This window comes from Methylobrevis albus (assembly GCF_015904235.1).
GTDB lineage: Bacteria > Pseudomonadota > Alphaproteobacteria > Rhizobiales > Pleomorphomonadaceae > Methylobrevis_A > Methylobrevis_A albus.
This window is the reverse complement of sequence record NZ_JADZLT010000042.1, coordinates 1-197,500: the sequence shown is the minus strand read 5'-3', so window position 1 is coordinate 197,500 and position 197,500 is coordinate 1. Positions and strand designations below refer to the sequence as shown.

At 70.8% G+C, this 197,500-nt stretch carries 187 protein-coding genes, 2 tRNA genes, 1 riboswitch and 1 other annotated feature; of the genes, 88 read left to right on the top strand and 101 right to left on the bottom strand.

Going from position 1 to position 197,500, the window contains the following annotated elements:
• Positions 1-691 precede the first annotated feature (691 nt).
• Entirely contained in the window at positions 692-2,680 is a 1,989-nt protein-coding gene (locus tag I5731_RS05970) for a M23 family metallopeptidase (RefSeq protein ID WP_197310455.1), read from the top strand.
• 24 nt (positions 2,681-2,704) lie between these two features.
• Here the strand turns inward: I5731_RS05970 and I5731_RS05965 are convergent, their stop codons facing one another.
• Complete coding sequence (locus I5731_RS05965; protein ID WP_197310454.1) at positions 2,705-3,637, bottom strand: DMT family transporter; 933 nt, start codon at positions 3,635-3,637, stop codon at positions 2,705-2,707.
• Positions 3,638-3,838: 201 nt separating this feature from the next.
• Here I5731_RS05965 and I5731_RS05960 point away from each other — a divergent pair, with 201 nt between their 5' ends.
• On the top strand, positions 3,839-4,303 hold the full coding sequence (locus I5731_RS05960) for an Lrp/AsnC family transcriptional regulator (RefSeq protein ID WP_197310453.1): 465 nt from the start codon (positions 3,839-3,841) through the stop codon (positions 4,301-4,303).
• A 267-nt stretch (positions 4,304-4,570) separates the two neighbouring features.
• On the opposite strand, the gene clpB is transcribed toward I5731_RS05960, so the two are convergent.
• From clpB to I5731_RS05930, 6 genes are all read right to left on the bottom strand, one after another.
• Positions 4,571-7,192 (bottom strand): ATP-dependent chaperone ClpB, encoded by a 2,622-nt coding sequence (clpB, locus tag I5731_RS05955; RefSeq protein WP_197310452.1) that lies wholly within the window; start codon positions 7,190-7,192, stop codon positions 4,571-4,573.
• 265 nt (positions 7,193-7,457) lie between these two features.
• Entirely contained in the window at positions 7,458-8,672 is a 1,215-nt protein-coding gene (locus tag I5731_RS05950; RefSeq protein ID WP_197310451.1) for a DUF4167 domain-containing protein, read from the bottom strand.
• Between the two features lie 412 nt (positions 8,673-9,084).
• Positions 9,085-9,978: a peptide chain release factor N(5)-glutamine methyltransferase gene (prmC, locus tag I5731_RS05945; RefSeq protein WP_328838249.1), complete on the bottom strand. Its 894-nt coding sequence runs from the start codon at positions 9,976-9,978 to the stop codon at positions 9,085-9,087.
• On the bottom strand, positions 9,975-11,051 hold the full coding sequence (gene prfA / locus I5731_RS05940) for a peptide chain release factor 1 (protein ID WP_197310450.1): 1,077 nt from the start codon (positions 11,049-11,051) through the stop codon (positions 9,975-9,977). The genes prmC and prfA overlap by 4 nt, the downstream gene beginning before the upstream one ends.
• Positions 11,052-11,173: 122 nt before the next feature.
• Positions 11,174-13,462: a phosphoenolpyruvate--protein phosphotransferase gene (gene ptsP / locus I5731_RS05935; protein ID WP_197310449.1), complete on the bottom strand. Its 2,289-nt coding sequence runs from the start codon at positions 13,460-13,462 to the stop codon at positions 11,174-11,176.
• Between the two features lie 300 nt (positions 13,463-13,762).
• The gene (locus I5731_RS05930) at positions 13,763-15,016 is read right to left on the bottom strand and encodes an aspartate kinase (protein ID WP_197310448.1); all 1,254 of its coding nucleotides are present in this window, start codon (positions 15,014-15,016) and stop codon (positions 13,763-13,765) included.
• 276 nt (positions 15,017-15,292) lie between these two features.
• On the opposite strand from I5731_RS05930, the gene ubiG reads away from it, so the two are divergent.
• Entirely contained in the window at positions 15,293-16,042 is a 750-nt protein-coding gene (gene ubiG, locus I5731_RS05925; RefSeq protein ID WP_197310447.1) for a bifunctional 2-polyprenyl-6-hydroxyphenol methylase/3-demethylubiquinol 3-O-methyltransferase UbiG, read from the top strand.
• A 217-nt stretch (positions 16,043-16,259) separates the two neighbouring features.
• On the opposite strand, the gene I5731_RS05920 is transcribed toward ubiG, so the two are convergent.
• The 4 genes from I5731_RS05920 to I5731_RS05905 all read right to left on the bottom strand — a co-directional run bounded on the left by I5731_RS05920 (position 16,260) and on the right by I5731_RS05905 (position 18,779).
• Complete coding sequence (locus I5731_RS05920; RefSeq protein ID WP_197310446.1) at positions 16,260-16,733, bottom strand: DUF1178 family protein; 474 nt, start codon at positions 16,731-16,733, stop codon at positions 16,260-16,262.
• On the bottom strand, positions 16,730-17,584 hold the full coding sequence (locus tag I5731_RS05915; protein ID WP_197310445.1) for a carbon-nitrogen hydrolase family protein: 855 nt from the start codon (positions 17,582-17,584) through the stop codon (positions 16,730-16,732). The genes I5731_RS05920 and I5731_RS05915 overlap by 4 nt, the downstream gene beginning before the upstream one ends.
• A 107-nt stretch (positions 17,585-17,691) precedes the next feature.
• Positions 17,692-17,946 carry a glutaredoxin 3 gene (gene grxC, locus I5731_RS05910; RefSeq protein WP_197310444.1) on the bottom strand — a complete coding sequence of 85 codons (255 nt, stop codon included), beginning with the start codon at positions 17,944-17,946 and terminating at the stop codon, positions 17,692-17,694.
• A gap of 71 nt (positions 17,947-18,017) precedes the next feature.
• Complete coding sequence (locus tag I5731_RS05905) at positions 18,018-18,779, bottom strand: ComF family protein (RefSeq protein WP_197310465.1); 762 nt, start codon at positions 18,777-18,779, stop codon at positions 18,018-18,020.
• Between the two features lie 228 nt (positions 18,780-19,007).
• On the opposite strand from I5731_RS05905, the gene I5731_RS05900 reads away from it, so the two are divergent.
• Positions 19,008-19,910, top strand: a complete 903-nt coding sequence (locus tag I5731_RS05900) for a methyltransferase domain-containing protein (protein WP_197310443.1) — start codon at positions 19,008-19,010, stop codon at positions 19,908-19,910.
• Between the two features lie 56 nt (positions 19,911-19,966).
• Here the strand turns inward: I5731_RS05900 and I5731_RS05895 are convergent, their stop codons facing one another.
• The 4 genes from I5731_RS05895 to I5731_RS05880 all read right to left on the bottom strand — a co-directional run bounded on the left by I5731_RS05895 (position 19,967) and on the right by I5731_RS05880 (position 22,349).
• Complete coding sequence (locus tag I5731_RS05895) at positions 19,967-20,203, bottom strand: Flp family type IVb pilin (protein ID WP_197310442.1); 237 nt, start codon at positions 20,201-20,203, stop codon at positions 19,967-19,969.
• Positions 20,204-20,223: 20 nt separating this feature from the next.
• Positions 20,224-20,622: a (deoxy)nucleoside triphosphate pyrophosphohydrolase gene (locus I5731_RS05890; RefSeq protein ID WP_197310441.1), complete on the bottom strand. Its 399-nt coding sequence runs from the start codon at positions 20,620-20,622 to the stop codon at positions 20,224-20,226.
• 92 nt (positions 20,623-20,714) lie between these two features.
• Positions 20,715-21,956 (bottom strand): bifunctional glutamate N-acetyltransferase/amino-acid acetyltransferase ArgJ, encoded by a 1,242-nt coding sequence (argJ, locus tag I5731_RS05885; protein WP_197310440.1) that lies wholly within the window; start codon positions 21,954-21,956, stop codon positions 20,715-20,717.
• A 117-nt stretch (positions 21,957-22,073) separates the two neighbouring features.
• Positions 22,074-22,349 (bottom strand): hypothetical protein, encoded by a 276-nt coding sequence (locus I5731_RS05880; protein WP_197310439.1) that lies wholly within the window; start codon positions 22,347-22,349, stop codon positions 22,074-22,076.
• 121 nt (positions 22,350-22,470) lie between these two features.
• Here I5731_RS05880 and I5731_RS05875 point away from each other — a divergent pair, with 121 nt between their 5' ends.
• Positions 22,471-23,100, top strand: a complete 630-nt coding sequence (locus I5731_RS05875) for a TetR/AcrR family transcriptional regulator (RefSeq protein WP_197310438.1) — start codon at positions 22,471-22,473, stop codon at positions 23,098-23,100.
• Here I5731_RS05875 and aqpZ read toward each other — a convergent pair.
• Together aqpZ and I5731_RS05865 are read right to left on the bottom strand one after the other, a co-directional pair.
• Positions 23,087-23,812, bottom strand: coding sequence for an aquaporin Z (gene aqpZ / locus I5731_RS05870; protein WP_197310437.1), 726 nt, complete (start codon positions 23,810-23,812; stop codon positions 23,087-23,089). The two genes, I5731_RS05875 and aqpZ, sit on opposite strands and share 14 nt — an antisense overlap.
• A 114-nt stretch (positions 23,813-23,926) precedes the next feature.
• Positions 23,927-24,829: a peptidylprolyl isomerase gene (locus tag I5731_RS05865; protein ID WP_197310436.1), complete on the bottom strand. Its 903-nt coding sequence runs from the start codon at positions 24,827-24,829 to the stop codon at positions 23,927-23,929.
• Between the two features lie 320 nt (positions 24,830-25,149).
• Here I5731_RS05865 and secA point away from each other — a divergent pair, with 320 nt between their 5' ends.
• Positions 25,150-27,930, top strand: a complete 2,781-nt coding sequence (gene secA, locus I5731_RS05860; RefSeq protein ID WP_197310435.1) for a preprotein translocase subunit SecA — start codon at positions 25,150-25,152, stop codon at positions 27,928-27,930.
• Between the two features lie 284 nt (positions 27,931-28,214).
• Here secA and I5731_RS05855 read toward each other — a convergent pair.
• Positions 28,215-28,291 (bottom strand) — tRNA-Arg (locus I5731_RS05855).
• Between the two features lie 365 nt (positions 28,292-28,656).
• Here I5731_RS05855 and I5731_RS05850 point away from each other — a divergent pair.
• The 4 genes from I5731_RS05850 to I5731_RS05835 all read left to right on the top strand — a co-directional run bounded on the left by I5731_RS05850 (position 28,657) and on the right by I5731_RS05835 (position 34,553).
• Positions 28,657-29,415: a thermonuclease family protein gene (locus tag I5731_RS05850; RefSeq protein ID WP_197310434.1), complete on the top strand. Its 759-nt coding sequence runs from the start codon at positions 28,657-28,659 to the stop codon at positions 29,413-29,415.
• A gap of 143 nt (positions 29,416-29,558) precedes the next feature.
• Positions 29,559-30,992: a M48 family metalloprotease gene (locus I5731_RS05845; RefSeq protein WP_197310433.1), complete on the top strand. Its 1,434-nt coding sequence runs from the start codon at positions 29,559-29,561 to the stop codon at positions 30,990-30,992.
• Positions 30,993-31,406: 414 nt separating this feature from the next.
• Complete coding sequence (locus tag I5731_RS05840; RefSeq protein ID WP_235981563.1) at positions 31,407-33,116, top strand: MFS transporter; 1,710 nt, start codon at positions 31,407-31,409, stop codon at positions 33,114-33,116.
• Positions 33,117-33,347: 231 nt separating this feature from the next.
• On the top strand, positions 33,348-34,553 hold the full coding sequence (locus I5731_RS05835; RefSeq protein WP_197310432.1) for an argininosuccinate synthase: 1,206 nt from the start codon (positions 33,348-33,350) through the stop codon (positions 34,551-34,553).
• A 106-nt stretch (positions 34,554-34,659) separates the two neighbouring features.
• Here the strand turns inward: I5731_RS05835 and I5731_RS05830 are convergent, their stop codons facing one another.
• Positions 34,660-35,193 carry a hypothetical protein gene (locus I5731_RS05830; RefSeq protein ID WP_197310431.1) on the bottom strand — a complete coding sequence of 178 codons (534 nt, stop codon included), beginning with the start codon at positions 35,191-35,193 and terminating at the stop codon, positions 34,660-34,662.
• Between the two features lie 273 nt (positions 35,194-35,466).
• On the opposite strand from I5731_RS05830, the gene I5731_RS05825 reads away from it, so the two are divergent.
• From I5731_RS05825 to I5731_RS05805, 5 genes are all read left to right on the top strand, one after another.
• A complete protein-coding gene (locus I5731_RS05825) occupies positions 35,467-36,108 on the top strand; it encodes a LysE family translocator (RefSeq protein WP_197310430.1) in 642 nt (213 codons plus the stop codon).
• A gap of 133 nt (positions 36,109-36,241) precedes the next feature.
• Positions 36,242-37,951 (top strand): ArnT family glycosyltransferase, encoded by a 1,710-nt coding sequence (locus I5731_RS05820; protein WP_197310429.1) that lies wholly within the window; start codon positions 36,242-36,244, stop codon positions 37,949-37,951.
• Between the two features lie 3 nt (positions 37,952-37,954).
• Positions 37,955-38,782, top strand: coding sequence for a glycosyltransferase family 2 protein (locus I5731_RS05815; RefSeq protein WP_197310428.1), 828 nt, complete (start codon positions 37,955-37,957; stop codon positions 38,780-38,782).
• On the top strand, positions 38,779-39,069 hold the full coding sequence (locus I5731_RS05810; RefSeq protein WP_197310427.1) for a lipid-A-disaccharide synthase N-terminal domain-containing protein: 291 nt from the start codon (positions 38,779-38,781) through the stop codon (positions 39,067-39,069). The genes I5731_RS05815 and I5731_RS05810 overlap by 4 nt, the downstream gene beginning before the upstream one ends.
• Positions 39,070-39,128: 59 nt before the next feature.
• The gene (locus I5731_RS05805; protein WP_197310426.1) at positions 39,129-40,040 is read left to right on the top strand and encodes a phosphatase PAP2 family protein; all 912 of its coding nucleotides are present in this window, start codon (positions 39,129-39,131) and stop codon (positions 40,038-40,040) included.
• 27 nt (positions 40,041-40,067) lie between these two features.
• Here the strand turns inward: I5731_RS05805 and I5731_RS05800 are convergent, their stop codons facing one another.
• The 6 genes from I5731_RS05800 to I5731_RS05775 form a co-directional block, all read right to left on the bottom strand.
• Complete coding sequence (locus tag I5731_RS05800) at positions 40,068-41,147, bottom strand: NAD(P)/FAD-dependent oxidoreductase (RefSeq protein WP_197310425.1); 1,080 nt, start codon at positions 41,145-41,147, stop codon at positions 40,068-40,070.
• Positions 41,148-41,520: 373 nt separating this feature from the next.
• On the bottom strand, positions 41,521-42,681 hold the full coding sequence (locus I5731_RS05795) for an NAD(P)/FAD-dependent oxidoreductase (RefSeq protein ID WP_197310424.1): 1,161 nt from the start codon (positions 42,679-42,681) through the stop codon (positions 41,521-41,523).
• Positions 42,682-42,689: 8 nt separating this feature from the next.
• Positions 42,690-44,291 carry an FAD-dependent oxidoreductase gene (locus I5731_RS05790; protein WP_197310423.1) on the bottom strand — a complete coding sequence of 534 codons (1,602 nt, stop codon included), beginning with the start codon at positions 44,289-44,291 and terminating at the stop codon, positions 42,690-42,692.
• Positions 44,291-45,541: a cystathionine gamma-synthase family protein gene (locus I5731_RS05785; RefSeq protein WP_197310422.1), complete on the bottom strand. Its 1,251-nt coding sequence runs from the start codon at positions 45,539-45,541 to the stop codon at positions 44,291-44,293. The genes I5731_RS05790 and I5731_RS05785 overlap by 1 nt, the downstream gene beginning before the upstream one ends.
• A complete protein-coding gene (locus I5731_RS05780) occupies positions 45,541-46,629 on the bottom strand; it encodes a flavin reductase family protein (RefSeq protein WP_197310421.1) in 1,089 nt (362 codons plus the stop codon). The genes I5731_RS05785 and I5731_RS05780 overlap by 1 nt, the downstream gene beginning before the upstream one ends.
• Entirely contained in the window at positions 46,629-47,858 is a 1,230-nt protein-coding gene (locus I5731_RS05775) for an aromatic ring-hydroxylating oxygenase subunit alpha (protein ID WP_197310420.1), read from the bottom strand. Before I5731_RS05775 ends, I5731_RS05780 begins: the two co-directional genes overlap by 1 nt.
• Positions 47,859-48,090: 232 nt before the next feature.
• Between I5731_RS05775 and I5731_RS05770 the strand changes: the two genes are divergently transcribed.
• From I5731_RS05770 to I5731_RS05750, 5 genes are all read left to right on the top strand, one after another.
• Positions 48,091-49,074, top strand: a complete 984-nt coding sequence (locus I5731_RS05770; protein ID WP_197310419.1) for a LysR substrate-binding domain-containing protein — start codon at positions 48,091-48,093, stop codon at positions 49,072-49,074.
• Between the two features lie 178 nt (positions 49,075-49,252).
• Positions 49,253-50,269: an ABC transporter substrate-binding protein gene (locus tag I5731_RS05765; RefSeq protein WP_197310418.1), complete on the top strand. Its 1,017-nt coding sequence runs from the start codon at positions 49,253-49,255 to the stop codon at positions 50,267-50,269.
• 113 nt (positions 50,270-50,382) lie between these two features.
• Positions 50,383-51,270 (top strand): ABC transporter permease, encoded by an 888-nt coding sequence (locus I5731_RS05760; protein ID WP_197310417.1) that lies wholly within the window; start codon positions 50,383-50,385, stop codon positions 51,268-51,270.
• Positions 51,263-52,372, top strand: a complete 1,110-nt coding sequence (locus tag I5731_RS05755) for a quaternary amine ABC transporter ATP-binding protein (protein ID WP_197310416.1) — start codon at positions 51,263-51,265, stop codon at positions 52,370-52,372. The genes I5731_RS05760 and I5731_RS05755 overlap by 8 nt, the downstream gene beginning before the upstream one ends.
• Before the next feature lie 127 nt (positions 52,373-52,499).
• On the top strand, positions 52,500-54,899 hold the full coding sequence (locus I5731_RS05750) for a transketolase family protein (protein WP_197310415.1): 2,400 nt from the start codon (positions 52,500-52,502) through the stop codon (positions 54,897-54,899).
• A gap of 193 nt (positions 54,900-55,092) precedes the next feature.
• Here I5731_RS05750 and I5731_RS05745 read toward each other — a convergent pair whose 3' ends face one another.
• On the bottom strand, positions 55,093-55,734 hold the full coding sequence (locus I5731_RS05745; RefSeq protein ID WP_197310414.1) for a LysE family translocator: 642 nt from the start codon (positions 55,732-55,734) through the stop codon (positions 55,093-55,095).
• 196 nt (positions 55,735-55,930) lie between these two features.
• On the opposite strand from I5731_RS05745, the gene I5731_RS05740 reads away from it, so the two are divergent.
• On the top strand, positions 55,931-56,743 hold the full coding sequence (locus I5731_RS05740; RefSeq protein ID WP_197310413.1) for a phosphatase PAP2 family protein: 813 nt from the start codon (positions 55,931-55,933) through the stop codon (positions 56,741-56,743).
• Between the two features lie 285 nt (positions 56,744-57,028).
• Here the strand turns inward: I5731_RS05740 and typA are convergent, their stop codons facing one another.
• Complete coding sequence (typA, locus tag I5731_RS05735) at positions 57,029-58,861, bottom strand: translational GTPase TypA (RefSeq protein ID WP_197310412.1); 1,833 nt, start codon at positions 58,859-58,861, stop codon at positions 57,029-57,031.
• Between the two features lie 241 nt (positions 58,862-59,102).
• Between typA and I5731_RS05730 the strand changes: the two genes are divergently transcribed.
• Together I5731_RS05730 and I5731_RS05725 are read left to right on the top strand one after the other, a co-directional pair.
• A complete protein-coding gene (locus I5731_RS05730) occupies positions 59,103-59,582 on the top strand; it encodes a MarR family winged helix-turn-helix transcriptional regulator (protein WP_197310411.1) in 480 nt (159 codons plus the stop codon).
• A 41-nt stretch (positions 59,583-59,623) separates the two neighbouring features.
• On the top strand, positions 59,624-60,871 hold the full coding sequence (locus tag I5731_RS05725; protein WP_197310410.1) for a multidrug effflux MFS transporter: 1,248 nt from the start codon (positions 59,624-59,626) through the stop codon (positions 60,869-60,871).
• 6 nt (positions 60,872-60,877) lie between these two features.
• Here the strand turns inward: I5731_RS05725 and I5731_RS05720 are convergent, their stop codons facing one another.
• The 6 genes from I5731_RS05720 to I5731_RS05695 all read right to left on the bottom strand — a co-directional run bounded on the left by I5731_RS05720 (position 60,878) and on the right by I5731_RS05695 (position 66,428).
• Entirely contained in the window at positions 60,878-61,627 is a 750-nt protein-coding gene (locus tag I5731_RS05720; RefSeq protein WP_197310409.1) for an MBL fold metallo-hydrolase, read from the bottom strand.
• On the bottom strand, positions 61,624-62,703 hold the full coding sequence (locus tag I5731_RS05715; protein WP_197310408.1) for an ABC transporter ATP-binding protein: 1,080 nt from the start codon (positions 62,701-62,703) through the stop codon (positions 61,624-61,626). The genes I5731_RS05720 and I5731_RS05715 overlap by 4 nt, the downstream gene beginning before the upstream one ends.
• The gene (locus tag I5731_RS05710) at positions 62,700-63,494 is read right to left on the bottom strand and encodes an ABC transporter permease (protein ID WP_197310463.1); all 795 of its coding nucleotides are present in this window, start codon (positions 63,492-63,494) and stop codon (positions 62,700-62,702) included. Before I5731_RS05710 ends, I5731_RS05715 begins: the two co-directional genes overlap by 4 nt.
• A complete protein-coding gene (locus I5731_RS05705; protein ID WP_197310407.1) occupies positions 63,494-64,363 on the bottom strand; it encodes an ABC transporter permease in 870 nt (289 codons plus the stop codon). The genes I5731_RS05710 and I5731_RS05705 overlap by 1 nt, the downstream gene beginning before the upstream one ends.
• Positions 64,364-64,443: 80 nt before the next feature.
• Positions 64,444-65,493 carry an extracellular solute-binding protein gene (locus I5731_RS05700; RefSeq protein WP_197310406.1) on the bottom strand — a complete coding sequence of 350 codons (1,050 nt, stop codon included), beginning with the start codon at positions 65,491-65,493 and terminating at the stop codon, positions 64,444-64,446.
• Positions 65,494-65,543: 50 nt separating this feature from the next.
• Complete coding sequence (locus I5731_RS05695) at positions 65,544-66,428, bottom strand: dimethylarginine dimethylaminohydrolase family protein (RefSeq protein WP_197310405.1); 885 nt, start codon at positions 66,426-66,428, stop codon at positions 65,544-65,546.
• Between the two features lie 121 nt (positions 66,429-66,549).
• Between I5731_RS05695 and I5731_RS05690 the strand changes: the two genes are divergently transcribed.
• Positions 66,550-67,497 (top strand): LysR family transcriptional regulator, encoded by a 948-nt coding sequence (locus I5731_RS05690; RefSeq protein WP_197310404.1) that lies wholly within the window; start codon positions 66,550-66,552, stop codon positions 67,495-67,497.
• A gap of 134 nt (positions 67,498-67,631) precedes the next feature.
• Positions 67,632-69,536, top strand: a complete 1,905-nt coding sequence (gene htpG, locus I5731_RS05685; RefSeq protein ID WP_197310403.1) for a molecular chaperone HtpG — start codon at positions 67,632-67,634, stop codon at positions 69,534-69,536.
• 207 nt (positions 69,537-69,743) lie between these two features.
• Here htpG and I5731_RS05680 read toward each other — a convergent pair whose 3' ends face one another.
• The 3 genes from I5731_RS05680 to I5731_RS05670 all read right to left on the bottom strand — a co-directional run bounded on the left by I5731_RS05680 (position 69,744) and on the right by I5731_RS05670 (position 72,150).
• On the bottom strand, positions 69,744-70,166 hold the full coding sequence (locus I5731_RS05680) for a hypothetical protein (protein ID WP_197310402.1): 423 nt from the start codon (positions 70,164-70,166) through the stop codon (positions 69,744-69,746).
• A gap of 13 nt (positions 70,167-70,179) precedes the next feature.
• Positions 70,180-71,445 carry a 23S rRNA (adenine(2503)-C(2))-methyltransferase RlmN gene (gene rlmN / locus I5731_RS05675; RefSeq protein WP_197310401.1) on the bottom strand — a complete coding sequence of 422 codons (1,266 nt, stop codon included), beginning with the start codon at positions 71,443-71,445 and terminating at the stop codon, positions 70,180-70,182.
• Positions 71,446-71,637: 192 nt separating this feature from the next.
• Entirely contained in the window at positions 71,638-72,150 is a 513-nt protein-coding gene (locus tag I5731_RS05670) for an invasion associated locus B family protein (protein WP_197310400.1), read from the bottom strand.
• Positions 72,151-72,531: 381 nt separating this feature from the next.
• Between I5731_RS05670 and I5731_RS05665 the strand changes: the two genes are divergently transcribed.
• Together I5731_RS05665 and I5731_RS05660 are read left to right on the top strand one after the other, a co-directional pair.
• Positions 72,532-73,098, top strand: coding sequence for a sigma-70 family RNA polymerase sigma factor (locus tag I5731_RS05665; protein WP_328838236.1), 567 nt, complete (start codon positions 72,532-72,534; stop codon positions 73,096-73,098).
• 57 nt (positions 73,099-73,155) lie between these two features.
• On the top strand, positions 73,156-74,130 hold the full coding sequence (locus I5731_RS05660; RefSeq protein ID WP_197310398.1) for an NADPH:quinone oxidoreductase family protein: 975 nt from the start codon (positions 73,156-73,158) through the stop codon (positions 74,128-74,130).
• Positions 74,131-74,150: 20 nt separating this feature from the next.
• Here the strand turns inward: I5731_RS05660 and I5731_RS05655 are convergent, their stop codons facing one another.
• The gene (locus I5731_RS05655) at positions 74,151-74,513 is read right to left on the bottom strand and encodes a YkvA family protein (RefSeq protein WP_197310397.1); all 363 of its coding nucleotides are present in this window, start codon (positions 74,511-74,513) and stop codon (positions 74,151-74,153) included.
• Between the two features lie 154 nt (positions 74,514-74,667).
• Between I5731_RS05655 and I5731_RS05650 the strand changes: the two genes are divergently transcribed.
• Positions 74,668-75,147: a low molecular weight protein-tyrosine-phosphatase gene (locus I5731_RS05650; RefSeq protein WP_197310396.1), complete on the top strand. Its 480-nt coding sequence runs from the start codon at positions 74,668-74,670 to the stop codon at positions 75,145-75,147.
• Here I5731_RS05650 and thpR read toward each other — a convergent pair.
• On the bottom strand, positions 75,129-75,665 hold the full coding sequence (thpR, locus tag I5731_RS05645) for an RNA 2',3'-cyclic phosphodiesterase (protein WP_197310395.1): 537 nt from the start codon (positions 75,663-75,665) through the stop codon (positions 75,129-75,131). The genes I5731_RS05650 and thpR overlap by 19 nt on opposite strands.
• A 192-nt stretch (positions 75,666-75,857) precedes the next feature.
• On the opposite strand from thpR, the gene I5731_RS05640 reads away from it, so the two are divergent.
• The 6 genes from I5731_RS05640 (at position 75,858) to I5731_RS05615 (ending at position 80,076) form a co-directional block, all read left to right on the top strand.
• Positions 75,858-76,292, top strand: coding sequence for a metallopeptidase family protein (locus I5731_RS05640; protein WP_197310394.1), 435 nt, complete (start codon positions 75,858-75,860; stop codon positions 76,290-76,292).
• A 91-nt stretch (positions 76,293-76,383) separates the two neighbouring features.
• Positions 76,384-77,343, top strand: a complete 960-nt coding sequence (argC, locus tag I5731_RS05635; RefSeq protein WP_197310393.1) for an N-acetyl-gamma-glutamyl-phosphate reductase — start codon at positions 76,384-76,386, stop codon at positions 77,341-77,343.
• Positions 77,344-77,385: 42 nt separating this feature from the next.
• Entirely contained in the window at positions 77,386-77,991 is a 606-nt protein-coding gene (gene leuD / locus I5731_RS05630) for a 3-isopropylmalate dehydratase small subunit (protein ID WP_197310392.1), read from the top strand.
• Positions 77,992-78,087: 96 nt separating this feature from the next.
• Positions 78,088-78,720: a LysE family translocator gene (locus I5731_RS05625; protein WP_197310391.1), complete on the top strand. Its 633-nt coding sequence runs from the start codon at positions 78,088-78,090 to the stop codon at positions 78,718-78,720.
• A gap of 24 nt (positions 78,721-78,744) precedes the next feature.
• Entirely contained in the window at positions 78,745-79,161 is a 417-nt protein-coding gene (locus I5731_RS05620) for a RidA family protein (protein WP_197310390.1), read from the top strand.
• A gap of 216 nt (positions 79,162-79,377) precedes the next feature.
• Positions 79,378-80,076, top strand: coding sequence for a DUF1223 domain-containing protein (locus I5731_RS05615; RefSeq protein ID WP_235981579.1), 699 nt, complete (start codon positions 79,378-79,380; stop codon positions 80,074-80,076).
• A gap of 779 nt (positions 80,077-80,855) precedes the next feature.
• Here the strand turns inward: I5731_RS05615 and I5731_RS05610 are convergent.
• From I5731_RS05610 to I5731_RS05585, 6 genes are all read right to left on the bottom strand, one after another.
• A complete protein-coding gene (locus I5731_RS05610; RefSeq protein ID WP_197310388.1) occupies positions 80,856-81,722 on the bottom strand; it encodes an RNA polymerase factor sigma-32 in 867 nt (288 codons plus the stop codon).
• A 180-nt stretch (positions 81,723-81,902) separates the two neighbouring features.
• On the bottom strand, positions 81,903-82,484 hold the full coding sequence (locus tag I5731_RS05605; protein WP_197310387.1) for a CarD family transcriptional regulator: 582 nt from the start codon (positions 82,482-82,484) through the stop codon (positions 81,903-81,905).
• 517 nt (positions 82,485-83,001) lie between these two features.
• The gene (gene fdxA, locus I5731_RS05600) at positions 83,002-83,340 is read right to left on the bottom strand and encodes a ferredoxin FdxA (RefSeq protein WP_197310386.1); all 339 of its coding nucleotides are present in this window, start codon (positions 83,338-83,340) and stop codon (positions 83,002-83,004) included.
• Positions 83,341-83,456: 116 nt separating this feature from the next.
• Positions 83,457-83,861, bottom strand: a complete 405-nt coding sequence (locus tag I5731_RS05595) for an RNA-binding S4 domain-containing protein (protein ID WP_197310385.1) — start codon at positions 83,859-83,861, stop codon at positions 83,457-83,459.
• Between the two features lie 70 nt (positions 83,862-83,931).
• Entirely contained in the window at positions 83,932-87,303 is a 3,372-nt protein-coding gene (locus I5731_RS05590) for a helicase-related protein (protein WP_197310384.1), read from the bottom strand.
• 732 nt (positions 87,304-88,035) lie between these two features.
• Positions 88,036-88,821: a DUF3108 domain-containing protein gene (locus I5731_RS05585; RefSeq protein WP_197310383.1), complete on the bottom strand. Its 786-nt coding sequence runs from the start codon at positions 88,819-88,821 to the stop codon at positions 88,036-88,038.
• 557 nt (positions 88,822-89,378) lie between these two features.
• Between I5731_RS05585 and rpmB the strand changes: the two genes are divergently transcribed.
• The 3 genes from rpmB to I5731_RS05570 all read left to right on the top strand — a co-directional run bounded on the left by rpmB (position 89,379) and on the right by I5731_RS05570 (position 91,336).
• Positions 89,379-89,681, top strand: a complete 303-nt coding sequence (rpmB, locus tag I5731_RS05580; protein ID WP_197310382.1) for a 50S ribosomal protein L28 — start codon at positions 89,379-89,381, stop codon at positions 89,679-89,681.
• Positions 89,682-89,683: 2 nt separating this feature from the next.
• The gene (locus I5731_RS05575) at positions 89,684-90,253 is read left to right on the top strand and encodes a queuosine precursor transporter (RefSeq protein WP_197310381.1); all 570 of its coding nucleotides are present in this window, start codon (positions 89,684-89,686) and stop codon (positions 90,251-90,253) included.
• 168 nt (positions 90,254-90,421) lie between these two features.
• Positions 90,422-91,336 (top strand): c-type cytochrome, encoded by a 915-nt coding sequence (locus tag I5731_RS05570; protein WP_407941820.1) that lies wholly within the window; start codon positions 90,422-90,424, stop codon positions 91,334-91,336.
• A gap of 200 nt (positions 91,337-91,536) precedes the next feature.
• On the opposite strand, the gene I5731_RS05565 is transcribed toward I5731_RS05570, so the two are convergent.
• From I5731_RS05565 to I5731_RS05545, 5 genes are all read right to left on the bottom strand, one after another.
• Positions 91,537-92,601 carry an esterase-like activity of phytase family protein gene (locus I5731_RS05565; protein ID WP_197310380.1) on the bottom strand — a complete coding sequence of 355 codons (1,065 nt, stop codon included), beginning with the start codon at positions 92,599-92,601 and terminating at the stop codon, positions 91,537-91,539.
• Positions 92,598-94,517 carry a cobaltochelatase subunit CobT gene (cobT, locus tag I5731_RS05560; protein ID WP_197310379.1) on the bottom strand — a complete coding sequence of 640 codons (1,920 nt, stop codon included), beginning with the start codon at positions 94,515-94,517 and terminating at the stop codon, positions 92,598-92,600. The genes I5731_RS05565 and cobT overlap by 4 nt, the downstream gene beginning before the upstream one ends.
• Positions 94,507-94,896 carry a hypothetical protein gene (locus tag I5731_RS05555; protein ID WP_197310378.1) on the bottom strand — a complete coding sequence of 130 codons (390 nt, stop codon included), beginning with the start codon at positions 94,894-94,896 and terminating at the stop codon, positions 94,507-94,509. The genes cobT and I5731_RS05555 overlap by 11 nt, the downstream gene beginning before the upstream one ends.
• Before the next feature lie 10 nt (positions 94,897-94,906).
• Entirely contained in the window at positions 94,907-95,893 is a 987-nt protein-coding gene (cobS, locus tag I5731_RS05550) for a cobaltochelatase subunit CobS (RefSeq protein WP_197310377.1), read from the bottom strand.
• A 205-nt stretch (positions 95,894-96,098) separates the two neighbouring features.
• Positions 96,099-96,716 carry a J domain-containing protein gene (locus tag I5731_RS05545; protein ID WP_235981560.1) on the bottom strand — a complete coding sequence of 206 codons (618 nt, stop codon included), beginning with the start codon at positions 96,714-96,716 and terminating at the stop codon, positions 96,099-96,101.
• 123 nt (positions 96,717-96,839) lie between these two features.
• On the opposite strand from I5731_RS05545, the gene I5731_RS05540 reads away from it, so the two are divergent.
• Positions 96,840-97,112, top strand: coding sequence for a BolA family protein (locus I5731_RS05540; protein WP_197310376.1), 273 nt, complete (start codon positions 96,840-96,842; stop codon positions 97,110-97,112).
• Positions 97,113-97,207: 95 nt separating this feature from the next.
• Here I5731_RS05540 and I5731_RS05535 read toward each other — a convergent pair whose 3' ends face one another.
• From I5731_RS05535 to I5731_RS05525, 3 genes are all read right to left on the bottom strand, one after another.
• A complete protein-coding gene (locus I5731_RS05535; RefSeq protein WP_197310375.1) occupies positions 97,208-98,683 on the bottom strand; it encodes a SulP family inorganic anion transporter in 1,476 nt (491 codons plus the stop codon).
• An 81-nt stretch (positions 98,684-98,764) separates the two neighbouring features.
• Positions 98,765-98,820, bottom strand: a sequence feature (sul1 is cis-regulatory element that is thought to sense ions involved in sulfur or methionine metabolism; They are found in Alphaproteobacteria).
• Between the two features lie 106 nt (positions 98,821-98,926).
• Positions 98,927-100,084: a 3-dehydroquinate synthase gene (gene aroB, locus I5731_RS05530; protein WP_197310374.1), complete on the bottom strand. Its 1,158-nt coding sequence runs from the start codon at positions 100,082-100,084 to the stop codon at positions 98,927-98,929.
• Complete coding sequence (locus I5731_RS05525) at positions 100,081-100,737, bottom strand: shikimate kinase (RefSeq protein ID WP_197310373.1); 657 nt, start codon at positions 100,735-100,737, stop codon at positions 100,081-100,083. Before I5731_RS05525 ends, aroB begins: the two co-directional genes overlap by 4 nt.
• A gap of 152 nt (positions 100,738-100,889) precedes the next feature.
• Here I5731_RS05525 and I5731_RS05520 point away from each other — a divergent pair, with 152 nt between their 5' ends.
• The 7 genes from I5731_RS05520 (at position 100,890) to I5731_RS05495 (ending at position 107,055) form a co-directional block, all read left to right on the top strand.
• Positions 100,890-101,132, top strand: coding sequence for a hypothetical protein (locus I5731_RS05520; RefSeq protein ID WP_197310372.1), 243 nt, complete (start codon positions 100,890-100,892; stop codon positions 101,130-101,132).
• A 207-nt stretch (positions 101,133-101,339) separates the two neighbouring features.
• The gene (locus I5731_RS19705) at positions 101,340-101,558 is read left to right on the top strand and encodes a hypothetical protein (RefSeq protein WP_235981559.1); all 219 of its coding nucleotides are present in this window, start codon (positions 101,340-101,342) and stop codon (positions 101,556-101,558) included.
• A 50-nt stretch (positions 101,559-101,608) separates the two neighbouring features.
• On the top strand, positions 101,609-102,616 hold the full coding sequence (locus I5731_RS05515; protein WP_268926558.1) for a tyrosine recombinase: 1,008 nt from the start codon (positions 101,609-101,611) through the stop codon (positions 102,614-102,616).
• 290 nt (positions 102,617-102,906) lie between these two features.
• Complete coding sequence (locus I5731_RS05510; RefSeq protein WP_197310370.1) at positions 102,907-103,860, top strand: acetyl-CoA carboxylase carboxyltransferase subunit alpha; 954 nt, start codon at positions 102,907-102,909, stop codon at positions 103,858-103,860.
• A 199-nt stretch (positions 103,861-104,059) separates the two neighbouring features.
• Positions 104,060-105,523, top strand: a complete 1,464-nt coding sequence (locus I5731_RS05505; RefSeq protein WP_197310369.1) for a L,D-transpeptidase family protein — start codon at positions 104,060-104,062, stop codon at positions 105,521-105,523.
• A 124-nt stretch (positions 105,524-105,647) separates the two neighbouring features.
• Positions 105,648-106,457 (top strand): class D beta-lactamase, encoded by an 810-nt coding sequence (blaOXA, locus tag I5731_RS05500; protein WP_197310368.1) that lies wholly within the window; start codon positions 105,648-105,650, stop codon positions 106,455-106,457.
• A 139-nt stretch (positions 106,458-106,596) separates the two neighbouring features.
• Entirely contained in the window at positions 106,597-107,055 is a 459-nt protein-coding gene (locus I5731_RS05495) for a GNAT family N-acetyltransferase (RefSeq protein ID WP_328838224.1), read from the top strand.
• Positions 107,056-107,144: 89 nt separating this feature from the next.
• Here I5731_RS05495 and I5731_RS05490 read toward each other — a convergent pair whose 3' ends face one another.
• Together I5731_RS05490 and I5731_RS05485 are read right to left on the bottom strand one after the other, a co-directional pair.
• Positions 107,145-108,386 carry an AI-2E family transporter gene (locus I5731_RS05490; RefSeq protein ID WP_197310366.1) on the bottom strand — a complete coding sequence of 414 codons (1,242 nt, stop codon included), beginning with the start codon at positions 108,384-108,386 and terminating at the stop codon, positions 107,145-107,147.
• Positions 108,387-108,431: 45 nt separating this feature from the next.
• Positions 108,432-109,532, bottom strand: a complete 1,101-nt coding sequence (locus I5731_RS05485) for a zinc-binding metallopeptidase family protein (protein WP_197310365.1) — start codon at positions 109,530-109,532, stop codon at positions 108,432-108,434.
• Between the two features lie 332 nt (positions 109,533-109,864).
• Between I5731_RS05485 and I5731_RS05480 the strand changes: the two genes are divergently transcribed.
• Positions 109,865-110,593, top strand: coding sequence for a Crp/Fnr family transcriptional regulator (locus tag I5731_RS05480; RefSeq protein WP_197310364.1), 729 nt, complete (start codon positions 109,865-109,867; stop codon positions 110,591-110,593).
• A gap of 67 nt (positions 110,594-110,660) precedes the next feature.
• Here I5731_RS05480 and I5731_RS05475 read toward each other — a convergent pair whose 3' ends face one another.
• From I5731_RS05475 to I5731_RS05460, 4 genes are all read right to left on the bottom strand, one after another.
• Positions 110,661-111,173: a Dps family protein gene (locus I5731_RS05475; RefSeq protein WP_197310363.1), complete on the bottom strand. Its 513-nt coding sequence runs from the start codon at positions 111,171-111,173 to the stop codon at positions 110,661-110,663.
• A gap of 122 nt (positions 111,174-111,295) precedes the next feature.
• Positions 111,296-112,951 (bottom strand): sensor histidine kinase, encoded by a 1,656-nt coding sequence (locus I5731_RS19980; protein WP_197310362.1) that lies wholly within the window; start codon positions 112,949-112,951, stop codon positions 111,296-111,298.
• Between the two features lie 47 nt (positions 112,952-112,998).
• Positions 112,999-113,577: a sigma-70 family RNA polymerase sigma factor gene (locus I5731_RS05465; protein ID WP_197310361.1), complete on the bottom strand. Its 579-nt coding sequence runs from the start codon at positions 113,575-113,577 to the stop codon at positions 112,999-113,001.
• Complete coding sequence (locus I5731_RS05460; RefSeq protein ID WP_268926557.1) at positions 113,574-113,798, bottom strand: NepR family anti-sigma factor; 225 nt, start codon at positions 113,796-113,798, stop codon at positions 113,574-113,576. The genes I5731_RS05465 and I5731_RS05460 overlap by 4 nt, the downstream gene beginning before the upstream one ends.
• 263 nt (positions 113,799-114,061) lie before the next feature.
• On the opposite strand from I5731_RS05460, the gene I5731_RS05455 reads away from it, so the two are divergent.
• Positions 114,062-114,844 carry a response regulator gene (locus I5731_RS05455; protein WP_197310359.1) on the top strand — a complete coding sequence of 261 codons (783 nt, stop codon included), beginning with the start codon at positions 114,062-114,064 and terminating at the stop codon, positions 114,842-114,844.
• Positions 114,845-114,998: 154 nt separating this feature from the next.
• On the opposite strand, the gene I5731_RS05450 is transcribed toward I5731_RS05455, so the two are convergent.
• Together I5731_RS05450 and I5731_RS19975 are read right to left on the bottom strand one after the other, a co-directional pair.
• A complete protein-coding gene (locus tag I5731_RS05450) occupies positions 114,999-115,397 on the bottom strand; it encodes a hypothetical protein (protein WP_197310358.1) in 399 nt (132 codons plus the stop codon).
• Between the two features lie 5 nt (positions 115,398-115,402).
• The gene (locus I5731_RS19975; RefSeq protein ID WP_197310357.1) at positions 115,403-115,783 is read right to left on the bottom strand and encodes a DUF883 family protein; all 381 of its coding nucleotides are present in this window, start codon (positions 115,781-115,783) and stop codon (positions 115,403-115,405) included.
• 450 nt (positions 115,784-116,233) lie between these two features.
• Between I5731_RS19975 and I5731_RS05440 the strand changes: the two genes are divergently transcribed.
• The 3 genes from I5731_RS05440 (at position 116,234) to I5731_RS05430 (ending at position 123,705) form a co-directional block, all read left to right on the top strand.
• Positions 116,234-117,988 (top strand): CHASE3 domain-containing protein, encoded by a 1,755-nt coding sequence (locus I5731_RS05440; protein ID WP_197310356.1) that lies wholly within the window; start codon positions 116,234-116,236, stop codon positions 117,986-117,988.
• 168 nt (positions 117,989-118,156) lie between these two features.
• Positions 118,157-118,696: an inorganic diphosphatase gene (gene ppa, locus I5731_RS05435; RefSeq protein ID WP_197310355.1), complete on the top strand. Its 540-nt coding sequence runs from the start codon at positions 118,157-118,159 to the stop codon at positions 118,694-118,696.
• 218 nt (positions 118,697-118,914) lie between these two features.
• On the top strand, positions 118,915-123,705 hold the full coding sequence (locus I5731_RS05430) for an NAD-glutamate dehydrogenase (RefSeq protein ID WP_197310354.1): 4,791 nt from the start codon (positions 118,915-118,917) through the stop codon (positions 123,703-123,705).
• Between the two features lie 100 nt (positions 123,706-123,805).
• Here I5731_RS05430 and I5731_RS05425 read toward each other — a convergent pair whose 3' ends face one another.
• Positions 123,806-124,228: an organic hydroperoxide resistance protein gene (locus I5731_RS05425; protein WP_197310353.1), complete on the bottom strand. Its 423-nt coding sequence runs from the start codon at positions 124,226-124,228 to the stop codon at positions 123,806-123,808.
• 299 nt (positions 124,229-124,527) lie between these two features.
• Here I5731_RS05425 and I5731_RS05420 point away from each other — a divergent pair, with 299 nt between their 5' ends.
• The gene (locus tag I5731_RS05420; protein ID WP_197310352.1) at positions 124,528-125,001 is read left to right on the top strand and encodes a MarR family winged helix-turn-helix transcriptional regulator; all 474 of its coding nucleotides are present in this window, start codon (positions 124,528-124,530) and stop codon (positions 124,999-125,001) included.
• 76 nt (positions 125,002-125,077) lie between these two features.
• Positions 125,078-126,481: an MFS transporter gene (locus I5731_RS05415; RefSeq protein ID WP_407941823.1), complete on the top strand. Its 1,404-nt coding sequence runs from the start codon at positions 125,078-125,080 to the stop codon at positions 126,479-126,481.
• A gap of 24 nt (positions 126,482-126,505) precedes the next feature.
• Here the strand turns inward: I5731_RS05415 and I5731_RS05410 are convergent, their stop codons facing one another.
• The 5 genes from I5731_RS05410 to htpX all read right to left on the bottom strand — a co-directional run bounded on the left by I5731_RS05410 (position 126,506) and on the right by htpX (position 134,261).
• Positions 126,506-127,366, bottom strand: a complete 861-nt coding sequence (locus I5731_RS05410; RefSeq protein WP_197310350.1) for an SGNH/GDSL hydrolase family protein — start codon at positions 127,364-127,366, stop codon at positions 126,506-126,508.
• Positions 127,367-127,655: 289 nt separating this feature from the next.
• Positions 127,656-129,260, bottom strand: a complete 1,605-nt coding sequence (purH, locus tag I5731_RS05405; protein WP_197310349.1) for a bifunctional phosphoribosylaminoimidazolecarboxamide formyltransferase/IMP cyclohydrolase — start codon at positions 129,258-129,260, stop codon at positions 127,656-127,658.
• A gap of 310 nt (positions 129,261-129,570) precedes the next feature.
• Entirely contained in the window at positions 129,571-131,304 is a 1,734-nt protein-coding gene (locus I5731_RS05400; protein ID WP_197310348.1) for a heparinase II/III family protein, read from the bottom strand.
• Positions 131,305-131,612: 308 nt separating this feature from the next.
• Positions 131,613-133,109, bottom strand: a complete 1,497-nt coding sequence (locus I5731_RS05395; protein WP_197310347.1) for an RsmB/NOP family class I SAM-dependent RNA methyltransferase — start codon at positions 133,107-133,109, stop codon at positions 131,613-131,615.
• A gap of 174 nt (positions 133,110-133,283) precedes the next feature.
• Positions 133,284-134,261 carry a zinc metalloprotease HtpX gene (htpX, locus tag I5731_RS05390; RefSeq protein ID WP_197310346.1) on the bottom strand — a complete coding sequence of 326 codons (978 nt, stop codon included), beginning with the start codon at positions 134,259-134,261 and terminating at the stop codon, positions 133,284-133,286.
• Positions 134,262-134,508: 247 nt separating this feature from the next.
• On the opposite strand from htpX, the gene I5731_RS05385 reads away from it, so the two are divergent.
• The 8 genes from I5731_RS05385 to I5731_RS05350 all read left to right on the top strand — a co-directional run bounded on the left by I5731_RS05385 (position 134,509) and on the right by I5731_RS05350 (position 140,210).
• Positions 134,509-134,763 carry a DUF1674 domain-containing protein gene (locus I5731_RS05385; protein ID WP_407941819.1) on the top strand — a complete coding sequence of 85 codons (255 nt, stop codon included), beginning with the start codon at positions 134,509-134,511 and terminating at the stop codon, positions 134,761-134,763.
• 308 nt (positions 134,764-135,071) lie between these two features.
• Positions 135,072-136,418, top strand: a complete 1,347-nt coding sequence (locus tag I5731_RS05380) for a pilus assembly protein TadG-related protein (protein WP_197310345.1) — start codon at positions 135,072-135,074, stop codon at positions 136,416-136,418.
• A 166-nt stretch (positions 136,419-136,584) separates the two neighbouring features.
• On the top strand, positions 136,585-137,019 hold the full coding sequence (locus I5731_RS05375) for a thermonuclease family protein (protein WP_197310344.1): 435 nt from the start codon (positions 136,585-136,587) through the stop codon (positions 137,017-137,019).
• 444 nt (positions 137,020-137,463) lie between these two features.
• Positions 137,464-137,991: a disulfide bond formation protein B gene (locus tag I5731_RS05370; protein ID WP_197310343.1), complete on the top strand. Its 528-nt coding sequence runs from the start codon at positions 137,464-137,466 to the stop codon at positions 137,989-137,991.
• A gap of 157 nt (positions 137,992-138,148) precedes the next feature.
• The gene (locus tag I5731_RS05365; RefSeq protein WP_197310342.1) at positions 138,149-138,718 is read left to right on the top strand and encodes a copper chaperone PCu(A)C; all 570 of its coding nucleotides are present in this window, start codon (positions 138,149-138,151) and stop codon (positions 138,716-138,718) included.
• On the top strand, positions 138,715-139,320 hold the full coding sequence (locus I5731_RS05360) for an SCO family protein (protein ID WP_235981558.1): 606 nt from the start codon (positions 138,715-138,717) through the stop codon (positions 139,318-139,320). The genes I5731_RS05365 and I5731_RS05360 overlap by 4 nt, the downstream gene beginning before the upstream one ends.
• A 37-nt stretch (positions 139,321-139,357) precedes the next feature.
• On the top strand, positions 139,358-139,537 hold the full coding sequence (locus I5731_RS05355; protein WP_197310341.1) for a hypothetical protein: 180 nt from the start codon (positions 139,358-139,360) through the stop codon (positions 139,535-139,537).
• 418 nt (positions 139,538-139,955) lie between these two features.
• Complete coding sequence (locus I5731_RS05350) at positions 139,956-140,210, top strand: sulfurtransferase TusA family protein (protein ID WP_197310458.1); 255 nt, start codon at positions 139,956-139,958, stop codon at positions 140,208-140,210.
• 38 nt (positions 140,211-140,248) lie between these two features.
• Here the strand turns inward: I5731_RS05350 and I5731_RS05345 are convergent, their stop codons facing one another.
• From I5731_RS05345 to I5731_RS05315, 7 genes are all read right to left on the bottom strand, one after another.
• Entirely contained in the window at positions 140,249-141,130 is an 882-nt protein-coding gene (locus I5731_RS05345; protein ID WP_197310340.1) for a 3-hydroxybutyryl-CoA dehydrogenase, read from the bottom strand.
• Positions 141,131-141,263: 133 nt separating this feature from the next.
• Positions 141,264-142,196 carry an electron transfer flavoprotein subunit alpha/FixB family protein gene (locus I5731_RS05340; RefSeq protein WP_197310339.1) on the bottom strand — a complete coding sequence of 311 codons (933 nt, stop codon included), beginning with the start codon at positions 142,194-142,196 and terminating at the stop codon, positions 141,264-141,266.
• A gap of 23 nt (positions 142,197-142,219) precedes the next feature.
• Positions 142,220-142,969 carry an electron transfer flavoprotein subunit beta/FixA family protein gene (locus I5731_RS05335; protein ID WP_197310338.1) on the bottom strand — a complete coding sequence of 250 codons (750 nt, stop codon included), beginning with the start codon at positions 142,967-142,969 and terminating at the stop codon, positions 142,220-142,222.
• Between the two features lie 214 nt (positions 142,970-143,183).
• Complete coding sequence (locus tag I5731_RS05330; protein WP_197310337.1) at positions 143,184-143,762, bottom strand: cob(I)yrinic acid a,c-diamide adenosyltransferase; 579 nt, start codon at positions 143,760-143,762, stop codon at positions 143,184-143,186.
• A gap of 110 nt (positions 143,763-143,872) precedes the next feature.
• Entirely contained in the window at positions 143,873-144,067 is a 195-nt protein-coding gene (locus I5731_RS05325; protein WP_197310336.1) for a twin transmembrane helix small protein, read from the bottom strand.
• 111 nt (positions 144,068-144,178) lie between these two features.
• A complete protein-coding gene (locus I5731_RS05320) occupies positions 144,179-144,826 on the bottom strand; it encodes an alpha/beta hydrolase (protein WP_197310335.1) in 648 nt (215 codons plus the stop codon).
• A gap of 65 nt (positions 144,827-144,891) precedes the next feature.
• The gene (locus tag I5731_RS05315; protein WP_197310334.1) at positions 144,892-145,533 is read right to left on the bottom strand and encodes a DNA-3-methyladenine glycosylase family protein; all 642 of its coding nucleotides are present in this window, start codon (positions 145,531-145,533) and stop codon (positions 144,892-144,894) included.
• A 190-nt stretch (positions 145,534-145,723) separates the two neighbouring features.
• Here I5731_RS05315 and gluQRS point away from each other — a divergent pair, with 190 nt between their 5' ends.
• On the top strand, positions 145,724-146,569 hold the full coding sequence (gene gluQRS / locus I5731_RS05310) for a tRNA glutamyl-Q(34) synthetase GluQRS (protein WP_328838209.1): 846 nt from the start codon (positions 145,724-145,726) through the stop codon (positions 146,567-146,569).
• A 4-nt stretch (positions 146,570-146,573) separates the two neighbouring features.
• Here gluQRS and I5731_RS05305 read toward each other — a convergent pair whose 3' ends face one another.
• Both I5731_RS05305 and I5731_RS05300 read right to left on the bottom strand, forming a co-directional pair.
• Entirely contained in the window at positions 146,574-147,518 is a 945-nt protein-coding gene (locus tag I5731_RS05305; protein ID WP_197310333.1) for an AEC family transporter, read from the bottom strand.
• Positions 147,519-147,673: 155 nt separating this feature from the next.
• On the bottom strand, positions 147,674-148,132 hold the full coding sequence (locus I5731_RS05300) for a tautomerase family protein (RefSeq protein WP_197310332.1): 459 nt from the start codon (positions 148,130-148,132) through the stop codon (positions 147,674-147,676).
• 115 nt (positions 148,133-148,247) lie between these two features.
• On the opposite strand from I5731_RS05300, the gene I5731_RS05295 reads away from it, so the two are divergent.
• Complete coding sequence (locus I5731_RS05295) at positions 148,248-149,144, top strand: LysR family transcriptional regulator (RefSeq protein WP_197310331.1); 897 nt, start codon at positions 148,248-148,250, stop codon at positions 149,142-149,144.
• Between the two features lie 18 nt (positions 149,145-149,162).
• Here the strand turns inward: I5731_RS05295 and ureG are convergent, their stop codons facing one another.
• Complete coding sequence (gene ureG, locus I5731_RS05290) at positions 149,163-149,783, bottom strand: urease accessory protein UreG (protein ID WP_197310330.1); 621 nt, start codon at positions 149,781-149,783, stop codon at positions 149,163-149,165.
• A complete protein-coding gene (locus I5731_RS05285; protein ID WP_235981555.1) occupies positions 149,780-150,448 on the bottom strand; it encodes an urease accessory protein UreF in 669 nt (222 codons plus the stop codon). Before I5731_RS05285 ends, ureG begins: the two co-directional genes overlap by 4 nt.
• 72 nt (positions 150,449-150,520) lie before the next feature.
• Between I5731_RS05285 and I5731_RS05280 the strand changes: the two genes are divergently transcribed.
• Positions 150,521-150,727 (top strand): hypothetical protein, encoded by a 207-nt coding sequence (locus I5731_RS05280; RefSeq protein ID WP_197310328.1) that lies wholly within the window; start codon positions 150,521-150,523, stop codon positions 150,725-150,727.
• A complete protein-coding gene (locus tag I5731_RS05275; protein ID WP_197310327.1) occupies positions 150,724-151,458 on the top strand; it encodes a hypothetical protein in 735 nt (244 codons plus the stop codon). Before I5731_RS05280 ends, I5731_RS05275 begins: the two co-directional genes overlap by 4 nt.
• 108 nt (positions 151,459-151,566) lie before the next feature.
• Here the strand turns inward: I5731_RS05275 and I5731_RS05270 are convergent, their stop codons facing one another.
• The 11 genes from I5731_RS05270 to I5731_RS05220 all read right to left on the bottom strand — a co-directional run bounded on the left by I5731_RS05270 (position 151,567) and on the right by I5731_RS05220 (position 158,393).
• Positions 151,567-152,217, bottom strand: a complete 651-nt coding sequence (locus I5731_RS05270; protein ID WP_197310326.1) for an urease accessory protein UreE — start codon at positions 152,215-152,217, stop codon at positions 151,567-151,569.
• Between the two features lie 193 nt (positions 152,218-152,410).
• On the bottom strand, positions 152,411-153,049 hold the full coding sequence (locus I5731_RS05265; protein ID WP_197310325.1) for a glutathione S-transferase family protein: 639 nt from the start codon (positions 153,047-153,049) through the stop codon (positions 152,411-152,413).
• A 44-nt stretch (positions 153,050-153,093) separates the two neighbouring features.
• A complete protein-coding gene (gene ureC / locus I5731_RS05260) occupies positions 153,094-154,809 on the bottom strand; it encodes an urease subunit alpha (protein WP_197310324.1) in 1,716 nt (571 codons plus the stop codon).
• A 5-nt stretch (positions 154,810-154,814) separates the two neighbouring features.
• Positions 154,815-155,213, bottom strand: coding sequence for a DUF6980 family protein (locus I5731_RS05255; protein ID WP_197310323.1), 399 nt, complete (start codon positions 155,211-155,213; stop codon positions 154,815-154,817).
• 126 nt (positions 155,214-155,339) lie between these two features.
• Entirely contained in the window at positions 155,340-155,738 is a 399-nt protein-coding gene (locus tag I5731_RS05250) for a PIN domain-containing protein (RefSeq protein ID WP_197310322.1), read from the bottom strand.
• Positions 155,735-156,004 carry an AbrB/MazE/SpoVT family DNA-binding domain-containing protein gene (locus tag I5731_RS05245; RefSeq protein WP_197310321.1) on the bottom strand — a complete coding sequence of 90 codons (270 nt, stop codon included), beginning with the start codon at positions 156,002-156,004 and terminating at the stop codon, positions 155,735-155,737. Before I5731_RS05245 ends, I5731_RS05250 begins: the two co-directional genes overlap by 4 nt.
• 108 nt (positions 156,005-156,112) lie before the next feature.
• Positions 156,113-156,508 carry a hypothetical protein gene (locus tag I5731_RS05240; protein WP_197310320.1) on the bottom strand — a complete coding sequence of 132 codons (396 nt, stop codon included), beginning with the start codon at positions 156,506-156,508 and terminating at the stop codon, positions 156,113-156,115.
• Positions 156,505-156,816: an urease subunit beta gene (locus I5731_RS05235; RefSeq protein ID WP_197310319.1), complete on the bottom strand. Its 312-nt coding sequence runs from the start codon at positions 156,814-156,816 to the stop codon at positions 156,505-156,507. Before I5731_RS05235 ends, I5731_RS05240 begins: the two co-directional genes overlap by 4 nt.
• A complete protein-coding gene (locus I5731_RS05230; protein WP_197310318.1) occupies positions 156,813-157,094 on the bottom strand; it encodes a DUF1272 domain-containing protein in 282 nt (93 codons plus the stop codon). Before I5731_RS05230 ends, I5731_RS05235 begins: the two co-directional genes overlap by 4 nt.
• A 27-nt stretch (positions 157,095-157,121) precedes the next feature.
• Entirely contained in the window at positions 157,122-157,424 is a 303-nt protein-coding gene (locus I5731_RS05225; RefSeq protein WP_197310317.1) for an urease subunit gamma, read from the bottom strand.
• 129 nt (positions 157,425-157,553) lie between these two features.
• Positions 157,554-158,393, bottom strand: coding sequence for an urease accessory protein UreD (locus tag I5731_RS05220; RefSeq protein WP_197310316.1), 840 nt, complete (start codon positions 158,391-158,393; stop codon positions 157,554-157,556).
• Positions 158,394-158,726: 333 nt separating this feature from the next.
• Between I5731_RS05220 and I5731_RS05215 the strand changes: the two genes are divergently transcribed.
• The 4 genes from I5731_RS05215 (at position 158,727) to I5731_RS05200 (ending at position 162,098) form a co-directional block, all read left to right on the top strand.
• A complete protein-coding gene (locus I5731_RS05215; RefSeq protein ID WP_197310315.1) occupies positions 158,727-159,980 on the top strand; it encodes a D-alanyl-D-alanine carboxypeptidase family protein in 1,254 nt (417 codons plus the stop codon).
• A 162-nt stretch (positions 159,981-160,142) separates the two neighbouring features.
• Positions 160,143-160,652: an SRPBCC family protein gene (locus I5731_RS05210; protein ID WP_197310314.1), complete on the top strand. Its 510-nt coding sequence runs from the start codon at positions 160,143-160,145 to the stop codon at positions 160,650-160,652.
• On the top strand, positions 160,649-161,821 hold the full coding sequence (locus I5731_RS05205; protein ID WP_197310313.1) for a CobW family GTP-binding protein: 1,173 nt from the start codon (positions 160,649-160,651) through the stop codon (positions 161,819-161,821). Before I5731_RS05210 ends, I5731_RS05205 begins: the two co-directional genes overlap by 4 nt.
• 82 nt (positions 161,822-161,903) lie before the next feature.
• Entirely contained in the window at positions 161,904-162,098 is a 195-nt protein-coding gene (locus I5731_RS05200) for a hypothetical protein (protein ID WP_197310312.1), read from the top strand.
• A 499-nt stretch (positions 162,099-162,597) separates the two neighbouring features.
• Here the strand turns inward: I5731_RS05200 and I5731_RS05195 are convergent, their stop codons facing one another.
• The 3 genes from I5731_RS05195 to I5731_RS05185 form a co-directional block, all read right to left on the bottom strand.
• Positions 162,598-162,984 carry a response regulator gene (locus I5731_RS05195; protein WP_197310311.1) on the bottom strand — a complete coding sequence of 129 codons (387 nt, stop codon included), beginning with the start codon at positions 162,982-162,984 and terminating at the stop codon, positions 162,598-162,600.
• A gap of 157 nt (positions 162,985-163,141) precedes the next feature.
• On the bottom strand, positions 163,142-163,726 hold the full coding sequence (gene hpt / locus I5731_RS05190) for a hypoxanthine phosphoribosyltransferase (RefSeq protein ID WP_197310310.1): 585 nt from the start codon (positions 163,724-163,726) through the stop codon (positions 163,142-163,144).
• Positions 163,723-164,625 (bottom strand): zinc-ribbon domain-containing protein, encoded by a 903-nt coding sequence (locus I5731_RS05185; protein ID WP_197310309.1) that lies wholly within the window; start codon positions 164,623-164,625, stop codon positions 163,723-163,725. Before I5731_RS05185 ends, hpt begins: the two co-directional genes overlap by 4 nt.
• 277 nt (positions 164,626-164,902) lie before the next feature.
• On the opposite strand from I5731_RS05185, the gene ftsE reads away from it, so the two are divergent.
• The 4 genes from ftsE (at position 164,903) to I5731_RS05165 (ending at position 168,212) form a co-directional block, all read left to right on the top strand.
• Positions 164,903-165,562 (top strand): cell division ATP-binding protein FtsE, encoded by a 660-nt coding sequence (gene ftsE / locus I5731_RS05180; RefSeq protein ID WP_197310308.1) that lies wholly within the window; start codon positions 164,903-164,905, stop codon positions 165,560-165,562.
• Entirely contained in the window at positions 165,559-166,515 is a 957-nt protein-coding gene (locus tag I5731_RS05175) for a cell division protein FtsX (RefSeq protein ID WP_197310307.1), read from the top strand. Before ftsE ends, I5731_RS05175 begins: the two co-directional genes overlap by 4 nt.
• Positions 166,516-166,774: 259 nt before the next feature.
• The gene (locus I5731_RS05170) at positions 166,775-167,380 is read left to right on the top strand and encodes a YdcF family protein (protein ID WP_328838198.1); all 606 of its coding nucleotides are present in this window, start codon (positions 166,775-166,777) and stop codon (positions 167,378-167,380) included.
• Positions 167,381-167,423: 43 nt separating this feature from the next.
• Entirely contained in the window at positions 167,424-168,212 is a 789-nt protein-coding gene (locus I5731_RS05165) for a lysophospholipid acyltransferase family protein (RefSeq protein WP_197310306.1), read from the top strand.
• A gap of 7 nt (positions 168,213-168,219) precedes the next feature.
• Here the strand turns inward: I5731_RS05165 and I5731_RS05160 are convergent, their stop codons facing one another.
• The gene (locus I5731_RS05160; RefSeq protein ID WP_197310305.1) at positions 168,220-168,780 is read right to left on the bottom strand and encodes a gamma-glutamylcyclotransferase; all 561 of its coding nucleotides are present in this window, start codon (positions 168,778-168,780) and stop codon (positions 168,220-168,222) included.
• A 110-nt stretch (positions 168,781-168,890) separates the two neighbouring features.
• On the opposite strand from I5731_RS05160, the gene I5731_RS05155 reads away from it, so the two are divergent.
• On the top strand, positions 168,891-169,880 hold the full coding sequence (locus tag I5731_RS05155) for a DUF2125 domain-containing protein (RefSeq protein WP_197310304.1): 990 nt from the start codon (positions 168,891-168,893) through the stop codon (positions 169,878-169,880).
• Between the two features lie 21 nt (positions 169,881-169,901).
• Here the strand turns inward: I5731_RS05155 and I5731_RS05150 are convergent, their stop codons facing one another.
• Positions 169,902-171,866 (bottom strand): ATP-binding protein, encoded by a 1,965-nt coding sequence (locus I5731_RS05150; protein WP_197310303.1) that lies wholly within the window; start codon positions 171,864-171,866, stop codon positions 169,902-169,904.
• Positions 171,867-172,067: 201 nt separating this feature from the next.
• Positions 172,068-172,174, top strand: a riboswitch (guanidine-I (ykkC/yxkD leader).
• 256 nt (positions 172,175-172,430) lie between these two features.
• On the opposite strand from I5731_RS05150, the gene I5731_RS05145 reads away from it, so the two are divergent.
• Genes I5731_RS05145 through atzF form a run of 4 tightly spaced genes read left to right on the top strand, consistent with a single transcriptional unit; the run spans position 172,431 to position 179,331 of the window.
• Positions 172,431-173,255, top strand: coding sequence for an urea amidolyase associated protein UAAP1 (locus I5731_RS05145; RefSeq protein ID WP_197310302.1), 825 nt, complete (start codon positions 172,431-172,433; stop codon positions 173,253-173,255).
• Positions 173,256-173,266: 11 nt separating this feature from the next.
• On the top strand, positions 173,267-173,965 hold the full coding sequence (locus tag I5731_RS05140) for an urea amidolyase associated protein UAAP2 (RefSeq protein ID WP_197310301.1): 699 nt from the start codon (positions 173,267-173,269) through the stop codon (positions 173,963-173,965).
• A gap of 18 nt (positions 173,966-173,983) precedes the next feature.
• The gene (uca, locus tag I5731_RS05135) at positions 173,984-177,526 is read left to right on the top strand and encodes an urea carboxylase (protein ID WP_197310300.1); all 3,543 of its coding nucleotides are present in this window, start codon (positions 173,984-173,986) and stop codon (positions 177,524-177,526) included.
• On the top strand, positions 177,523-179,331 hold the full coding sequence (atzF, locus tag I5731_RS05130; RefSeq protein WP_197310299.1) for an allophanate hydrolase: 1,809 nt from the start codon (positions 177,523-177,525) through the stop codon (positions 179,329-179,331). Before uca ends, atzF begins: the two co-directional genes overlap by 4 nt.
• 30 nt (positions 179,332-179,361) lie before the next feature.
• Here atzF and I5731_RS05125 read toward each other — a convergent pair whose 3' ends face one another.
• Positions 179,362-180,051 carry an RNA polymerase sigma factor gene (locus I5731_RS05125; RefSeq protein WP_197310298.1) on the bottom strand — a complete coding sequence of 230 codons (690 nt, stop codon included), beginning with the start codon at positions 180,049-180,051 and terminating at the stop codon, positions 179,362-179,364.
• A gap of 234 nt (positions 180,052-180,285) precedes the next feature.
• Between I5731_RS05125 and I5731_RS05120 the strand changes: the two genes are divergently transcribed.
• The 6 genes from I5731_RS05120 (at position 180,286) to I5731_RS05095 (ending at position 186,289) form a co-directional block, all read left to right on the top strand.
• Positions 180,286-180,600: an anti-sigma factor gene (locus I5731_RS05120; RefSeq protein WP_197310297.1), complete on the top strand. Its 315-nt coding sequence runs from the start codon at positions 180,286-180,288 to the stop codon at positions 180,598-180,600.
• Positions 180,597-181,934 (top strand): tetratricopeptide repeat protein, encoded by a 1,338-nt coding sequence (locus I5731_RS05115; RefSeq protein WP_197310296.1) that lies wholly within the window; start codon positions 180,597-180,599, stop codon positions 181,932-181,934. Before I5731_RS05120 ends, I5731_RS05115 begins: the two co-directional genes overlap by 4 nt.
• Before the next feature lie 109 nt (positions 181,935-182,043).
• Positions 182,044-182,532 (top strand): hypothetical protein, encoded by a 489-nt coding sequence (locus I5731_RS05110; protein ID WP_197310295.1) that lies wholly within the window; start codon positions 182,044-182,046, stop codon positions 182,530-182,532.
• A 61-nt stretch (positions 182,533-182,593) separates the two neighbouring features.
• A complete protein-coding gene (locus tag I5731_RS05105; RefSeq protein ID WP_197310294.1) occupies positions 182,594-184,249 on the top strand; it encodes a thiamine pyrophosphate-binding protein in 1,656 nt (551 codons plus the stop codon).
• Positions 184,221-185,384 carry an OpgC family protein gene (locus I5731_RS05100; RefSeq protein ID WP_197310293.1) on the top strand — a complete coding sequence of 388 codons (1,164 nt, stop codon included), beginning with the start codon at positions 184,221-184,223 and terminating at the stop codon, positions 185,382-185,384. Before I5731_RS05105 ends, I5731_RS05100 begins: the two co-directional genes overlap by 29 nt.
• Positions 185,381-186,289: an alpha/beta hydrolase family esterase gene (locus I5731_RS05095; RefSeq protein WP_197310292.1), complete on the top strand. Its 909-nt coding sequence runs from the start codon at positions 185,381-185,383 to the stop codon at positions 186,287-186,289. The genes I5731_RS05100 and I5731_RS05095 overlap by 4 nt, the downstream gene beginning before the upstream one ends.
• Before the next feature lie 83 nt (positions 186,290-186,372).
• On the opposite strand, the gene I5731_RS05090 is transcribed toward I5731_RS05095, so the two are convergent.
• Positions 186,373-186,447 (bottom strand) — tRNA-Gly (locus I5731_RS05090).
• Between the two features lie 198 nt (positions 186,448-186,645).
• Positions 186,646-187,284 (bottom strand): FMN-binding negative transcriptional regulator, encoded by a 639-nt coding sequence (locus I5731_RS05085; protein WP_197310291.1) that lies wholly within the window; start codon positions 187,282-187,284, stop codon positions 186,646-186,648.
• 454 nt (positions 187,285-187,738) lie between these two features.
• Between I5731_RS05085 and I5731_RS05080 the strand changes: the two genes are divergently transcribed.
• Complete coding sequence (locus I5731_RS05080) at positions 187,739-188,536, top strand: inositol monophosphatase family protein (RefSeq protein WP_197310290.1); 798 nt, start codon at positions 187,739-187,741, stop codon at positions 188,534-188,536.
• Here I5731_RS05080 and I5731_RS05075 read toward each other — a convergent pair.
• Positions 188,526-188,993: a heme-degrading domain-containing protein gene (locus I5731_RS05075; RefSeq protein WP_197310289.1), complete on the bottom strand. Its 468-nt coding sequence runs from the start codon at positions 188,991-188,993 to the stop codon at positions 188,526-188,528. The genes I5731_RS05080 and I5731_RS05075 overlap by 11 nt on opposite strands.
• Before the next feature lie 178 nt (positions 188,994-189,171).
• On the opposite strand from I5731_RS05075, the gene I5731_RS05070 reads away from it, so the two are divergent.
• The 3 genes from I5731_RS05070 (at position 189,172) to I5731_RS19970 (ending at position 192,036) form a co-directional block, all read left to right on the top strand.
• A complete protein-coding gene (locus I5731_RS05070; protein ID WP_197310288.1) occupies positions 189,172-189,630 on the top strand; it encodes a tellurite resistance TerB family protein in 459 nt (152 codons plus the stop codon).
• Positions 189,631-189,644: 14 nt separating this feature from the next.
• Positions 189,645-190,511 (top strand): BadF/BadG/BcrA/BcrD ATPase family protein, encoded by an 867-nt coding sequence (locus I5731_RS05065; RefSeq protein ID WP_197310287.1) that lies wholly within the window; start codon positions 189,645-189,647, stop codon positions 190,509-190,511.
• Positions 190,512-191,001: 490 nt separating this feature from the next.
• Positions 191,002-192,036, top strand: coding sequence for an HD-GYP domain-containing protein (locus tag I5731_RS19970; RefSeq protein WP_197310286.1), 1,035 nt, complete (start codon positions 191,002-191,004; stop codon positions 192,034-192,036).
• A gap of 33 nt (positions 192,037-192,069) precedes the next feature.
• Here I5731_RS19970 and I5731_RS05055 read toward each other — a convergent pair whose 3' ends face one another.
• Positions 192,070-192,837 carry a glutamine amidotransferase gene (locus I5731_RS05055; RefSeq protein ID WP_197310285.1) on the bottom strand — a complete coding sequence of 256 codons (768 nt, stop codon included), beginning with the start codon at positions 192,835-192,837 and terminating at the stop codon, positions 192,070-192,072.
• 293 nt (positions 192,838-193,130) lie between these two features.
• Here I5731_RS05055 and I5731_RS05050 point away from each other — a divergent pair, with 293 nt between their 5' ends.
• Entirely contained in the window at positions 193,131-193,451 is a 321-nt protein-coding gene (locus tag I5731_RS05050; RefSeq protein WP_197310284.1) for an ArsR/SmtB family transcription factor, read from the top strand.
• A 25-nt stretch (positions 193,452-193,476) separates the two neighbouring features.
• On the opposite strand, the gene glpK is transcribed toward I5731_RS05050, so the two are convergent.
• The 3 genes from glpK to I5731_RS05035 form a co-directional block, all read right to left on the bottom strand.
• Entirely contained in the window at positions 193,477-194,973 is a 1,497-nt protein-coding gene (gene glpK / locus I5731_RS05045; protein WP_197310283.1) for a glycerol kinase GlpK, read from the bottom strand.
• Positions 194,974-195,458: 485 nt separating this feature from the next.
• Entirely contained in the window at positions 195,459-197,177 is a 1,719-nt protein-coding gene (locus I5731_RS05040) for an ABC transporter substrate-binding protein (RefSeq protein WP_407941818.1), read from the bottom strand.
• A 104-nt stretch (positions 197,178-197,281) separates the two neighbouring features.
• The coding region (locus tag I5731_RS05035; protein ID WP_197309599.1) for a DUF2160 domain-containing protein at positions 197,282-197,500 on the bottom strand (219 nt) is incomplete at its 5' end.

Sequence of the window (197,500 nt, the reverse complement as noted above, 5' to 3'; positions counted from 1 at the left end):
ATACGATCCCATCGACGCTCTACGGGCCGATTCCGCGGCAGGCTCAGAAAGCGCGGGCACCTGCTCAGTCCTGGCGACGCGCGCCCAGACCAGCCGTGCCGTGGCCTATCGTCGGTTGGTCAGCCTCCTACCCACCTCCGGACACTGGCCGCCCGCTCGCCCCAAGCGCTCCACCCTCCGGCTCTCGCGCGGCTGCCGTCAGGAGCGGCCCGGCAGTGCCCACCCGTCGCCCCCGTCTCGACGGACTCCCGACGGCGCGAAGGGAGGTGCGGTCGTGGGGCCAGTGGGAGTGCGGTCGCGGGTCCAGTAAAGAAACACGCGCGTAGACTTGTCCGTCAGCTCCCCGCGGCCCGGCTCCCCCGCCGGGGGCTGTCGGCTTATCCACAGGCCGGTCGCCGGCCGCCCGCTGCGCCGGCGCGGCCCTGTGTCCGCCGTATTGTCGCCGCGGTTCGTCGGCACAGCATCGGGACAGAAGGTGCCGGACGGGCGCCTGCGACCGGGCCTGCCCGGCGCGGCCGCGAAACGCGCAATGCTTTCCACGGCTTCGTCCGCGGATCCCGGCGCCGGCACCGGCCGGTTCGTTGACAGCCCCTGCCGGAGGGGTCATGGTTCCGGCGCTCGAGGCGGAGCCGCCGATGCAGCGCCACGTGATCACCGGCCAACCGCCAGGAACGAGGGAGCCACGTCGCCGATGAACGCGGTCTGGACCGACCACGCTCAACACCGGATCGATCTCGGTGACGAACCGCCGCTCACCACGACCGACAACCGGCGCGGTCCGCCGGATCGGCGCGGCGTTTCCATTCGCTGGCTCGCCAGCACGGTACTCGCGGCGCTCGCCTCCACCAGCCTGATGTCCGGCGCACTCTATGCGGCGCTCGACGGCCGCCCGCCGGTGCTGGTCGTCGGCGGCCCTGCCCTTGCCGCCGTGATGCCCGACGGCGCCGATCGCGGCGACCTGCTCGCCAAGGCCGACCTGCCCGATCTCGCCGCCGAGGCCGCCCTCAGCCGCCAGGTGCTGCGCGTCTCGACCATTTCGCGCGACGGCGAGCGCGACATCATCCGCGTCCGCCCGTTCGCGCGTGTCACCACGCCGCTCGCCGCCTCCGCCGAGACCTTCACCGCCGAGATCCCGGCCTTCAATCCGCTGCGCATCTTCGCCGAGGCCAACGATCCCCCCGCCGACCGGCCGATGACCGACACGCTCTACGGCGCCGATGTCGATGGCGAGATGGTGGTGCAGGTCACCGACTTTCCCGTCGCCAGCCCCGCGCTCATCGCCTTCTCGCCGCTCGACGCCGAGGAGACAGAAGCGGCGGTGCGCGAGCAGGCGCAATTCATGGTCGGCAGCAATGTCGAGATCGCCTCGCTGCCCCTCGTCGATCCAGGCCGCTTCGACTTCGGCTTCGCCGAGCGCGGCGCCTTCGAGCAGTTCGGCGTCCGCATCATTCCCGAGAACGTCTCCTTCGTCGCCAAATCCGGCGAGCAGGTGCCGGGCGAAGCGGCGCTCGACGAGAAGATCGCCACCGCCGAGCGCGGCGACAGCTTCGAATCGCTGCTGATCGCCAACGAGGCGACCGACGAGGAAGCGGTCGAGATCGAGGCCGCCTTCCGCAGCGCCTACGACATCGGCCGGCTCGATCCGGGCGACCGCCTGCGCATCATCCTCGCCCCGTCGACCGACGCGGCGGAAGCCGAGGCCGGGCGCTACCAGCCGGTGCGCATCTCGCTCTACCGCGACGGCGTGCACGCCGGCACCGTCGCCCGCAGCGACCATGCCGGCTATGTCGCGGCCGAGGAACCGGGCGGCGGCGTCGATCTCTTCGCCGATGCCGACCGCAGCAGCAGCGACGGACCGCGGCCGCGGCTGTACGAGAGCCTCTACCAGACCGCGCTCGCCAACCAGATGTCGCCGCGGCTGATCGACGAGCTGATCCGGATCGTCTCCTACGACGTCGACTTCAACGCCCGCATCGCCTCGGGCGATTCGGTCGACGTGCTCTACTCGCTGGCCGAGGACGAATCGGAGACCGCCGACGCCTCCGAGATCATCTACGCTGCGCTGACGCTCGGCGGCCGCACCCATCGCTACTACCGCTACCGCACGCCCGACGACGGCTCGGTCGACTACTACGACGAGAGCGGCAAGAGCTCGAAGAAGTTCCTGATGCGCAAGCCGATGTCGGCCGGCACCTTCCGCGGCGGCTTCGGCATGCGCCGCCACCCGCTGCTCGGCTATTCGCGCATGCACACCGGCGTCGACTGGTCGGCGCCGCGCGGCACGCCGATCATGTCCGCCGGCGACGGCCGCCTTGCCGAGGTCGGCTGGAAGTCGGGCTACGGCAACTACATCCGCGTCGAGCACGCCAACGGCTATTCCTCGGCCTATGCCCACATGACCGGCTTCGCCAAGGGCATGGCGAAGGGCACCAAGGTCCGCCAGGGCCAGGTGATCGGCTTCGTCGGCTCCACCGGCCTCTCGACCGGGCCGCACCTGCACTACGAGATCCTCGTCAACGACCGCCAGGTCGACCCGATGCGCATCCGCCTGCCGGACGGGCGCACGCTGGACGGCGAGATGCAGACGGTGTTCGAGAGCGAGCGCAGCCGCATCGACGCGCTGATCGGCGGCAACCCGCCGACGAAGCTCGCCTCGGCGGTCGAAGGCACCGGCGGCTGAGCGCCGCCGCTCCGGAAGTGCCCGTCAGGCGGTAGCGGCCGGCCGCCGGTGCTTGGTGAACAGCCGGATCGCCGCCGCGACGCCGGCGAACTGCAGCGCCGCGCCGAACCACTCCGCCGGGATCGGCCAGCGCCCCTCGTAGGCAAAGCCAAAGGCGAGGCCGAACAGCGTCTCGCTGACGATCAGTTGCCCGATCAGCGCGACGGGCAGCCGCTTCGAGGCCTCCATCCAGCACCAGCCGGCGAACCACGAGCCGACCAGCCCCATCAGCAGCGCCCAGCCGAGGAAATTCAGCGTCTCGGGCGCGGTCAGCGGATAGTGCGCAAAGCCGCTCGACGCCGCGCCGAAGGGAATCAGCGCGAGGCCGCCGACCATGGCGCCCAGCCCCTGGATCGCCGACCACGCCGCCGTCGGCGGCGCGTCGGGCGCCGACATCACCGCGCCGTTGATCAGCGCGAACACCACCCAGATCACGAGACACAGGAACGACAGGCCGAGGCCGATCGCGATCTCCGCCGGCGTGCCGGCGACCGGCTGGGTGAAGACGCCGACGTTGACGGCGACGAGGCCGGCGAAGATCAGCACCAGCGCCGGGATCAGCGGCCGCCACGGCACGCTGCGGTCGCGCGCATTGGCGATCAGCGCCACGGCGACCGGCATCAGCCCGATCACCAGCGGCGGGATCGACGCGCCCGCATAGGAAACAGAGAGGCTGAGGGCGAGAAAATAGCTCGAATAGCCGAAGGCGCCGAGCAGCAGGCCGATGCGGCGCTGGCGCGGCGTCATCGCGGCGCTGCGCCGCGTCACGAACAGCACGGCGATGCTGGCGATGCCGAAGACGATGTAGCGCCCGATCGCGATGTCGATCGCGGTGAACGGGGCGACGGCGGCCGCCGCGATGAAGGTGATGCCCCAGAGCGCGCCGGTGCTGATGCCGGCGAGGATCCCGATCCACATGATCTTCTTGCGTCCGAGCCGGCCCGGCGCGGGGCGATCCTGCGCGCCGATCCGCCGCCGTCACCGGGGAACGGCGACGGCGGCGCGAGCGCCCGGAAGGAGGGGCCGGAACGAGACGGATTGTGCGGCGGCGCCGGCTCGGATGGAATGCGCCGGCAGAAGGCCGCCGGGCCGATTCGCCTTGAAATCGAAGGCCGTCAGATGACGAAGCCGAAACATGCCGTCCGCGCCGTCGACGCGATCGACACGCGCATCCTGACGATTCTCGACGCCGAGGCGCGCATCTCGCTGAGCGAGCTCGCCGGCCGCATCGGTCTTTCGGCGCCGAGCACCTCCGACCGGCTGCGCCGCCTCGTCGACGCCGGCGTCATCCACGCCTTCACCATCGAGATCGACCCTGAGGCGCTCGGCTACCCGATCCGCGCCCTCGTCCGCGTCCGCCCCCTGCCCGGCCGTCTGCGCATCGTGCAGAAGATGATCGAGGACCTGCCCTACGTCGTCGAATGCGACAAGGTCACCGGCGACGAGGCCTTCCTCGCCCGCCTCTACGCCCGCTCGATTCCCCACCTCGACGAGATGCTCGAAGCCCTCGCCGACGACGCCGTGACACACACCACGATCATCAAGGGCTCCCCGGTGCGGCGGAGGCTGCCGCCGCTCGGGTAGGTGGGCGGGTTTGGCGGGCGCTGGCCCCCTCATCCGGCCTGCGGCCACCTTCTCCCGCGAGGGGAGAAGGAAAAGGGGCGGCGAGGCCGGGGAAACACGGCCCAGATTGACGGAAGTGGCCGGTCATTCCGGCACGGCGCCGCGAAACCCCTTCTCCCCTCGCGGGAGAAGGTGGCCGAAGGCCGGATGAGGGGGCAACAGCCTCTCCTCGCATAAAAAAGGGCCCGGCCGTCCCCGGCCGAGCCCTGCTGCATCTCACCCCAAGCCTTACGCCGCTTCGCTCGTCTCCGGCGCCTGCTCGGCGACGTTGAACAGCAGCCGGTCGGTCCCGGCGGTCACCCGCACCGTCGTGTCGGTGCCGAGCTCCCCGGCGAGGATCTTCTCGGCGAGCGGGTCCTGCACCTGGCGCTGGATCACCCGCTTCAGCGGCCGCGCCCCGTAGACCGGGTCGTAGCCGCGTTCGGCGAGCCACACCCGGGCGCTCTCGTCGAGCTCGAGCGTGATCTTGCGGTCGTCAAGCAGCGTCTTCAGCCGGCCGAGCTGGATCTCGACGATCGCCCCCATCTGCACCCGCTTCAGCCGGTGGAACAGGATGATGTCGTCGAGCCGGTTCAGGAACTCCGGCCGGAAGTGCGCTCGGACGATGCCCATCACCGCGTCGCGGACCTGGTCGACGGTGTCGGTCTCGCCGAGATTGGCGAGGTATTCCGAGCCGAGGTTCGAGGTCAGCACGATGATGGTGTTGCGGAAGTCCACCGTGCGGCCCTGGCCGTCGGTGAGCCGCCCGTCGTCGAGCACCTGCAGCAGCACGTTGAAGACGTCGGGATGCGCTTTCTCGACCTCGTCGAACAGCACGACCTGATAGGGCCGCCGCCGCACCGCCTCGGTCAGCGCCCCGCCCTCGTCGTAGCCGACATAGCCGGGAGGCGCGCCGATCAGCCGGCTGACGGAGTGCTTCTCCATGTATTCCGACATGTCGATGCGCACCATCGCGTGCTCGTCGTCGAACAGGAACGTCGCCAGCGCCTTGGTGAGCTCGGTCTTGCCGACGCCGGTCGGGCCGAGGAACATGAACGAGCCGATCGGCCGGTTCGGGTCCTGCAGCCCGGCGCGCGCCCGCCGCACCGCGGTGGAGACCGCGTGCACGGCTTCCGCCTGGCCGACGACGCGCTTCGCGAGTTCGTCCTCCATGCGCAGCAGCTTGTCGCGCTCGCCCTCGAGCATCCGGTCGACCGGGATGCCGGTCCAGCGCGAGACGACCTGCGCGACGTGGTCGGGCGTCACCGCCTCCTCCATCATCGCGGCGCCGTCGATGCCCGGCCCGGCCATCGCCTCGACCGCCTTCACCTCGGCCTCGAGGCCGGGGATGACGCCGTAGGCGAGTTCGCCGGCGCGCTGGTATTCGCCGCGCCGCTGGGCGATGGCGAGTTCGTTGCGCGCCTCGTCGAGCTGCTTCTTCAGCTCCGCGGCCCGGCCGAGCTTGTCCTTCTCCGCCTTCCAGCGGCTGGTGATCGCGGCCGACTGCTCCTCGAGATCGGCGAGTTCTCTTTCGAGCCGCACCAGCCGGTCGCGCGAGGCGGTGTCGGTCTCCTTCTTCAGCGCCTCCTGCTCGATGCGCAGTTGCATGATGCGCCGGTCGACCTCGTCGAGTTCCTCGGGCTTGGAATCGACCTGCATCCGAAGCCGCGACGCGGCCTCGTCCATCAGGTCGATCGCCTTGTCGGGCAGGAAGCGGTCGGCGATGTAGCGGTTCGACAGCGTCGCCGCCGCGACCAGCGACGAATCGGTGATCCGCACCTTGTGGTGCTGCTCGTACTTCTCCTTGATGCCGCGCAGGATCGAGATGGTGTCCTCGACCGTCGGCTCGTCGACCAGTAGCGGCTGGAAGCGCCGGGCGAGCGCCGCGTCCTTCTCGACATACTTGCGGTATTCGTCGAGCGTGGTCGCGCCGACGCAGTGCAGTTCGCCGCGGGCGAGCGCGGGCTTCAGCAGGTTGGACGCGTCCATCGCCCCGTCCGCCTTGCCGGCGCCGACGAGGGTATGCATCTCGTCGATGAACAGGATCACGCCGCCGGCCGCCGCCGTCACTTCCGAGAGGACGGCCTTCAGCCGCTCCTCGAACTCGCCGCGATACTTCGCGCCCGCGATCAGCGCGCCCATGTCGAGCGCGAGCAGGCTCTTGTCTTTCAGCGATTCCGGCACGTCGCCGTTGACGATGCGCAGCGCGAGGCCCTCGGCGATCGCCGTCTTGCCGACGCCGGGCTCGCCGATCAGCACCGGGTTGTTCTTGGTCCGGCGCGACAGGATCTGGATCGTGCGGCGGATTTCCTCGTCGCGGCCGATCACCGGGTCGAGCTTGCCCTCCCGCGCCGCCTGGGTCAGGTCGCGCGCATACTTCTTCAGGGCGTCGTAGCCGCTTTCGGCCGAGGCGCTGTCGGCGGTGCGGCCCTTGCGCAGCGCCTCGATCGCCTTGTTGAGGCCGGCCGGCGTCGCACCGGCATTGGCGAGGATCTTCGCGGTGCCCGCGTCCTTCTCCATGGCGAGCGCCAGCAGCAGCCGCTCCACGGTGACATAGGAGTCGCCCGCCTTCTCCGCGATCTTCTCGGCGGTGGCGAACACCTTGGCGGTCGGACCGGAGAGATAGAGCTGCCCGGCGCCGGAGCCGGCGACCTTCGGCAGCGCGTCGAGCGCCGCGTCGGTCGCGAGCAGCGCGTCGCGCGCCCGGCCGCCCGCGGCTTCGATCAGGCCGGATGCCAGGCCTTCGGGATCGTCGAGCAGCACTTTCAGAAGATGTTCGGGCACGAACTGCTGGTGGCCGCGCCCGAGGGCGTGCGTCTGCGCCGACTGCAGGAAGCCGCGCGTGCGTTCGGTGTACTTGTCGAGATTCATGGGGTGGTCCCTCCTTGAAGGCCCGCCGGCATCTCCCGAAGCAAGACGACGGCGTCCTGGCGGCACTCTATCCGGGCACCGCGATCACACGATGGCGATATGGGATTTGCCGGCCGCGACGGTAAGACCATCCGCGCCTGTAGAGAAAAAAATCCTCCCCGAAGGCGGCTGCAACCCACGTTCTGGGGGATTTCGGGAGGCGGAAACGCACGGCGGCCCCACGAGGGGGCCGCCGGTCGAACAGGTATGAAAGCGGGACCAGCCGTCACTCGCCGGCAGCAACCTCGGGAACCGTGTCCCCGCCCTCGGCCGGGGTGGTGCGGCGGGTCGTGGTGCGGCGGCGCGGCCGCGGCGCGGGCTTCTCCGGCGCAGCGTCCGTGGCGGATGCCTCGGCGGCGGCCGGGGCCTCGGCGACGACGACGGGTTGCGGCTGCGGTGCGGTGATCACCGGCTGCGGCTCGGACACGGCGACCGGGGCGGCGACCGCCACCGGCACGGTGGCCGGCACCGGCACGTCGACGAAGGGCTGCGGCGCATCGAGCGGCATCGGCGCGTTCAGCGCCTTCACCGGCAGCGGCGCCTCGGCGTCGGGCTGCTGGCCGTCGCCGACATAACGCTCGCGGCGGTTGGAGCGCTCCTGCCGCGGCTGGTAGGGGCCGCGCTCCTGGCGCTCGCCCCGGCCCTGCTGCGGACGGTTGGCGTTGCGGTCGAAGCCGCCGCGCTCGTCATTGCGCTCGGGGCCGCGCTCGGCCGGCGCGTCCTGTCCGCGCGGCTCGGCGCCGCGGGTGTCGTAGTTGCGATTCGGGTTGCGGTCCTGGTTGCGGTCGGGACCACGGCCGGCCTGGCGCTCATAGCCGCCACGATCCTGACCACGGTCCTGCGGACCCCGATCCTGATTGCCGCGGTCCTGATTGCCACGTTCCTGATTGCCGCGGTCCTGATTGCCGCGGTCCTGCGGACCCCGATCCTGACCGCCGGCGCGCTCCTGGCCGCGATCCTGACCACCCCGGTCCTGGTTGCGGTCTTGATTGCGGTCCTGATTGCGATCCTGCCCGCCCCGCTCCTGGCCGTTGCGGTCCTGGCCGCGCTCCTGGCCGTTGCGGTCCTGGCCGTTGCGGTCGTAGCCGAAGCCGCGCTGCTCGAACGGCGCCGGCGCCTCGCCATCATTGGCAAAGTCGTCCTCGTCGCGGTCGAAGTCGCGCTGGTAGGAAGCGGTCTGGGCGTGGCCCTGCGCATCGGCGACGATGCGGTAGTAATGCTCGGCGTGCTGGAGATAGTTCTCCGCGATCACCCGGTCCCCGGATGACGACGCATCACGCGCGAGCTGCGTGTACTTCTCGGCAATATGCAGCGCGGTGCCCCGGATCTTCACGTCCGGGCCGTTCGAATCGTAGGTCTTGTTGAGCGAGTTGACGCCCTTGCGACCGGTGTTGCGCGGCCGCGACCGCTGCTGCTGCTGCTTGAACTGTCCTTGCCTCATAATATCCGCTGTCTCTTGCCGGCCCGGGGATCAGGGCGCGCGATTACAAGTTCCGCGGGCGGCGGAACCGTCGAACGTCAATCTCGTCACAGGCAGTGTTGTCAAAAAACGCATTCCTGGAGTCGGCTGACCGAAACTGCGCGCTGCCTCCCCCTGGGGGAGCGCAGCAGATTCGATTTGCTGCCAGTTCGTTGCGACGATCGGATCAAAAAGTCGAACGGCGGGCACGAGCCCTATGCCGTTCTCGTTGAGCTTGGTGGCCGGTAAACGCGCACAGCCCCCCGCAAGGCGTACCGCATCGGACCGAAGCTCTTGACTCGATGCGTTGAAGCTAGCCCTTCCCCGCGCGTTTTCCAAGTGCATTCTTTTCAGGCCTGCCGATCACCCGCGGCGAGGGCCGAAACCCGCGCCTTCAGCGCCGGCGACCGATCACGACCCGGTCGTGGCCGGCGAGGTCGCGCCGCACGGTGATCGCCGCGAAGCCCGCGTCGGCGAGGATCTCCGTCACCGTCACGGCCTGTCGCCAGCCGATTTCCAGCGCGAGCACCCCGCCCGGCACCAGCCGCGCCGCAGCCCCCGCCGCGATCACCCGGTAGGCGTCCAGCCCGTCGGCACCGCCGTCGAGGGCGAGCCGCGGGTCGTGCCGCGCCACCTCGGGCGCGAGCCCGTCGATGTCGGCGCTCTCGATGTAGGGCGGGTTGGAGACGACGAGCGAAAACGGCCCCGTCACCGCGTCCAGCCACGATCCGCGGCAGAACAGGCTGCGCCCGGCGACACCGTTGCGGGCCGCGTTGAGGCGCGCGGTGCTCAGCGCCTCCTCCGAGAGATCGACGCCGAGCCCCTCCGCCGCGCCGAGCTCGCTGAGCAACGCGACGAGGATCGCACCGCTGCCGGTGCCGAGATCGACGACGGTGAGCCCGGCGCCGTCCGGCCCGGCGCCGGGCACCGCACCGCCGCGCACCAGATCCAGCACCGCCTCGACCAGCGTCTCGGTATCGGGCCGCGGCACCAGCGTCGCCGGCGAGAGCACGAAGGGGAGACCCCAGAACTCCCAGTCGCCGAGAATCCGCGCCACCGGTTCGCCGGCGAGCCGCCGGTCGACCATGGCCGTGATGTCAGCCGCCGCCGCCGCGCCGAGGGGTCCGTCGTGCGCGAGCAGGCCGGCCGCATCGACGCCGAGCACGCGGCCGGCGAGCAGCCGGATGTCGAGGCTTGCCGTGTCGATGCCCGCCTCCGCGAGCCGGCGGCGCTGGGCCGCGAGCAGGGCCGGCAGCAGCACCGCGCCGCCGCCGGCGTCGCCCGTCACGCGGCGGCCTCGGCCAGCAGCACGGCCTGGCGCTCCTGCAGCAGCGCATCGACCACCTCGTCGAGCGCTTCGCCGGAGAGGATCTGGGGCAGCTTGTAGAGCGTCAGGTTGATCCGGTGGTCGGTGACGCGCCCTTGCGGGAAATTATAGGTGCGGATGCGCTCGGAGCGGTCGCCGGAGCCGACGAGACCGCGCCGCGCTTCGGAGCGCTCGGCATCGAGGCGCTGGCGGCTCTCGTCGAAGATGCGTGCCTTCAGCATCTGCATCGCCTTGGCGCGGTTCTTGTGCTGCGAGCGTTCGTCCTGCACCGCCACCGCGATGCCGGTCGGCAGATGCGTGATGCGGATCGCCGAATCGGTGGTGTTGACGTGCTGGCCGCCGGAGCCCGACGCCCGGTAGGTGTCGACGCGGAGATCGCCGTCGTTGATGACGATATCGACGTCTTCCGGCTCGGGCAGCACGGCAACGGTCGCCGCCGAAGTGTGGATGCGCCCGCCCGACTCGGTCTCGGGCACCCGCTGCACCCGGTGCACGCCGGATTCGAACTTCAGCCGCGCGAACACGCCCTTGCCGGCGACCGAGGCGATGATTTCCTTGTAGCCACCGACCTCGCCCTCGCTGGTCGAGATCACCTCGAGCTTCCAGCCGCGACCCTCGGCATAGCGCTGGTACATGCGGAAGAGATCGCCGGCGAACAGCGCCGCCTCGTCGCCGCCGGTGCCGGCGCGGACCTCGAGGATGACGCCGAGATCGTCGGCCCGGTCGCGCGGCAGCAGCGCGAGCCGCACCTCCTGCTCCAGCCGCTCGATCGTCAGATCGACGACGTCGCGCTCGGTCAGCGCCAGCGCCAGCATCTCCGGCTCGTCGGCGTAGTCGGCGATGAGCCGTTCGATGTCGGCCCGCTCGGCTTCGGCCGCGCGCAGCGCGCGCGCCTTCTTCACCACCGGCCCGAGCTCGGCATAGTCGCGCGACAGCCGCACATAGGTTTCGGCGTCCATGCCGGCCGCAAGTTGCGCCTCGATGATCGCGAAGCGGTCGATCAGGCCGTCGAGCTTGGATTTCAGGGCGTCCATGATGTCGTCTGCGAGCTTTGAAGGAGCGAGGGAGATCGGGCCTGAACTGGCAACGTCAAGCACCGCCGGCACCGAACGGGCGCCGCGACACGCGGCGATCAACGGGACGAGGGGCGCACGCGTCAGCGCGCGAGGGGGATATCCCGCGTCTCGGCGAACTCCGTCAAGAGCGATCGCAGGCTGCGCCCGCGCCGATCGCTGTCCGGTGCGTCGAGAAGCCCGGCGAGGAACGGCCCGAGTTCGCCGAGATCGAGCGCGTGCAGCATCGCCTTCACCGGCCCGACCGAGGCCGGTGCCATCGAGATCGAGCGGAAGCCGATGCCGGCGAGCGCCAGCGCGCCGATCGGCTGCCCGGCGAGCTCGCCGCACAGCGTCACCGGCTTGCCCGCCGCCCGGCCACGGTCGACGATCTGCCTGAGCGCGCGCAGGAACGGCACCGACAGCGGATCGAAGCGGGCCGACACCACGGCGTTGCCGCGGTCGGCGGCGAACATGAACTGGAACAGGTCGTTCGAGCCGACCGAGACGAAGTCGACGATGCCGAACAGCTCGTCGAGCTGGTAGAGCAGCGCCGGCACCTCGACCATCGCGCCGAGCGCGATCTTGTCGGGAATCTTGTGGCCGTGGCGTTCGAGGTGGCCGATCTCGCGCTCGACGATCGACCGGGCGTGACGGAATTCGCCGACCTCGCTCACCATCGGGAACATCAGGCGCAATTCGCGCCCGCCGGCCGCCTTCAGCAGCGCCCGGACCTGCGCCTTCAGGAGCGCCGGCCGGTCGAGGCCGAGCCGGATCGCGCGCCAGCCGAGCGCCGGGTTCTCCTCCTGCGCCACCCTGAGATACGGCAGCACCTTGTCGCCGCCGACGTCGAGCGAGCGGAACGTCACCGGCAGGTCGCCGGCGGCGTCGAGCACCTTCGAATAGAGCGCCTGCTGCGCACCCGTGCGCGGGAAGGTCGAGGCGACCATGAACTGCAGTTCGGTGCGGAACAGGCCGATGCCGGCCGCGCCCGATTCCTCGAGATGCGGCATGTCGAAGACGAGGCCGGCGTTCATCAGCAGCGTTAATTCGGTGCCGTCGCGGCTGCGCGAGGGCTGGTCGCGCAGTTCGCGGTAGCGCTCCTGCCGCCGCGCCCGGAAGCGCACCTTCTCGGCATAGGCATGCTCGACGTCCGGCGGCGGCCGAAGGTGCACCTTGCCGAGTTCGCCGTCGACGACGATGGCGTCGCCGACTTCCGCGAGCGACACCACCCCCGGCACCTCGGCGACCGAGGCGATGTTGAGCGCCCGCGCCACGATGGCGACGTGGCTCGACGGCGAGCCTTCCTCCAGCACCAGGCCGCGGATCTTGTCGCGGTCGTAGTCGAGCAGTTCGGCCGCGCCCATGGTGCGCGCCACGATGATGCTGTCGCGCGGCAGGTTCTCGCTGCTCTTCGAGCTCTTGCCGGCGAGTTCGCGCAGCAGCCGGTAGGTGAGGTCGTCGAAGTCGTGCAGGCGTTCCTTGAGATAAGGATCGTTCTGCCGCGTCATCCGCGCGCGCGTGTCCGACTGCACCCGCTCCACCGCGGCTTCCGCCGTGAGGCCGGCGCGCACCACCGCCTCCTCCATCCGCCGCACCCAGCCGCGATCGTGCGCGAACATCCGGTAGGCCTCGAGCACGTCGCGGTGCTCGCCGTGGTGCGAGACGTCGCGCCGCGCCAGCATGTCGTCGACCGACAGGCGCAGGCTGGCGATCGCGGTCTCGAGCCGCAGCAGTTCCTTCTCGGTGTCCTCGGCGATCAGGTTGGTGACGACGACGCGCGGCTCGTGCAGCACCACGTAGCCGAGGCCGACGCCGTCGGTGAGGCCGACACCGTCGAAATGGCTCGGCCGGCCGCGGTCGAGGCCGTTCGGCGCGGTCGACAGCTTGTCGAGCTCGCCCGACGCGATCATCTCGGCGATCACCATCGCCGTCGTCTGCAGCGCTTCCTCTTCCTCTTCGGAATAGCCCTTGCGCACGCGGTTCTGCACCACGAGCACGCCGAGGGTGCGGCCGCCGCGCAGGATCGGCACGCCGAGGAAGGAGTGATAGATCTCCTCGCCGGTTTCCGGCAGGTAGGCGAAGGCGGGATGCATCTGCGCGTCGGGCAGGTTGAGCGGAACCCCGTCGCGCGCGATCAGGCCGACGAGGCCGGTGCCGACCTTGAGGCTCGCCTTGTGCACGGCCTCGCGGTTGAGACCCTCGGTGGCGTAGAGTTCGAGCACCTCGTCGGCGCGCAGGACATAGACCGAGCACACCTCGGCCACCATGTTGGCCGCGATCACCGTCACGATCTTGTCGAGCCGGTCCTGCGCGCCGATGGGCTCCGCCATCACCTCGCGAAGGCGGCGCAGCATGACGCGCGGACCGACGGCCACGGGCGGTACCCGCATCGTCCCGCTTCCCCGAAAAACGCCCGCCCCCGCGCCCTTGCGGCCGCTTCGCGAACGTACCCAGCCTGAAGGTCCCAGCCCTTCGCCGATGCGCCGCGTTCCGGCGGCTCACCGGACGCCCGGGTCCGCACCATCACGCCGCACCTTCAACGCACGCACCATCCATGCCCGCGTTCATTCACGCATCGTGCCGCGGTGCGATGCCCGTGTCCGCATCGAAGCACTCGCAGGCGATTCTGTCGACGCTGACGACCGCGACCCTTCGATCGCAGCCGGGGCCGGGCCGTCGCCGCGCCGGCTTCAGCTCTTGTCGAGCTCGTAGACCGAATGCAGCGTGCGGACCGCGAGTTCGGTGTAGGCCGCGTCGATCAGCACGCTGATCTTGATCTCGGACGTGGTGATGGCGCGGATGTTGATGCCCTTTTCGGCCAGCGCCTTGAAGGCCTGGGCGGCGACGCCGGCGTGGCTGCGCATGCCCATGCCGATCACCGAGACCTTGCAGACGTCGGTCGCGCTTTCCAGCGCCTCGAAGTCATAGCCCGGCCGGCCGGCTTCCACCACCTTCACCGCCTTCTCGTAGTCCGCCATCGGCACGGTGAAGGTGATGTCGGTGAAGGCGCCGTCCGAGGAAATGTTCTGGACGATCATGTCGACGTTGATGTTGGCCTCGGCCAGCGGGCCGAACACCGCGGCGGCGACGCCCGGCTTGTCCGACACCCGCCGCAGCGAGATCTGCGCCTCGTCCTTGGAGTAGGCGATCCCGGTGACGACCTGCTGCTCCACGATCTCATCCTCGTTGCAAATCAACGTTCCGTAGGGGTCCCCGTTCGGCATGATACGCGGGGCCGCCGGGTCTTCGAAGCTCGACCGAACGAACGTCCGAACACCGTGCACCATCGCAAGTTCCACCGAGCGCACCTGCAGCACCTTGGAGCCGAGCGACGCCATCTCCAGCATCTCCTCGAAGGAGACCTTGTCGAGGCGGCGGGCCTTCGGAACGATGCGCGGGTCGGTGGTGTAGACGCCGTCGACGTCGGTGTAGATGTCGCAGCGGTCGGCCTTCACGGCGGCGGCGAGCGCCACGGCGCTGGTGTCGGAGCCGCCGCGGCCGAGGGTGGAGATGCGGTTGTCGGGGGCGATGCCCTGGAAGCCGGCGACCACCGCGACCTGGCCGATCTCCAGCCGCTCGATCAGCTTCGAGCCGTCGATCTCGGCGATGCGCGCCGCGCCGTGGGCGCCGTCGGTGCGGATGGCGATCTGCCAGCCCTGCCACGAGCGCGCATCGATGCCGATGCTCTGCAGCACGATCGCGAGCAGCCCCGACGTCACCTGTTCGCCGGAGGCGACGATGGCGTCGTACTCGCGCGCGTCGTGCAGCACGTCGGCGCCGCGGCAGAGCGCGACGAGTTCGTTGGTCTTGCCGGCCATGGCCGAGACGACGACGGCCACCTGGTGCCCGGCGTCGACCTCGCGTTTCACATGGGCGGCGACATTGCGGATACGATCGAGGTCGGCGACCGAGGTGCCGCCGAATTTCATCACGAGCCGGGCCATTGACCTTCGCGTCACTGGTAGGCGGCTGGCTTCCTGTCACGAAGGCCGCGCTGGGGGAAAACACTGCGGCGGCTCGGGTTCGGGTGGGGTCGCCGCGCGGCCCTCCGATACAGGAACTCCGCCCGCGCCGCAACGCCGCGTCACCGCGGATGCCGCAGGGCCGGACTTCGGCGCTTGACTTCGGGGTGACTGGGGCCGACCTAGCGGAGACACGTCCACGATCGGCCGCATGGCCCGACGCGCCGCCGCCGGCGGCCGGGCGACGAGGAGACAGCGATGCAGGAGACCGCCGCGCGCAGCACCGTCGACGACGCCGAGGTCGCGCGCTTCTCGCGCATGGCGTCGGAATGGTGGAACCCGGCCGGCAAGTTCAAGCCGCTGCACAAGTTCAATCCCGTCCGCCTCGCCTATCTGAAGCGCGAGCTCTCGGGCTGGTTCGGCCGCGACGCCGCCGGGCTGCGCAGCCTCGAGGGCCTCTCGGTGATCGACATCGGCTGCGGCGGCGGCCTGCTTGCCGAGCCGCTCGCCCGGCTCGGCGCCACGGTCACGGGCATCGATCCGTCCGAGGTCAACATCGAGGTGGCGCGGCTGCACGCCGCCCAGTCGGAGCTTTCCATCGACTACCGCGCCGTCACCGCCGAGGCGCTCGCCGCCGAGGGCGCCGCCTTCGACGTCGTGCTCGCGATGGAAGTGGTCGAGCACGTCGCCGACGTGCCGGCCTTCCTCGAGGTCTCGGCCTCGATGGTGAAGCCCGGCGGCCTGATGGTCGTCGCCACCATCAACCGCACGGCGAAGGCCTTCGCGCTCGCCATCGTCGGCGCCGAATACGTGCTCGGCTGGCTGCCGAAGGGCACCCATTCCTACGACCGCCTCGTCCGCCCCGAGGAAATCGAGGGACCGCTGCAGTCCGCCGGCCTCACCCCGCTCGGCCGCCGCGGCGTCACCTTCGACCCGTTCCGCGACCGCTGGCGCGAGGCGGAGGACACCGACGTCAACTACATGGTGCTGGCGGCGAAGCCGCGGTGAGGGCTGGGGTGGGGGGGTGCCGTGTGGCCTCCCCCCTCCCTGTCCCTCCCCCGCTTCGCAGGAGAGGGGACGATGGGCGAGGGGACTTTCGCTAAACGGCGACTGCGCCGAGCCGAAGCGCCAATAGCGCGGACGACTTAGCCTCCTGCGTCCCCTCTCCTGCGAAGCGGGGGAGGGACAGGGAGGGGGAGGCCACACGCCACACCGCCAGCGAGGTTCAATTCCGCTCGTCCGGCAGTACCGGCAGCGGCAGGATGCCGATGCCCTCCTCGATCAGCGCCTTCGCCTCGTCGGCACTCGCCGCGCCGTAGATGCCGCGCTCGGGCGCCTCGCCGTAATGGATCTTGCGGGCTTCTTCCGGAAAATTGCCGCCGACGTTTTCCGCTTCCGCAATCAGCTTCTGCTTCAGCTCGCGCATCGCCGCGATCAGCTCCGCCTGGCGTGGATCGGGCATCGCCACGGGCGCCGGCACCGCCGGCCCCGCCACGGGCATCGGCACCGGCATCGTTGCCGGGCGGTCGTCGTCGTAGACGCGCACCGACGGCGCCATCAGCGCCTTCTCCACCTTCGGCGAGCCGCAGTGGGCGCAGCTCAGGAGGCCGCGCGCGCGCTGGCGGTCGAAATCGTCCGAGGAGCGGAACCAGCCGTCGAAGCCGTGCCCCTCGGCGCAGGCGAGCGCATAGCGGATCATGTCGCCCCCGCCGCCTCGGGCACGGCCGCCGCCATGGTGAACGGCCGCTCGTTGGCGAGCGAGGGCACCCGCCCGCGCACCGCCTTCACCATCTCCGGGTCGAGGTCGGCGACGATGACGCCGGGCTGGTCGTGGTCGGCCTCGGCGATCACCGTGCCCCAGGGGTCGACGATCAGGCTGTGGCCGTAGGTCTCGCGCCCGTCCTCGTGCTTGCCGCCCTGGGCGGCCGAGGCGAGGTAGGCGCCGTTCTCGATCGCCCGCGCCCGCTGCAGGATGTGCCAGTGCGCGCGGCCGGTCTGGGCGGTGAACGCCGCCGGCGCGGTGATCAGGCCGGCGCCGGCCTTCGCCTGCGCCCGGAACAGATAGGGGAAGCGGATGTCGTAGCAGATGGCGAGGCCGGCGGTGAACGGGCCGATCTCGACGGTCACGGCTTCCCCGCCCGGCTGGTAGGTCGCCGATTCGCGCCAGCTCTCGCCGCCGGCGAGATCGACGTCGAACATGTGGATCTTGTCGTAGCGCGAGCGGACCGTCCCGTCGGGACCGATCACGAAGCCGCGGTTCGCCACCTTGCCCGGTCCGACCCGCACGGCGATCGAGCCGAGGTGGATGGTGATGCCGAGTTCGGCCGCCACCGCCTGCATGCGCTGCAGCGTCGGATCCTCGGCCTCGGTGGCGATCTTCTCGAACAGCGCCTGGCGGCTGCGCTCGAGGATGTTGGTCATCTCCGGCGTCTGCACATAGGCGGCGCCCGCCGCGGCCGCCTCGCGGACGAGCGCTTCGGTGACGACGAGATTGTCGAGCGGCGAACGGCCGGTGCAGAGCTGGACGCAGGCGATGCGGAAGGTCGTCATCTGGGTCTCTTTCAAGCAAGGCGCAGGCGCAAGGTCGAGCGGCGCAGGGCCGGGGCCGGACGGATCGCCGGCTCACCGGCGTCCGGGCATCACGGGTGCCGAGTGTCTCAGGCCGCGAGCAGCGCGTCGAGCTTGCCGGCGCGCTCCAGCGCGTGGAGATCGTCGCAGCCGCCCACATGCGTGTCGCCGATGAAGATCTGCGGGAAGGTGGTGCCGCCCGAGCGCTGCATCATCTCGGCGCGCGCCGCCGGCGTCACCGAGGCGTTGTGCTCGGTGAAGGCGACGCCCTTGCGCGTCAGCAGCGCCTTCGCCGCCGCGCAATAGCTGCAGAGATCCCGTGTGTAGATCACGACGTCCGCCATGCGTTCGGTGTCCTCGGAAAGGGCGACGGCGGCCCGGCGCCGCCTGCAATCTCGTCCTGCTGATATAAGCGTCAGCCTCCGTCCGCGACAACCCGCGCGAAGACGAGAACGTCGACCTCGCGCGCCCCGCCGCGCTTCAGCGCCCGGGTTGCCGCCGCGATCGTCGCCCCCGTGGTCAAGACGTCGTCGACCAGCACCACCCGCCGGCCGGCGATCCGCTCGGGCGCCACGACCTTGAAGGCGCCGGCGACGTTGTCGGCCCGGGCGAGCCGGGTGAGGCCGACCTGCTGGCGCGTCGCGCGGACACGGCAAAGCGCGGAGAGGTCGAGCCCGATGCCGGCGCCGCGCGCCACCGCCGCGGCGAGCAGCGCCGACTGGTTGAACCGCCGCCACCACAGCCGCCGGCGGTGCAGCGGCACCGGCACGATGACATCGGCCTCGGCGAGCAACTCCCGCCCGGCGCGCGCCATCATCCGGCCCATGACGCGCGAGAGTTCGATGCGGTCGCGGTATTTCAGGGCATGCACCAGGTCGCGCGCCGCGCCGTCGAACACCGCGACCGCGCGGGCTCTGGCGAAAACCGGCGGCTCGGCGATCGCCGCCGCCGACAGTGTCCCCGGACCGAGATCGAACGGAAACGGCGTGCCGAGCCGCTCGCAATACGGCCGCTCGATCAGCCGGAGGTCGCCCCAGCAGGCGGCGCACAGCCCGGCGTCATCGGCGAGCAGCGTCCGGCACAGCGGACAGGCGGGCGGCAGCGCCAGCCTGGTGAACCGGCCGAGGCCGGCGCCGGCGCGCGCTGCAATCCACGCGAGCGCGGTGGCCCCCCGCATCCGCGGGCCGGCGTCGGCGTCGCCGGGCTCTTCGAGCTCGGCGAGGTCCGGCGTCCCGCCCTCGATGTGCCAGCGCTCCGCCCCCGACATCCCCGGCCCCCGTTCCGAGACGCCCCGAGGATAGCAGCGCCTGACGCGCCGCCGCCAGCGGCTCGGCCGGCACCGGGCGTTTGACGCCGCCCGCCCCCCGGCCGATATAACGCCCCATCAACGGGACATGCGAAGCAGATGACCGACGCCGTACCGCGCCTCTTCGACCGCGCCGCCCTCGCCGCCCGGCGCCGGGCGGTGATCGCCCGGGCCGATCCCGGCGCGGCGTTCCTGGTCGATCTCGTCGCCGACGATCTCGCCGACCGCCTCGCCGCCGTGTCGCGCAGCTTTGCCGATGCCGCGGTGATCGGCGGGCCGACCGACGCCCTCGCCGCCGCCGTCGGCCGCTCCGGCCGCGCCGATGTCGTCTGGCGCGCCGATCTCTTCGCCGCCGGTCCCGCGGGCCGTCATCCCGCCGACCTGGTGCTCGACGACGCCGCCCTGCCCTTTGCGCCCGGCAGCCTCGACCTGATCGTTTCCGGGCTGACGCTGCACTGGGTCGACGACTTGCCCGGCACGCTCATGCAGCTGCGCCGCGCGCTGCGGCCGGACGGGTTGCTGCTCGCGACCCTCGTCGGCGGCGACAGCCTGACGGAACTGCGCGAGGCGATCACCCTGGCCGAGGTGGAGCTCTACGGCGGGGTGAGCCCGCGCGTTGCGCCGATGGCGGAGGTGCGCGATCTCGGCGGCCTGATGCAGCGGGCGGGCTTCGCCCTCCCCGTCGCCGACCAGGACCGGCTGACGCTGCGCTACGCGACGCCGTTCCATCTGATGCGCGACCTGAAGGCGATGGGCGCCGGCAACATCCTCGCCGAGCGCAAGCGCGGCCTGACCGGCGCCAGGCTGATCGCCCGCGCCGCCGAGATCTACGCCGAGCGCTATGCGGACGACGACGGGCGCGTGCCGGCGACGATCACGCTGGTGTCGCTGTCGGGCTGGGCGCCGCACGAGAGCCAGCAGCAGCCGCTCAGGCCCGGCTCGGCGAAGACGCGCCTCGCCGATGCGCTGGGCACGACGGAAGTCAGGCTCAAGGGGGATTGAGGAGAAAGCTGCCCCGCTCGGGGAGGCTGCGACGATCGGCAATACTCGGGCGGCCGTCAGCCGCCCTTGCCCTCGTTGGCGTTCTGCATGGTCGCGGCGAGATCGTCGAACATCATTTCGGAGACGAAGTCGCCGAGCGAGGCCACCGCCAGGATGAAGATGGCGACCATGACCATCAGCATGCCGTACTCGATCGCGACCGTGCCGGAGCGATTGCAGGCGAAGCGACGCACGCGGCCGGCCGCAGCCCTGCCGTGCCCGTCGACGCTGTCTTCGACCCGTCCATTCTTCATGGCCACCGCTTCCTGCAGTGTCACAGCAGATCGAGGAGGTGAGCCACTAAAGGCTCGTCGGCCGGCGGCATCGGGTAATCCCGGAGCTGCTTCGGCCGCACCCACCTCGTCGCCTGGCCTTCCCGGCCGGTGACGAATCCGTCCCATCGACGGCAGACGTAGAGTGGCATCAAAAGATGAAACGTTTCGTAAGCGAAGCTCGCGAAAGTCAGGGGTGCGAGACAGGCGGGCTTCACCGTGATGCCGAGCTCCTCGTGGAGTTCGCGCACCAGCGCGTCCTCCGGCCGCTCGTCCGGATCGACCTTGCCGCCGGGAAATTCCCATAGGCCGGCCAATTGCTTGCCTTCCGGGCGCTGGCTGATCAGCACGCGGTTGTCGACGTCGACGAGGGCGCAGGCGACGACGAGGACGAGCTTCATCAGCGTGGATTCCCGGGGGTCTTGGAAAGGCTGCGGTAACGCTCCGGCGCAACGGCGCCGCAGCGTCCGACGGTGTCGCCGGCCGCCAAGGCTCAGCTGCGGTAGTCGCCGTTGATCGCGACATATTCCTTGGTGAGGTCGCAGGTCCACACCGTCGCCCGGCCCGAGCCGAGGCCGAGGTCGACGCGGATCGGGATGTGCTCGGCCTGCATCGCGGCGGAGGCGGCGGCCTCGGAATAGTCCGGGTCGCGCGCGCCGGCGGCGGCGACGCGGATGTCGCCGAAGGAGATCGTCAGCCGGTCGCGGTCGGCCGGCTCGCCAGCCTTGCCGACCGCCATCACGACGCGGCCCCAGTTGGCATCCTCGCCGGCGACGGCGGTCTTCACCAGCGGCGAGTTCGCGATCGACAGCGCGATCCGCCGCGCCGAGGCGTCCGACGTCGCCCCCATCACCTGCACCTCGATGAACTTGCGCGCGCCCTCGCCGTCCTTGACCACCTGGTGCGCGAGGTCGAGCAGCACCCGGTGGAGGGCGACCGAGAATTCGGTGAGGCGCGGATCGCCGGCCGCATGGATGCGCGGCGCGCCGCGCGCGGCGGCGGTGCCGGTGGCGAACATCAGCAGCGTGTCGCTGGTCGAGGTGTCGCTGTCGACGGTGATCGCGTTGAAGGTGGTGCCGACGGTCGCCGACAGCAGCCCCTGCAGCACCGCCGCGTCGATCGGCGCGTCGGTGAACACGAAGGACAGCATCGTCGCCATGTCGGGCGCGATCATGCCGGCGCCCTTGGCGATGCCGGAGATCACCACCGGCACGCCGCCGACCTCCACCGTGGCGGTGGCGACCTTCGGATAGGTGTCGGTGGTCATGATCGCCCGGGCGGCGTCGATCCACGGCCCGTCGGCGAGCCGCGCCGCGGCCGCGTCGAGCACGCCCTCGAACTTCGTCGGCGCCAGCGGCTCGCCGATGACGCCGGTCGAGGCGAGGAACACCTGGTCTTCGCCGCAGCCCACCGCCCGGGCGGCGATGGCCGCCGTCACCGCGACCGTGTCGCGGCCGGTCTTGCCGGTGAAGGCGTTGGCGTTGCCCGAATTGACGACGAGCGCGCGCGCCGTGCCCGCGCCGAGCTTTTCGCGGCACCACTCGACCGGCGCCGACGGGCACTTCGACTTCGTGAAGACGCCCGCGACCTCGGTGCCCTCGGCGAACGCCATCAGCAGGACGTCGGTGCGGCCCTTGTACTTGATGCCCGCCTCGGCGGTCGCAAAGCGCACGCCCTCCACGACCGGCATGTCGGGAATGGTTTTCGGCGCGAGCGGCGAGACGGCGTGGGACATCGGGGCGTTCCTGTCGGCGACGGCTGGGCCCCCGGTTTGCCCGATGACCGCGACGCGCGCAAGACGGCGCCGCCATTCACGAAACCGGACCGGCTCCGAGGCGCGCTGCGGCTCGGCTCAGCGCTTCGGCGCGGCCGGGTTGATCCAGCCGGCGAAGCGCTGCTGGATCGTCGGGATCAGGCCCCACACCATGATGCCGACCATGATCGGCGCGATCAGCAGCGTGCGCTGCCAGGTCGCCCAGCCGTCGGTCAGCGGCAGGATGACATAGAGGATCAGCGTGATGATCGGATAGACGCCGACGAGGACGAGAGCGGCGAAGCGCGGCCGCGAGAAGCGCGGGCGGGCGGCCTCGGCGGCGGGGCGATCGAGGGATGCAGAAGCGGACGACATCGGAGGCTCCTAACGAAACGGTACGTTCCGTTAAATAGAACGGACCGTTTCGTTTCGTCAATCCCCGTGGTAGGATTTATCTGATCAAGCGCCCGTGATCGCACGGGACCGGAGCTCATGGATGGTGAAAGCAACCCGCGCCGGGCCGGCGCCGGCAAGGCCCGGCCAGGGCGGCGAACGCCAGTCGGTCGGCGCCCGCCGCAGCGTCGCCAGCGAGCAGGCGATCCTCGACGCCGCCGAGGCGCTGCTGCTCGAGAAAGGCTACGCCGGCTTCTCGATCGAGGCGGTGGCGCGGCTGGCGCGGGCCGGCAAGCCGACGATCTATCGCTGGTGGCCGGGCAAGGCCGCCCTGCTGCTCGACGTCTATCACCGCCAGAAGCGCGAGCCGCCTCCCGACGAGACCGCCCCGATCGAGGAAGCACTGGTGCGCTTCCTGCGGCATCTGTTCGATTTCTGGCGCACCGGGCCGGCCGGCGACATCTTCCGCGCCATCGTCGCCGAGGCGCAGTCGGACCCCGACGCCCGCCGCGCCCTCGTCGCCTATCTCGCCGAGCGCCGCGCGGTGTTCACCGCGATGATCGAGCGCCGCCGGGCCCGCGGCGAGACCGAGCTGCCGCCCGACGCCGCCCTGCTGTGGGACAGCCTGATCGGCTTTGCCTGGTGCCGCCTGCTCGCCTTCGATCTCGCCGCCGACGACGGCGAGATCAGGCGCTACGTGCACCAGGTCGCGACCGGCTTCAGGCCGGGGTGAGCCCGCTCGCCGTCGGCGCGACCTGCGCGTCCTTGTCGAGCAGCAGCTTCCAGACGAGGCCGCCGAGCGCGGCGCCAATCAGCGGTGCCACCCAGAACAGCCAGAGCTGGCCGACCGCGCCGGTCTGCGCGAAGAAGGCGACCGCCGTCGAGCGCGCCGGATTGACCGAGGTGTTGGTCACCGGGATCGAGACGAGGTGGATCAGCGTCAGCCCGAGGCCGATGGCGATCGGCGCAAAGCCGGCCGGCACGCCTTTCGACGTCGCGCCGAGAATGATGATCAGGAAAAACGCCGTCAGCACCACCTCGGCGACGAGGCAGGCCAGCAGGCCGAACTTGCCGGGCGACAGCTCGCCGTAGCCGTTGGAGGCAAAGCCGCCCGCGACGAACTCCGGCGCTCCGGAGGCGATGATGTAGAGGACGACCGCCGCGGCGATGCCGCCGAGCACCTGCGCCGCCCAGTAGGGCAGCAGGCTCGCGTAGCTGAACCGCCCCGCGACCGCGAGCCCGAGCGAGACCGCCGGGTTGAAATGCCCGCCCGAAATGCCGCCGACGGCATAGGCCATCGTCAGCACGGTGAGCCCGAAGGCGAGCGCGACGCCCGCAAATCCGATCCCGAGCTCCGGGAAGCCGGCGGCCAGCACGGCGCTGCCGCAGCCGCCGAATACCAGCCAGTAGGTGCCGAAGAACTCGGCTGCGAGTTTCCTGTTCATGGTCCCCATCCCTCTCGGCGCAACGACGCGTTGCGGGATGGTATTAGAACTTCAACCAAGTCACCACATCAATTCCGGCCGGGCGGGCCCATCGCCCGCCCGGCCGGAACCGGATCAGGGCTGCGCGGGCGCGGCAGGATCCGCGGGAGCGGCCGGCGGCACCACGTCGGTCTGCGGCACGTCGGCCTCGCCGAGGCGCTCGATCTCCGCCTCGGCCTTCAGCTGCTCCATCACGCTGCCGAAGGTCTCGCGCGACACCACCTGGCGGACCTGCTCCTTCACTTCCTCGAAGCTCGGCACCGGCTGGGTGCGCTTTTCCTCGACCTTGATGATGTGGAAGCCGAACTGGGTCTTCACCGGCACCTTGTTGTAGCTGCCCGCTTCGAGGTCGAACGCGGCCGCCTCGAACTCCGGCACCATCTGGCCCTTGGTGAAAAAGCCGAGGTCGCCACCATTGGCCTTGGAGCCGTCGAGCGACTTCTCCGCCGCGATCGCCGCGAAATCGCCGCCGGCGTCGAGATCGGCGATGATCGCCTTGGCTTCCTCGTCGGTCTTGACGAGGATGTGGCGTGCGTGGACCTCCTCGGGCGCCTGGTAGCCGGCGACGTCCTTCTGGTAGCGCGCCTGCAGTTCCTCGTCGGTGATGGCGGCCTGCACCTTCTCCTCGACGAAGGCGTTGCGCAGGGCCTGGTTGCGCAGGAACGCCATGCGGCGCTCGAACAGGTCGGTGCCGGCGAGGCCGGCCTTCTCGGCGGCGTCGGCGAGCACGTGCATGTCGATCAGCACATCGACGAGGATGTTCTGCTGCGCGGTCTCGGGAACCTGGCCGAGCTGCTCGGCGAAGGCTTCCTTGGCGAGGTTGACTTCACCGACGGTGATGTCGCGGCCGTTGACGCGGGCCAGCACTTCGGCGTCGTCGGCCAGCGCCAGCGGCGCGGTGCAGGCCAACAGCAGGGCGGCACCGGCGAGCGGCCGAACGAAGCGACCGGCGTGGCCGGCACGGATAAACTGGATCATGAGCCTGCGAATTCCTCTCGAACGGGTCTGAGTTCCACCGGCGACATTCGAGGCCGCCGGCGCGCGCCCCTCACGGCCAACGCGTATAACCCGGCGGCCGCAGCCGAGAAAGCGGCACATTGACTTTAATCGGCACCCAACATATCTCCGGATCGTCTGGCGAGCGCTCAGTCGACTGTCTTCATGCAGCGATCGCTCCAGCCCGCGCTCGACGCCCCGCGCGATCCTCGCAAGATGGACGTCGCATCAACGAATGTTTGCCCGGCGAGGCGCCTCGACATGGACGGCACGCCAGCCGGGTCATGAGGGAAAGGTCCGCCATGGTCGGCCTCGGCGCATTGGCGCGCAAGCTGTTCGGTTCCTCGAACGACCGCCGCGTGAAGTCCTACCGCCCGCGCATCGCCGAAATCGGCGCGCTCGAGCCCGAGATGAAGGCGCTGAGCGATGAACAGCTCAGGGCCCGCACCGACGAGTTCCGTGCGAAGCTCGCCGCCGGCACCAAGATCGACGACCTGCTCGTCCCGGCCTTCGCCACGGTGCGCGAGGCGGGCCGCCGCGTGCTCGGCCAGCGTCACTTCGACGTGCAGCTGATCGGCGGCATGGTCCTCAACGACGGCGGCATCGCCGAGATGAAGACCGGCGAGGGCAAGACCCTCGTCGCGACGCTCGCGACCTACCTCAACGCGCTGCCCGGCAAGGGCGTGCACGTCGTCACCGTCAACGACTACCTCGCCAAGCGCGACTCCGAGTGGATGAGCCGCGTCTACGGCTTCCTCGGCCTCAGCACCGGCGTGATCGTGCACGGCCTCTCCGACGACCAGCGCCGCGCGGCCTATCTCTGCGACATCACCTACGCCACCAACAACGAGCTCGGCTTCGACTATCTGCGCGACAACATGAAGTACGAGCGCGAGCAGATGGTGCAGCGCGGCCACCACTACGCCATCGTCGACGAAGTGGACTCGATCCTCGTCGACGAGGCGCGCACGCCGCTGATCATCTCCGGCCCGCTGGAAGACCGCTCCGACCTCTACGTCACCATCGACAAGTTCATCCCGGCCATCGTCGAGGGCGACTTCGATCTCGACGAGAAGCAGCGCACGGTGATCTTCACCGAGACCGGCACCGAGAAGCTCGAGGGTCTGCTCGGCGCGGCCGGCCTGCTCAAGGGCGCCTCGCTCTACGACATCGAGAACGTCTCGATCGTCCACCACGTCAATCAGGCGCTGCGCGCCCACAAGCTGTTCCAGCGCGACCGCGACTACATCGTCAAGGACGGCGAGGTCGTCATCATCGACGAGTTCACCGGCCGCATGATGCCGGGCCGGCGCTATTCGGACGGCCTGCACCAGGCGCTGGAGGCGAAGGAAGGCGCCCGCATCCAGCCGGAAAACCAGACCTTCGCCTCGATCACGTTCCAGAACTATTTCCGCATGTACGGCAAGCTCTCCGGCATGACGGGCACCGCGGCGACCGAAGCCGACGAGTTCATGGACATCTACGGCCTCGAGGTCATCGAGATCCCGACCAACCTGCCGGTCTCGCGCATCGACGACGACGACGAGGTCTACCGGTCGGTGCCGGAGAAGTTCACCGCCATCGTCGAGACGATCCGCGACTGCAAGTCGCGCGGCCAGCCGGTGCTGGTCGGCACCACGTCGATCGAGAAGTCCGAGACGCTCGCCACCATGCTGAAGAGCCACGGCTTCAAGCAGCAGGACTTCGGCGTCCTCTTCGACGGTGACGACGGCTCGACCAGCGAGATGGTGTTCCAGGTGCTGAACGCCCGCTACCACGAGCAGGAAGCCTACATCATCAGCCAGGCCGGCGTGCCGGGCGCCGTCACCATCGCCACCAACATGGCCGGCCGCGGCACCGACATCCAGCTCGGCGGCAACGCCGACATGCGCATCGAGCGCGAGCTCGGCGACATGCCGGCCGGGCCCGAGCGCGACGCCGCCGAAACCAAGATCCGCGCCGACATCGCTCGCCTGAAGCAGAAGGCCCTCGACGCCGGCGGCCTGTTCGTCATCGGCACCGAGCGCCACGAGAGCCGCCGCATCGACAACCAGCTGCGCGGCCGCTCCGGCCGCCAGGGCGACCCCGGCCACAGCCGCTTCTACCTGTCGCTGCAGGACGACCTGATGCGCATCTTCGGCTCCGACCGCATGGACGGCATGCTGCAGAAGCTCGGCCTGAAGGAGGGCGAGGCGATCGTCCATCCGTGGATCAACAAGGCCCTGGAAAAAGCGCAGCAGAAGGTCGAGGCGCGCAACTTCGACATCCGCAAGAACCTGCTGAAATACGACGACGTGATGAACGACCAGCGCAAGGTGATCTTCGAGCAGAGGATCGAGCTGATGTCGGAGGAGACGGTCGAGGAGACCGTCCGCGACATGCGCCACGACGTCATCGCCGACCTCGTCGCCCGCCACATCCCCCAGAACGCCTACGCCGAGCAGTGGAACACCGAGGGCCTCACGGCCGAGGTGCAGCAGTATCTCAACCTCGACCTGCCGATCACCGACTGGGCGAAGGAAGAGGGCATCGCTGACGAGGAGATCCGCGAGCGCCTGATGACGGCCGCCGACGAGGCCTTCGCCGCGCGTGAGGCACGCACCTCGCCCGAGCTGATGCGCCACATCGAGAAGGCGATCCTGCTGCAGACGCTGGACCACCTCTGGCGCGAACACCTCGCGGCGCTCGACCACCTGCGTTCGGTGATCGGCTTCCGCGGCTACGCCCAGCGCGACCCGCTGAGCGAATACCGCACCGAGGCCTTCACCCTGTTCGAGACGCTGCTGGCCACCTTGCGCCAGATCGTCACCGGCCAGCTGATGCGGGTGGAGCTCGCCGAGCGCCAGCCCGAGCCGCAGGTGCCCGAGCGCATCCAGGCGAGCCACATCGACCCCGCCACCGGCGAGGACGAAATGGCGCTGGCCGATCAGGCGGTGCTCACGGCGCAGTTCTCCGGCTCGAACCCCGTCGCCACCGCCCGCGACCCAGAGAACCCCGCCACCTGGGGCGCCGTCGGCCGCAACGAAGCCTGCCCCTGCGGGTCGGGCAAGAAGTTCAAGCACTGCCACGGCCAGTACGCGTAAGCGGACCGGCGGTTGGGTCGGGCGAAGTTCATCGAGGCTGCGTCGGTGCTTCGTCGGTGCTTGGTCGTGGGGCTCACCCCTCTCCTGCCCCTCCCCCACAAGGGGGGAGGGGACGAGCGGGCCGATGCCTGCGGCTCAAGTCAGGCTTCGCGAATCGGGGATCGGCCCGGGTCAGCTCCCAGCTTCCCCCTGAGGGTCCCCTCCCCCCTTGTGGGGGAGGGACAGGGAGAGGGGTAAGGCCACACGCGCCGGCTTACCAGCCGCGCCCGCGCGCTGCCCGAAACTGGCCTCCCGGAAGGGATTCGAACCCCTGACCTACGGTTTAGGAAACCGTTGCTCTATCCTGCTGAGCTACCGGGAGCCGCCATGCTCCGTCGCCGTCCGGCCGGTGGCACGGGCGGCGCGACTTCGGGTCGTGGGCCGCGCCGGGTCAATCCCGCCAGCGATCGTCACGACCGTGCCGCTCCTCAGGAACGGTTCTTTCCCTTAGCATACCGCATCGGCATTGACAGCCCCGCCGGACGCCTTCGCCCCAGAGGGCGCGATGTCGCCGCGCGCCGTCGTTGCTGCAATGCAACACTCGGCCGTGATACGCTACGTCGAAAGCGGGGCACCGGGGTGACGTTCTGCCCGGACCGGCGGAATCCCGCCGGTCCGGGCGGGATCCTGAGGGAGGGCGCGATGGCCTGTCGCGGGCAGCGGCGCGGGGTGAGGTCGGTGGCGGGGGTGCTGGCGCTCGGCGCCGCGCTCGCCAGCGCCGGGTCCGCCAGCGCCGCCATGCCGGACTGCGGACGGGCCGAAACCGTCACCGGCCGTGTCAGCCGGGTGGAACCGGGGCCGGTGCTCGGCGTTGACCTCGGTGCGGACATGCTGCGCGTGCGGCCCGCGGGTCTCGTGATCCCGCAGGACCTGCCCGCGGCGGACGCGATCCTCGCTGACATGGTGGGACGGGACGTGGTGGTCGGCGTCATGGCCGGCCGGCGCGATCGGCGCGGCCGGGTGATGGGCCATGTCGCGACCGCGGACGGCGTCTGGCTCCAGACGCGCCTGCTGGACGCGGGCACGGCGCTGCGCGGCACCGGCGTTGACGATGCCGACTGCGCCGCAGCGCTCGCCGCGGCGGAAACCGCGGCACGGCAGGCACGGCGGGGGCTTTGGGCGGAGGCGAGCGCGGTGCGCGCGGCGAATGCCGCAGATCTCCTCGATTTCGCTCCGAATTTCGCCATTGTCAGCGGCGAAGTGATGTCGGTCGGGTCTGCCGGCGGCCGGTTCTACCTGAACTTCGGGCGGGACTGGTCACGCGACATGACCGCGACGCTGACGCGCGAGGCGGCCGCGGCCTTCGTCCGTGGGACCGGCGCGCTTCGGCCGGCGCTGGAGGCCCGCCTCGTCGGGCGCGAGATCGAGGTGCGGGGCTGGCTGACGCGGCGCGACGGTCCCTATATGGAAGTGACCGACGCCGACGCGATCGTGTTGCCGCCGTGAGGCGGCGCCCGTGCTAACGGGTGACGGTGGGATCGGGACGGGTTCGGCGCCGGTGGTGGCGCAGGCGGGTGGAGAGACGGACAGAAATGGCGAGGACGGCGCTTCGGGCGGCCAACGGATCGGGAGCGCTGCTGCGACTTGGCATGGCCATGGCGGCGATGCTGCTCGTCGGCGGCTGCGTCTCCTCGCTGACCGGCACCGAGCCGGAGATGCCGCTGATGCCCGAGCCCGTGCGCGCCGAGCAGAAGGCCGACCCGCGCGAGGTGGCGATCGCCGAGCAGGAACACCCGAAGATCCTCGCCGCCTATGGTGGCACCTATAACGACCCGGCGGCCGAACTCGCGATCGCCCGCGCCGTGGGGCGCATCGTCGCGGCGAGCGACGAGCCCGGCCGCAGCTACCGCGTCACCATCCTGAATTCGCCGACCGTCAACGCCTTCGCGCTGCCCGGCGGCTATGTCTACGTCACCCGCGGCCTGCTGGCGCTCGCCGTCGACACCTCCGAGGTCGCGGCGGTGATCGCGCACGAGATGGCCCACGTCACCGCCCGCCACGCCTTCGCCCGCCAGGAGCGCGCTGCCGCCGCCGCGGTCGCGAGCCGCGTGGTGCAGGACGTGGTGCAGGATCCGGCGGTGCAGCGCCTCGCGCTCGCCTCCAGCCAGCTCTCGCTCGCCCGCTTCTCGCAGATCCAGGAACTGCAGGCCGACGAGATCGGCATCCGCACGCTCGCGAAAGCCGGTTACGACCCGCTCGCCGCCGCGCGCTTCCTGCGCACCATGTCGGCCTTCGCCGTCTACAAGACCGCCGTGCCGAACGAGCCAAACGACGTCGACTTCCTCTCCTCGCACCCCTCGACGCCCGAGCGCCTGCAGCAGGCGATCGCGACCGCGCAGGCGACCGGCGCCCGCGACGGCGAGCGCGACCGCGAAGCCTATCTCGAGCGTCTCGACGGGCTGATGTACGGCGACGACCCCGAGGAGGGCTTCGTGCGCGGCCGGCAGTTCCTGCACGCCAAGCTCGGGCTCGGCTTCGAGGTTCCGGCCGGCTACATGCTGGAGAACACGGCGAAGGCCGTGCTCGCCACCTCGCCGAGCGGCACCGCGCTGCGCTTCGACGGCGCCGACGTGCCGCGCGGCTCCGACCTCGTGCAGTATCTGCAGTCGGGCTGGATCAACGGCCTGCAGGACGGCAGCATCCGCACCCTGTCGCTGAACGGCCTGCCGGCCGCCGTCGCCTCGGCGGTGACGCGCGGCTACAGCTACCGCATCGGCGTGGTGCGCTTCGGCGACGCCACCTTCCGCTTCCTGTTCGCGACCCGCTCGCCGGGCCCCGCCTTCGAGGCCGAGTTCGAATCGACGCTGCGCAGCTTCCGGCCGCTCACGGCCGACGAGCAGCTGGGGCTGAAGCCTTTGCGGCTACAGATCGTCACGGCCCGCCGCGGCGACACCGCCGCGATGTTCGCGCGGCGCATGGGCTTCATGGACCGGCCCGAACAGCTCTTCCGTGTCCTCAACGGCCTCGCCCCCGGCGAGGAGCCGGTCGCCGGCCAGCGCGTCAAGCTCGTCTCCGAGAGCTGAGCGCGGCCGGCCGGCCCGGCGCCGGCAGCCCGGCCCCGCATCCCCCTCCACCCCTACCCTGTTAGACGAAGTGACGACTGGCCTTCGGCCGGCACTTCGCCATAAGCCTTTGTTCAGGATTTCGGCGATCGCGACCAGAGCGTGCGACGGAGCATCTGTCGCCGGGGGAGGAGCCCGGTAGTCGCGCTGCGGTCGATGGGTCGATGTCCACGGGAGCTAAGGCAGTAGACGGGGATCATGACGACGGTGGCCGCCACGGCGGTTTCAGCCGACGCCATTCATTTGTCCGCGCACTCAATCGATTGAAGCCGCCCTGCGCGGCGAGGTCGGTGGAGGCGGGACGAGCAGGGATCCCCGCCGAAACCTCCGCGTACCGTGCGCCGAAAGCCGCGCAACAAAGTGGAGGAGACGAAAATGACCATGGCCTCGACGGCCGCCGGCGCCCCGCCGCGGCCGATGTCGAAAGAGGAGCGCAAGGTCATCCTTGCCTCGTCACTCGGAACGGTTTTCGAGTGGTATGACTTCTATCTCTACGGCTCGCTGGCCGTGATGATCGGCGCGCAGTTCTTCTCGGCCTTCCCGGAAGCGACGCGCAACATCTTCGCCCTGCTCGCCTTCGCGGCAGGCTTCCTCGTGCGTCCGTTCGGCGCGCTGGTGTTCGGCCGGCTCGGCGATCTCGTCGGCCGCAAGTACACCTTCCTCGTCACCATCGTCATCATGGGCGTCTCGACGTTCCTCGTCGGCCTGCTCCCGAACTACGACACCATCGGTGCCGCCGCCCCGATCATCCTGATCGCGCTGCGCATGCTGCAGGGCCTCGCCCTCGGTGGCGAGTACGGCGGCGCGGCGACCTACGTCGCCGAGCACGCGCCGAACGGCCGTCGCGGCTTCTACACCGCCTTCATTCAGACCACGGCGACGCTCGGCCTGTTCCTGTCGCTGGTCGTCATCCTGACGGTTCGCCTGACGCTCGGCGAAGAAGCCTTCATGGCCTGGGGCTGGCGTATTCCGTTCCTGCTCTCGGTCGTCCTGCTCGGCATCTCGGTGTGGATCCGCATGCAGATGCAGGAGAGCCCGGCCTTCAAGAAGATGAAGGAAGAGGGCACGCAGTCGAAGGCGCCGCTTTCCGAGGCCTTCGGCCAGTGGAAGAACGCCAAGATCGCCCTGCTCGCGCTGTTCGGCCTCGTCGCCGGCCAGGCCGTCGTCTGGTACACGGGCCAGTTCTACGCCCTGTTCTTCCTGCAATCGATCCTGAAGATCGACCTCTTCACGGCGAACGTCCTGATCGCCCTGTCGCTGATCCTCGGCACCGGTGGCTTCCTGTTCTTCGGCAGCCTGTCGGACAAGATCGGCCGCAAGCCGGTCATCCTCGCCGGCTGCGTCATCGCGGCGCTGACCTACTTCCCGCTGTTCGGCGCCCTCGTCGACTACGGCAATCCGAAGCTCGCCCGGGCTCTCGACAATGTCGTCGTGCAGGTGGTCGCCGATCCGGCCGACTGCGGCTCGCTGTTCAACCCGACCGCGACCCGCAAGTTCACCTCGTCCTGCGACATCGCCCGTGACGTGCTCGCCAAGGCGGCGGTGCGCTACGAGACGGTGGCCGGCCCGGCCGGCCAGCCGGCGCAGATCACGGTGAACGGCACGCCGATCACCTCCTACGACCTGACCACGATCCCGGCCGAAGCCGTCAAGGACACCCAGACCGCCTTCACCAAGGCCGTCTCGGGCGCCCTCGTCACCGCCGGCTATCCGGCGGCGGGCGATCCGGAAATCGCGCGGATCGACGAGTTCGGTGATCTCTTCACCGGCAACATCGTGATGATCGTCCTCGTGCTGACCGTCCTCGTGCTCTACGTCACGATGGTGTACGGCCCGATCGCGGCGGCGCTGGTCGAACTCTTCCCGACCCGTATCCGCTACACCTCGATGTCGCTGCCCTACCACATCGGCAACGGCTGGTTCGGTGGCCTGCTGCCCGCCATCTCGTTCGCGATGGTGGCCCAGACCGGCGACATCTTCTACGGCCTCTGGTACCCGATCGTGATCGCCCTCGCGACCGCCGTCATCGGCTTCCTGTTCGTGCCGGAGACGAAGCACCGCGACATCAACACCTACGATCACTGATCGAGGTTTTTCGCCGGGCCCGTCGACGGGCCCGGCGCCCCGACACTTCCGAAGCGCCCGCCGGACCTCCGGCGGGCGTTTTCGTTCCGGGCGGCCCCGGCGTGCGGCCCGGCGGCGGATTTCCGCGGCCGGACGCTGCCAGCCCGTTGCATCGCCGGCGTGAATTGCCTATCCCCAAGCCCAAGCGATAAGGCCCATCCGCGCCGCGCGCGGTCGATCTCCGGAGTTCCCATGTCCGACGTCAAGAAGGTGGTGCTCGCCTATTCGGGCGGCCTCGACACCTCGATCATCCTGAAGTGGCTGCAGACCGAGATGGGCGCGGAGGTGGTGACCTTCACCGCCGACCTCGGCCAGGGCGAGGAACTGGAGCCGGCCCGCAAGAAGGCCGAGATGCTCGGCGTCAAGGAGATCTACATCGAGGACGTGCGCGAGGAATTCGTCGCCGACTTCGTGTTCCCGATGTTCCGCGCCAACGCCGTCTACGAGGGCGTCTACCTGCTCGGCACCTCGATCGCCCGGCCGCTGATCTCCAAGCACCTCGTCGAGATCGCGAAGAAGACCGGCGCCGACGCCATCGCCCACGGCGCCACCGGCAAGGGCAACGACCAGGTCCGCTTCGAGCTCTCCGCCTATGCGCTGAACCCTGACATCAAGATCGTCGCGCCGTGGCGCACCTGGGACTTCAAGAGCCGCACCGACCTGATCGATTTTGCCGAGAAGCACCAGATCCCGGTGGCGAAGGACAAGAAGGGCGAGGCGCCGTTCTCGGTCGACGCCAACCTGCTGCACTCCTCGTCGGAAGGAAAGGTGCTGGAAGACCCGGCCGTCGAGGCGCCGAACTACGTCTACATGCGCACCATTTCGCCCGAAGAGGCCCCCGACACCCCGACCGTGGTCGAGGTCGGCTTCGAGAAGGGCGACGCCGTGTCGATCGACGGCGTCCGCCTGTCGCCGGCGACACTGCTCGCAAAGCTCAACCAGCTCGGCCGCGACAACGGCATCGGCCGCCTCGACCTCGTCGAGAACCGCTTCGTCGGCATGAAGAGCCGCGGCATCTACGAGACGCCGGGCGGCACCATCCTGCTCACCGCGCACCGGGCGATCGAATCGATCACCCTCGACCGCGGCGCCGCGCACCTGAAAGACGAGCTGATGCCGCGCTATGCGGAACTCATCTATTACGGCTTCTGGTTCTCGCCCGAGCGCCTGATGCTGCAGGCCGCGATCGACCGCAGCCAGGAGCACGTCGAGGGCACCGTCCGCCTCAAGCTCTACAAGGGCAACGTGATGGTGATCGGCCGCGAGAGCGACAAGTCGCTCTACTCCAACAGCCTCGTCACCTTCGAGGACGACCAGGGCGCCTACGACCAGAAGGACGCGCAAGGCTTCATCAAGCTGAACGCGCTCAGACTGAGGACGCTGGCGAAGCGGGGGTGAGCGGCACGAGGGCTGGCTCCGATCGGAAAGACCGGATGACCTGTGTCATCCGGATTTTCGGATCGCAACGTCAGCTAATCCGGATCGGCTTTCCGAGCGGCAGGGGTCAATCGTAGCGGAAGATCGTCAGCCGGGCATGACCGTAAAAGCCCACCGAGATGAACCGGCCGTCTTCAGGATCCATCTGCGGCATCTCAGCCTCGAAGCACTCCTCGGCGTCGTCGTTCGGATTTTCTGAATAGATTACATCGAATTTATCCCCTCGAGGCTTTCTGTCGCTATCGATAGAGACATAAACGACCCTGGAGACCAGGTTGCAACGCGGATTATCATACGCTCTGACTAATTTTTTCGTTCGAAAGCAGACCGAGATATTCTGGCCGTAAGTGCTGTAGACGTTGTTCTCCGAGTTCAACATGAAGTAGCACCCGGATGATCGGCAGAACGCCTCGACATTGAGATTGGGCGGCAGAACCGAGGCTAGGCCCGCGACAGATTCGGGGCCGCGTATCCGCTTGCAGGTTTCGGCGGCCATCGCGTCGGAGACGACTGCGATGCTGCAGGTCATGACGATGGCCGATAGCAGCGTAGCTGGCGCGAGCGATCGAACCCTGCCGCGCCCCTTGCTCGCGTTCCTCATAAACGTGCGCTCCAGATCGAGTTTGGCGATGGACGCGGTTAGGACTGCCCCTGACAGCCCGAGACCAACTTTTCCAGATTGCGGGGCAGCATATCCGTGTCCCAAGGTGCCGACTGGCTTCGCGTTCCTGGCTCTGCCTCAGTCCCGCAAGCACTGTTGGTGAGAAGTCTCTCCAGCGTTGACAACAGCGACCACTGACCCGAGTCCAGCGTCCGGGGTGATCTTGCCCAGACCGCAGTTCAGCCCACGTACCCTCCCCCGGAATCCCACCCCATGCCCCTCGCCCTCTACGCCTCCGCCTTCCTCGCTGCCTTCCTCTACGTCGTCATCCCCGGCCCTGCCTTCCTCGCCCTGCTCGGCATCGGTGCCGGGCAGGGGCGGCGGGCGGGGGCGGCGTTCATGGTGGGGCATTTTGCCGGGGATATCCTGTGGACCTCGCTCGCCCTCATCGCGATCGTCGGGGCGCATGTGATCGGCGAGACGGTGTTCGACGTGCTCGGCGCGCTCTGCGGCCTCTATCTCGGCTGGATCGGCTGGAGCGCGCTCACCGCGCGCCGCCGCGCGGCCGGGGAGCCGCTGCTCATGGTCGCCCGGCCTCTCCGTCGCGGCCTCGTCTTCGGCCTCACCAACCCGAAGGGTTATCCGGTGGCGCTCGCGACCTTCACTGCGCTGATCGGCGGCGCGGCAACCTCGCTCGATTTCCTCAGCCTGCCGCCGCTGCTCGCCGTGGCGATCGCCGGCTTCGTCGCCGGCTACCTCGTGCTGATCGCGGTGATCGGCGCGCCGCTGGTGCGCCGCTTCTACCGGGCGCACGAACTCGCCATCGTCCGCGCCTCGGGCCTGCTCTTCATCGGCTTCGCCGTGCAGGCACTCTGGCACGCCGCGCCCGGCCTGCTCGGCCTCCGCCGCGCCTGAGGCCGGCGGGATCTCACGCTAGACAGCCGTTCGACAGCCTTCCGTCATCCGCGCGCAATCTCCGTGGTGGATGTAATCGCCGAAGCAGGTGGTGCCGGCCTTGGCATCGCGCCACCGCCCGGGGATCCTCGCGATGGCTGTCGATACGATTGCGGCGCCGACGTCCGATCGGCTCGACAAGCTCTGGCGGTCGCTGCTCGCCAGCCACCGCCGCGCAGCCGCCGCGATCGTGCTCTTCGCCCTCGTCTGCGTCCTGCCCGGCTTCTTCACCATCCCGCCCGTCGACCGCGATGAGGCCCGCTTCGCGCAGACCTCGCGCCAGATGGTCGAGACCGGCGACCTCGTCGACCTGCATTTCCTCGACGGCCACCGCTACAAGAAGCCGATCGGCATCTACTGGCTGCAGGCCGGCGCGGCGGTGCTGTCCGGCGCCGGCGCCGATGCGCCGATCGCCATCTACCGGCTGCCCTCGCTCGCCGGCGCGCTCGCCGCGGCCCTCCTCACCTATGCCGCCGGCTGCGTGCTGTTCGGCCGCGCCGCCGGCCTGCTCGCCGCCCTCTTCATGGCCGGCTCGGTTATCCTCGGCGTCGAGGCGCGCCTCGCAAAAACCGACGCGGTGCTGCTGGCGCTGACGCTCGGCTGCCAGATCGCCCTTGCCCGCATCTATCTCCGCCGCGCCGACGAACCGGCCGCCCCGGCCGTCGCCGTCTACGGCTTCTGGCTGGCGCTCGCCGCGGCGATCCTGGTCAAGGGCCCGATCGCGCCGCTGGTCGCCGGCCTCACCCTCGCCGCCCTCGCCATCGCCGACCGCGACGCGCGCTGGCTCGCCCGGCTCAGGCCGATCACCGGCCTCGCCATCGTCGTCGCCGTCGTCGCGCCTTGGCTCACCGCGATCACGCTGCTCTCCGACGGCGCCTTCTGGGGCGCCTCGGTCGGCCAGGATCTCGCCGGCAAGATCGCGGCGGGGCAAGAATCGCACGGCGCGCCGCCCGGCACCCATCTCGCGGTGTTCTTCGCCATCGCCTGGCCGGGCGCCGCCTTCGCGCTCGCCGCAGCCCCCGCCGTCTGGCGCGCGCGGCACGAGCCCGCGGTGCGCTTCTGCCTCGCCTGGATCGTGCCCGGTTGGCTGGTGTTCGAGGCGGTCACGACCAAGCTGCCGCACTATACGCTGCCGTTCTATCCGGCGATCGCACTGCTCACGGCGGCGATGGCCGTGCGCGGCGCGGTCGCGGGCGGCCGTCTGCTGCGCGGCGGGCTGCTGCTCTCCGTGGCGATCGCCGTCGCGCTCGCCATCGCCGCCGCCGGCGCGCTGCTGCATTTCGGCGATGCCGGCCCGGTGACGGCGGCAGCCCTCGTCGCGGTCGTCGCCGCCGCCGCGGTGCCCGCCGCGATCGCAGCATCGCGCGGAACCCTGCCGCAGGCGGCCGTCGCCCTGCTCGGCCTTGCCGCCGTGCTCTATGCCGCCGTGCTCGGTATCGCGGCACCGACGCTTCAGACGCTGTTCCCCGCCCCGCGCATCGCTGCCGCCGTGGCGGGCAGCGCTCCCTGCCCGGCACCCCGGGTGGCGGTCGCCGGCTACGCCGAGCCCGGCCTCGTCTTCGCGCTCGGCTCAAACGTGCGCCTCACCGACGGCGCCGGCGCCGCAAGCCTGCTCGCCGCCGACCCCGCCTGCGCCGTCGCCGTCGTCGAGGCCCGCGCCCGCGCGGCGTTCGAGGCCGCGCTGGCCGCCGCCGGCACCGCGGTCACCACCCGCGCCACCGTCACCGGCACCGCCATCGGCAACGGCCGGCGCATTTCCACCGACATCGTCGTCGCGGCCCCCGCGACAGAACAGGGCGGCTGACCCATGCACGCTGACGACTTCGACCCCGCCCTACCCGCGGTCTCCGTCCTGATCCCGGCGCGCAACGAAGCCGGCGCGCTGCCGGCGCTGATCGCCGAGATCCACGCCGTGCTGGCCGCGACCCCGCACGAGATCGTCGTGATCGACGACGGCAGCGACGACGACACCGCCGCCGTCCTCGCCCGCCTCGCCGCCGGCGACCCCGCGCTGGTCCGCCGGCACCATCGCCAGTCCCAGGGCAAGAGCGCCGCGATGATGTCCGGCGCGCATGCGGCGCGCGGCGCCATCCTGCTGATGGTGGACGGCGACGGGCAGAACGATCCGCGCTTCCTGCCGGCGCTGCTCGCCCCGCTCGCCGACCAGGGCACCGGCCTCGTCGCCGGCCAGCGCACCGAGCGCAACTCGACCTATGCGAAGAAGATCGCCTCGCGCATCGCCAACCGCGTCCGCGGCGCCCTGCTCGCCGACGGCACCCGCGACACGGCCTGCGGCCTGAAGGCCGTGCGCCGCGACCTCTATCTCGCCCTGCCCTACTTCGAGACCATGCACCGTTTCCTGCCGGCGCTGGTGCTGGCGGAAGGCTGGCGCATCGCCCACGTCGACGTCGTCGACCGGCCGCGCGTGCACGGCGTCTCGAAATACGGCCTGTTCGACCGGCTCGCCGTCGGCGTGCCCGATCTCTTCGGCGTCGCCTGGCTGATCCGCCGCCGCCGGCGTCGCCCGCCGGTCCTCGCCGCGGCGCCCCCGGCCGGCAGCACGATCATCGCCCCGGCCACCCTCCCGTCCGCCGCCGCGCCGGCGGCCGCTTTCGTAACGGAGCCCCGTTCATGAGCCCCGCCACCCTCTGGCTCGCCGTCGGCTTTCTCGGCCAGGCGCTGTTCTCGGCCCGCTTCATCGTGCAGTGGATCGCCAGCGAGCGCGTCGGCCGCAGCATCATCCCGGCGGCGTTCTGGTTCTTCTCGATCGGCGGCGGCGCGACGCTGCTCGCCTATGCGATCTACCGGCAGGATCCCGTGTTCATCGCCGGCCAGTCGGCGGGCCTGCTGATCTATGCCCGCAACGTCTACTTCGTGCTGCGCGAACGCCGCCGCGACGACGCGGTGCCGCAGCCGGCCTGATCTGCGCCGGCGACGGCGTGCGGAAGAAGCGGCTGCAGACCGGATCAAGGGAGCGGGGAATGACGAGCTTGCAGGCTTCCGAACCCGGCGGCGGCAACTGGATAAGCCGGCTAAGCACCATCGCCCGCATGATTGCGCAGCGGCTCCGCCGGCTGGCGGGCACGCCGCTGCTGGCGATCGCGCTCGCGACCCTCGCCTGTTCGCTGCTGTTCCGCCTCGCCCCCGGCCTCGATCTTTGGATCTCCGGCCTGTTCTACGTCGAGGGCGTCGGCTTTCCGCTGCGGTCGGTGAAGGCGCTGGACGTGCTGCGCGACGTCGGCTCGGTCCTGCCCGTACTCACCGGCAGCCTCGGCGCTCTCGGGCTGCTGCTCTACGTCGCCTTTCCGCGCCGGCCGCTGTGCGGCGCCGCCCCGCGGCTGCTGCTGCTGCTCGCGGTCATGCAGGTGCTCGGCCCCGGCCTGCTCGTCAACGCCATCACCAAGCCGCTGTTCGAGCGTCCGCGCCCGAACCAGATCGTCGAATTCGGCGGCAGCCACACCTATGTGCCGGTCTGGGAGATCGGCGAGGCGTGCACCGTGCGCTGCGCCTCGTTCCTGTCGGGCGAGGCGGCTGGGGCGGCGACGCTGCTGACGCTGGTGCTGCTGGTGCCGCCGCTCTGGCGCGGACCCGCCGCCTGGGCGCTCGGTGGGCTGGCGGCCGCGGTGTCGGTCAACCGGGTGCTGTTCGGCGCCCACTTTGCGTCCGACGTGCTGATCAGCTTCGGCATCGTCTCCATGCTGGTGCTGGTCGCGCACCGTGCGCTGGCGCTGGCGCCGCCGCCACGCTTTTCCGACGCGGCGATCGAGCGGACGCTGCGGAACGCCGGCCTCGCCCTGCGCCGCCTGATCCGCGCCGGCCGCGACCGCGCCGCCGCGCGGCTTGCCGAGGCGGTCCGCGCGCTGCCACGGACGTGGCCGCGCCTGCGCGCCTGAGCATCGTCCCGCCGGGCCTCCGATCCGTCAGTGCCGGTACGGCTCTCCGGCCGCGATCCCCGCCGCCACCTTGTCGCCCATCAGCGCCGCGAGCTTGAAGCCGTGGCCGGAGCAGGCCGACAGCACCGAGCCGCGCGCGCCGATCGGCTCGGCGATGAAGCGCTCGTCGTCGGTGACGGTGTAGAAGCACGCCTTGCGCTCGAGCGGCACGTAGCGGTGGAAGTCGCGGAAGGTGCCGCTCGCCGCCGCGATCAGCCGCTCCACGTCGGCGTCCGTGCCGGCCCGGCTCTCGTCGGGATCGCCGCGTCGGGTGAAGACGTGGTCGCCGATCTTGAGCCGCGTGCCGGGTTCGGGCGGCAGCGTATAGGTGCCGCTCGCCTCGCCGAGGTCGAAGAACACCGGCGCATCGGCCCAGGCCGCAGCTAACTCCACCGGCGGCGCGACGAACATCACCGCCTGCCGCGACGGCACCACCGTGCCGGCGAGCCCCGGCACCAGCCGCGCCACCCAGGCGCCCGCCGCCACGACGACATGGTCGCCGCCGTGCACCGTCGCGCCCACGGTCACGGTCCCAGCCTCCGGATCCACCGCATCGACAGGCGTGTTCGCATGAAACACCACCCCGCGCCGGGCGAGATGCACCGCAAGGTCGGTGAGGATGCGGACCGGGAACAGCACGCCGGCGCCGTCCATCTCGGTGCATCGCGTCATGCCGTCCGTGTTCAGCATCGGGTAGAGCTGCGCCACCCGGTCGAGGTCGACCTCGCGCCAGCCGATCCCCATCGCGTCCATGTCGGCGGTGGAGGCGTCGATCCAGTCGGTGGCGCCGCGCTCGAACACGATCAGCGGCTTCGGCGCAAAATGGCTGCGGCCGAGGTCGGCCCACATCGCGTCATAGGCCGCGAAGGCCTCCGGCATCAGCCGCGCATAGCGGTGCATGGTGCCGTAGCCGTGCCGGGTGACGCGGTGCTCGTCGTGCGAGCTCGACACCGGGTTCGGCACCGGGCCCTGCTCGAACACCTCGACGGCAAAGCCCCGCCGCACCAGTCCCCACGCGGTGGCGAGCCCATTGATCCCCGCCCCGACCACCAGCACCTTGCCAGGCATCATATTGTCCTTTGTGGATCACGTATGCACTGCGCCGGGCAACCGGCCGCGGCCGCCGACGGATCGCCCCTGCTTAACGGTCGATCCGAACCTCTCAATTCGTCATTGCCGGGCTTGACCCGGCAACCCACTAGCCTCGCCGGCCCGGATACCCCAACTTATGGAAAAAACTGACTTTTCGCCGACGCAGACACGTCCCGCAAGGCGAGGCTAGTGGGTCGCCGGGTCGAGCCCGGCGATGACCGTGGAGGGGCAGTGACCCCGACGATGGCAGACGGCCACCGAACGGTCCGTTTCTCACTCGGTGAGGATCCGCCCGCTGAAACCCTCGATCTACCGCCCTCTCCGTCACGCGAAGCCCCCCTCACCCCGCCTACGCCGCCGCCCGCCCCGGCGGCACCCAGCCCTTTCGCTCGGCCCAGTCGTCGGGAATGTTGCCGAACCGGCTGAGCGCGTATTTCGAGATGTCGGCGAAGGAGCATTTGCCCTCGACGACGAGGTCGCGGATCGCGTGGCCCGACGCCGGCGACAGGCCGAAGCCGACCGCCGACATGGTGCAGATGGTGAGGTTGTCGTGGCTGTCCGGGCGGTCGATCACCGGGCGCCCGTCCGGCGTGTTCTCGATCAGCCCGGCCCAGCTGCGGATCACCCGCACATGCGCCGCCTTCGGCAGCAGCTCGGCGAGCCGGCGCGCGAGGTGGGCGGCGAGCGGCGAGGCGGGGCGGGCGAGCGGCGCGCCGTCGGCGGGCAGGTCGATCCACTCGTGTGGCCCGCCGCCATAGGCGAGGTTGCCGCGCAGCGTCTGGCGGCCGTAGAGCCCGTTGCCGTCGACGCCGCCGCGCGGCATCAGCGGCAGCGGTTCGGTGACGATCATCTCGGCCCGCGCCGCCGTCACCGGCAGGCGGACGCCGACGCCGGCGAGCAGCCGGCCGGACTGCGGACCCGCCGCCACCACGACATGGTCGGCGAGGATGTCGCCGGCCGCGGTGCGCACGCCCGTCAGCTTCGTGTCCTTTGCGAGCAGCTCCAGCACCGGCGTGTGCTGCAGGATGCGGCCGCCGAGGTCCTCGATCGCGAACGCATAGGCCTGCACGGTACGCTGCGGGTTGGCGTGGCCGCCGGTCTTGACGTGGATGCCGCCGAGCGCGTTGTCGCCGGCGAGCGGCACCATCTCGCGCACCTCGTCGCCATCGAGCTTCGCCCAGTCGAAGCCGAGCCCGCCGATTTCGGCGCCCATGCGGTGATAGGCGTGGAGGTGGTGTTCGCGGGTCGCGAAGATGATGCGGTGGCCGCGCCACTCGGTCGGGTAGCCGAGCAACTCGTCCATCTGCGGCCAGAGCCGCTGCTCCTCGTGGAAGAGGGCGCTGTTGTAGTGGGTGCAGCCGCCGCCGTTGCGGCCCGAGGCCTCCCAGCCGACGATGCCCTTGTCGACGACGATGACGTCGACGCCGGTGCGGGCGAGCCACCACGCGGCCGACAGGCCGGTGACGCCGCCACCCACCACCACCACCGAGGTCGTTGCGAGCGTTGCCATCCTTAGCCTCACATATGCATGGTGAATTCAATCAGTTCCTGTTCGCGCGGCGTGCCGATCGCGTCATACGGCACCCACTGCGACGGGATGCCGAACCAGACATCCCACTCGGCCGCCATCGCGTCGGTCTCGGCCAGCGTCGCCAGCACGCCGAGCGGCAGCGGCCGCACGGGCGCGCGGTAGCCGGCGAGCGGGATCGCGCCGAGCTCGCAGCCCGCCGCCACCGCCATGGTCAGCGCCACCTGCTCGCGGCAGCGCCGGCCCTGGCAGGCGCCCATGGTGACGCGGGTGAGACGCTTCATCTGGTCGTGGCTCGGCGGGCCCTTGGCGGCGAACGCGGCAAGGTCGCGGCCGGGATCGCCGGCACCGAGATAGCGCGGCGGCGCGACGCCGACGAGTTCGCCGCGGCTCACCTCCTCGCAGAGACAGACCGGCGGCGCCATGCCGCCGGTGGCGACCAGCGCCTCCATCCAGCGCCGGCGATAGGCGAGTTCGTCCGCACCCTGCGGCAATGTCGGCGCGGGCGCCACATCCGACGCGGCTGGGTTCCGCCCGAGCGAGACGATCGCCGCCCGCGCGGCGGCCCGCCCCGACACTGCCGCGTCCGCTTCTCCGGCGAGCACCGCCCCGGCCCCGGCGCAGTCGCCGGCAACGAACACCTCGGCGAGGCTGGTCGCGCTGCCGTCGGCCGTCGCCGGCGCAAAGCCGCCGCGGGCACCGTCAAGCACCAGCCGGGCGCCGGCGACATCGACGAGGTCGACCACCGGCACCCGGCCGAGCGCCAGGCAGATCGTGTCGCAGGGGATCGTGCGCGGCATCGCCGGATCCGCGAGCGGCGCGACCACCGCGCCGGAGACGCCGAAGCTGCCGCGCACCGCCGACAGGATGACGTGGCTGGTGAGGATATCGACCCCTGCCGCCGCCAGCGCCGCGAGCCGGGCCGGATCGCCGCGCGGGGCGTCGGCCACCTCGACCAGCGCCGCAACGGCGAGGCCGCGGGCGAGCGCGGCTTCCGCCGCGTCGATGGCGAGATCGCCCGACCCGAGGATCACCAGCTGCCGGCCGTCGAAGGCGTCGTAGCGGCGGAGCAGCGCGTGCAGCCCCTGCGCGCCCATCACCCCCGGCTGGTCGACGCCGTCGAAGCCGAGCACGAGGTCGCGAGCGCCGGTGGCGAGAATCAGCCGGTCGAAGCCGCAGAGCCAGGCCCGCTCCTCGTCCGCGAGGCCCACCACCGGTCCCGGCAGGCTTTCCAGCGCCGGGCCCGGCACGAAGGCGCCCCAGCAATAGGTGCCGAGCGCGACGTCGACGCCGGCCTCGAACGCCGCCTCGAGGCCCGGGTTGAGCGCCAGCACGCGCTCCACCATCCGCTCCTTCGCCTGCACCGAGCCGTCGGCGCGGCCGCCGAAGAACTGCGGAACGTCGAGGCCGATCAGGCCGCCCGACACCGGGTTCTCGTCAACGAGTTTTACGGATAGCCCGGCCGCGGCGGCTTCGAGCGCGGCGGCGAGGCCGGCCGGGCCGGCGCCGATCACCACGACGTCGGCGTGTTCCTCGGGGGCGGCGAACTTGCCGGCCAGCGATTTCGGATCGACGGTGATGCGTTGGCTCATCAGACGGCCTCCAGGGCCCGGGAGAGATCGGCGATCAGGTCGGCGGCGGCCTCGATGCCGACGGAAACCCGCAAGGTGGCGTCGTCGATGCCGGCCGCCTCGCGCCGCGCGCGCGGCACGGCGTAGTGGGTGGTCGAGGCCGGGTGGCAGATCAGCGTCTCGGTGCCGCCGAGGCTCACCGCCATCTTCAGAACTTGCAGCGCGTCGAGCAGCCGGAACGCCTCCGCCTCGCCGCCGCGGATGCGGAACGAGAAGGTGGAGCCGGCGCCGCTCGCCTGCCGCTCGAAGGCGGCGCGTGCCGGCGTGCCCTGCCCGAGAAACCCGAGCCAGGTGACGGAGGCGACCTTCGGGTGGTCGGCGAGGAAGCCGGCGATCGCCGCGGCGTTCGCCGCCGCCCGCTCGGTGCGCAGGTGCATCGTCTCCAGCGAGCGCGTCAGCAGCCAGGCCGAATGTGCGTCGAGGGTGGAGCCGACCAGCGTCCGGAACGCCTTCAGCCGCGCGATCAGCGCCGCCGATCCGCTCAAGCCCCCGGCGAGCAGGTCGCTGTGGCCGCCGGCATATTTCGTCAGCGACGTCATCACGAGGTCGGCGCCGTGCGCGAGCGGCCGCTGCACGAAGGGGCCGAGAAAAGTGTTGTCGACCGCGACCAGCGGTCGCCGCCCGGTCGCCACCCCGATCTCGTCGGCGATGCGCGCGACGAGGGCGATGTCGACCACCGCCGCGGTCGGGTTGGCCGGCGTCTCGATCCAGATCAGCCCGATGGGGCCGGCGGCTTGCGCCTCATCCGCCGCGCGCCGGATCGCGTCCGCGTCGCAGCCGTCGGCAAAACCGAAGCCGCGGATGCCGAAACGCGGCAGTTCGCCGCCGATCAGCGCGTCGGTGCCGCCGTAGATCGGCCGGCTCATCAGCACGGTGTCGCCGGGGCCGAGCAGCGCCAGCAGCGCGGCGGAGACGGCGGCCATGCCGCTCGCAAAGCAGGCGGTGTCCTCGGCGCCGTCGAGGGCGGCGAGCCGCGCTTCGACGATGTCGAGGTTCGGATGCCCGAGCCGGCCGTAGATCCAGCCCTTCGCCGTCGTCGCGGCGCCGTCGAAGAACGCCGCGTGCAGGTCCTTCGCCGCGGCCGCAGAGGGATAGACGAAGGTGGAGGTGAGATAGGCCGGAGGCTTCGCGGCGCCGCCGGCGCTCGCCGGGTCGTATCCGGCGCCGACCGTGATCGTCTCGAGGCTGAGGCCGGCGTCGGGGGTCTGCATCAGGCGATCTCGATCACGAGCGGAGTAAGCGGGCGCGAACAGCAGGCGAGGATGTCGCCGGCCTCAACCTCGTCGTCGAACAGGCCGCCGTCCTGCTGCATGTCGACCTCGCCGGACAGTTTGCGCACCCGGCAGGTGCTGCACATGCCCTTGCGGCAGGAACTCGGCAGCGGCACCCCGGACCGCAGCGCGGCTTCCAGAATGGTCTCGCCGGCGCGGACGGCGATCTCCACCCCGCGCGGCTCGATGCGCACCGGCAACGACCCCGCCTCGGGAGCGGGTGCTGCTGCCACCGCGGCGAGAGCCGCTTCCGCGACCGCCTCGCCGAAGCCCTCCTCGTGCCACGCCGCGGGCAGCCCGCCGGCGGCGTCGAACGCCGCGCGCGCGGCGGCCATGAAGCCCGCGGGGCCGCAACAAAACACCTCGGAACTGCCGAGGTCCGGCACCAGCCGGGCGAGCATCGCCGCATCCGGCCGGCCGAGCGTGGCGCCCGGCGCGATCCCGCCGCCGCTGACGATCCACCGCGTCCGCCAGCCGCGCCGCGCGGCGGCGAGCGCATCGATCTCGGGCCGGAACAAGAGGTCGGCCGGGGTGCGCGCGCAGTGGACGTAGTCGAGCGTGACGTCGAGGCCGAAATCGGCGATCGTCCGCGCCATCGCCGCCATCGGCGTTGCGCCGCTGCCGGCCGAAAGCAGCACCAGCGGCTTTGGAAACGCATCAGGCAGGTGGAAGTCGCCGAACGGCCCGCGCGCCTCGATCTCGGCGCCGGGGCCGAGGTGGTCGTGCAGCCAGCGCGTCGCGCGGCCGGTGTCCTGCGCCTTGATGGTGAGCTCGATCCGGCCGGCATCAGCCGGCGAACTCGCGATGGTGAAGCTGCGCCAGAGCGTTGATCCACCCGCCGGAACCGCGATCGTCAGATACTGTCCGGCCTTGAAGGCGACCGGCGCGCCGCCGGCGGGACGCAGCACGAAGGTCTTCACCCCCTCCGCCTCGCGGCGCACCGCCTCGCAGACGAGTTGCATCGCCCGCGGCGCCGCGGCGCTCATACCGACATCCGCCGCGATCGATTCGGCCGCTCCCGCGATCATCAGGCGACGTCGACGACGCGCAGCGCCGGCTGGCCGAGATGGGCGCGGGCGCGCGCCACGTACCAGTCGACGAAGCGCAGCACGAAGGCTTCCGCCGTCTCCGAATAGGGCCCGGGCGTGTAACCGCGGCCGTTGACGCCGCGCTGGTTGAGCTCGGCGAGGGCCCGGTCCTGACGGTTGGTCTCGTCCCAGGTGACGACGAGCTTGTCGAGGTCGTAGTCGACCCCCTCGACCGCGTCCTTGCGCACCAGCCACTTGCCGACGACGTGCGTCTCTTCCGGTCCGACCGGATAGGCGGAGAACATGAAGAGGTAGTCGCCGAGGGCGTGGCAGAAGTTGTGCGGCTCGATCGCGAAGCGCAGCGAGCCGACATCGCCGCCGTCGACGTCGAGCAGCGGCTTCTTCACCACCGGCTGGCCGTCGAGCGACATCGAGATGCTGCCCTCGTTGAGCGGGAAGCGGGCGCACTGCCACCAGCTGCCGTCCTGCGGGCCGAGCACGAGGCCGTTGCGCTCCATCCGGGCGCGGTATTCGGCGAGGCGGAGGCCTTCCTCGTTGGAAAAGTTCGGCGTGATGCCGACCGGGAACGAGATGCCGAGTTCCGGATGGCAGGCGGCGCAGTGATAGCACTCGCGCCCGTTCTCCATCACGAGCTTCCAGTTCGCCTTCTCGACCAGCACCACCTCGTGCACCAGCTTGGCGTTCTCGAGATCGTAGGGGGCGAGCATCGGTTCGAGATGCGAGCGGAAGGTGGCGAACTCCGGCGGCGTCTCGGCGAGGCAGACGTAGATCGCCCCCGCCACCACCTCGACGTGGATCGGCCGCAGCGGGAACTGCGACGGATCGAAGTCGTCGCCCATGGCACCGGCGTGCTGCAGCCGCCCGTCGAGCTCGTAGGTCCACTGGTGATAGGGGCAGACGAGCTTCGCCGCGCGCCCCGTGCCGTCGGCGCAGAGCTGGGCGCCGCGGTGGCGGCAGGTGTTGAAATAGCCGCGGACCGTGCCGGCGCGGTCGCGCAGCACCACGATCGGCGTCGTGCCGATGGTGAGCGCGAGATAGTTGCCCGGCTTCGGCAGCTCGCAGGAGAAGCCGATCATCAGCCACTGCGCCTCGAAGATCGCCTCGAGGTCGAAGGCATAGATGTCCGGATCCCGGTAGAATGCCTGCGGCAGGGAATAGCCCGGGCGCCGCTCGTCGATCAGCGCCGCGATGTGGCGGTCGTCACGCATCTGATGCCTCCGTGAATGTGCGGAGCATGGCACGGCGACCGGGCGGCCGGACAATCTCATTTCGTCAAACTGGAATTAGAAAAAAGCAATTGAGGACGCGGCCGTCGCAGCCCATGATCTGAAGGAATACCCCTCATGACCTGACGTCGGGCGGGTCGCGGCCCGGGGTTCATTCGGGGCGGCTTCGGCCGCGGAAGGCCGGCCGCGTGCGGACGGGGAGATCGGAGGCCGGGTGATCGATCGCAAATGGCTGCCGCTCAACGCGCTGCGCGCCTTCGACGCCGTCGGCCGGCGCCTGAGCTTCACGGCCGGCGCGCAGTCGCTGAACGTCACCCAGAGCGCGCTGAGCCGCCATGTCTCCAGCCTCGAGGAGCTGATCGGCAAGCGCCTGCTCGACCGTCGCCCGCAGGGCATCGTGCTGACCGAGGCCGGCGCCAAGCTGCTGCCGGTGGTGACGAAATCCTTCGATCGCATCGAGAAGGTGCTGAACGAGCTGAAGAGCGACGGGGTCGAGCGGCCGCGCGTCTTGAAGGTGCACATGCCGCCGACCTTCCTGCAGCGCTTCGGCCTGCCGATGCTGCACGAGTTCCGCGGCGAGTACCCGAACGTCGCTGTCGACGTCTCGTCGACCTACGGCAACGGCATGCCGGCACGCGAGCTCGACGTCGCGATCATCTACGACCGGCCGAAGATCAGCGACGCGATCAACGATCTCCTCTGGATGCAGCGCTCGACGCCGGTGTGCTCGCCGGCGCTCGCCGAACGCTTCAGGGACCGGCCCCTGGAAGAGCTGTTGAATGCCAGCGAACTGCTGCACATCCGCGTCGAGGGCCAGCCGGCCGACTATCACTGGGCGCAGTTCTGCCGCCACAACGACGTCGAATGTGTCACCGCGCGCGGCATCACCTTCGACACGCTGGCGCTCGCCGTGCAGTACGCCGAGCGCGGCCACGGCGTGGTGCTCGCCGACATCGACATGTTCGCCGACGAGATCGCGGCGGGCCGGCTGGGGGTTCCGACGTCGCTCGAGTACAAGGACGGCTTCGGTTATTTCCTATCGCTGCACCCCGAAGACCTCGACGATCCGCTCATTGCGCTCTTCCGCCACTGGGTCATCACCCGGTTCGCGGGGATCGACCGCCGCCCGTCCGCCGGACGGGACGAGGAGCCGGCAGGGGAACCGGGATCGCGGCCACGCGGGTGGACCGCGGTCTGACGATACGGGCGGCCGTTCCGCCCGGGACACGACCAGGCGGCGACAGGGCCGCCACGCCGGAAACGGGCTCCGAAAGCCCGGCCGGCACGCCTAGCCTTTACGAATGATCCGGGCCGCACGACGGCACCGGACGGGAACAGTCAGTCTGAACAGTTCGACCAACGGGAGCAGTCAGCCCATGCAACGTCTTCTCGCTTCGACCGTGATCGCCGCGGGCCTCTTCACGGCCGGCGCGTTCGCCGCCGGCGGCGCCGCCGCCGAGGAATGCGGCACCGTCACCATCGCCAACATGAACTGGCAGTCGGCCGAGGTGCTGGCCTGGATCGACCAGATCATCCTCTCCGAAGGCTATGGCTGCGACGCCGAACTCGTCCCCGGCGACACCACGCCGACGCTGACCTCGATGATGGAAAAGGGCGCCCCCGACGTCGCCCCCGAGGCCTGGATCAACGCGGCGCGCGAGCCGCTCGACAAGGCCGTCGCCGAAGGCCGCCTGCACTACGCCTCCGAGTCGCTGTCGGAAGGCGGCGTCGAGGGCTTCTGGATCCCGAAGTACCTCGCCGACGCCAACCCTGAGATCAAGACCGTCGACGACGCGCTCGCCCACCCCGAGCTGTTCCCGGCGCCGGAGGATCCCTCCAAGGGTGCGGTCTACAACTGCCCGGCGGGCTGGGGCTGCCAGATCCTGACCACCAACTTCTTCAAGGCCTACAACGCCGCCGACAAGGGCTTCGACCTCGTCGATACCGGCTCCGCCGCCGGCCTCGACGGCTCGATCGCCAAGGCCTACGAGCGCGAGCAGGGCTGGCTCGGCTACTACTGGGCGCCGACCGCCATCCTCGGCAAATACGAGATGGTGCGCCTCAGCCAGGGCGAGGGCCTCGAGCACGACAAGGCCGAGTGGGACCGCTGCAACGCCGTCGCCGACTGCGCCGACCCGAAGCCGAACGCCTGGTCGAAGTCCGAGGTCTACACGGTCGTCACCGACCGCTTCAAGCAGGCGGGCGGCCCGGCCTACGAGTACCTGACGCGCCGCACGTGGGAGAACGCCACCGTGAACAAGCTGCTCGCCTGGATGGTCGACAACCAGGCGACCGGCGAGGACGGCGCCAAGCACTTCCTCGCCGAGCAGCCCGACGTCTGGGAGAAGTGGGTGTCGCCGGAGGCGGCCGAGAAGGTCAAGGCCGCGCTCTGATCCGCGCCGGGGCCGCCGCCCGCGCGGCGGCCCTCCGTCCCACCGGCCGGCCGCCGACGCCGTAGCGGCGCCTGCAGCCGGCTGCCGCCCACCCGCGCGAGGGGAGCCGGCCGATGGACTGGCTGACCAAGTTTCCGACCATGGACGGCGCGCAGCTGACCGCGCTCAAGAAGGCGATCGACGAGGGCTTCCGCAACTTCACCCGCGCCTACGGTGAGAGTTTCGAGACGCTGTTCCAGCCGCTGCAGTCCTTCATGATCTGGACCGAGCGGCTGCTGACGCAGTCGCCCTGGCCGCTGGTGCTGATCGGCATTCTCGCCATCGCCTGGCTCGCCAGCCGCAGCATCAAGATCGTGATCGGCTCGGCCGCGGCGCTGCTCGCCATCGGCTATTTCGGCATGTGGGACGACACCATGAAGACGATCGCGATGATCGTCGTCGCGACGCTGACGTCGCTGGTGATCGGCATCCCGCTCGGTATCGCGGTCTCGCGCTGGTCGAAGCTGCGCGCCGTCGTCGTCCCGACGCTCGACGTGATGCAGACCATGCCGAGCTTCGTCTACCTGATCCCCGTCGTCATGCTGCTCGGCATCGGCAAGGTGCCGGGGCTGATCGCGGTGGTGATCTACGCCGTGCCGCCGGTGATCCGCCTCACCGACCTCGGCATCCGCCTCGTCGACGCCGACGTGCTCGAGGCCGCCGACGCCTATGGCGCCTCCGGCTGGCAGCGGCTCGCCAACGTGCAGCTGCCGCTCGCGCTGCCGACCATCATGGCCGGCGTCAACCAGACGATCATGATGGCGCTCTCCATGGTGGTGGTCGCGTCGATGATCGGCGTGCAGGGCCTCGGCCAGCCGGTGCTGCGCGCGATCTCCGGCCAGTACTTCACCCTCGGCGTCTTCAACGGTTTCGCCATCGTCGGCGTCGCCATCATCTTCGACCGCGTCAGCCAGGCCCTCGGCCGGCGCCTGCAGCGACATCGGGAGGTCGTGCATGGCTGATCCGTCGACGAAGCTTGGAGCCGATATCCGCCTGATGGGCGTCTACAAGATCTTCGGGCCAAGGCCCGCGGATTTCGTCGAGGCCGTGCATCGCGGCATGGGCAAGATGGAACTCTTGAAGCACAACCATGTGCTCGGCCTGCGCGACATCTCGCTGGACATCCCGGCCGGCGCGATCCAGGTGATCATGGGCCTGTCGGGCTCGGGCAAATCCACCCTGATCCGCCACATCAACCGGCTGATCGAGCCCTCCTCCGGCGCGGTGCTGGTCGACGGGGTCGACGTCTGTGCGATGAACCCGGACGCCCTGCGCGACTTCCGCCGCAAGCAGACCGCCATGGTGTTCCAGAAGTTCGGCCTGCTGCCGCACTGGTCGGTGCTCGACAACACCATGTTCGGGCTGAAGATCCGCGGCACGCCGGTGGCGCAGGCGCGCGACACCGCCATGCGCTGGATCGAGCGCGTCGGCCTCAAGGGCTACGAGACGAAGTACCCGAACCAGCTCTCGGGCGGCATGCAGCAGCGCGTCGGCCTCGCCCGCGCGCTCGCCAATGACGCCCCGATCCTCCTGATGGACGAAGCCTTCTCGGCGCTCGACCCGCTGATCCGCGTCGACATGCAGACGGTGCTGCTCGACCTCCAGAAGGAAGTCCGCAAGACCATCGTCTTCATCACCCACGACCTCGACGAGGCGCTGCGCCTCGGCGACCGAGTGGCGATCCTGCGCGATGGCGAGGTGGTGCAGAAGGGCACCGCCCAGGACATCGTGCTCAGGCCGGCCGACGACTACATCGCGAGCTTCGTGAAAGAGGTGAACCGCGGCCGCGTCATCGTCACGGCGAGCGTGATGCACCCGATCGGCAGCCCCGGCACCGCCCGGCCCGACGGCCTGCCCGAGGTGCCCGGCGAGGTGCCGCTGGAGACGGCGGCAAAGATCATGACCGAGGCCGGCACCATGGACGCCGTCGTGCTCGGCCCCGACGGGCGCGCCGCCGGCATCCTCTCGATGCGCGACGTGATCACCGCGATGGTGACCCCCGTCGGCCACACCGCCGCGCCGCCGCGGCCCGCCCCCGCCCTGGTGCACGCCGCGGCCGGCTGAGCCGCCGCCGGCCATGGCCCCGCCGGCCCATGGCCCCCGGGCCGCGCCGCCGTCTCCGGACGCTGGCGCGGCCCGGCGCCGCGCGACATACTCTGAGGAAACGATCAGAACAACCGAGGAGACGTCGATGGCCACGGACGACCGGCTATTGGTGCTGGCGGAGCTGGAGAAGAAGATCCTCTGGCTCTCCACCTACATGATCCACAACGCCAACCACCTGCGCCCGAGCGTCGACGGGCTGAAGGTCGGCGGCCACCAGGCCTCCTCCGCCTCGCTCGCCACCATCATGACGGCGCTCTACCTCGCCGTGCTGAAGCCCGAGGACCGCGTCGCGGTGAAGCCGCACGCGAGCCCGGTGTTCCACGCCATCCAGTACCTGCTCGGCAACCAGAGCCGCGACAAGCTCGAGCGCTTCCGGGCGCTGAAGGGCGCGCAGTCCTATCCCTCGCGCACCAAGGACGTCGACGACGTCGACTTCTCGACCGGCTCGGTCGGCCTCGGCGTCGCCCAGACGCTGTTCGCCAGCCTCGCGCAGGACTACGTCCGCGCGCACGGCTGGGGCACTGACCGGCCGGAGGGGCGCATGATCGCCCTCGTCGGCGACGCCGAGATGGACGAGGGCAACATCTTCGAGGCGCTGCTCGAGGGCTGGAAGCAGGGTGTGCGCAACACCTGGTGGGTGATCGACTACAACCGCCAGAGCCTCGACGCCGTGGTGCGCGAGGGCCTCTACACCCGCTTCGAGGCGCTGTTCTCCGGCTTCGGCTGGCAGGTGGTGACGCTGAAATACGGCTCGCTGCTCGAGGCCGCCTTCGCCGAGCCCGGCGGCGACAAGCTGCGCGCGTGGATCGACGGCTGCCCCAACCAGCTCTACTCCGCCCTCACCTTCCAGGGCGGCGCCGCCTGGCGGCGGACGCTGCTCGACCAGATCGGCGACCAGGGCGCGGTGACGCGGCTGATCGAGGCGCGCTCCGACGACGACCTCGCCAAGCTGATGACCAACCTCGCCGGCCACGACCTGCCGACCCTGATCGAGGCCTTCGAGAAGATCGACCACGACCGCCCGGTGGTGTTCCTCGCCTATACGATCAAGGGCCACGGCCTGCCGCTCGCCGGCCACAAGGACAACCACGCCGGCCTGCTCAACCCGACCCAGCTCGCCGGCTTCAAGACCGCGATGAACATTCGCGACGGCCACGAGTGGGACCGCTTCGAGGGCCTCGCCCTGCCCGAGGCAGACCTCGACGCCTTCCTGCGCGCCGTGCCGTTCAACGCCGAAGGCCCGCGCCGCCGCAGCGCGCCGGTGCTGCCGGTCCCGGCCGAACTCACCGTGCCGCGCCAGCCCGAGATGTCGACCCAGCAGGGCTTCGGCCTCGTCATGCACGAACTCGCGAAAAGCGACACCGCGCTCGCCGACCGGATCGTCACCACCGCGCCCGACGTCACCGTCTCGACCAACCTCGGCGCCTGGGTCAACCGCCGCGGCCTGTTCGCGAAGGACGCGGTCGCCGACCTGTTCCGGAAAGAGAAGATCCCGTCGACCTTCAACTGGGAATTCTCGCGCAGCGGCCAGCACATGGAACTCGGCATCGCCGAGATGAACCTCTTCATCCTGCTCTCGGCGCTCGGCCTGTCGCACTCGCTGTTCGGCGAACGGCTGATCCCGGTCGGCACGCTCTACGACCCGTTCATCTGCCGCGGGCTCGATGCGCTGAACTACGCCTGCTACCAGGACGCCCGCTTCATCATCGTCGCGACGCCGTCGGGCCTCGCGCTGGCGCCCGAGGGCGGCGCGCACCAGTCGATCTCGACGCCGCTGATCGGCATCGCCCAGGACGGGCTCTGCGCCTTCGAGCCGGCCTTCGTCGACGAACTCGGCGTCATCATGCGCTTTGCCTTCGACTACGTGCAGCGCCACGGCGACGGCGCCGACCCCGACGAGCGCACCTGGCTGCGCGACGAGACGGGCGGCTCGGTCTACCTCCGCCTCTCGACGCGGACCCTGGAGCAGCCCGGCCGGGCGATGACCGAGGAGCTCGCCCGCGCCATCGTCGACGGCGCCTACTGGCTGCGCCCGCCGGAGCCCTCCTGCGAGGTGGTGATCTGCTACCAGGGCGTCGTCGCCCCCGAGGCGATCGCCGCCGCGGGTCTGCTCTCCGAGGACCGCCGCGGCGTCGCCGTGCTCGCCGTCACCTCGGCCGACCGCCTGTCCGCCGGCTGGCACGCCGCCGAGCGCGTGCGCCAGCGCGGCCGCAGCGACGCCCGCTGCCATGTCGAGCGGCTGCTCGCCGAAGTCCCCGCCGACGCCGGCCTCGTCACCGTGGTCGACGGCCACCCGACGACGCTCTCCTGGCTCGGCTCGGTGCTCGGGCACCGGGTGAAGCCGCTCGGCGTCGAGCACTTCGGCCAGTCCGGCTCCCTGCCCGACCTCTTCCACCAGTACGGCCTCGACGCCAACGCCATCGCCCACGCCGCGATGGCAGTGGCCCCGGGCCGGCCGGTCAGGTATCTGACCGCGCTGCCGTGAGGGGGGATTTGCGCTGACGTGCGAGGTTTTCAATCCCTCCCCCTCGTGGGGAGGGTGGCCCGGCCGGAGGCCGGGTCGGGAGGGGTAGGCCTCTCCCTGCGACGGGCGCCTCTTCTGAAGGAGAGGCCTACCCCTCCCGACCCCGCTCCGCGGGGCCACCCTCCCCACAAGGGGGAGGGATATTTTCAGCCCCTCACCGCCCCGACGTCGTCACCAGCTTCACCGCGAACGCCGCCATCACCCCCGCAAAGCCCCAGTCGAACGCCCGGAGCGCCTTTGGTGAGCGCTTGAGAAATCCGGCGATGCGCTCGGCGCCCATGATCATCGCGACCGAGAACGGGATCGCGACGACGATGAACCAGAGCCCGAGGAAGAAGAGCTTCGGGCCGGCGTGCGCGTCGCTGGTCGAGACGAACTGCGGCAGGAAGGTCACGAAGAACACGATGATCTTCGGGTTGAGCAGGTTGATCGCGAGGCCCTTGAGGTAGACGCTGCGCAGCGGTTCGGGCCGCACCGCGCCCGCTTCCAGCGAGAAGGCGGTGCCGGAGCGTACCGCCTGCACGGCGAGCCAGAGCAGGTAGAGGCAGCCGACGACCTTCAGCACCGTGAACGCCGTCGTCGAGGCGGCGAGGATCGCCGACAGGCCGACGGCGGCGAGCGTCGTGTGCACGACGAGGCCGGTCGAGGCGCCGGCGAACGCCGCAAAGCCGGCAAGGCGGCCGGCGGTCACCGTCTTGCCGAGGAACAGCGTCATGTCCGGCCCCGGCGTCAGGGTGAGGAACACGGCAGCCACCGTGAAGGCGGCGATCACGGAGAAATCGGGCAGGAAGATCATGGCGGCGTGAACCGGAGCTGGGGTGACGGCGTTGGCCGCAGCGACATCGCGGCGGCGCCGCCTTCGCCGCAGCTAAACACCGCCGCCTGTGGCAAGACAAGGGCGACGCACCGCGAGGTCACCGCGCGGGCTCGCCATCGGCCGGCCGGTTCCCATATGCCGGCAGGCAGCGCCGTCCCACCTCCGAGGAGAGATCATGCCCGATGTCCAGCCGCCTGCGACCCGCGCCCGGCTCGGCCGGCTGGCGCGCCGGCCGGTCGTGCTGCTCGCGGCGTTTCTCGTGATCGCCAGCGCGGTCTTCATCACCTGGCCCGCCCTCGACCTCCGCCTGTCGAGCCGCTTCTTCGATCCGGACATCGGCTTCGCCGCCGGGCAGAACCCGGTGCTCGTCTCGGCGCGCCGCTTCGCGCAAGGCGTGACGCGGGTGATGATCGTGCTTTCGGCGACGGCGCTGCTGGTGCCGCTGCTCTTCTCCGGCGCCCGCTTCGTCATGGGGCCAAAGGCCGGACTGCTGGTGCTCTCGGTCGTGGCGCTCGGCTCTGGCATCGTCGTCAACGTCGTGCTGAAGGGCTTCTGGGGCCGGGCGCGGCCGTTCGACATCACCGAGTTCGGCGGCGCTGAGCCGTTCACCCGGGCCTGGGCCTTCTCCGACAGTTGCACCTGGGACTGCTCGTTCGTCTCCGGCGAAGCCGCCGCCTCGATGCTGCTGATGGTGTTCGCGCTGATCGTGCCGCCGGCGTGGCGCCTGCGCACGGCGATCGCCGCCGCCACCTTCTCGGTCCTCGTCTCGCTCAACCGCATCGCCTTCGGCGCGCACTTCCTCTCCGACGTGCTGATCGCCTGGGGCCTCGTCCTCATCGTCATCATCGCCGTCCACCACATGCTCTACGTGCAGGGCGGCGGCCTCGACGAGGACCGCCTCGCCGCCGGACTCGGGCGGATCGGCGACCGGCTGAAGGCGCGGACCGGGTGGACAAAGGTGGCGGCGGGGCTGCGGCGGGTGGGGTAGGTCCGGGGTTGGAGCCCGTCGTGGGGCTTCCCCCCTCCCGTGCTTCGCACCTCCCCCGCTTCGCAGGAGAGGGGACGCAGGAGGTTAGAGCGCCGTCCACAACAGCATTTCGCTTCGGCGCCGCCTTCGTTGTGTGAAAGTCCCCTCGCCCATCGTCCCCTCTCCTGCGAAGCGGGGGAGGTGCGAAGCACGGGAGGGGGGAAGGCCCCACGGCACAGCGCCGACCAAAAACAAAAAGGGCGGCAAGGCTCTCGCCCGCCGCCCTTCTCGAAAACCCAAAACCCCCTACGCGACGCCAACCTCGGCACGCGACTTCTCCGAGCGCTTGCGCAGGTTCGGGTCGAGGTGGACCTTGCGCAGGCGGATCGACTTCGGCGTCACTTCGACGAGTTCGTCGTCCTCGATCCACGACAGCGCCTTCTCGAGCGTCATCTGGATCGGCGGGGTCAGGCGCACCGCTTCGTCCTTGCCGGAGGCGCGGACGTTGGAGAGCTTCTTGCCCTTCAGCACGTTGACCTCAAGGTCGTTCTCGCGGTTGTGCTCGCCGATGATCATGCCCTGGTAGACCTTCCAGCCGGGCTCGATCATCATCGGGCCGCGGTCCTCGAGGTTCCACAGCGCGTAGGCCACGGCCTCACCGGCGTCGTTCGAGATCAGCACGCCGTTGCGGCGGCCGGGGATCTCGCCCTTGAACGGGGCGTAGGCGTGGAACAGGCGGTTCATGATCGCCGTGCCGCGCGTGTCGGTGAGGAGTTCCGACTGGTAGCCGATCAGGCCGCGGGTCGGGGCGTAGAACACGAGGCGCTGACGGTTGCCGCCGGAGGGGCGCATCTCGACCATCTCGGCGCGGCGCTCGGACATCTTCTGCACGACGATGCCGGCGAAATCCTCGTCGACGTCGATCAGCACTTCCTCGATCGGCTCCAGCATCTCGCCGGTCGCCTCGTCCTTCTTGTAGACGACGCGCGGGCGCGACACGGCGATCTCGAAGCCCTCGCGGCGCATGGTCTCGATCAGCACGGCGAGCTGCAATTCGCCGCGGCCGGAGACGAAGAACGAATCCTTGTCGGCGCTTTCCTCGATCTTCAGCGCGACGTTGCCCTCGGCCTCCTTCAGCAGGCGGTCGCGGATGACGCGGCTCGTGACCTTGTCGCCCTCGGTGCCGGCGAGCGGGCTGTCGTTGACGATGAACGACATCGTCACGGTCGGCGGGTCGATCGGCTGCGCGACCATCGCGGTGTCGACCGAGAGGTCGCAGAAGGTGTCGGCGACGGTGCCCTTGGAAAGGCCGGCGATGGCGATGATGTCGCCCGCTTCGCCGAGCTCGATCGCGGTGCGCTCGATGCCGCGGAAGGCGAGGATCTTCGAGACGCGGCCCTGCTCGATGACGTGCCCGTCCTGGCCGAGCACCTTGACCGGCTGGTTCGGCTTGATCGTGCCCGAGGAGATGCGGCCGGTGACGATGCGGCCGAGGAAGTTGTTCGCCTCGAGGATGGTGCCGATCATGCGGAACGGCCCCTCCTCGACGGTGGGCTCGGGCACGTGGCTGATCACGAGGTCGAACAGCGGCTTCATGCCGTCGGTCGACGGGCCGGCCGGGTCGGTCGCCATCCAGCCGTTGCGGCCGGAGCCGTAGATGATCGGGAAGTCGAGCTGCTCGTCGGTCGCGTCGAGGGCGGCGAAGAGGTCGAACACCTCGTTGACCACCTCGGTGATGCGCGCGTCGTGCCGGTCGACCTTGTTGATCGCCACGATCGGCTTCAGGCCGACTTTCAGCGCCTTGCCGACGACGAACTTCGTCTGCGGCATCGGGCCCTCGGCGGCGTCGACGAGCACGATCGCGCCGTCCACCATGTTGAGGATGCGCTCCACCTCGCCGCCGAAGTCGGCGTGGCCGGGGGTGTCGACGATGTTGATCCGCGTCCCTTCCCACACCACCGACGTCGCCTTGGCGAGAATCGTGATGCCGCGCTCCTTTTCGAGCTCGTTCGAGTCCATGACGCGTTCGGCGACGCGCTGGTTCTCGCGGTAGGAGCCCGACTGCTTCAGGAGTTCGTCCACCAGCGTGGTCTTGCCGTGGTCGACGTGGGCGATGATGGCGATGTTGCGAAGATTCATGAAACTACCCGGTTCGGCCGCGCAAAGGCCGGCCTCGTTTGCGGCGCACTATACGGATCGGCGGCCCTGCGGCAAGGAAAACCGCGTAATCGGGCCGGCGGAGGTGCGCTATGGGCAGGGGCCATGCGCTGAACGCGGGGCCGCCGCGCGGCCGCCCGCGTCCGGCGACGGGTTGACGGCGCGCCGGTCGCGCCCAATCATAAGGCTTGCTTATTATCTCGAGCCGGGCCCGACCGACCCCATGCCTGCCGACCTCCATCAGCCGCTCGGCTTCCTCATCGTCGACGTCGCCCGCCTGCTCAGACGCGATTTCGACGCCGCGCTCGACGCCGCCGGCCTCGACCTCACCGCCGGCGAGGCGCGCGCGCTGCTGCGCTGCGCCCACCACGGCACCGGCCAGGGCATCCGCCAGTCGCAGCTCGCCGAGGTGATGAGCCTCGAGCCGATGACGCTGGTCGGCTACCTCGACCGGCTCGAGAAGGCCGGCCTGATCGGCCGCTTCCCCGACCCGAGCGACCGCCGCGCCAAGCTGATCCGCCCGCTGCCCGCGGCGGCCGCGGTGATCGACCGCATCGAAGCCGTCGCTGGCGCCGTCCGCGCCGGCGCGACGGCCGGCATGTCCGCCGAAGCGCTCGGCGCGACGCGGCAGGTGCTCGAACACATGCAGCAGCGCCTCGCCGGTGGCGAGGCCCGTGCCCGCGACGCCGCGGCGGCGCTCTGATCCCGCGCCGCAACGCCGCCGCCCAGCCCCGAGACCCCGCCATGCAGCCCCCCGCAGACGAGACCGATGGACGCGCCGTTCCCGGCGCCGGCGCGATCATGCCGCCCGCGCCGCTGATCAGCGAGCGCGCCACAGCGGTGTTCGGCGCGGCGTTGGTCGCGCTCGGGCCGGTGTCGATGGCGCTCTACACGCCGGCGATGCCGACCCTCGTCACTGCCTTCGGCACGTCGATCTCGACCATCAAGCTGACGCTGACGCTCTATTTCGCGGGCTTCGCCTTCGCCCAGCTGCTCTGCGGCCCGCTGTCCGACGCCTATGGCCGCCGGCCGATCGGCATCGCCTTCATGCTGCTCTACCTCGCCGGCAGCGTCACGGCGCTGTTCGCGCCCACGGTCGAGGCGCTGCTCGTCGCGCGGCTGATCCAGGGCATCGGAGCCGCCGCCGGGGTGGCGCTGTCGCGGGCGATCGTGCGCGATCTCTTCACCGGCCAGCAGTCGGCGCGGATCATGAACACGATCGGCATCTTCCTCGCGCTCGGGCCGGCGATCTCGCCGACGCTCGGCGGGCTGATCCTCGTCACCGTCGGCTGGCACGCGATCTTCCTCGTCATGGTGCTCTACGGCGCGGCGCTGATCGTGATGCTGGTGTTCGCCCTGCCCGAGACCAACCGCACGCCGCGGCGCGAGGCGGCGCATCCCTGGCCGCTGCTCAGCACCTACGCCGCCCTGCTCGCCGATCGCCGCTTCCTGCGCCCCGGGCTAATGCTCGGCGGCTCGGTCGGCGGGCTTTATGCCATCGCCACCATGCTGCCCTTCGTGATGATCGACGAGATCGGCCTGTCCCCGGCCGAATTCGGCCTCGCGATGCTGATCCAGTCCGGCTCCTTCGTCACCGGCGGCATCGTGACGAAGCTGCTGCTCCGCCGCTTCGACGCCGGCGCGCTGGTGGCGCCGGGGCTCGCCATCACCGCGCTCGGCGCGGCGGGCCTCGCCATCGGCCTCCGGCTGCTGCCCGCCGACGTCGTCACCGTGATGGTGCCGGTCGGCGTCTTCGCCTTCTCGCTGGCGCTGTTCATTCCGGCCCTCTCGACCGACGCGCTGGCGCCGTTCCCGCATGCCGCCGGCGCGGCGGCGGCCCTGATGGGCTTCTTCCAGATGGGCGGCGGCCTTGCCGGCAGCGCCGCGGCGGCGCTGATGACCGACCCCGTCGCCGGCATGGCGACCGTGCTGCCGGCGATGGTGGCGACCGCCGTCGTCGCCCACCTCGTGCTCCGGCGCCGGCGCGGCTGACGTGGCTCAGCCGGCGTCGCCCGGGTCCTGCGCGCCGAGATACGCGTCGATCAGCTGCCGGAACCGCGTGCGGCCGAAGCTTTGGAAATGGCCGCCGTGCACGATGCGCGGCTCCAGCTCGCGCAGCCGGCGCAGCGTCGCGCGGTAGACCGCCTTGTCGGCGCCGGCGCAGTCGTCCACCAGCGCGCCGTCGTAGATCACGTCCTGCGCGATCAGCGTCCCCGTCGCCTCCTCGAACAGCGAGACGTGCCCCGGCGAATGGCCCGGCGTCTCCAGCACCGTCAGCACCCGGTCGCCGAGGTCGATCCGGTCGCCCTCACCAACGAGGCCGGTCGCCGGTGCCGGCGGGATCCGGTAGCGCCGCGCGTCCCAGCCGGGCGGCAGCGCGTCGAACATCTCCGCGTCGGCGTCCCCGGAGGCGTAGTGCGAAAACAGCGTCGCATCGTTCGCCGGATCGGCGAGCACGCCGGCCTCGGCCGGATGCACCAGCCGCTCGGCGAATTCGTGCGCCGCGCCGATGTGGTCGAAATGCGTGTGCGAGGCGAGCAGCAGCACCGGCCGGCCGGAGAGCAGCGGCATGTTGGCGCGCAGCGGCACGGCGCCGAGCCCCGCGTCGACCAGAAGGTCGCGGTCGCGCCCGCGCACCAGCCACATGTTGCAGCGGAAGAACGGCGGGATCCACGGCTCGTGGATCAGCGCGATGCCGTCGGCGAAGGGCACCGTCTCGTACCAGGCGTCGGCCGCGATGCTGATCATGCCGGGTCTCCGGGGATGAGGACGAGATCGCCGGCGGCGGCAAACAGGGTGATGCGGGCGCCGGCGGCCGGCGCCTCCTCCGGCGGGACCTTCGCCAGCAGCAATGTCCCGGCCTCCGAGCGCGCCTTCACCCGGACGAAGCCGCCCTGGAACACCGTCTCGGACACCGTGGCGGTGGCAACCGTAACGTCGCCGGGCCGGGGCGCGAGCCGCAGCCGCTCGGGGCGAATGGCGACGGCGACCGCCGCGCCGGCGGCTCCGGTGTGGGCGTCCGCGGCGAGCCGGAACTCGCCGTCGGCGGTGGTGACGGCGAGGCGCTCGCCGTCGCGCCCGCGCACCGTGCCCTCGATCAGCGTGCTCTCGCCCATGAAACCGGCGGCGAAGCGCGTCGCCGGGCGGGCATAGACCCGCGCCGGCGGGCCGGCGTCCTCGATGCGGCCGCGGTTCATCACCACGACGATGTCGGCGAGCGCCATCGCCTCCTCCTGGTCGTGCGTGACGTGCACGAAGCTGCGCCCGGTCGCGAGTTGCAGCGCCTTCAGCTCGTCCTGCATCTGGCGGCGGAGATGCAGGTCGAGCGCGCCGAGCGGCTCGTCGAGCAGCAGGATCGCCGGCTCCACCACCAGCGAGCGGGCGAGCGCCACGCGCTGGCGCTGGCCGCCCGACAGCGCCGCGATCATACGGTCGCCGAAGCCGGCGAGGCCGACGAGGTCCAGCGCCGCCTCGGCGCGGAGCCGCCGCTCCGCCTTCCGGACGCCGCGCACCGCCAGCCCGAAGCCGACATTGCCGGCGACGCTGAGATGCGGAAACAGCGCATAGTCCTGAAACACCGTCGCCGTCGGCCGCTGTGCCGGCGGCATCGCCGTCACGTCCGCGCCGCCGATCAGGATGCGGCCCTCGGAGGGCGCCGTGAAGCCGCCGATGATCGAGAGCAGCGTCGTCTTGCCCGAGCCGGACGGTCCGAGCAGCACGACATAGCTGCCGGCCGGCACCTCGAGCGAGGCGTCGGCGACGGCGGTGGCGGCGCCGAAGCGCTTGCCGACGCCGTGCAGCGCGAGCGACTGCGGCAGCGTCATCGCGCCGCCCTGCCCCGGCGCGCCAGCACCAGTTCGGCGCCGGCGACGAGCAGCAGCGACACGGCGAAGACCAGCGTGCCGGCGGCGTTGGTTTCCGGGTTGAGCCCGGTGCGCAGCATGCTCCAGATCACCACCGGCAGCGTCACATCGAAGTTGGTGAGGAGGAAGGCGATCACGAATTCGTCCCACGACAGGGTGAAGGAGAGGCAGAACGCCGCGAAAAGCGACGGCAAGGCGAGCGGCAGCGCCACCCGTGTCAGCACCTGCCATTCGCTGGCGCCGAGGTCGCGCGCCGCCTGCTCCAGCCGCGCCTCGGCCGGCCCCATCTGCGCGGCGGCGACGAGGAAGCAGAGCGGCAGGTTGATGACGAGGTGGCCGATAGCGACGGCGAGCAGCGATTTCGGCAGCCCCGCCGCGTTGAAGGTGACGAGCAGCCCGAGGCCGATGACGAGATAGGAGACGGTGAGCGGCAGCACCAGCGCCGCATGGATCAGCCGCCGCCCCGGCACCCGGTGGCGGGCGAGGCCATAGGCCGCGAGGAAGCCGAGCAGCGTCGCGACCATCGACGAGCCGACCCCGACGACGACCGAGTTCCACGCCGCCTCGAGCAGCCGCCCGTTGCCGAGCACCTTGCCGTACCAGGCGAGCGTCGGCCCGTTGAACGGCGGCACCGGCAGCCGCCCGTCCTGGAACGAGAACAGCACCAGCACCGCCACCGGCAGGTAGACGAAGACGTAGAAGCCGCCGAGCACGGCGGCCCAGCCGAGGGCGCGGGCGAGGCGGCGCGGCATCATCGCGCCGGCTCCGTCCGTGTCGCACGCAGCGCGACGAGGCAGGCGACGAGGATCACCGCCATCAGCACCAGCGACATCGCGGACGCCATCGGCACGTCGCCGCGCCGGCCGATCTGGAACAGGATCGCCTGCGGCAGCACCAGCGAGGTGTTGCCGCCGAGGATCTGCGGCGTGATGTAGTCGCCGATGGCGAGCACGAAGGTTAGGAAGGCGCTGGTCGCGATCGCCGGCACACTCAGCGGCAGCGTCACCCGCAGGAAGGTCGAGACCGCCCCCGCGCCGAGGTCGCGCGCGGCGAGCAGCAGCCGCGGGTTGATCCGCTTCAGCCCGGCATAGACGGTGAGCGCCACCAGCATGGCGAAGAAGTGGGTGAAGCCGAGCACCGTCGCCGTCATCGTGTAGGCGATGCGCACCGGCCCTTCGGTCAGCCCGAGGCCGATCAGGGTCTGGTTGACGACGCCGTTCGGCGCCAGCACCAGCAGCCAGGCGTAGGATCGCACCACGTAGGAGGTCCAGAACGGCAGGATCGCCAGCACCAGCGCCAGCCGCTGCCAGCGCGCCGGCACGTGGAACGCCAGCGCATAGGCGACCGGATAGCCGACCACGAGGCTGACGACGGTGACGAGGGCGGCCGTCTCCAGCGAGTTGAACAGCGCGGCAACGAGGGCGCTCTCGCCGAAGAAGCGGGCGTAGTTGGCGAGCGTCAGGGTCCGGTCGACCCCGCCGGCCGTGCGCGTCCAGAGGCTCCACAGCGCCATGACGGCGAGCGGCAGCAGGAAGAACGCGGCGGTGACGAGCACGGCGGGCGCGGCCCATGCCGCGCCGCGCACGGCGTCCGTCCTGCTGGCGCGCTCGCCGGTGTCCATCCTGCTGCGTCTCTCGCTGCCCCGAAGCCTCGGAGTGGGGGGGCGGGAACGGCGCGGGCGCCCCGTCCCCGGCCGGTTCCTCAGTGCTGCAGGAACTCCTGCCAAACCGACTGCATCGCCTGGTCGAGTTCGTCGCTCGGCGCGATGTAGAGGTGCGAGTTGGCGATGAACGCCGGCTGTTCGTCCCAGCGCAGCACCTGCTTCTGGGTATCGTCCAGCGTCGCGGCGGCATTCGCCGGCATGCCCCAGTAGCAGGACGAGGTCGCAAGCCGCGCCTGCCCCTCGGGCGACAGCACGTACTGCACGAACTTCACCGCCGCGTCCTTCCTGGCGGAGGTCTCGAACACGCCGATCGCCTGCTGCCAGCGCACGCCGCCCTCGTCGGGCAGCACCCAGTCGAGGTTGGGCTTCTCGGCATGCAGGCCCGACACGGCATATTCGCCGCCGCCGACCAGGATCCCGACCTCGCCGGTGGCGAGTGCCGTCTGCGAGGTGACGACGTCGGAGACGAGCGCGGCATTGGCCTTCAACGCGAACAGCTTTTCCCGGATCGCCGGCAGGTCGGCCTCGGTCACGGTCTTCGGGTCCTTGCCGAGCAGGATCGCGATCTGGGTGATCTGCGGCAGGTAGTAGTCGTAGACGGCGATCTTGCCTTGGTAGGCCGGGTCGAACAGGTTATGGGCCTTGCGCATCGCCGCCTCGTCGACCTGGTCCTTGTCGTAGGCGACGGCGTTGTAGCCGAACTTCTCCGGCACCGCGCGCCAGACGCCGTCGACCTGGTGCAGTTCGGGCGCCTGCACCGCCGGCGGGATGTCGGCGAGCGGGAAATCCTCGGGCTTCAGCTCGGCGAGCAGGCCGCGGGCGGCGACGCGCTTCACGTCGGTGGAATCGACCACGAACACGTCCCAGTCGCCCGGCTGCGACTGCTCGACCAGCGACAGCGCCGTGCCGGTGCCTTCGTATTCCTTGACGTTGACGGTGATGCCGGTCGCTTGCGTGAACGGCTCGAGGAAGGCGGGATCGGTGTGGTCGCACCAGACCAGCGCGTTGATCTCCTCGGCGCTCGCGCCGTGCGTGAAGGCGGCAAGGGCCAGCGCGGCCCCGGTCAGGAAGGTGGTCCTCGGCAGCATCGGCGTCCCCCTTGTTGTCGTGATCGGCGTTGCGGCAGTGCCGGCGCGCCTCAGGCGGCGGCCAGCGGATCGCGCCGGAGCGGCATCGTCATGCAGTGGACGCTGCCGCCGCCGCGCGCGAAGAGGTCGAGTTCCGGGTCGAGGACGGTGAGGCCCTCGGCCCGCAGCATGTCGTTGATCCGGGCCGAGTGCCGCGGGCTGATCACCCGGCCGCCGCCCAGCGCCAGCACGTTGCAGCCCATCGCCCCCATGGCCTCCTTGTACGTCACCGGCAACAGGCGGATGCCGTGGTCGCGGAACCAGGCGAGATGCGCGTCGTCGATCACGTCGGAGCAGGCGAGCGCCAGCCCGTCCGCCACCATCGAGAAGATCACGTCGAGATGCAAAAAGTGCTCCGGAAAATCGACGGCCCGCGTTTCCCAGCCGGCGTCGCGGAACCAGCCGGCAAACTCCTCTGCGCCCTCGGGCGTCGTGCGCTCGCCGCTGCTGCCGATCGCCATCAGGCCGGGCCGGATGATGTGGATGTCGCCGCCCTCGACCGCCCCCGACGAGGCAAAGCGCCAGATCGGGCAGCCGGCGCTGGCGTAGAAGTCGACGATCGAGGCGACCTCGCCGCGCCGCTGCGGCCGGAACAGCTGCGTCACCATCGGCCCCCATGGCGTCACCTGCGAGGAGTCGCGGGTATAGACCTGGTAGGGCAACTGCGGCGCCGGGGTCAGGTAGTGGCGGACGACGCCTGCGTCATCGAGCGCCGCTTCGAGTTCGGCGTACTGCGCCTGCAGCGCCTGCGGGTCGAGCCGGCCGCCGGCGGCGATGGTGCGCCGGGCGATGTCGTTGGTGGGGATCCAGTCGTAGAAGTCGGGCCGGCAGAGCAGCACCTCGCGCAAGGTGCCGGTCTCGCTGTCCACCGTCCACTTCGGTGCCTCGCCGGCCATGCCGGACCTCCCCGCTCGCCTCGCCGATGCCGAGGAAATCCGAAGCGGCGCTGTGGAAAAAGACCGCCGTCTCGCACTAGACTTCGGGAAAGTCCGAAGTGATGCCTGGGGAGCCCGCGTGATGCCGGTGGATACGATCGACCTGCGCCTGCTGCGGATCTTCGGCACCATCGTCGAGGCCGGCGGCTTCGCCGCGGCGCAGGACGAGCTCAACCTGTCGCTGTCGACGATCTCCGGCCATATCGCAGCCCTCGAGACCCGCCTCGGCGTCAAGCTCTGCCACCGCGGCCGCTCGGGCTTCCGCCTTACCGACGACGGCCGCCAGGTCTATGAGGAGGCCCGCCGCCTGCTCGCCTCGGTCGAGCACTTCGACGGCCGGGTGCGCGGCCTGAAGCGCGCGCTGTCGGGCGCGCTGACCATCGGGCTCACCGACAACACGATCTCCGACCCGAACGCGCCGCTGGAGACGGTCTTCGCCGGTTTTGCCCGCGAGGCGCCGAGCGTGCTGCTCACCGTGGTGACGCGCCCGCCGCACGAACTGCTGCGCGACGTCGTCGCCGGCGAAATCCACCTCGCGGTCGCGAGCTTCCCGCGCATCGCGCTCGGCCTCTCCTATCTCGACCTCTACGTCGAGACCCAGCGCTTCTACTGCGGCGCCGAGCATCCGCTCTATGGCGTGCCCGATGCCGAGATCGACGTCGAGACCGTGCGACGCCACCCGATCGTCGGCCGCGCCTACTGGGGCCAGCGCGACCTCAAGATCTTCGCGATCGGCGGGCCGCGCGCCGTGGTCTCGGACATGGAGAGCGAAGCCCGGCTGATCCTTTCGGGGGCCTATCTCGGCTACCTGCCCGATCATTATGCCGCCCGCTTCGTCGCCGAGGCGCGGCTGCGGCCGATCCGCTCCGATCTCTTCGCCTACCCCGCGCCGTTCCAGGCCGCCTTCCTGCCCGACCGCGAGCGCCAGCGCGTCGTCGCGACCTTCCTCGGCCACCTGCGCCGGGTGTTTCCCGCCGCGGGCCCGGAGCCGGCGGGCGCCCCGTCGCCGCGGCGCCGGCTGGCGCCCTGAGCGCTGCATCCCGGACAAAGCGCTTGAAAGCCCCGCGGCATGCGCCGATATCAGCGACGCCGGCCCGCCGGGCGCGCACACCCCGCGCCGCGGGCCGGATTCCCACGGCATCGAGACATCGACGGGGCGAAGCGATGACGACCGACACCACGACCGAAACCACTGCGACCGCCGGCGGCGAGCGCCATGCGTTCGAGGCCGAGGTCTCGCGCCTGCTGCACCTGATGGTGCACGCGGTCTATTCCAACAAGGACATCTTCCTGCGCGAGCTGATCTCGAACGCGGCCGACGCCTGCGAGAAGCTGCGCTACCTCTCGCTCTCCGAGCCTGGCCTGCTGCCGCCGGGACACGACGGCTTCCGCATCGAGATCGCCGCGGACGCGGCGAAGAACACCCTCACCATCTCCGACAACGGCATCGGCATGAGCCGCGAGGAGATGAAGGACAACCTCGGCACCATCGCCCGCTCTGGCACGCGCGCCTTCCTCGACCAGCTCGCCGACAAGGGCGGCGAGCAGAAGCAGGGCCAGGCGCTGATCGGCCAGTTCGGCGTCGGCTTCTATTCCGCCTTCATGGTCGCCGACCGCGTCCGTGTCGTCAGCCGCAAGGCCGGGTCGGAGGAGGCCTTCGCCTGGGTCTCCGACGGCAAGGGCACCTTCGAGCTCAGCCCCGCCGACCTTGCCGAAGCGCCCGCCGCCGGCACCCGCGTGACGCTCGAACTCTCGGCGGACGCCGCGACCTACGCCGAAGAAGCCACCATCGAGCGGATCGTGCGCGAATACTCCGCCCACGTCCCCGTGCCGATCCGCCTCGCCGCGGCGGACGGCGAGGCGCGCGAACTCGCCGACGGCGCCGCGCTCTGGGTGAAGCCGAAGGCGTCGGTGACGCCGGAGGAATACAAGGAATTCTACGGCCACGTCGGCGGGCTCTGGGACGACCCGGCCCTCACCATCCACTACCGCGCCGAAGGCCGGCACGAATATTCCGTGCTGCTGTTCGTGCCGTCGCAGAAGCCGTTCGACCTGTTCGATCCCGACCGGCGCGGCCGCATCCGGCTCTACGTCCGCCGCGTCTTCATCGCCGACGACGCGGCGATCCTGCCGGCCTGGCTGCGCTTCGTGCGCGGCGTCGTCGATTCGGAAGACCTGCCGCTCAACCTCTCGCGCGAGATGCTGCAGCAGAACCCGGTGCTGGAGCAGATCGGCAAGGGCGTCACCAACCGGGTGCTCGCCGAACTCGGCAAGCTCGCCGACAACGACGCCGAGGCCTATGCCAAGGTGTGGGACGCCTTCGGCGCCGTGATCAAGGAAGGCCTCTACGAGGCGCCCGAGCGCCGCGACGAGATCTATAAGGTCGCCCGCTTCCAGACCACCGGCCACGACGGCTGGCGCTCGCTCGGCGCGTACGTCGCCGCGATGAAGGAAAACCAGACCGCGATCTACTATGCGCTCGGCGAAAGCCGCGCGGCGGTGCTGGCGAGCCCGCAGCTCGAGGGCTACGTCGCGCGCGGGCTGGAGGTGCTGGTGCTCACCGATCCGGTCGACGCCTTCTGGGTCCGCACCGCGCTCGGCTACGAGGGCAAGCCGTTCAAGTCGATCAGCCAGGGCGCGGCGGACCTCGACCTGATCCCGCTGCCTGCGGCGGCCGAGCAGCCGGACGGCGACACCGACGTCGGCCCGCTCGCCGTCGCCCTGAAGGCGGCGCTCGGCGACAAGGTCGCCGCGGTACGCGCCTCCGCCCGCCTCGCCACCAGCGCCGTCTGCCTCGTCGCCTCCGACTACGGCCTCGACCGGCGCACCGAAAAGCTGATGGCCCGCGGCACCGGCGGCGCGCCGTCGTCCGCGGTGCTCGAGATCAACCCGCGCCACGAACTGATCCGCGCGCTGGCGAAGGTTGAAGCCGAGCGCGGCGAGACGGCCGTCGCCGACGCGGCCGTGCTGCTCTACGGCCAGGCCCGCATCCTCGACGGCGAAGCCCCGGAAGACCCGGCGGACTTTGCCGCCCGGCTGGGGCGGCTGATGCAGGCGGGATTGGGGTGAGGGTTCTTGGGGGGCGGCCTTGCCGTGGGGCCTCCCCCCTCCCTGTCCCTCCCCCGCTTCGCAGGAGAGGGGACGCAGGAGGTTAGGGCGTCCGCGTCATCAGCGCTTCGCTTCGGCGCAGTCGCTGTTTTGCGAAAGTCCTCTCGCCCATCGTCCCCTCTCCTGCGAAGCGGGGGAGGGACAGGGAGGGGGCTTCCCACGGCACAGCTACCGCCCCCGAAGCCCCGCCGTCCGCCCCGCCACCGCCCAGTAGGCGAGCCCCCCGACCAGCCCGGCGGCGGTGAGCACCGTGGCGTCGACCCCCGTCACCGACCCCGCCTCCGAGACCACGACGATGCTCGACGCCGCCGTCAGGCCGAGTGCGCCGCCGAGCGCGGCGAACGCCATCCACGAACGGATGGCGAAGATCTCGCTGATGAGGATCGCGACCAGCGCCGGCGTCGCGACATAGGCGCCGATCGCCGAGGCGGTCACCGTGCTGGACACCACGAACAGGCCCCAGAACCAGTCGGCGTCGACCGGGTTCTCCGGCGAGGTGCCGACCTCGGCGACGAGCAGGAAGACGGCGGCGGCGAGCACCGCGGCGAGGAAGCCGAGGCCGGCGGCGAACAGGCGACCGATTATCTGCACCGGTTCACCCGCATCAATCGTCGCCGAGCCCGGCCACCATCGCCCGCATGGCGAGGTCGGCTTCGCTCTCTTCCAGCGCGCGGCGGTCCTTGAACCGCATACGCTCGCTCTCCGACTTCAGCTGGCCGCAGGCGGCGAGGATGTCGCGGCCGCGCGGCCGGCGGATCGGCGAGGCGTAGCCAGCGGCGTTGACGATGTCGGCGAAGGCCTCGATCCGCTCCCACTCCGAGCAGGCGTAGGCCGAACCCGGCCACGGATTGAACGGGATCAGGTTGATCTTCGCCGGGATGCCCTTGAGCAGCCGGACGAGTTCGCGCGCATCGCCGTCGCTGTCGTTGACGCCCTTCAGCATCACGTATTCGAAGGTGATGCGGCGGGCGTTGGAGAGGCCCGGATAGGCGCGGCAGGCGGCGAGCAGGTCCTTGATCGGGTGCTTCTTGTTGAGCGGCACCAGCTCGTTGCGCAGCTCGTCGCGCACGGCGTGCAGCGAGATCGCCAGCATGACGCCCATTTCCTCGCCGGCGCGCGGGATCAGCGGCACGACGCCCGAGGTCGACAGCGTGATGCGGCGCTTCGACAGCGACAGGCCGTCGCCGTCGGAAGCGATCAGCAGCGCCTGCTTCACCTCGTCAAAATTGTAGAGCGGCTCGCCCATCCCCATCATCACCATGTTGGAGACGAGGCGGCCTTCGCTCGGCACGAAGCCGGCGCCCTCGGCGGCGGGCTTCAGGTCCGGATAGTCGCCGAGCCGGTCGCGCGCGACGAGCAACTGGGCGAGGATTTCCTCGGCGGTGAGGTTGCGCACCAGCTTCTGCGTGCCGGTGTGGCAGAACGAGCAGGTCAGCGTGCAGCCGACCTGGCTCGAGACGCACAGCGTGCCGCGCCCCTCCTCGGGGATATAGACGGTCTCGATCTCCACCGGCCGGCCGGCGCCGCGCGGCGGGAACTTCATCAGCCACTTGCGCGTGCCGTCGGACGAGATCTGCTCGGTGACGATCTCGGGCCGCGCCAGCGTGAAATGCTGGTCGAGCACCACGCGCAGGTCCTTGGAGACGTTGGTCATCGCCGAGAAGTCTGTCGCGCCGCGCACGTACATCCAGTGCCAGAGCTGGGCGACGCGCATGCGCGCCTGCCGCTCGGGCACGCCGGCCGCGACGAGCTTTTCGGCGATCGCCTCGCGCGGCAGCCCGATCAGCGACGCCTTTTCGGGCGCCGGCTGCGGCCGGAGCGCCGGCGCGGGCGCATCGGCGGCGGTGGCGAGGTCGAGGGTCGTGGCCATGGGCGAATGTTCCGGGTTTCGAGCGTGGGTGCCGCCGCGGCGGCGCCAATACGAAACGACGGCCGGGAGCGCGAGCCCCCGCCGTCGGATTTCGATCTGATATAGCGCAGAAAGCCGGCGTCTTGAAGGCCCGGGCGGACGGTCAGACCTGCGCGCTGCGAAGGCCCGGCCGCGTCCGCCGCGCCGAAGCCGTCAGCGGCACTCGCTGTCGATGCGGCCGAGCGCGGCGGTGATGCCGCGCAGCGAGTAGGTGTCGGTGGTGACGGTGCCGCGGCGCGACGTGCCGGTGACCACCATCTCGCTGCCGCCCTTCATCGAGCCGATCAGCCGGGCTTCCTCGGCCGCGTTCTCGACCCAGGCGCCGTCGTCCTTCGTGAACATCACGAAGGTGTCGGCGCCGATCTTCACCGTGGTCTTGGAGCCTTCCTTGTAGGGATAGCCGGTGATCACGCTCACCTCGTGCCGCACGCCCTCCTTCGGGCGGTTGGTCACGAAGATGTACATCGGATCCCGGTTCACGCCTCTCGGCTCGGTGCTCTTCGGCTGCGAGATGGCGTAGCAGACCTTGCCGCCGCCGGCCGTGTAGCCGTAGGCCGTCCAGTCCCCGAAGGGCTTGTCGAGGACCGTCGGCGTCTGCGCCGTGGCGACCGTCGCTGCGCCGATCAGCATCGCAAATGCCGTGGCAAGCGTGCGTCCGTTCGTCATTGTTCACCAATCCGCTAGAGTGTCGACCATAAGGCAGGGCAGCGGCCCGGCCTTAACGTTAACTGGGCCGAGCATAACCAATTCAAGGTTACCAAAGCATTGAAGGCCGTGACCGCCGCGAGGCGGCCGAGGGAAACCCCGGTGCGGGATGGCCTTTCGGGCAATCCCCCGGGGCGTGGCCCCCGGCCACGACATCGTCTATGGTGACGGGGCTGTCCCTGCCGTGGACGCACGCTCCGGTTCGAATCTGGCGACAATGAGGCGCCTCGCGCGGGAGGGCCGCGGGCGCGCCGGTGGCGGGCCACGGCGGCCAGCCCCCCCGGAACGCCCTGGCGGAACGCGGCGTGGATGAAGACGGTGAACCGGGTACGGGACGGACAAGTGTCGCCGAACGATGAGTGGGCCGATCTGGTCGAACGTGTCGCCACCTCGCGGGACAGGGACGCTTTCGTGCGGCTGTTCGACCATTACGCGCCCCGCATCAGCGGCCACCTGCAGCGTATCGGCACCGACCCCGCCACCGCCGAGGAACTCGCCCAGGAGGTGATGGTCGTGCTCTGGCGCAAGGCGGCGCTGTTCGACCGGCAGAAGTCCTCCGTCGGCACCTGGCTGTTCCGCATCGCCCGCAATCGGCGCATCGACCTCGCCCGCCGCGACCGCAGCGGCGCCATCGACCAGACCGATCCCTCGCTGCAGCCGTCCGAACCCGAAGACCTCGGCACCCAGCTCGACACCCAGCGCCGCGAGGCGCGCATTCGTGCCGCATTGTCGAGCCTGCCCGCCGAGCAGTACGAACTCGTGCAACTGGCCTTCTTCAAGGGCCTGTCGCACACCCAGGTCGCCGCCGCGACGGGCCAGCCGCTCGGCACCGTCAAGTCCCGCCTCCGCCTCGCCTTCACCCGCCTCAGGCGGATCCTCGAGGCGGACGCGGCCGTCGACGTCGACTGATCAAGGTTTCGTGAAGGGGGCCGCGGCGAGGCCCTCGGAGCAGCGGAGACGGACGGCATGCGTGCGATTCTCTCGACCGAGCCGGGCGGGCCGGAAAGCCTGACCCTCGCCGAGATCGCCGTGCCGGAGCCCGGTCCCGGCGAGGTCGCCGTCGCCATGGAGGCGGCGGCGCTCAACTTCTTCGACACGCTGATCATCCGCGACCGCTACCAGTACCGGCCCGAGCGGCCGTTCTCGCCCGCCGGCGAGTTTGCGGGCCGAATCATCGCGGTCGGCGACGGGGTCGAGGGCTTCTCGGTCGGCGACCGGGTCGCCGCCTATGTGAAATGGGGCGCCGCGCGCGAGGTGGTCGTCGCCCCCGCAAGCGCCTGCGTCCGCGTGCCGGACGGCGTGCCCGCCGCCATCGCCGCGACGCTGTTCATCACCTACGGCACCACGCTGCACGCGCTGAAAGACCGGGCGCGCCTCCGCCCCGGCGAGACGCTCTGCGTGCTCGGGGCGTCCGGCGGCGCCGGGCTGTCGGCGATCGAGCTCGGCAAGCTGCTCGGCGCCCGGGTGATCGCCTGCGCCTCATCCGCCGAAAAATGCGCCTTCGCCCGCGCCGCCGGCGCCGACGAGACCATCGACACCACGGACGGCGATCTGAAGCAGCGGCTGAAGGACCTCACCGGCGGGGCCGGCGTCGACGTCGTCTATGATGCCGTCGGCGGCGACCTCACCGAGCCCGCCGTGCGCGCCACCGGCTGGGGCGGCCGCTATCTCGTGGTCGGCTTTGCCGGCGGCGACATCCCGAAGCTGCCGCTCAACCTCGTGCTGCTCAAGGGCATCGACGTGCTCGGCGTGTTCTGGGGCCGCTGGCTGGAGCTCGATCCGGAGGCGCACCGCGCCAACACGGCCGAAATCCTCGGCCACGTCGCCGCCGGTCGGCTGCAGCCGCATATCCACGCGACCTATCCGCTGGCCGGGATCGCCGCGGCGCTGAACGAGATCGCCGCGCGCAAGGTGATGGGCAAGGTCGTCCTGGTGCCGTGACCGGCGCCCGCCCGGCCCGCTCAGTCCTTGTCGAGCGCATTCCGGGCGGCGGCGCGGTGGCGGTCGCTGATGTGGGTGCGCACCATGGCGAGCGTCGCGGCCAGCACGGTGATGTCGTCGGTGAAGCCGGCGACGAGCAGGAAATCCGGCACGATGTCGAACGGCATCACGAAATAGGCGAGCGCGGCGAACAGGGTCGCCCGGACCCGCGCCGGCGTTGCCGGGTCGAGCGCGCAATAGTAGCCGGCGACCACCTCGTCCATGAACGGAATGCGCCGCGCCGCCTTGCGCGCGACGCGCCAGAAGTCGCGCCGGACGCGCTCCTCGCGGCCCTCTTCCGGGCCGAGGATCTCGGGGTCGTCGAAATGCCGGGTGTCGCTCATCGCTTCAGGATCCTCCGTCACAGCTGATCTGGCAACGCCGGGCGGCCGCCGCAAGAGCCCGGCCGCACCGGATCGCGACGATCGGCCGACGGCGCTTGCGCGCGCCGCCGCCGGATGCTGATCTCCGACGATCCCGCGAGATCATGGAAATTCGATGTCGTCGATCCTATTCGTCTGCCTCGGCAACATCTGCCGCTCCCCGAGCGCCGAGGGATTCCTGCGCGCGGCGCTCGCCGGCGCGGGCGTCGGCCAGCGCTTCACGCTCGATTCCGCCGGCACCGGCGGCTGGCACGCCGGCGAGCCGCCGGACCCGCGCGCGATCCGCGCCGCGGCCGACGTCGGCGTCGACATTTCCGACCTGCGCGCGCGCCAGGTGCGGCCGTCCGATTTCACCCGCTTCGACCTGATCCTCGCCATGGACCGGCAGAACCTCGCCGACCTCACGCGCCTTGCCCCGTCCGGATCGACCGCCCGGCTCCTGCTCTACCGCGAGGCGGCGTTCGATGAGGCGAAGGACGTCGCCGATCCCTACTACGGCGGCCGGGCCGATTTTGCCGCCTGCGCCGATCTCTGCGCCAAGGCGAGCCGCCGGCTGGTCGAGCGCTACGCCGACCCTCAGGCCGCCAGCGGATAGGCCTCTTCCACGAGATAGGGCCCGCCGCCGACGCTGGCACGCGACGACAACAGCACGAAGCGCGACACCTCGAACGGCGGCAGCCGCACGTCGCCGCGCATGGCGAGCCAGCTCGCCACCTCGGAGGCCGAGGTGCCGCGCAGCCGGGCGAGCGTCACATGCGGCGTGAAGCGCCGTCCCTCCGGCGGCAGGCCGAGCCGCTGGATGATGCGCTCGTGCTCGGCCTGCAGCTCGACCAGCGCCGGGCTCGGCTCCACCCGCGCGAACAGCGAATGCGGGCCACGACCGGAAAAGCAGTCGAGACCGGACAGCGCGACCGTGAACGGCCGCCGCGCCACGCGGTCGAGCGCGTCGGCGACCTCGTCGGCGGTGCGGTCGTCGATGTCGCCGATGAAGCGCAGCGTCAGGTGATAGTTCTCGGCGTCGATCCAGCGCGCCCCGTGCAGGCCGCCGCGCAGCAGCGACAGTTGCATGGCGATGACGGGCGGGATCTCGACCGCGGTGAACAGCCTCGGCATATGGCGTCCTTTGCGAATCTGGGCGACACATCTCGGCGACGGCCCGATTTGACGGTCTCGCGTCCGTCCGCGCAAGGGTGGCGCAAGGGGGACGGCGGCGCTCTCAACATGTCTCCCCCGCCCTCGGCGGTGTCGATCCCGGCCCGCGAGGGTGTATAGAGGGGCCGGCAGCAGCGGTTGGGAGCGAAGGTGATGCAGAGCGGGACCGTCAGCCGCGAGGCGGCGCAGTGGGACGAGCGCAAGGCACCGGGGCTCGAGGTGTTCGAGGAGCTCGCCCGGGTCGCCTATGCCGGCCTGCCCGGCGACTTCAGGGCCCTCACCGGCGACATCGAGATCCGCGTCGCCGAGTTTCCCGACGACGAGGCGCTCGACGCGCTGGAGATGGACGACCCGTTCGACCTGCTCGGCCTGTTCGAGGGCACCGGCCTCGCCCACGACGCGGCCGCCGGCGTCACCGGCCGGCTGCCGAACCGGATCTGGCTCTACCGCCGCCCGATCCTCGACTACTGGGCCGAGCACGACGAAACGCTCGGCGCGATCGTCAGCCACGTGCTGATCCACGAGATCGGCCACCACTTCGGCCTCTCCGACGACGACATGGACGCGATCGAGGCCGACGCCGAGTAGCGTGACGGCCGTTCCAGCCACATGACACGCCGGCCGCCGCGGTGTATGAGACCGGCGGAATTCCGCGATGCGGCGGGAAGGACGAGAACGCATGAAAAAGGTCTTCATCGACGGCGAAGCCGGCACCACCGGCCTGCAGATCCGCGAGCGCCTCGGGGATCGCACCGACCTGCGCCTGATCTCGATCGATCCCGCCGAGCGCAAGGACCCCTCGGCGCGCGCCCGCCTGCTCAACGAGGCCGACGTCGCCATCCTCTGCCTGCCCGACGAGGCGGCGCGCGAGGCCGTGGCGCTCGTCGAAAATCCCGCGACCCGCATCATCGACGCCTCCTCGGCCTACCGCACCGCGCCGGGCTGGACCTACGGCTTTGCCGAAATGGCACCGGACCAGGCGGCCGCAATCGCCGGCGCCAAGCGCGTCACCAACCCCGGCTGCTACCCGCAGGGCCTGATCGCCACCGTCCGGCCGCTGGTCGAGGCCGGCCTGCTGCCGGCCGACTTTCCGGTGACGCTGAACGCGCTGTCGGGCTATTCGGGCGGCGGGCGCAAGATGATCGAGGACTACGAGACCGCGGCCGACGCCGTCCCGTACATGCCCTACGGCCTGAAGCTCGCCCACAAGCACCTGCCCGAAATGCAGGCCTACGCGGGCCTCGCCCATGCGCCGCTGTTCCAGCCGGCCGTCGGCGCCTTCGCGCAGGGCATGCTGACCTTCGTGCCGCTGCAGCTCTGGTCGCTGGAGAAGACCGTGACGCCGGCCGAACTCCACGCCGCGCTCGCCGACCGCTATGCCGGCGAGACCTTCGTAACCGTCGCCCCGTTCGAAGCGACCGACCGCGTCGCCGGGCTCGACCCGCGCGGCTTCAACGGCACCAACGCCATGCGCCTCCACGTCTTCGGCAACGCCGCCGGCGACCAGGCGGTGCTGGTCGCGGTTTACGACAACCTCGGCAAGGGCGCCTCGGGCGCCGCCGTGCAGAACCTCAACCTGATGCTGGGCGTCGACCCCGCGACCGGCCTCGTCGCCGCTCCGGACCGCGCCGCCGCCTGAGCGCCGGTCCGCCGGCTGACACACGAACCGAAGGATGATCCGATGCAGAAGTTCACCACGCTGACCGGGGTCGCGGCGCCGATGCCGATCATCAACGTCGACACCGACATGATCATCCCGAAGCAGTATCTGAAGACGATCAAGCGCACCGGCCTCGGCACCGGCCTGTTCTCGGAGATGCGCTACAAGGACGACGGCAGCGAGAACCCCGAGTTCGTGCTGAACAAGCCGGCCTACCGCACCGCCGAGATCCTGGTCGCCGGCGACAACTTCGGCTGCGGTTCCTCGCGCGAGCACGCCCCGTGGGCGCTGCTCGACTTCGGCATCCGCTGCGTGATCTCGACCAGCTTTGCCGACATCTTCTACAACAACTGCTTCAAGAACGGCATCCTGCCGATCGTGGTGACGCCGGAGCAGCTGAAGCTGCTGATGGACGACGCCGAGCGCGGCTCCAACGCGACGCTCACCGTCGATCTGGAATCCCAGACCATCAAGGGCCCGGACGGCGGCGAGATCACCTTCGAGATCGACGCTTTCAAGAAGCACTGCCTGCTCAACGGCCTCGACGACATCGGCCTCACCCTCGAGAAGCAGTCGGCCATCGCCGGCTACGAGACGAAGCTCGCCGACGCGCATCCCTGGGCGTGATCGGATCGCGGGATGGGATCGCACTGACCTGACTTCGGGGCGCCGGCCGGCCACGGCCCGCCCCGGCACCGGAGCCCGCTTCGCCGTGACCCGCGCATGACCTTCGAGAGCTGGGCCGTCTTCGTGCCGGCCGCCTTTGCGCTCAGCCTCTACCCGGGGCCGAACAACCTGCTCGCGCTCAGCCACGGCGCCCGCTTCGGCACCGCGACGGCGCTGGTGGCCGCCGCGGGGCGGTTTCCGCCGTTCGCGCTGTTCGTGCTCGGCGCGGCGATCGGGCTCGGCACGCTGATCACGACGTCGGCGACGCTGTTCACCGCCTTCAAGATCCTCGGCGCCGCCTATCTCGTCTGGCTCGGCTGGCGCATGCTGCGCGCCGGTGACGGGCTGGACGGTACCGTCGAGGCCGGCCCCGGCGCGCGGCTGCCGGCGCTGCTCCGCCGCGAGTTCCTCACCGCGATCACCAATCCGAAGGCGATGCTGGTGTTCACCGCCTTCCTCGCCCCCTTCGTCGACCCGTCGCAGCCGGCCTTCGGCCAGTTCGTGCTGCTCGGCGCCGCGGCGCTGGCGCTCGAGGTCGCCGCCGTGGTGATCTACGCCGTCGCCGGCGAACGGCTCGGCGGCTTTGCCCGCTCGCGCGGGCTGCTCGGCGCCGTCAACAAGGCGAGCGGCGGCCTGCTGATCGCCGCCGGCGCCCTGCTCGCCGTCGCCTCCCGCCCCGCCACGACCTGACCCGCCGCTGAGAAGGATAGACCCATGGCCGAGCGCCGCCTGATTTCCACCGGCTCGCCCTTCGAGAAGGCGTCCGGCTATTCCCGCGCGGTCGCCCAGGGCGACTGGTGCTTCGTCGCCGGCACCACCGGCTACGACTATGCCACCATGACCATGCCCGACGACGTGCGCGAGCAGACCCGCAATGTCATCGCCACCATCGCCAAGGCGCTCGCCGAGGCGGGCTTCGGCCTCGAGGACGTGGTGCGTGCCCGCTACGTCGTCACCGACCGCTCCGATATCCCCGCCGTCTTCGAGGAGCTCGGCCGCGTCTTCGGCGACATCCGCCCGGCCGGCACCATGATCATCGCCGGTCTCGTCACGCCGGAAATGAAGGTCGAGATCGACGTCACCGCCCTGCGCCGCGGCAGCGTCGGCGCCGGCGAACCCGCCTCCGGCTGAGCGTTTCGCTGCGTACACGCACGACTTCACCCCGAAGTGAGTGGCGGCGTGACGTAACGGAACCTATTTTCCGGGAGTGAGACCCCCACCACGTCCGGCGGGAGCGGTCTCGGGCAGTTGAGGTGAGTTGAGGCGATGACCGGTTGGCTTCACGCACGACGGACGGCGACGGAGCGAGGCAAGCTCGCGGCCGCGACTCTCGGGCTGGTGGCCATCATGATGCCGGCGGCGGCCGATGCCGGGCCGAAGGCCGTGGTCGAACTCTTCACCAGCCAGGGCTGCTCGTCCTGCCCACCGGCCGACGCCGTGCTCGGCCGCCTCGCCGACGACCCCGACGTGCTCGCCCTCAGCCTCGCCGTCGATTACTGGGACTATCTCGGCTGGAAGGACAGCTTCGCGCGCGACGAGAACACCTCGCGCCAGCGCGACTACGCCATGAGCCGCGGCGACAACGCCGTCTACACGCCGCAAGCGGTGATCAACGGCCGCATCCATGTCGTCGGCAGCGACGAGCCGGGCATCCGCAGCGAACTCGCCGACCTCGACGCCGACGGCGCCGGGTTCAGCGTCGAGGTCACCGCGATCCTCGCCGGCGACCGGGTGATCGTGAAGGTGCCGGCCGGCGCCAAACTGCACGGCGGAGATCCGACGATCTGGCTGGTCTCCTACTCGGACTCCGAGCAGGTCGAGATCGGTCGCGGCGAAAACACCGGCCGCAGCGTCACCTACCACAACATCGTCCGCCGCATTCAGCCGATCGGCATGTGGGCCGGCGAAGACCTCGTCATCGAATATCCCGTCGCCGACCTGATGCGCGACGGCGCCAACGGCTGCGCCGTGCTGCTGCAGACCACCTCCAACGGCCGCATCGGCCCGATCGTCGGCGCCGCCACGGTGAAGCTGCCGACCAGCTGACTGGGGGCGGGAAAGGCTGGGTCCGGGGCTGGCTCTTGGCGCGTCATCCTTTGCCTTTGGTCGTCATTCCCGCTTAGCCGCAAATCCATAGCAGGCGTCCCCGCACGATCGCATTGGCACACCCGATCCATCGTCATTCCCGTGCAATCCGGGAATCCAGCGCAGGCGTCGCCGCACCGTCGTGCCCGGGCACCGTCGTGCCCGGATTGATGCCTGTGGGGGAATAACAATAGTTGGGATGAGAGGTGGGAAGCGCCAGGGAGCGAGCCAGCACGGATGCAAGGGCCTATCCGCCAAGGCGGCCGCGCTCGAAGTCCTCTCCGTCGTCAACAATACTCCTCGTCGTCATTAGCGAGCTTGACCCATTGCTGTCCGATTCAGCGCGACGGCACAGGCCGGCGCACCCGGCCCCGTCCTTCGAGACAGCCGCTTTGCGGCTTCCTCAGGATGAGGCCTCCGGTAGTTTTCTTTCTGCAACAAAAGCTTGTCCTTTTCCCTCACCCTGAGGAAGCCGCGAAGCGGCTGTCTCGAAGGGCGAGGGAAAAGCCGGGGCGCCGGCCATGACCAGTGACTCGCTGGGTCAAGCCCGGCGAAGACGATCGAGACGTTGTTATAGAAGCTGCTCTTCCGCCGGCACGTTCCTGCGACCGATGCCCCGCCCGGTGCGAGCCGACCGCGCGGCTTCCAACCAATCGCGCCGCTTCCGGCCCGACCAACCCAGCCATGAGCCAAGTTCCACCCCCGGAGCGCCTCCAAGGCAAGCCCCCCATGCCGCCGCCTTACGGCGACGGCGCGATTTCCGGATGGGCCTTCACCAGCGCCGACTTCAGCTTTTCCATGGCGCGGGACTCGATCTGCCGCACCCGCTCCTTGGAGATGCCGAGGCGGACGCCGAGCGACTCCAGCGTTTCGCCGTCCTCGCTCAGCCGGCGTTCGCGCAGCACCTGCAATTCGCGCGACGACAGTACGTCCATGGCGCTGCGCAGCCATTCGAGGCGCCGCGTCTCGTCGACCGAGCGCTCGACGAGTTCGTCGGGCAGCGGCCGGGTGCAGACGAGGAAGTCCTGCCGTTCGGCGCTGCTCTCGTCGGCATCCGAGACCGGCGAGTTCAGCGACGTATCGGGCGCGGACAGCCTGGAGGCCATGCGGGACACGTCGGCGGTGGACACCCCGATCGCGAGCCCGATCTGGCGGTGCACCTCGTCGTCCGCCACGGTCGCCCCGGTCTTCAGAATGCGCGCGCGCAGCCGGCGCAGGTTGAAGAACAGCGCCTTCTGCGCCGAGGAGGTGCCGCCGCGCACGATCGACCAGTTGCGCAGCACGTAGTCCTGGATCGCGGCGCGGATCCACCAGCTGGCATAGGTCGAGAAGCGCACTTCGCGGTCGGGCTCGAACCGGGCGGCCGCCTCGAGCAGGCCGACGTGGCCTTCTTGGATCAGGTCGGCGAGCGGCAGGCCGAACGCGCGGAACTTCGATGCCATCGAGATCACGAGGCGCATGTGCGACCGGGTCAGGCGATCGAGGGCGGCTTGCGAACGTTGGTCGCGCCATTCGACGGCGAGTTGACGTTCCTCGTCGCGTTCCAGATAGGGGGCCGCCATTGCGGCCTTGACGATCTGCCGGTTTTCCGGATCTCGATATGCCATCGCTTGCTCCCGTTCCCCCGTCCTGCTGCGTATACGCGGCGGCTGGGGGGGAGGATTTCAGCGCGGATGGCAGAAACCGGCGGCGCGGCGGGCGGCCGGCCCGGAAACCAAGCAAAACCGCCCCGAATCTGGCGATCCGGGGCGGTTCAAATCAGCGTGAAGCGAGATTCCGGGGACGGCTCAGGCCGCTTCGGTCTCGACGTCGTCGTCCTCGACCGCCTCTTCCGGACGCTGGCCGGCGCGGCGCGGGCTCTTCGTCAGGTTGTCCTCGATGCGGACGACGGCTTCGGTCTCGGTGATGCGCAGCACGGTGGCGATCTCGCGGGCCATTCGATCGAGGGCGGCCTCATAGAGCTGCCGCTCGGAGTAGGACTGCTCCGGCTGCGAGCTGGCGCGGTGCAGGTCGCGCACCACTTCCGCGATGGCGCCGAGGTCGCCCGAGTTGATCTTGGCCTCGTATTCCTGAGCCCGGCGGCTCCACATCGTCCGCTTGACGCGCGCCCGCCCCTTGATGGTCTCCAGCGCCTTGTCCACCGTCTCGGCGTCCGCGAGCTTGCGCATGCCGACCGAGTCGCATTTATGGGTCGGAACCCGGAGGGTCATCTTGTCCTTCTCGAACGCGATCACGAAGAGATCGAGCTTGAGGCCGGCGATTTCCTGCTCCTCGATGGCGACGATCTGTCCGACGCCGTGAGAGGGATAAACGATGTATTCGCTCGTCTTGAACCCATTGCGCTGGGCGGACTTCTTGCTCGTGGCCATTCGGTCTATCCACTCCTTGCGACGCCGGGACGAAGCAACCGGTCGGATCCGCGGCGCGGTGGGAGGACGTGCGCCGCAGGTCAGGTCGGTCTTCAGGCAATTCGGATCATCAGAGGGGCTAGCGCCGGACCACCGCGCGGCGAGCCGCGTCAGATCCGTGCAATAGGCTCGTGAGGATCCTTCGTGCCGGCGAGCTCTTTCGTTGTACCAGCCGATCCGGGTGATGCCGCCACGTCGCGCACGGGTCGACGACCGCGGGAGTGCGGCGCGACGCCTTCAATCAGCCTGAGGGAGACCGACCAATAAAAAGGCCCCAGCGGGGGCGCATATGCGACGGGGGCAGATTGTCGACTGCCGTAGTTTTGTTATCACACAATCGGCTGAATTGGAAGCAGATTCGGGCCGGCGAGTGCGGCGCTGCCGATCTCACCAGCCTGGAATGCATGGCTGCTTCAGATGGATCTGCGCCGGCCGGTGGCCTTTGGCGCCTGGCGGGAGACCCCCGCGCCGCTCCCGCTCAGCTGCCCTCCCCCGGCTCCGGCGAGAAGTACTTCTCGAGCTTGCCCTCGACGCCGTCGAAATCCTTGGCGTCGGCGGGGGCCTCGCGCTTCGAGGTGATGTTCGGCCACTTCGAGGCATAGTCGGCGTTGAGCTTCAGCCACGGATCGAGGCCCGATTCCGTATCCGGCTTGATCGCCTCGGCCGGACATTCAGGCTCGCAGACGCCGCAGTCGATGCATTCGTCGGGATGAATGACGAGCATGTTCTCGCCTTCATAGAAGCAGTCGACCGGGCACACCTCGACGCAATCCATGTACTTGCAACGGATGCAGTTGTCGGTGACGACGTAGGTCATGACGCACTCCGGGTGAAACGGCGCAAGGCGACTTTGTTGCGGTGCCTAAAGGAGTTTGCCGGGCGAGGCAAGGGGGCCGCCGGCATGCGGCAGGCGCATGGCATGCGGCCTTGCATTCAGTCGTCGCCGGGGCCGGGCTCGAGCCGGTCGGTCTGCCGCCGCTCGCGCTTGGTCGGGCGACCGCTGCCGGGCTCCCGCTCGCCGGGGGCCGCCGTCGTCGCCGCCGCGACGGGATCGACCGCGACGCGGACGACGGGCTCGGAGAGATCCTCGTAGAGTAGCGCCGCCTCGGGTGCCGGGCCGCGGCGCTCGCCGAGCCCGGCGACCTTCAGCACGCGCACGCTGCGGGCGACCGCGATGGTGAGCACGTCGCCGACGCGCACCGCCGTCGCCGGCGCGTCGGTGCGGACCTTGTTGACCCGCACCCCGCCGCCCGCGACCAGCTTGGCCGCCAGCGTCCGCGTCTTCGCGACGCGGGCGAACCAGAGCCACTTGTCGATGCGCTGGACGCCGTCCTTCACCGTCCACCGCCTCCCGCGTCACCCCCGGTTCGGGGGGCGGTGCCGGTGACGGCGCTCAGCGTCGTCCGGCTCACTTCTTGCGCGCCTTGGCCTCGAGATCGGCCTTCAGCGCCGCAAGGGCGGCGAACGGCGAGGTCGGATCGACCGGCCGCTCGCGCCGCACCGGCTTGTCGGCCGGACGGCTGTCGGGACGGTTGTCGGCCCGGGCCTCCGGGCGATCACCCTTCGGCTCGCCGCGCGGACGATCGAAGCGCGGCTTGCCGCCCGAGCGGTCGGAGCCGAAATCGGTGCCACGCTTGCGCTGCTCGTCGCGGCGGCTGCGCGGCTCGCCGACTGCGGTCGGCGCGCCCGAAGCCTGATCCCCCGACGGCTGGCTCGCGCCCCCCGACGCGGCGCCATGCCCGGCACCCTGGCCGCTGCGGTGTCCACCACGGCGATCACCGCCCCGGCCTTCGCCCCGGCCTTCACCGCGCCCGGCGCCGCCACGACCTTCGCCGCGGCCCTCACCGCGACCGTCACGCCGGCCGCGATCGAAGCGGCCCGGTCGCCAGATCTCGATGACCTGCTCTTCCGGCTCGGCATTCGCCGGCGCTTCGGCCTCGGCCGCCACGGCGGCGTCTGTTTCGCCTTCGGACACATCGGACTCCGCGGACACGCCTTCGGGAGCGTCCTCGGTGACGGGTCCGTCCGCAGCAGCCGTCTCGGCCACGTCGGCGTCGCCGTCAGAATTTTCGGCCGGGGCGGCCGCCTCGGCGGATACTTCGGCTTCGGCGGCTGTTTCGGTCTCGGCCGGAGCGATCGTCTCGTCCGCGGCGACGTCCGCCACAGGGGCGTCCGAGGGGGCATCCGAGGGCGCGTCCGGGGAGGCGTCGGAGACGGCGTCGGTAGCGGTCTGTTCCGTCACCGGGGCAGCCGTCTCAGCCGCCGCGGTCTCGGCCGGTGCCGCGTCCGCTGCAGGCGCCGGGGCAGCGACCTTCACCGTGCGCCGCTCCAGCCGGTAGCCGAGACCGCGCAGCACCGCCGCGAAATCCTCGCCGGCGCAGCCGAGCAGCGACGTCATCGCCACGGTCACGGTGAAACCGCCACCCTGGGCAATCGCGCCCACCGGCGGCGTCGCGCCGTCGGTCGGCTTCCAGGCGACCAGCGGCCGGATGATGTCGGCGAGGCGCTCGAGGATGTCGAGACGCACCGCGCGCGGCCCGGCGACGCGGAAGCCGACGAGGCGGTAGAGCACCTTGTCGAAGCTCGGGTCGACCGGGATCGAGGTGCGCCCCGACGCCGACAACTGCGGCAGTTCGGCGAGGCCCGGCATGTCGAGGCTGCCGTGCTTCAGCGCCCAGAGCAGCGCGACGAGGCTGGCGGGGGCCGGCTTCAGCAGCGCCGGCAGGTAGATGTGGTGGGCGCCGAAGCGGACGCCGTATTTGCGCATGGTGGCGCGCGGCGTCTGGTCGAGCGCCTTGACGTCGTCGGCGACCTCCTGCCGGTCGAGCGTGCCGAGCGCCTCGACCATGCGGAAGGCGACGCCGCGGGCGAGGCCCTCGAGGTCGGCGGCATCGCGCAGGTCGGTCAGCGGCTTCAGCAGCGTGCCGATGTGGGCGGTGACCCACTGGCCGAGCCGAGCCTGCACGGCGTCGCGCGGCGGGCCGCTGAGTTGCTCGTCGGCGAGCAGCAGGACGACCGGCTTCAGCACTTCCTCGCCGGCGACGAGGCGGGCGACCGGCTGGCCGAGCCAGCGGATCGTCGCATCGGACGACAGCACGAAATCCTCGTTCGGGGCCCGGCCCAGCTTCTCGGCGCGCTTGTCGATCTCGCTCGCGAGCGCCTTCGCCGCCGCGGCCCGCACCGCTTTCGCGTCGGGACCGTCGCCGGTCTGGTCGGGCACGAACCGGAACCCATGGAGCTCGCCGACGTGCTGCCCTTCGACGAGCACGGCGCCAGTCTCTTTGATTTCGGCTTCCAGCATGGCGTTTTCTCTCAAGCGTTTCATCAGAACGGAAGTTCGGCGATCGACGAACCTCTGGGTCAATTTCTCGTGGAGGGCGTCGGACAGCCGATCCTCCATGTCACGGGTGCGTGCCTGCCAGTGCCGGAAGTCGCTCAGCCAGTCCTGACGGTTGGCGACGTAGGTCCATGTCCGCACCTGGGCGATGCGGGCCGACAGCGCGTCGATATCCCCGTCGACGCGGTCAGCGAAGGCGAGCTGGCGAGCCAGCCAGTCTTCCGGAATGACGCCGCCGGCGGCAAGGAAGCCGTACAGCGCAACGATCAGGTCTCCGTGCTGGGCAGGCGAGATCTTGCGGAAGTCGGGAACCTGACAGACGTCCCAGAGCAACGCAACCCTCTCGCGCGTCGTGGCCAGCGCCGCGACGTCGCCGTCACGCAGGGCATAGTCGAGCGCGCGCTGGTCGTCACCCGGCAAGGCCCGCGTCAGGCCCTCGGTGTTGGGGGGACGGTCGAGCGAGGCGCGCAGCCGGTCGATGTCGCGAAAGTCGAGTTCGGCGCTCCGCCACTGGAAGGTGCGCAGCGGTTCGAAGTCGTGGGACTCGATCGCGCGCACCACGTCGTCGTCGAACGGCGGCACCTGCCCCGTCGCGCCGAAGGTGCCGTCGCGCAGGTGCCGGCCGGCGCGTCCGGCGATCTGGCCGAGCTCGGCCGGTACCAGGTTGCGGTACTGGTAGCCGTCGAATTTGCGCGCCTGGGCGAAGGCGACGTGCTCGACGTCGAGGTTCAGCCCCATGCCGACCGCGTCGGTCGCGACGAGGAACTCGACGTCGCCGGACTGGAACAGCTCGACCTGGGCGTTGCGGGTGCGCGGGCTGAGCGAGCCCATCACCACCGCGGCCCCGCCGCGCTGGCGCCGGATCAGCTCGGCGATCGCGTAGACCTCCTCGGCCGAGAAGGCGACCACCGCCGAGCGCCGCGGCAGCCGGGTGATCTTCTTCGAGCCGGCATAGAGCAGCTGCGACAGCCGCGGCCGGGTCACCACGTTGACCCCCGGCAGCAGCTTCTCGATCAGGCCGCGCGCGGTGCCCGAGCCGAGCAGCAGCGTCTCGTAGCGGCCGCGCATGTTGAGGATTCGGTCGGTGAAGACGTGGCCGCGGTCGAGATCGGCGGCGAGCTGCACCTCGTCGATGGCGACGAAGGAGACGTCGATGTCGCGCGGCATCGCCTCGACGGTCGCGACGATGAAGCGGGCGCCGGGCGGCACCACCTTCTCTTCACCGGTCACCAGCGCGACGAGCCCGACCCCGACCTTCTCGGCGACGCGGGTGTAGACCTCGCGGGCGAGCAGGCGCAGCGGCAGGCCGATCATGCCACTGTCGTGGCCGACGAGGCGCTCGATCGCGAGATGGGTCTTGCCGGTATTGGTCGGACCCAGCACCGCCGTGACGTTCCGGGCGCGAGCGACCGGGGCAAGCGGCGTCTTCGGGGCAAAGGTCATTGCGATCGGTCAGGCCTCGGACCGTTGCTGGCACCGGCCACGGCGGGCCGGATCGAGCGGTTGATTAGCACGGGCAGCGCCCCCGTGCGCGTCCTTTTTGGAGCGCCACCATACAGGGACATGGGCCAGAGGGCGCGCCGAATCTCCGGACAGAACAAGCTCGGAACAAAACCGGCTCGAATCGACGACCAGGGTGTATTCATGGTTCGTTCCATACTAGATCAAGCGCCCCTATGAGTCTTCAGCGCCGCATATTGAATCGGGGACTCGAGTCCGCGAGTCGATCGATTCGGAGCCCGAATCGCTGTCAAGAGAAAGATTCGGCAAGACTCGCGACTTAACGAAAGATTACTTGTGCCGCCCCCGGCGCGACTCCGGCCGTTAAGAATTCGCGGCCTTGGCACGGGACGGGAACGGGCCGGGCACGAATCACCCAACTCGCGAAGTTCCCGTTCTGGTCCATACCGCATCTCGTGGGTTCCGCCGCGACCAACGCTATTTCCCGCGCCGGCCACGGCCGCTACGGCCTTGTCGCATCGCTACGGTTAACGAATTCGTCCCGAACCGGGACATGCAGACGAACAGGCAGTACGCCCCGAGGTTCCGCCGCCACTGAAACCGGCGCCAGAACGCGTTCGGGGGCGCCTCTGGCGAGGCGCCCCCGAACTGGAACCGAGCTTGTCTGGAGCAGGGGTCGACCGCCGCGCGCCCAAACCGGCCGCGGCGGCAGGGTCAGTTGACGGCCTGGCGGACGGCGCCGCCGGCAGCGCCCTCGAAGCGGGTCGCCTGCACGGTCAGCATGCCGCGCATGGTGCGCACGCCGATCTTGTAGGGCACCAGCAGCGGCGCATCGGCGACCGGCACCAGCCAGATCTCGATGTCGCGGTTGTTCGCCATGAACTGCGTCGACTTGCGGCTCTCGCGGTGGCCGGAGACCGGAACCCAGCGCGCCGCGCAGACGATCGCCGGGCCGGAATAGCCCTCGATCGCGACGTTGGTCGTCTGCTTGTAGGACAGCTTGACGTCATAGCGCGTCCAGCCGTCGAAGATCGGCAGGGTGCGGTTGCAGGCCGCGCCGTCGGTGTCGCCGGTCTTCTTCACCGGCATGAGCACCGCGCTCAGCGGATCGACGACGTTGCGCTTGTCGGCATTGGTGACCGGGATGCGGTCCGGGCTCTCCGAGAGTTCCGGATGCGCCGCGAGCTTGCGCACGCCGCCGCCCGACAGCGACATGTTCACCTGGGTGATCTTCTCGCCGCGCGACATCAGCTCATAGGAGGCGGGGGAGGCCCGCGCGCCGGAGAAACTGCCGCGCGCCGTCGCCTCGCTCTCTTCCGACGAGATGATGCGGGCAAGTCCCGAGGTCGAGATCTGCACCTTGGCCGAATAGGACTGTCCCCGCAGGATCACGCCGAGCGTGCCCTTGGCGATGCCGATACCGGCGAAAGTGACGTCGTAGAGGGCTTTCACCTCGGCGGCGAGCGCCGGCACCGGGGCACAGAGCGCCGCGGCGACCACGGCCGCGACGGCCGCACCGCGGCGGCGGAGATCGCCCCGCCCGCGCGTCCGCGCCGACCCGGGCGAACGGTCTCGCCCCGGCAGTCGATCAAGAAGACGAGTTCCAACGAGCACCGTCAATCCTCCAGGCCTTGCCCCACCCCGATCACGCCCGCCTCGGTCAGCCGAAGCGTCAGATAGCGCCGATCTACATATCGGCCAGCATCTTCGCGCGTTTGCCGGCCGCACCCCGGCGGGGAACGGAAACCGGCGACGACCGGACGCCACTCGCGGCAAGTCTCCTGCCGCCATGGTAACCGGATCGTTAATGCGTGAGCGTGCCGCTTGATCCCACCGGATTCGCGCGGCCCTCGATCATCGGCGATCGGAGCCCGTCTGTCGAGAGTGGGCGGCGCCACCGCGGCTGCAAGGCTTGACGGGAACCGGCCGCCTCACTATAGAACGACCCACTTTGAAATCGGCTTCCCCCGCGGGACGGCCGGCCTCCGGCGTGGCAACCTTTGGTGCCCTGTCGCCGGGCCGATGCCGAAAGCCCCTGAGATCAAGAGGATATCACGATGGCTCGTCGGTGCGAACTGACCGGCAAGGCGGTTCTGGTTGGCAACAACGTGAGCCACGCCAACAACAAGACCCGTCGCCGCTTCCTGCCCAACCTCTGCAGCGTCACGCTGCAGAGCGAGGCGCTCGGCCAGAGCGTGCGCCTGCGCGTTTCGGCCAATGCGCTGCGCTCGGTGGAACACCGCGGCGGGCTCGACGCCTTCCTCGCGAAGTCGTCGGACCTCGAACTGTCGCAGCGGGCTCGCCTGCTGAAGCGCCAGATCGCGAAGAAGCTCGACGACGACGTCGTCGTCGCGGCCTGATCATGGCTGGCGGACCGGTCACCTTCTTCGACCGGCGGCTCTGGCCGTCGGTCGCCGTGATGTGCGCGGTGGTCGTCGCCTCGAATATCCTGGTGCAGTATCCGTTCACGCCCTTCGGGCTGGACGAGGTGCTCACCTGGGGCGCGTTCACCTATCCCGTCGCGTTTCTCGTGACCGACCTCACCAACCGCTGGTACGGCCCCGCCGCGACCCGGCGGGTGATCTATGTCGGCTTCGCGCTCGCCGTGGCCCTGTCGATCTGGCTCGCCGATCCGCGCATCGCGCTCGCCTCCGGCACGGCGTTCCTGTCGGCGCAACTGCTCGACGTCGCGGTCTTCAACCGGCTGCGGCAGGGAAGCTGGTGGCGCGCGCCGCTCGCCTCCTCGACGCTCGGCTCGGCGCTCGACACCGCCGTCTTCTTCAGCCTCGCCTTCGCCGGCACCGGCCTGCCCTGGGTCGGCTGGGCACTCGGCGACTTCGGCGTGAAGATGCTGGTCGCGGTGGCGGCGCTGCTGCCCTACGCCAGCCTGATGCACCTCGTGAAGCCCTATCGGTCCGCCGGCGCCGCCTGACGCGCATCGGTTCGCATCGCTCCAAAGCCCGGCCCCGGCCGGGCTTTTTGCGTTTCGGGCCGGCCGACGGTCACGGCAGAGTGAGCGTCGGAACCGATCCACCGGTTGACCACCCCCGCCGCAGCATCGATCCTGCCGCCGGTGCCAATGGCGACGAGGAGACGGAGCGTGATCAAGCGGCTGTTCGGTCTGGCGGCGCTCGCCGCCCTCCTCGGCGGTGGCGGCTTCTGGCTGCTGACGGCGCCCGAGACCCTCGCCGAGACCGACCTGCCCGCCCACACGCCCGACATCGCCAACGGCGAGCGCATCTTCCACGCCGGCGGCTGCTCGTCCTGCCATGCGGCCCCGGGGGCGAAGGGCGAGGACAAGCTACGCCTCGCCGGCGGCGTGACGCTCAACACCGATTTCGGCCGCTTCCACGTCCCCAACATCTCGCCCGACCCTGACACCGGCATCGGCGGCTGGTCGACGCTCGACTTCGTCAACGCGATGGTGCGCGGCGTCGGCCGCCGCGGCGAGCACCTCTATCCGGCGTTCCCCTACACGTCCTACGCCCGCATGACGCTGCCCGACGTCATCGACCTCAAGGGCTACATGGACACCCTGCCTGCGGTGCCGAACCAGGTCGCGGCACACGAACTGCCGTTCCCGTTCAGCCTGCGCCGCGGCCTCGGCCTCTGGAAGCGGCTCTACCTCGACCCTGTCCCGGCGGTGGTCCTCGCCGACGCCTCCGATCTCGTCCGCCGCGGCCAGTATCTCGTCGAGGGCCCCGGCCACTGCGGCGAGTGCCACACGCCGCGCGACGCGATCGGCGGCCTCGACAGGACCGCCTGGCTCGCCGGCGCCCCGAACCCCGACGGCGACGGCCGCATCCCGAACATTACGCCCGATTCGACCGGCATCGGCGCCTGGAGCGCCGAGGAGATCGCCTATTCGCTGGAAAGCGGCTTCACGCCGGAGTTCGATTCCTTCGGCGGCTCGATGGTCGCCGTCCAGGAAAACCTCGCCGCCCTGCCGGCCGAGGACCGCGAGGCGATCGCGGCGTATCTGAAGGCCGTGCCGGCGCGGGCGGGGGGCGGGTAGGGCTTTTCCGTGCGGCCTCCCCCCTCCCTGTCCCTCCCCCGCTTCGCAGGAGAGGGGACGCAGGAGGTCAGAGCATTCGCCTCACCAGTGCTTCGGTCCGGCGTGACAGTCGCTTTGCGAAAGCCCTATCGCCCATCGTCCCCTCTCCTGCGAAGCGGGGGAGGGACAGGGAGGGGGGAAGCCGCACGGCACAGAACCCCCTACTCCCCCAGCCGAAATTCCAGATAGAGCGTCCGCTGCAGGAACGAGCGGTTGTCGTCGGAGACGAGGCCGATCCGCACCCGGCCGGCCGGGTCGGTCCAGACCGTCATGCCCTCCATGTTGTCGATCTGCTGGGCGAGCCCGGCCTCGACCAGCGTCTCGCCGTCGAGCGCACCGCGCGCCGTGCCGGCTGCGACGGCGGCGAGGTCGGCCGAGCTGAGGCGGCGGATGCGCATGCCGATGCCGCGCGGCAGGCCGTAGAGCCGTTCCAGCACGAGGAGGTCGCCGCCCGGCAGGAACGCCGCGTCGGTGATATCGAAGCCGTCGCGGTGGACGAGGCCGAAGGCGCGCCAGCGCCCGTCGGCGAGCCGGATCCAGCCGGGCGTGTTCACCCCGCGCCGCGGCGCCTCGGCGATCGTCACGAAGCCGCCGGCGAGCGCCGTGCCCGGCGGCGCGATCGCCAGCGCCTCCAGCCCCTTGTTGACCCGGAAGGCGCCGATGTCGTCCGGCAGGTCGATGAGTTGCAGCGGCCCGACCCAACCGCCCGGTGCCGCCGGCGCCCAGCCGATCCGGGCCGGTCCCTCGAAGGCGACCACCGCGCGCCGCTCCCCGCCGACGACGCCGACGTCGAAGCCTTCGGCGTCGAGGTCGCTCTTGCGCTTCGCCACCCGGCCCGCGATCGCGACCGGGCGCACCGCGCCGTCGCCGATGCCGACCGGATCGCCCGCCGCGTCGCGCGTAATCGTCGCGGAAAGCTGGATGCCGTCGTCGGAGAGCGCGACGAGCCGGGCGCCGTCGCGGTCGATCACCAGCGACGAAAGCCCGCCGATCCGTCCGTCCGCGTCCGTCAACTCGAAGCCGCCGGCAAAGTCCAGCGCGCCGAGGCGCGTACCGCCGATGCCGACGATGTTGAAGCTCGAGATCGGCCGCGCCTCGATGGCGACCGGCTGCGCCGCGGGAAGGGTTTCCGCCGCCACTCCCGTTGCAGTGATCAGCAGCCAGGCCAGCGCCAGGGCGCCGTGCCGGCGCCGCCGCAGCCCGGCCGCGGCGGCCGGTGCTGTCACCGGAAGCCCATCCGCACGCTCGCCGGCGCCGCCCGGGCCGGGCGCACGCGCTTCGCAGCCCCCCGCGCCTGTTCCTCGAACAGGCTGGCGAGCTGCTCGGTCATCGCGCCTGCGAGTTCCTCGGCATCGACGATGGTGACGGCGCGGCGGTAGTAGCGCGTCACGTCGTGGCCGATGCCGATGGCGATCAGCTCGACCGGCGAGCGCGTCTCGATCTCGTCGATCACGAAGCGCAGGTGCCGCTCGAGATAGTTGCCGGTGTTCACCGACAGCGTCGAATCGTCGACCGGCGCGCCGTCCGAGATCATCATCAGGATCTTGCGGTTTTCCGGCCGGGCGAGCAGGCGCTTGTGCGCCCAGTCGAGCGCCTCGCCGTCGATGTTCTCCTTCAAGAGCCCCTCGCGCATCATCAGGCCGAGGTTGCGCCGCGCCCGCCGCCACGGCGCGTCGGCGGCCTTGTAGACGATGTGGCGCAGATCGTTGAGCCGGCCGGGACCGGCCGGCTTGCCGGCCGCCAGCCACGCCTCGCGCGCCTGCCCGCCCTTCCAGGCCTTGGTGGTGAAGCCGAGGATCTCGACCTTGACGCCGCAGCGCTCCAGCGTGCGGGCAAGGATGTCGGCGCATGCGGCCGCCACCGTGATCGGCCGGCCGCGCATCGAGCCGGAATTGTCGAGCAGCAGCGTCACCACCGTGTCACGGAAGGTGGTGTCGCGCTCCATTTTGAAGGCGAGCGGCTGCATCGGGTCGGTGACGACGCGGGTGATGCGCGCGGTGTCGAGCAGGCCTTCCTCGAGGTCGAAGTCCCAGCCGCGGTTCTGCTGCGCCATCAGCCGGCGCTGCAGCCGGTTGGCGAGGCGGGCGACCGCCCCTTGCAGGTTGACGAGCTGCTTGTCGAGGAAGCCGCGCAGCCGGTCGAGCTCGGCGGCGTCGCAGAGGTCCTCGGGCCGCGTCACCTCGTCGAAGCGCGGCGTGAACACCTTGTAGTCGCTGAGCGGCGGCTGGTTGGTGAACGGCAGCTCCTGGCGGCGCGATTCGCCGGCGTCGCGGGCGTCGTCGGCCTGGTCGTCGTCGATGGTGTCCTCGGCGGCCTTGGCGTCGGTGTCGGTCTCGCCGGCCTCCTGCTCGTCGCCGCTCGCCTCCTGCTCCTTCGGCGCGGCCTGGTCGCTGGTATCGTCCTGCTCGGCCTCGCCGCGGTTTTCCTCGCCGCTGGTCTCGCCGTCCTGGCCGTCCTCGGCCTCGTCGGTCGGCTCCGGCTCGCCGCCGAGTTCGTCGCCCATCTCGAGCGAGGTGAGCAGGTGGCGGACGGCGCGGGCGAACGCGCGCTGGTTCGACAGCACCCGCTCGATGCCGTCGAGGTCGGCGCCGGCCTTTTCCTCGACGAACGGCCGCCAGAGCTCGACCAGCGCCCGCGCGCTCGCCGGCGGCGCCTTGCCGGTCAGCCGCTCGCGCAGCAGGAGGGCCACGGCGTCCTCGAGCGGCGCGTCGGCGCGGTCGGTGATCTCGTGATAGTTGGCGCGGAAATAGCGGTCCTCGAGCATCGCCTCGAGGTTGGCGGACACGCCGTCCATCGCCCGCGCGCCGAGCGCCTCGCAGCGCGCCTGCTCGGCCGCCTCGAACACCGCCCGCGCGTTCTGCCCCTCGGGCACCAGGTCGCGGTGAACGGCGCCGTCGTGGCAGGCGAGCCGCAGCGCCATGGAATCGGCGAGACCGCGCGTCACCGCGATGTCGTGCGTCGTCAGCCGGCGCGGCGGCTCGGGCAGCCGCACCCGCTTGCCCGACAGGCTGGGCCGGTCGGTGGCGAAGGTGATCTCGAGTTCCCCCTCGCCCGAGATCGCGCGCATGGTCGAGCCGATCGCCCGCTTCAGCGGCTCGGTCGGGGATGCGTTCTTCAGCGTGGAGGTGGGCTCACGTGCCATGTCGTTTCAGCTCTCGCCTCGTCCTGAACCGGTGCAGGAAATACCCAAAGAAAACGATCAACTTCGCCGCGATGACCCCAAACCCGACGACCTCGGTGCCGGACACGAGCCAGAAGGCGGCGCTGCCGGGGGGCTCGCCGGACTGCGGCGCAGGCATCATCCCCGTCAGCAACGCCAGGAGATAGACGGCGAGCGCGGCAGGAAGCACCGGCACCGCCCCGATCCCGAGCAACGTGACGTAGAGCGTCACCTGCGTCGCCTCCCGGATGCGCCGGAGGAGGCTAAGACCGAGCCAGATGGACGCCGGCATGAGGACGACCTGCGCGGCCAGCAGGCCGATTTCCCACTGGCTGAGGAGGTCGTCCGTCGCGGCGTCCATCCGGCTCCGTTCAGCCCAGCACCATGTTGACCGCCGATTCCGGCAGCTCGGCCCCGAAGCAGCGCTGGTAGAACTCGGCCACCATCGGCCGCTCGAGCTCGTCGCACTTGTTGAGGAACGTGACCCGGAAGGCAAAGCCCAGTTCGCCGAAGATCTCGGCGTTCTCGGCCCAGGTCAGCACCGTGCGCGGGCTCATCACCGTCGAGAGGTCGCCGTTGACGAAGGCCGAGCGCGTCATGTCGGCGAGCCGCACCATCTTCGAGACGGTCTGGCGACCCTTCTCGGTCTGGTAGTGCTTCGACTTCGCGAGGATGATGTCGGCTTCCTTGTCGTGCGGCAGGTAGTTCAGCGTCGTCACGATCGACCAGCGGTCCATCTGGCCCTGGTTGATCTGCTGCGTGCCGTGATAGAGGCCCGAGGTGTCGCCGAGGCCGACCGTGTTGGCGGTGGCGAACAGGCGGAACGCCGGGTGCGGCCGGATGACGCGGTTCTGGTCGAGCAGCGTCAGCTTGCCGGAGACTTCCAGCACGCGCTGGATCACGAACATCACGTCCGGCCGGCCCGCGTCGTATTCGTCGAACACCAGCGCGACGTTGTTCTGCAGTGCCCAGGGCAGGATGCCGTCGCGGAACTCGGTGATCTGCTGGCCGTCGCGGATGACGATCGCGTCCTTGCCGACGAGGTCGATACGGCTGATGTGGCTGTCGAGGTTGACGCGGATCAGCGGCCACTTCAGGCGCGCCGCCACCTGCTCGATGTGCGTCGACTTGCCGGTGCCGTGATAGCCCGAGACCATGACACGGCGATTGTGCGCAAAGCCGGCGAGGATCGCCAGCGTCGTCGCCCGGTCGAACAGGTAATCGGGATCGTAGTCCGGAACGTACTCGTCGGCTTCGGAATAGGCCGGAACCGTCAGGTCGCTGTCGATGCCGAACATCTGCCGGACCGAGACGCGGATATCCGGCAAGGCCGCAGCGTTGCTCGTCTTGGAACTCATGGAGCCTCCGTCGGCGCGCGGGCCCCATGCGCCGCGCGTCCATCGCCTGTCGTGATTTCCGCCGGGGCGGCGGATGGGTGCCCTTGCACCGACCGCTCCTCCCCCCTCTGTCGAAAAGCGGGTCACCTGCGGCAGTCCGGCCGGAACCGACCGTCCGGGACCGCGGAAGCGCTTATCTAGCGCTCCGGCGGCCCGGGACGACCGGTCAGCAGAAACCGGCGGACTTGAGGTAGTTATAGGCTTGGATGATCTGCCGCAACCGATCCTCCAGCGAGCGGTCGCCACCGTTCGCGTCGGGGTGATGACGTTTGACCAGCAACTTGTAGCGCGCCTTGATCGCCGCCTTGTCCGCCCCCTCCTCGATCCCGAGCGTATCGAAGGCCTTCTGCTGCAGCGGCGACAGCATCTTGCGCGCGGGTTTGGCGGCGGCGCCGCCGGTGTAGCGGCTGCGCGCGCCCTGGAACACGCCGAACGGGTCGACCACGGTCTCCGCGTCGATGTCGGGCGGCGGCGCGGCGCGGCCGGCGGCGCGGTTGACGCCCATGGTCCAGGTCGGCCGATGCCCGGTCAGCGCGTCCTTCTGGAAATCGGCGACGGCGTCGTCCGGCAAGCCCGCGAAATAATTGTAGGATTTGTTGTAGTCGCGGACGTGGTCGATGCAGAAATGGAAATACTGCCCCTCCCGGCCGCGCCCCTTCGGCGCCCGATGCGGGCCGGTGCGGTCGCAGCCCTCCCACTCGCACGCCGGTGCGTCGTCGGAAACCGGCCGTTCGGTGCCGGGTCGGACGCGGATCTTGTCGAACAGTTTGGAGTCGAGTTTCATGGTCGGCAGAGTATGGTGTGCCGCACCGCAACGGGCAAGACAGACCGCTGCGACCGGGTTCGGAGGGACCGCGCGGCGGGGGCCGCGGGCCGCGTCTCCGGAGCATCGTCGGAAGGACCGGACATGACGAGACGCGAGCGTATCCTCACGGCCCTGACCGAAGCGTTCACGCCGCGGGAAATTTCCGTCGTCGACGATTCGCACCGCCACGAGGGCCACGCCGGCTGGCGCGACGGCGGCGAAACCCACTTCCGGATCAAGATCGTCGCCGCGGCTTTCGACGGCCGCAGCCGCGTCGCCCGCCACCGCCTCGTCAACGAGGTGCTCCGCCCCGAACTCGATTCGGGCCTGCACGCGCTGGCGATCGACGCCCGCGGCCTCGAGGACGCCGGCTGACGGGTTCCCGTCGTCCACGGCCCGCCGGTCAGGACGATCCGCAGGGCCGATCGGCGCCGGCTGGGGCCCGGAGCCCGGGTTTCCCCGCCGCCCGGTCAGTGCGCGGCACCGGCCGCCTGCTCCTTCGCGGTAAAGCGGTCGACGATGGTGGCGCTCGCCGCGTTGAGGCCGACGACCGACACCTCGGCCCCGTTGCGGCCGAGCCGGGCCACCACCTTGTCGAGGGCCCCCACCGCCGTGATGTCCCAGAAGTGCGCCTCCGTGAGGTCGACCACGATCGTCGTCTCCTGCTCGGGCGGCGCGAAGCCGGCGATGAAGGCTTCGGTCGAGGCAAAGAAGATCTGCCCGCTGACCCGGTAGGTGCGCGAGGCGCCGTCGCCACCGGCCGTGGAGGTGACCGCGACGAGGCGCGCCACCTTGCCCGCGAAGAAGATGCCCGACAGCAGCACCCCGACCAGCACGCCGCGGGCGAGGTCGTGCGTCGCGACCACGGTCGCCACCGTCGACAGCATCACCACCGACGACTGCCACGGCACATGGGCGAGATCGCGGATCGAGCGCCACGAGAAGGTACCGATCGAGACCATGATCATCACCGCGACCAGCGCCGCCATCGGGATCACCCGCACGACGTCGTCGAGCACGAGGATCAGGAACAGCAGGAATGCGCCGGCGACGAAGCTCGACAGCCGGCCGCGGCCGCCCGACGAGACGTTGATCACCGACTGGCCGATCATCGCGCAGCCGCCCATGCCGCCGATCAGGCCGGAGGCGATGTTGGCGACGCCCTGGCTGCCGCACTCGACGTTCTTGTCGCTCGGCGTGTCGGTCATGTCGTCGACGATCTGGGCGGTGAGCAGCGATTCGAGCAGGCCGACCGCGGCGAGCGCCACCGAATAGGGGAAGATGATCTGCAGCGTCTCGAACGTCAGCGGCACCGCGGGAAAGGCGAACGTCGGCAGCGCGGACGGCAGTTCCCCCATGTCGCCGACGGTGCGCACGTCGAGGCCGAGCGCCAGCGAGGCGGCCGTCAGCACCGCGATCGCCACCAGTGGCGAGGGGATCACCCGGTTGAGGCGCGGGAACAGGTAGATGATGGCGAGCCCCGCCGCGACCATCACGTAGGTCGCCGCCGGCACGCCGACGAGCTCGGGCACCTGCGCGAGGAAGATCAGGATCGCCAGCGCGTTGACGAAGCCGGTGATCACCGAGCGCGAGACGAAGCGCATGATGCGCCCGATGCGGATCAGCCCGGCGCCGATCTGCAGCACGCCCATCAGCAGCGTGGCGGCGAAGAGATATTCGACGCCGTGGTCGCGCACGAGGCCGACCATCAGCACGGCGGTCGCCGCGGTGGCGGCCGAGATCATGCCCGGCCGGCCGCCGGTGAACGCCGAGACACAGGCGATGGCGAAGGAGGCATAGAGCCCGACCTTGGGGTCGAGGCCGGCGATCAGCGCGAAGCCGATCGCCTCGGGGATGAGCGCGAGTGCGACGACGACGCCGGAGAGGACGTCGCCACGGATGTTGCCGAACCACTCGCGGGCATAGGCGGAGGACTTGCTGTGCATGGAAAAAAGCTCGCAGGACGCGCGAAAGGGCATCTCGGCGATCGGAGGATCGACGGCGGCCGGATTGCTGCGCGTTTGATGCGTTGTCCGGCGGATCGGCGGCCGGAAGAGCCACCCGGAGTTTCACCGGGTCCTGAGCGATGCCCACAAATAGCCGGAACCCGCACGCGAGTGCAAGCGCTGCAGCGCAACACGACCGGGCATCAGGCTGTGCCGGCGCGCGGCCGGGGTTTGGGCCAACGTCTAGACGGCCGCCTCGGCGAGGAAGTCGGTCACCGCCGAGGGCGGCACGTCGTTGGCGATGAAGGCTTGGCCGATGCCGTGCGTCAGGATGAAGGTGAGCTTGCCGCGCGCCACCTTCTTGTCCTGGCCGATCAGCTTCAGCAGGCCGTCCGCATCGGGCAGGTCGCCGGGCACGTCGGCGAGCCGCGTCGGCAGGCCGACGGTGGAAAAATGCGCCCTCACCCGGTCGGCGTCGTCGCGGCTCGCAAGGTTCATCCGCACCGAAAAATCGTGCGCCAGCACCATGCCGATGGCGATCGCCTCGCCGTGCACCAGCCGGTCGGAGTAGCCGGTCGCCGCCTCCAGCGCGTGGCCGAAGGTGTGGCCGAGGTTGAGCAGCGCCCGCTCGCCCGTCTCGCGCTCGTCGGCGGCGACGACGCGCGCCTTCGCCCGGCACGAGGTGGCGATCGCCGCGGTGCGCGCGGTCCCGCCGGCGAACACCGCGCCGTGGTTCGCCTCGAGCCAGGCGAAGAAGCCGGCGTCGTCGATCAGTCCGTATTTTGCGACTTCCGCGTAGCCCGCCCGGAAATGCCGTTCCGACAGCGTGTCGAGGGCGGCCGTGTCGGCAACGACGAGGTCGGGTTGATGGAACACGCCGACGAGGTTCTTGCCGTGGGCAACGTTGATGCCGGTCTTGCCGCCGACGGAACTGTCGACCTGGGCGAGCAGCGAGGTCGGGATCTGCACGAAGCGCATGCCGCGGCGCACGACGCCGGCGACGAAGCCGGAGAGATCGCCGACGACGCCGCCCCCCAGCGCCACCACCGCGTCGCCGCGCTCGAACCGCCCGCCGATCACCGCGTCGACGACGCGCTCGAACACCGGAAAGCTCTTCGAGGCTTCGCCCGGCGCGACGACGATCGCGCTCGACGCGATCCCCGCCGCCTCGAGCCCGGCCTCCAGCGCGTCGAGATGCAGGCCGGCGAGGTTGGCGTCGGTGACGATCGCGGCGCGCGCACCGGGCAGGCGCTCGGCCATCAGCGCGCCGACACGGCCGATCAGCCCGTCGCCGATCAGGATGTCGTAGGAGCGGTCGCCGAGCGCGACCGGCACGACGACCGGCCCGCCATCGGACGCCTCGGCGGCGGCGGCATCGAAGGTCGCGGCGGTGGTGGTCATGACTCGGGGATTCCAGATGTCCGGTCGGCGCCGGCGGCCTCGGCGTCGAGCCAGGGCAGCAGCGCGGCGACCACGTCGTCGACGACGGCCTCGTGCGGCACGTCGCGCGACAGGATGGTGATGTCGCTGTCGGCGTACACCGGATAGCGCTCCTCGACGAGACGCTTCAGCGTGCCGAGCGGATCGGCGGTCTGCAGCAGCGGCCGGGTCGGGCGGCGCTTGACGCGCTCGAACAGCACCGCGGCGTCGGCCTTCAGCCACACCGACACCCCGGCGGCGCGGATCGCCGCGCGGGTCTCGGCATTCATGAAGGCGCCGCCACCGGTGGCGATCACCCGCCGGCCGTCGCGCAGGAGCCGCGCAATCACCCGCCGCTCGCCCTCGCGGAAATAGGCCTCGCCATGCTGGGCGAAGATTTCCGGCACGGTCTGGTTCGCCGCTTCCTCGATCGCCTGGTCGGCGTCGACGAAATCGAGGCCGAGCCGCGCCGCGAGCCGGCGGCCGACGCTGGTCTTGCCGGCGCCCATCATGCCGATCAGCACGATCGAGCGGGGGCCGAGCCGGTCGAGCACGCGCGCGGCGACGGGCGGCGGCGTCGCGGCCGACACCTCCTCGTCCTCCCCCTCACCCGTCTCGCGCCGCGCCTCGATCATCCCGGCTATGTCCGTGAGAGGCGCCGGGCTTGTCAAGCGCGTGTCCCCGCGCGGGCGCCGGGAACGGACCGCCGGTGACGGAAACCGGTGCTCGGTGTCCATGACGGGAATGCCCCCGCCGCAAGCGGAAAACCCCGACAGGAGACACCGCCATGCTTTCCCGCTCGCAGATCCCCGCCGCGATCAGCACCGTCTGCATCATCCTGCCGCTCGTGCTCACCGCCCTCGTCACGGCGCCGGGCGCCGTGCAGGAGGTTCGGGCCGAAACGGCGGAAGAAGCCCAGCGCATCATCTGGCGGTGTGATTCCCGTGCGGCGGAACTCGGCATCAGCGAGGCCGACTACGAGAGCTTCATGAAGAAGTGCTACGAGGAGGCGATGCAGTCGGGGGGCTGACCCCGGGCGGAGGGGACGTGAAAACGGCTGCGCCTCGCCGATCGGCGGGGTCGGAACGGCACCCGCATCCGCCGCACCCACCGCTGTCTTTGTTAACCGAGTTCCGGCAGACTATCTCCCGGATGACCGGGGGGGCTTCCTGCCGAGCGCGCGGCGCCGGGCGGCTGCGCCCGGCCAAACGCCCCGGCAGCCGTGCAGACGAGAGCCATGCCGACCGTCACCCGCTTTCTCGCCCGCATCGGATGCTTCGGCCTCGCCGTCTTCGCGGCGATGCTGGCGCTCGCCTATCTCGTGACCCCGCCACAGCGGCCGATGAGCGAACCGATCGACGCCGCGGTGTTCGAGACGTTGCGCCCGTCGGATCTGCCGGCCGCGGCCGCCGCCGCGCGCGACGACACCGGCGACCTGCCGCGGCCACCCGGCTGACAGTGGCCGCCGCCCTGATCCCGGAGACAGCCCGCGCCGGAGCCGATGCCTTGAGCGATGCCCACCTGATCGAAGCCTTCCTCGAGATGCAGAGCGTCGAGCGCGGCGCGGCGGCGAACACCATCGCCGCCTATGCCCGCGACCTCGCCGGCTACGCCGCTTTCGTGGCGGGGCGCGGCGGGGCGCTCGGCGCCGGCCGCGACGACGTCGCCGCCTACATGGCGCGTCTCGCCGGCGAGGGTTTTGCGGCGTCGACGCAGGCGCGGCATCTGTCGGCGGTGCGGCAGTTCCACAAGTTCCTCTATGGCGAAGGCCGGCGCCCCGACGACCCGACCGCGACCGTCGACCGGCCGAAGGCGGCGCGTCCGCTGCCCAAAGTGCTGTCGGAGGCGGAGGTCGACCGGCTGATCACCACGGCCGCCGCCCCGCCGGCCGACGACGAGACCCCGCTCGACGCCCTGCGCCGGCTGCGGCTCTCGGCGCTGCTCGAACTCATCTATGCGACGGGCCTGCGCGTCTCCGAGCTCGTCTCGCTGCCGGCGGGAGCGATCCGGCCCGACGCGCGGGTGACGACGGTGCGCGGCAAGGGCGACAAGGAGCGCATGGTGCCGATCGGCACCCGCGCCCGCGCCGCCGTGGCGCGCTTCCGCGAGGCCGCCGCCGCGGCCGGCCGCACGGGTGTGGCAAAGCCTGCCGCGCCCGCCAGCGCGAAATCCGCGGCAAGGCCCGCCACCCGCGCGGCCCCGGAATCCCGCTGGCTGTTTCCCGCCTTTTCCGCGAGCGGCCACATGACCCGCCAGGCCTTCGCGCGCGACCTCAAAGCCCTCGCCGCCCGCGCCGGCATCGCGCCCGGACGGGTCTCGCCGCATGTGCTGCGGCACGCCTTCGCCAGCCACCTGCTCGCGCACGGCGCCGATCTGCGCGTCGTCCAGACCCTGCTCGGCCACGCCGACATCGCGACGACGCAGATCTACACCCACGTGCTGGACGAGAAGCTGCGCGAGCTCGTCGAAACCCGCCACCCGATGGCGCGCGCGCCGGCCACAGGCGGCGGCTGACCCGTCGCCGGCCCCGGCGAAGCGGATTTGCGCGCCTGCCGCGCCTGCGACATCCTTGACAGCCGGGGGCACTGACGCCAGTGTGCGGCCGCGAACGGGGCGAGGCTTCCCGCCCCGCGCGGCCTCCGCCCTCGGCGGCCCCGCAATCGAGGCGGCCGGCCGATATGCCGGCGTCCCGGGACCGGGCCCCCACATAACGGTTCCGTTCGTCGAAACGCCCGACCGGAGCTGCTGCGCGGATGGCGCGGCGGCCGTGCTGCTCCGGCTCTGGGCCCGATCATGGGAAACGGATGCGAAGCTATCTCGAATTTGAAAAGCCGGTCGCCGACCTCGAAGGCAAGGTGCAGGAGCTGAAAGCCCTGTCGCAGTCCGGCGAGGCGGTGGAGATCGACGACGACGTCGCCAAGCTGGAGGCCAAGGCCTCGCAGGCCCTCGTCGAGATCTACGCCAAGCTCACCCCCTGGCAGAAGACGCAGGTCGCGCGCCATCCGGACCGGCCGCACGCGCTGGACTACGTCAAGGGCCTGATCGAGGACTGGACGCCGCTCGCCGGCGACCGCGCCTTCGGCGAGGACGCCGCGATCATCGCCGGCCTCGGCCGCTTCCGCGGCCGGCCGATCGCGATCCTCGGCCAGGAGAAGGGCCACGACACCCAGACCCGCATCCGCCACAACTTCGGCATGGCGCGGCCCGAGGGCTACCGCAAGGCGGTGCGCCTGATGGAACTCGCCGACCGCTTCCAGTTGCCGGTGCTGTCGCTGGTCGACACGGCGGGCGCCTATCCCGGCATCGGCGCCGAAGAGCGCGGCCAGGCCGAGGCGATCGCCCGCTCGACCCAGGCCTGCCTCCGGCTGTCCGTGCCGAACGTCGCGCTGATCATTGGCGAGGGCGGCTCCGGCGGCGCGATCGCGATCGCCACCACCAACCGCGTCTACATGCTCGAGCACGCGATCTATTCGGTGATCTCGCCGGAAGGCGCCGCCTCGATCCTTTGGAAAGATTCGGCGCGGGCGCAGGACGCGGCCACCAACATGAAGATCACCGCCGCCGACCTGCAGCGGCTCGGCATCATCGACGGCATCGTCAAGGAGCCGCTCGGCGGCGCCCACCGCGATCCGGACGCCGTGCTCGGCGCCGCCGGCGACACCATCGAGGGCGCGCTCGCCGAATTCGACGGCATGGAGCCCGAGCAGATCCGCTCGGCCCGCCGGCAGAAATTCCTCGCGATCGGCCGCAATCTCTGAGGACGACCGCCGCCCGGCGGGCGGCGGGCCTTGCCGCCCCGACCGGTTTTGGTAAGACTTTGGTAACGATATCGGTCAATCCTGCGGCCGGGGGTCATGCGTCTTCGCCGCGGACCTGCCCATCGGTGCCGGTAGCGACGTGGACGCGGCGACGGGCGAAGCACTCTGTTCGATTCATCGGCGGATCCGGTTGACGTTCATGCAGGCTGTTCAAAACCCCGCTTCCACTCGCACCCGCGCGCCGCGCCGGGGCGTCGCCGCGCGGCTGCTGCTCGCCGCCGGCCTCGCGGCGCTGCTCGCCGGCTGCCAGGCCGACGAACTCGGCTTCGGCCCGCAATCGACGCGCCAGGCCGAGCGCGAGACGCGGCAGATGATGTCGAAGCTCGGCATGACCGAGACCTCGCCGATCCTGATCCGCATCTTCAAGGAAGAAAACGCGCTCGAGGTCTGGAAGAAGGACCGTTCCGGCCGCTATGCGCTGCTGAAGAGCTACGAGATCTGCAAGTGGTCGGGCAAGCTCGGGCCGAAGATCAAGGAAGGCGACCGGCAGGCACCGGAGGGGTACTACACGATCACCCCGGCGCAGATGAACCCGAAGTCGAGCTACTATCTCTCGTTCAACACCGGCTTCCCGAACGCCTATGACCGCGCCAACGGCCGCACCGGCACGCACCTGATGGTGCACGGCGCCTGTTCCTCGGCCGGCTGCTACGCGATGACCGACGCGCAGATCCAGGAGATCTACACGCTCGCCCGCGACGCCTTCCGCGGCGGGCAGAAGTCGTTCCAGCTGCAGGCCTTCCCGTTCCGGATGACGCCCGACAACCTCGCCCGCCACCGCAACGACCCGAACATGCCGTTCTGGAAGATGCTGAAGGAGGGTTACGACCACTTCGAGCTCACCCGCTCGGAGCCGAAGGTCGACGTCTGCGGCCGGAAGTACGTGTTCAACGCGACGCCGGTCGACGGCACGCTGAGCCCCGCCGCGGCCTGCCCGAACCTCTCGGTGCCGCAGGAGCTGCAGCTCGCCATCGCCGCCCGCCAGAAGGCCGACGAGGCGAAGACGATCGAGATCGCCGCCCGCCTCGAGGCCGAGGAGCGCGTCGCCGCCGAGAAGGCCGCGCGCAAGGCCGAGCAGCAGATCATGCTCGCCCAGCGCGAGGCGGAGCGCCAGGAGCGCCTCGCCAACCGCCAGCCGCTGACGGAATCCGTGCCGCTGCTCGGCACCGTGCTGTCGGCCTTTGTCGCGCCGCCCGAACCGATGCAGCTGGTCGCCGATCCGGTCAGCGGCCCGAACGCCAACCCGTTGCCGAAGGTCGACCCGCGCACGCCGGCTCCCGTCGCCGTCGCGGCGGCCCCGGGCCAGATCACCCCGGCGGCCACCGCCCCGGCGGCCACCGCCACCATTCCCGGCAGCACCGCGCCGGCGCCGGCGGCCGCCGCGCCAGCGGCGACGACCGCCGCCGTGTCTCCCGCGCCCGCACCGGCTGCCTCGCCGGCCGCGCCGACCACCGCCGCCGCCGCGGCCCCCATCGCCGGCGACACGGCGACCACGATCGCCGGCGAGACCCAGCCGGCGCCGGCAGCAAGCGCCGCCGCCGAACCCGAGCAGGGCGCCACCAGTTACGTGAGCGCGGTCACCCGGCTGATCCCCTGGTTCTGATCGGCTGAACCGCGCCCCCCTTGGATCCGGACCGCCGGGTCCGCCCCGGCGCGAGGCCCGCCGCCGTCCCTGCATGCGCAGCGGCGTGCCGCCGGGCCGTCGCCGCGACCGCGGAGATTTGTCCATGCGCCCCATCTTCCTGCTCGCCTGCGCCCTGCTGCTCGCCGCCCCGGCGCGCGCCGAAGGCGTCGCCACCTTGTGCACGCTGGTCGTCGAGCCCGGTGTCGCAGAGCCGCTGCTCTCCGAAGGCGACTGCGACACCCGGGTGACGCCGGCGTCGACGTTCAAGATCGCCCTCGCCGTGATGGCCGCCGACGCCGGGCTGATCACCGCGCCGGACGCCCCGGCCCTGCCCTTCAAGGCGGGCTACGTCGACTGGAATCCCGCTTGGCGCGCCACGACGACGCCGGAAGCATGGATGCGGAATTCGGTGGTCTGGTACTCCTATGAGATGACGAAAATGCTCGGTGCCAAGCGCTTCGAGGCCTACGTCCGCGCCTTCGACTTAGGCAACGGCGACGTCTCCGGCGACCCCGGCGCCGACAACGGCCTCACCGGATCGTGGATCGGCTCGTCGCTGGCGATTTCGCCGCGCGAGCAGGTCGGCTTCCTCGCCCGGCTGCTCGGCGGCGAGATCGCGGTCGCGCCGGAGGCCGTCGCCCTCACCCGGACGCTAGCCGACCAGGGCGAGCAGCCGAACGGCTGGCGGCTGTTCGCCAAGACCGGCGCCGCTGCGCCGAAACGCGCCGACGGCAAGCCCGACCGGGCACGCAGCTACGGCTGGTACGTCGGCTGGGCGGAAAAGGGCGACCGCCGGGTCTTCTTCGCCCGCCTCGTGCAGAACCAGGGCGCCTCGGACACGCCGCCGAGCTTCCGCGCCCGCGACGGCGTGCGCGCCGATCTGTTTTCGGCAACGTCCGCACTGCTGCGTTGAGCGGGTCGCACCTTGCGATAACGACCGCGTCACCCCCGTCCGATTCCGTCTTTTCGGACGCTGCGACGCACGCTAAGCTCATCGCATGAGCACGCTGTCGATCGATATCCGACGAGCCAGACTTCAGGACGCCGCCGCCGTGGCGGAGGTCCACGACGCGGCTTGGCGCAACGCCTATCGCGGGATTCTGCCGGGTATCGATCTCGAACGCATGGTCGAGAAACGCGGACCGGCGTGGTGGCAGCGGGCGATCCGTCGCAAGGTCGCGGTGCTGGTGCTCGAGGTCGATCGCCACGTCGTCGGCTATGCGACGCTCGGCCCGAGCCGCATGCGCGCGCTGCCGCACAAGGGCGAGATCTACGAGATCTACCTGAAGCCCGAATACCAGGGCATCGGCCTCGGCCGCCGCCTGTTCCAGGCCGCCCGCAGCGCGCTCGGCGAGATGCGCTTCAAGGGCCTCGCCGTCCGCGCCCTCGTCGCCAACGAGGCGGCGCTCGGCTTCTACCGCCGGCTCGGCGGCGACAAGCTGGTCGAGACCGGCGAGCGCATCGGCGACAGCGTCCTGCCGGTGGTGGTGTTCGGCTGGGACCTCGGCTGACGCGGCCCGGCGCTGCGCCGGACCGCCCCTGACCCGCAGCGTCGGCCGCGAAGGCCCCCGGCGTCGGGTCTTGCGTTCAGGGCCGCGCGTCAGGTCTTCTCCGCCGCCGCATCCTTGTCCTTTGGAATTTGCCCCTCCCGCGCGCCGAGGAACTCGCTGACCGCGGTGTACCCGTCGACATGGTCGCAGAAGATCTTCACGACGACGAGGATCGGCACCGCCATGATCGCCCCCGCGATGCCCCAGAGCCAGCCCCAGAAGGCGACGGCGAGGAAGATCGCCACCGGGTTCATCTCCAGCCGGCGCCCGACCAGCATCGGCGTGACGATCTGGCCCTCGAACACAGTGATCGCCAGGAACACCGCGGGCGCCACCATGGCCGCGCTGACGGTGTCGAAGCTGACCAGAGCCACCACCACGATCGCACTGCCGGTAACCGCCGGGCCGATGTAGGGCATGTAGTTGAGGACGCCGCCGAGGATGCCCCAGAGCACCGGCGTCGGCATTCCCACCACCGACATCGCGATGCCGATGGCGATGCCGAGGCAGATGTTGATGATCGTGATGGTGAAGAGGTAGCGCGACACCTCGCGTTCGACCTCGCGGGTGATGCGCACGCCGCGCTTCTTGTCCGACAGCGTCGGCAGCACCTTGACCAGCTTCTCGTAGAACATGTCGCCCGAGGCGAGCAGGAACAGCAGCAGGACGATCGTGAGGCCCATCTTGGCGCCGATCTCCGGCACGCCGGTGGCGGCGCGGCTGAGCAGGCCCGGCTCCTCAAGCACGACGCGCTGCACCGGCATCCCGGCGCGCGCCGCCTCCTCCATGCGCTGCGACGCCGCCATCACCCGCTCGATCGGCCCGCGCAGCAGGCTGATCTTGTCGCGCAGCGTCGCCGCGGTGCCGGGCGCATCGTCGATGAACTGCTGGATCGGGTCGATCAGCACCCAGACCGCGCTGGAGACCGCCGCGATCAGGATCACCACCAGCGCCGCCGCCGAGACGAATTCCGGCACGCCGCGCCGGCGCAGGCCGCGCACCGCCGGGCTGAGCACGAGCGCGAACAGGAAGGCGAGCGAGACCGGAAGCAGGAAATCCTTCGAGAAGTACAGCGCCGCGATCAGCATGATCAGGAAAATACCGACCTGGGCGAACCGCGCCTCGGCGGCGAGGAACGGCTCGGGCGGTGCGTGTTCGACCCGGGAGATCGCCGAGGCGTCGGCCTCGTCGGCCGGCGCGGGGGCCGTGTCCGTGCCCCCGCCCCCACCGAACGGCGCCGCTGTGGATGGTCCGGGGACGATCGGGACGGCGGCGATTTCGGCGGGCTGCATGGGGACACTTCCGGGGACAGGAGGGTTGCGGCGCGCTGGCGTCGATCAGGCGGCGGCCGAGGCGTCCACAGCGGCCGCCGCGATTTCGTGGCCGTGGATCAGGTCGTGCACGAACTGCAGCTTGGCGACGACCGGCTGGCTGAGCACGAAGGGATAGAGGTCGGGCTGGCCCATGCTGCGGTTGATGCTGTTGATCGCGAACGTCAGCGGCACCCAGGCCGCGACCAGCATCTCGGCGCTGTCGGCGTCATAGGGATCGAAGCCGATGCCGAGGCGCAGCACCCGGTCGCCGCCGATCGGCGAACGCAGGTTGAGGCCGAACGCCTTCGCGGTGTCGAGCGTGTCGACGATGTGCAGGTAGTGCGCGAAGGTCTCGGCGAAGTCTTCCCAGGGATGCGAGGCGGCATAGGCGCTGATGAACGAGTCCGGCCAGCCGGGCACCGGCCCGTTCTGGTAATGGCGCTGCAGCGCCGCCATGTAGTCGTCGCTCTCGTCGCCGAAGGCTTCGCGCGACGCGTCGATCCGGCCGCCGTCGCGCACCAGTACGTCCCAGTAGTAGTGGGCGATCTCGTGCCGGAAGTGGCCGACCAGCGTGCGGTAGGGCTCGCCCATCTGGGCGCGCCGCTTCTCCCGCTCCGCGTCGTCCGCCTCGAGCACGTTGAGCGTGATGAGGCCGTCCTCGTGCCCGGTCAGCACCGGCTTCGGATTGCCATCGGCGTCGATGCCGTCGGAGAGGAAGTCGAAGGCGAGGCCGCCGGTCGGGTTCTGCATCCGGTCTTCGTGCGGCAAGCCGAGGCGCAGCAGCGAATAGAACAGGTGGTGCTTCGCGCCTTCGAGCCGGCGCCACAGCGCATGGTTCGCCGGATCGCTGAGATCGGGGATCGTGCGGTTGTGCCGGCAGCACGGGCAGGCAATGTCGTCCGAGCCCTCCGGCAGCATCCAGTTGCAGGCGTCGGATTCCGCGTTGACGCAGAAGAACCAGCGCTCGTTCGGCGAATCGACCGGCCGGAACATCTCGCCGTCGGCGTCGAGCGCCTTCAGTTCGAGCCGGTCGGGCAGGAAGCCGAGCCGGCGGCTGCAGCCGTTGCAGAAGGTATTGCCGAAGTCCAGCGTCTGGCCGCAGGCCTGACATTCGAACAGTTTCATGAAGCGTCCCGATCCCCCGTCGGCGTGTGCCGAATCAAAAAAAGGCCGCCCAGAAACTGACGGCTGTGGCGAGTGAACGCGGGCTGACGCAATGGGTTCCCGCAGCGGGGACTATTCCGCCGCGCATGGCAGGCAAGCGCGGAGCGCGGATGGCAGGAAAGCGCGGAGCGCGGATGGCTGGCGAGCGCGGAGCGCGGATGGCAGGCGAGCGCGGAGCACGGCACGGGCAGCCGCAGCCGTGACCGCCCTTGACCGCGCGCCCGCGGCGATGGATTTCTGCGACCGGGCCGCTATGATCGCCGCGACTGTCGAGACCCCGGAAACCCAGCAAGATGATCCGCTGCACGGAATGTGCGCTGCGCCGGACCGGCGCGTTCAAGCCGCTCGACGAGGAAGACATCCTCTATATCGACGCCATGAAGCGGGCCCACCTCGCCCTGCCGGCCGGGGCCGAGATCATCGTTCCGGGCGCCGAGAATACCGAGCTCTACACGCTCTATTCGGGCTGGGCCTACCGCTACAAGGAACTGCCCGACGGCCGCCGCCAGATCCTGCACTTCCTGCTGCCCGGCGACCTGATCGGCCTGCAGGCGGCGATGTCGGAGGTGCCGCTCTACGGCGTCATCGCGCTGACGCCGGTCTCGATCTGCGTGCTGCCGCGCAAGCGCATCTGGAACCTGTTCGGCACCATGCCGGAGCTCGCGTTCGACGTGACCTGGCTCGGCGCGCGGGAGGAGAGCCATGTCGACGAGAACCTCACCACCGTCGGCCGCCGCGCCGCCGCCGAGCGCATCGCGGCGTTGCTGGTCGGCCTCTACCGCCGACTGCTCGGGCTCGGCCTCGTCTCCGAGGGCAACAGCTTCGCCTTACCGCTGACGCAGCAGCACATCGCCGACGCGCTCGGCCTGTCGCTGGTCCATACCAACAAGACCATGGCCCGCCTGCGCCGCCTCGGCTTCTACAGCCAGTCGGACGGCATGGTGACGCTGCCGAACCCGCACGCGCTGGAAAGCCTGTCGCAGTTCGACGCGCTCGACGACCGCCTGCGCCCGCTGATCTGAGCCGGACACGAAAAATGCGCCGTGCGGGAAGCACGACGCATCGCAGTGTTCGGGCGGACGGGTGGCGTCAGCCCTGCGTCTTGTGGGCGCGCAGCATCCACACCGCCTTCTCGAGTTCGGCGAGCCGGGCCGTCAGCATGTCGGCGGTGACCAGATCGTCGGCCTCGTCGGCCGCCTCGGCCACCTCGCGCGCGGTGCGGGCGCAGGCCTCGTTCTCGGCGGCGAGGATCTCCAGCATCTCGTCGGCGTCCGCCTTCGGGTCGAGGCTGATGCCCTTCGGCGACAGCACCGAGCCCTGCTTCGAGGGCACGTGGAAGCCGAGCGCCAGAATGCGTTCCGCAATCACGTCGACGGCGGCAAACAGCGCCGTGTACTGCTGCTCGGTCAGTTCGTGGATCGACAGGAAGGCGCGGCTGCGCACGTTCCAGTGCACGATCTGGGTGCGGATCAGCAGGCTGTAGGTATCCTCGAGCACCACCGACAGCTGCTCGGCGATGGCGGCACGCGCGGCCGGCTCGATGCCGGCGCCGGCGGTCTTGGCGGCGTCGATCGGGGCGATGTTGGAAGCGGACTTGGCCATGGGGAACTCCTCGGCGCCGATCGAAACCGATCCGGCGGATGGGCTGGCGACCCGTCGGGTCGTCTCAGGCCATCAACGCCGGTCGCGTCCGCGGTGTTCCGATGGCGGTGCGTCCTATCTCGTCAGACGACGCCGCCGATCTTCACCAGCCGCGGCTTGTCCGCCTCGGCGTCGAGCGGACAGACGATGCTGACCCGGCCGGGTTCCGTCTCCGTCAGCGTCGCGCCGAGCTGGCGCAGATATGCCTCGACGAAGCGCCGTGACAGCTTGAACGAGCGCGGCTGCACCCCGGGATCGCCGACGATCTCGATCGCCAGCCCCGCCGCATCGCCGATGCAGCGCACCGAGACCGGAACGCCGCTGTGCACCGCCGCGTCGAGATAGTCGGGCAGGATCTCGGCCATCAGCATCGCGATCGGCACCGCCGTGTCGAGCGCGACGCGGCGCCCCTCGCCCTCGACGGTGAGCTCGAAGGCGTTGCGGCTCGCCCCGGCGACGTCCTGCAGGCGGTGGATCACCTCCCGGATCATTGGCCCGATCTGCACCGCGCCGGTTTCGGAATCCGCGTAGGTCGTGCGGTAGACCGCCGACATCGCGTTCACCCGGTCCTCGGGAAAGCGCAGGATCTGGCGATGCTCGGGCGAGAGCGCCCGCTTCTGCAGCGCGAGCAGCGAGGCGATCACCTGCAGATTGTTCTTCACCCGGTGATGCAGCTCGCGCAGGTAGTTGCGCTTCTCGGTGATCTCGCGCTCGAGGTCGGCGTTGCGCTTGGCGAGTTCGCCGGTCAGCGTGTCGAAGGAGGCGGCGATGTCCAGGAACTCGCGCGGCGCGCGCGGATCGACGCTCGTGCTGGTCGGTCCGCCGTCGCGGGCATGGCTGCGGTTCGCCTCCTGCAGCGCCAGCACCCAGCGCAGCACCGCCCCGTTGAGGCCGAGCCAGATCGCGAACAGCGCGGTCAGCAGCATCAGCATCGGCGCGACCGCGCTGACGAGAAGCTGCTGGCGCGGCTCGGCGAGGATGTCGGTCTCGAGGTTGGCCGTCACCAGCCAGACATCGAAGGAGCGCAGCTTGTAGATCGTAAAGATGTAGGCGTTGCCGGCGAACCGGGCCGTACGCAGGCCGATGCCGACCTCGAGCGGCAGGTCGGCCGGCCACATCCCGGGCTCCGGTGACGTCCGCCCCATCACGATCGGCGACGACTGGCCGTCGACCAGCACGGCCCGGCTCGACGGGAACACGCGGTAGACGTCGAGCAGTTCGGCGAGGTAGGACCGGCTCATGGTGACCGCCACCGAGCGCCGCGAGTCCTCCGCCCGCGCGGCGAGCCAGAACACCCCGCCCTCGGCTCCGCTCTGCACGATCTTAGTGCGCACTTCGCCTTCGGCGAGATCGTCGATGGTGGCGATCGGGGCAAAGCTCGTCGCCGGGGCGGCCGAGCGGCGGTGCACGTCGCACAGCCGGGTGCCGCCATCGTAGACGGCGATGCTGTCATACCCGGGGTAGTTGTCGATCAGGACGCCGAGGTTGCGGCCGCAGGTCTCGGAATCGGTTCCGGCGAGCGCCGTCAGTTCCGAAATCGTCATCGCGAGCCGCGATGCCCCGAGCGGCACGGCGTCCATCCGGGAGGCGAGCAGTTCCGCGTCATGCGACAGCGACGAGAGTTTCGCCGCCCGCGCCGACCCATAGCTGTCCCAGGCGATCGCCGCGATCACGAGGACCGGCGGGATGATCGCGATGAGCAGGATGAGCAGGATGCGGCTGCGGAGCGACGAAAACACGGCGCGGGATGACTCGACTGGAGGACCGCGGAACGCGCGGCCGGCTGTCAGGCTCGGGCGAGCCTCCCGGCGATCGCCGGTCCAGTCGCAGCGAGCGTCGTTGCGTCAGGGCCGATCTCGGAGACATGCTCGATCGCAAGCAGCGCGGTGAGGCGGGCGCGCGCACGATTGAGCCGGCTCTTGATCGTTCCCACCGGAACGCCGCAGATTTCCGCCGCCTCCTCGTAGGAGAAGCCCGAGGCCCCGATCAGGGTGAGAACTTCGCGCTGGTCGGGCGGCAGCTTGGCGAGCGCTTCCTTGAAATCACCGAGATCGAGCCGGGCGTGCTGCTCGCCGACCACCGAAAGCGTGGCCGCATGCTTGCCGTCGGCGTCTTCGACCTCGCGGCGCGTGCGGCGCAGCTGGCTGAAATAGACGTTGCGCAGGATCGTGAAGAGCCAGGCGCGGAGATTGGTGCCCTCGGTGAAACTGGCGTTCGCCGCCCAGGCCTTCATCAGGGTCTCCTGGACGAGGTCGTCGGCGCGGTCGAGCTTGCCGCAGAGCGAGATCGCAAAGGCGCGCAGGCTGGGGATTTCAGCGAGCAGGCCGTCGCGGAAGTTCGTCGAGGGAGTGGCGGGCGCCGTCATTGTGCGCCGCCTTCGGAAAGTCCGTTCTCGGAGGACTTGCCGGAGGCGGTGTTGCCGGCGGCGGCACCATCGAGTTCTGCGAGGAGCTGCGCGAAACGGTCGGGAACAGGCTGACGCACCACTTCGTCATACATGGCCTTCAACTTTTCGCCGATCACATGCTGTGCATCGGCGGGAAGGGCCGGCTGGCGCCGCTTACCCTCGCCCTCTGACTTCGACATTTCCAACTCCATGCATGCCGGCAGCTCACGGCTGACCGCACCTCGACCACCCGACGACGGAAATGCATCCTTTCCGAAAATGTTCCATCGAGCGCGGAACTTTTTTCGGCATGCCCGGTTTAGACTGTCGTTATCCCGCGTCCATCTTCCGACGGGACGTCCGGCTGGCCCCCTGGCCGGTGCGGACGGCAAGCGGAAGGCAGACGTCGTCGGCGGATTGAACGACCGCCGGCGACCTAAAGTTCCCTCGGAGACGTTCTGAAATGACGATGACCGACCAGCTCGGACCGCATCTGCCCTTCCTGAGACGCTTCGCCCGCGCGCTGTGCGGCAACCAGACGAGCGGTGATGCCTATGTCGTGGCGTCCCTCGAGGCGATCGTCGCCAACCGGGACGTGCTGCCGACGCATCTCGAGCCGCGGGTCGCGCTCTATCACCTGTTCCTGCGCATCTGGAACGACACGCCGGTGAACAACCTCGCCCCGAGCGGCGACGGCGAAAGCCGCCTCGAGACGCTGACGCCGCGCTCGCGCCAGGCCTTCCTGCTGACGACGGTCGAGAGCTTCCAGCCCGAAGACGCCGCGGCCGTGATGGGCGTCGACGCCGCCACCTTCGCGGAACTCTCCGATACCGCCGCCCGCGAGATCGCCGAGCAGGTCGCGACCGAGGTGCTGATCATCGAGGACGAGCCGATCATCGCGATGGACCTCGAATCCCTCGTCGAAGGTCTCGGCCACACGGTCATCGACATCGCCCGCACCCACAAGGAGGCGCTGGCCGCCGTGGCGAAGCGCCGGCCGGGCCTCGTGCTCGCCGACATCCAGCTCGCCGACGGCAGCTCGGGCCTCGATGCGGTGAACGACATCCTCGCGAACATCGAGATCCCGGTGATCTTCATCACCGCCTACCCCGAGCGCCTGCTCACCGGCTCGAAGCCCGAGCCGGCCTTCCTGATCACCAAGCCGTTCCAGACCAACACGCTGCGCGCCGTGATCAGCCAAGCGCTGTTCTTCAACGACAGCTCGGCCCGCAAGGACGCCGCCTGATCGCGGCGACCGGGCAAGCCCACCGAACGAAAAAGGCCGCCGACCGGAATTCCGGTCGGCGGCCTTTGTTTTTTGGCGGGCACCGCAGGCATGGCGATCGCCGGCCGGAGGAAGGCCGGCGAGAGAGACGGCGGAGGCTCTACCCGCCGAAACGTCAGCTGCGCCGGGCGAGGATATAGCCGGTGGCGAGGACGCCGACGGCGATCAGCACCGGCAGCTTGGTCATGTTGGTCGCCATCGCCGGGGCCGCGGCCACGGCGACCGGAGTCGCCATCGCCGCGAAGGCGCGGGAGCGCCGCTGCTGGCGCCAGCGGTAGATGGCGAACGAGAGCCGGATCAGCAGTGCGACGAGCAGCAGGCCACCCGCGACGATCAGGGCCGCATAGACCGGCCCGACTTCCGGGATCAGCGCCTGGTAGCCGGCAAGCAGCGCGAAGAGGAAGGCGAGCAGGACGAAGAAGCCCGCCGCGATCTGGAACAGGACGCCGACGAGGGCGCGCTTGATCAGCGCACCCCCGCTGGCCAGGGCGAGACCTCTGAGTATCGCACCCATAGTCGTTACTTCGAGCGCGACATGAGGCCGAGCACCAGGCCGACGCCGAGCGAGATCCCGAGAGTACGCAGCGGATGCTGGCGGACTTCCTCGGCGAGCGCGTCGAGCGCCCGGTCGGAAGCGTCGCGGGCGGCATCCGAAGCGGCGACGATCTTCGCGGCCGAGGCGGACGCGAGTTCGCTGGCCTGCGCGGTGGCGGCGTCGACACGCGCGCCGATGTTGCTGGCCATGGCTTCACCCTTCGATTCGACGAGCGATGCGATCGTCTTGGAAATGTTGGAAATGTCCTTGCGCAGGCGGTCGACCTGGGCGCTGAGTTCGTCGTTGGTGAGCATATCGGGCACTTCAACCTCGATGCCGGTGGTGGGATCGGTCTTGCGAACCACGTGAGTGTCCTCCTAGATTGGGGGATGACGAACGACGCGCTGCGGCGGTTAGCCTGGCCCGGAAGCCTCTGCACTGCATCCGACCATCCCGAAAACTGTCCTGGAACGAGCCGCCGATTGCGCGTCGGCAATGATTTCCGGCTCTTGGCGATGAACTTCCGGCGCCCCCGATTGTTCCAGCGGCACGACGACCGCCGGCTTAAAATTCGTATCACATGTGAAATGACGTGGTCCGCCGTCCTGTCGCCATCCTATTGTTGCCTTCGAGGCTGACCGGGTCGCGCTTCGCGCTACGGATTTGGCCAACGCTGCAAAAGGTCGGGAGCATTGATCGGGGCGCCTCAAGAACGACAGTCGGCCGAAGGGTCGCTCGGCGACCGTGCCGAGGCCGGACGTTCGCCGCTCGGCGCACTCACCGCGATGCTGCGACGGCCGCAAGACCGGACGGCGATGGCTGAGACGGCGCCCGCGCGCCTCGACGGCGGCGTCCTGCGCGTTGCAGCCCCCATCGGCTGCCTCGTCGTCGTGCTCGCCCTGTTCGGTGCGCTGCTCGCCGTGCAGTGGAACGGGCTGGAGGCGCGCCGGACGCTGGTCGCCGGCACCCAGGCGTCGATCACCGCGGCGAACAGCATCGTGCTCCGCATGCTCGATGCCGAGACCGGCCAGCGCGGCCTGATCATCACCGGCAACGAACGCTACCTCGCGCCCTATCTCGCGGCCCGCCGCGACTTGCCCGACCTCGTCGCCTCGCTCTCCGCCCAGGTCCGCGACGACCCGCAGAACCGCGCCCAGGCCGGCCGGATCGGAACCCTCGTCGAGGCAAAGCTCGCCGAACTCGAACAGACCGTCGCGCTGGTCCGCACCGGCGACCGCGCCGCCGTCGCCCGGGCCGTCGGCAGCGGCCGCGGCAAGGCGCTGATGGACGCGCTGCGCACCGAGAGCGAGACCTTCGTCGCCCAGCAGCAGCGCCGCCTGCAGGAACGGCTCGATGACGTCTCGATGGGCGAGGTCGGCGCGCGCAACACCGTGCTGATCGGCTTTGCCATCGCGGGCCTCGCCCTCCTCGTCTCGCTGATCGCCCTGCTCGGCGCGCACCGCCGCCTTGCCGCGGAGGTCGCGACCCAGCGCCGCCTCGCGGACGGCTTCGAGGCGGCGAAGGACGAACTCGCCCGGCGTTTCGACAGCGCCAGCGCCGAACTCGCCGACGCCTCCATGCGGCTCGAGACCGCGCTGCGCGGCTCGCGCATCGTCGTCGCCAGCCAGGACCGCGACCTGCGCTACCGCTGGGTCCGCAACGCAGCCAATGGCGGCGATCCGTCCAGCCTGATCGGCAAGAGCGACGCCGACTTCGTGCCCGAGCCGCAGCTCAGCCGGCTCGTCGCGGCAAAACTCGGCGTCGTCGAGACCGGCGAGGCGGCGACCATCGAGATCAACGTGCCCGGCCGCGAGGGCGGTGACACCTGGCTCGACCTTCACCTCGAGCCGATGTTCGACGCCGAAGGACGCATCGACGGCATCACCTCCGTCGGCGTCGACGTCACCGACCGCCGCCGCCGCGAGCAGCACATCCGCCTGCTGATGCGCGAACTCGCCCACCGCTCGAAGAACACCCTCGCCGTGGTGCAGGCGATGGCGCGGCAGACCGCGGCGAGCGCCAGCAGCAAGGACGACTTCGTCGCCCGCTTCGAGGCCCGGCTCGAGGCGCTCGGCGCCGCCCATTCGCTGCTCGTCAACGAGGGCTGGTCGGGCGCGCGGATCGGCGACCTCGTCCGCTCGCAGCTCGGCCACTGTCTCGACCTGATCGGCAAGCAGATCTTCATCGACGGCCCGCCGCTGACGCTGCCGATCGAGATGATCCAGAACATCGGCCTCGCCCTGCACGAACTCGCCACCAACGCCGCGAAGTACGGCGCGCTGTCGACGCCGCACGGCCGCGTCGACATCGACTGGACGGTGACGCCCGCCGCCGCCGGCGCCAACCTCGTCGTGATGCGCTGGATCGAGAGCGACGGCCCGCCGGTCGAGAAGCCGACCCGGCGCGGTTTCGGCCGCATCGTCGTCGAGCGCACCGTGGCCCGCGCGGTGGGTGGCACCGTCGACCTCGACTACGACCCCGCCGGCCTGCGCTGGAAGCTCACCTTCGAGCTCGCCGCGGAGGCCGTGTCCGGCGCCGGCGCCGCGACGCCCGCCGACCGGATCCGCTAGCCCGGCCGCAGTCCGCCCGTCGCCGCCGGCCGCGGGTCGTGCGACGGGTCGGCATGCTGCACCGCACAAAAGTCCGACTTGCACCGCCGCTGCGGGGGGGATAAGACGTGGCGACCCGCGCGACCGGCTGGCCGGCCGGCGTGCCCGCCAGCCCTGGAGATTGAGGCCATGCGCATCGACGCCGTGCCGATCGGCAAGAACCCGCCGCACGACATCAACGTCATCATCGAGGTTCCGCTCGGCGGCGAACCCATCAAGTACGAGATGGATAAGGAAGCCGGGGCGATGTACGTCGACCGCTTCCTCTATACGGCGATGCGCTACCCCGGCAATTACGGCTTCGTGCCGCACACGCTGTCGGACGATGGCGACCCGATCGACGTCGTCGTCTGCAACACCCGCGCGGTGATGCCCGGCGCGATCATGAACTGCCGCCCGATCGGCGTGCTGCTCATGGAAGACGAGGCCGGCATCGACGAGAAGATCCTCGCCGTGCCGTCGTCCAAGCTGACCAAGCGCTACGAGAAGGTGCAGAACGCCACCGACCTGCCCGAGATCACGCTGAAGCAGATCGAGCACTTCTTCGAGCACTACAAGGACCTCGAGCCCGGCAAGTGGGTCAAGGTGCTGCGCTGGGGCGACGCCGAGGAGGCCCGCGGCCTCATCGTCAAGGCGATCGAACTCGCCAAGGAAAAGGCGGCCGGCTGAACGCTGCCGCCCGCGCGCCGGTCCGGCCGGCGCCTTCAGCCCGAACCGTTGCGAAGGCCCGCCCCCCGGCGGGCCTTTTTTCATGCTTCCGTCTCAATCACCGCGCCCGGGGATGCTAAACCTGCGGCAGGGCGCCGCGTCGGTGACACGTCGCGGTGAACCGGAAGCACCAAGATCGCACGGCGAGAGACCGCCCCGGAGGCGGCAGGAGGAAGGCGATGGACGGGATCATCAACAGCGGCAAGAGCCGCCTGATCGCGGAGACGAGCGCCCGGCTGCGCGCCGCAGGCCACGACGAGGTCGCGGACTTCGCCGCGCGGCTCTATGCCCGCGCCGCGGCGGAGGACATCGTCCACTATGCCGCGACCGATCTCGCCCGCCTGGCGCAGGCCGCCTTCGCCCGTCTCGGCGCCCACCGGCCCGGCACGCACACCATCACCATCGAGGACATCGACGTCGCCGGCGAGGGACCGCGCGGCCGCGGCCTGACGCTTCTCGAGGTCGTCAACGACGACATGCCGTTCCTCGTCGATTCGATCGTCGGCGCGCTGCAGGACGTCGGCGCCGACGTGCGGTTGCTGCTGCACCCGGTGCTTGCCGTCTCCGGCGACAGCAGCGACGTCCGCCGCGAGAGCCTCGTCCACATCCACCTCGCCCGCCTGCCCGACGAGGCGGCGCACGCCGACCTCGCCCGCCGGCTGGAGGCGACGCTGGGTGACGTGCGCCGCGCCGTGAACGACTGGCAGGCGATGCGCGCCGCCGTGGTGCAGGCGGTCGCCGACTACCGTGCCGCGCCGCCGCCCTTGCCCGACAGCGAGGTCGCCGAGGCGATCGCCTTCCTCGAGTGGCTCGCCGACGACAACTTCACCTTCCTCGGCCTGCGCGAATACGACGTCGAACTCGCCGATGGCCCCGGCCGCCGCATCCTGCACCGCGATGGCACCGGCCTCGGCGTGCTCACCGATCCCGAGTTCCGCATTCTCCGCCGCGGCCGCGAATTCGTCGAGATGACGCCGGAGATCCGCGACTTCATGATGCGGCCCGAGGCGCTGTTCGTCATCAAGGCCAACGTCAAGTCGCGCGTGCACCGGCGCGCCTATCTCGACTGCGTCGGCATCAAGCACTACCTGCCGGACGGCCGCCTCGTCGGCGAGATCCGCGTCGCCGGCCTGTTCACCTCCACCGCCTACACACGCCCGGCCCGCACCATTCCCTATCTCCGGCGCAAGGTCGCCGCGGTGCTGGAGCGCGCCGGCTTCGACGCCGCCAGCCACTCGGCCCGCACCCTCGCCAACGTCATCGAGACCTATCCGCGCGACGAGCTGTTCCAGATCGACACCGACCAGCTCTACGAATTCGCCCTCGCGATCCTCGAGCTCGACGAGCGGCCGCGCATCCGCGTCCTCGCCCGGCTCGACCGCTTCGACCGCTTCGTCTCGGTGCTCGTCTTCGTGCCGCGCGAGCGCTACACGACCGAGGTCCGCGCCCGCATCGGCGACTATCTCGCCCGGGTCTACGCCGGCCGCGTCTCCGCCTTCTACCCGGCCTTTCTCGAGGGCGGCCTGACCCGCGTCCACTTCATCATCGGCCGCGACGAAGGCCAGACGCCCGAGGTCGCCCGCGCCGAGCTGGAAACGGCCGTCGCCGCGCTGGTGCGCACCTGGGGCGATGAGTTCGCCGCCCTGCTGCATGACCGCTTCGCCCCGCTGCGCGCCCGCGCCCTCGCCGGGCGCTTCAGTTCGGCGTTCTCGGTCTCCTACCGCGACCGCTACCGCGCGCCCGCCGCCCTCGACGACATCGCCCGCGTCGAGCGCCTCACCGACGAGCGCCCGACCACGATCACCTTCGGCCGCGGCGACGACCTCGCGCCGCACCAGTGCACGCTGAAGCTGTTCCAGCGCGGCGCGCCGATTCCGCTTACCCGCCGGGTGCCGGTGCTGGAAAACCTCGGCTTCGAGGTGATCGACGAGCAGACCTACGAGATCCAGCCCGCCGACGGCGGCCATGTCGTGCTGCACGACATGACCCTCGCCCGCCCCGACGGCCAGCCGATCGACCTCGACACCCTCGCCGATCCGCTGCGCGCGCTGTTCATGGCGGTGTGGCTGAAGCGGGCGGAGAGCGACGCGCTCAACGCGCTGGCGATCCACGCCGGTCTCGCCTGGCGCGAGATCGCGATCCTGCGCACGCTGTCGCGCTACCTGCAGCAGGCCGGCATCGCCTATGGCCAGCATTACATGGCCGACGCACTGGTGCGCCACGCCGGGACTGCCGCGCGCCTCGTCGCCCTGTTCCTGCGCCGTTTCGACCCCGGCGCCGCCGACCGGCGCGCCGACGACGAGGCCGCCATCGCCGCCTTGATCGAGGCCGACCTCGAGGCCGTCACCAGCCTCGACGACGACACCATCCTGCGCCGCTTCCTCGGCCTGATCCGCGCCACCAACCGCACCAACTTCTTCCAGATCGCCGCCGACGGCCAGCCGAAGGACGTCATCTCGCTCAAACTCGACCCCGCCCGCGTCGAGGGCCTGCCCGCGCCCAGGCCGCATGCCGAGATCTGGGTCTACAGCCCGCGCGTCGAGGGCGTGCACCTGCGCTTCGGCATGGTCGCCCGCGGCGGCCTGCGCTGGTCCGACCGGCCGCAGGACTTCCGCACCGAGGTGCTCGGCCTCGTCAAGGCGCAGCAGGTGAAAAACGCGGTCATCGTGCCGGTCGGCGCCAAGGGCGGCTTCTTCCCCAAGCAATTGCCCGACGGCGGCGGCCGCGAGGCGGTGTTCGCCGAAGGCACCGCCGCCTACAAGATCTTCATCGAGAGCCTGCTCGACGTCACCGACGACATCGAGGTCGGCGGCGCCATCGTGCCGCCGGAGAGCGTCGTGCGCCACGACCGCGACGATCCCTATCTCGTCGTCGCCGCCGACAAGGGCACCGCCACCTTCTCCGACACGGCCAACGCCATCGCCGACGCGCGCGGTTTCTGGCTCTCCGACGCCTTCGCCTCCGGCGGCTCGGTCGGCTACGACCACAAGAAGATGGGCATCACCGCGCGCGGTGCCTGGGAAGCGGTGAAGCGGCACTTCCGCGAGATCGACATCGACATCCAGAAGACGCCGTTCACGGTCGCCGGCGTCGGTGACATGTCGGGCGACGTCTTCGGCAACGGCATGCTGCTGTCGCCGGCGATCCACCTCGTCGCCGCCTTCGACCACCGCGACATCTTCATCGACCCGGATCCCGACGCGGCCGCGGGCCTTGCCGAGCGCCGGCGCCTGTTCGCGCTGCCGCGCTCGAGCTGGCAGGACTACGACCGCAGCCTGATCTCGCCCGGCGGCGGCGTCTTCTCGCGCAGCGCGAAGTCGATTTCCCTGTCGCCGGAAATCCAGGCCGTGCTCGGCTTTGCCCGCGACCGCGCGACGCCGGCCGAGGTGATGCGGGCGATCCTGCGCGCCCCCGTCGACCTGATGTGGTTCGGCGGCATCGGCACCTATGTCCGCGGCCCGGGCGAGAGCGACGCCGAGGCCGGCGACAAGGCGAACGATGCCCTGCGCATCGCCGCCGGCGAACTGCGCGCCAAGGTGGTCGGCGAAGGCGCCAACCTCGGCCTGACCCAGCGCGCCCGCATCGCCTATGCAGCGGGCGGCGGCCGGGTCAACTCGGACGCGATCGACAACTCCGCCGGCGTCAACTCGTCCGACGTCGAGGTCAACATCAAGATCGCGCTGCGCCGCGCGGTGCTCGCCGGCCGGCTGCAACTCGCCGACCGCAACACCCTGCTCGCCTCGATGACCGACGACGTCGCCGCCCTCGTGCTGCGCAACAACTACCTGCAGACGCTGGCGATCTCGATGACCGCCCAGCGCGGCGCCGAGGACTTCGGCTACCAGCGCCGGCTGATGCAGACGCTGGAAGAGCGCGGCCTGCTCGACCGCGCCGTCGAATACCTGCCCGACGACGCCGCCCTCGCCCAGCGCGAGAAGGACGGGCGGCTGCTGACCCGGCCCGAACTCGGCGTGCTGCTCGCCTATGCGAAGATCGTGCTGTTCGACGACCTGCTCGCCACCGCGGTTCCCGACGATCCCTATCTCGCCGGCGAGCTCTACGCCTATTTCCCGCCCGCGATGCGCGAGGCCTTCTCGGACGACATCGCGCATCACCGCCTGAAGCGCGAAATCGTGGCAACGCGGCTCGCCAATGCCGTGATCAACCGCGGCGGCCCGGCCTTCGTCGTCCGGATCGCCGACCAGACCGGGGCGGCCCCCGCCGGCATCGTCCGCGCCTTCCTCGCTGCCCGCGACGCCTTCGGCCTGCCGGCGCTGTTCGCGGACGTCGACGCCCTCGACGCGGCGATCCCCGGCGCCGCGCAGCTCGAGCTCTACGGCCGCATCCAGGACCTGATGCTGCAGGCGGTTACCTGGCTGCTGCGCAACACCGCCGTGGACGGCGAGGATCTCGCCGCGCTGGTCGGGCGCTTCCGGCCGGGCATCGAGGAAATCTCCGCCGCGCTCGACCTGACCGCGCTGCCCGAGGAGGTGGCGAACGCCGTCGGCGAGACCGTCGCCCGGCTCGTCGACGCCGGCGTGCCCGCCCCGCTCGCCCGCCGCGCCGCGCTGCTGCCCGTGGAACTCCGCGCCCTCGACGCCGTGGTGATCGCCGAGCGGGCCGAACGCCCGCTCGCGGTCGCCACCGCCGCGCTCTACCAGAGCGGCGCCCGCTTCGAGATCGGCCGCATCGAGGCGCTCGCCCGCCGGCTCGTGGTGCGCGACTACTACGACGGCCTCGCCCTCGACCGCGCCCGCCGCACCCTCGGCGAAGCGCACCGCCGCATGGCGATCGCGATCGCCGCGGCCGGGCCGACCGGGGCCGACATCGACGCCTGGGTCTGGCCGCGCCGCGAGCAGGTGGCGCGCACCTCCGCCACCATCGCCGCGATCCTCGCCGAGGGCGAACCGACCGTCGCCCGCCTCACCATCGTCGCCGGCCTGCTCGCCGACCTCGCCGACAGCGGCTGACGGCACCGCTCAACGCAGCGAGGGCGGCAGGCCGTTTCCAGCCTGCCGCCCTCGCGGAGATCAGCGGTGTCGCCCCCGGAGCGGGGCGGCGGTGCGGCCGTCAGACGACCGAGAGACGGACGTCGAGGCTGCCCTTGGTGGCGTGCGAATAGGGGCAGATCACGTGCGCGGCCTGGACGAGGTCCTCGGCGACCGAGGTCTCGACGCCCGGGATGTGGATCGCCAGCGCCACGTCGATGCCGAAGCCTTCGCCGTCGTCGCGCGGGCCGATGCCGACCGTGGCGGTGACCGTCGCGTCATCGGGGACCTTCACCTTCGCCTTGCGGCCGGCGGCCTTCAGCGCGCCGAGGAAGCAGGCCGAATAGCCCGCCGCGAACAGCTGCTCGGGATTGGTGCCGGTCTTGCCGTCGCCGCCGAGTTCCTTCGGCGTCGTCAGGGTGACGTCGAGCACGCCGTCCTCGGACGCCGCATGGCCTTCACGGCCGCCGGTGGCGGATGCCTTGGTGGTGTAGAGAACCTTCATCGTCGTCTCCTTCGCGATTGATCGGTGATGATGCGCGCCGCGCCCGTCGCCATGACGGTGCGGCGCTGTTCAGACCTGCTTTGCGACCCGGCAGCGGCGACGCCTTCCGGCACCGCCGCCCGTGTCGCGACACCCCGTTCATCGCCGATAATTCGATTGCGCGCAATTCAATAGGATGTGATCGAATCCGGGAGCGTTTTTGCTGCACCGCGGCCGGCGCTTCGCTATGCTTCCCGCGTGCCATGCGCTCCGGGATCCCTCGCGCCCAGCCGCAGGCGTAACGCAGCCGGACCCCGCGCATGTTCCCGATCGATGCCGATGCTCAGACGGACGCCGTTGCCGATGCCCCGCGCGTCGACGACCAGCTCTGCTTCGCGGTCTACGCGGCGAGCCATGCCTTCGCGAAGGTCTACCGGCCGCTGCTGGCCGAACTCGGCCTCACCTATCCGCAGTATCTCGCGATGCTGGTGCTGTGGGAGGCCGACGACTGCACGGTGAAGGCGATCGGCGAGCGGCTCGGCCTCGATTCCGGTACGCTGACGCCGCTGCTGAAGCGCCTCGAGGCGCAGGGGCTGGTGAGCCGCGTCCGAGACGCGGACGACGAGCGCCAGGTCCGCATTCGCCTCACCCCGGCCGGCCAGGCGCTGAAGCCGCGTGCCGCAAAACTGCCGCGCGAGATCGGCCGCGCCATCGGCCGGCCGCTGCCCGAGATCATCCAGCTCCGCCAGGAGATCGTCCGCCTGCGCGCCGCCCTCGAAGCCGCCTCCGCATGAGCCGCCCCGGCCGCGCCGCGTTTCCAGCCGACCTCACAACTTCACCCGCGTTTCCGGGGTTCTCGTCATGAGCGACATCGCGCCGATCGCCCCCGAAACCCCGATCGGCGGCCGCCTGCGCCGCCCGGATGGCGGCTTCTATGCGCCGAAACGCGGCGTCACCGGCTGGATCCTGTTCGATCCCGCCGTGCAGCCGTTCTTCACGCTGATCACCACCTTCGTCTTCGCGCCCTATTTCGTCGCCGCCGTCGCCCCCGACGCCGTCACCGGCCAGGCGCTGTGGGGCTATGCGACCGGCGCGGCCGGGCTCGTCATCGCCCTCTCATCGCCGTTCCTCGGCGCGGTCGCCGACGCGAGCGGCCGGCGCAAGCCGTGGATCGCCAGCTTCGGCCTGATGATGGTGCTCGCCTGCGCCGCGCTCTGGTTCGTCGCGCCCGGGCGCACCGACCTGATCCCGCTGGCGCTCGTCGCCTTCGCGGTCGCCACCATCGGCGCGGAGTTCGCCACCGTCTTCAACAATTCGATGATGCCCGACCTGGTGCCGCCCGAACGGCTCGGCCGCCTGTCGGGCACCGGCTGGGCGGCGGGCTATGCGGGCGGCCTCGTCAGCCTCGCGCTGATGCTCGGCCTGTTCGCCGCCGACCCCGGCACCGGCAAGACCCTCGCCGGCCTCGACCCCGCCTTCGGCCTCGACGCGGCGGCGCGCGAGGGCGACCGCGCGAGCGGGCCGTTCTCGGCGCTGTGGTTCCTGCTGCTGGCGCTGCCGATGTTCCTGTTCACGCCCGATGCGCCCAAGCGCCTGCCGTTCCGCGCGGCGCTCGTCGCCGGGGCGAAGCAGTTGAAGGCGACGCTCGCCGCCCTGCCCGGCCAGCGCAACGCCGCGTTCTTCCTCGCCGCCAACATGATCTACACCGACGGCCTGATCGCGCTGTTCGCCTTCGGCGGCATCTATGCCGTCGGCGCCTTCGGCTGGGGCACCATCGAGATCGGCCTGTTCGGCATCCTGCTGACGCTGACCGGCACCATCGGCGCCTTCGTCGGCGGCCGGCTCGACGACCGGCTCGGCCCGAAGGCGGTGGTCACCGGCGCCCTCGTGCTGCTGATCACCGCCGCGCTCGGCATCCTGTCGATCGACGGCGAGCACGTGCTGTTCGTGGTGGAGGTCGGCGGTCCCGCCCCCGGCGACGGCCTGTTCGCGTCGACGTCGGAACGGCTCTACATCCTGTTCGGGATCGTCATCGGCATCGCCGCCGGGCCGCTGCAGGCCGCCTCGCGCTCGCTGCTCGTCCGCGTCGCCCCGGCCGGGCAGACCGCCGAGTTCTTCGGTCTCTTCGCCCTCACCGGCAAGATCACCAGTTTCATGGGCCCGCTGCTGGTCGGCCTTGTCACCGACCTCACCGGCAGCCAGCGGCTCGGCCTCGTGCCGCTGGTCGCCTTCTTCGCCATCGGCCTGACGCTGCTCCGGCGCGTGCGCGCCTGAGCAGCGCGTTTCCGGCGGCGCCGCTCAGAGCCCGGCGACGGTGAGCCGGCGGCTGAGGCCTTCGGCGATCATCTGCGCGACACAGGTATAGCCCTGGTCGTTAAGGTGCAGGTTGTCCTTCCACAGCATCGGCTTGCGCACCGTCTCCGGCAGCTTCGCCCAGTGCTGCATCGCCGCGAAACGGCGGATGACCGGCACGTTGTGCGCCGACCCGATGGTCTCGATCGCCGAGACGAAAGCGGCGTATCGGTCCGTGTCTGGGATCTTCGGGTAAAGCTGCGGATCCATCAGCATGGCGTCGACGCCCTTCTGCTTCAGCCAGTCGAGAGTCGTGGACACCAGGGCCTGCACCGAATCGAGCGGCACGCCGTGCAGCGCATCGTTGGTGCCGACCTGCCAGATCACGAGGTCGGGCTGCAGCAGTTCGACTTCGGCATGCAGCCGCTCCACCGTCTTCGCCACCTTTTCGCCGGCAATGCCCCGGTTGACGACGTCGATATCAAGGCTCGGCAGGCGCTTGCCGAGCTCGTGCTTGAGCTGCGAGGGATAGGAGCGGGCGACTGAACTCGCGCCGGTGCCGGAGGTCGACGACGAGCCGATCGCCAGGACCGTCAGGACATGATCGGCGCGCGCGCGGCGAATAGCCTCGTCGAGGCCGGCGTCGAAGGCGAGCAGCCGGTCGGGTACGGCGCAGGCCGGTGCGATCGCAACGGATCCGACCGGGTCGAGCGTCGCCGGCGTCGTCGCGACTCCGGCCGGGGCCAGCGTTTCGGGAACGGCCGGGGCGGTGGTCGCCGCCGGACCGGGCGCCGGTGTCGTCACCGGCGCGGCGCCGGCGGCCGCAAATGCCGGCACGGAGAAACAGGAAGCGGCGAGGGCAAGCATCAGCGATCCGGCCAGACGGCGGCCGGACGCCGATCGGGAAGCGATCTGCGTCATGGAACCTGCGATGTCGTTAGAGGCCCGAGGGGGCGGGCCGCCCATCGACGGCGCTGCGGCATATGGCACCGGCGCGTCGTGAGGCGACTCTAACGCCGGACACTCGAGCTCGCACCCGATCAATCATGTCATCGCCGCACGATATTGCAGAGGATTCGTGATCGTTGCAAAAAGACAACGCTCCACCACCGCGGCGACCTGCGATTCATCTCACGATCGCGAAGTATTTATCCGATCAATGCCGGAAATGACGCATGCCGGTGAAGACCATCGCGAGGCCGGCCGCGTCGGCGGCGGCGATCACCTCGTCGTCGCGCATCGAGCCGCCCGGCTGGATCACCGCCGTCGCGCCCGCCGCAACCGCCGCCTCCAGCCCGTCGGCAAACGGGAAGAACGCGTCGGAGGCGACCACGGCGCCCTCCGTCAGACGGCCGGACACCCTGGCGGCCGCCGCTGCGTCTTCCGCCTTGCGCGCGGCGATACGCGAGGAATCGACCCGGCTCATCTGCCCGGCGCCGATGCCGACCGTCGCGCCGTCCTTCGCGTAGACGATGGCGTTCGACTTCACGTGCTTGGCGACGCGGAACGCGAACAGCAGGTCGGCGAGTTCGGCCGGGGTCGGCGCGCGCTTGGTCACGACCCGGAGGTCGCCGGCCGTCACCCGGCCGTTGTCGCGCGACTGCACCAGCAGCCCGCCCGCGACCGAGCGCACCGCGAGCCCGGCCGCCGCCGGATCGGCGAGGCCGCCGGTGACGAGCAGCCGAAGATTCTTCTTCGACGCGACGATCGCCGCCGCCTCGTCGCTCGCCGACGGCGCGATGATCACCTCGGTGAACACCTCGACGATCTTCGCCGCCGCCTCTGCGTCGAGTTCGCCGCTGAGCGCGACGATGCCGCCGAAGGCCGACACCGGATCGCAGGCGAGCGCCTTGGCATAGGCCTCGGCAAGGCTCGCACCGGTCGCGACGCCGCACGGGTTGGCGTGCTTGATGATCGCGACCGCCGCCGCGGCGTCGCCGAATTCGGAGACGAGTTCGAAGGCGGCGTCGGTGTCGTTGATGTTGTTGTAGGAGAGCGCCTTGCCCTGCAGCTGCCGCGCGGTGGCGACGCCGGAGCGCTGCTCGGTGGTGCGGTAGAAGCGCGCCCACTGGTGCGGGTTCTCGCCGTAGCGCAGCGCCTCGGCGAGCCGGCCGCCGGCGGCGAAGAAGTCGCCGCTCTCGCCCCCGGCGTCCGCCGTGAACCAGGCCGACACCGCCGCGTCATAGGCGGCGGTGCGCGAAAACGCCTTGGCGGCGAGGCGGCGGCGCAGCGCGAAGGGGATGCCGCCCGGCTCGGCGATCGCGGCGAGCACGTCGCCGTAGTCGGCCGGCTCGACCAGTACGGTGACGTAGCCGTGGTTCTTCGCGGCGGCGCGGATCATCGCCGGCCCGCCGATGTCGATGTTCTCCACCGTCTCGGCCGCCCCGGCGCCGCGCGCCACGGTCTGCTCGAACGGGTAGAGGTTGACGCAGAGGATATCGATGCCGGCGATGCCGTGCTCGTCCATCGCCGCGGCGTGCGAGGGCTCGCCGCGCACGGCGAGCAGCCCGCCGTGGATCTTCGGATGCAGCGTCTTCACCCGCCCGTCCATGATCTCGGGAAAGTCGGTGACGCTGGCGACCTCGATCACCGGCACGCCGGCGGCCTCAAGTTCCGCCTTCGAGCCGCCGGTGGTCAGGATCTCGACGCCGGCGGCGCTGAGCGCCCGGGCGAAGTCGACGAGGCCGGTCTTGTCGGAGACGGAGAGCAGCGCCCGCTTCGGAACGATCCGGTCCGGCGTTTCGGCGGTCGAGACTTTCATGGGGAACGGCTCCGGCGGGCTTCAGGATGCGCCGGCCGATAGCACGTTCGGCGCCGCACAGAAAGCCGGCGCGGCGCGGGGGAGGACTGTTCTGGCGGGTTCGATGTGCCGTGCGGCTTCCCCCTCCCGGTCCCTCCCTCGGCTATCGCAGGAGAGGGGACGCAGGAGGATGCGGTGCCGTCCCCTGCTGCGCTTCGGTTCGGCGAGACCTTCGCGATGCGAAAGCCCTATCGCCCATCGTCCCCTCTCCTGCGAAGCGGGGGAGGGACAGGGAGGGGGCAGGCCACGAGCAGGGACCGGATATCCCGCCTCAGGCCGGCCGGCGGAACCTCCCGCCACGGCCGACCGCCTCGCGCACCAGCGTCCACGACACCTGCGGCGTTGCGCGAGCGCGGCCGGAAAGCACGATCTGCAGGCTGCGGCGGCGGCCGTGCACGGCGCTGAAATAGACCGATTCCTCGAGCTCCGGCTCGATCTCGCCGCAGTGGAAGCGCCAGGCCTCGCCGTCGGGGGCGAGCAGCAACACCTCGCCGCCGCCGGTGCGGCTGGCGCGGATCGCCGGATGCAGGTGGAAACGCACGGCGAAACGGTCGCGCGCGGCGGGCAGCCGGCCGCGAATGTCGAACTGGTCGACGCCGGTGACGCTCGCCCCGTCGGCGGCCAGCGTCAGGCTGCGGCTGACCAGGAGGCCGAAGCCGGCGAGATAGCCGTCGTGGCTCGCCGAGACGGTCGTGCCATAGGCGCCCTCGCGCCGCTCGGAGGTGACCGCGCGCGGCCCGGCCACAACGGCCGCGCCGAAGCGGCGGGTGAGGAAGGCAAGGCCCGCAAAGCGCGCCGACGAGGTGTTGTCGATGGTGACGGTGGAATGCGCCGCCGTCTGCCGCGCGGCCTGCCGCCACGGCGCCGGGCCTTCGGCGCCGCCGCAGTTGACGATGAAGCGGTGCCCGGCGCCGGCTTCGCCGACGCTCATCTCGAAGGCGAGGCAGCCGGCGTGGGCGTCGCGGCTGACGCCGATCGGCGGCGGGGCGCCGGTGTCGATCATCAGCGTGGTGCGGCCGGCGTCGAGGCGCTGGTAGCCGGACGGGCTGGCGTTCGACACCGGGCGGCCGCGGGCGTCGTCATGGGCGAGCACGGCGGCGAGCAGGTCGGCCGGCGTCGTACCCATGCCGTTGAAGCGGCCGAACTCGCCGTCGCGGTGCCGGAAGAAGCGCAGCATCGGCATCATGCGGTCGATCGCGCCCAGCATCGCCGCCGACGGCGCGACGCCGCGCGCGGTGTAGGCCTGGCGCAGCGGCAAAAGGTCGAGCAGCAGTTCGAGCAGCACACCGGGATTGCGGCTGACGTGACCGCCGTCGGCGAGGATCTGGCTGCCGAGTTCGGCGTCGAGCCGGGCGGTCGCCTGCCGCACCAGCTTCGACTGCCCGTCGAGCGAGATCGCCGCCTCGGCGACCGCGATCGCCGCGACGAGGCGCGGATAGCCCTCCGGCGTGCGCGCAAAGCCGGTGCGCAGCAGCCGCACCTGGCGCACCAGCGACTTGATGAAGCGGCGGTAGAAGGCGCGATCGGCCTCCTCGAGGATCAGCGGCGACTGGGTGATGAAGGCCATCAGCCGCCGGGCGGTCACTTCCGGCTCATAGGCGACGGCGGGCGCGCGCGCCTCCTGCTGCATCCAGTCGGCAACCAGCGCCCGGGCGTTGGAGCGCGTCAGCGCCCCGTCGGCGGCGCGCAGATGGCGCAGCCAGCCGAAGCCGTGCAGCGCGCGGGCCCAGTCCTCCGACGGCGGCTCGAGGTCGAACGGCGAGCGGCCGCCCGTCTCCACCACCTTGCCGGCAAAGCCGAAGATGCCGGCGTAGATGTCGGCGGCGCGGGTCGGGTCGGCGGTGCGGATGTCCTGCGGCGCAATCACCAGCCGCTCGGGCAGCGCGCCCGGCCAGCGCCAGCGCACGAACGGCCCGGTCTCGACCGCCTCGACCGAGCGGGCGCCGGCCACCCGGATCGCATGGCCGAGGAGCCGAGCCGTACCGATGACGGACTCCCAGGCCATTCGTTTCCAACCTCCTGCTGGCGACCAGGCCGCGGCAAAACCCCCCGACCGGTGGGTGCCGGGTGGATGCGTGCGGTTGCCGGCGGTCGAGGAGGAGCGATGCACGGGGCCGGGTCTCTCGACTGGTTTCCGCCACCGCTGCCTCGAATCGGCCGCGACGGACGCGTTCATGCGACCAGTTCGCCCAGATCAGGGTTACCAACAGGTTGCCGCAACCGTCGGCAATCGACTTAAATCCCTCCGACGGGTGCTTTTGTTCCCCTTGCCCCGCCGCGGCGCCGGGGCGTCTCCCTCGGCGCCCTTGCGCGTCAGAGCCGGCGCAGCCGGGCGGCGTAGAAGCCGTCGAGCCCGGCGAGGCGTGCATCCGGGTTCGGCAGCTGCGAGGGCAGCGTGCGCAGGTCGCCGTCCGGCGTGATCATCTCGGCAAAGCCGAACACCTCGTCCGGCATGATCGGCACCCGCTCCACCGGCGCGTCGATCAGGCCGAGCCGGCGGATCTGCTCGGGGCCTTCCTCCGGCTCCAGCGAACAGGTGCAATAGACGAGCAGCCCGCCCGGCTTCACCAGCCGGATCGCCTGGTCGAGGAGCCGGCGCTGGATCACCGCCAGCCCGGCGATATCGGCCTCGCCCTTGAGGAACGCGACGTCCGGGTGGCGGCGGATGGTGCCGGTCGCCGAGCACGGCGCATCGAGCAGCACCGCGTCGAACGGGCCGCCCATCCATTCCGCGACATCGGCCTTCACCACGTTGGCGGCAAGGCCGAGCCGGGCGAGATTGGCCTTCAGCCGCTCGAGCCGGCGGCCCGAGGCGTCGACCGCGGTGACGTTGGCGCCGCGGGCGGCGAGCATCGCCGTCTTGCCGCCGGGGGCGGCGCAGAGGTCGGCGACCTTCTTGCCCGCGAGATCGCCCAGAAGGTGCACCGGCAGCGACGCCGCCGCGTCCTGCACCCACCAGGCGCCCTCTTCGAAGCCGGGGAGGTTTTCCACCGCGCCGTGCGCGACGAGACGGACGCCGCCCGTCGGCAGCACGGTGCCGCCGAGCACCTCCGCCCAGTGCGCCGGATCTTCCTTCACCGCGAGGTCGAGGCTCGGCTCGATCGCGTGCATCGCCGCGAACGCCCGCGCCGTCTCCTCGCCATAGGTCTCGATCCAGCGCTGCATCAGCCAGATCGGCGTGTTGAGCCAGACGGCGTCGACGTCGGTGGTGAGTTCGGCGCGCTCGCGGCCGAGCCGGCGCAGCACGGCATTGACGAGGCCCTTCCACGGGCTGAGGCCGCGCACCCGGTCGGTCGCCTCGACGGCGAGCGAGACGGCCGCGTGGTCGGGCACTTCCATGAACAGCATCTGCGCCACGGCGACGGTGAGGATCGGCTTCAGGTCCTTCGCCGCCTCCGGCAGCGGCTTCTCGATCAGCCGGCCGAGCACGTCGGCGATCTCGCCGCCGCGCCTGAGCGCGACGCCGGTGATCGCGCGCACCAGCGCCCGGTCCTTGACCTCGAGCGCCTCGAAGCGCTTGGCGAGGTCGCCGCCGTCGAGCAGGGCGTCGAGCAGCCGCCCTTCCTCGACCCCGGCGACGAGGTCGGCCGCGAGTTCGCGCGCCGCAAGGCCCGGCGGCCCGCTGCGGCGGCCCCCGCTTGGTGCCCCCTTGCCGAAGCGCTGCCCGCCGGGCCGGCCGCCGGACGGACCACCGGACTTGCCGCCGCCAAACTTGCCGCCGCCGGATTTGCCGCCGCCGGATTGGCCGCCGGACTGGCTACCCTCGGGCCGGCGTCCGCTGGACGGGCCGCGCGAATGGGGTGATTTCATCGTCGTCGAGCACCTCGGTCGGCCGCACGTGCCGGGATCAGCGGAACGAGGGTGCGGCAAAGCACGGCGACTAGCACGCCGAAGGCGGCGCTGGCGAGCCCGGAGGCATGCAGGGGCCGCGGAAACCTGCCGCCTGCATGGCAGGCGCGCGCCGCGGCGGCCGGCTTCCCGCTCTCAGCGGCCACCCCAGGGACCGCGGCGGGGACCGGTCGGGCCGGTGCGCGGGCCGGTCGGACCAGCGCCGCCCTGCGCCGCGCCCCAGGGGCCGGCCGGCGCCGCGTCACCAAAACCGGCGGATGCCGGACGGCCCATCTCGCGGGCGAACTGCATCAGCGCGGCGATGCGGTTCTCCGTCGCCGGGTGGGTCGAGAACAGGTTGTCCATCCGCGCGCCCGACAGCGGGTTGATGATGAAGAGATGCGCCGAGGCGGGGTTCGCCTCCGCGGTGCGGTTCTCCGTGCGCCGCACGCCCCCGGCGATCTTGCCGAGCGCCGAGGCGAGCCAGGCCGGATCGCCGCAGATCTCGGCGCCTAGCCGGTCGGCGGAATATTCGCGGGTGCGCGAGATCGCCGTCTGCACCAGCATCGCGGCGAGCGGCGCGACGATCATCGTCACCAGCACGCCGACGAAGCCGAGCGGGTTGTTGTTGTCGCGGTTACCGCCGAAGAACAGGCCGAAGTTCGCCAGCATCGACACCGCGCCGGCGATCGTCGCCGTCACCGTCATGATCAGCGTGTCGCGGTTCTTGATGTGGGCGAGCTCGTGCGCCATCACGCCGGCGATCTCCTCGCGGTTGAGGGTCGCGAGCAGGCCGGTCGTCGCGGCGACGGCGGCGTTCTGCGGGTTGCGGCCGGTGGCGAACGCGTTCGGCTGCGGGTTGTCGATGATGTAGACCTTCGGCACCGGCAGCCCGGCGCGCGCCGACAGCGCCTCGATCATCTCGACGAGCTCCGGTGCGCTGCGGCGGTCGACCTGGCGGGCGCCGTGCATGGAGAGCACCATGCGGTCGGAGTTCCAGTAGCTGAAGAGGTTCATCGCCGCGGCGACGGCGAGCGCGACCATCATGCCGCCCTGCCCGCCGATCATGAAGCCGACGCCCATGAACAGCGCGGTCATGCCCGCGAGCAGAATACCGGTCTTCACAACGTTCATCGCAGTCGTTGACCCTTGCGCCTGACCGCGGCATCCATGGCCCGTCCGGCGGCGGTCACGCCGGCGGGGCTTCCCACACGCGCGGGAACGACCAATATGATGGGTATTGCGGTCGCGCGCGGCAAGGACAGGCGCCCGCGTCCGCCGACGGGGCCGCCCGGATCGCCCGTGCCGGCCGCAAGGCCGGGCCAGCGAAGACGCCAGCGAAGAACCCGGCGAACAGTGCCCGCGAACGAGGATGAACGGCGTGACCCCAGACGACCCCAACGCCGCCGCGCCGGACCTGCCGCCGGCCGCCGACGCCATGCCGGACACGGTACCCGAGCCGCCGCCGCGCGTGCTCAGCGACGCCGCCCGGCGCGCCCTCGCCGAAGCGGAGGAACGCCGCCGCGCCGCGGACGCCGCCCGCACGCCCCTGCCGCCGGAGGTCAACGGCCGCGGCGGGCCCGAGCCGGTGCGCTACGGCGACTGGGAAGTGAAGGGGATCATCAGCGACTTCTGACGGGCGGAAACGGGCGGCGAACGCCGCTGCCCGGGCCGCCCCGATCGCCTGGCTCCGCCTGTGCCGTTCCGGGACGCCGCACGCGCCGACGCCGTCCGGCCTGTGCGGCTCCGGACCCCGCATGGTTAAGCCGCGGTAAACGACCCCCGCCCCGCGCACGCCGCCGTTAATCCTGCGCTGCGCTGCATCAAACGCATGCAACCACTTAACCGCCCGCCGCCCGCCGCCGCCGTACTGCGCCCCGCTCCGGCACGACTCCTGCCAATCAGCCGGCAGAACAAGTCGACGTCCGTGACGGGAGCACCGGGATGGCACTGGCTAGCAGCACTTTCATCGAGCGGCTCGAGCGGTTCGGCCGCGACCGTCGCGGCGGCATGGCCATGATCTTCGCCGGCACCCTGACCGCCGCCATGCTGGCGACCGGCGTCGCCATCGACTTCGGCCAGGCGACCCGGGTGCGCGGCCAGATGACGACGGCGCTCGACAGCGCCTCGCTCGCCGCGGCGCGCGAGATGTCGGCCGGCGAGAAGAACATCGACCGGATCGTCGCCATCGCCCGCCAGCAATATGCCGCGAACTTCTCGGCCGGCCGCTCGGAGCTGATCGAGACCGTCTCCTTCAGCGTCGTGCCCGACACCGCCTCGTCGACCGTCGCCGTCACCGCCGCCTCGCGGCTGCCGACCGCCTTCATGGGCATCGCCGGCATCGAGACCATCGACGTCGGCGCCACCTCGGTCGCCGCGATCGACGGCTCGGTCGTCGAGATCTCGATGATGCTCGACCTCACCGGATCGATGGGCGACCATCCCGGCCGCAACTGGAGCGTCGGCCGGCCGAAGGTGCGCGACCTCGAGGACGCCGCCAAAGCCCTCGTCGACACGCTGCTCCCCGCCGGCACCAACGCCAACGGCAAGGTCCGCATCGGGCTCGCGCCGTTCAGCGAGGGCGTCAATCCCGGCCGCTTCCTCACCGCCGTGACCGGCGTGCGCAACCCGGCGACCGACTGCGTCGTCGAGCGCACCGGTGCCGACGCCGCCTCCGACAAGGCGCCGCGCTTCTACGCCGGCCCGGTCGCCGCCATGCCGCTCGCCCCGGTCGACCGCATGGGCCGCTCCTTCTATTGCCTGTCGAAGACCGTGCAGCCGCTCACCGACGACCGCGACACGCTGCTGCGCGGCCTCTCGAACCTGCCCGTCGGCGGCTATACCGCCGGCCACATCGGCACCGCCTGGGCCCGCTACCTGCTGTCGCCGAGCTGGAGCGGCATCTGGCCGAGCGAGAGCAGCCCGGCCGGCTACGGCGGCGCGATGACGAAGAAGATCGCCATCCTGATGACCGACGGCCAGTACAACACCTTCTACGACATCGACCCGGGCCGCCGCAGCTACGCCGACGCGGTGCACCAGCAGGCGAAGCGCTCGGCGGACGCCGCCGTGGCCCTGTGCACCTCGATGAAGAACGACGGCATCACCGTCTATACGGTCGGCTTCGACCTCACCGGGGCCGAAGGCGCCGCCGCCAAGCAGACCCTGCAGGCCTGCGCCTCCTACGTCGACGGCCGTCTCGCCTTCTTCGATGCCAAGGATGGCGAGGACCTGCTCGCGGCCTATCTCGAGATCGCCCGCCAGATCCTCAACCTCCGCCTCTCGTCCTGAGTGAAACGCGGGCCGCAAACGACCCGCAAAGATTGCATGCTGGCCTGACTTATTCCTTAAATTGAGTCGGCGCGCTTCCCGTTCTTGATTTGTTCATTTATTCCGAGCTATAGGAATTCATTCCGCCGGCGTGAGGCTGCGCCGGCCCGATTCGGGAATGGGTTTCATGCTCCGGACGCTGGTCGTCGCCCTCACCTGCCTTGCCGCCGCGCCGGCCCCCGCCGCCGAGCGGATCGAGGGGCCGCTCGCCGCCGACGTGGTGCGCGTGATCGACGGCGACACGCTGCTCGTTCGCGCCAAGGTCTGGCTCGGCACCGAAGTGACGGTCGCCGTCCGCATCCGTGGCATCGACGCGCCGGAGAAGCGCTCCGCCTGCGCCGAGGAGCGCCGCGCCGCCGACCGCGCCGCGATCGGCCTCGCCGCTACCATCGGCGACGCGCCGATCACGCTGACGGCGGTCGCCGGCGACAAGTATGCCGGCCGGGTGCTCGCCGACGTCGCCACCGCGACGGGCACCTCCGTGGCGGGCGCCCTGCTCGGCGCCGGCCTCGCCCGCACCTACGCCGGCGGCAGCCGCGCGCCCTGGTGTCCGGCGCCGTAGCGGCGGCATCACCGGCGGTTCGCCACCTTGCGGACGGGTCCGGTTGCACCCGGGATTGGCGAGTGGAAAATTCATAGTTTCGCCCCCATTCGGCCCAACCGGGACCATCCTGCCCCCCGATCATCCCTCTCGTTGCCTCGGACGGCCCGGCTCGGATTGGCTCTGGATTTTCCAGCCCCCCAGCCCCCCGGAGCCGTGTACCGGGTCGGGCTTCCGCGCGGCGCGAGCCCCCAAATCACGCGCCTGTCGCGGTCCGTTCGAGGCAACGATCTTCTCCTCAGCTGCAATCACCCCTCCAGCGCCGCCTTCACCGCGGCCATCCCGTAAGGGCTCACCGCGACGAACGCTTGCGGTCGGCGCCGTGCATGCATTATCGACGTTCTGCGGGGAGAGCTCGATGGCGGCGGACCGGGCACGACGATCGACATGCGGGGGGCAGGATCGATGAGCAGCGACCTCGGGACACGGGACCATCACGCGACCGGGGCGATCGCCGCCGCCGCGCTCGCCTTCGCCATCGGACTCGGCGCCATTCTCGCCGCCTGGGGCTTCCAGCTCATCGGCGGCTACCTGCCGTGCCAGCTCTGCTATCAGGAGCGCATCCCCTATTACCTCGGCCTGCCGCCGCTGGCTCTCGGGCTCTGGCTCGCCGCGAACGGCCGGTTGCGCGGTTTTGCCCGCGGCCTGCTGCTGCTCTCCGGCGCCATCTTCGCCGCCGGCTTCGCGCTCGGCGGCTACCACGCCGGCGCCGAGTGGGGCTTCTGGCCCGGCCCGAGCGACTGCGGCGGCGGCATGCTGCCGCCCGCCTCGGCGGACGACCTGCTCGGCCAGATCCGCTCCACCCGCCTCGTCTCCTGCACCGAGGCGAGCTTCCGCCTGTTCGGCCTGTCCTTTGCCGGCTGGAACGTCGTCGCCTCGGCGACCGTCGCCGTGCTCGCCTTCGTCGGCGCCCGCAACCTGCGCCGCGCCTGAGCACCGTCTGCGGCGATTGGCCGGCGTCCGCCGGGGGTTTCCGTCGCCCGGGGAAGCGACTAGATAAGGGCCCGTCGGCCGGCGCCGGTCCCATCGCGGCCGCGCCCCGGCGCCGGCAGGGTCCGGCCGACCGCCGCCCGCAACGAGAACGGACGCCATGATCCGCACCACGCTTTCCATCACGAGCGCCGCCCTGCTCCTGGCCCTCGCGGCAGCCCAGCCGGCCCGCGCCGAAGAGCCCGCGGCGACCCCCGCACCGCAGCGGCCGACCACCGCGATGCCGACCATGCGCGGCGACATCGCCGAGGTGCCGGTCGAGGCGCCGGTCTCCCGCTTCGGCGCGATCGAGATCGTCGGCCCCTGGGCCCGCGCCAGCCTCGCCGGCTCGCGCGTCGGCGGCGCGTACTTCCTGATCCGCAACACCGGCGACAGCGAAGTCCGGCTGGTCACGGCCGAGACTCCCGTCGCCCAATCGGCGACCCTGCGCCACATGCCGGTCGTCGACGGCGTCGTCCGCCCGGTCATCGTCGAGGGCGGCATTGCGGTCGCCGCCGGTGACAGCGTCGACCTCAGGCCCGGCTCGTTCAACGTGATGCTGCACAATCTGACGACGCCGCTGCGGCCGGGCTCGACCTTCCCGCTGACGCTCGGCTTCTCCGACGGCACCACCGCCGTGGTCGACGTCGTGGTCTGGGACATCGGCACCATGCGGGTGATCGCGAAATGAGCCGGGCCACCAGCGGACTGCGCATCGTCCGGATCGTGCTCTGGGCCACCGTCGCGGTGCTCGTCGCGGTGACGGCAGCCGCCGTGCTGCTGCGCGAGCAGGCCGCGGAGACCCAGGCGGCCATCGGCGGGCCGTTCCAGCTCGTCGACCAGGACGGCGCCCCGGCCACCGAGGCGATGTTCGCCGGCCGGCCGCACCTGATCTTCTTCGGCTTCACCCACTGCCCGGACATCTGCCCGACGACGCTGGCCGACCTCTCGATGCACTTCGAGGCGCTCGGCCCGGCCGGCGACCCGATCGTCGCCGCCTTCGTCACGGTCGACCCGGAGCGCGATACGCCCGAGGTGATGAAGAGCTACCTCTCCTCGTTCTCGAACCGCATCGTCGGCCTGACCGGCAGCGAGGAAGCGATCGCCAAGGTGGTCGCCGACTACCGCGCCCACCGCCGCAAGGTGCCGCTCGAGGGCGGGGACTACACCATGGACCACACCGCCGCGGTCTACCTGTTCGGCAGCGACGGCGACTTCCGCGGCACCATCGACCTCACCGAATCGAACGACGTCCAGCTCGCCAAGCTGAAGCGTCTGGTCGGGGCGAGCTGAGCCAGGCAGAGTGACGACATCCGGGGACGGCAGCGGCATGGCGATACGGGCGGCAGAGGGCGGCAGGCGGCGGACGGCACGGCACGGCGCCCTCGTCGCCGGCCTCGGCCTCGCCGTGTTCGCCGCCCTCGGCGGCGCCGCCGTCGCCCTCAACCTGCAGCATGGCGAGACGATCTTCGCCGAGCGCCTGATCACCGGGATCATGAACTGTTTTTGACATCCGGCGTCGGGTCGGCGGAGCTCAGATCTTCGCAGCCGGGTAGAGATCGTTTTCACCTCAGCTCGGCGAGAGCGGCAGACTCGGCGAGAGCGGCAGGCTCGGCGGGAGTAGCCGGCGCACGCACCCGGCCTCGTCCTTCGAGACAGCCGCTGCGCGGCTTCCTCAGGATGAGGCCTTCGCGAGTTCTCGTTTCGCTGCGGTGGCTTGTCCTTTTCCCTCACCCTGAGGAAGCCGCGCAGCGGCTGTCTCGAAGGGCGAGGGAAAAGCCGGGGCGTCGGCGACACTCCCCCCGAAAGAGGTCGGCAAGCGGCTGGAATCGCCGGGCGATTGGGGCTAATTGCCTAGGACGCGGCGGTGAACCGCGCATCACTGGACCGTTCCCGCGATGACGACCGAGGTTTCAGCGATCGACCCGATGACCGGCCGAGAGGACGCCGCCGCCGATCCCGCCGTCGTGCTCGACCTGCGCGGCCTGCACTGCCCCATGCCCGTGCTGCGCGCCCGCAAGGCGCTGGAGACGATGGCGCCGGGTGCCCGGATCGCCGTCGAGGCGACCGATCCGCTCGCCGCGATCGATCTCCCCCACTTCTGTCATGAGAATGGCCACGTCTACCTCGGCCGCACTGACCGGGATGGCGTCTCGACCCATCTGATCGAGCGCGGCGCCTGACGGCAGCCGGCGCGGGCATCACCGCGCCGGAAGAGCGGTCAGCGGGTCGGGACGGGGTGTTCGCCGCGGTAGTCGTAGAAGCCGCGCTGCGTCTTGCGGCCGAGCCAGCCGGCCTCGACGTATTTCACCAGCAGCGGGCAGGGGCGGTACTTCGAATCCGCCAGCCCCTCGTAGAGCACCTGCATCACGCTGAGGCAGGTGTCGAGGCCGATGAAGTCGGCGAGCTGCAGCGGCCCCATCGGATGGTTGGCGCCGAGTCGCATCGCGGTGTCGATCGCGTCCACCGTGCCGACGCCCTCGTAGAGCGTGTAGATCGCCTCGTTGATCATCGGCAGCAGGATGCGGTTGACCATGAAGGCGGGGAAATCCTCGGAGACCGCGATGGTCTTGCCCAGGCTGCGCACGAAGGTCTTGGCGAGGTCGAAGGTCTCGTCCTCGGTCGCGATGCCGCGCACGAGCTCGACGAGCTGCATCACCGGCACCGGGTTCATGAAGTGGATGCCGATGAAGCGCTCCGGCCGGTCGGTCGAGGCCGCGAGCCGGGTGATCGAGATCGACGAGGTGTTGGTCGCCAGCATCGCGTCCGGCTTCAGGTGCGGACAGAGCGACTGGAACACCTTGCGCTTGACCGTCTCGTTCTCGGTCGCCGCCTCGATGACGAGGTCGATGTCGGCGAGCTCTTCCGGCGCCGCGACGACGCGGATGCGCTGCATCGCCGCCTTGCGCTCGTCGTCGGTGATCTTGCCGCCGGCGACCTGGCGCATCAGGTTGCCGTTGATGGTGGCGAGGCCCGCCTCCACCCGCTCGAGCGCGACGTCGTAGAAGCCGACGTCGAAGCCCGCCAGCGCGCAGACATGGGCGATACCGCTGCCCATCTGGCCCGCACCGATCACGCCGACCGACCTGATCTCAGCAATCATGAGGTCCAACCATGGTTAGCCGGCGCCAGAAGCCGGGTTGCGCTGTCGCCGGGCGAAACGCGCCGCGGCAGTAGGGTGCCAGCATAGCGAAGGCGGCGCCGGATGTCCGGCGTTTCGCGGGGGCGGACGGCGATCAGCCGAGTTCCTTGACGATCTGCGGCACCAGCTCGAAGATATCGCCGACGAGGCCGTAGTCGGCGACCTGGAAGATCGGCGCTTCGTCGTCCTTGTTCACCGCGACGATGATCTTGGAATCCTTCATGCCGGCGAGATGCTGGATCGCGCCCGAGATGCCGAGCGCGATGTAGAGCTCCGGCGCCACCACCTTGCCGGTCTGGCCCACCTGCCAGTCGTTCGGCGCGTAGCCGGCGTCGACCGCGGCGCGGCTGGCGCCGACGGCGGCGCCGAGCCTGTCGGCGAGCGGCAGCACCACCTGCTGGAACTTCTCCGCCGAGCCGAGTGCCCGACCGCCCGAGACGATGATCTTCGCCGAGGTGAGTTCCGGCCGGTCGTTCTCGGAGATCGCCTCGCCGACGAAGCTCGACAGCGCCGGGTCGGCGACGGCGGCCACCGTCTCGACCGGGGCCGAGCCGCCCTCGCCCGTCGCCGCGAAGGTCGAGGTGCGCACCGTGATCACCTTCTTGGCGTCGGTCGCCTTGACGGTCTGGATCGCGTTGCCGGCGTAGATCGGCCGCTCGAAGGTGTCGGGGGCGACGACGGCGGTGATGTCGGAGACCTGCATCACGTCGAGCAGCGCCGCGACGCGCGGCAGCGTGTTCTTCGCCGCCGAGGTCGCCGGCGCGACGATCGCGTCGTAACCGCCGGCGAGCGAGGCGATGAGGTCCGCCACCGGCTCGGCGAGCTGGTGCGCATAGCCGTCCGCGTCCGCGACCAGCACCTTGGCGACGCCGGAGAGTTTCGCGGCGGCCTCGGCGGCCGGCCCGCAGCCCGAGCCCGCGACCAGCACGTGCACGTCGCCGCCGAGGGCGAGGGCGGCGGTGAGCGCGCGGTTGGTGGCGTCCTTCAGCGACGCGTTGTCGTGTTCGGCGAGGAGGAGCGTTGTCATTGTCGTTGTCTTCCCTCGGGCGATCAGAGAACGCCGGCTTCCTGGCGCAGCTTGGCGACGAGTTCGGCGGCGGAGCCGACCTTGATGCCCGCCTGGCGGCCGGCGGGCTCGGCGGTCTTCACCACGGTGAGCCGCGGGGCGGTGTCGACGCCGTAGTCGGCGGCCGACTTCGTCTCGAGCGGCTTCTTCTTCGCCTTCATGATGTTGGGCAGCGAGGCATAGCGCGGCTCGTTGAGCCGCAGGTCCGTCGTCACCACCGCCGGCAGCTTCAGCTGCACGGTCTGCAGGCCGCCGTCGATCTCGCGGGTGACGTCGACGGTGCCCTCCGCCGGCACGACCTTGGAGGCAAACGTGCCCTGGCCCCAGCCGAGCAGCGCCGCCAGCATCTGGCCGGTCTGGTTGCAGTCGTCGTCGATCGCCTGCTTGCCGAGGATGATCAGCCCGGGCTGCTCCTCGAGCGCGATCGCCTTCAGGATCTTGGCGACGGCGAGCGGCTCGACCGTGCCGTCGACCTGCACGAGGATGCCGCGGTCGGCGCCCATGGCGAGGCCGGTGCGCAGGGTTTCCTGCGCCTGCGCCGGGCCGATCGAGACCACGACGACCTCGGTCGCCTTGCCGGCTTCCTTGATCCGCAGCGCCTCTTCGACGGCGATTTCGTCGAAGGGGTTCATCGACATCTTGACGTTGGCGAGATCGACGCCGGACCCGTCGGGCTTGACGCGGATCTTGACGTTGTAGTCGACAACCCGCTTGACGGGCACCAGGATCTTCATTCGCCGGCCTCCAGGACCTTTTGTGGCATCCGCGCGTCGTGGCGGCGAGCGAGATCCGGACGGCCGGTTGGACGCCCGGCATCGCTGCCTGCCGCACTGCGGCATTTTTTGGTCGAGGGACCGTAAAGGCCTTGGCCGAGCGCTGTCAACGCCGCTCGCGTCGCAGTCCCGGCCGCGCCGGACGGCCCCGATGCCGTGCCGATCGGGGCTTCGCTCAGCGGTTCTTGCCGGGCACCCAGAGCACGTCGTCGGCGCCGCGGCCGTTGACCCAGCGCGAGGCGACGAAGAAGAAATCGGACAGGCGGTTGAGGTACTTCACCGCCTCCGGGTTCACCTTCTCGCCGGGCTGGTGCGACAGCTCCACCGTCAGCCGCTCCGCGCGCCGGCTCACCGTGCGGCAGAGGTGCAGGTAGGCCGCCGCGGCCGCCCCGCCCGGCAGGACGAAAGAGCGCAGCGGCTTCAGGTCCTTGTTGAGGTGATCGATCGCCTGTTCGATCGCCGCGACCTGGCCGGCGGTGATGCGCAGCGGCTCGTAGGGCGGCGGCTCCTCGGTCTCCGGCGTCGCGAGATCGGCGCCGAGGTCGAAGAGGTCGTTCTGGATCCGCCCGAGCACCGCGTCGAGCTCCGGCTCGGCGGCGAGGTGCAGCCGGGCGAGGCCGACGGCGGCGTTGGTCTCGTCGACGGTGCCGTAGCTCGCGACGCGGACGTCGTACTTCGCCCGCCGCTCGCCCGAGCCGAGCGCGGTCGTGCCGTCGTCGCCGGTGCGCGTGTAGATCTTGTTGAGGACGACCATGAAACCTCCGGGAGCCTGCCGCGCCGCGCCGCCGCAGCGCGCCGGTAGCCTATACACCGTCGCGGCGACCGCCGTGGCCGCCTGCGACAATCGGCGCCGCGAGCGCCGCGTCAGGCGGACTGCTGCAGCCAGATCGCCACCATGATCACCGCCACCGCCACCGCCTGCAGCCCGACGCGCCAGCGCATCAGCTTCTGCGACGTGTTGGCGTTGCCGCCGCGCATCATGTTGAAGAGGCCCATCAAGAGCACGATGCCGACGGCACCGACCGCGACGGGAACGAGGACCTGGAACAGCGTGGACATGGATCGACCCGTCGATTGATGGCCGCGGCAACCCCCGTCGCCCGGCCCGCCCTGAAATTCAGCGCCAGCATATAGGCCGAATCGCGCCGATGAACATCGCCGCGCCGCGCCTCAGCCGAGCGCCTCGCGCACGGCGGCGAGGCCGAGCAGCAGGCCGCGCTGGTCGATGCCGTGGCCGACGCCGGGCGAGATGTGGAAGCTGACCGGAATATCCGCGGCGCCCAGCGCATCGGTCGCCTCGAACAAGAGGTCGATCGGCAGCACCTCGTCGCGGTCGCCGTGGATCAGCGTGATCGGCGGCTTCACCTTGACCTCGCCGAGATGCTCCGGCCCGGCGAGCTTGCCGGAATAGCCGATGATCGCGCCGGGCGCCGACGGCCGGCGCAGGCCGACGTGCAGCGCCATCATGGTGCCCTGGCTGAAGCCGACCAGCACGATGCGGTTCTCCGCGATCTGCAGCCGCGCCCGCTCGGCGTCGAGGAAGCCGTGCAGCGCCGGCGCGGCGTGGACGGCGCCGCGCCAGTATTCGGTCGGATCGCGCAGGGTGAGCGGAAACCACTGTCGCCCGGTCGGCGCCATGCCGCAGGGCTCGGGCGCATGCGGCGAGACGAAGGCGCAGTCGGGCAGTTCCGGCGCCCAGCTGCGACCGATGTCGATCAGGTCGCGCCCGTCGGCGCCGTAGCCGTGCAGGAACACGACGAGGCTGGTGGCGGGGCGCCCGGACACGGGGGCGAGGCGAGGGCCGTCGATCACGGACATGGGGGCTTACCGTTGACGTTGGGAGAGCGGAAGGGACGGCCGCGGGCCGGACCCGCCCGGAGGGCTCAGACCGGCAACGCGGTCCGCCCTTCGCGGCGAACCTTATAATAGGCCCAGAACAGCTTCGCCGCTACGCCGCGCCACGGCGACCAGGGCGCGGCGATCTCGCGCATCACGGCTTCCTTCGGCCGCGCCTCGAGGCCGAAGGCGTCGGCGGCCGCAACCTGCAGCGCGAGGTCGCCGGCCGGGAAGATGTCGGCGTTGCGGGCGCAAAACAGCAGGAAGATCTCCGCCGTCCAGCGGCCGATGCCGGGAATGCGCACCAGTGCCTCCACCGCGTCGTCGGGCGCGGCCTCGGCGAGCGCCTCGAGATCGAGCCCCTCGGTCACCGCCGTAGCGACCGCGCCGAGCGTCTTCAGCTTGCCGGCCGAAAGGCCGCACGCGCGGAGTTCTTCGGGCGGCACGGCGGCAAAGGCCGCCGCGTCGACCGCGCCGATCCGCGCCTCGACCCGGCCCCAGATCGCCGCGGCGCTGGCGACCGAGAGCTGCTGCGCCACCACGATCCGCGCCACGCCCTCGAAGCCCGGTGCCCGGTAGCGCAGCGCCACGGGCCCGGTCTCGGCGATCACGGGCACGAGGCGCGGGTCGAGGCGGGCGAGCGCCTCTAGGCCCTCGGCCATGTCGGCATCGGTAAGCAGGCGGCGCATGGGTTTGTCCTCGCCTCGGAAGCGGCGATAATGGTCGCGCCGGCCCGGCGAGGGAAGCCCCGCCCTGCAACCCCTGCCCCGGCCGTCTGCCGTCGCCCCGCGTTGCATCGTTCGAAGGCCGAGACCGATTTCCGCCCCATCCGACATCCCGCCTTCGACAGCTGCCGCCGAGCCCGCCGCGGGCCGACGCGTGTTTCGCTTCGCGCCGTCGCCGAACGGCGACCTGCACCTCGGCCACGCCCTGTCGGCGCTCCTCAACCATGATCTCGCGCGGGCGACCGGCGGGCGCATGCTGGTGCGGATCGAGGACATCGACACGAGCCGCGCCCGACCCGAATTCGAGGCGCGCATTCTGGATGACCTCGACTGGCTCGGCATCGCCTACGAACGCCCGGTGCGGCGGCAGTCGGCGCACGGCCCCGACTACCGCGCCGCCCTCGATCGCCTCGCCGGCATGGGCCTCGTCTATACCTCGTTCGCGAGCCGCGGCGAGATCCGCGCCTTCGTCGCCGCCCGGCCGGACTGGCCGCACGATCCCGACGGCGCCCCGGTCTACCCAGGCTTCGGCCGCGACGATCCCCACGCCGCCGCCCGGACCCGGATCCTGGCCGGCGAACCGCATGCGCTGCGCCTCGACATGGCCCGCGCCATCGCCCGCGCGGGCACGCCGGGCTGGCGCGAGGACGCGGCCGACGGCACCCCGGCCCCGATCACCGCCGACCCGGCCGCCTGGGGCGACGTGGTGCTCGCCCGGAAAGACGCCCCGGCGAGCTACCACCTCGCCGTCGTCGTCGACGATGGGGCACAAGGGGTGACGGACGTGGTGCGCGGCGCCGACCTCTTTGCCGCGACGGCGGTGCACCGGCTGCTGCAGCAACTGCTCGGCCTGCCCGCGCCGCGCTATCGCCACCACCGGCTGGTGCTGGGTGCCGACGGGCGCAAGCTCTCGAAGTCGGAGGGGGCGGCGAGCCTGCGGACCTTGCGCGCCGAGGGCGCGACGCCCGCCGACGTGCGCCGGCTGGTCGGCCTCGGCTGACCGGTCAGGTGAGCAGCAGCGCCCAGATCGACACCGAGATCGCCCCGAGCGCCGTCGTCAGCGTGATCACCGACGAGGCGAGGCCGTGGCCGACGCCGAAGTGATTGGCGATGAGATAGGCGTTGATGCCGGTCGGCACCGAGGCGGTGAGCACCAGCGCCGCGGTCCAGACCGGGTCGAGCCCGATCAGCCGGGCGACCAGCAGCACCGTCGCCGGCAGCGCGACGAGCTTCAGCGCCGTCATCACCAGCGCCGGCCCGACGTTGCCCGAGATGCCGTAGCGGCGCAGGCCGAGGCCCATCGAGACCAGCGCCGCCGGCGCCGCGCAGTTGGCGAGCTGCTCCATCACCGCCGCCGGCACGCCGGTGACCGGGATGCCGGCGAGATGCACCAGCGAACCGGCGGTGAGGCCGATCACCAGCGGGTTGCGCACGAGGTTGACGGCGACCTGGCGCAGGATCGCCAGCACCGACTGGCCGGGCGTCCCCGCCTCGCGCCGCTCGGCCCGCTCCATCATCAGCGTGCCGGCGATCATCATCACCGGCAGATGCACCGAGAGCAGGATCGACAGCGCCACCATGCCGCGCGCATCGAGGATGCGCTCGACCAGCGGCAGGCCGATGAAGACGTTGTTGGCAAACGCCGACGAGACGCCCGCGACGACGCCGATGCGCCGGTCGCGGCCGAACAGCCGCGTCGCGATCAGGTGCCCGGCCGTCCAGGTCACGGCGACGCCGGTGAAATAGGACAGCCACAGGCCCCAGGGCGAGGCGTCGGCGAAATCGGCGTTGACGATGGTGCGAAACAGCAGCACCGGCACTGCGAGGCGGAACACGAACTCGCCGAGAGCATCGCCGACGGCCGGCTTCAGCAGCCCGGCGGCCCCCGCCACCCAGCCGATCGCGATCAGGGCGAAGATGGGCAGGACGTTGTCGACGATGGAGGACATCGGGCTTCCGGGCGCTTGATCGGGCGCATCCCGCGCGCGGGCCGCAGCTTCCTCGTAGACCGTGCCGCCCCGCGCCACAACCCGCCGCGCCGGGGCGACGCGGCCGCCCGGCGCATGGGAGCCATGAGCGCGGGCGCCGGACCACGGCCGCGAGTTCAGCGCACCCCGTGGGCGAGCGCCCGGTCGGAGCGGCGCTCCCGCTCCTCCGCGTCGATCCGGTCGGCGATGAAGCGAAACTCCTGCGTGAGCCCGCCGTAGCCATAGGCCTCGGCGCGGACGTCGTCGACGTGGACGTAGCTTTCGGCATGCAGCGGCCCGAGCAGGTCTCGCAGCGCGGCGAACACCGCGGCGATGTAGGCGGCCTTTTCGGCCTTCGTGTTGGTGCCGTCGGTGATGCGGATTTCGAGGAAGAAGCTGCCGAGCCCGTGCCGGGCGAGCGCCGTGCCGGCGATGAACCAGTCCTCAGGGTCGACGGCACGGAGCGTCAATGCCGTCAGCTCGGGCTTCTTCTTCAGGATCGCGGCGGTCGGCCCGAGCACGGCGCGGGCGATCTCCGGCCGGGCCGGCGGGCGCCGGCCGGCGGCGGCGGCGTAGGTGAGCTGCAGGATCGGCATCGTCGGGTCCTCCACCGGGCCGCGACGGCGGCCCCTGCAAACAGGCATAGGACCGACATTGAAATTCCGGAAACGAATAGATATCATCGAACCTATATCACTTTGGAATGATCAAATGACGGTCGTCCTCGACATCGATCTCCTGCGCACCTTCGCCGTGCTCTCCGACAGCCTGAGCTTCACCCAGGCCGGCGACCGCCTCGGCGCGACCCAATCGGCGATCAGCGTGCGGGTGAAGAAGCTCGAGGAGCGCATCGGCCGGGCGCTGTTCGAACGAAACCCGCGCAGCGTGGCGCTGACACCGTTCGGCGCCGACTTCCTCGCCGACGCCCGCCGCATCCTCGCCGTGCACGACGAGGCGCTGCGCCGCGCGGCCGCGAAGGATGCGCCGATGGAACTCGCCATCGGCATCAGCGAGCACGCCGGCGGCCACCACCTGACCGCCGCGCTGTCCGCGATGCGGGCGCTGGCGCCGCGGCTGCGGATCCGCGTGCAGCTCGGCCTCTCCGACACGCTGATCGACGAATTCGACCGTGGCCAGCTCGACGCGGTGATCGTCCGCCGCAACATCGCCGCCGAGCCCGGCCGGGCCGAGGACGCCCGCGAGCGCAGCGGCGCCGGGCGGATGCTGTTTCGCGACGATCTCGTCTGGGCGGCGGCGCCGTCGCTGGTGCTGCTGCCGGGCGAGCCGGTGCCGCTCGCCACCATCGGCGCACCGTGCAACGCCCGCGTCGCCGCCGTGACGGCGCTGGAGGCCGCCGGCCTGCCGTGGACCGAGGTGATGTCGAGCCGCGGTCTCGCAGCGATCCAGGCCGCGGTCGCCGCCGGCCTCGGCGTCGGCTGCTTCGGCCTGCGCCATGTGCCGGCCGGCGTGCGCACCCTTGGGCCCCCCGACGGCCTGCCGCCGCTGCCGGCGAGCGAGGCCGTGCTGTTCGAGCGCGGCGACCGCCCGGCCGTCTCGGAGGTCATCGCCCGCTTCGCCGCCGCGATCCGCGACGCCGCGCGCGGCTGAGTTCCGCCGGGCGCCGGATCAGGCGACGAGGCCGCCCTTCTCCTCGATGAAGCGCACCACCTCGTCGACGCCGACGCCGGCGCGGACATTCGCAAAAACGAACGGGCGCTCGCGCCGCATCATCTTCGAATCGCGGTCCATCACCTCGAGCGAGGCGCCGACCATCGGCGCGAGGTCGATCTTGTTGATGACGAGCAGGTCGGAACGGGTGATGCCCGGCCCGCCCTTGCGCGGGATCTTGTCGCCGGCCGAGACATCGATGACGTAGATCGTGAGGTCGGCGAGTTCCGGCGAGAAGGTGGCGGCGAGATTGTCGCCGCCCGATTCGATCAGGATCAGGTCGAGCCCCGGGAAGGCCGCCTCGAGGTCGGCGACCGCGGCGAGGTTGATCGAGGCATCCTCGCGGATGGCGGTGTGCGGGCAGCCGCCGGTCTCGACGCCGAGGATGCGCTCGGGCGGCAGCGCGCCGGAGCGGGTCAGGAACTCCGCGTCTTCCTTCGTGTAGATGTCGTTGGTGATCGCCGCGATCTCGTGCCGGTCGCGCAGCGCCTTGCACAGCGCATCCATCAGCGCCGTCTTGCCGGAGCCGACCGGGCCGCCGACGCCGACCCGGAGCGGGCCGTTCTTCGAAGAGGTCATGAGCGGAAAAGCCTCGTGTACTGGGTCTCGTGCCGCATCGAGGCGATGTCGGCGGCGATCGCGGCGCCGCCGATCGCGTCGAGCGGCGCGATGATAGCGCCAGACGCGACCTCCGCCACCACCTTCTCGAGCGCCACGATCACCCGCTGCCCGTCGGTCTGGCCGAGCGGCACCGCGCGTACCGCCGCCGACACCACGTTGGCGCTGAACGCCGCCAGCGTCGCCTCCGCCGCCCGGCCGAGCGGCAGGCCGTGGTCGGCCGCCGCCACCGCGACCGCGACCGCATAGGGCAGCGGCGCCCGCGGCGCGTGCGCGGCGAGCGCATTGAGCGTCGCCGAGCCCCAGGTCTTGCCGATCGCCTCGGCAAACGCCCGCCCCTGCGCCCCCGCCTCCAGCCGCCGCTCCTTCGAGGCGCCGAGTGCATGGCCGAGTTCGGCGAGCGCCGCGATTGCCTGGACGTCCCCTGCCGCCGCGGCCCGGTGGGCATGCGCGAACAGGATCATGTCGTTCCACCCCGCCCCATGCCGCAGCACCGCACCGAGCCAGTCCGTCAGCGACGCCGCATCCGTCACGTCCCCCGCCTCGATCGCCCACTCCAGCCCATGCGAATAGGTGAACGCCCCGACGGGAAAGGCAGGCGAGAGCCAGGCGAGCAGGCGATACAACTCTTGATTATTCATATGACAGGATACACTAATTGATAGGCGCAGTAGCGGAGCGACGATGGAGAGCCAGTGATGCACGGGCTTGGAATGGTGGCCAAGGTCTATCTCGTTCTGATCGCTGGCCTCGGCGCGATGATCCTCGCATCGGCCTACCTGCCATGGGACTTCCGGCAAACCTATTCGGCCAGTCTGATCCAATGTTTTACGGGGCTGATCATCGCGCTCGGCGGCTATGCCACGGCGTTCGCCGACCTCGCATGGCGGAGGAGGAGCGAGTGAAGAAGCTCTGCCTTTTCCTCGCGCTCATCGCGCTGCTCACCCCGCCTCCCGTCGCAGCGCAGCCGGTGGAGCGCCTGCAGATCGACCCGTCGGTCGTCATGGCCTGCGCGGCGGGAATGAACATCACGCTCACCTCCGATCAGCTTGGCGCGATCCAGGATTTCCTGTTCGGTCATGATGTGTCCGGCCGCGGTGGCGGCGTGGAGGTGACGACAAACTTCCTTGAACTGTTCGAGCCAGCCCAGAGGCCCGACGTCCTGCGCATTTATCACGCCTGCATTCTCGGTCTCGTCCGCCCGCCGACGCCGAGCCGGATCAATCCCCGTGACCAGATGGCGGTGCCCGTGCTGTTCGACATGAGCTCACGCACCTACTACGAGCATGCGATCTGCACCGATCCCGCGATCCGCATGCACTTCCAGACGGCGTGGGACCTGCGACGCCTCGGCGGGGAGGATGCAGACACCCGGTTCGCGCCGTTCAAGACCTTGCTCGACCAGATTCTCGGCCCGATGACCAGCGATCCCTTCGTAAAGGAGATCGCCGGCATCGATCCCGCCTCGATCGATTGCAGCGGGCCGCGGGCCTGCGAAGTGCGCGGCATCGTGCCGGTGACGGCACTGTCCGAGCCGATCCGCGCCTATGATGCGACCTTCGTGCGCATCACCGTCAATGCCGGCACTTGCGAGGGCCGCACCGGCTGGATCAACGAGCGCTTCATCGACTACTGATCCCCGCCGCTGCGGCTGCTGGCGGGCCAATCCCGATCGGGCTGGATGGGCGACCCCAGCGCAACGCCCGAAGGTTACTCTACCGGGACCGCCTTGGTCGCCGCACCCTCACTTGTGGTCGTGACCGCAGCCGCAGTCCGGGCCGTGGTGATGGGCGTGGTCGTGCCCATGACTATGATCATGATCATGATCATGATCGTGGCCATGCGCGTGCCCGTGATCATGGCTGTGGCCGTGGTCATGATCGTGGGCATGAGCATGCCCGTGGTCGTGCCCCTCGTGCCCATGCCCGTGGTCATGATGCCCATGATCGTGCCCGTGCACCGCCCCGAGCCCATACGCCCCGCCCTCCGGGTCGAACGGCGCCAGCACATGCGCGACCCGGGCGCCGAGCTTGACGGCCATGTCCTCGATGACGTGGTCCTCGCGGATCAGCAGGCGGTCGCCGGCGAGTTGGGTCGGCAGGTGGCGGTTGCCGAGGTGCCAGGCGAGGCGCACGAGGTGGGCGGTGTCGTCGGCGGTGATCTCGAGCAGCCGCTCGGGCTTTGCCGTGACGAGGATCACCCGGCCGTCCTCGAGTTCGAGGCCGTCGCCCTCCTTCATCACCTTCGCCTCCGGCAGGTCGAGCAGGAACGCCGTGCCGCCGGTGCAGCGCATGACGAGGCGGCGCCGGTGGCGGTCATCGCGCTCGAGAAAGAGGCGGTCGGCCGGCTCGGCGGTGAAGCTGCCGGCGGGCAGGATGCGGGTGGCGCGGATCATCGTCGGTCTCCGTGGGGGCAGCCCTCCCGGCGAGGCGGGGCTGGTCGCCGCAGGGGTGGCTTGGCGGCGGTTCAGGGCCGGTTCAGGGGTTTGGCTTACCCCGTTCTCCGGCGGGCGTCGACGCCGATCGCAAGCGACCGCACGCCGGATGGACCCGGCCCCGCGGAGAGGACAGCGGGTCGGGCCGGGGCGCTCAGGCCTGCGCCGGCATCAGGGCGGCCGGCGGCTTCCAGCCCGGCAAGGCCGCGATCCGCGCTGCCCAGGCCTCGACCGCCGGAAACTCCGCCGCCCGGTCGATGCCGGTCGGTTCGCTGTAGTAGGCGTAGCCGGCGAGCGAGAGGTCGGCGATCGTCGGCCGGCCGCCGACGAGGAAATCGCTTGCCGCCAGATGCTTGTCGACGATGCCGTAGGCGGCCCGCGCCCGGCCGCGCAGCCACTCCGTCACCGGCGTCTCGCCGGTCTTCTGCAAGCCGTAGAGAAAACGCAGCGTGGCGTAGTAGCTGGTGAACTTGTGGTTGTCGAACAGGATCCAGCGCAGGATCTCGCGCCGTTCCTGCTCGTCCGCGGGGCCGAACTGGCCGGTGAGGCCGGCGAGATAGTCGAGGATGACGCCCGACTGCGTCAGCCGGACCATGCCATCGGCGCCCTTGTGCTCCAGCACCGGCGCCTCGCCCATCTCGTTGACGCTGTCGCGCCATTCCGGCGTGCGCGTCGCCCCCGCGAAGAACGGCACCAGCACCGGCGACCAGTCGCAACCGCAAAGCTCCAGCATCAGCGCCGCCTTGTAGGCATTGCCGCTCTCGACGAAGCAGTGCAGGGAGAATTCGGACATGGGTTTCTTTCATTCGGTTCAATGAATGGCGACCCCAGTCGCCCTCAGAACAGGAAGTACCGCTGCGCCATCGGCAGCACGTCGGCCGGCTCGCAGGTGAGCAGTTCGCCGTCGGCGCGCACCTCGTAGGTCTCGGGGTCGACCTCGATGTTCGGCGTCGCGGCGTTGTGGATCATCGCCGCCTTGCCGATGCCGCCGCGGGTGTTCTTCACGGCGAGCAGCGTCTTCTCGACGCCGTAGCTCTCGGCGATGCCCGCATCGAGCGCCGCCTGGCTGACAAAGGTCACCGAGGAGGCGGTAAGCGCCTTGCCGTAGCTTGCGAACATCGGCCGGTAGTGCACCGGCTGCGGCGTCGGGATCGAGGCGTTCGGGTCGCCCATCTGGGCGGCGGCGATCGAGCCCATCTTCAGGATCAGGTCCGGCTTCACGCCGAAGAACGCCGGCGACCACAGCACGAGGTCGGCGAGTTTTCCCACTTCGACCGAACCGATGTGCGCGTCGAGCCCCTGCGCGATCGCCGGGTTGATCGTCACCTTGGCGATGTAGCGTTTCACCCGGAAATTGTCGTTGCCGCGCCCCTTGTCCTCCGGCAGCGCGCCGCGTTGCACCTTCATCTTGTGGGCGGTCTGGAAGGTGCGGATGATCACCTCGCCGACGCGGCCCATCGCCTGGCTGTCCGACGAAATGATCGAGAAGGCGCCCATGTCGTGCAGGATGTCCTCGGCCGCGATGGTCTCCTTGCGGATCCGGCTCTCGGCGAAGGCGACGTCCTCGGGGATCGAGCTGTCGAGGTGATGGCAGACCATCAGCATGTCGAGGTGTTCGTCGAGCGTGTTGCGGGTGTAGGGCCGCGTCGGGTTGGTCGACGAGGGGATGACGTTGGCAAGGCCTGCCACCTTGATGATGTCCGGCGCATGGCCGCCGCCGGCGCCCTCGGTGTGGAAGGCGTGGATGGTGCGGCCCTTGAAGGCGGCGACCGTATCCTCGACGAAGCCGCTCTCGTTCAGCGTGTCGGTGTGGATCATCACCTGCACGTCGTAGGCGTCGGCGACCGAGAGGCAGGTGTCGATGGCGGCGGGCGTCGTGCCCCAGTCCTCGTGCAGCTTCAGCGCGCAGGCACCCGCCTTGATCTGCTCCTCGAGCGCGGCGGGCAGCGCGGCGTTGCCCTTGCCGGCGAAGGCGAGGTTCATCGGGAAGGCGTCGGCGGACTGGATCATCCGCTTGAGATGCCACGGACCCGGCGTGCAGGTGGTGGCGTTGGTGCCGGTCGCCGGCCCCGTGCCGCCGCCGAGCATGCAGGTGACGCCCGACATCAGCGCCTCCTCGATCTGCTGCGGGCAGATGTAGTGGATGTGCATGTCGAGCGCGCCGGCGGTGAGGATCTTGCCCTCACCGGCGATCACCTCGGTGCCCGGGCCGACGATGATCGTCACCCCCGGCTGCACATCCGGGTTACCCGCCTTGCCGATGCCGGCGATGCGCCCGTCTTTCAGGCCTACGTCGGCCTTGACGATGCCCCAGTGGTCGATGATCAGCGCATTGGTGATCACCGTGTCGACGGCGCCGCCCGCGCGCGTCACCTGGCTCTGCCCCATGCCGTCGCGGATCACCTTGCCGCCGCCGAACTTCACCTCCTCGCCATAGGTGGTGAAATCCTTCTCGACCTCGACGACGAGCTCGGTATCGGCGAGCCGGATCCGGTCGCCGGTGGTCGGCCCGAACATGTCGGCATAGGCGGCGCGGGACATACGGTAGGACATCGGCTTCAGTCCGTTTTCTTGAGGTTGTCGAGACGCCATGCGGAGGTTGCGTACTTGGTCGGGATCGCCGGATCGTCGAAGTCCGAAAAGCCGAGAGCTTCCACTTCATCGAACCAGTCGTCCCGGCGGCTTGAAGGTAGCCTGGTGCCACAGAACGGGCAGAAGTCGATCAAGATGACCGCAGATCCGCCGTCGTGAACGATCAATCCGTATTCATCGAACTTGTCGCTGTAGGAGAACAACATGTCCGCGCACTCGAAGGGCTCGTCAGCGTGGATTTCGCAGTCGTTCGTCAGCGCGTCCGTCATGGTCTGGCAGCAGTGCGCCGGGTTGCCGGCGGCAGTTGCAGCACCCGCTTCATCCATGAAGAGCACTTTCCTCTCGCGATTCAGCCTGATCGACATGGGCGTCCCTCGTGAACCACGGCCCCCCGGATCAGGCCGTGACCGGGCCGGACAAGCAATCGACGGGCCGATCGAGGTGGGGCGGCAGGGGCAGGGCGGACATAGGGTAAGACTCCTGCGGCGATCTCAGGGGACGGCGATGAACCGGCGGCTCGCGATCGCGTCCGCATCGAAGGAATAGATCGCCGTAACGGTCTCGCGCTCGGCGTAGGCGGCGATGAGATAGTCGGCGAAATCGGCGCGCCCGGCGGTGTAGTCGACGACCGCGGTCTGGACGATGTCCCGATCGACGATCTGGATGAACGGCGTGCGCAGCACCTTTTCGAGGAAGGCGGCGATCAGCCCCTGCGGCTGCCGGAACACCTTGCGCAGTGCCCAGACCGTCTCGACCAGCACGATCGGCGAGACGACGACCGTGGTCCCGGTCGCAGCGGCCGATTCAAAGAGGCGGCGGGCGCGCTCGGACTGCTCGGGCGTATCGACCACCGCGATCCGCAGGAGGACGTTCGTGTCGACGGCGATCATGCCGGATCTCTTCCGGCCGAGCCGGCCTCCGCGGCGGCTTCGGCAATGCCCGCGTTGATCTCCGCGATGCTGCGCGCCGGGCCGTCGTAGGGCATCGATCCGAACAACTCGTCGAGGGTAGTCGTGATCGGCCGCAGCAGCACGGTGCCATCCCGCAAGACTTGCAACTCGACGCGGTCGCCCGCTGCGATTCCGAGTGCGTCCCGCAGTTGTCCCGGGATTGTGATCTGGCCTTTCGGCGACAGGGTGGCAACATGCGACGTCATGGGCATCTTCCGACGATAGGAGCTCTGGTCGGAAATTCTCTCATGTTTCCGACTAGAGCTCCAGTTTCATTCCCCCGTCCGCCCCTCGATCATCGGCCGCAGCCCGCTCTAGCTGACATCGATCAACCCCGGATAGAGCGTCCCGGCCGGCCCGTACCGCTTCACGACCTCGGCGCAATAGGCGGCGAGCCCGCGCGAGCCGATCATCTGATCGGCCGCCCGCGCGCCGCCGACCGCCGACGCCTGCATCGCCCCGGCGGCCAGGCTCTCGTCCCGCTTGACGATATCGAGGATCGCCTGGTGCTTTTCGTGATTGATCCGAACGGGAGCAGGACAGTCCATGGCCGGGTTGATGAACATGAAATCTTCGAGCAGCGCCGCCGACGTCCGGTTCTCGCCGGAGCCACCCGAGACGCACCCGGCGATCCCGGCCGCGAGGGCAAGGCCAACCAGAATGCGGCGAGTGTCAGCTCGAAAAGGCCTGTGGGTGGCGCCGGCCCTCACGTGTCCAGTCCGCCCATCACCTGCCCCCGGAACCCGAAAACCTCCCGCTTGCCGCGGAACGGCACCAGCGTGACGCTGCGGCTCTGGCCGGGCTCGAAGCGCACGGCGGTGCCGGCGGGGATGTCGAGGCGCAGGCCGCGGGCGGCGGCGCGGTCGAAGGCGAGGCCGGCGTTGGTCTCGGCGAAATGATAGTGGCTGCCGACCTGGATCGGCCGGTCGCCGGTGTTGGCGACCTCGATCGTCACGGTCTCGAGCCCGGCGTTGAGCTCGATCTCGCCCTCGGCGGGGAACACTTCTCCGGGGATCATGCGGCACGTTCCTCTGGGTCGGCGGCCGGCGGGGCGACCGCGGCGCAGCCATCTGGTTTCAGCACGCGCGTGGTCGAGGCGGGGAATCGGGCGAGCTTGCCCGCCGGGCGGACCGGGCGGCGCACCAGTTCGCCGCCGCAGTTGGGACAGACCCCGCCGAGCACCCCGGCGGCGCAATCCGCGCAGAAGGTGCACTCGAAGGTGCAGATCATCGCCGCGCGGCTCGCCGGCGGCAGGTCGCGGTCACAGCATTCGCAGTTCGGCCGAAGTTCCAGCATCACCCGCCCCCGTCGTCTCGTCACCCCTCAGCGGATCGGCTCGTGCACCGTCACCAGCTTGGTCCCGTCCGGGAACGTCGCCTCGACCTGCACGTCGTGGATCATTTCAGGAATTCCCGGCATCACCTGCTCGCGGCTGATCACATGCGCGCCGGCGGCCATCAGGTCGGCCACGCTGCGCCCGTCGCGCGCGCCCTCGACGACGAAATCGGTGATCAGCGCGATCGCTTCCGGATAGTTGAGCTTCACGCCGCGGGCGAGCCGGTTGCGGGCGACCATCGCCGCCACCGAGATCAGCAGCTTGTCCTTCTCGCGGGGAGTGAGATTCATGGCGCCGGACCAGCCCTCGTGGTTGGAATTTCCCGGAAGCTAGAACAAGTTCGCCGCCGATGAAAACAGCTTTCGTGCCGAGTTGCGGCAAAAGGCGTAATCCCGCGCCTGCCCGTCCTGCCTAAGCCGTCAGCACGACCAGTTCCGCGGCAGCGACCGGCCGCGGAAGGCTTCGAGGAAGCGCACCACGCCGTCGCGGATCGCCCGGCCGCCCGGGGCGAGCAGGCGGATGGCGAGCAGGCCGTCGAAAGCGCTGGCGCCCGCATCCACCCCGTCGGCGCCGAGCCCCGCGATCAGGTCGCGCGCCGCCTCCAGCCGCTGCTCGGCATCCGGCGCGATGTGGAGGATGGTGGCAAACGCCCGCCCGCCCCGTCCGGTGGCGGGGCCGGCGAGAGCCGCGCGGATGTCGCCGTCGAGCCGCAGCGTGTCGGCATAGATCAGCTTGCCGTCGCGCCGGACGCGCCAGGCGTCGGTGATCGCGGCCTCGCGCACCTCCTCGCCGCTCGCGGTGCGGCCGAGCACGACCTGCTCGACGGCGGTGAGCGATGCCGACGCCGTCGTCTCGACCTCGAGCCGCCGCTCGAGCCCGGCGCGGTCGAACACGATGGTCTCCTGCGGCAGCCATTCGGCGACGGCGTCCGCGGCGATCGTCAGGCGCGACACGATGCGGCCGCGGCCCGACGCGCGGCGGTAGATTCGCTCGGCGGCCTGGGTGGTGGCGGTGGCCCGCGTGCCGGCGCCCCAGCCGACCGCGTAGCCGAGATCGTCGCCGCCGGTGACGCCGCCGGCCGTGTTGATCAGGACGGCGAGCGGCACGCCGTCGTGGGTGCGCGGCAGGCGCACCTTGCAGCAGCCCTCCTGCCGCAGCACGTCGAGCCGCGTCGTGCCGCCGACCGCCTTGAAGGTGACCTCCGCCGCGCCGCGGGCGCGCTGCAGGGGAAAAGCCGCTTCGCCCGCCGTCGCAGTCATGCTGAGGTCACATTCTCCGGTTTGTTGCGGCGGTGAAGCTGCTCGCCGGATGCGGCGCGCCTTCGCAGCCGCAAAAGCCGCCCATGAGTGGCGGCAATCGGCCGTGAAGGCAAGCCTGTCCCGCCGGTTCCGCCACCGCCGGCAGAACCGGTTGAGGATGTCCCCCGAAAGGCGCCCGTGGCCCTGCCGCAGCGCAGCGTTTTCGGGTAAACAGCCTGTCGGGCCTTTCGAGCCGAGGCCCGGACGACGGTGAACCCCGCTGCGGCGGCGCAAGGTGCGCCGTTCCCGCCGCGGTCCCTGGACCCGCCCGACGCAAATCGACGAGAACCGCCCGTGTCCGCATCCGACTTCGAGATATTCAGCCCGGCCGCCGGCCATTCCCTGCTGCGGCGCCGCGCGCCGCGCTGGGCGGCGGGCCTGCTGGCGCTGCTCGTGGCGCTCGCCGCCCCGTTCTCCGCGATGGCCTCGCCCTTCCTCGTCTTCGACGCCCGCACCGGCGAGGTGCTCGACGAGAACGACGCCTTCGCGCCCTGGTATCCGGCCTCGATCACCAAGCTGATGACCGCCTATGTCGCCTTCGAGGCGATGCGGGCGGGCGAGGTGACGCCGCGCTCCCCGGTGACCATCTCGGCCCGGGCGCTCGCCGAGCCGCCGAGCAAGATGGGCTTCAAGGCCGGCACGGTGCTGACCCTCGACGCGGCGCTGAAGATGATGATCGTGAAGTCGGCCAACGACGTCGCCGTCGCGATCGCCGAATCGATCTCCGGCAGCGAGCCGGCCTTCATCGCCCGCATGAACGAGACCTCGCGCCGCCTCGGCATGACCGGCTCGCGCTGGACCAACCCGAACGGCCTGCCCGACCCCGGCCAGTGGTCGACCGCCCGCGACCTCGGCATCCTTACCCGCGCGCTGATCGTCGGCTTTCCCGAGCATGCGGAGATGTTCCGCATCACCGCCTTCTCCGTCGGCCGCCAGATCGTCCGCTCGCACAACGACCTGCTCGAACGCTACCCCGGCAGCGACGGCATGAAGACCGGCTACATCTGTTCGTCCGGCTTCAACGTCGTCGCCAGCGCGACGCGGGACGGCCGCCGCATCGTCGCCGTGGTGCTCGGCGAGCCGAACTCCGCCTATCGCTCGGAAAAGACCGCGCAGCTGATCGAGAAGGCCTTCGGCAACCGCGGCGGCCTGTTCGGCGGTCGCCAGAAGCTCGAGACGCTGCGCCCGTCGCAGACGCCCGCCGCCGCCCCCTTCGACATGCGCCCCTACGTCTGCGGCGAAGGCCGCGAGGAGGCGCGCAAGATCAAGGCGCCGGGCCCGTCGCTGCTGCTGCCGCGCTCGCCGACCGTCACCGCGGTGGCGCTGTCGCTCGGCGGCGCCGAAGGGCCGGTCGGTGTCGTCGCCGAAGCCGGCACCGGCTCGGGCGACGAACTCGCGATCTCCGATCACCTCACCGCCTACGCGGCGTCGGGCCCCGGCATCGTGCCGCTGCCGCCGCTGCGCCCGCTGCCGTTCGCGACCATCGATCCCTCCGCCACCGCCGACGCCTTCGACCCCGCCGCCGCCCAGCCGCGCCCCCGGCCCTGATCGCCTCCCGAGCGGCCCCCGAGCCGCCCCCTCGGCATCCGGGGGCCGGCACCGGCGCGGGGCCCACATAAGCTCCGGGGCGGCGCCCGTCGCACCGGACCCGGTCCTGCCCCTCCCGCCGCAGTCGCGGCGGCCGCCGCATGTTTTCGAAAGGCCTGAGCGATGGAGATCTCCGCCGAGGCGATGCTGCCGGTGTCGCCCGAAACCGCCTTCGACACCTTCACCGATTTCCCCGCCTATCCCCGGTTCCTCAGCGGCGTCGACGCGGTGGAGATGATCACCGACCCGCCGCTGCGGCTCAAATCCCGCTTCTTCGAGACCCGCACGATGTTCGGCCACACCGAGCGGGTGAAGCTGATGGTGGTGGCGCTCGACGCGCCGTACCATATCCTGTTCGAAACCCGCGCCGTCGGCACGCGCTTCACCCTCGGCATCGACCTTGCGCCCGCCGAAGGCGGCACCCGGGCGGCGCTGACCATCACGGCGACGCCCGAGACCTTCAAGGGCCGCATCGCGCTCGCCTTCATGGCCGGCATGCGCAGCCGGATCGCCGAGGCGCTCGCCACCGACCTCGCCGACGGCCGGGCGGAGGCGATCCGGCGCGGCGGCCCAGGTGTCGGCGGCAGGGCGGCGGATGGATCGCGGGCGACGCACGGCGGGAGCATGAGATGACCGAGGCGAGACAGAGGCGCGAACCGATCCCCGTCACGGTGCTGACCGGCTTTCTCGGTGCCGGCAAGACCACGCTGCTCAACCGGCTGCTCGCCGACCCGGCGATGCGGGACGCGGCGGTGATCATCAACGAATTCGGCGAAGTCGGCCTCGACCATCTCTTCGTCGAGGCCGACGACGGCATCGTCGAACTCGCCTCCGGCTGCCTCTGCTGCACCATCCGCGGCGACCTCGTCGCCGCGCTGGAGAATTTCCTCCGCCGCATCGACAACGACCGCATGGACCGGCTGTCGCGCGTGGTGATCGAGACCACCGGCCTCGCCGACCCGGCGCCGGTGCTGCACACCATCATGGCGCACCCCTACCTCGTGCTGCGCTACCGGCTCGACGGCGTGGTCACCCTGGTCGACGCGGTCAACGGCGCGGCGACGCTCGACGCGCATATGGAGGCGGTGAAGCAGGCCGCCGTCGCCGACCGGATCGTCCTCACCAAGACCGACATGCCCGAGGGCGCCGCCGCGCGGGCGAGCCTCGTCCGCCGCCTCGCCCGGCTCAATCCGGCGGCCCCGGTGCTCGATGCCGCGGACGGCGCCGCGACGCCGGCCGCCCTGCTCCATGCCGGCCTCTGGGACGAGGCGACGAAGACCGCCGACGTCCGCCGCTGGCTCGCGGCCGAGGCCTACGACGACCACGGGCACGGCCACCACCATCATGATCACGGGCACGGTCATGACCATGACCACGGCCATGCGCACGCCCAAGGTCATGCCAACTACCTCAACCGCCACGACGCCCACATCCGTTCCTTCGCGCTGACCACCGACCGGGCGGTCGCCGTCGGTGCGCTCGAGATGTTCCTCGACCTGCTGCGCTCGGCGCACGGCGAGCGGCTGTTGCGCATGAAGGGAATCGTGCGGCTCGCCGAGGATCCGGAGCGGCCGATGGTGGTGCACGGCGTGCAAAAGGTGTTCCATCCGCCCGTCCGCCTGCCGGCCTGGCCCGACGCCGACCACCGCACCCGGCTCGTCTTCATCACCCGCGACCTCGAGGAAGCCTTCGTGCGCCGGCTGTTCGACGCCTTCGCCGGCACCCTCGCCGTCGACACGCCCGACGCCGCCGCGATGTTCGACAACCCGCTCAGCCTCGCGGGCTTCTCGGGCCCGCGCTGACGACGGCCGTTAGGATTTTCTTCACGATGTCGGCGCACCGTCGAACCGGTCGCTCTTCTTCAGCAGACGGGATGCTCGGGCCGTGGACGTCACCTCGATCGCCATGATGGCCATGGCTGCGAATGCGGCGCAGCTGCAGTCGTCGCTCGGCGTCGCCATGGTCAAGCAGCAGAACGAGATGGCGCAGTCCATGGTCGCGATGCTCGACGCCTCGGTCGAAAGCGCCCGCGCCGCAGCGCCCGCCGGCATGGGTCAGCTCGTCGACATCATGGCGTGAGCGGGCGTTGATGGGCCGGGTGGTGGTGGCGGGTCCGGAGTGCGCCCGAGCAGCGCCCCCGACCATGTGACAGCGCGGACGCCCTCGTGGTTCCCGATCACAGGTCCCTCGATCGCATGACCGATCACAACCCCCTCAGCCGTCATTGCCGGGCTTGACCCGGCAACCCAATAGCGTTGCCGGTTGGATTGTTCTATCCGACTGAAATGATTTGACTAATCATGAAGCCGTGTTGTCTGTGGCACGGCGAGTGGTTGCCGGGTCAAGCCCACGGCTGTCCGGATCAGCGCGACGGCATAGGCCGCCGCACCCGGCCTCGTCCTTCGAGACGACCCGTTCCGGGTCTCCTCAGGATGAGGCCTCCAGTCTTTTTCTGTTTTGCGACAAAAGCTTGTCCTTTCCCTCATTCTGAGGAAGCCGCGCAGCGGCTGTCTCGAAGGGCGAGGGAAAAGCCGGGGCGCCGGCGAGCTTGAGGCGGTGTCCGGCAACCCCTGCCCCCTCACCCCGCCAGCCGCTCCTGCGCGGGCGGGCAAAGGGCGGCGGCGACGGCGCGGCGGATTTCGGCGAGCGAGAACGGCTTCGGCAGCACGTCGCGCACGATGGCCTCGAGCTCGCTCGCCCGTTCGCGCTGGTCGGCAAATCCGGTCATCAGCAGGATCGGCAAGTCGGGATGGTCGCGGGCGGCGTTGAGCGCCAGCGCGATACCGTCCATCACCGGCATCATGATGTCGGAGACGAGCAGGTCGAAGCGGCCGCCCTCGCGGAGAATCTCCAGCGCGGTGCCGCCGTCGCCCGCGCTCGTCACCTGGTGCCCGTCGATCTCCAGCGCGCGGCGAACGAAGGTGCGGACCGCGTCGTCGTCCTCGGTGAGCAGGATGTGCGCCATGCGAGTTCTCCGTTCGGCTCTGGTCTCGGTCCATCTCGCCGACGGTCACTCCGCCGGCGCGACTTGGTGGTCCGGAAGGCGTTACGACCGTCTTAACACTCGCATCGGCGCCAGGTCCCCAACCCGGCCGATACGGATTGGTTCCCTCGGCCCCGGCTCAGCCGGCCGCGGCGGCTTCCGGCTCCGCGGCTTCCGGAATCTCGCCGATCACTCCGACATAGGGCAGCTGGCGCCAGGCGTGGCCGGCGTCCATGCCGTAGCCGACGACGAAGGCGTCCGGGCAGACGAAGCCGATGTAGTCGGCGGCGATCTCCGCCTTGCGCTTGCCGGGCTTCTCGAGCAGCACCGCGACGTCGACCCGCCGCGCCCCGCGCGATTCGAGCAGCTGGCGCGCATAGGCGAGCGTGCGCCCCGATTCGAGGATGTCGTCGACCACCAGCACGTCGCGGCCGGCGACGTCGGTGTCGATGTCGCGCAGCACCGTGATCGACCCGGTCGAGACCCGGCCGGCGCCGTAGCTCGACAGCGTCATGAACTCGACCTGCGGCGCCAGCCCGACGCCGTGCATGGCGCGCAGCAGGTCGGCGGCGAACATGAAGCTGCCCTTGAGGATCGCCACGACGAGCAGGTCGCGGTAGCCCGCCGCGGCGATGTCGTCGGCAAGGCTCTGCACGCGCGCGTCGATCACGCTGGCGGAGTAGAGGACGGTGATATCCGGCGTCGTCGTCGAACTGCTGGTCATGGAATCCTCGTGGCGGTCGCTCGCCGGTCGGCGAATCGAACCTCGATCTCGGAAGCCGCATCGGGCGGCAACGGCAGCCGGGAGCGGAAGCGCGACGTTTCGCCGGGCGCCAGCGTCGGCTGCGCCGGTTCCATCGACCACGCGAAGATTTCACGGTGCTGCTCGGACTTCAAACCGAATCGCAGCATCGGCACCTCGCGTGCCGCCGCGGTGACGTTGACGATCTGGCCCTCGACCACCAGCACCGGCCCGCTGGCATCGACCTCGCCGAAGGTCTTCAGGTCGCGGATCGCGAGGCCGCGCAGGTTCACCTCCAGCCCGACGAAACCGTAGAGGCTGGCGAGATCGGGCACCAGCCGCACGATCGGCTCGCGCAGCATGACGGCACCGGTGATGAAGGCGGCAAAGCCCGCCGCTGCGAGCAGGCTGGCGAACACCGGCGGAATTTCGACCCGCAGTCCGGCCGGCCGGCGCTTCGCCTTGCCGCCGACCTTGCGCGCCGGCCCCTTCGGCCGCGGCTTGGCCGCCTGGCGGCTGCGGGCGGCGTCGTCGTCGCCGAAGCCGCCGGGGACCGCGTCGATCACCGGTCCGGCGCCGAGCGCGGCATCGAGCGGCTCCGGCGCCGCGGGCGCGTCCTCGTCGGGGGCGGGCGGCCGGAACCAGTCGTCGGTGGTGGCGGCGTCGGCGCCGACGCCCGTGTCCGTGGCCCCGCTCGCGGCGAGTTCGGCCGACGCGGTCTCCCAGGCGTCGTCGAGGCTTTCCTCGGGCGCGGTCTCGGCGGGGGCCTGGGCGAGCCAGGTGGTGGCGCAGCGCGAACAGCGCACGGAGCGGCCGGCCGGGCCGATCGCGCCGTCGGCCAGGGTGTAGGTCTTCGCGCAATTGGGGCAGCTGATCTTCAAGGCTCCCCTCCCGGCCGCCGGCCGACGACCATCATCTGGCCCATGTTCCGCGCATCATCCTGAGCGCCGGTCGCGCCCGCGCGGTCGCCCCGCGGCGCAGGCGAGGATCCATCCGGTCCACCCGTTCGACGGCCACCCGGACGACGGCCGACGAATCGCCGGCGTCGCCGCCGGCGCGATCCACGTCTCGTTGCCGCCAGCGGACGCGGATATGATTAATGAACTCTTAAAACCTCGGCGCCCATGATCCCGTGATGATGCCGCAAAGGACCACGAATTGATACGCTTCGAGAACGTCGGCCTGCGCTACGGCATGGGGCCTGAGGTGCTCAGCGACCTCACGTTCCACCTGCCGCCGCGCTCGTTCCACTATCTCACCGGCCCCTCGGGCGCCGGCAAGACGACGCTGCTCCGGCTGCTGTTCCTGTCGCTGAAGCCGACGCGCGGCCTGATCACCGTGTTCGGCAAGGAAACCACGCGCTTCGCCAAGACCGAGCTGCCGCAGGTGCGCCGCCGCATCGGCATCGTGTTCCAGGATTTCCGCCTGCTCGACCACCTCACCACCTACCAGAACGTCGCGCTGCCCTACCGGGTACTCGGCCGCGACGAATCGAGTTACCGCGCCGACGTCATCGACCTCCTGAAATGGGTCGGGCTCGGCGAGCGCATGCACGTGCTGCCCCCGGTGCTGTCGGGCGGCGAGAAGCAGCGCGCAGCGATCGCCCGCGCCCTGATCACCAAGCCCGAGCTGCTGCTCGCCGACGAGCCGACCGGCAACGTCGATCCGCCGCTCGCCCGCCGCCTGCTGCGCCTTTTCGTCGAGCTCAACCGCCTCGGCACCGCGGTGCTGATCGCCACCCACGACCTCGCGCTGATGGACCAGTACGACGCGCGCCGGCTCGTGCTCGCCGACGGCCGGATGGAGATCTACGAATGAGCCCCGCGCGCGCGCCCGCCGCCGGGCTCCCTGCCGACGACGGCGGCGGCGATCCCTGGGGCAGCGCCACCATCGTGCCGCCGCAGACCATCGCCGGACGCGCGCTGACGCTGGTGATCGCCATCATGACCTTCCTCGCCAGCCTGACGCTCGGCGCGGTGACGTTGATCGACGACGCGGCCCGGGCCTGGACCTCCGACATCGGCCGCGAACTCACCATCGAGGTGCGCCCGATCGACGGCGTCGACCTTCCCGGCGAGATCGCCAAGGCGACGGCGCTCGCCCAGGAGTTTCAGGGCGTCGGCCGCGTCCACGCGCTCACCGACACCGAGACCCGCCGCCTGCTCGAGCCCTGGCTCGGCAGCGGCATCGACCTCGACGCCCTGCCCGTGCCGCGCCTCGTGGTGGTGGAGATCGACGATCCGCTCGCCGTCGACCTCGGCGCCCTGCGCGAGGCGGTCGCCGCCGACGTGCGCGGCGGCTCGCTCGACGACCATGCCGCCTGGATCGACCGGCTGCGTGCCATGGCGGGTGCGATGGTCGCCGGCGGCGCCGGCATCTTCGTCCTCGTGCTGGTCGCCCTCGTGCTCAGCGTCGTGTTCGCCACCCGGGCGGCGATGGCCGGCAACAGCGACATCATCGGCGTGCTGCACTTCGTCGGGGCGGAATCCGGCTTCATCGCGCGCGAGTTCCAGCGCCATTTCCTGCTGCTCGGCATCAAGGGCGGCCTGATCGGCGGCAGCCTCGCGCTCGCCTGCTTCGTCGTCGCCGGGTTGCTCACGCGCCAGAGCGCCGGCATGCCCGGCGCCGACCAGATCACCGCCTTCGTCGGCGGTCTCCGGGTCGGCCCGCTCGGCTATGCCGCGGTGCTGGTGCTGGTGTTCGCGGTGGCACTTCTCACCGCCGCGACCTCGCGCTGGGCGGTGCACCGGTCGCTGGCGGAGATCGACTGATGCGATATGCGTCACACTTTTTTCGTCCTGTTCCCGATCTGCTGCGCAAACCAGCGGAAAACCGGCCTCGCGGGCTTGCCGCGCTCGGGCCGCAATCTGCTAGGATGATCCGGCGATGACCATGCCCACGACGTCCCCCACGTCCCATGTGTCGAGGTCCGGCGGCCGCTCGGCTGCCGGCCGGCGCATGCGGCGCGTGGCGACGTCGCCGGCCGGCGCGGGACGCCCACGCCGGCGTCGGCGGCGCGCCCTGGCCGTCGTGCTGTTCAGCCTGCTGCTCGCCGGCATCGGTTTCGCAGCCGACGGCTTCCTGCGCTTTGCCGGCGAGGTTTCGGCGATGTCGATCCCGGCCTCGACCGACGCCGACGCCATCGTCGTGCTCACCGGCGGCAGCGACCGCATCAGCGGCGGCATGGCCCTGCTGCGCGAGGGCCACGGCCGCCGGCTGCTGATCTCCGGCGTCCACCCCGAGACCAGCGCGGCCCAGATCGCCCGCGTCACCGCCACCGGCCCCTCGATCCTCGACTGCTGCGTCGACCTCGACCGCCGCGCCGCCAACACCATCGGCAACGCGGTGGAAACCGCGCGCTGGGCGAGCCAGCACGGCTTCAACTCGCTGATCGTCGTCACCAGCGCCTACCACATGCCGCGCAGCATGATGGAGCTCGGCCACGCCATGCCGGACCGTCAGCTGATCCCCTATCCGATCAGTCCGTCGCGGATGGAACTCGGCGACTGGTACGTCCGCTCCGACACGGCTCTGCTTCTCCTCACCGAATATGTGAAGTATACGGCGGCGAGAGTGCGGCTGCTGATGACGCCCGAGCGGATGATTCCGATGCTCGCGGCGGACGCGGTCGGGTGACGCGGCGCGGCAGCCGCGGTGCAGCAGACGGGGGCGGCGGCGGATGAGCTCGAAAACGGCGGTCGTGCGGTCCCTTGCCTTCCACGCCCTGTTCTATCCCTACCTCACCATCGCGATGCTGTTGACGCTGCCCATCCTGGTGCTGCCGCGGCGCACGCTGATGAAGATCTGCCAGGCCTGGAGCGTTTCGGCGCTCGCCCTGCACCGCGTCGTGATCGGGGTGCGTTGCGACTGGCGCGGGCAGGAGCGGGTTCCGCCGGGCGCGCTGCTCGTCGCCGCCAAGCACCAGTCGACCTGGGAAACGCTGTCCCTGATCACCCGCTTCGACGATCCCGCCTTCGTCCTGAAGCGCGAGCTGATGTGGATCCCGCTGTTCGGCTGGTGGCTGAAGCGGATGAAGATGATCCCGATCGATCGCCGCAAGGGCAGCGAGACGCTCGCCGCCATGAGCATCGCCGCGGCCGAGGCGATCGCCGAGGGCCGCCAGGTGCTGATCTTCCCCGAAGGCACCCGCCGCGAGGCCGGCGCGCCGCCAGCCTACAAGTTCGGCATCGCCCGCCTCTATACGGCGCTGGACTGTCCCTGCCTGCCGGTGGCGCTGAACTCCGGCATGATCTGGCCGCGGCGCCAGTTCGTGCAGCGGCCCGGCACGCTGATCGTCGAGTTCCTGCCGCTGATCCCGCCCGGCCGCAGCGCCCGCAGCTTCTTCCGCGAGTTGCAGCACACCATCGAGGACGCCTGCGACCGCCTGATGATCGAGAGCGCCGCCGACAATGCCGAGGACCTGCCGCCCTCGGTGCGTGCGCGCCTCGCGGAACTGGCCGCGGCCTGACGCCGCGTCAGACCGGCCGGACGGGCGCCGTGGCGGGGTCGCCGAGCCGGGCCGCCACCGCCTCGAGCTGCGGATCGTGGATGCCGAGGTCGCGCAGATGCGCGAGCGTCGACAGCACGTAGTCCGGATTGTCACCCGAGATGCCGACCCCGCGCCTGACCAGCGCCGCCTGGGTCTCGATATCGAGCGCACCGGCATATTGCGGGTGGCGCCGGTCGACGAGGTAGGTGAGCGCCGGCACCACCGACACCCCCTCCACCGGATCGACGACCCGCACCGGGCGCACCGCCTCGACATAGACCCCCGTCACCTGCTCCCGCTCGCGCAAGTAAGCGATCACCTCGCTCCGGTCCTCGGCCGCGACCTCGAACACGAGGCCGCGGCAGGCGCCGCCGCGGTCGAGCCCCAGCACGAGACCGGGCTCCGCCTCGGTGCCCCGGTGAACCCAGGAGAACACGCACAGCGCGCGCCGGGCACCGCGCAGCAGCCCGGGGCGCACCCGGCCGAAGCGGAATCCCGGCCGCCACATCAGCGAGCCATAGCCAAAGACATAGAGCGGGCCGTCCATCGGGTGCCTTCCTTTTGCCGGCCGATCCGGCTAGCAGATCGGACGGCCGCGCGGCAAGCCCGCGGTGCGGCCGGCGCCGGAGGGCGCGGACGAGCGGACGGGATCGATCGATGCGCAACAAGGTAATCATCCTCGGCGTGGCCGTCATCGCCGTCGTGGCCCTGTGGAGCTGGGGCTGGACCGTCGTGCGCGACCGGGCGGTCACCGAACTCGACCGGGCGGTCGCCGACCTTGCCGCCCGCGGCGGCAGCTTCGCCTGCGCCGAGCGCGACACCGGCGGCTGGCCGTTCCGCCTCGACCTCGACTGCCGCCAGCCGCGCCTCACCCTGCCCGACGGCACCGGGATTACCGCGGCGCGCCTGCTCGTCACCGGCGTGATCGACGACTGGCGCCTCGTCGTCGCCTCGGTCGAGGGGCCGCTCCAAGTCGCGGCGCCGGACGGCTCCGCCGTCGACGCGAGCTTCGCCCGGCTGCAGCTCAGCCTGCGCCACGACGGACGCCGGCCGGAGCGGCTCTCGGCCGCCGCCGATGCGCTGTCGCTCGACGTGGTTCCGCCCGGCGGCGACACCGCGCTGCCGGCGGTCGGCCTCGACGCCGCCTATGCCGAGGTCCATGTCCGCGCCGGCGCGGCGCCGGACAGCCTCGATGCCGCGACGCTGCTGCGCGCCGCAACCCTCGACGTCGCCGGCCGCGGCAGCCTGCCCGACGCCGCCGATCTGCGCGCCAGCGCCGTGATCGGCGCCGTCGGTCCGCTCGCCGTCGGCCCGGCCGCCTGGCGCGACGCCGGCGGGAGCATCGACATCACCAGCCTCGATTTCACGATGGCTCCGACCACGATCTCCGGCGGCGGCCGGCTCGGCATCGACGGCGACGGCCGCCTCGAAGGCCAGATCGACCTCACCGCCCGCGGCCTCGACGGCCTCACCAGCGCGGCGGCGGCGGGTCGCAGCATCGCCGCCCCGGTCGCCGCCCTCGGCACCGCCTTCCTGATCCTCGGCAGCCCGGCCGGCGACGGCGCCCGCGCGCTCTCCGTCAGCGCCGTGGACGGCACGCTGAGCGCCAACGGCATGACCCTGACGCGCCTGGCGCCGGTGTTCTGAAACGCGGGAAAGCTCGGCGCGTCAGCGCCCGTTCGAACCCGGCGGACGGCCGAAGATCGACTGCCGGATCGAGGGCGCGGGCCGCTCGCCGTCGCCGGTCTCGCGCGGACCCGCCTCGCGGCGAAGGTCCGGGGCGGGCCGGAAGCTCTTCGGCGGCGGCGCATCGTCGCCCGGGCGCCGCACGGGCAGCGCGAGGAAGCCCGGCGGCAGGTCGTCGTCGATGTCGGTCAGCGGCCGCCCGGCGACGGGGCCCCGCCCGCTCGCGGCGGCGAGATCGGCGAGTGCGCTCGGCCGCGGCGACAGCAAATCGTCGGAGGGCGACAGGTTGCGCATCCGGCGCACGATGCCGTCGAGATCGTTGAGCTCCGGCCGGCGGTGCATCTCGGTCTCGCGGCCGGCGGCGCGCGGCAACGCACTGTCGGCGAGCCGCTCGAAGCGCATCCGCATCGGCACCGCGATCGCCTCGCCGAAGGCGATCGCCTCGCCGTTGTCGAGCGACGACAGGAAGCTGATCGACGATTCCGACGAGGCCGAGATCGCCGAGCGGATCAGCCCCTGGTCGAGTTCGTTGGTGAGGCGCATCGCGAACACCGACGAGCACTGCGACAGGATCGTCGCGTCGAGTTCGGCCGGGCGCTGGGTGATCACGCCGAGGCCGACGCCGTACTTGCGCCCTTCCTTGGCGATGCGGGCGATCGCCTGCCGCGTCGGCCCAAAGCCGAGGTCCGGATCGGAGGGGATGTAGCGGTGCGCTTCCTCGCACAGCACCAGCAGGCGCACCGCCCCGTTCGCCCAGACGCCGATCTCGAAGGCGAGCCGGCAGAGCACGGCGGCGACGGCGTTGACGACCTCCGACGGAATGCCCGCGAGCTGGAACGTCGTCACCGGCCGGCCGTTGCCGGGAATGCGGAAGATGCGGCCGAGGATGTCGGTCATCTGGTCGCCGACGGCACCGGCGAACATGAAGCGGAAGCGCGGGTCGTTGACCGCCGACTGCAGGCGGAACTTCAAATTGCGCAGGGAGGGCTTCGAGTCGCGGCCCTCGAGCCGGCCGAGCCGGTCGTCGATCAGCGCGAGCAGGTCGACCATGCGGAAGGGGATCGGCGTGTCGACGGTGATCGCGGTGTTCTCGCCGCCGCGCCGCTTGATCGCCCCGCCCTCGCCGCCGCGAAACAGGCGCTTCGCCTCCGGCAGCAGGTCATAGAGGAAGTCGACCTCCTCGGGGATCGGCGTGCGGCCCTTGTAGAGCACCTCGACGAACTCCTCGAGCCGGAACAGCCAGAACGGCAGGTCCAGCGTCTCGGGATCGATCACCACCGAGGTATCGGGGAAGGCGGCGGCGAACTCGTTGTGCGGGTCGAGGATCAGCACGCGCAGCCGCGGCTCGGCGGCGATCGCCTTGTTGATCAGCAGCGACACCGCGGTCGACTTGCCGACGCCGGTGGTGCCGACCACCGCGAAGTGCCGTTCCAGCATCGTCGCCATCGAGATGGTGGCGTCCATGCGCTCGTCCTGCGCGAGGCGGCCGATCACCACCGGATTGCCGCCGCGGGTCTCGTAGATCGCGGCGAGGTCGGAGGCGCGCATGCGGTGGGCGATGGCGCCGAGATAGGGGTGGTTGCGGATGCCCGAGTGGAACATCGACTGCCCGTCGGGACCCGACGTGATCTCGCCGACGAGTTCGACCTCGACCAGCATGACGTTGTCGCTGTGCTCCGACCACGCCTTGGTCTGGGTGTTCATGCTGTAGACCAGCGCGGCGATGCGGCTGTCGTTGACCGAGATCGACACCAGCCGGCCGACCGCCCAGAGCTCCGACAGCGATGTGTCACCGGCGGCGACCACCGCCGAGATCGTCGCGTGCGATCCGTTGCAGGCGACGACGCGTCCGAGGAACCGGTTGCCGGGCTTCAGCACGTCGCGGCGGTTGCTGTCCGAGATGTCCGGCGTCGGCTGCACGTCGATCCTCTCCGTCTTTCCGGGCATCGTAAGTGCAAGTGCTTAATAAGTTTGGTCTGTGCACCGCCGCCCCCGACGGTGGCGCTCTGCGGGTGATGGAATCGCCCAAGAAGCGGCCAGTGCGACTTCAATTGCCACCATTTTGAGCAGATGCGGCTGATTGCATACGATAGAATGGCGCCGGGGTGCGGTTGGTGCGGTGGCATGTCGCTTGCTCCACGTCCCATGAGAGATGGCGGCTAGGGTTCCGGCTCCGATGCGAGCGCTGGTCCGAGAGCTGCCGCCGGCCCGGGAGACATCCGGCCGGTACACGGAGGGACAAAATCCCGGGAGACCTCGCTCGCTGACGGGATTGGCGAAGCTGGTCTTCACCGATCCCCGAACTGCCGGTCAGGCCAGACAGGGGATGCCATGCGGAATTTCATCGGACGTCGATCGCTGCGGCACCCGGGCGCGCCGTCGCCGTGCCCGCCCGCCGCCGCGGCAAACGCGCCCCGCGCCCGCTGACCCGCGCCCCGGCCCGCGACGACGTGGCGCCGCGATCCCTCCTGCCGGGACGGCCCGGCCGATCTTTCCAAAGGACGTCAGAGCATGGAACTCTCCCCCGAGGCCCACGCCGCCATGCAGGCGCACCGGCGCCGCTACGAGGAACTGAAAGCCGCCGGCACCGGCGTCGCCCCGCGCGCGATGCCCGTCCCGACGCCGAAGGACGGCGCGCCCCTTCCGGCTGACGCCGTCATCTCCCGCGAGACGCTGCCCGGCGGCTGGTACACCGGCTTCCGCCTGCGCCGCGGCGAGGCGATCCGCCTCGTCAACACCGAGGGCAGCAGCGCCGTCTCGCTGCTCGCCTGGAACGCCGCCGACACCTCCGAGCGGATCAACCACGCCGACACTGTCAAGATCCAGTGGACCGCCGCCCTGCGGAAGGGCCGGGTGATCTTCTCCGATATGGGCCGCGTGCTGCTTTCGATCATCGAGGATACGTCGGCCGCCCACGACGCCCTCACCGGCGGCTCCACCGCCGCCTCGACGCTGGCGAAATACGGCGCCGGCAACTTCCGCAACACGCGCGACAACCTGGTGCTCGCCGCCGCCAAGCTCGGCCTCGACCGGCGCGACATCCCGCCCTGCGTCACCTTCTTCGCACCCGTCATCGTCGGCGCGGGCGGCAGCTTCACCTGGAACGCCGCCGCCCGCAGCGCCGGCGACTTCGTCGACCTGCGCGCCGAGCTCGACCTGCTCGTCGCCGTCTCCGCCTGCCCGCACCCGCTCGACCCGGCGCCGGACTATGCGCCCGGGCCGGTCGAGATCGTCCGCTTCCGTGCCCCCACGCCGGCGGCCGACGATCTCTGCCGCACCGCGACGGCGGAAGCCGTGCGCGGCTTCGAGAACACCGACCGCTATCTCGCCGGCTGATGGAGCGCGCCATGACCGAGACAACCATAACCGACGCCGCCAGCGCCGCCGCCGCGATTGACCGCCTGTTCGACGGCTCGCCGCGCCTCGCCCCCGGCACCCCGGTGCTCGACCACGAAATCCCCGCTCGCCAGCCCTGGTCCGGCGTGATCCGCAAGGGCCAGGTCTTCCGCATCATCGACAGCTACGGCCAGCAGGCCGTCGACACGCTGTTCTATCGGTGGGGCGATTTCTCCGAGCGCTACAGCGCGCAGGATACGCTGCGCGTGCAGGGCTCGGCCTATGTCGGGATCGGCACCAGGATCGTCTCGAACGAGGGCAACCTGATGCTGACGGTCACCGCCGACAGCTGCGGCCGCCACGACAGCTCGGCGGGCGCCTGCTCCTGCGAGGCGAACACCGTGCGCTTCGGCCACCACACCCGCTACCTGCACGCCTGCCGCGAGAACTTCGTCCTCGAGGTGACGAAATACGGCATGGCGAAGCGCGACATCGTGCCGAACATCAACTTCTTCATGAACGTGCCGATCGCCCAGAACGGCGACCTCGTCATCGACGACGGCATTTCCGAGCCGGGCGCCTATGTCGAGATGGTGGCGGCGATGGACGTGCTCTGCGTCATCTCCAACTGTCCGCAGGTGAACAACCCCTGCAACGGCTTCAACCCGACGCCCGTGCGCGTCCAGATCTTCGACGCGCCGAAGCTCTGACGGACGGGATCGGGAGCCATGTTCAGGAAGGTCCTCATCGCCAATCGCGGCGAGATCGTCGGGCGCATCGGCCGCACGCTGAAGCGCCTCGGCGTCGGCTCGGTCGCGGTCGCCTCCGACGCCGACCGCTTCACCCCGCCGGTGCTCGCCGCCGACGAAGTGGTGCGCATCGGCCCGGCGCCTGCCGCCGAAAGCTACCTCCGCTTCGAGAAGATCATCGAGGCCTGCAAGGCAACCGGCGCCGAGGCGGTGCATCCGGGCTACGGCTTCCTCTCCGAAAACGTCGCCTTCGCCGAGGCACTGGCGGCCGAGGGCATCGCCTTCATCGGCCCGCGCCCGGAGCATCTCTCCGCCTTCGGCCTGAAGCACACCGCGCGGGCGCTGGCGGAGGCCGCCGGCGTGCCGCTGCTGCCGGGCTCCGGCCTGCTCGCCGACGCGGCCGCCGCCGTCACCGCGGCCCGTGCGATCGGCTACCCGGTGATGCTGAAATCCACCGCCGGCGGCGGCGGCATCGGCATGCAGCTCTGCCACGACGATGCCGACCTCACCGCGAAGTTCGAGACGGTGCAGCGCATGGCGACGGCGAGCTTCGGCGACGCCCGCGTCTATCTCGAGCGGTTCGTCGCCGACGCCCGTCACATCGAGGTGCAGATCTTCGGCAACGGCCGCGGCGACGTCGTCGCCCTCGGCGAGCGCGACTGCTCGCTGCAGCGCCGCAACCAGAAGGTCGTCGAGGAGACCCCCGCCCCCGGCATCACGCCGGAGCTGCGCGAGGCGCTGCTCGCCGCCGCCGTGGCGCTCGGCCGCTCGGTCGCCTATGAGAGCGCCGGCACGGTCGAATTCGTCTACGACGTCGCCCGCGCCGAGTTCTATTTCCTCGAGGTCAACACGCGGCTGCAGGTCGAGCATCCGGTGACCGAACTCGTCACCGGCATCGACCTCGTCGAGTGGATGGTGCGCCAGGCCGCCGGCGAGGACGTGCTCGCCGGGCTCCCGCCCATCGTGCCGCAGGGCGCGGCGATGGAGGTGCGGCTCTACGCCGAGGACGCGCTGCAGGGCTTTCGCCCGAGCGCCGGCCGCCTCACCCGGGTCGCCTTCCCCGAAGGCGTGCGCGTCGACGGCTGGATCGAGACCGGCTCCGACGTCACCACCTTCTATGACCCGATGCTGGCGAAGATCATCGTCGTCGGCGCGACCCGGGCGGAGGCCGCCGAAAAACTCGGCGCGGCGCTGGCCGCGACCGAGATCGCCGGCATCGAGACCAACCTCGCGTATCTGCGCGAGATCGTCGCGAGCCCGATGTTCCGGGACGGCGCGGTCGCGACCTCGGTGCTGGCGCGCTTTCCCTATGCGCCGCGCGCGATCGAGGTGCTCAGCCCCGGCGCGCAGTCGAGCCTGCAGGAACTCCCCGGCCGCCTCGGCCTCTGGCACGTCGGCGTGCCGCCGTCCGGTCCGATGGACGCGCGCTCGTTCCGCATCGCCAACCGCATCGTCGGCAATGCCGAGGACGCCGCGGCCCTCGAACTCACCGTTGCCGGCCCCACCTTGCGCTTCCACGCCGACGCCGTGATCGGCCTTGCCGGCGCGGCGATGCCGGCGAAGCTCGACGGCGTGCCGGTGCCCTATGGCGCGCCGGTGACGGTCGCCGGCGGGCAGGTGCTCAACCTCGGCACCATCGAGGGCGCCGGCCAGCGCACGTATCTCGCCGTGCGCGGCGCCTTCACCGCGCCCGAGGTGCTCGGCTCGCGCGCCACTTTCACCCTCGGCGCCTTCGGCGGCCACGCCACCGGCACGCTGAAGCCCGGCGACGCGCTGCACTTCGGCGCCGCCGTGCCGGTCGCCGACCCGGCGCCGCAGGACCTCGCCGATCTCAGCCGAGAGTGGACGCTCGCGGTCGTCTACGGCCCGCACGGCGCGCCCGACTTCTTCACGGACGCCGACATCGCGACGCTGTTTTCCGCGCCCTACGAAGTGCACTTCAACAGCGCCCGCACCGGCATCCGCCTGATCGGCCCGCAGCCGGAATGGGCGCGCAGCGACGGTGGCGAGGCAGGGCTGCACCCCTCCAACCTGCACGACAACGCCTATGCGATCGGCGCGATCGATTTTACCGGCGACACGCCGATCATCCTCGGCCCCGACGGCCCGAGCCTCGGCGGCTTCGTCTGTCCGGCGGTGGTGGCGGCCGAGGATCTCTGGAAGCTCGGCCAGCTGAAGCCCGGCGACACGGTGCGCTTCGCCCCCGTGGCACGGCCGGACGATCCCGTCGCCGGACCGCTGCCGGCGCCGGCGCTGTCGATCCCGGACGGCATCGGCTCGCCGATCCTGGGGTCGGACCCCGGCGCCGCGGTGCCGGTGGTCTATCGCCGCCAGGGCGACCGCAACCTGCTCGTCGAATACGGCGACATGCGCCTCGACCTCGGCCTGCGCCTGCGCGCCCACGCGCTGATGCAGGCGCTGGAGCTGGAGCGCCCCGCCGGCATCGTCGACCTCACCCCCGGCATCCGCTCGCTGCAGGTGCACTACGACCCGGAGGTGCTCTCCCGCACCCGCCTGCTCGGCCTGCTCGCCGAACTCGAGGCCGGCCTGCCCCCCGTCGCGGACGTCACCGTGCCGAGCCGCATCGTCCACCTGCCGCTGTCGTGGAACGACCCGGAGGTGCAACTCGCGATGCGCAAGTACCAGGAACTGGTGCGCCCCAACGCGCCCTGGTGCCCGGACAACATCGAGTTCATCCGCCGCATCAACGGCCTCGACGACGAAGCCGCCGTGAAGCGGACGATCTTCGACGCGAGCTATCTCGTGATGGGCCTCGGCGACGTCTACCTCGGCGCGCCGGTCGCGACGCCGGTCGACCCGCGCCACCGGCTGGTGACGACCAAGTACAACCCGGCCCGCACCTGGACGCCGGAGAACGCGGTCGGCATCGGCGGCGCCTATATGTGTGTGTACGGCATGGAAGGCCCGGGCGGCTACCAGCTGTTCGGCCGCACCATACAGATGTGGAATACATGGCGGACGACGCGCGAGTTCACGCCCGGCCACCCCTGGCTGCTGCGCTTCTTCGACCAGATCCGCTTCTTTGAGGTGGACGGGCCTGAACTCGCCGAGGCCCGCGCCGCCTTCCCGCAGGGCGCCTTCCCGATCCGGATCGAGGAGACCACGCTCTCCTACGCCGATCATCTCGCCGAAGCCGCCCGCAACGCCGCCGGCATCGCCGCCTTCGAGGCACGCCGCCAGGCCGCCTTCGAGGCCGAGCGGGCGCGCTGGAAGGCCGAGGGTCTCGACGGTTTCATCGCCGAGACCGCCGGCATCACCGAAGCCGGCGAGATTCCCGACGGCTGCACCGCCCTCTATGCCCACGTGCCCGGCAGCGTCTGGAAGTTCGTGGTGGACGAGGGCGCCGTGGTCGCGGCGGGAGATCCCGTCGTGATCGTCGAATCGATGAAGATGGAAATCACCATTCCGGCCCCGGCCGCGGGGCGCATCCGCGCCTTCCGCAGCGCGCCGGGCAAGATGGTGCGCGCCGGCGACGTCGTCGCCCTGATGGAGGATCTATGACCGACCTGCCGACCATGCTCGACTTCGCCGCGCTCCGCGCCCTCTACGCCGCCGGGGCGAGCCCGCGCGACGTGATCGACGCGGTCGCCGCGCGCATGGACGCCGGCGATCCCGCCGCCTTCATCAACAAGGCCTCGAAGGCGGCGATGCTCGCCGACGTCGAGGCCCTGCTCGCCCGCGCGCCGAACCCGAACACGCTGCCGCTCTGGGGCCTGCCCTTCGCGGTGAAGGACAACATCGACGTCGCCGGCCTGCCGACCACGGCCGGCTGTCCCGCCTTCGCCTATACGCCGACCGCCGACGCCGAAGTCGTCAAGCGGCTGAAGGCCGCCGGGGCGATCGTGATCGGCAAGACCAACCTCGACCAGTTCGCGACCGGCCTCAACGGCACCCGCTCGCCCTATGGCGCGCCGCGCTCGGTGTTCGACGCCGCCTATGTCTCGGGGGGCTCGAGCTCCGGCTCGGCGGTCGCGGTCGCCTCCGGCATCGCCGCCTTCGCGCTCGGAACCGACACCGCCGGCTCGGGCCGCGTGCCCGCCGCCTTCAACAACATCGTCGGCGTCAAGCCCTCGCCCGGCCGCGTCCCGGCCACCGGCCTCGTCCCCGCCTGTCGCTCGATCGACGTCATCACCGTGTTCGGCGCCAGCGTCGCCGATGCCGTCGCGGTGCGGGCGGTCATGGAGGGCTACGACGCCGCCGACGCCTATTCCCGTCACGCGGCCCACATCGCTTTGCCGGCAAAGCTCCGCCTCGGCGTGCCGGCAGCAAGTGAACGCGAGTTCTTCGGCAACGCCGCCTACGAGACGCTCTACGATGCGGCGATCGTCCGCGCAGCCGAGCTCGGCGCCGAGATTGTCGAATTCGACTACGTCCCGTTCCGCAAAGCCGCCGAACTCCTCTACCTCGGCCCCTGGGTCGCCGAGCGCCTCGCGGCGGTCGAGACCTTCCACGCGGCGAACGCCGATGCGATGGACCCGACCGTGCGCAAGATCGTCGAGGGCGCGATCGGCATGACCGCCGTCGACGCCTTCCGCGGCCAGTATGCGCTGGAGGCCTATCGCCAGGCCGCCGCCGCCGAATGGGCCAAGGTCGACGCGCTGCTGCTGCCGACCTCGCCCGACATCCAGACCATCGACGCGATGCTCGCCGATCCAATCGCGCTCAACGCGCGCTTCGGCCGCTACACCAATTTTGCGAATTTCTTCGGCTGCGCGGCGATCGCGGTGCCGGCCGGGTTCACGCCGGCCGGGCTGCCCTTCGGCGTCACCCTCGTCGGCCCGCGCGACACCGACGCCGCCCTCGCCCCGTTCGCCGCCGCCCTGCACGCGGCCGCTGGCTGTGGCATGGGGATCGCGACCGAGGCGACGCCGCCGGTGGTGCCGGCGACGCCTGAGGATCGCATCCCGATCGTCGTCGTCGGCGCGCATCTCACCGGCATGCCGCTCAACCACGAACTCACCAACCTCGACGCCCGCCTCGTGCGGACGGCGAAGACCGCGCCCGACTACCGGCTCTTCGCGCTCGCCGGCACCGTGCCGCCGAAGCCCGGCCTCGTGCGCGAACCCGGCTTCGACGGGCCGGGCCTCGCCGTCGAGGTGTGGTCGCTCGACCCGGCCGGCTTCGGCCGCTTCATCAACGGCATCCCGCAGCCGCTCGGCATCGGCAAGCTGAAGCTCGACGACGGCAGCCTCGTCTCCGGCTTCGTCTGCGAGCCGGCGGCGCTGGAGGGGGCGATCGAGGTGACGTCCTTCGGCGGCTGGCGCGCCTATGTCGCGTCGAAGGCGAAGGCCGCGGCGGCGAGCTGATCACCGCCAGGTGTCGCCCGCCCGGCCGCCTCAGGTCGCGGCGGCGGGCGGTGCTGCGCCCTTGGTCAGCGCTTCCAGCAGGCTACGCACGCGGGCGCGGGCGCGGTGCAGCAGCACGCGCTGGTTTTCCGGCGAGATGTCGAGCAGCCGGCAGGTTTCCGCCGCATCGTGCCCTTCGACGTCGCGCAGGATCATCACCGCGCGCTGCGCCGGCGGCAGCGCCGCGATGAAGCCGTCGACGTGGTGCCAGAGCTGCCGCCCGGCGAGAATGCGTTCCGGGTCGAGCCCGTCGAAGCCGGCCGGCGCCTCGCGCCAGTGACCGCTCTCGTCGAACCGGTCGGCCGCGACGGCGCGGAACGGCGCGGCCATCTCACCGTCCGCCTGCTCGGGCAGCGCGACGTAGCGCCGCTCGCGCCGCGCGAGGCTTTTCGCCTTGTTCATCAGGATCGCGATGATCCAGGTCGAGAGCTGGGCCCGGCCGTCGAACTGGTCGATATGGGCGAACACCGCGAGCCAGGTCTCCTGCGCCACCTCCTCGGCAAGGCCGCGTCGCCCGACGATGCTCTGGGCGAGCCCGACCAGCGCCGCGTGATGCCGGTCGACGAGCTGACGCAGCGCCGCCGGATCGCGCTGGCGCAGCGCCTCGACCATCAACGCGTCGGTGCTGATCCGCAGCGCAAACGCCGCCGCCGAGAGCCAGAATACCGCCTGGGACAGCATCCCCGATCCTTCCCAACTGCGTCGCCGCATGCCGGCTCGCGTCGCCATCTCGGCATGCCGCACTGCGGCGCGCAAGGCCCCCGGCGGGCCCGTCGGCGCACGTTGCGCTCGCGCCGCCATCAAAGTCCGGTGAAGCCCCGCCGGCGGACGGGCCGCCCCCTATCCCCGCCGCCGCGCGAGGCGCAGGCTGGTCGCAGCCGCCGGCCCGGCGCACGCCGCCCTCGCGAAAGCGTGATGCCCGAACGGCGTAACGTTCCGGGCGATCGCGTGTCGAACGGTCAGGCCAGCAGGAAAAGGGGAGCGGTCATGACCATCCGGTGCGACGAGATCCCCGACCGGGCCAGTGACTGGATCGATGCCGAAGGGCGCCGCCGCGACCGGCTCGCCCTCGCCCTGCACCTTGCGATCTGTTCCGATTGCCGAGGCTATGTGCGCGGCCTGAAGCAGACGCGGCGCCTCGTCGCCGCCGCGCTTCGCCGCCCGGTCGATCCCGCACTTCACCAGCGGCTGGGGCTTTCCCCCGCCGAGGACGAGGAACCGAGGCCATGACCATCGACCGCTACGGACTGGAAACGTCCGCCACCGACCCGGTCGCCGTCGCCGCCTTTGGCGATGCGGTGCACGGCGTCGCCGCCCATCGCCCCACGGCCGGCGCCGCCCTCGGGCGGTCGCTCGTCGCCGACCCCGATTTCGTCGCCGCCCACGCGCTGAAGGGCTTCGCCAACCTGATCCTCGCCCGCGAGGAACTGGTGCCGACCGCCGCCGCGGCGCTGGCCGACGCCCGCAGCGCCGCGCGGCGCCGGCCGGCGAGCGCCGACGAGGACGTCCTCGTCGCGGCGCTGTCCGACGCGCTGGACGGCCGTTTCGCCGGCGCCGCGCACCGGCTGGAGCGGGGCTTCGCCCGCCGCCCGACCACGCTGCTCCCGTTCAAGCTCGCCCATTCGCTGCGCTTCATGATCGGCGACGCCGGCGGCATGCTGGCCGCCTCCGACCATATGCTCGCCGCCTGGCAGGCCGACGATCCGGCCGCTGGTTTCCTGCTCGGCTGCCATGCCTTCGGCCTCGAGGAACACGGCGACTACGCCGCCGCCGAGCGCTTCGGCCGCCGCGCCGTGGCGCTCGCCCCCGAGGACGCCTGGGGCCAGCACGCCGTCGGCCACGTCTTCGAGATGCGCGGCGACACCGACGCCGGCATCGCCTGGCTCGAGGATGGGCGCGGGACATGGTCGCGCTGCAACAACTTCTCGTTCCACATGGCCTGGCACCTCGCCCTGCTGCTGCTCGAGCGGCGCGACAGGGACCGCGTGCTCGCCGTCTACGACGCGGAAGTGCGCCCGGTGCAGACCGACGATTTCCGCGACGTCGCCAACGCCGTGTCGCTGCTCTGGCGTCTCGACCGCTCCGGCATCGACGTCGGCCGCCGCTGGGACGACCTCGCCGAGATCGCCCGGCGCCGGCGCACCGACACCACGCTGGTCTTCGCCAGCCTGCACACGCTGATCGCCCTCGTCGCGGTCGGCGACCACGCCGGCGCCGCCGACATGACGGCGGCGCTTGCGGTGCGTGCGGCGGAGGCGAGCGAGCAGGGCCGCGTCGCCGCCCGCGTCGGCCTGCCGCTCGCCCGCGTCATCACCGGCATGGCCGAGCGTGGCCGCGGCCCGGCGCTCGACCGCCTCGCCCTCGACCTCCACCGCCTCGGCGGCAGCAACGCCCAGCGCGACCTCTTCATGCTGCTGCTTGCCGAAGCCGCCGACCTGGCCGGTGACGGCCATGCCTCGCGCGCGATCGATACCGTCCGCCACCGCCTCAAGACCGAAGACCGCCTGATCGCCGCCGTCTGCGGCCGCGAGCCCCACCTCGTCGCCGCCGTCCCGCACCACTAGCCAGTCCACGCCGCCACCGCGGCCGATCCCTGACCGCAACCCCTGACCGATCGCCGGGCACCCCGCCCGGCGGCTCGCCCCGCCACGTCTTCCGCCGAAAGGTTTCGCCATGACCACGCTTTCGACCACCCATCCCGACCGGCAGCTCTTCCCCGCCGTCACCCCGGCCCTCGCCGTCACCATCGTCCTCGCCGGGCTCTCCGCCGATGTCCTCTGGGAGGTCTGGGCCCGCCTCATCACGCCGATCTTCGTCGGCGGCCCGCTGGAGCCGGCCGGTCTCGTGCAGAGCGTCTTCGGCTTGCAGAGCCGCTTTCTCGCCGAACTGATCCACGCCGCGGTCGGCATCATCGCCTATCCGATCGGCTATCTCTTCGTCGCCCGCCCGCTGCAGCGCGCGCTCCTGCCCGGCCTGCCGCTGCTCCTCACCGGCATCGGCTTCGGCATCGGGCTCTGGATCTTCGCGCTCTACGTCATGGCGCACCTCATCGCCGGCCTGCCCGCCTTCCTCGGCTTCATCCCGTTGACCTGGGCCTCGCTGGTCGGCCATGTCATCTTCGGCGTCACCGTCGCTCTCGTGGTGCGCCGGCGCGGCGCCTGATGCCGCGCCGCTGCTCTTGCGCCGAGGTCCGATCACCGCCTCACCAACCGGACGGAGCCCGATGACCGGTCCAAACTCGAATTCTGCAGGCGACGCGCCCTCCCCGGGCCGCGTCGCCGACGCCGTCGCCACGACGCTCGCCGCCCACGGCGCCCGCCGCGCCTTCGGCATGCCCGGCGGCGAGGTCGTCACCCTCGTCGATGCGCTCGAAGCCGCCGGCATCGGCTTCCACCTCGCCCGGCACGAGACCGCCGCGGCGATCATGGCGGCCGGCGCCCATCTCGCCGGCGACGCGCTCGCCGTGCTCGTCACCACCGTCGGCCCGGGCCTCGCCAACGCCGTCAACGGCATCGCCGATGCGGCGCAGGAGCGCGTGCCGCTGATCGTGCTGTCTGGCATCGTCGACCGGCCGACCCGCGCCCGCTACACCCACCAGGTCTTCGACCATGCCGCCATGCTGCGGCCGCTGGTCAAGGCGAGCTTCGAGATCGAGCCGGAAAGCGCCGCTGCCACCGTTGCGCGGGCAATCGCGCTGGCGCTCGCCGAGCCGCCCGGCCCGGTGCACCTCGACCTCTCCCCCGCCGTCGCGGCAATGTCGCTTGGCGACGCCGCCCCCTGGCCGCCGGCGGACTGCCCGGCGCTCGCGCCCGACCCGGCCTCGCCCGCGATTCGCGCGCTCGCCGCCCGGCTCGCCGCCGCCGAGCGGCCGCTGATCCTAGCCGGCTTCGAGGCCGCCCGCGGCGGCGCCGGCCCGGCGCTCGCCGCGCTCGCCGAGGCGCGCGGCATTCCCGTCGTCACCACCTACAAGGCGAAGGGCATCCTGCCCGAGGACCATCCGCACAGCCTCGGCGGCGCCGGCCTGTCGCCGAAGGCCGACGCGATCCTGCTCGGCCTCATGGCGAGCGCCGATCTCGTGCTGCTCGCCGGCTACGACCCGATCGAGATGCGGCTCGGCTGGCTCGACCTCGCCGCCCCCGACCGGATCGCCGAGATCACCCGCTACCCCGCCGACCACGGCATGCACCGCGCCGGGAGCCGCATCGCGGCGGCCCCGGCCGACATCCTCGCGGCGCTCGTTGCCCTCGTGCCTGCGGGCGCCACCTGGCCGGACGGCGAGCCCACTGCTGCCCGCGCCCGCCTCGACGCCGCCTTCGCGGCCCCCGCGAGCGGCTTCGGCCCGCATGCGGTGGTCGAGGCGCTGGCGGTCGCCGCGGGCGATGACGCCGTCGTCACCGTCGACAGCGGCGCCCACCGCATCCTGCTGTCGCAGATGTGGCGCGCCGGCCGGCCGCTGCGGCTGCTGCAGTCGGCCGGGCTCTGCACCATGGCCGCCGCCCTGCCGCTGGCGATCGGCGTCGCCGCCGCCGACCCGAAGGCGTGCGTCTTCGCGGTGATGGGCGACGGCGGGCTCGAGATGGGCATCGGCGAACTCGCCACCCTGCGCGACCTCGGCCGCCCGCTCACCGTCGTCGTGTTCCAGGACGAAAGCCTCGCGCTGATCGCCATGAAACAGGCCGCAGCGGGCCTCGCCCCGGCCGGCGTCGCGCTCGGCGCCACGGATTTTGCGGCGATCGCCCGCGGCTTCGGCGGCCACGGCGAGACCGTCGCCAGCCGCGCCGACCTCGACGCCGCCTTTGCTGCCGCAGCAAACCGCCGCGACCGCTTCACCCTGATCGCCTGCCGGTTCGATGCCAGTGCTTACCAGAACGCCTTCTGAACCCGCCGCGGCGACCCGCGCGCCCGCACCGCCCGCGAAGCGCCCGCGCGATCCGCGGCTCGACGTCTTCCGCGGCATCGGCATGGCGATCATCCTGATCGCCCATGTCCCCGGCAACCCGTGGATCCTCTGGATCCCGGCCCGCTTCGGCTTCTCCGACGCGACCGAGATCTTCGTCTGCCTCTCCGGCATGGCCTCGGCGATCGCCTTCGGCCGCGTCTTCGACCGCGAGGGTTTTGCGCTTGGCACGGCGCGCGTCGCCCAGCGCGTCTGGCAGGTCTACTGGGCCCACGTCTGCCTGTTCCTCACTGTCGCCGCGATCATGGTCGTCGCGGGCACGGCGCCGAACGGCCTGCCCTATGTCAACGGCCTCAACCTGCACCCCTTCTTCAACGACCCCATGCCGCAGCTCGTCGGGCTGCTGACGCTGACCTACGTGCCGAACTACTTCGACATCCTGCCGATGTATCTCGTCATCCTCGCGCTGATGCCGCTGGTGCTGGCCGCCGAGCGGCTGCACCGCGCCGCCGCCTTCGCCCTCGTCGGCGGGCTCTGGCTCACGGCGCAGACCGGGGCGCTCGACCTCCCCGCCGAGCCGTGGTCGGAGCGGCCGTGGTTCTTCAACCCGTTCGGCTGGCAGCTGATCTTCTTCTGCGGCTTCTTCCTGATGCGCGGCCGGCTGCCGGCGCCGCCGTGGCGGCCGGCCTATGCGGCGCTCGCCGCCCTCGTGCTGCTGGCGACGATCCCGTTCGCCTGGCACGTCGCGCTGCGCGGCGTGCCGGCCTTCGCCGAGGTCGCCGAGGCGCTGCGGCCGCTGACGTCGAAATCGAGCTTCGGCATCCTGCGCCTCGTGCATTTCGGCGCCCTCGCCTACCTCGCCTACCACCTCGCGGGCGAAGGCGGGCGCCGGCTCAAGGGCCCGCTGGTCCGGCTCGTCGCCGTGGTCGGCCAGCAGTCGCTTGCTGTCTTCCTCGCCAGCATGGTGATCGCGCAGATGCTCGGCATCCTGATGGACCACACCGGCCGCGGCCCGCTCAGCGTCGCCGCCGCCAACCTCCTAGGCCTCGCCGGCCTCGTCGCCGTCGCCTTCACGGTGCGCTGGTTCAAGCAGGCGCCCTGGAAGGCGGCCGGATGAGACAGGACGGGATCGACCGGCAGGCGGCGTTCGGCCCGGGGCTTTCTCGCCACCGCCTCGGCGGTGCGGGCCGCGACCTCGGCCGGGTGTGGCTGCTGGGGCTCGTCCTCATCGCGGCCTTCGCCGGGCCGGCGACCACCGCCGAACCAGCGCCGTGTGGCGGCGACGTGCCCTGCGCCGTCGCCGGCGGCAGCTACCGGATCGAGCTTCCCGCCGGCGTGCCGCCCGCAGAACTGCGCGGCGTCTACCTGTTCTTTCACGGCTACATGAATTCCGCCGAAGGCCAGATGCGCGACCGCGCGCTGGTGACCGCCGCCGCCGCCCGCGGCCTTGCGTTTGCCGCCGTCGACGGGCTGGACGGCACCTGGTCGCATCCCGGCGCGCCGGCGTCCGCGCGCGACGAGTTCGCCGTCACCGCCGCCGTGCTCGACGACCTCGACGCCCGCTTCGGCTTCGGCCGCGACCGCGTCGTCGTCGGCGGCTTCTCGCAAGGGGCGTCGATGGCCTGGTACGCGCTGTGCCGCCTCGGCGACCGCATCGCAGCCGGCGTCACCTTCTCCGGCGTGTTCTGGAACCCGCTGCCCGCGCCCGGCGACTGCACTGCGGCGCTGCCGCCGCTCGTCCACATCCACGGCCGCGCCGACGGCACCTTCCCGCTCGCCGGCCGGCCGATCGGCAGCCGCTGGCACCAGGGCGACACCCGCGCCAGCATCGCGATCCTCGAAGCCCGCGCCGGCTGCACCGCGACCACCTCGCGCGCCCTCGCCGACGTCGCCGACTGTACGGTCGCCACCGGCTGCCGCCGCGGCGACATCGCCCTCTGCCTGCACCCCGGCGGCCACACCGTCCTGCCGGACCTCTTCGGCCCGGCGCTCGACCTGCTCGGCGTTCCGCCCGCCCGCTGACCAGACACTTCGATCGCGGCGGGGCCAAAACGCAAAAAGGCCCGCGCGAGCGGACCTTCAGGATCGACCTGTTTTTGAGAAACTGGAGCGGGCGATGGGATTCGAACCCACGACCCCAACCTTGGCAAGGTTGTGCTCTACCCCTGAGCTACGCCCGCAAACCAGTATCTGACGCCTCATCGTTGCTGCCCGTGAGAGCCGCCGCGCCGAAGCCGCGCCTATATGAACCAAGTCGGATTCGATTGCAACAGGGAAGATCGCGCGGCGTGCAGACCGGCGGAGGAGGGCCGAAATTCCGCGGAAAACCGCCTCGCCGCCAGGCTCCCCCGCCCGTTCGGATCGATCCCGTCGCCGCCTCAATCGGCGGACGGTCCCCGCATCAGCGCGGCGACGGCCGCCGCCGGCGCGGTTGCTTCCTCGTCCAGTCCCGCGATCACGCCAGACCGATCGGCGGGATTGCGGTTCTGGCTGAGCTTGAATTTCCCGACCAGAGCGTCGATCCGCACCTCGATCCCGACGATGCCGCGCAGCTGCGCCGCGATGAACGCGTCCGGCGCATCGCCGACCGCCCACGGCGCCGGCCGGCCCGATTCGTGCGCCGCCGTCAGCCGCTCGATCTGGCCGCGCACCCAGACCGGGTCGTCGTGCACGACGAGCCGGCCGGTCGCCTGCACGAGGCTGTAGTTCCACGTCGGTACCACCTTGCCGGTCTCGGCCTTGGTAGCGTACCAGCCGGGCGAGACGTAGTGCTCCGGCCCCTGGAACACGACGACGACCGGCTCGGCCGGATCGTGCAGCCGCCACAGCGGGTTGGCGCGGGCGACATGCGCCTCCAGCCGGCCGAACCCCGCCTCCTCCGGCACATGCCGGAACGGCACCGCATCGACCACCGGGACGCCCTCGCCGCGGGTGACGAGCAGCCCGAGCGGATGCGCGGCGAGGAAGGCGAGCATCTGGGGCAGGTCGTCGGCAATGAAATGCGGCGGCTGGTACATGGCAGGGTCCGACGGCATGGCTGGGGCAGCACTGGAGGGCATTGGTGCACGGGGGCGATCGGGCGGCAAGCGCTGCCGCCGGGCAATCACCTGCGCCGCGCGCGCGAAGGCGCCTAGGAGTGCGGGCTTAGTCGTAGAGACATCCCTCCCCCTTCTGGGGAGGGTGGCGAGCGCAGCGAGCCGGGAGGGGTAGCAGCCTCTCCACGGATCGAAGGCGAGGCCGTAACCCCTCCCGACCCGGCCTTTGGCCGGGCCACCCTCCCCACAAGGGGGAGGGATTCTTCCACCACCGAGCCCGGGGTCAGGGCCTCCACCCGCCACCCTGCCATGCACCCGTCCCCGGTTTCGCCCCGCGCGGTCGCCTGATATGGCCCTGCAACATCGCCGCCCTACCCTGTCGCGGCCGCCCGCCCGCACAACCCGTCCGCGCCCGTCCGCCTCCGAAGGATCCCCGATGACCACCCTGTCCGATCCCGCCATCGACGCCCGCTTCGCCTTCGTGCAGGCCCTCGTCGCCGAGGCCGGCGACCTCGCGAACGGCTACTTCCAGCGGCTCGGCACGCTCACCATCAAGACGAAGGGCCTGCAGGATCTCGCCAGCGAGGCCGATGTCGAGACCGAGCGCCTGATTCGCGGCCGCATCGCCGAGGCGTTTCCCGAGGACGCCTTCCTCGGCGAGGAGACCGGCATGACCGCGCTGGCGCCGGGCCAGGGCATCTGGGTGGTCGATCCGATCGACGGCACCCAGCCCTTCCTCAGCGGCATGTCGAACTGGTGCGTCTCGATCGCGTACCTCCGCGCCGGCGTGATCGAGATCGGCGCCGTCTACGCCCCGGCCCGGAGCGAGGTGTTCCTCGCCCGGCACGGCACCCCGTCGACGCTCAACGGCCGGGCGCTGACGCTGCATCCGGGCCAGGCGCTCGACCAGGGCGTCGTCAGCGTCGGCTATTCGACCCGCGTCGGACCGGGTCCCGTGCTGCCGGTGCTGGAGCGACTGCTGCGCCAGGGCGGCATGTTCCACCGCGACGGCTCCGGCGCGCTCGGCCTCTGCTATGTCGGCTGCGGCCGGCTGCTCGGCTACGTCGAGAGCCACATCAATTCCTGGGACTGCCTCGCCGCCATCGCGGTGATCGAGGGCGCCGGCGGCAAGGTCAACGACTTCCTCGCCGGCGACGGCCTCACCCGTGGCAACCCGGTGATCGCGGGCGCGCCGGCGATCTACCCGGCGCTCGAGGCCCTGCTCACCGGCTGAGGAACTCGGCCAGCGCCTCGACCACCAGCGCATGGTCGTCGCGCTGCGGCAGGCCGGAGACGGTGACGACGCCGACGAGGCCGACGTCCTTCACCGTGATCGGGAAGGCGCCGCCGTGCGCGGCATAGGTCCTGGGGTCGACGAGGAACTTCGCCTCGAACGACAGCCCCTGCTGCCGGCAGAGTTCGCCGACGTAGAGCGAGCTGTGCCCGAAGCGGTAGACCACCGCGGACTTCCGTTCGACCCAGCGGTCGTTGTCGGCCGCGGTGCCGGCGAGCGCCGCATGGAACAGCTGCTGGCCGGCGCGCGAGACGTCGACGGTGATCGGCAGGCCGCGCGCCCGGCCGCGGGCGAGGATGTCGAGGCCGAGCGCGATCGCCGTCTCGTTGTCGAAGCGCGTGAAAACGAGGCTGCGTTCCTGCTCCAGCAGGTCGTCGAGCGGAATCGGGTCGGCCATCGTCGGTCCTCTCATGCAGGCGGGCGCGGATGCGGTGTGTGACACTGAAGCCGCAGTCGTCCGCGATCAAGCGCCGTGCCTGCGCCTTCGCGTTGCGATGGCGCCGCCGCTGCCTATGATCGATCCGGAGAGGAGCGGCCGCCATGGCCGATCCCCGCGGCGCGGAGCGGATCGCTTGGTGTTCGACGCCCTCATGACGATGCTGCGCGACCTCACGGGCCGCGACGAAGCCGACGACGGCGTCGTCGACGTCCGTCTCGCCACGGCGGCGCTGATGGTGCACGTCGTGGCGATCGACGGCGCGACCACCGTGTCGGAGCGCGAGACCATGCGCGGCGCGCTGATGAAGGCGTTCAAGCTCTCCGGTGGTCGCACCGACGCGCTGATCGCCGAGGCGCGCCGGCTCGACCTCGAGGCGGTCGACCTCACCGGCTTCACCGCGGTGATCAACCGGCGGCTCGAGCTCCCCGCCCGCGAACGGCTGATCGAGATCCTCTGGGAACTCGTCTATTCCGACGGCCTCGCCCAGGAACTCGAAGACGACATCATCTGGCGCATTGCCGACCTGCTCGGCGTCTCCAGCACCGTGCGGCTGCGCCTGAAGAAGCGCATCGCCGCCACCGCGCGCGGCACGTGACGGACACGGCCGCCGTGCTCCGGACCCCGCGCTTCTTCATCGGCGTCGACGGCGGCGGCACCGGCTGCCGCGCCCGCCTCGTCGACCGGGACGGCCGCATCCTCGCCGAGGGCCGCGGCGGCCCCGCCAACCTCACCCTCGGGCTCGAGCCCGCCACCGCCGCGCTCGCCGCCGCCGTCGGCGACGCCTTCGCCGCGGCCGGCCTCGGCCCGGCCGACCGCGCCGACACCGACGCCGCCTTCGGCCTCGCCGGCGTCGAGGCGAGCGGCACCGCCGCGGCGCTCGCCGCGCACGCTTTCGGCCTCGGCCGCCTCGCCGTCGTCTCCGACGCCGAAACCGCCTGCCTCGGCGCCCACGCCGGCCGCGACGGCGCCATCCTCATCCTCGGCACCGGCAGCCAGGGCTATGCGCGCCGCGGCGCGGCACGGATCCGGGTCGGCGGCTGGGGCTTTGCGATCAGCGACGGCGGCTCGGGCGCCGTGCTCGGCCAGCGCGCCGTGCGCCGGGCGCTCGCCGCCCACGAGGGGCTGGCGCCGGCGTCGGCGCTGACGGCGGCGGTGATGCAGCCGCATGCCGACGCTGCCGCGCTCTGTGCCTGGTCGCTCGGCGCAAGGCCCGCCGATTACGGCGCGCTTGCGCCGCTGGTCTTTGCCCATGCGGAAGCCGGCGACCGGGTCGCGCTGGCGCTGCGCGATGAGGCGGTGGCGGAGGTGGAGGCGCTGGTCGGCGTGCTCGCGGGTCAGGCGGAGGCGCCGGTGGCGCTCGTCGGCGGCCTCGCCGCGGTCTATCGCCCGCTGCTCGGGCCCCAGCTGGCGCCGATCCTGGCGCTGCCGGCGGGCGATGCGATGGACGGGGCGCTGATGCTGGCCCGCAGGGCCTGAGCGGGCGCCCGGAAACACTTGCCGGATCGGAAGCCGGCCCTACGCAAAACCAGGCTGGGCCACTTGCTTCCGTCCGGCAGGTCGACGACGCGAAACTGACTGCCGACACCCGGACTTTCGCAGGTCGTGGTTGCCAAATCGTTGTCGCCGGCGAGAGATCACAGCCCTAGCTGCCCCCGGCGCGGCGCCGGAAAATGCCGCGTCTTCAAGAGGATGATCCGGGTTTGGGCGGTTTTGCATTTTGCGAGGCGCAAAAATCGAAGTCGCGATATGCGAAATTGCGCGCCGCATCCGCAATCCATGACTGCCCGCCCGCTTTCGCCGCGCACCACGCGGGGCGCCGGCCGCCGCCTGCGGTCTTTTGCTGACTGACACTCATCGATAAAAGACATTATTTAACCCGCAATACATATGATGACGCCATGCATCAACCCGAACTGGTTGAGGCGAGGAGTTCAGTTTGAAACGCGCCTTGTTGATCTGCCGCCGCGTGGATGATGCGCGCGCGCTCGCCACCGCCATGGCGCGGTCGGGCATCGCCGCCGACCTCATGGTGATCGACGACCTCGCCCGGTCGCCCGGCGCGGTTCCCGACGCGCCCGTCTACATCATCGCCGAGCCGCAGGGCGTCGCGACCGCGGCGGCCTGGCGCGCGATCGCCCGGCCCGCGTCCTTGCGGCGGACGATCGTGTGGGGACCGAACGTCACCGCCGGTGACATCGTCGCGCTCGACAACCTCGGCATCGGCTACGTCACCAAGGCCGGCCCGCGCCTCGATCCGCTGCTCAGGCTGATCGGCGTCATCGACGCCGACTATCTCGCCGCCAGCCGGATGCGGGTCACCGAAGCCAAGGCCGTCGCCCATTCGGTGTTCCAGGCGACGGCCGCCGCCTTCGAGATGTTCGGCTCGATGCCGACCTTCGATCGCGACTTCTACGCCGGGCTCAGCCAGGACTTCTCGCGCCAGGTGGAGACCACCCCGCTCTACCTGCTGATCGACGCGATCTCGCGCAATCAGGACACCACGATCCAGCACTGCTCGCTGGTCACCACCGTTGCCGTCGCCTTCGCCAGCCATCTCGGCCTGTCGGGCCGCGAGGTGTCGCGCCTGTTCACGGCGGCCTTCTTCCACGACATCGGCAAGTCGGCGATCCCGAAGTCCGTGATCGACAAGCCCGGGCGGCTGACCGAGGACGAAACGCGCCTGATGCGCAGCCACGTCACCGTCGGCCACGAGATTCTCAGCCGCTATCCCGAAACCGCCGGCGAAGTCGCCGAGGTGGCGCTGCATCACCACGAGATGCTGGACGGCTCGGGCTATCCGCAGGGCCTGCGCGGCACCGAGATCTCGGACCTGATCCGCATCGTCACCATCTGCGACATCTTCGCGGCGCTAATCGAGCGGCGCTCCTACAAGGAGCCGCTGCCCGCCCGCGAGGCCTACGACATCATCGTCGGCATGGGGCCGAAGCTCGACCAGGACCTCGTCGGCGCCTTCGAGAGCGTTGCCTTTTCCGTCGCCTGAGGTCTTGCGGGTGCCCGGGCGCGCGGGCCCGGCTCAGCCGGCCGCGGCCTGCGCCGCCGGCTGGTCGGCCGTGCCGATCCAGAGGTCGAGGAACCGGTCGAGCCAGGCGCGCACCGCCGCATCGTGCAGCGCGCGGCCGGCGAAATGATCGCGCCGCCCCTGCGCCCCCGGCATCGCCATGCGGGCGCTGCCGTGCACGGTCCAGCGGTTCATCATGTGATAGGTGAGCTCGGCGTGGAACTGGATGCCGTAGGCGGCCGGGCCGACCCGGAACGCCTGGTTCTCGAAGGCGTCGCCGGTCGCGAGCAACTCGCCGCCCGCCGGCACCTCGAAGCCCTCGCGGTGCCACTGGTAGACGAAGTCCGGCCAGTCCATCAGGCTGCTGCCGCTCGCCGTCGGCCGCAGCCGGTAGTAGCCGATCTCGGCGAGGCCATCGCCGTGCGGCGCGACGCGGGCGCCGAGATGGCGCGCCAGCATCTGCGCCCCGAGGCAGATGCCGAGGAACGGCGCCTGCTCGCGCAGCGGCACCTCCATCCAGTCGATCTCGCGGTGGATCCAGGGCTCGGGATCGTTGGCGCTCATCGGCCCGCCGAACACCACCGCGCCGCGATGCGCCTCCAGCGTCTGCGGCAGCAGGTCGCCGAAGCGCGGCCGGCGGATATCGAGGTGAAAGCCGCGCCGCTCCAGCGCCTGGCCGACGCGGCCGGGGCTCGACGTCTCCTGGTGCAGGACGATCAGCACCTTCGGCCGTTCGGCGGGCGGAACACTCGGGGCGGGCGGCGCGGACGGAGCGGTGGGCATGATTCCTGGGCGCACTCGGCGGGGCGGGAGGCAGGCGTCGGCGGCGTTCGGCGCCGATACCGGCGATTCGTGCGGCCGAACGCCTCTACAATGCCGCGCATAGCCGCCAAAATGAAGGCCACGCGGAAAACCTGTGCAAGTCGTCGTCTTTCCGCGCTCCTTGCAGGGCTCGGCGTGCCTGCCATGCAAAACCGCGACGGCGACTTTCGCCCCCGGCGCCGAGGCTCTATGGTCGGGGTCGGTGCCGCGCGAAACGAGACCCCTTCGAAGGCGCGCTACACATGAGGACGGTCATGAACGACACGGCGGTCGCGGCGGCCGGGCTGGAAGGCCGCGCCGAGGAAGCGGCGCAGCTGCTGGCGGCGCTCGGGCAGCCGAAGCGGCTGATGGTGCTGTGCAGGCTGGTCGATCGCGAGATGTCGGTCGGCGCGCTCGCCGAAACCGTCGGCCTCAGCCAGTCGGCACTGTCGCAGCACCTCGCCAAGCTGCGCGACCTCGGCATCGTCGCCACCCGGCGCGACGCCCAGACGATCTACTACCGCCTCGCCTCGCACGATGCCCGCCGCGTCATCGAGGTGCTCTACGACATCTACTGCCCGGACGGCGCGGCCTGAGCGGCCGCTGCAGCACCGGCGCGTCCTAGCGCACCCGGGTCCGCGCCACCGCATCCCGCCAGCCGGCGAGCTTGCGCCGCCGCGCCTCGTCGCCGAGGTCCGGCTCGAAACGGCGGTCGCGGCGCCAGGATGCGGCAAAGCCCGCCTCGTCCGGCCACAGCCCGGCCTGCCGCCCCGCGAGCCAGGCGGCGCCGAGCGCCGTCGTCTCGCGGATCACCGGCCGGTCGACCGGCGCGTCGAGGATGTCGGCGAGGCGCTGCATGGTCCAGTCGCTCGCCACCATGCCGCCGTCGACGCGCAGGATGGTCTCGCCACCGGCGTCCCCGCTCGCCCAGTCGCCGTGCATCGCGTCGACGAGGTCGGCGGTCTGGTAGCAGACGGCCTCCAGCGCCGCGCGGGCGAACTCGTTCGGCCCGGTGTTGCGCGTCATGCCGAAGATCGCCGCGCGCGCGTCAGGGTCCCACCACGGCGCGCCGAGGCCGGTGAAGGCCGGCACCAGGTAGACGTCCTGCTCGGGGTCGGCGGCCGCCGCCATGGCGCCGGTCGAATCCGCCTTGTCGATCAGCTTCAGCCCGTCGCGCAGCCACTGCACCGCCGCGCCCGCGACGAAGATCGAGCCCTCCAGCGCATAGGTCGTGCGCCCGTCGAGGCGATAGGCGATGGTGGTGAGCAGCCGGTTGTTCGACGTCACGAAGGCGTCGCCGGTGTTGAGCACGGCAAAGCAGCCGGTGCCGTAGGTGGATTTCAGCATGCCGGGCTCGAAGCAGGCCTGCCCGACGGTCGCCGCCTGCTGGTCGCCGGCGACGCCGAAGATCGGGATCGGCCGGCCGAACAGCGCCGGATCGGTCGCGCCGAAATCGGCGGCACAGTCCTTCACCTCCGGCAGCATCGCGCGCGGAATGCCGAGCAGCTTCAAGAGTTCGTCGTCCCAGTCGCCGGTGCGGATGTCATAGACCAGCGTCCGCGCGGCGTTGGTGGCGTCGGTCGCGTGCACCCGGCCGCCGGTGAGGTTCCAGATCAGCCAGCTGTCGACCGTGCCGAAGGCGAGCTCACCCGCCTCGGCCCGGGCGCGGGCGCCGTCGACGTGCTCGAGGATCCAGGCGATCTTGGTGCCGGAGAAATAGGGATCGAGCAGCAGCCCGGTCTTCGCCGAGAACGCCGGCTCGGCGCCCTCCGCCTTCAGCCGGTCGCAGAGCTCGGCCGTGCGCCGGTCCTGCCAGACGATCGCCGGATAGACCGGCGTGCCGGTCGCCTTGTCCCAGACCAGCGTCGTCTCGCGCTGGTTGGTGATGCCGATCGCCGCGATCTCGTCGACCTCCACCCGGGCGGCGGCGAGCGCCGCCTTCACCGTCTCCACCGTCGTGCGCCAGAGGTCGGCCGGATCGTGCTCGACCCAGCCCGGATGCGGATAATGCTGCGGAAACTCCTGCTGCCCGGTGCCGGCCACCGCCCGGTCGGGTCCGAACACGATGGCCCGCGTCGACGTGGTGCCCTGGTCGATGGCGAGGATATGTCCGCTCATGTCGTCTCCCCTGTCGCCGCGCCGGCGGCGGATCGCTGGTCGTGTCGGGGGAGCCGCCCCCGGATTGCGCAGTCGCTGCCGGGACTGTGGAGTTCGGCGGCCCGGCGGGCGAATGCCGTCGATCGGTATCCGGCTCCGGCCCTTCCGTCGTCATCGCCGGGCTTGACCCGGCGACCCGCTCGCCGCGCCGCGGGCGGAGGCTCGAGCGAAAAGACAAGACGGTGCCTGAGGATAAGCCATCGCGCAGGGCGAGGCCATCGGGTTGCCGGGTCGAGCCCGGCAACGACCGTGGTTCCGGTCCCCCTCGTCCCCTCCCCGTCCCCGTCATGATGCGCGCAGGCGGACCATGACAGTGAGTAAAGGCAGTCGAACGAAAGCGACTCCGGTCGCATTCCCGCGCTTCACCCCTCGAACGTCGGCCGGGGCGTCGCCGCCCCGGCCTTTCTCGTGTCACGTCACCGGCCGGTCACCCAGCCGGGCCGGGATCAGTTCTTCGCGTCGGCCCAGCTCTTCACCAGCTCGTCGTAGTTGACGGTGATGGGCTGTTCCTTTTCGTTCTCGACCTTGGGCTGCGGGGCGAGGGTGCCGTTGGCTTTGGCCTGCTCGACCCAGTATTCGAGGTCGTGCTCCTCGTTGAGCTTCGGGCCGATGTCACCCTGGACGCCGGCGCGCTCGAGGCGCGACAGCACCTTCTCCTGCTCCTCGCAGAGCGAGTCCATCGCCTCCTGCGCCGACTTCGCGCCCGACGACGCGTCGCCGATCGCCTGCCACCAGAGCTGGGCGAGCTTCGGATAGTCCGGCACGTTGGTGCCGGTCGGCGACCACTGCACGCGGGCCGGCGAGCGGTAGAACTCGATCAGGCCGCCGAGCTTCGGCGCCCGCTCGGTGAAGCTCTCGTGCCGGATCGAGCTTTCGCGGATCAGCGTCAGGCCGACATGGCTCTTCTTGACGTCCACCGTCTTCGAGACGACGAACTGCGCGTAGAGCCAGGCCGCCTTGGCGCGGTCGACCGGGGTCGACTTCAAGAGCGTCCACGAGCCCACGTCCTGGTAGCCGAGCTTCATGCCGTCCTTCCAGTAGACGCCATGCGGCGAGGGGGCGAAGCGCCACTTCGGCGTGCCGTCCTCGTTCACCACCGGCAGGCCGTCCTTGACGAGGTCGGCGGTGAAGGCGGTGTACATGAACATCTGCTGGGCGATGTTGCCCTGCGCCGGCACCGGGCCGGATTCGGAGAAGGTCATGCCCTGCGCTTCCGGCGGGGCGTAGGCCTTCAACCAGTCGAGGTACTTCTGGATCGCGTAGACCGAGGCCGGGCCGTTGGTGTCGCCGCCGCGCGCGACGCAACTGCCCACGGGCCGCGAGTTCTCGTCGACACGGATGCCCCACTCGTCGACCGGCAGGCCGTTCGGCAGGCCCTTGTCGCCGTTGCCGGCCATCGACAGCCAGGCGTCGGTGAAGCGCCAGCCGAGCGACGGGTCCTTCTTGCCGTAGTCCATGTGGCCGAACACGGCCTTGCCGTCGACGTCGCGGCCGGTGAAGAACTCGGCGATGTCCTCATAGGCCGACCAGTTGACCGGCACGCCGAGGTCGTAGCCGTACTTCGCCTTGAAGTCGGCCTTGTTGGTCTCGTCGTTGAACCAGTCGTAGCGGAACCAGTAGAGGTTGGCGAACTGCTGGTCGGGCAGCTGGTAGAGCTCGCCGTCCGGGGCGGTGGTGAACTTCAGGCCGATGAAGTCCTCGAGGTCGAGGCCGGGGTTGGTGACGTCCTTGCCCTCGTTCGCCATCCAGTCGGTCAGGCTGCGCGCCTGCTGGTAGCGCCAGTGCGTGCCGATCAGGTCCGAATCGTTGACGTAGCCGTCGTAGATGTTCTCGCCCGACTGCATCTGCGTCTGCAGCTTCTCGACGACGTCGCCCTCGCCGATCAGGTCGTGGGTGATCTTGATGCCGGTGATCGCGGTGAACGCCGGCGCCAGCACCTTCGATTCATACTCGTGCGTCGCGATGGTCTCCGACACCACCTTGATGTCGAGGCCGGCCAGCGGCGCCGCGGCGTCGATGAACCACTGCATCTCCGCTTCCTGCTCGGCGCGGCTGAGCGCCGACATGTCGCCGACCTCGGCGTCGAGGAAGCGCTTCGCGGCATCCATGTCCGCGAAGGCGGTATTTGCACTCATCATCAGGGCCGCCACGGCCGCCGATGCCATCCATGTCCGTCGCATAGTCGATCCTCCCAAGGATTCGAATTCTTCGTTGCCGGTTCCCACGCATGGACGGCCGCGCCTTGCCGCCGTCCGTCCCTGACCGCCCCCTACACCCAGCGAAACACGCAGAGCGCGTAGCCGAGGCAGAGGGCCAGAGCCCACCACAGGCTCGGGCCGACCAGCCCGAGCCAGAAAAGACAGATGAACGCGCTGCCGAGCAGCGACACGAACAACCGGTCGCCCCGCGTCGTCTCGAAGCGCAGGATCCCCACCCGCGGACTGCCGCCCGGCACCGCGTACTCCCACACCCCCATCCCGATCAGCAG

Coding starts and splice junctions, on each gene's coding strand:
- I5731_RS05710 (WP_197310463.1), bottom strand. CDS start 63,494: ATGCCGCGCCGCCTCGCCCGCGCCCTCGGCTGGGCCGCCGTGCTCGGC.
- I5731_RS05950 (WP_197310451.1), bottom strand. CDS start 8,672: ATGAGGCAAGGACAGTTCAAGCAGCAGCAGCAGCGGTCGCGGCCGCGC.
- I5731_RS05205 (WP_197310313.1), top strand. CDS start 160,649: ATGACCGAGGCGAGACAGAGGCGCGAACCGATCCCCGTCACGGTGCTG.
- I5731_RS05520 (WP_197310372.1), top strand. CDS start 100,890: ATGCTTTCCCGCTCGCAGATCCCCGCCGCGATCAGCACCGTCTGCATC.
- I5731_RS05660 (WP_197310398.1), top strand. CDS start 73,156: ATGCGTGCGATTCTCTCGACCGAGCCGGGCGGGCCGGAAAGCCTGACC.
- I5731_RS05145 (WP_197310302.1), top strand. CDS start 172,431: ATGGAACTCTCCCCCGAGGCCCACGCCGCCATGCAGGCGCACCGGCGC.
- I5731_RS05810 (WP_197310427.1), top strand. CDS start 38,779: ATGAGCCCCGCCACCCTCTGGCTCGCCGTCGGCTTTCTCGGCCAGGCG.
- purH (WP_197310349.1), bottom strand. CDS start 129,260: ATGAAAGTCTCGACCGCCGAAACGCCGGACCGGATCGTTCCGAAGCGG.
- I5731_RS05235 (WP_197310319.1), bottom strand. CDS start 156,816: ATGATCCCCGGAGAAGTGTTCCCCGCCGAGGGCGAGATCGAGCTCAAC.
- fdxA (WP_197310386.1), bottom strand. CDS start 83,340: ATGACCTACGTCGTCACCGACAACTGCATCCGTTGCAAGTACATGGAT.
- I5731_RS05930 (WP_197310448.1), bottom strand. CDS start 15,016: ATGGCCCGGCTCGTGATGAAATTCGGCGGCACCTCGGTCGCCGACCTC.
- I5731_RS05535 (WP_197310375.1), bottom strand. CDS start 98,683: ATGCACAGCAAGTCCTCCGCCTATGCCCGCGAGTGGTTCGGCAACATC.
- I5731_RS05490 (WP_197310366.1), bottom strand. CDS start 108,386: ATGCAGCCCGCCGAAATCGCCGCCGTCCCGATCGTCCCCGGACCATCC.
- I5731_RS05380 (WP_197310345.1), top strand. CDS start 135,072: ATGGCACTGGCTAGCAGCACTTTCATCGAGCGGCTCGAGCGGTTCGGC.
- atzF (WP_197310299.1), top strand. CDS start 177,523: ATGACCGACCTGCCGACCATGCTCGACTTCGCCGCGCTCCGCGCCCTC.
- I5731_RS05360 (WP_235981558.1), top strand. CDS start 138,715: ATGAGCCGGGCCACCAGCGGACTGCGCATCGTCCGGATCGTGCTCTGG.
- I5731_RS05615 (WP_235981579.1), top strand. CDS start 79,378: ATGATGCCGGCGGCGGCCGATGCCGGGCCGAAGGCCGTGGTCGAACTC.
- I5731_RS05555 (WP_197310378.1), bottom strand. CDS start 94,896: ATGGACGCCGCGACGGACGACCTCCTCAGCCAGTGGGAAATCGGCCTG.
- I5731_RS05900 (WP_197310443.1), top strand. CDS start 19,008: ATGACCGACGCCGTACCGCGCCTCTTCGACCGCGCCGCCCTCGCCGCC.
- I5731_RS05650 (WP_197310396.1), top strand. CDS start 74,668: ATGTCGTCGATCCTATTCGTCTGCCTCGGCAACATCTGCCGCTCCCCG.
- thpR (WP_197310395.1), bottom strand. CDS start 75,665: ATGCCGAGGCTGTTCACCGCGGTCGAGATCCCGCCCGTCATCGCCATG.
- I5731_RS05300 (WP_197310332.1), bottom strand. CDS start 148,132: ATGCCGATCCTGCAGCTCACCTACGCCGCCGCCGCCGGCCGGCGCCCG.
- I5731_RS05605 (WP_197310387.1), bottom strand. CDS start 82,484: ATGGCCACGAGCAAGAAGTCCGCCCAGCGCAATGGGTTCAAGACGAGC.
- I5731_RS05480 (WP_197310364.1), top strand. CDS start 109,865: ATGATCCGCTGCACGGAATGTGCGCTGCGCCGGACCGGCGCGTTCAAG.
- I5731_RS05195 (WP_197310311.1), bottom strand. CDS start 162,984: ATGGCGCACATCCTGCTCACCGAGGACGACGACGCGGTCCGCACCTTC.
- I5731_RS05875 (WP_197310438.1), top strand. CDS start 22,471: ATGGTGAAAGCAACCCGCGCCGGGCCGGCGCCGGCAAGGCCCGGCCAG.
- I5731_RS05270 (WP_197310326.1), bottom strand. CDS start 152,217: ATGATCCGCGCCACCCGCATCCTGCCCGCCGGCAGCTTCACCGCCGAG.
- I5731_RS05105 (WP_197310294.1), top strand. CDS start 182,594: ATGACCGGTCCAAACTCGAATTCTGCAGGCGACGCGCCCTCCCCGGGC.
- I5731_RS05460 (WP_268926557.1), bottom strand. CDS start 113,798: ATGTCGAAGTCAGAGGGCGAGGGTAAGCGGCGCCAGCCGGCCCTTCCC.
- I5731_RS05905 (WP_197310465.1), bottom strand. CDS start 18,779: ATGCGGGGGGCCACCGCGCTCGCGTGGATTGCAGCGCGCGCCGGCGCC.
- I5731_RS05295 (WP_197310331.1), top strand. CDS start 148,248: ATGACGGTCGTCCTCGACATCGATCTCCTGCGCACCTTCGCCGTGCTC.
- I5731_RS05330 (WP_197310337.1), bottom strand. CDS start 143,762: ATGGTCGTCCTCAACAAGATCTACACGCGCACCGGCGACGACGGCACG.
- I5731_RS05350 (WP_197310458.1), top strand. CDS start 139,956: ATGACCGGCCGAGAGGACGCCGCCGCCGATCCCGCCGTCGTGCTCGAC.
- I5731_RS05110 (WP_197310295.1), top strand. CDS start 182,044: ATGACCACGCTTTCGACCACCCATCCCGACCGGCAGCTCTTCCCCGCC.
- I5731_RS05575 (WP_197310381.1), top strand. CDS start 89,684: ATGGCTGGCGGACCGGTCACCTTCTTCGACCGGCGGCTCTGGCCGTCG.
- I5731_RS05805 (WP_197310426.1), top strand. CDS start 39,129: ATGACGAGCTTGCAGGCTTCCGAACCCGGCGGCGGCAACTGGATAAGC.
- I5731_RS05690 (WP_197310404.1), top strand. CDS start 66,550: ATGCCGGTGGATACGATCGACCTGCGCCTGCTGCGGATCTTCGGCACC.
- I5731_RS05305 (WP_197310333.1), bottom strand. CDS start 147,518: ATGTCCTCCATCGTCGACAACGTCCTGCCCATCTTCGCCCTGATCGCG.
- I5731_RS05880 (WP_197310439.1), bottom strand. CDS start 22,349: ATGTCGTCCGCTTCTGCATCCCTCGATCGCCCCGCCGCCGAGGCCGCC.
- I5731_RS05230 (WP_197310318.1), bottom strand. CDS start 157,094: ATGCTGGAACTTCGGCCGAACTGCGAATGCTGTGACCGCGACCTGCCG.
- ptsP (WP_197310449.1), bottom strand. CDS start 13,462: ATGCGGGTACCGCCCGTGGCCGTCGGTCCGCGCGTCATGCTGCGCCGC.
- ureC (WP_197310324.1), bottom strand. CDS start 154,809: ATGTCCTACCGTATGTCCCGCGCCGCCTATGCCGACATGTTCGGGCCG.
- grxC (WP_197310444.1), bottom strand. CDS start 17,946: ATGGCGGACGTCGTGATCTACACACGGGATCTCTGCAGCTATTGCGCG.
- I5731_RS05865 (WP_197310436.1), bottom strand. CDS start 24,829: ATGATCCAGTTTATCCGTGCCGGCCACGCCGGTCGCTTCGTTCGGCCG.
- I5731_RS05895 (WP_197310442.1), bottom strand. CDS start 20,203: ATGAAGAATGGACGGGTCGAAGACAGCGTCGACGGGCACGGCAGGGCT.
- I5731_RS05375 (WP_197310344.1), top strand. CDS start 136,585: ATGCTCCGGACGCTGGTCGTCGCCCTCACCTGCCTTGCCGCCGCGCCG.
- I5731_RS05245 (WP_197310321.1), bottom strand. CDS start 156,004: ATGACGTCGCATGTTGCCACCCTGTCGCCGAAAGGCCAGATCACAATC.
- ubiG (WP_197310447.1), top strand. CDS start 15,293: ATGCAGGAGACCGCCGCGCGCAGCACCGTCGACGACGCCGAGGTCGCG.
- I5731_RS05340 (WP_197310339.1), bottom strand. CDS start 142,196: ATGACAACGCTCCTCCTCGCCGAACACGACAACGCGTCGCTGAAGGAC.
- I5731_RS05155 (WP_197310304.1), top strand. CDS start 168,891: ATGCGCAACAAGGTAATCATCCTCGGCGTGGCCGTCATCGCCGTCGTG.
- blaOXA (WP_197310368.1), top strand. CDS start 105,648: ATGCGCCCCATCTTCCTGCTCGCCTGCGCCCTGCTGCTCGCCGCCCCG.
- I5731_RS05740 (WP_197310413.1), top strand. CDS start 55,931: ATGCCCGATGTCCAGCCGCCTGCGACCCGCGCCCGGCTCGGCCGGCTG.
- I5731_RS05725 (WP_197310410.1), top strand. CDS start 59,624: ATGCAGCCCCCCGCAGACGAGACCGATGGACGCGCCGTTCCCGGCGCC.
- I5731_RS05095 (WP_197310292.1), top strand. CDS start 185,381: ATGAGACAGGACGGGATCGACCGGCAGGCGGCGTTCGGCCCGGGGCTT.
- I5731_RS05485 (WP_197310365.1), bottom strand. CDS start 109,532: ATGAAACTGTTCGAATGTCAGGCCTGCGGCCAGACGCTGGACTTCGGC.
- cobT (WP_197310379.1), bottom strand. CDS start 94,517: ATGGCACGTGAGCCCACCTCCACGCTGAAGAACGCATCCCCGACCGAG.
- I5731_RS05210 (WP_197310314.1), top strand. CDS start 160,143: ATGGAGATCTCCGCCGAGGCGATGCTGCCGGTGTCGCCCGAAACCGCC.
- I5731_RS05670 (WP_197310400.1), bottom strand. CDS start 72,150: ATGACGAACGGACGCACGCTTGCCACGGCATTTGCGATGCTGATCGGC.
- I5731_RS05395 (WP_197310347.1), bottom strand. CDS start 133,109: ATGAAATCACCCCATTCGCGCGGCCCGTCCAGCGGACGCCGGCCCGAG.
- I5731_RS05100 (WP_197310293.1), top strand. CDS start 184,221: ATGCCAGTGCTTACCAGAACGCCTTCTGAACCCGCCGCGGCGACCCGC.
- secA (WP_197310435.1), top strand. CDS start 25,150: ATGGTCGGCCTCGGCGCATTGGCGCGCAAGCTGTTCGGTTCCTCGAAC.
- I5731_RS05965 (WP_197310454.1), bottom strand. CDS start 3,637: ATGTGGATCGGGATCCTCGCCGGCATCAGCACCGGCGCGCTCTGGGGC.
- I5731_RS05830 (WP_197310431.1), bottom strand. CDS start 35,193: ATGAGGAACGCGAGCAAGGGGCGCGGCAGGGTTCGATCGCTCGCGCCA.
- I5731_RS05315 (WP_197310334.1), bottom strand. CDS start 145,533: ATGCGCCGCCTGCTTACCGATGCCGACATGGCCGAGGGCCTAGAGGCG.
- I5731_RS05835 (WP_197310432.1), top strand. CDS start 33,348: ATGTCCGACGTCAAGAAGGTGGTGCTCGCCTATTCGGGCGGCCTCGAC.
- I5731_RS05475 (WP_197310363.1), bottom strand. CDS start 111,173: ATGGCCAAGTCCGCTTCCAACATCGCCCCGATCGACGCCGCCAAGACC.
- I5731_RS05345 (WP_197310340.1), bottom strand. CDS start 141,130: ATGATTGCTGAGATCAGGTCGGTCGGCGTGATCGGTGCGGGCCAGATG.
- rpmB (WP_197310382.1), top strand. CDS start 89,379: ATGGCTCGTCGGTGCGAACTGACCGGCAAGGCGGTTCTGGTTGGCAAC.
- htpG (WP_197310403.1), top strand. CDS start 67,632: ATGACGACCGACACCACGACCGAAACCACTGCGACCGCCGGCGGCGAG.
- I5731_RS05760 (WP_197310417.1), top strand. CDS start 50,383: ATGGACTGGCTGACCAAGTTTCCGACCATGGACGGCGCGCAGCTGACC.
- I5731_RS05140 (WP_197310301.1), top strand. CDS start 173,267: ATGACCGAGACAACCATAACCGACGCCGCCAGCGCCGCCGCCGCGATT.
- I5731_RS05840 (WP_235981563.1), top strand. CDS start 31,407: ATGACCATGGCCTCGACGGCCGCCGGCGCCCCGCCGCGGCCGATGTCG.
- I5731_RS05640 (WP_197310394.1), top strand. CDS start 75,858: ATGCAGAGCGGGACCGTCAGCCGCGAGGCGGCGCAGTGGGACGAGCGC.
- I5731_RS05775 (WP_197310420.1), bottom strand. CDS start 47,858: ATGCGTGACGACCGCCACATCGCGGCGCTGATCGACGAGCGGCGCCCG.
- I5731_RS05355 (WP_197310341.1), top strand. CDS start 139,358: ATGGCGATACGGGCGGCAGAGGGCGGCAGGCGGCGGACGGCACGGCAC.
- I5731_RS19705 (WP_235981559.1), top strand. CDS start 101,340: ATGCCGACCGTCACCCGCTTTCTCGCCCGCATCGGATGCTTCGGCCTC.
- glpK (WP_197310283.1), bottom strand. CDS start 194,973: ATGAGCGGACATATCCTCGCCATCGACCAGGGCACCACGTCGACGCGG.
- I5731_RS05845 (WP_197310433.1), top strand. CDS start 29,559: ATGGCCATGGCGGCGATGCTGCTCGTCGGCGGCTGCGTCTCCTCGCTG.
- I5731_RS05625 (WP_197310391.1), top strand. CDS start 78,088: ATGACCTTCGAGAGCTGGGCCGTCTTCGTGCCGGCCGCCTTTGCGCTC.
- I5731_RS05795 (WP_197310424.1), bottom strand. CDS start 42,681: ATGGCAACGCTCGCAACGACCTCGGTGGTGGTGGTGGGTGGCGGCGTC.
- I5731_RS05120 (WP_197310297.1), top strand. CDS start 180,286: ATGCCCGAACGGCGTAACGTTCCGGGCGATCGCGTGTCGAACGGTCAG.
- I5731_RS05410 (WP_197310350.1), bottom strand. CDS start 127,366: ATGCTTGCCCTCGCCGCTTCCTGTTTCTCCGTGCCGGCATTTGCGGCC.
- I5731_RS05365 (WP_197310342.1), top strand. CDS start 138,149: ATGATCCGCACCACGCTTTCCATCACGAGCGCCGCCCTGCTCCTGGCC.
- I5731_RS05510 (WP_197310370.1), top strand. CDS start 102,907: ATGCGAAGCTATCTCGAATTTGAAAAGCCGGTCGCCGACCTCGAAGGC.
- prfA (WP_197310450.1), bottom strand. CDS start 11,051: ATGGACGCCCTGAAATCCAAGCTCGACGGCCTGATCGACCGCTTCGCG.
- I5731_RS05055 (WP_197310285.1), bottom strand. CDS start 192,837: ATGCCCACCGCTCCGTCCGCGCCGCCCGCCCCGAGTGTTCCGCCCGCC.
- I5731_RS05890 (WP_197310441.1), bottom strand. CDS start 20,622: ATGAAGCTCGTCCTCGTCGTCGCCTGCGCCCTCGTCGACGTCGACAAC.
- leuD (WP_197310392.1), top strand. CDS start 77,386: ATGCAGAAGTTCACCACGCTGACCGGGGTCGCGGCGCCGATGCCGATC.
- I5731_RS05075 (WP_197310289.1), bottom strand. CDS start 188,993: ATGGCCGACCCGATTCCGCTCGACGACCTGCTGGAGCAGGAACGCAGC.
- I5731_RS05370 (WP_197310343.1), top strand. CDS start 137,464: ATGAGCAGCGACCTCGGGACACGGGACCATCACGCGACCGGGGCGATC.
- I5731_RS05255 (WP_197310323.1), bottom strand. CDS start 155,213: ATGTCGATCAGGCTGAATCGCGAGAGGAAAGTGCTCTTCATGGATGAA.
- I5731_RS05335 (WP_197310338.1), bottom strand. CDS start 142,969: ATGAAGATCCTGGTGCCCGTCAAGCGGGTTGTCGACTACAACGTCAAG.
- I5731_RS05265 (WP_197310325.1), bottom strand. CDS start 153,049: ATGTCCGAATTCTCCCTGCACTGCTTCGTCGAGAGCGGCAATGCCTAC.
- I5731_RS05040 (WP_407941818.1), bottom strand. CDS start 197,177: ATGGCATCGGCGGCCGTGGCGGCCCTGATGATGAGTGCAAATACCGCC.
- I5731_RS05820 (WP_197310429.1), top strand. CDS start 36,242: ATGGCTGTCGATACGATTGCGGCGCCGACGTCCGATCGGCTCGACAAG.
- I5731_RS05785 (WP_197310422.1), bottom strand. CDS start 45,541: ATGCAGACCCCCGACGCCGGCCTCAGCCTCGAGACGATCACGGTCGGC.
- I5731_RS05250 (WP_197310322.1), bottom strand. CDS start 155,738: ATGATCGCCGTCGACACGAACGTCCTCCTGCGGATCGCGGTGGTCGAT.
- I5731_RS05790 (WP_197310423.1), bottom strand. CDS start 44,291: ATGAGCCAACGCATCACCGTCGATCCGAAATCGCTGGCCGGCAAGTTC.
- I5731_RS05970 (WP_197310455.1), top strand. CDS start 692: ATGAACGCGGTCTGGACCGACCACGCTCAACACCGGATCGATCTCGGT.
- I5731_RS05455 (WP_197310359.1), top strand. CDS start 114,062: ATGACGATGACCGACCAGCTCGGACCGCATCTGCCCTTCCTGAGACGC.
- I5731_RS05715 (WP_197310408.1), bottom strand. CDS start 62,703: ATGACGCTGCCGCAGTCGCTCGCGCTGCACGGCGTCGGCAAGCGCTTC.
- I5731_RS05730 (WP_197310411.1), top strand. CDS start 59,103: ATGCCTGCCGACCTCCATCAGCCGCTCGGCTTCCTCATCGTCGACGTC.
- clpB (WP_197310452.1), bottom strand. CDS start 7,192: ATGAATCTCGACAAGTACACCGAACGCACGCGCGGCTTCCTGCAGTCG.
- I5731_RS05420 (WP_197310352.1), top strand. CDS start 124,528: ATGTTCCCGATCGATGCCGATGCTCAGACGGACGCCGTTGCCGATGCC.
- aqpZ (WP_197310437.1), bottom strand. CDS start 23,812: ATGAACAGGAAACTCGCAGCCGAGTTCTTCGGCACCTACTGGCTGGTA.
- I5731_RS05450 (WP_197310358.1), bottom strand. CDS start 115,397: ATGGGTGCGATACTCAGAGGTCTCGCCCTGGCCAGCGGGGGTGCGCTG.
- I5731_RS05430 (WP_197310354.1), top strand. CDS start 118,915: ATGGACGGGATCATCAACAGCGGCAAGAGCCGCCTGATCGCGGAGACG.
- I5731_RS05440 (WP_197310356.1), top strand. CDS start 116,234: ATGGCTGAGACGGCGCCCGCGCGCCTCGACGGCGGCGTCCTGCGCGTT.
- cobS (WP_197310377.1), bottom strand. CDS start 95,893: ATGAGTTCCAAGACGAGCAACGCTGCGGCCTTGCCGGATATCCGCGTC.
- argC (WP_197310393.1), top strand. CDS start 76,384: ATGAAAAAGGTCTTCATCGACGGCGAAGCCGGCACCACCGGCCTGCAG.
- I5731_RS05815 (WP_197310428.1), top strand. CDS start 37,955: ATGCACGCTGACGACTTCGACCCCGCCCTACCCGCGGTCTCCGTCCTG.
- I5731_RS05540 (WP_197310376.1), top strand. CDS start 96,840: ATGACGAGACGCGAGCGTATCCTCACGGCCCTGACCGAAGCGTTCACG.
- I5731_RS05705 (WP_197310407.1), bottom strand. CDS start 64,363: ATGGACACCGGCGAGCGCGCCAGCAGGACGGACGCCGTGCGCGGCGCG.
- I5731_RS05765 (WP_197310418.1), top strand. CDS start 49,253: ATGCAACGTCTTCTCGCTTCGACCGTGATCGCCGCGGGCCTCTTCACG.
- I5731_RS05620 (WP_197310390.1), top strand. CDS start 78,745: ATGGCCGAGCGCCGCCTGATTTCCACCGGCTCGCCCTTCGAGAAGGCG.
- I5731_RS05320 (WP_197310335.1), bottom strand. CDS start 144,826: ATGTCCGTGATCGACGGCCCTCGCCTCGCCCCCGTGTCCGGGCGCCCC.
- I5731_RS05125 (WP_197310298.1), bottom strand. CDS start 180,051: ATGCTGTCCCAGGCGGTATTCTGGCTCTCGGCGGCGGCGTTTGCGCTG.
- I5731_RS05720 (WP_197310409.1), bottom strand. CDS start 61,627: ATGATCAGCATCGCGGCCGACGCCTGGTACGAGACGGTGCCCTTCGCC.
- I5731_RS05825 (WP_197310430.1), top strand. CDS start 35,467: ATGCCCCTCGCCCTCTACGCCTCCGCCTTCCTCGCTGCCTTCCTCTAC.
- I5731_RS05080 (WP_197310290.1), top strand. CDS start 187,739: ATGACCACCCTGTCCGATCCCGCCATCGACGCCCGCTTCGCCTTCGTG.
- typA (WP_197310412.1), bottom strand. CDS start 58,861: ATGAATCTTCGCAACATCGCCATCATCGCCCACGTCGACCACGGCAAG.
- I5731_RS05425 (WP_197310353.1), bottom strand. CDS start 124,228: ATGAAGGTTCTCTACACCACCAAGGCATCCGCCACCGGCGGCCGTGAA.
- rlmN (WP_197310401.1), bottom strand. CDS start 71,445: ATGGCCACGACCCTCGACCTCGCCACCGCCGCCGATGCGCCCGCGCCG.
- I5731_RS05160 (WP_197310305.1), bottom strand. CDS start 168,780: ATGGACGGCCCGCTCTATGTCTTTGGCTATGGCTCGCTGATGTGGCGG.
- I5731_RS05085 (WP_197310291.1), bottom strand. CDS start 187,284: ATGTACCAGCCGCCGCATTTCATTGCCGACGACCTGCCCCAGATGCTC.
- I5731_RS05525 (WP_197310373.1), bottom strand. CDS start 100,737: ATGATCGAGGCGCGGCGCGAGACGGGTGAGGGGGAGGACGAGGAGGTG.
- argJ (WP_197310440.1), bottom strand. CDS start 21,956: ATGTCCCACGCCGTCTCGCCGCTCGCGCCGAAAACCATTCCCGACATG.
- I5731_RS05280 (WP_197310328.1), top strand. CDS start 150,521: ATGCACGGGCTTGGAATGGTGGCCAAGGTCTATCTCGTTCTGATCGCT.
- I5731_RS05750 (WP_197310415.1), top strand. CDS start 52,500: ATGGCCACGGACGACCGGCTATTGGTGCTGGCGGAGCTGGAGAAGAAG.
- htpX (WP_197310346.1), bottom strand. CDS start 134,261: ATGAACGTTGTGAAGACCGGTATTCTGCTCGCGGGCATGACCGCGCTG.
- I5731_RS05220 (WP_197310316.1), bottom strand. CDS start 158,393: ATGACTGCGACGGCGGGCGAAGCGGCTTTTCCCCTGCAGCGCGCCCGC.
- I5731_RS05915 (WP_197310445.1), bottom strand. CDS start 17,584: ATGACGACCTTCCGCATCGCCTGCGTCCAGCTCTGCACCGGCCGTTCG.
- I5731_RS05400 (WP_197310348.1), bottom strand. CDS start 131,304: ATGGCCTGGGAGTCCGTCATCGGTACGGCTCGGCTCCTCGGCCATGCG.
- I5731_RS05325 (WP_197310336.1), bottom strand. CDS start 144,067: ATGTCCACGCTGTTCCAGGTCCTCGTTCCCGTCGCGGTCGGTGCCGTC.
- I5731_RS05165 (WP_197310306.1), top strand. CDS start 167,424: ATGAGCTCGAAAACGGCGGTCGTGCGGTCCCTTGCCTTCCACGCCCTG.
- I5731_RS05655 (WP_197310397.1), bottom strand. CDS start 74,513: ATGAGCGACACCCGGCATTTCGACGACCCCGAGATCCTCGGCCCGGAA.
- I5731_RS05175 (WP_197310307.1), top strand. CDS start 165,559: ATGAGCCCCGCGCGCGCGCCCGCCGCCGGGCTCCCTGCCGACGACGGC.
- I5731_RS05465 (WP_197310361.1), bottom strand. CDS start 113,577: ATGACGGCGCCCGCCACTCCCTCGACGAACTTCCGCGACGGCCTGCTC.
- I5731_RS05800 (WP_197310425.1), bottom strand. CDS start 41,147: ATGCCTGGCAAGGTGCTGGTGGTCGGGGCGGGGATCAATGGGCTCGCC.
- hpt (WP_197310310.1), bottom strand. CDS start 163,726: ATGACCAGCAGTTCGACGACGACGCCGGATATCACCGTCCTCTACTCC.
- I5731_RS05780 (WP_197310421.1), bottom strand. CDS start 46,629: ATGATCGCGGGAGCGGCCGAATCGATCGCGGCGGATGTCGGTATGAGC.
- ureG (WP_197310330.1), bottom strand. CDS start 149,783: ATGACCTCTTCGAAGAACGGCCCGCTCCGGGTCGGCGTCGGCGGCCCG.
- I5731_RS05960 (WP_197310453.1), top strand. CDS start 3,839: ATGACGAAGCCGAAACATGCCGTCCGCGCCGTCGACGCGATCGACACG.
- I5731_RS05505 (WP_197310369.1), top strand. CDS start 104,060: ATGCAGGCTGTTCAAAACCCCGCTTCCACTCGCACCCGCGCGCCGCGC.
- uca (WP_197310300.1), top strand. CDS start 173,984: ATGTTCAGGAAGGTCCTCATCGCCAATCGCGGCGAGATCGTCGGGCGC.
- I5731_RS05700 (WP_197310406.1), bottom strand. CDS start 65,493: ATGCTGCCGAGGACCACCTTCCTGACCGGGGCCGCGCTGGCCCTTGCC.
- I5731_RS05610 (WP_197310388.1), bottom strand. CDS start 81,722: ATGGCATATCGAGATCCGGAAAACCGGCAGATCGTCAAGGCCGCAATG.
- I5731_RS05225 (WP_197310317.1), bottom strand. CDS start 157,424: ATGAATCTCACTCCCCGCGAGAAGGACAAGCTGCTGATCTCGGTGGCG.
- I5731_RS05545 (WP_235981560.1), bottom strand. CDS start 96,716: ATGAAACTCGACTCCAAACTGTTCGACAAGATCCGCGTCCGACCCGGC.
- I5731_RS05050 (WP_197310284.1), top strand. CDS start 193,131: ATGAACGACACGGCGGTCGCGGCGGCCGGGCTGGAAGGCCGCGCCGAG.
- aroB (WP_197310374.1), bottom strand. CDS start 100,084: ATGACCACCACCGCCGCGACCTTCGATGCCGCCGCCGCCGAGGCGTCC.
- I5731_RS05590 (WP_197310384.1), bottom strand. CDS start 87,303: ATGACCTTTGCCCCGAAGACGCCGCTTGCCCCGGTCGCTCGCGCCCGG.
- I5731_RS05115 (WP_197310296.1), top strand. CDS start 180,597: ATGACCATCGACCGCTACGGACTGGAAACGTCCGCCACCGACCCGGTC.
- I5731_RS05920 (WP_197310446.1), bottom strand. CDS start 16,733: ATGATCCGCTATGCGCTCGCCTGCGCCGAGGGGCACGGCTTCGACGGC.
- ppa (WP_197310355.1), top strand. CDS start 118,157: ATGCGCATCGACGCCGTGCCGATCGGCAAGAACCCGCCGCACGACATC.
- I5731_RS05755 (WP_197310416.1), top strand. CDS start 51,263: ATGGCTGATCCGTCGACGAAGCTTGGAGCCGATATCCGCCTGATGGGC.
- I5731_RS05150 (WP_197310303.1), bottom strand. CDS start 171,866: ATGCCCGGAAAGACGGAGAGGATCGACGTGCAGCCGACGCCGGACATC.
- I5731_RS05695 (WP_197310405.1), bottom strand. CDS start 66,428: ATGGCCGGCGAGGCACCGAAGTGGACGGTGGACAGCGAGACCGGCACC.
- I5731_RS05745 (WP_197310414.1), bottom strand. CDS start 55,734: ATGATCTTCCTGCCCGATTTCTCCGTGATCGCCGCCTTCACGGTGGCT.